This is a genomic window from Cupriavidus sp. FW216-B1 (assembly GCF_058789195.1).
Window position 1 is genome coordinate 315,060 of sequence record NZ_JBYTEL010000003.1, and the last position, 224,128, is coordinate 539,187.

Annotated in this window: 206 protein-coding genes, 2 tRNA genes, 2 pseudogenes and 1 riboswitch (1 of these 211 running past the window's edge); of the genes and pseudogenes, 86 read left to right on the forward strand and 124 right to left on the reverse strand. The window is 69.6% G+C overall.

From position 1 onward, the window contains the following. The 3 genes from AC3WXD_RS11110 to AC3WXD_RS11120 form a co-directional block, all read left to right on the forward strand. A partial coding sequence (locus tag AC3WXD_RS11110; RefSeq protein WP_492323714.1) for an ABC transporter permease occupies window positions 1-1,155 on the forward strand: 1,155 nt, incomplete at its 5' end. A 15-nt stretch (window positions 1,156-1,170) separates the two neighbouring features. Then, complete coding sequence (locus AC3WXD_RS11115; RefSeq protein ID WP_059412921.1) at window positions 1,171-2,298, forward strand: ABC transporter permease; 1,128 nt, start codon at window positions 1,171-1,173, stop codon at window positions 2,296-2,298. Window positions 2,299-2,361: 63 nt separating this feature from the next. After that, the gene (locus tag AC3WXD_RS11120; RefSeq protein WP_492323715.1) at window positions 2,362-3,819 is read left to right on the forward strand and encodes a TolC family protein; all 1,458 of its coding nucleotides are present in this window, start codon (window positions 2,362-2,364) and stop codon (window positions 3,817-3,819) included. 279 nt (window positions 3,820-4,098) lie between these two features. Here the strand turns inward: AC3WXD_RS11120 and AC3WXD_RS11125 are convergent. From AC3WXD_RS11125 to cysS, 6 genes are all read right to left on the reverse strand, one after another. Next, a tRNA-Ser gene (locus tag AC3WXD_RS11125) sits at window positions 4,099-4,192 on the reverse strand. Between the two features lie 153 nt (window positions 4,193-4,345). After that, a complete protein-coding gene (locus tag AC3WXD_RS11130) occupies window positions 4,346-5,596 on the reverse strand; it encodes an aspartate kinase (RefSeq protein ID WP_029044270.1) in 1,251 nt (416 codons plus the stop codon). A gap of 175 nt (window positions 5,597-5,771) precedes the next feature. Then, window positions 5,772-7,220 carry a tRNA lysidine(34) synthetase TilS gene (gene tilS, locus AC3WXD_RS11135; RefSeq protein ID WP_492323716.1) on the reverse strand — a complete coding sequence of 483 codons (1,449 nt, stop codon included), beginning with the start codon at window positions 7,218-7,220 and terminating at the stop codon, window positions 5,772-5,774. Then, window positions 7,186-8,157: an acetyl-CoA carboxylase carboxyltransferase subunit alpha gene (locus AC3WXD_RS11140; RefSeq protein WP_020206155.1), complete on the reverse strand. Its 972-nt coding sequence runs from the start codon at window positions 8,155-8,157 to the stop codon at window positions 7,186-7,188. The genes tilS and AC3WXD_RS11140 overlap by 35 nt, the downstream gene beginning before the upstream one ends. 116 nt (window positions 8,158-8,273) lie before the next feature. Continuing rightward, window positions 8,274-9,113, reverse strand: a complete 840-nt coding sequence (locus tag AC3WXD_RS11145) for a DNA-3-methyladenine glycosylase family protein (protein ID WP_492323717.1) — start codon at window positions 9,111-9,113, stop codon at window positions 8,274-8,276. Further along, entirely contained in the window at window positions 9,110-10,498 is a 1,389-nt protein-coding gene (gene cysS / locus AC3WXD_RS11150) for a cysteine--tRNA ligase (RefSeq protein WP_059412925.1), read from the reverse strand. The genes AC3WXD_RS11145 and cysS overlap by 4 nt, the downstream gene beginning before the upstream one ends. A 353-nt stretch (window positions 10,499-10,851) precedes the next feature. Between cysS and AC3WXD_RS11155 the strand changes: the two genes are divergently transcribed. The 4 genes from AC3WXD_RS11155 to AC3WXD_RS11170 all read left to right on the forward strand — a co-directional run bounded on the left by AC3WXD_RS11155 (window position 10,852) and on the right by AC3WXD_RS11170 (window position 13,719). Continuing rightward, the gene (locus AC3WXD_RS11155; RefSeq protein ID WP_059412926.1) at window positions 10,852-11,595 is read left to right on the forward strand and encodes a tetratricopeptide repeat protein; all 744 of its coding nucleotides are present in this window, start codon (window positions 10,852-10,854) and stop codon (window positions 11,593-11,595) included. Window positions 11,596-11,685: 90 nt separating this feature from the next. After that, complete coding sequence (locus AC3WXD_RS11160; RefSeq protein WP_020207076.1) at window positions 11,686-12,270, forward strand: peptidylprolyl isomerase; 585 nt, start codon at window positions 11,686-11,688, stop codon at window positions 12,268-12,270. A gap of 72 nt (window positions 12,271-12,342) precedes the next feature. Then, a complete protein-coding gene (locus AC3WXD_RS11165; protein ID WP_059412927.1) occupies window positions 12,343-12,843 on the forward strand; it encodes a peptidylprolyl isomerase in 501 nt (166 codons plus the stop codon). Between the two features lie 84 nt (window positions 12,844-12,927). Next, window positions 12,928-13,719 carry a UDP-2,3-diacylglucosamine diphosphatase gene (locus AC3WXD_RS11170; protein WP_059412928.1) on the forward strand — a complete coding sequence of 264 codons (792 nt, stop codon included), beginning with the start codon at window positions 12,928-12,930 and terminating at the stop codon, window positions 13,717-13,719. A 34-nt stretch (window positions 13,720-13,753) separates the two neighbouring features. On the opposite strand, the gene cysE is transcribed toward AC3WXD_RS11170, so the two are convergent. Together cysE and AC3WXD_RS11180 are read right to left on the reverse strand one after the other, a co-directional pair. Continuing rightward, window positions 13,754-14,497 carry a serine O-acetyltransferase gene (gene cysE, locus AC3WXD_RS11175; protein ID WP_492323718.1) on the reverse strand — a complete coding sequence of 248 codons (744 nt, stop codon included), beginning with the start codon at window positions 14,495-14,497 and terminating at the stop codon, window positions 13,754-13,756. A 341-nt stretch (window positions 14,498-14,838) separates the two neighbouring features. Then, window positions 14,839-15,756: an RNA methyltransferase gene (locus AC3WXD_RS11180; RefSeq protein WP_492323719.1), complete on the reverse strand. Its 918-nt coding sequence runs from the start codon at window positions 15,754-15,756 to the stop codon at window positions 14,839-14,841. A gap of 166 nt (window positions 15,757-15,922) precedes the next feature. On the opposite strand from AC3WXD_RS11180, the gene AC3WXD_RS11185 reads away from it, so the two are divergent. From AC3WXD_RS11185 to AC3WXD_RS11205, 5 genes are all read left to right on the forward strand, one after another. Further along, complete coding sequence (locus AC3WXD_RS11185) at window positions 15,923-16,738, forward strand: inositol monophosphatase family protein (protein WP_020207011.1); 816 nt, start codon at window positions 15,923-15,925, stop codon at window positions 16,736-16,738. Between the two features lie 223 nt (window positions 16,739-16,961). Then, window positions 16,962-17,177: an HP1242/YdcH family protein gene (locus tag AC3WXD_RS11190; protein WP_020207012.1), complete on the forward strand. Its 216-nt coding sequence runs from the start codon at window positions 16,962-16,964 to the stop codon at window positions 17,175-17,177. Window positions 17,178-17,218: 41 nt separating this feature from the next. After that, window positions 17,219-17,653: a universal stress protein gene (locus tag AC3WXD_RS11195; RefSeq protein WP_020207013.1), complete on the forward strand. Its 435-nt coding sequence runs from the start codon at window positions 17,219-17,221 to the stop codon at window positions 17,651-17,653. A gap of 283 nt (window positions 17,654-17,936) precedes the next feature. Further along, the gene (mutS, locus tag AC3WXD_RS11200) at window positions 17,937-20,630 is read left to right on the forward strand and encodes a DNA mismatch repair protein MutS (RefSeq protein WP_492323720.1); all 2,694 of its coding nucleotides are present in this window, start codon (window positions 17,937-17,939) and stop codon (window positions 20,628-20,630) included. Continuing rightward, window positions 20,627-21,679: a hypothetical protein gene (locus AC3WXD_RS11205; protein ID WP_492323721.1), complete on the forward strand. Its 1,053-nt coding sequence runs from the start codon at window positions 20,627-20,629 to the stop codon at window positions 21,677-21,679. The genes mutS and AC3WXD_RS11205 overlap by 4 nt, the downstream gene beginning before the upstream one ends. A 115-nt stretch (window positions 21,680-21,794) precedes the next feature. Here the strand turns inward: AC3WXD_RS11205 and AC3WXD_RS11210 are convergent, their stop codons facing one another. Further along, window positions 21,795-22,325: an FKBP-type peptidyl-prolyl cis-trans isomerase gene (locus AC3WXD_RS11210; RefSeq protein WP_059412930.1), complete on the reverse strand. Its 531-nt coding sequence runs from the start codon at window positions 22,323-22,325 to the stop codon at window positions 21,795-21,797. Between the two features lie 11 nt (window positions 22,326-22,336). Here AC3WXD_RS11210 and AC3WXD_RS11215 point away from each other — a divergent pair, with 11 nt between their 5' ends. Together AC3WXD_RS11215 and AC3WXD_RS11220 are read left to right on the forward strand one after the other, a co-directional pair. After that, window positions 22,337-23,545, forward strand: coding sequence for a cupin domain-containing protein (locus AC3WXD_RS11215; RefSeq protein ID WP_196812842.1), 1,209 nt, complete (start codon window positions 22,337-22,339; stop codon window positions 23,543-23,545). Between the two features lie 199 nt (window positions 23,546-23,744). After that, window positions 23,745-23,975, forward strand: a complete 231-nt coding sequence (locus tag AC3WXD_RS11220) for a hypothetical protein (protein ID WP_081651328.1) — start codon at window positions 23,745-23,747, stop codon at window positions 23,973-23,975. Window positions 23,976-24,087: 112 nt separating this feature from the next. Here AC3WXD_RS11220 and AC3WXD_RS11225 read toward each other — a convergent pair whose 3' ends face one another. From AC3WXD_RS11225 to AC3WXD_RS11260, 8 genes are all read right to left on the reverse strand, one after another. Beyond that, a complete protein-coding gene (locus tag AC3WXD_RS11225; RefSeq protein WP_020201477.1) occupies window positions 24,088-24,876 on the reverse strand; it encodes an MBL fold metallo-hydrolase in 789 nt (262 codons plus the stop codon). A 79-nt stretch (window positions 24,877-24,955) separates the two neighbouring features. Continuing rightward, window positions 24,956-26,173, reverse strand: coding sequence for an NlpB/DapX family lipoprotein (gene bamC / locus AC3WXD_RS11230; protein WP_029043279.1), 1,218 nt, complete (start codon window positions 26,171-26,173; stop codon window positions 24,956-24,958). Between the two features lie 48 nt (window positions 26,174-26,221). Further along, complete coding sequence (dapA, locus tag AC3WXD_RS11235) at window positions 26,222-27,106, reverse strand: 4-hydroxy-tetrahydrodipicolinate synthase (RefSeq protein WP_492323722.1); 885 nt, start codon at window positions 27,104-27,106, stop codon at window positions 26,222-26,224. Window positions 27,107-27,256: 150 nt separating this feature from the next. Further along, window positions 27,257-27,862 (reverse strand): class I SAM-dependent methyltransferase, encoded by a 606-nt coding sequence (locus AC3WXD_RS11240; RefSeq protein WP_492323723.1) that lies wholly within the window; start codon window positions 27,860-27,862, stop codon window positions 27,257-27,259. Further along, the gene (locus AC3WXD_RS11245; protein ID WP_020201473.1) at window positions 27,859-29,061 is read right to left on the reverse strand and encodes a tryptophan--tRNA ligase; all 1,203 of its coding nucleotides are present in this window, start codon (window positions 29,059-29,061) and stop codon (window positions 27,859-27,861) included. The genes AC3WXD_RS11240 and AC3WXD_RS11245 overlap by 4 nt, the downstream gene beginning before the upstream one ends. An 88-nt stretch (window positions 29,062-29,149) precedes the next feature. Further along, window positions 29,150-29,815 (reverse strand): site-2 protease family protein, encoded by a 666-nt coding sequence (locus AC3WXD_RS11250; protein WP_020201472.1) that lies wholly within the window; start codon window positions 29,813-29,815, stop codon window positions 29,150-29,152. A gap of 67 nt (window positions 29,816-29,882) precedes the next feature. After that, a complete protein-coding gene (locus AC3WXD_RS11255; RefSeq protein ID WP_020201471.1) occupies window positions 29,883-30,506 on the reverse strand; it encodes an L-threonylcarbamoyladenylate synthase in 624 nt (207 codons plus the stop codon). 141 nt (window positions 30,507-30,647) lie between these two features. Then, window positions 30,648-31,493, reverse strand: a complete 846-nt coding sequence (locus AC3WXD_RS11260; protein ID WP_020201470.1) for a 3',5'-nucleoside bisphosphate phosphatase — start codon at window positions 31,491-31,493, stop codon at window positions 30,648-30,650. Window positions 31,494-31,748: 255 nt separating this feature from the next. Between AC3WXD_RS11260 and AC3WXD_RS11265 the strand changes: the two genes are divergently transcribed. Beyond that, window positions 31,749-32,864: an NAD(P)/FAD-dependent oxidoreductase gene (locus tag AC3WXD_RS11265; protein ID WP_059412933.1), complete on the forward strand. Its 1,116-nt coding sequence runs from the start codon at window positions 31,749-31,751 to the stop codon at window positions 32,862-32,864. Window positions 32,865-32,882: 18 nt separating this feature from the next. On the opposite strand, the gene AC3WXD_RS11270 is transcribed toward AC3WXD_RS11265, so the two are convergent. After that, entirely contained in the window at window positions 32,883-33,776 is an 894-nt protein-coding gene (locus AC3WXD_RS11270) for an alpha/beta fold hydrolase (RefSeq protein WP_492323724.1), read from the reverse strand. Between the two features lie 162 nt (window positions 33,777-33,938). Between AC3WXD_RS11270 and AC3WXD_RS11275 the strand changes: the two genes are divergently transcribed. Continuing rightward, window positions 33,939-35,672, forward strand: a complete 1,734-nt coding sequence (locus AC3WXD_RS11275) for an acetate--CoA ligase (RefSeq protein WP_492323725.1) — start codon at window positions 33,939-33,941, stop codon at window positions 35,670-35,672. A 599-nt stretch (window positions 35,673-36,271) separates the two neighbouring features. Then, window positions 36,272-36,634 (forward strand): hypothetical protein, encoded by a 363-nt coding sequence (locus AC3WXD_RS11280; protein ID WP_020201466.1) that lies wholly within the window; start codon window positions 36,272-36,274, stop codon window positions 36,632-36,634. A gap of 7 nt (window positions 36,635-36,641) precedes the next feature. Here AC3WXD_RS11280 and AC3WXD_RS11285 read toward each other — a convergent pair whose 3' ends face one another. Next, window positions 36,642-37,547 (reverse strand): ferritin-like domain-containing protein, encoded by a 906-nt coding sequence (locus AC3WXD_RS11285; protein ID WP_492323726.1) that lies wholly within the window; start codon window positions 37,545-37,547, stop codon window positions 36,642-36,644. Between the two features lie 152 nt (window positions 37,548-37,699). Between AC3WXD_RS11285 and AC3WXD_RS11290 the strand changes: the two genes are divergently transcribed. The 3 genes from AC3WXD_RS11290 to AC3WXD_RS11300 all read left to right on the forward strand — a co-directional run bounded on the left by AC3WXD_RS11290 (window position 37,700) and on the right by AC3WXD_RS11300 (window position 39,840). Then, window positions 37,700-38,224 (forward strand): gamma carbonic anhydrase family protein, encoded by a 525-nt coding sequence (locus AC3WXD_RS11290; protein ID WP_017230018.1) that lies wholly within the window; start codon window positions 37,700-37,702, stop codon window positions 38,222-38,224. 60 nt (window positions 38,225-38,284) lie between these two features. Then, on the forward strand, window positions 38,285-39,313 hold the full coding sequence (hslO, locus tag AC3WXD_RS11295) for an Hsp33 family molecular chaperone HslO (protein WP_492323727.1): 1,029 nt from the start codon (window positions 38,285-38,287) through the stop codon (window positions 39,311-39,313). Between the two features lie 89 nt (window positions 39,314-39,402). Next, window positions 39,403-39,840, forward strand: coding sequence for a hypothetical protein (locus tag AC3WXD_RS11300; protein ID WP_492323728.1), 438 nt, complete (start codon window positions 39,403-39,405; stop codon window positions 39,838-39,840). A 160-nt stretch (window positions 39,841-40,000) separates the two neighbouring features. Here AC3WXD_RS11300 and ftsB read toward each other — a convergent pair whose 3' ends face one another. From ftsB to edd, 11 genes are all read right to left on the reverse strand, one after another. Further along, window positions 40,001-40,339: a cell division protein FtsB gene (gene ftsB / locus AC3WXD_RS11305; protein WP_020201461.1), complete on the reverse strand. Its 339-nt coding sequence runs from the start codon at window positions 40,337-40,339 to the stop codon at window positions 40,001-40,003. A gap of 86 nt (window positions 40,340-40,425) precedes the next feature. Then, a complete protein-coding gene (eno, locus tag AC3WXD_RS11310) occupies window positions 40,426-41,715 on the reverse strand; it encodes a phosphopyruvate hydratase (protein ID WP_020201460.1) in 1,290 nt (429 codons plus the stop codon). 70 nt (window positions 41,716-41,785) lie between these two features. Continuing rightward, on the reverse strand, window positions 41,786-42,076 hold the full coding sequence (locus AC3WXD_RS11315; RefSeq protein WP_020201459.1) for a DUF1330 domain-containing protein: 291 nt from the start codon (window positions 42,074-42,076) through the stop codon (window positions 41,786-41,788). Window positions 42,077-42,176: 100 nt separating this feature from the next. After that, window positions 42,177-43,046: a 3-deoxy-8-phosphooctulonate synthase gene (gene kdsA, locus AC3WXD_RS11320; RefSeq protein WP_020201458.1), complete on the reverse strand. Its 870-nt coding sequence runs from the start codon at window positions 43,044-43,046 to the stop codon at window positions 42,177-42,179. Between the two features lie 35 nt (window positions 43,047-43,081). Beyond that, on the reverse strand, window positions 43,082-44,734 hold the full coding sequence (gene pyrG / locus AC3WXD_RS11325; RefSeq protein ID WP_020201457.1) for a CTP synthase: 1,653 nt from the start codon (window positions 44,732-44,734) through the stop codon (window positions 43,082-43,084). 184 nt (window positions 44,735-44,918) lie between these two features. Then, window positions 44,919-45,740, reverse strand: coding sequence for a proteasome-type protease (locus AC3WXD_RS11330; protein WP_196812841.1), 822 nt, complete (start codon window positions 45,738-45,740; stop codon window positions 44,919-44,921). Window positions 45,741-45,896: 156 nt separating this feature from the next. Then, complete coding sequence (locus tag AC3WXD_RS11335) at window positions 45,897-46,721, reverse strand: transglutaminase family protein (protein WP_059412938.1); 825 nt, start codon at window positions 46,719-46,721, stop codon at window positions 45,897-45,899. A gap of 33 nt (window positions 46,722-46,754) precedes the next feature. Beyond that, window positions 46,755-47,708 (reverse strand): alpha-E domain-containing protein, encoded by a 954-nt coding sequence (locus AC3WXD_RS11340; protein WP_020423689.1) that lies wholly within the window; start codon window positions 47,706-47,708, stop codon window positions 46,755-46,757. A 94-nt stretch (window positions 47,709-47,802) separates the two neighbouring features. Continuing rightward, on the reverse strand, window positions 47,803-49,275 hold the full coding sequence (locus AC3WXD_RS11345; RefSeq protein WP_020201453.1) for a circularly permuted type 2 ATP-grasp protein: 1,473 nt from the start codon (window positions 49,273-49,275) through the stop codon (window positions 47,803-47,805). A 277-nt stretch (window positions 49,276-49,552) separates the two neighbouring features. After that, window positions 49,553-50,053 (reverse strand): gluconokinase, encoded by a 501-nt coding sequence (locus AC3WXD_RS11350; protein ID WP_492323729.1) that lies wholly within the window; start codon window positions 50,051-50,053, stop codon window positions 49,553-49,555. A 194-nt stretch (window positions 50,054-50,247) separates the two neighbouring features. Further along, window positions 50,248-52,143: a phosphogluconate dehydratase gene (gene edd, locus AC3WXD_RS11355; RefSeq protein WP_492323730.1), complete on the reverse strand. Its 1,896-nt coding sequence runs from the start codon at window positions 52,141-52,143 to the stop codon at window positions 50,248-50,250. A 294-nt stretch (window positions 52,144-52,437) separates the two neighbouring features. Between edd and AC3WXD_RS11360 the strand changes: the two genes are divergently transcribed. Beyond that, on the forward strand, window positions 52,438-53,439 hold the full coding sequence (locus tag AC3WXD_RS11360) for a MurR/RpiR family transcriptional regulator (RefSeq protein WP_231586534.1): 1,002 nt from the start codon (window positions 52,438-52,440) through the stop codon (window positions 53,437-53,439). 22 nt (window positions 53,440-53,461) lie between these two features. On the opposite strand, the pseudogene AC3WXD_RS11365 reads toward AC3WXD_RS11360, so the two are convergent. The 4 genes and pseudogenes from AC3WXD_RS11365 to AC3WXD_RS11380 all read right to left on the reverse strand — a co-directional run. Continuing rightward, window positions 53,462-55,894, reverse strand: a pseudogene (locus tag AC3WXD_RS11365) (DNA internalization-related competence protein ComEC/Rec2); the annotation flags it as partial. A gap of 62 nt (window positions 55,895-55,956) precedes the next feature. Further along, window positions 55,957-56,865: a TatD family hydrolase gene (locus tag AC3WXD_RS11370; protein WP_492323731.1), complete on the reverse strand. Its 909-nt coding sequence runs from the start codon at window positions 56,863-56,865 to the stop codon at window positions 55,957-55,959. Between the two features lie 22 nt (window positions 56,866-56,887). After that, complete coding sequence (gene lolD, locus AC3WXD_RS11375; protein WP_059412942.1) at window positions 56,888-57,634, reverse strand: lipoprotein-releasing ABC transporter ATP-binding protein LolD; 747 nt, start codon at window positions 57,632-57,634, stop codon at window positions 56,888-56,890. Continuing rightward, a complete protein-coding gene (locus AC3WXD_RS11380) occupies window positions 57,627-58,877 on the reverse strand; it encodes a lipoprotein-releasing ABC transporter permease subunit (protein ID WP_020201446.1) in 1,251 nt (416 codons plus the stop codon). Before AC3WXD_RS11380 ends, lolD begins: the two co-directional genes overlap by 8 nt. Before the next feature lie 128 nt (window positions 58,878-59,005). Between AC3WXD_RS11380 and AC3WXD_RS11385 the strand changes: the two genes are divergently transcribed. After that, window positions 59,006-60,145 carry a hypothetical protein gene (locus tag AC3WXD_RS11385; protein WP_492323732.1) on the forward strand — a complete coding sequence of 380 codons (1,140 nt, stop codon included), beginning with the start codon at window positions 59,006-59,008 and terminating at the stop codon, window positions 60,143-60,145. An 80-nt stretch (window positions 60,146-60,225) separates the two neighbouring features. Continuing rightward, complete coding sequence (gene recJ / locus AC3WXD_RS11390) at window positions 60,226-61,923, forward strand: single-stranded-DNA-specific exonuclease RecJ (protein WP_492323733.1); 1,698 nt, start codon at window positions 60,226-60,228, stop codon at window positions 61,921-61,923. Between the two features lie 34 nt (window positions 61,924-61,957). Here the strand turns inward: recJ and AC3WXD_RS11395 are convergent, their stop codons facing one another. After that, complete coding sequence (locus AC3WXD_RS11395) at window positions 61,958-62,701, reverse strand: peptidoglycan DD-metalloendopeptidase family protein (RefSeq protein WP_454731244.1); 744 nt, start codon at window positions 62,699-62,701, stop codon at window positions 61,958-61,960. Between the two features lie 275 nt (window positions 62,702-62,976). Here AC3WXD_RS11395 and prfB point away from each other — a divergent pair. From prfB to AC3WXD_RS11415, 4 genes are all read left to right on the forward strand, one after another. Next, a protein-coding gene (gene prfB / locus AC3WXD_RS11400; protein WP_155887964.1) for a peptide chain release factor 2 occupies window positions 62,977-64,081 on the forward strand; the annotation gives its coding sequence in 2 pieces (ribosomal slippage) (window positions 62,977-63,057 and window positions 63,059-64,081; 1,104 coding nt in all). A gap of 60 nt (window positions 64,082-64,141) precedes the next feature. Further along, window positions 64,142-64,912 carry an SDR family oxidoreductase gene (locus AC3WXD_RS11405; protein WP_020201440.1) on the forward strand — a complete coding sequence of 257 codons (771 nt, stop codon included), beginning with the start codon at window positions 64,142-64,144 and terminating at the stop codon, window positions 64,910-64,912. A gap of 56 nt (window positions 64,913-64,968) precedes the next feature. After that, window positions 64,969-66,507: a lysine--tRNA ligase gene (gene lysS, locus AC3WXD_RS11410; protein WP_454731243.1), complete on the forward strand. Its 1,539-nt coding sequence runs from the start codon at window positions 64,969-64,971 to the stop codon at window positions 66,505-66,507. A 323-nt stretch (window positions 66,508-66,830) separates the two neighbouring features. Further along, entirely contained in the window at window positions 66,831-67,547 is a 717-nt protein-coding gene (locus AC3WXD_RS11415; RefSeq protein ID WP_492323734.1) for a glycine zipper 2TM domain-containing protein, read from the forward strand. A gap of 273 nt (window positions 67,548-67,820) precedes the next feature. On the opposite strand, the gene iscX is transcribed toward AC3WXD_RS11415, so the two are convergent. From iscX to AC3WXD_RS11465, 10 genes are all read right to left on the reverse strand, one after another. Continuing rightward, window positions 67,821-68,015 carry a Fe-S cluster assembly protein IscX gene (gene iscX, locus AC3WXD_RS11420; RefSeq protein WP_020201437.1) on the reverse strand — a complete coding sequence of 65 codons (195 nt, stop codon included), beginning with the start codon at window positions 68,013-68,015 and terminating at the stop codon, window positions 67,821-67,823. Window positions 68,016-68,069: 54 nt separating this feature from the next. Further along, on the reverse strand, window positions 68,070-68,408 hold the full coding sequence (gene fdx / locus AC3WXD_RS11425) for an ISC system 2Fe-2S type ferredoxin (protein ID WP_020201436.1): 339 nt from the start codon (window positions 68,406-68,408) through the stop codon (window positions 68,070-68,072). A gap of 38 nt (window positions 68,409-68,446) precedes the next feature. Continuing rightward, window positions 68,447-70,312 (reverse strand): Fe-S protein assembly chaperone HscA, encoded by a 1,866-nt coding sequence (hscA, locus tag AC3WXD_RS11430; RefSeq protein WP_020201435.1) that lies wholly within the window; start codon window positions 70,310-70,312, stop codon window positions 68,447-68,449. 109 nt (window positions 70,313-70,421) lie between these two features. Next, window positions 70,422-70,940, reverse strand: coding sequence for a Fe-S protein assembly co-chaperone HscB (gene hscB / locus AC3WXD_RS11435; RefSeq protein WP_059412947.1), 519 nt, complete (start codon window positions 70,938-70,940; stop codon window positions 70,422-70,424). A gap of 357 nt (window positions 70,941-71,297) precedes the next feature. Further along, entirely contained in the window at window positions 71,298-71,618 is a 321-nt protein-coding gene (iscA, locus tag AC3WXD_RS11440; protein WP_020201433.1) for an iron-sulfur cluster assembly protein IscA, read from the reverse strand. A 25-nt stretch (window positions 71,619-71,643) separates the two neighbouring features. After that, window positions 71,644-72,048 carry a Fe-S cluster assembly scaffold IscU gene (gene iscU, locus AC3WXD_RS11445; protein WP_492323735.1) on the reverse strand — a complete coding sequence of 135 codons (405 nt, stop codon included), beginning with the start codon at window positions 72,046-72,048 and terminating at the stop codon, window positions 71,644-71,646. Between the two features lie 49 nt (window positions 72,049-72,097). Then, complete coding sequence (locus AC3WXD_RS11450) at window positions 72,098-73,321, reverse strand: IscS subfamily cysteine desulfurase (protein WP_269432163.1); 1,224 nt, start codon at window positions 73,319-73,321, stop codon at window positions 72,098-72,100. 58 nt (window positions 73,322-73,379) lie between these two features. Further along, window positions 73,380-73,931, reverse strand: coding sequence for a Fe-S cluster assembly transcriptional regulator IscR (iscR, locus tag AC3WXD_RS11455; protein ID WP_029043269.1), 552 nt, complete (start codon window positions 73,929-73,931; stop codon window positions 73,380-73,382). Window positions 73,932-74,021: 90 nt separating this feature from the next. After that, window positions 74,022-76,118: a site-specific recombinase gene (locus tag AC3WXD_RS11460; RefSeq protein ID WP_492323736.1), complete on the reverse strand. Its 2,097-nt coding sequence runs from the start codon at window positions 76,116-76,118 to the stop codon at window positions 74,022-74,024. 79 nt (window positions 76,119-76,197) lie between these two features. After that, entirely contained in the window at window positions 76,198-76,695 is a 498-nt protein-coding gene (locus AC3WXD_RS11465) for a low molecular weight protein-tyrosine-phosphatase (RefSeq protein ID WP_492323737.1), read from the reverse strand. Between the two features lie 331 nt (window positions 76,696-77,026). Here AC3WXD_RS11465 and AC3WXD_RS11470 point away from each other — a divergent pair, with 331 nt between their 5' ends. Then, window positions 77,027-77,332, forward strand: a complete 306-nt coding sequence (locus AC3WXD_RS11470; RefSeq protein ID WP_492323738.1) for a hypothetical protein — start codon at window positions 77,027-77,029, stop codon at window positions 77,330-77,332. 31 nt (window positions 77,333-77,363) lie between these two features. Here AC3WXD_RS11470 and AC3WXD_RS11475 read toward each other — a convergent pair whose 3' ends face one another. Both AC3WXD_RS11475 and uvrB read right to left on the reverse strand, forming a co-directional pair. Then, window positions 77,364-77,663, reverse strand: a complete 300-nt coding sequence (locus AC3WXD_RS11475) for a putative quinol monooxygenase (RefSeq protein WP_454732455.1) — start codon at window positions 77,661-77,663, stop codon at window positions 77,364-77,366. A gap of 64 nt (window positions 77,664-77,727) precedes the next feature. Beyond that, window positions 77,728-79,827, reverse strand: a complete 2,100-nt coding sequence (gene uvrB / locus AC3WXD_RS11480; RefSeq protein ID WP_020201425.1) for an excinuclease ABC subunit UvrB — start codon at window positions 79,825-79,827, stop codon at window positions 77,728-77,730. 168 nt (window positions 79,828-79,995) lie between these two features. Between uvrB and AC3WXD_RS11485 the strand changes: the two genes are divergently transcribed. Continuing rightward, window positions 79,996-81,192, forward strand: coding sequence for an amino acid aminotransferase (locus AC3WXD_RS11485; RefSeq protein WP_492323739.1), 1,197 nt, complete (start codon window positions 79,996-79,998; stop codon window positions 81,190-81,192). Between the two features lie 298 nt (window positions 81,193-81,490). After that, a complete protein-coding gene (locus AC3WXD_RS11490; protein WP_020201423.1) occupies window positions 81,491-82,732 on the forward strand; it encodes a polyhydroxyalkanoate depolymerase in 1,242 nt (413 codons plus the stop codon). A 99-nt stretch (window positions 82,733-82,831) separates the two neighbouring features. On the opposite strand, the gene AC3WXD_RS11495 is transcribed toward AC3WXD_RS11490, so the two are convergent. Beyond that, window positions 82,832-83,467 (reverse strand): TetR/AcrR family transcriptional regulator, encoded by a 636-nt coding sequence (locus AC3WXD_RS11495; RefSeq protein ID WP_492323740.1) that lies wholly within the window; start codon window positions 83,465-83,467, stop codon window positions 82,832-82,834. Between the two features lie 204 nt (window positions 83,468-83,671). Here AC3WXD_RS11495 and rsxB point away from each other — a divergent pair, with 204 nt between their 5' ends. Together rsxB and nth are read left to right on the forward strand one after the other, a co-directional pair. Beyond that, window positions 83,672-84,487 carry an electron transport complex subunit RsxB gene (rsxB, locus tag AC3WXD_RS11500; RefSeq protein WP_454731237.1) on the forward strand — a complete coding sequence of 272 codons (816 nt, stop codon included), beginning with the start codon at window positions 83,672-83,674 and terminating at the stop codon, window positions 84,485-84,487. Continuing rightward, window positions 84,484-85,128, forward strand: a complete 645-nt coding sequence (gene nth, locus AC3WXD_RS11505) for an endonuclease III (protein ID WP_020201420.1) — start codon at window positions 84,484-84,486, stop codon at window positions 85,126-85,128. The genes rsxB and nth overlap by 4 nt, the downstream gene beginning before the upstream one ends. Window positions 85,129-85,219: 91 nt before the next feature. Here nth and AC3WXD_RS11510 read toward each other — a convergent pair whose 3' ends face one another. After that, window positions 85,220-85,807 (reverse strand): malonic semialdehyde reductase, encoded by a 588-nt coding sequence (locus AC3WXD_RS11510; protein WP_020201419.1) that lies wholly within the window; start codon window positions 85,805-85,807, stop codon window positions 85,220-85,222. Between the two features lie 253 nt (window positions 85,808-86,060). Here AC3WXD_RS11510 and AC3WXD_RS11515 point away from each other — a divergent pair, with 253 nt between their 5' ends. Next, a complete protein-coding gene (locus tag AC3WXD_RS11515; protein WP_020201418.1) occupies window positions 86,061-86,492 on the forward strand; it encodes a DUF1841 family protein in 432 nt (143 codons plus the stop codon). Window positions 86,493-86,673: 181 nt separating this feature from the next. Further along, window positions 86,674-88,014: a phospholipase A gene (locus AC3WXD_RS11520; RefSeq protein WP_020201417.1), complete on the forward strand. Its 1,341-nt coding sequence runs from the start codon at window positions 86,674-86,676 to the stop codon at window positions 88,012-88,014. 12 nt (window positions 88,015-88,026) lie between these two features. Here AC3WXD_RS11520 and AC3WXD_RS11525 read toward each other — a convergent pair whose 3' ends face one another. Further along, complete coding sequence (locus AC3WXD_RS11525) at window positions 88,027-88,452, reverse strand: thioredoxin family protein (RefSeq protein ID WP_020201416.1); 426 nt, start codon at window positions 88,450-88,452, stop codon at window positions 88,027-88,029. Window positions 88,453-88,547: 95 nt separating this feature from the next. Continuing rightward, complete coding sequence (grpE, locus tag AC3WXD_RS11530) at window positions 88,548-89,105, reverse strand: nucleotide exchange factor GrpE (protein WP_020201415.1); 558 nt, start codon at window positions 89,103-89,105, stop codon at window positions 88,548-88,550. A 273-nt stretch (window positions 89,106-89,378) separates the two neighbouring features. On the opposite strand from grpE, the gene AC3WXD_RS11535 reads away from it, so the two are divergent. Beyond that, window positions 89,379-89,534, forward strand: coding sequence for a hypothetical protein (locus tag AC3WXD_RS11535; protein ID WP_020201414.1), 156 nt, complete (start codon window positions 89,379-89,381; stop codon window positions 89,532-89,534). Window positions 89,535-89,575: 41 nt separating this feature from the next. On the opposite strand, the gene AC3WXD_RS11540 is transcribed toward AC3WXD_RS11535, so the two are convergent. From AC3WXD_RS11540 to hrcA, 3 genes are all read right to left on the reverse strand, one after another. Continuing rightward, complete coding sequence (locus AC3WXD_RS11540; protein ID WP_059412956.1) at window positions 89,576-89,971, reverse strand: RNA-binding S4 domain-containing protein; 396 nt, start codon at window positions 89,969-89,971, stop codon at window positions 89,576-89,578. A gap of 29 nt (window positions 89,972-90,000) precedes the next feature. Then, window positions 90,001-91,116, reverse strand: a complete 1,116-nt coding sequence (hemH, locus tag AC3WXD_RS11545; RefSeq protein WP_020201412.1) for a ferrochelatase — start codon at window positions 91,114-91,116, stop codon at window positions 90,001-90,003. Window positions 91,117-91,228: 112 nt separating this feature from the next. Then, the gene (hrcA, locus tag AC3WXD_RS11550) at window positions 91,229-92,266 is read right to left on the reverse strand and encodes a heat-inducible transcriptional repressor HrcA (RefSeq protein WP_020201411.1); all 1,038 of its coding nucleotides are present in this window, start codon (window positions 92,264-92,266) and stop codon (window positions 91,229-91,231) included. Window positions 92,267-92,370: 104 nt separating this feature from the next. Here hrcA and AC3WXD_RS11555 point away from each other — a divergent pair, with 104 nt between their 5' ends. The 4 genes from AC3WXD_RS11555 to AC3WXD_RS11570 all read left to right on the forward strand — a co-directional run bounded on the left by AC3WXD_RS11555 (window position 92,371) and on the right by AC3WXD_RS11570 (window position 97,434). Beyond that, window positions 92,371-93,288, forward strand: coding sequence for an NAD kinase (locus AC3WXD_RS11555; RefSeq protein ID WP_020201410.1), 918 nt, complete (start codon window positions 92,371-92,373; stop codon window positions 93,286-93,288). A gap of 55 nt (window positions 93,289-93,343) precedes the next feature. After that, window positions 93,344-95,068, forward strand: a complete 1,725-nt coding sequence (recN, locus tag AC3WXD_RS11560) for a DNA repair protein RecN (protein ID WP_492323741.1) — start codon at window positions 93,344-93,346, stop codon at window positions 95,066-95,068. 43 nt (window positions 95,069-95,111) lie between these two features. Next, complete coding sequence (locus AC3WXD_RS11565) at window positions 95,112-95,552, forward strand: hypothetical protein (RefSeq protein ID WP_020201408.1); 441 nt, start codon at window positions 95,112-95,114, stop codon at window positions 95,550-95,552. Window positions 95,553-95,724: 172 nt separating this feature from the next. Beyond that, complete coding sequence (locus AC3WXD_RS11570) at window positions 95,725-97,434, forward strand: S8 family peptidase (RefSeq protein ID WP_454731234.1); 1,710 nt, start codon at window positions 95,725-95,727, stop codon at window positions 97,432-97,434. 55 nt (window positions 97,435-97,489) lie between these two features. Here AC3WXD_RS11570 and rrtA read toward each other — a convergent pair whose 3' ends face one another. Both rrtA and glnE read right to left on the reverse strand, forming a co-directional pair. Next, window positions 97,490-98,125 carry a rhombosortase gene (gene rrtA, locus AC3WXD_RS11575; RefSeq protein WP_492323742.1) on the reverse strand — a complete coding sequence of 212 codons (636 nt, stop codon included), beginning with the start codon at window positions 98,123-98,125 and terminating at the stop codon, window positions 97,490-97,492. Continuing rightward, window positions 98,122-100,962 (reverse strand): bifunctional [glutamate--ammonia ligase]-adenylyl-L-tyrosine phosphorylase/[glutamate--ammonia-ligase] adenylyltransferase, encoded by a 2,841-nt coding sequence (gene glnE / locus AC3WXD_RS11580; RefSeq protein ID WP_492323794.1) that lies wholly within the window; start codon window positions 100,960-100,962, stop codon window positions 98,122-98,124. Before glnE ends, rrtA begins: the two co-directional genes overlap by 4 nt. A 244-nt stretch (window positions 100,963-101,206) precedes the next feature. Between glnE and AC3WXD_RS11585 the strand changes: the two genes are divergently transcribed. The 5 genes from AC3WXD_RS11585 (at window position 101,207) to AC3WXD_RS11605 (ending at window position 111,177) form a co-directional block, all read left to right on the forward strand. Next, on the forward strand, window positions 101,207-105,664 hold the full coding sequence (locus AC3WXD_RS11585; RefSeq protein WP_492323743.1) for a YhdP family protein: 4,458 nt from the start codon (window positions 101,207-101,209) through the stop codon (window positions 105,662-105,664). Window positions 105,665-105,716: 52 nt separating this feature from the next. After that, window positions 105,717-106,550 (forward strand): carbon-nitrogen hydrolase family protein, encoded by an 834-nt coding sequence (locus AC3WXD_RS11590; RefSeq protein ID WP_020201403.1) that lies wholly within the window; start codon window positions 105,717-105,719, stop codon window positions 106,548-106,550. Window positions 106,551-106,649: 99 nt separating this feature from the next. Continuing rightward, window positions 106,650-108,110, forward strand: a complete 1,461-nt coding sequence (gene tldD / locus AC3WXD_RS11595; protein ID WP_020201402.1) for a metalloprotease TldD — start codon at window positions 106,650-106,652, stop codon at window positions 108,108-108,110. Between the two features lie 377 nt (window positions 108,111-108,487). Beyond that, the gene (gene aroG, locus AC3WXD_RS11600) at window positions 108,488-109,567 is read left to right on the forward strand and encodes a 3-deoxy-7-phosphoheptulonate synthase AroG (protein WP_020201401.1); all 1,080 of its coding nucleotides are present in this window, start codon (window positions 108,488-108,490) and stop codon (window positions 109,565-109,567) included. A 257-nt stretch (window positions 109,568-109,824) separates the two neighbouring features. Further along, window positions 109,825-111,177, forward strand: a complete 1,353-nt coding sequence (locus tag AC3WXD_RS11605) for a Fic family protein (RefSeq protein ID WP_081651325.1) — start codon at window positions 109,825-109,827, stop codon at window positions 111,175-111,177. Window positions 111,178-111,291: 114 nt separating this feature from the next. Here AC3WXD_RS11605 and AC3WXD_RS11610 read toward each other — a convergent pair whose 3' ends face one another. Beyond that, the gene (locus tag AC3WXD_RS11610; RefSeq protein WP_059412962.1) at window positions 111,292-111,690 is read right to left on the reverse strand and encodes a c-type cytochrome; all 399 of its coding nucleotides are present in this window, start codon (window positions 111,688-111,690) and stop codon (window positions 111,292-111,294) included. A gap of 11 nt (window positions 111,691-111,701) precedes the next feature. After that, the gene (locus AC3WXD_RS11615) at window positions 111,702-112,049 is read right to left on the reverse strand and encodes a c-type cytochrome (RefSeq protein ID WP_029043267.1); all 348 of its coding nucleotides are present in this window, start codon (window positions 112,047-112,049) and stop codon (window positions 111,702-111,704) included. Between the two features lie 430 nt (window positions 112,050-112,479). Between AC3WXD_RS11615 and AC3WXD_RS11620 the strand changes: the two genes are divergently transcribed. Genes AC3WXD_RS11620 through AC3WXD_RS11630 form a run of 3 tightly spaced genes read left to right on the forward strand, consistent with a single transcriptional unit; the run spans window position 112,480 to window position 115,170 of the window. Further along, on the forward strand, window positions 112,480-113,358 hold the full coding sequence (locus tag AC3WXD_RS11620; RefSeq protein ID WP_020201397.1) for an AAA family ATPase: 879 nt from the start codon (window positions 112,480-112,482) through the stop codon (window positions 113,356-113,358). Between the two features lie 13 nt (window positions 113,359-113,371). Beyond that, a complete protein-coding gene (locus AC3WXD_RS11625) occupies window positions 113,372-113,965 on the forward strand; it encodes a GNAT family N-acetyltransferase (protein ID WP_059412963.1) in 594 nt (197 codons plus the stop codon). 29 nt (window positions 113,966-113,994) lie between these two features. Then, on the forward strand, window positions 113,995-115,170 hold the full coding sequence (locus tag AC3WXD_RS11630) for a vWA domain-containing protein (RefSeq protein WP_020201395.1): 1,176 nt from the start codon (window positions 113,995-113,997) through the stop codon (window positions 115,168-115,170). Window positions 115,171-115,189: 19 nt separating this feature from the next. Here the strand turns inward: AC3WXD_RS11630 and gcvA are convergent, their stop codons facing one another. Then, the gene (gene gcvA, locus AC3WXD_RS11635) at window positions 115,190-116,092 is read right to left on the reverse strand and encodes a transcriptional regulator GcvA (protein WP_059412964.1); all 903 of its coding nucleotides are present in this window, start codon (window positions 116,090-116,092) and stop codon (window positions 115,190-115,192) included. 266 nt (window positions 116,093-116,358) lie between these two features. On the opposite strand from gcvA, the gene AC3WXD_RS11640 reads away from it, so the two are divergent. The 3 genes from AC3WXD_RS11640 (at window position 116,359) to AC3WXD_RS11650 (ending at window position 119,245) form a co-directional block, all read left to right on the forward strand. Then, window positions 116,359-117,345: a tripartite tricarboxylate transporter substrate binding protein BugE gene (locus AC3WXD_RS11640; RefSeq protein ID WP_029043265.1), complete on the forward strand. Its 987-nt coding sequence runs from the start codon at window positions 116,359-116,361 to the stop codon at window positions 117,343-117,345. Window positions 117,346-117,357: 12 nt separating this feature from the next. Continuing rightward, entirely contained in the window at window positions 117,358-118,239 is an 882-nt protein-coding gene (locus AC3WXD_RS11645; RefSeq protein WP_492323744.1) for an N-formylglutamate amidohydrolase, read from the forward strand. A 202-nt stretch (window positions 118,240-118,441) separates the two neighbouring features. Then, window positions 118,442-119,245, forward strand: a complete 804-nt coding sequence (locus tag AC3WXD_RS11650) for a BspC domain-containing protein (RefSeq protein ID WP_492323745.1) — start codon at window positions 118,442-118,444, stop codon at window positions 119,243-119,245. Window positions 119,246-119,539: 294 nt separating this feature from the next. Here AC3WXD_RS11650 and AC3WXD_RS11655 read toward each other — a convergent pair whose 3' ends face one another. Both AC3WXD_RS11655 and yaaA read right to left on the reverse strand, forming a co-directional pair. After that, window positions 119,540-120,682: a M14 family metallopeptidase gene (locus AC3WXD_RS11655; RefSeq protein WP_020201390.1), complete on the reverse strand. Its 1,143-nt coding sequence runs from the start codon at window positions 120,680-120,682 to the stop codon at window positions 119,540-119,542. A 111-nt stretch (window positions 120,683-120,793) separates the two neighbouring features. Further along, window positions 120,794-121,579 (reverse strand): peroxide stress protein YaaA, encoded by a 786-nt coding sequence (gene yaaA / locus AC3WXD_RS11660; protein WP_492323746.1) that lies wholly within the window; start codon window positions 121,577-121,579, stop codon window positions 120,794-120,796. Between the two features lie 39 nt (window positions 121,580-121,618). Here yaaA and AC3WXD_RS11665 point away from each other — a divergent pair, with 39 nt between their 5' ends. Both AC3WXD_RS11665 and AC3WXD_RS11670 read left to right on the forward strand, forming a co-directional pair. Continuing rightward, entirely contained in the window at window positions 121,619-122,131 is a 513-nt protein-coding gene (locus tag AC3WXD_RS11665) for a putative toxin-antitoxin system toxin component, PIN family (RefSeq protein ID WP_020201388.1), read from the forward strand. A gap of 72 nt (window positions 122,132-122,203) precedes the next feature. Then, on the forward strand, window positions 122,204-123,394 hold the full coding sequence (locus tag AC3WXD_RS11670) for a pyridoxal phosphate-dependent aminotransferase (RefSeq protein WP_059412968.1): 1,191 nt from the start codon (window positions 122,204-122,206) through the stop codon (window positions 123,392-123,394). A 60-nt stretch (window positions 123,395-123,454) separates the two neighbouring features. Here AC3WXD_RS11670 and AC3WXD_RS11675 read toward each other — a convergent pair whose 3' ends face one another. Beyond that, window positions 123,455-124,096 carry a glutathione S-transferase gene (locus AC3WXD_RS11675; protein ID WP_492323747.1) on the reverse strand — a complete coding sequence of 214 codons (642 nt, stop codon included), beginning with the start codon at window positions 124,094-124,096 and terminating at the stop codon, window positions 123,455-123,457. A 229-nt stretch (window positions 124,097-124,325) separates the two neighbouring features. Between AC3WXD_RS11675 and AC3WXD_RS11680 the strand changes: the two genes are divergently transcribed. From AC3WXD_RS11680 to AC3WXD_RS11695, 4 genes are all read left to right on the forward strand, one after another. Next, complete coding sequence (locus AC3WXD_RS11680; protein ID WP_059412970.1) at window positions 124,326-125,849, forward strand: 3-hydroxyacyl-CoA dehydrogenase; 1,524 nt, start codon at window positions 124,326-124,328, stop codon at window positions 125,847-125,849. A 100-nt stretch (window positions 125,850-125,949) separates the two neighbouring features. Beyond that, on the forward strand, window positions 125,950-126,729 hold the full coding sequence (locus tag AC3WXD_RS11685; protein WP_020201383.1) for an oxepin-CoA hydrolase, alternative type: 780 nt from the start codon (window positions 125,950-125,952) through the stop codon (window positions 126,727-126,729). 87 nt (window positions 126,730-126,816) lie between these two features. Continuing rightward, a complete protein-coding gene (locus AC3WXD_RS11690; RefSeq protein ID WP_492323748.1) occupies window positions 126,817-127,893 on the forward strand; it encodes a phosphotransferase in 1,077 nt (358 codons plus the stop codon). Window positions 127,894-128,156: 263 nt separating this feature from the next. Beyond that, window positions 128,157-129,164 carry a Bug family tripartite tricarboxylate transporter substrate binding protein gene (locus AC3WXD_RS11695; RefSeq protein WP_020201381.1) on the forward strand — a complete coding sequence of 336 codons (1,008 nt, stop codon included), beginning with the start codon at window positions 128,157-128,159 and terminating at the stop codon, window positions 129,162-129,164. Window positions 129,165-129,194: 30 nt separating this feature from the next. Here the strand turns inward: AC3WXD_RS11695 and AC3WXD_RS11700 are convergent, their stop codons facing one another. Both AC3WXD_RS11700 and AC3WXD_RS11705 read right to left on the reverse strand, forming a co-directional pair. Further along, entirely contained in the window at window positions 129,195-129,974 is a 780-nt protein-coding gene (locus AC3WXD_RS11700; RefSeq protein WP_492323749.1) for an SDR family oxidoreductase, read from the reverse strand. Further along, window positions 129,974-130,300, reverse strand: a complete 327-nt coding sequence (locus AC3WXD_RS11705; protein ID WP_059412974.1) for a nuclear transport factor 2 family protein — start codon at window positions 130,298-130,300, stop codon at window positions 129,974-129,976. Before AC3WXD_RS11705 ends, AC3WXD_RS11700 begins: the two co-directional genes overlap by 1 nt. A 102-nt stretch (window positions 130,301-130,402) precedes the next feature. On the opposite strand from AC3WXD_RS11705, the gene AC3WXD_RS11710 reads away from it, so the two are divergent. Continuing rightward, window positions 130,403-130,753 carry a winged helix-turn-helix transcriptional regulator gene (locus AC3WXD_RS11710; RefSeq protein WP_059412975.1) on the forward strand — a complete coding sequence of 117 codons (351 nt, stop codon included), beginning with the start codon at window positions 130,403-130,405 and terminating at the stop codon, window positions 130,751-130,753. 163 nt (window positions 130,754-130,916) lie between these two features. Here AC3WXD_RS11710 and AC3WXD_RS11715 read toward each other — a convergent pair whose 3' ends face one another. Then, on the reverse strand, window positions 130,917-132,800 hold the full coding sequence (locus AC3WXD_RS11715; protein WP_492323750.1) for a gamma-glutamyltransferase family protein: 1,884 nt from the start codon (window positions 132,798-132,800) through the stop codon (window positions 130,917-130,919). 238 nt (window positions 132,801-133,038) lie between these two features. On the opposite strand from AC3WXD_RS11715, the gene AC3WXD_RS11720 reads away from it, so the two are divergent. The 3 genes from AC3WXD_RS11720 to AC3WXD_RS11730 all read left to right on the forward strand — a co-directional run bounded on the left by AC3WXD_RS11720 (window position 133,039) and on the right by AC3WXD_RS11730 (window position 137,016). Continuing rightward, window positions 133,039-134,796: a vWA domain-containing protein gene (locus AC3WXD_RS11720; RefSeq protein WP_492323751.1), complete on the forward strand. Its 1,758-nt coding sequence runs from the start codon at window positions 133,039-133,041 to the stop codon at window positions 134,794-134,796. Window positions 134,797-134,860: 64 nt separating this feature from the next. Then, complete coding sequence (locus AC3WXD_RS11725) at window positions 134,861-135,502, forward strand: RNA polymerase sigma factor (protein ID WP_492323752.1); 642 nt, start codon at window positions 134,861-134,863, stop codon at window positions 135,500-135,502. Continuing rightward, window positions 135,499-137,016 (forward strand): hypothetical protein, encoded by a 1,518-nt coding sequence (locus AC3WXD_RS11730; RefSeq protein WP_492323753.1) that lies wholly within the window; start codon window positions 135,499-135,501, stop codon window positions 137,014-137,016. Before AC3WXD_RS11725 ends, AC3WXD_RS11730 begins: the two co-directional genes overlap by 4 nt. A 56-nt stretch (window positions 137,017-137,072) precedes the next feature. Here AC3WXD_RS11730 and AC3WXD_RS11735 read toward each other — a convergent pair whose 3' ends face one another. Beyond that, entirely contained in the window at window positions 137,073-138,005 is a 933-nt protein-coding gene (locus AC3WXD_RS11735) for a LysR family transcriptional regulator (protein ID WP_020203670.1), read from the reverse strand. A 166-nt stretch (window positions 138,006-138,171) separates the two neighbouring features. Between AC3WXD_RS11735 and AC3WXD_RS11740 the strand changes: the two genes are divergently transcribed. Together AC3WXD_RS11740 and AC3WXD_RS11745 are read left to right on the forward strand one after the other, a co-directional pair. Further along, window positions 138,172-139,434: an acyl-CoA dehydrogenase family protein gene (locus AC3WXD_RS11740; RefSeq protein ID WP_020203669.1), complete on the forward strand. Its 1,263-nt coding sequence runs from the start codon at window positions 138,172-138,174 to the stop codon at window positions 139,432-139,434. Window positions 139,435-139,624: 190 nt separating this feature from the next. Continuing rightward, window positions 139,625-140,317, forward strand: coding sequence for a glutathione binding-like protein (locus AC3WXD_RS11745; RefSeq protein ID WP_020203668.1), 693 nt, complete (start codon window positions 139,625-139,627; stop codon window positions 140,315-140,317). Between the two features lie 31 nt (window positions 140,318-140,348). On the opposite strand, the gene AC3WXD_RS11750 is transcribed toward AC3WXD_RS11745, so the two are convergent. Further along, the gene (locus AC3WXD_RS11750; RefSeq protein ID WP_492323754.1) at window positions 140,349-141,164 is read right to left on the reverse strand and encodes a hypothetical protein; all 816 of its coding nucleotides are present in this window, start codon (window positions 141,162-141,164) and stop codon (window positions 140,349-140,351) included. Between the two features lie 422 nt (window positions 141,165-141,586). Between AC3WXD_RS11750 and AC3WXD_RS11755 the strand changes: the two genes are divergently transcribed. After that, the gene (locus AC3WXD_RS11755; RefSeq protein WP_020203666.1) at window positions 141,587-141,973 is read left to right on the forward strand and encodes a helix-turn-helix domain-containing protein; all 387 of its coding nucleotides are present in this window, start codon (window positions 141,587-141,589) and stop codon (window positions 141,971-141,973) included. Between the two features lie 28 nt (window positions 141,974-142,001). On the opposite strand, the gene AC3WXD_RS11760 is transcribed toward AC3WXD_RS11755, so the two are convergent. The 49 genes from AC3WXD_RS11760 to AC3WXD_RS12000 form a co-directional block, all read right to left on the reverse strand. Continuing rightward, a complete protein-coding gene (locus AC3WXD_RS11760; protein ID WP_020203665.1) occupies window positions 142,002-143,000 on the reverse strand; it encodes a threonine ammonia-lyase in 999 nt (332 codons plus the stop codon). 310 nt (window positions 143,001-143,310) lie between these two features. After that, the gene (gene ureG / locus AC3WXD_RS11765; protein ID WP_020203664.1) at window positions 143,311-143,940 is read right to left on the reverse strand and encodes an urease accessory protein UreG; all 630 of its coding nucleotides are present in this window, start codon (window positions 143,938-143,940) and stop codon (window positions 143,311-143,313) included. A 34-nt stretch (window positions 143,941-143,974) separates the two neighbouring features. After that, entirely contained in the window at window positions 143,975-144,667 is a 693-nt protein-coding gene (locus tag AC3WXD_RS11770; protein WP_492323755.1) for an urease accessory protein UreF, read from the reverse strand. Between the two features lie 37 nt (window positions 144,668-144,704). Continuing rightward, the gene (gene ureE, locus AC3WXD_RS11775) at window positions 144,705-145,316 is read right to left on the reverse strand and encodes an urease accessory protein UreE (RefSeq protein ID WP_492323756.1); all 612 of its coding nucleotides are present in this window, start codon (window positions 145,314-145,316) and stop codon (window positions 144,705-144,707) included. A 20-nt stretch (window positions 145,317-145,336) separates the two neighbouring features. Then, window positions 145,337-147,055 (reverse strand): urease subunit alpha, encoded by a 1,719-nt coding sequence (gene ureC / locus AC3WXD_RS11780; protein ID WP_492323757.1) that lies wholly within the window; start codon window positions 147,053-147,055, stop codon window positions 145,337-145,339. After that, window positions 147,055-147,360 (reverse strand): urease subunit beta, encoded by a 306-nt coding sequence (locus AC3WXD_RS11785; protein ID WP_020203659.1) that lies wholly within the window; start codon window positions 147,358-147,360, stop codon window positions 147,055-147,057. The genes ureC and AC3WXD_RS11785 overlap by 1 nt, the downstream gene beginning before the upstream one ends. A gap of 64 nt (window positions 147,361-147,424) precedes the next feature. Beyond that, the gene (locus tag AC3WXD_RS11790) at window positions 147,425-148,036 is read right to left on the reverse strand and encodes a HupE/UreJ family protein (RefSeq protein WP_492323758.1); all 612 of its coding nucleotides are present in this window, start codon (window positions 148,034-148,036) and stop codon (window positions 147,425-147,427) included. Between the two features lie 60 nt (window positions 148,037-148,096). Continuing rightward, on the reverse strand, window positions 148,097-148,399 hold the full coding sequence (locus AC3WXD_RS11795; RefSeq protein ID WP_020203657.1) for an urease subunit gamma: 303 nt from the start codon (window positions 148,397-148,399) through the stop codon (window positions 148,097-148,099). Between the two features lie 52 nt (window positions 148,400-148,451). Continuing rightward, window positions 148,452-149,327, reverse strand: coding sequence for an urease accessory protein UreD (locus tag AC3WXD_RS11800; protein ID WP_492323759.1), 876 nt, complete (start codon window positions 149,325-149,327; stop codon window positions 148,452-148,454). Between the two features lie 117 nt (window positions 149,328-149,444). Next, a complete protein-coding gene (gene urtE / locus AC3WXD_RS11805; RefSeq protein WP_492323760.1) occupies window positions 149,445-150,137 on the reverse strand; it encodes an urea ABC transporter ATP-binding subunit UrtE in 693 nt (230 codons plus the stop codon). A gap of 2 nt (window positions 150,138-150,139) precedes the next feature. Further along, a complete protein-coding gene (gene urtD, locus AC3WXD_RS11810; protein WP_020203654.1) occupies window positions 150,140-150,988 on the reverse strand; it encodes an urea ABC transporter ATP-binding protein UrtD in 849 nt (282 codons plus the stop codon). Next, complete coding sequence (gene urtC, locus AC3WXD_RS11815) at window positions 150,985-152,232, reverse strand: urea ABC transporter permease subunit UrtC (RefSeq protein WP_492323795.1); 1,248 nt, start codon at window positions 152,230-152,232, stop codon at window positions 150,985-150,987. The genes urtD and urtC overlap by 4 nt, the downstream gene beginning before the upstream one ends. Then, the gene (urtB, locus tag AC3WXD_RS11820) at window positions 152,232-153,866 is read right to left on the reverse strand and encodes an urea ABC transporter permease subunit UrtB (RefSeq protein ID WP_052165896.1); all 1,635 of its coding nucleotides are present in this window, start codon (window positions 153,864-153,866) and stop codon (window positions 152,232-152,234) included. The genes urtC and urtB overlap by 1 nt, the downstream gene beginning before the upstream one ends. Before the next feature lie 269 nt (window positions 153,867-154,135). Continuing rightward, the gene (gene urtA, locus AC3WXD_RS11825) at window positions 154,136-155,401 is read right to left on the reverse strand and encodes an urea ABC transporter substrate-binding protein (RefSeq protein WP_029043746.1); all 1,266 of its coding nucleotides are present in this window, start codon (window positions 155,399-155,401) and stop codon (window positions 154,136-154,138) included. 474 nt (window positions 155,402-155,875) lie between these two features. Then, entirely contained in the window at window positions 155,876-156,355 is a 480-nt protein-coding gene (locus tag AC3WXD_RS11830) for a MaoC family dehydratase (RefSeq protein ID WP_020203650.1), read from the reverse strand. Between the two features lie 101 nt (window positions 156,356-156,456). Continuing rightward, window positions 156,457-156,906 carry a MaoC family dehydratase gene (locus AC3WXD_RS11835; protein ID WP_020203649.1) on the reverse strand — a complete coding sequence of 150 codons (450 nt, stop codon included), beginning with the start codon at window positions 156,904-156,906 and terminating at the stop codon, window positions 156,457-156,459. Window positions 156,907-157,020: 114 nt separating this feature from the next. Beyond that, window positions 157,021-158,139 (reverse strand): acyl-CoA dehydrogenase family protein, encoded by a 1,119-nt coding sequence (locus AC3WXD_RS11840; protein WP_492323761.1) that lies wholly within the window; start codon window positions 158,137-158,139, stop codon window positions 157,021-157,023. A gap of 13 nt (window positions 158,140-158,152) precedes the next feature. Continuing rightward, a complete protein-coding gene (locus AC3WXD_RS11845; RefSeq protein WP_454731215.1) occupies window positions 158,153-159,355 on the reverse strand; it encodes an acyl-CoA dehydrogenase family protein in 1,203 nt (400 codons plus the stop codon). 93 nt (window positions 159,356-159,448) lie between these two features. Continuing rightward, a complete protein-coding gene (locus AC3WXD_RS11850; protein WP_020203646.1) occupies window positions 159,449-159,904 on the reverse strand; it encodes a DUF1178 family protein in 456 nt (151 codons plus the stop codon). A gap of 245 nt (window positions 159,905-160,149) precedes the next feature. Next, window positions 160,150-160,779 (reverse strand): NUDIX domain-containing protein, encoded by a 630-nt coding sequence (locus tag AC3WXD_RS11855; RefSeq protein ID WP_454732452.1) that lies wholly within the window; start codon window positions 160,777-160,779, stop codon window positions 160,150-160,152. A 63-nt stretch (window positions 160,780-160,842) separates the two neighbouring features. Further along, complete coding sequence (locus AC3WXD_RS11860) at window positions 160,843-161,151, reverse strand: DUF2818 family protein (RefSeq protein WP_020203644.1); 309 nt, start codon at window positions 161,149-161,151, stop codon at window positions 160,843-160,845. Between the two features lie 19 nt (window positions 161,152-161,170). After that, window positions 161,171-162,646 (reverse strand): NADH-quinone oxidoreductase subunit NuoN, encoded by a 1,476-nt coding sequence (gene nuoN / locus AC3WXD_RS11865; RefSeq protein ID WP_029043745.1) that lies wholly within the window; start codon window positions 162,644-162,646, stop codon window positions 161,171-161,173. An 18-nt stretch (window positions 162,647-162,664) separates the two neighbouring features. Then, window positions 162,665-164,131: an NADH-quinone oxidoreductase subunit M gene (locus AC3WXD_RS11870; RefSeq protein ID WP_029043744.1), complete on the reverse strand. Its 1,467-nt coding sequence runs from the start codon at window positions 164,129-164,131 to the stop codon at window positions 162,665-162,667. A 13-nt stretch (window positions 164,132-164,144) separates the two neighbouring features. Continuing rightward, on the reverse strand, window positions 164,145-166,259 hold the full coding sequence (gene nuoL, locus AC3WXD_RS11875; RefSeq protein WP_020203641.1) for an NADH-quinone oxidoreductase subunit L: 2,115 nt from the start codon (window positions 166,257-166,259) through the stop codon (window positions 164,145-164,147). Window positions 166,260-166,318: 59 nt separating this feature from the next. Next, complete coding sequence (gene nuoK / locus AC3WXD_RS11880) at window positions 166,319-166,624, reverse strand: NADH-quinone oxidoreductase subunit NuoK (protein WP_006156828.1); 306 nt, start codon at window positions 166,622-166,624, stop codon at window positions 166,319-166,321. A 16-nt stretch (window positions 166,625-166,640) separates the two neighbouring features. Beyond that, entirely contained in the window at window positions 166,641-167,276 is a 636-nt protein-coding gene (locus AC3WXD_RS11885; RefSeq protein ID WP_020203639.1) for an NADH-quinone oxidoreductase subunit J, read from the reverse strand. A gap of 166 nt (window positions 167,277-167,442) precedes the next feature. Further along, a complete protein-coding gene (gene nuoI / locus AC3WXD_RS11890) occupies window positions 167,443-167,934 on the reverse strand; it encodes an NADH-quinone oxidoreductase subunit NuoI (protein WP_020203638.1) in 492 nt (163 codons plus the stop codon). A 65-nt stretch (window positions 167,935-167,999) separates the two neighbouring features. After that, a complete protein-coding gene (nuoH, locus tag AC3WXD_RS11895; RefSeq protein ID WP_020203637.1) occupies window positions 168,000-169,064 on the reverse strand; it encodes an NADH-quinone oxidoreductase subunit NuoH in 1,065 nt (354 codons plus the stop codon). 18 nt (window positions 169,065-169,082) lie between these two features. After that, window positions 169,083-171,458: an NADH-quinone oxidoreductase subunit NuoG gene (gene nuoG / locus AC3WXD_RS11900; RefSeq protein WP_492323762.1), complete on the reverse strand. Its 2,376-nt coding sequence runs from the start codon at window positions 171,456-171,458 to the stop codon at window positions 169,083-169,085. A gap of 12 nt (window positions 171,459-171,470) precedes the next feature. Next, window positions 171,471-172,766: an NADH-quinone oxidoreductase subunit NuoF gene (gene nuoF, locus AC3WXD_RS11905; RefSeq protein ID WP_020203635.1), complete on the reverse strand. Its 1,296-nt coding sequence runs from the start codon at window positions 172,764-172,766 to the stop codon at window positions 171,471-171,473. A 1-nt stretch (window position 172,767) separates the two neighbouring features. Beyond that, on the reverse strand, window positions 172,768-173,268 hold the full coding sequence (nuoE, locus tag AC3WXD_RS11910) for an NADH-quinone oxidoreductase subunit NuoE (RefSeq protein ID WP_020203634.1): 501 nt from the start codon (window positions 173,266-173,268) through the stop codon (window positions 172,768-172,770). 203 nt (window positions 173,269-173,471) lie between these two features. Further along, on the reverse strand, window positions 173,472-174,725 hold the full coding sequence (locus tag AC3WXD_RS11915) for an NADH-quinone oxidoreductase subunit D (protein ID WP_020203633.1): 1,254 nt from the start codon (window positions 174,723-174,725) through the stop codon (window positions 173,472-173,474). Window positions 174,726-174,733: 8 nt separating this feature from the next. Beyond that, window positions 174,734-175,333: an NADH-quinone oxidoreductase subunit C gene (locus AC3WXD_RS11920; protein ID WP_020203632.1), complete on the reverse strand. Its 600-nt coding sequence runs from the start codon at window positions 175,331-175,333 to the stop codon at window positions 174,734-174,736. A gap of 1 nt (window position 175,334) precedes the next feature. Next, a complete protein-coding gene (locus AC3WXD_RS11925; RefSeq protein WP_020203631.1) occupies window positions 175,335-175,817 on the reverse strand; it encodes a NuoB/complex I 20 kDa subunit family protein in 483 nt (160 codons plus the stop codon). 6 nt (window positions 175,818-175,823) lie between these two features. Then, window positions 175,824-176,183 (reverse strand): NADH-quinone oxidoreductase subunit A, encoded by a 360-nt coding sequence (locus AC3WXD_RS11930; RefSeq protein ID WP_020203630.1) that lies wholly within the window; start codon window positions 176,181-176,183, stop codon window positions 175,824-175,826. 165 nt (window positions 176,184-176,348) lie between these two features. Further along, window positions 176,349-176,433, reverse strand: a tRNA-Leu gene (locus AC3WXD_RS11935). 203 nt (window positions 176,434-176,636) lie between these two features. Next, window positions 176,637-177,005 carry a preprotein translocase subunit SecG gene (gene secG, locus AC3WXD_RS11940; RefSeq protein ID WP_029043743.1) on the reverse strand — a complete coding sequence of 123 codons (369 nt, stop codon included), beginning with the start codon at window positions 177,003-177,005 and terminating at the stop codon, window positions 176,637-176,639. A 46-nt stretch (window positions 177,006-177,051) separates the two neighbouring features. Next, entirely contained in the window at window positions 177,052-177,789 is a 738-nt protein-coding gene (gene tpiA, locus AC3WXD_RS11945) for a triose-phosphate isomerase (protein ID WP_492323763.1), read from the reverse strand. Window positions 177,790-177,901: 112 nt separating this feature from the next. After that, complete coding sequence (locus tag AC3WXD_RS11950; protein ID WP_020203627.1) at window positions 177,902-178,906, reverse strand: NAD(P)H-quinone oxidoreductase; 1,005 nt, start codon at window positions 178,904-178,906, stop codon at window positions 177,902-177,904. A gap of 184 nt (window positions 178,907-179,090) precedes the next feature. Next, a complete protein-coding gene (gene pnp / locus AC3WXD_RS11955) occupies window positions 179,091-181,253 on the reverse strand; it encodes a polyribonucleotide nucleotidyltransferase (protein ID WP_492323764.1) in 2,163 nt (720 codons plus the stop codon). Between the two features lie 435 nt (window positions 181,254-181,688). Then, complete coding sequence (gene rpsO / locus AC3WXD_RS11960) at window positions 181,689-181,961, reverse strand: 30S ribosomal protein S15 (protein WP_020203625.1); 273 nt, start codon at window positions 181,959-181,961, stop codon at window positions 181,689-181,691. 217 nt (window positions 181,962-182,178) lie between these two features. Next, window positions 182,179-183,426: a branched-chain amino acid ABC transporter substrate-binding protein gene (locus AC3WXD_RS11965; protein WP_020203624.1), complete on the reverse strand. Its 1,248-nt coding sequence runs from the start codon at window positions 183,424-183,426 to the stop codon at window positions 182,179-182,181. 338 nt (window positions 183,427-183,764) lie between these two features. Further along, window positions 183,765-185,303, reverse strand: coding sequence for a 2-isopropylmalate synthase (locus tag AC3WXD_RS11970; protein WP_020203623.1), 1,539 nt, complete (start codon window positions 185,301-185,303; stop codon window positions 183,765-183,767). Between the two features lie 360 nt (window positions 185,304-185,663). After that, window positions 185,664-186,158, reverse strand: a complete 495-nt coding sequence (gene lysM / locus AC3WXD_RS11975) for a peptidoglycan-binding protein LysM (RefSeq protein WP_020203622.1) — start codon at window positions 186,156-186,158, stop codon at window positions 185,664-185,666. A gap of 156 nt (window positions 186,159-186,314) precedes the next feature. Further along, the gene (gene pssA / locus AC3WXD_RS11980; protein ID WP_020203621.1) at window positions 186,315-187,211 is read right to left on the reverse strand and encodes a CDP-diacylglycerol--serine O-phosphatidyltransferase; all 897 of its coding nucleotides are present in this window, start codon (window positions 187,209-187,211) and stop codon (window positions 186,315-186,317) included. Between the two features lie 30 nt (window positions 187,212-187,241). Next, window positions 187,242-187,886: a phosphatidylserine decarboxylase gene (locus AC3WXD_RS11985; RefSeq protein WP_020203620.1), complete on the reverse strand. Its 645-nt coding sequence runs from the start codon at window positions 187,884-187,886 to the stop codon at window positions 187,242-187,244. Between the two features lie 154 nt (window positions 187,887-188,040). Continuing rightward, entirely contained in the window at window positions 188,041-189,057 is a 1,017-nt protein-coding gene (gene ilvC, locus AC3WXD_RS11990) for a ketol-acid reductoisomerase (RefSeq protein WP_454731211.1), read from the reverse strand. Window positions 189,058-189,147: 90 nt separating this feature from the next. Then, complete coding sequence (ilvN, locus tag AC3WXD_RS11995) at window positions 189,148-189,639, reverse strand: acetolactate synthase small subunit (RefSeq protein WP_020203618.1); 492 nt, start codon at window positions 189,637-189,639, stop codon at window positions 189,148-189,150. After that, the gene (locus tag AC3WXD_RS12000; RefSeq protein WP_029043741.1) at window positions 189,639-191,402 is read right to left on the reverse strand and encodes an acetolactate synthase 3 catalytic subunit; all 1,764 of its coding nucleotides are present in this window, start codon (window positions 191,400-191,402) and stop codon (window positions 189,639-189,641) included. The genes ilvN and AC3WXD_RS12000 overlap by 1 nt, the downstream gene beginning before the upstream one ends. 390 nt (window positions 191,403-191,792) lie before the next feature. Here AC3WXD_RS12000 and AC3WXD_RS12005 point away from each other — a divergent pair, with 390 nt between their 5' ends. From AC3WXD_RS12005 to AC3WXD_RS12050, 10 genes are all read left to right on the forward strand, one after another. Beyond that, window positions 191,793-192,359 (forward strand): RNA polymerase sigma factor, encoded by a 567-nt coding sequence (locus tag AC3WXD_RS12005; protein WP_020203616.1) that lies wholly within the window; start codon window positions 191,793-191,795, stop codon window positions 192,357-192,359. Then, window positions 192,356-192,793, forward strand: a complete 438-nt coding sequence (locus tag AC3WXD_RS12010; RefSeq protein ID WP_492323765.1) for a DUF3619 family protein — start codon at window positions 192,356-192,358, stop codon at window positions 192,791-192,793. The genes AC3WXD_RS12005 and AC3WXD_RS12010 overlap by 4 nt, the downstream gene beginning before the upstream one ends. 2 nt (window positions 192,794-192,795) lie before the next feature. Beyond that, window positions 192,796-193,605, forward strand: a complete 810-nt coding sequence (locus AC3WXD_RS12015; RefSeq protein WP_492323766.1) for a DUF3106 domain-containing protein — start codon at window positions 192,796-192,798, stop codon at window positions 193,603-193,605. A 215-nt stretch (window positions 193,606-193,820) separates the two neighbouring features. Then, window positions 193,821-194,372, forward strand: coding sequence for an RDD family protein (locus tag AC3WXD_RS12020; RefSeq protein WP_029043740.1), 552 nt, complete (start codon window positions 193,821-193,823; stop codon window positions 194,370-194,372). After that, entirely contained in the window at window positions 194,369-195,346 is a 978-nt protein-coding gene (locus AC3WXD_RS12025) for an esterase/lipase family protein (RefSeq protein ID WP_059412994.1), read from the forward strand. Before AC3WXD_RS12020 ends, AC3WXD_RS12025 begins: the two co-directional genes overlap by 4 nt. A gap of 131 nt (window positions 195,347-195,477) precedes the next feature. Next, window positions 195,478-196,503, forward strand: coding sequence for a UDP-2,3-diacylglucosamine diphosphatase (locus AC3WXD_RS12030; RefSeq protein ID WP_059412995.1), 1,026 nt, complete (start codon window positions 195,478-195,480; stop codon window positions 196,501-196,503). Window positions 196,504-196,594: 91 nt separating this feature from the next. Next, the gene (locus AC3WXD_RS12035; RefSeq protein WP_020203032.1) at window positions 196,595-197,737 is read left to right on the forward strand and encodes a glycosyltransferase family 4 protein; all 1,143 of its coding nucleotides are present in this window, start codon (window positions 196,595-196,597) and stop codon (window positions 197,735-197,737) included. Continuing rightward, the gene (locus tag AC3WXD_RS12040; RefSeq protein WP_020203031.1) at window positions 197,640-198,137 is read left to right on the forward strand and encodes a diacylglycerol kinase; all 498 of its coding nucleotides are present in this window, start codon (window positions 197,640-197,642) and stop codon (window positions 198,135-198,137) included. The genes AC3WXD_RS12035 and AC3WXD_RS12040 overlap by 98 nt, the downstream gene beginning before the upstream one ends. A 181-nt stretch (window positions 198,138-198,318) precedes the next feature. Then, window positions 198,319-199,026, forward strand: coding sequence for a TetR/AcrR family transcriptional regulator (locus AC3WXD_RS12045; protein ID WP_059412996.1), 708 nt, complete (start codon window positions 198,319-198,321; stop codon window positions 199,024-199,026). Beyond that, window positions 199,023-199,607, forward strand: a complete 585-nt coding sequence (locus AC3WXD_RS12050) for an LOG family protein (protein WP_492323767.1) — start codon at window positions 199,023-199,025, stop codon at window positions 199,605-199,607. Before AC3WXD_RS12045 ends, AC3WXD_RS12050 begins: the two co-directional genes overlap by 4 nt. 39 nt (window positions 199,608-199,646) lie before the next feature. Here AC3WXD_RS12050 and AC3WXD_RS12055 read toward each other — a convergent pair whose 3' ends face one another. The 4 genes from AC3WXD_RS12055 to AC3WXD_RS12070 all read right to left on the reverse strand — a co-directional run bounded on the left by AC3WXD_RS12055 (window position 199,647) and on the right by AC3WXD_RS12070 (window position 204,642). Next, window positions 199,647-200,081: a group II truncated hemoglobin gene (locus tag AC3WXD_RS12055; RefSeq protein ID WP_020203028.1), complete on the reverse strand. Its 435-nt coding sequence runs from the start codon at window positions 200,079-200,081 to the stop codon at window positions 199,647-199,649. Window positions 200,082-200,143: 62 nt separating this feature from the next. Further along, on the reverse strand, window positions 200,144-202,780 hold the full coding sequence (locus tag AC3WXD_RS12060) for an ABC transporter permease (protein ID WP_492323768.1): 2,637 nt from the start codon (window positions 202,778-202,780) through the stop codon (window positions 200,144-200,146). 96 nt (window positions 202,781-202,876) lie between these two features. Then, window positions 202,877-203,491, reverse strand: a complete 615-nt coding sequence (locus AC3WXD_RS12065) for a DUF4126 domain-containing protein (protein ID WP_059412998.1) — start codon at window positions 203,489-203,491, stop codon at window positions 202,877-202,879. 194 nt (window positions 203,492-203,685) lie between these two features. Beyond that, a complete protein-coding gene (locus AC3WXD_RS12070) occupies window positions 203,686-204,642 on the reverse strand; it encodes a LysR substrate-binding domain-containing protein (RefSeq protein WP_020203024.1) in 957 nt (318 codons plus the stop codon). 206 nt (window positions 204,643-204,848) lie between these two features. Here AC3WXD_RS12070 and xdhA point away from each other — a divergent pair, with 206 nt between their 5' ends. From xdhA to AC3WXD_RS12110, 8 genes and pseudogenes are all read left to right on the forward strand, one after another. Beyond that, window positions 204,849-206,360, forward strand: coding sequence for a xanthine dehydrogenase small subunit (gene xdhA / locus AC3WXD_RS12075; RefSeq protein ID WP_492323769.1), 1,512 nt, complete (start codon window positions 204,849-204,851; stop codon window positions 206,358-206,360). A 16-nt stretch (window positions 206,361-206,376) separates the two neighbouring features. Further along, complete coding sequence (gene xdhB, locus AC3WXD_RS12080; protein ID WP_492323770.1) at window positions 206,377-208,761, forward strand: xanthine dehydrogenase molybdopterin binding subunit; 2,385 nt, start codon at window positions 206,377-206,379, stop codon at window positions 208,759-208,761. 11 nt (window positions 208,762-208,772) lie between these two features. Continuing rightward, complete coding sequence (gene xdhC / locus AC3WXD_RS12085) at window positions 208,773-209,825, forward strand: xanthine dehydrogenase accessory protein XdhC (protein WP_492323771.1); 1,053 nt, start codon at window positions 208,773-208,775, stop codon at window positions 209,823-209,825. Next, a complete protein-coding gene (locus AC3WXD_RS12090) occupies window positions 209,822-210,886 on the forward strand; it encodes an adenosine deaminase (protein ID WP_020203020.1) in 1,065 nt (354 codons plus the stop codon). The genes xdhC and AC3WXD_RS12090 overlap by 4 nt, the downstream gene beginning before the upstream one ends. A gap of 73 nt (window positions 210,887-210,959) precedes the next feature. Continuing rightward, window positions 210,960-212,291: a guanine deaminase gene (gene guaD / locus AC3WXD_RS12095; protein ID WP_059413002.1), complete on the forward strand. Its 1,332-nt coding sequence runs from the start codon at window positions 210,960-210,962 to the stop codon at window positions 212,289-212,291. Window positions 212,292-212,499: 208 nt separating this feature from the next. Next, window positions 212,500-213,600, forward strand: a complete 1,101-nt coding sequence (locus tag AC3WXD_RS12100) for a fatty acid desaturase (RefSeq protein ID WP_492323772.1) — start codon at window positions 212,500-212,502, stop codon at window positions 213,598-213,600. Between the two features lie 69 nt (window positions 213,601-213,669). After that, a pseudogene (locus AC3WXD_RS12105) lies at window positions 213,670-214,416 on the forward strand (SAM-dependent methyltransferase). A gap of 86 nt (window positions 214,417-214,502) precedes the next feature. Then, window positions 214,503-214,661, forward strand: a riboswitch (yybP-ykoY riboswitch). A gap of 86 nt (window positions 214,662-214,747) precedes the next feature. Next, a complete protein-coding gene (locus AC3WXD_RS12110) occupies window positions 214,748-215,323 on the forward strand; it encodes a TMEM165/GDT1 family protein (protein WP_029043615.1) in 576 nt (191 codons plus the stop codon). A 19-nt stretch (window positions 215,324-215,342) separates the two neighbouring features. Here AC3WXD_RS12110 and AC3WXD_RS12115 read toward each other — a convergent pair whose 3' ends face one another. From AC3WXD_RS12115 to uraH, 3 genes are all read right to left on the reverse strand, one after another. Next, window positions 215,343-216,143 (reverse strand): NADPH-dependent F420 reductase, encoded by an 801-nt coding sequence (locus AC3WXD_RS12115; RefSeq protein WP_454731202.1) that lies wholly within the window; start codon window positions 216,141-216,143, stop codon window positions 215,343-215,345. Window positions 216,144-216,426: 283 nt separating this feature from the next. Then, window positions 216,427-217,632 carry a urate hydroxylase PuuD gene (locus tag AC3WXD_RS12120; protein WP_492323773.1) on the reverse strand — a complete coding sequence of 402 codons (1,206 nt, stop codon included), beginning with the start codon at window positions 217,630-217,632 and terminating at the stop codon, window positions 216,427-216,429. A gap of 30 nt (window positions 217,633-217,662) precedes the next feature. Next, entirely contained in the window at window positions 217,663-218,016 is a 354-nt protein-coding gene (gene uraH / locus AC3WXD_RS12125) for a hydroxyisourate hydrolase (RefSeq protein ID WP_059413005.1), read from the reverse strand. A gap of 323 nt (window positions 218,017-218,339) precedes the next feature. Between uraH and AC3WXD_RS12130 the strand changes: the two genes are divergently transcribed. From AC3WXD_RS12130 to AC3WXD_RS12150, 5 genes are all read left to right on the forward strand, one after another. Beyond that, complete coding sequence (locus AC3WXD_RS12130; protein ID WP_492323774.1) at window positions 218,340-219,077, forward strand: GntR family transcriptional regulator; 738 nt, start codon at window positions 218,340-218,342, stop codon at window positions 219,075-219,077. Between the two features lie 146 nt (window positions 219,078-219,223). After that, a complete protein-coding gene (locus AC3WXD_RS12135; protein WP_492323775.1) occupies window positions 219,224-220,630 on the forward strand; it encodes a nucleobase:cation symporter-2 family protein in 1,407 nt (468 codons plus the stop codon). 73 nt (window positions 220,631-220,703) lie between these two features. Next, a complete protein-coding gene (gene puuE / locus AC3WXD_RS12140) occupies window positions 220,704-221,654 on the forward strand; it encodes an allantoinase PuuE (protein ID WP_492323796.1) in 951 nt (316 codons plus the stop codon). Beyond that, window positions 221,651-222,169 (forward strand): 2-oxo-4-hydroxy-4-carboxy-5-ureidoimidazoline decarboxylase, encoded by a 519-nt coding sequence (uraD, locus tag AC3WXD_RS12145; RefSeq protein ID WP_059413008.1) that lies wholly within the window; start codon window positions 221,651-221,653, stop codon window positions 222,167-222,169. The genes puuE and uraD overlap by 4 nt, the downstream gene beginning before the upstream one ends. Window positions 222,170-222,376: 207 nt before the next feature. Continuing rightward, window positions 222,377-223,462: a porin gene (locus AC3WXD_RS12150; protein ID WP_059413009.1), complete on the forward strand. Its 1,086-nt coding sequence runs from the start codon at window positions 222,377-222,379 to the stop codon at window positions 223,460-223,462. 144 nt (window positions 223,463-223,606) lie between these two features. Here AC3WXD_RS12150 and AC3WXD_RS12155 read toward each other — a convergent pair whose 3' ends face one another. Next, window positions 223,607-224,128 carry the 3' portion of a TonB-dependent receptor gene (locus tag AC3WXD_RS12155; RefSeq protein WP_020203007.1) on the reverse strand. The gene runs 1,656 nt beyond the window's last position, so only the last 522 of its 2,178 coding nucleotides appear in the window; its start codon lies off the right edge, out of view; its stop codon occupies window positions 223,607-223,609.

Genomic DNA, 224,128 nt, shown 5'->3' on the forward strand with positions numbered 1-224,128 from the left:
CCGGACGGCCGCCGCGCGGCCAGGTCCGGCGGCTCGGCGCTGGCGCGCACGTGGGCGTTCGGCCGGCGCGAGGCCATGGAGCTGGCGCGCGACAAGCTCCGGCTGGCGTTTGCCATCCTCGGCCCCATCGTGCTGCTCTGCGCCGCGGCGTGGAGCGTGTCGTTCGACGTGGAGAACGTGCGCTTCGCCGTGCTGGACCGCGACCAGAGCCGCGCTAGCCGCGAACTGGTGGAGCAGTTCTCCGGCTCGCGCTACTTCGTGCAGACGGACGCCGCGCGAGACGACGCGGATGCCGACCGGCGCCTGCGCGCGGCCGCCACCACGATGGTGATCGAGATCCCGCCCGGCTTCGCGCGCGACCTGCTGGCCGGCCGGCAGCCGCAGGTCGCGTTCCGCATCGACGGCTCCAGCCCTTTCCCCGGCGCGACCACGCGCGCCTACGTCACCGGCGTGCTGCTGGCCTATGCCGAGGCGCAGATGCGCGCGCAGCCGGCCCGGGCGCCGGCGCTGCCGATTGCCATCGAATCCCGCTTCGTCTACAACCAGGAATTCCGCAGCATCTACGCCATCACGCCGGGCATCGTCATGCTGGCGCTGATCCTGATCCCCACCATGCTGACCGCGCTCGGCGTGGTGCGTGAAAAGGAGATGGGATCCATCACCAACCTGTATGCCTCGCCGGCGAGCGTGGGCGAATACCTGATCGGCAAGCAGATGCCCTATGTGGCGCTGGCGATGGTCAGCTACCTGACCCTGGTGGCGCTGGCGATCGTGCTGCTCCAGGTGCCGCTCAAGGGCTCCTTCTTCGCCCTGTCGCTGGGCGCGGCGCTGTTCGTGCTGGCCGCGACCGCCCTCGGCCTGCTGGTGTCCACCTTCGTGCGCTCGCAGGTGGCGGCCATCTTCGGCACCGCCATCCTGTGCCTGATCCCGTCCGTCAACTTCTCCGGCCTGCTCTATCCGGTGTCCACGCTGACCGGCAGCAGCTACTGGATCGGGCTGGGATTTCCGTCGTCGTGGTTCCAGCTGGTCAGCCTGGGCAGCTTCACCAAGGGCCTGGGCGCGGGCAGCTTCGGCTCCATGTACCTGGCCTTGCTGGGTTTTGCGCTGTCATACCTCGCTGCCGCGCGCCTGCTGTTGCGCAAGCAGGAAACCTAGCCCGGAGCCGCCGAGATGAACCAGTGGTGCAAGAACGTGGCGCGGCTGTGCGGCAAGGAATTGCGCAGCCTGTCGAGCGACATCACGCTGATGGTGCTGATCGCGTTCGCCTTCACGCTGGCCGTGCAGTCGGTGGCCAAGGGCATCAAGGCGGAGGTATCGAACGCATCGGTGGCCATCGTCGACGCCGACCATTCCGAACTCTCGCGCCGCCTGCGCAACGCGATCCGCCCGCCGTATTTCAAGACGCCCGTCGACGTGGACCGGCATGCCGTGGACGAGGAGATGGACCGCGGACGCTATATCTTCGCCATCGAGATCCCGCCGCGCCTCGAGGCCGACGTGCTCGCCGGCAGGACGCCGACCGTGCAGGTGCTCGTCGATGCCACGGCGATGACGCAGGCCGGGCTCGGCTCGGCCTACCTGCAGCAGATCTTCACGCGCGAGGTGCTCGAATTCCTGCACGCCGCCGACATCGAGGCGCAGCTTCCGGTGCGCGTGGAAAGCACGGTGATGTTCAATCCCAATACGGAATCGCACTGGTTCACGTCCACCATGCAGATCGTGGTCAACATCACCGTGCTGGCCATCATCCTGGTCGGCGCCGCGGTCATCCGCGAACGCGAGCACGGCACCATCGAACACCTGCTGGTGATGCCGGTGCGCGCCAGCGAGATCGCCGTGGCCAAGATCCTCGCCAACGGCGCGGTGATCTTCGTGGCCTCCCTGCTGTCGCTGTGGCTGGTGGTCCATCTGTGGCTGAAGGTGCCGCTCTCGGGCTCGCCGGCGCTGTTCGCGCTGAGCACGGCGCTCTACCTGTTTTCCGTCACGGCGCTGGGCATGTGGCTGGCCACGGTGGCGCCGTCGATGCCGCAGTTCGGCCTGCTGGCGGTGCCGACCTACGCCGTGGCCTACCTGCTGTCCGGCGCCGCCACGCCGGTGCAAAGCATGCCGGCCGCCATGCAGCGCGCCGTGCAATTCCTGCCGACCACCCAGTTCGTCAACCTCACCCAGGCCATCCTGTTCCGCAGCGCGGGCCTGGAGGTCGTGTGGCCGCAGTTGCTGGGCGTCACGGCCGCGGGCGGGATCTTCCTCGCGCTGGCGCTCGCGCGCTTTCGCTCCATGCTGGCGCAGCAGGGCTAGGCCGCCATGCCGGAACGCCACGCACATTCCCCCGCAACCACGCCACCCAAGCGGATTTCTGCCTTGAGCCATAGTCCAGGAGCCACCCTCGCCACCCTTGTCACCGTTGCCGGCCTTGTCGCGTGCGTCGCGCTCGGCCTGCCCGGCTGCACCACGGTGAGCGTCACCGTGCCGGGCAGCGTCGCGCTGCCCGCCGCGTTCACGGAAGCCCCCGACCCGGCCGCGCCGGGCGCCGGGCAAGACCTGTCGCAATGGTGGCAGAACTGGGAAGACCCCGAACTGACGCAGCGGATCACCCGCACCCTGCAGGCCAATCCCGATCTGCGCCTGGCGCAGGCCCGCGTGGCGGAGGCGCACGCCACCGGCCGGATCGCCGATTCGGCGCTCTACCCGACGCTCTCGGCGCAGGCGCGCGCCGCGCGCGGCGTGACCGACCTGCGCAGCCCGGCCGGCCTGCCCGACATGTCGCCGGGCGTGGACGGCTACCTTGCCGGGGCCACCGTGGCATGGGAGATCGATGTCTTCGGCGGCCGGCGCAGCGACGCGCAGGCCGCCGCGGCCGTCGCGCTCGGCGCCGAAGAGCAGATGCGCGGCACGCGCCTGATGATCGCCGCCGACGTGGCCGAGAACTACTTCGCGGCGCGCGGCCTGCAGCGCCGCCTGCAGGTGCTGGACCGCAGCGTCGACACCGTGGCGCAGTTGCTGCGCTACACCCGCGCGCGCCGTGCCGCCGGGCAGGCGCTGCCGTTCGACGTGGATCGCGTGAGCGAACAGCTCGACGCGCTGCGCGCGCAGCGGCCCGTGCTGCTGAGCCAGATCTCGGTCCGCGAGCGCCGCCTGGCCGTGCTCGCCGGCGACGCGCCCCAGGGCACCGCCGCGCTGCCCGCGCCGGCGGCATTCTTCGTGCCGGCGCCTCCCGCCGGACAGTTGCCGTCCGAGGTCATCCAGCGGCGGCCCGACGTGCGCGCCAACGCCGCGCTCGTGCAGGCGCAGGCCGCCAGGCTCGGCAGCGCCAAGGCGGAGCTGTTCCCGCGCTTCTACCTGACCTTCCTCGGCCAGGACGGGCGCCTGCACCTGGAGGGACTGCCGGCGCTGAGCGGCTCCGGCGGCTTACTGGGCGTCGGCGTGCAACTGCCGATCTTCACGGCCGGGCGCATCCAGGCCAATATCGACGCCGCGGATGCCCGCCTGCAAGCGGCGCAGGCAAACTACGACATGGTCGTGCTGCGCGCGCTCGAGGAAGTGGACAACGCCTACGGCGTTCGCCGTGGCCTGGACCAGCGCAACGCCACGCTGGATACGGTGGTGGCCACCGCGCGGCGCAACAGCGAAAGCGCCGTGCGCCTCTATGAAGGCGGCCTGCGCACGCTGCAAGACGTGCTGGATGCGCGCGTCGACGCGCTGCGGCGCGAGGACGAGCAGATCCAGACGCAGACGGGCCAGGCCATTGCCTCCGTGCAACTGTACCGGGCGCTGGGTGGAGGATGGCCCGCCGGCCGGGCGACGAACGCCGGCGAATGAGTGGTGGCGCGAGTGAGCGGCATCGGGCGTTCCGCCCAGACCGGCAGAACGGGATCGGCTCTTCTGGCGTGACGGGCTGGCAGTAGTGCCGGATCGGCGTCGACCGTGCGCCGTGCACTGTGCCGACGTGACCGTGAAAACGTGCCGGGACGCGCGGTGCGTGACAACGCGGAAAGTGGGCAACCGGCGGACAGATTCACCCAGTAATGGGTCCGCTGACGGCCCACAAAAAACAAAACCCCGGAAGACCGCGATCTTCCGGGGTTCTGCCGCCATTGCTGGCGGAGACGGAGGGATTCGAACCCTCGATCCAGGTTTTGGCCCGGATGCTCCCTTAGCAGGGGAGTGCCTTCGACCTCTCGGCCACGTCTCCCAAACCTGCCGTTGTGTGAGGGAGGCCACACAACGAAGCGCGTATTCTATCGGGGTGTTTTCGATTGGTCAACGAAGTTTCGATGACCGGCCGCAAAAATTTGTGCACCCCGGCAAAACGTGCGGCGGGCCGGATGCGGCCTGCCGCGCCGGATCACGCCTGATCCAGCTCGAACACCTTGTGCAGTGCGCGCACCGCGAGTTCCATGTACTTCTCGTCGATCAGCACCGAGATCTTGATTTCCGAGGTGGAGATCATCTGAATGTTGATGCCTTCCTCGGACAGCGTGCGGAACATCTTGCTGGCGATGCCGACGTGCGAGCGCATGCCCACGCCGACCACCGAGACCTTCGACACCTTGGGGTCGCCCGACACGCTGGCGGCGCCGATGTGGCCCTTCACGCCGTCGTTCAGGATGGACAGCGCGCGCTGGTATTCGCCGCGCGGCACGGTGAAGGTGAAGTCGGTCTTGCCGTCGACGGACTGGTTCTGGATGATCATGTCGACGTCGATGTTGGCGTCGGCGATCGGGCCCAGGATCTGGTAGGCGATGCCGGGCTTGTCGGGCACGCCCAGGACGGTGATCTTGGCCTCGTCACGGGCAAAGGCGATGCCGGAGATGACGGCTGCTTCCATGTCAGACTCTTCCTCAAAAGTGATCAGCGTGCCCGAGTGCATTTCTTTCTCGAGCGGCATCAGGGGGTCGGTCAGCGACGACAGTACGCGGGTCTTCACGCGGTACTTGCCGGCGAACTCCACCGAGCGGATCTGCAGCACCTTGGAGCCGAGGCTGGCCATTTCCAGCATTTCCTCGAAGGTGATCTTGTCCAGGCGGCGGGCGTCCTCGACCACGCGCGGATCGGTCGTGTAGACGCCGTCCACGTCGGTGTAGATCAGGCATTCGTCGGCTTCGATGGCCGCGGCGATGGCCACGGCCGAGGTATCCGAGCCGCCGCGGCCGAGCGTGGTGATGTTGCCTTCGTCGTCGATGCCCTGGAAGCCGGTGATGACGACCACGCGCCCGGCATCGACGTCGGCGAGGATGCGCTCGTCGTCGATCGATTCGATGCGGGCCTTGGTGAAGGCCGAATCGGTTTTCACGGGCACTTGCCAGCCGGTGTAGCTGATGGCGTCGATGCCCTCGCCTTGCAGCGCGATGGCCAGCAGCGCCACGCTGGCCTGTTCGCCGGTGGAGGCCAGCATATCCAGTTCGCGCGGGTTCGGCTGGGCCGAGATTTCCCTGGCGAGGCCGAGCAGGCGATTGGTCTCGCCCGACATGGCCGAAGGCACCACGACTACGCGGTGGCCGGCGCGGTGCCATTTGGCAACGCGCTTGGCGACATTCTTGATGCGTTCCGGAGAACCCATCGAAGTGCCGCCGTATTTGTGAACGATGAGAGCCATCTTCTTGTCGACGCCAGCGATTGTGCAAAACCTCTGAAAATACACGAAGAGGCGTGCCGAGGCAAGGCGCGGGCGGCCCGAAGAGGCCCCGGCCGATGTGGAGGGCGGTGCGCACCCGCCCCGCGGAGGCCGCCGCGCGCGGCGTTTTTCGCGGCCGCACGGCGCCGGATGCGGCCTATTCGGCGGCCGGCGCCCCGCCCTGCCACGCCGACCATTCGATGCGCCAGCGCGGCGCGGCCGGCGCCTGCGGCCACCGGCGGTGCATGCCGAGGCCGGCCGCGAACACCAGCTGGCCGCCGGCCCACAGCAGCGGCAGGTGCGCGCGCCGCGCCGCCGGCACGCCGGCTTCCTGGTAGGCCTGCTTGAGCGCGCGCGCGGGGCCGCCGGGGCGCAGCACGATGCGTTCCCCGCCCTGCCGCGCGGCCAGTCGCAGCGGCTCGCGCAGCACCGCCTCGGGCACGCCGAAGGTGTCGTCGCGCGTGAAGCGCAGTTCGCCGCGCCACGATGGCGCGGGCAGGCTCGCCTCGCCATTCCAGCGCAGGGCCAGTTCCGGCGGGGACACATCCGGCTCGGCGCGGCAGGCCAGCACGCGGCCCTGGAAACGCCGCAGCACCAGCGCTTCGTGACGGATGGCGGGCTCGCCGCCGTCGTGCCGGATCAGCTGCGCGCGCATGGCGGACAGCCGCGCGGTGGACGGTGCCTGCGTGCCGAGCTCGCGCAGCCACAGGCGCAGCACGGCGTCGGCCTGGGCCGCGGACAACGCGCGCAGCCCGGCGAGATCGAGCTCGGCCACGGTGGCGGCGTCGCGCGGCGGGCGCACCAGCGGCGCCATCCATTCCGTGGCGAGCGCGTCGAGCAGTTCGCCGGCCTGCGCGAGGTGCGCGGCGGCCTGCGCCACGTTGGCGCGCAGCGCCGGGAATGCGGCGGCCAGCGCCGGCATGTGCTGGCGCAGCGCGTTGCGGGCGAAACGCGGGTCGTGGTTGGAGGGGTCGTCGATCCACGGCAGCGCGTGGACCGCGCAGTAGGCGTCGATCTGGTCGCGGCCCGCGTCGAGCCAGGGGCGCAGCAGCACGATCTGCCGGTCCGCGCCCATGCGCCGCAGGCGCGGCATGCCGCCCAGCCCGGCCAGGCCGCTGCCGCGGAACAGGCGCAGCAGCACGGTCTCGGCCTGGTCGTCCTGGTGATGGGCGAACAGCAGCAGGTGTGCGCCGGCCTCGCCGCACATGGCTTCGAGCGCGGCGTAGCGCGCGCGCCGCGCGGCGGCTTCGAGGCCTTCGCCGTGCTGCTGGCCGACGGTGACGCGGCGGCTCAGGAACGGCACCTGCCAGTCGCGGCACAGCGATGCGCAGAACGCATCCCACTCGTCGGCGCGGGCCTGCAGGCCGTGGTGCACGTGCAGCGCCACCACGCGCAGCGGCAGCGCGGCGGCGCACACCGCCGCGCGCAGCGCGTGCAGCAGCGCGACCGAGTCGCGCCCGCCCGACAGCGCCACCGCCACCGTGCCGCTCCGCTCGCCGGGACCAGAAACGACAAAGGCCGCACCGGCCTGGAGGGCCTGTGCGACCTTGTCGGTCAAGCCGGCGGACGGATCAGCCCGCCGTGCCGGATTCCTTGAACTTGCCATAGGCCAGCAAGCGCGCATGGCGGCGCGCCTGCAGCTCCTTCACGTCCATGCCCTGGAACTGGCGCAGCGAATCGGCCAGCGAGCGCTTGAGCATGGCGGCCATGCCCTTGGCGTCGCGGTGCGCGCCGCCGAGCGGCTCGCTGACGATCTTGTCGATCAGGCCGAGCGCCTTGAGGCGGTGCGCGGTCAGGCCCAGCGCCTCGGCGGCTTCGGGCGCCTTCTCGGCGGTCTTCCACAGGATCGAGGCGCAGCCTTCCGGCGAGATCACGGCGTAGGTGGCGAACTGCAGCATCTGCACCACGTCGCCCACGGCGATCGCCAGCGCGCCGCCGGAGCCGCCTTCGCCGATGATGGTGGCGATCAGGGGCACCTTGAGGCCGGCCATCACGTAGAGGTTGTGGCCGATGGCCTCGGACTGCCCGCGCTCTTCGGCGTCGATGCCGGGGAATGCGCCCGGGGTGTCGACGAAGGTGAAGATCGGCAGGCCGAACTTGTCCGCCAGCTCCATCAGGCGCTTGGCCTTGCGGTAGCCTTCGGGCTTGGACATGCCGAAGTTGCGCAGCGCGCGCTCCTTGGTGTCGCGGCCCTTCTGGTGGCCGATCACCATGCAGGCCTGGCCGTTGAAGCGGGCCAGCCCGCCCACGATGGAGAGATCGTCGGCAAACGCGCGGTCGCCGTGCAGCTCGTGGAAATCGGTGAAGATTTCGCGCACGTAGTCCAGCGTGTAGGGACGCTGCGGATGCCGGGCGATCTGCGCCACCTGCCACGGGGTCAGGTTGGCGTAGATGTCCTTGGTAAGCTGCTGGCTCTTGCCGGCCAGCCGCGAGATTTCTTCGGAGATGTCGACAGCCGAATCGTCCTGCACGAAACGCAGTTCTTCGATCTTTGCCTCGAGTTCGGCAATGGGCTGCTCAAAATCCAGGAAGGTGGTTTTCATGAGAATCACACGTACCTGTCTGTGAAGGGGCGCATTCTACCGGAATTCGCCCGCTGAACCGCAAGTCTGCGGATGCAGTCTCGCGCACTTCCTTGCAAATTCTGCGCCCCGTCAGGCTAATAGGTCACTGGCAGCGGGTCAAGGCTGCGCCACATGTACCAGGTGGCCACGGTGCGCCAGGGCTCCCAGTTGGCGGCAACCTCGCGCGCCTCACTGCGCGTGACGGGCTCGCCGCTGAAATAATTGGCCGAAATGGCGTTGATCAGGCCGACGTCGTCGAGCGGCAGCACGTTGGGCCGCATCAGGTTGAACATCAGGAACATCTCGGCGGTCCAGCGGCCGATGCCGCGGATCTGCGTGAGCTCGGCGATGACCGCTTCGTCGTCCATCTCCGCCCAGCTTCCCACGTGCACGCGCCCGGCCTTGAAGTGCTCGGCGAGGTCGACGATGTACTCGGCCTTGCGGCGCGACAGGCCGCACCCGGCCAGGCTCTCGTGCCCGGCCTTGAGCATCTGCGCCGGCGTCAGCCGGGGACAGAGCGCCGCCAGCCGCTCCCACACGGTCTGCGCGGCCTTGACCGAGATCTGCTGGCCGACCACCGAGCGGGCCAGCGTGATGAAGGGGTCGCCGCGCGAGATCAGGTGCGCGGGGCCGTAGGTGGGGATCATCTTGCGCAGGATGCGGTCGCGCTTCATCAGGTCGGCGCAGGCCTCGTCCCAGTAGGCGGGACGCACCGCGTCGACCACGGCCTCGACCGGCAGCGGCACCGCCTGCGCCTCGGGCAGCGCGGGCGCCTTGGCGGCGCGCGCGCCGGCCTTGGGCGCCGGCTTCACCGGCTTGGCGGCGGCCTTGGCCGCGCCTGCGGCCTTGGCCGGCCGGGGCGCGGCGGCCTTGCCGGCCGCGGCGGTCTTGGCCGGCGCCGCGGCCGGCACCGTCTTGCGCGCGGCAGCGTTCAAGCGCGCCTCCACTCGGTGACACCGCCCGGCTTGTCTTCGAGGATCACGCCGCCGGCCAGCAGCTCGGCGCGGATGCGGTCGGCCTCGGCGAAATTGCGCCCGGCCTTGGCTTCCTTGCGCGCGGCGATCAGCGCCTCGATCTGCCCGGGCTGCAGGCCGTCGGCGCTCTTGCCGCCTTGCAGGAAGGCGTGCGCGTCGCGCCCGAGCAGGCCCAGCGTGGCGCCCAGGCCCTTGAGCTGGCGTGCCATCGCCGGCGCGCCGGTGCGGTTGACCTCGCTGGCGAGGTCGAACAGCACGGCCATCGCGATCGGCGTGTTGAAGTCGTCGCCCATCGCGTCGACGAAGCGCTTCGCGTGCGCTTCCTCCCAGTCGAGCGGCTCGCCGTCGGGCTGCACGTCCTTGAGCGCGGTGTACAGGCGCGTGAGCGAATGGCGGGCGTCGTCGAGATGCGCGTCGCTGTAGTTCAGCGGGCTGCGGTAGTGCGCGCGCAGGATGAAGAAGCGCACCACTTCCGCGTCGTAGGCGGCCAGCACCTCGCGGATGGTGAAGAAGTTGCCGAGCGACTTCGACATCTTCTCGTCGTTGATGCGCACGAAGCCGTTGTGCATCCACAGGTTGACGAAGGTCTGGCCGCTCGCCCCCTCGGACTGCGCGATCTCGTTCTCGTGGTGCGGGAACTGCAGGTCGGCGCCGCCGCCGTGGATGTCGAAATGCTCGCCCAGCAACGCGCAGCTCATGGCCGAGCATTCGATGTGCCAGCCCGGGCGGCCCACGCCCCACTTCGACTGCCACTTGCTTTCGGCCGGCTCGCTTTCCTTGGCCGACTTCCACAGCACGAAGTCGAGCGGGTCGTGCTTGGCCTCGTTGGTGGCCACGCGCTCGCCGGCGCGCAGGTCCTCGAGCGACTTGCCCGACAGGCGGCCGTAGTTCGGGAACTTGCGCACCGCATAGTTCACGTCGCCGTCGCTGGCCTGGTAGGCCAGGCCGCGCGCCTCGAGCTTGCCGATGATGTCGAGCATCTGCGGCACGTACTCGGTGGCGCGCGGCTCGTGGTCCGGGCGCTGGATGCCGAGCGCGTCGGCGTCCTCGTGCATGTAGCGGATGAAGCGGTCGGTCAGCGCGCCGATGGTCTCGCCGTTCTCGGCCGCGCGGCGGATGATCTTGTCGTCGATGTCGGTGATGTTCTGCACATACGTCACCTCGTAGCCGGCGGTGCGCAGCCAGCGCTGCACCATGTCGAACACCACCATCACGCGCGCGTGGCCGACGTGGCAATAGTCGTACACCGTCATGCCGCAGACGTACATGCGCACGCGGCCGGGTTCGATTGGCACGAAGAGCTGCTTTTCACGCGCGAGCGTGTTGTAGATATTCAGTGGATACATGAAACGAGGTGAATGGAAGAGAAATCCTGCCGGCAGCATGACAGGTTGCGACAGCGACGGCACAACAGGGCACAGCGACACGGCCAGGCGACAAGGCGACAATCGCGCCAGATCGTCACGCCATTGTCGCGCCATTCGCGAGTCCGGCGATTTGCGCCCGGGCAAATTCCGGCGCGCCCCATATCTTACCGGAAGCGCCCGCCCGCCGTGACGCGCCCCGCGCCTCGCGGCGCACCACGGCGGCGCCCGGAGGCGGCCCGCCGCGCGCCGCGGCGCGCCCGCACAAGCGGCAAAGCGCGGCCCGCGGGCCGCGCTTTGCTAGAATGCCGCGGAGTATAACGGACCGCCCTTACATGAGCCTGTTCCTGCCCACCCTGAAAACCGCTTCACCCAAGCCCGCGCGCCGACGCACCGCGGCCGCGTCGATCGGCCTGGCGGCAATGCTGGCGGGCCTGCTGGCGGCGGCGCCCGCCGGCGCGCAGAACGGGCCGCTCTCGCTGGCGGCGCCGGCCACGCCGCCGGGCGGCGTGCGCTCGGCGGACCCGGGCATGGCCGCGGCGCAGAAGGCCGCGGCGCAGCAACACTACGACGAGGCCATCAGCGGCTTCGACCGCGTGCTGGCCACCAACCCGCGCAATGCGCAGGCGCGTTTCGAGCGCGCCTGGGCGCTGGCCCAGGCCGGGCGCGAGGACGAGGCGATTGCCGCGCTGTCGTCGATGGCCCAGGACTTCCCCGAGCTGCCCGAGCCGCACAACAACCTGGCGCTGCTGTATGCCAGGCGCGGCGACCTCAAGCGCGCCGAGGCGGAATTGCTGCTCGCGGTCGAGGTCAGGCCCGGCTTCTCGGTCGGCTACGCCAATCTCGGCGACGTCTACCGCCGCCTGGCCGAGACTGCCTACCGCGACGCGCTGCGCCGCAACCCGGCGGACGCCGTGGCGCAGGCCGGCCTCCGGCAGCTGACGGCCACCCCGGCCCCGGCGCCGGCAGCGCCGGCCGCCGGCGCGCGGCGCAAGCCGGCCGCCGGCGCCGCCGCGGCCGCCACCGAGACCCGCGCGAGCGGCGCCGCCAGCGATGCCGCCGCCGAACCCGCGCGGTAACGTCACAGACGCCATAGCCGCCGCATCCTCCCTATCCGGCAGGCGGGCCGCGGCCCGTCCCCAATGTTTCCCCGACCCACGGAGTCAAGCATGATTTTTTCGCGTCGCCTCGTCCTTGCCGGCCTGTTCGCCGGTGCCCTGGCGCTGTCGCCGCTGGCCTCGCAGGCACAGCAGACCAGGACCGAACGGGTGCAGTTCGTCACCAGCGCGGGCAAATTCACGATCGAGGTCTACCCCGATGCCGCGCCCAAGACCGTGGCGAACTTCCTCGAGTACGTCAAGAGCGGCTTCTACAGCGGCACCATCTTCCACCGCGTCATCAACGGCTTCATGGTGCAGGGCGGCGGCTTCGACCGCGACATGAAGCAGAAGGCCACGCGCGCGCCGATCCCGCTGGAAGCGCAGAACGGGCTGAAGAACAAGGCCGGCACGGTGGCGATGGCGCGCACCAGCGATCCCAACTCGGCCACCGCACAGTTCTTCGTCAATGTGGTGGATAATTCCAACCTCGACTATCCGCAGCCGGACGGCAACGGCTATGCCGTGTTCGGCAAGGTGGTGGAAGGCATGGATACCGTCGACAAGATCAAGAGCGCGCCTACCACGTCATATGGCCCGATGCACAACGTGCCGGCCGCGCCGATCGTCATCGAGTCGGCCACGGTCGTCAAGTAAGGCTGCACGGCCGCCCCGCCCCGTCGTCACGCCGGGCAACAGCCAGGCAATCACCGAACAGAGGAAAGCAACATGTCCAAGGTAGAACTCCACACCAACCAGGGTGTCATCACCATCGAACTCGACGCCGAGAAGGCGCCGAAGTCGGTCGAGAATTTCCTGTCCTACGTGCGCAAGGGCCACTACGACAACACGGTCTTCCACCGTGTCATCAAGAACTTCATGATCCAGGGCGGCGGCTTCGAACCCGGCATGAAGCAAAAGGGCACCGACGCCCCGATCGAGAACGAAGCCGGCAACGGCCTCAAGAACGACCGCTACACGGTGGCGATGGCGCGCACCAACGCGCCCCACTCGGCCACCGCGCAGTTCTTCATCAACACGGTCGACAACGACTTCCTCAACTTCACCTCGCCGACCCCGCAGGGCTTCGGCTACGCCGTGTTCGGCAAGGTGAGCGAAGGCGCCGACGTGGTCGAGAAGATCAAGGGCGTGCGCACCGGCAGCGCGGGCTTCCACCAGGACGTGCCGCTCGAGGACGTGGTCATCGAAAAGGCCGTGGTGGTCGAGTAAATCCGCGGCGCAGCCCGGCGGTCCGTGCCGCCGGGTGGCGCCGGGTCGCGGCATGATGTCGGGCCAGAACTTCTTTTCCTCCCCATGACCATGCCCCCCTCCACGCCGGCTGCCGGCGCCCTCGCGGTGCCGGAGCCGGCGTGGTTCATTTCCGACCTGCACCTCACGCCCGCGATGCCGCGCACGCTGGCGTCGTTCGAGCGCGTGCTCGAGCGCGCCGCCGTGCAGGCGCGCGCGCTGTTCATCCTCGGCGACTTCTTCGAATTCTGGGTGGGCGACGAGGAGACCGACAGCCCGTTCGCGGCGCAGATCGCGGCCCGGCTGCGCGAGCTGGCCCGCTACGGCGTGCAGGTGTACCTGATGCACGGCAACCGCGATTTCCTGCTGGGCGAGCGCTTCGCGCGCGCCGCCGGGGCCACGCTGCTGCCCGACCCGACCGTGATCGACTGCGCCGGGCAGCGCGTGGCGCTGAGCCACGGCGACATGCTGTGCACCGGCGACGCGCGCTACATGCGCTTTCGCCGCTGGACCCGCAAGGGCTGGGTGCAGCGCGCGTTCCTGGCGCTGCCGCTGGCGCTGCGCCTGCGCGTGGCGCGCCGGCTGCGCGCCGACAGCGAAGCCGGCCGCGCCCGGCAGGCGCGCCGCGACGCGCCGCCCGACTACGGCGACACCGCGCCGCAGGCGGTGGCCGCGCTGCTGCGCGCCAGCCGCGCGCCGGTGCTGGTGCACGGCCACACCCACCGCCCCGCGCGCCACGAAAGCGCCGAAGGCGTGCGCTGGGTGCTGACCGACTGGGACCTCGACGGCCGGCGCCCGCGCGCGGCGGTGCTGCAGCTCGACGCCAGCGGCTTCAGCGTGCTGCCGCAGGCGGACTGAGCGCGCCCGGCGCGGCCCCGCGCCGCCATCATCGTCACTTCATCAGCTTGCGCAGCTCGCTGGCGTCGAACCGGTCGTTCGGCGTGTTCTCGAGATGCTCGCCGAGCCGGTCCAGCGCGGCCATCACGATCTCCAGCCGCTCGTGCTGCTGCGCGGCGTTGTCGATCAGGCTCTTGAGCGCCAGCGAGACCGGGTCGTCCGCGTTGGGCGTGATGCCGTAGGCCGAGAATTCCTGCTTGGCGCCCTGCTGCGCGCCGGGCGCGTCGGGCAGGATGATGCGCGCCGGCACGCCCACCGCGGTGGCGCCCGGCGGCACCGGCTTGAGCACCACGGCGTTGGAGCCGATGCGCGCGCCGTCGCCGATGGCGTAGCCGCCCAGCACCTTGGCGCCGGCGCTGACCACCACGCCCGCGCCCAGCGTGGGATGCCGCTTCTGCCCCTTGTAGAGCGAGGTGCCGCCCAGCGTCACGCCCTGGTAAATGGTGCAGTCGTCGCCGATCTCGGCGGTCTCGCCCACCACCACGCCCATGCCGTGGTCGATGAACACGCGCCGCCCGACCTTGGCGCCCGGGTGGATCTCGATGCCGGTGAGAAAGCGCGACCAGTGCGAGATCCAGCGCCCCAGCCAGTGAAAGCCCGCGTTCCAGCAGGCGTGCGCGAAGCGGTGGAACACCACGGCATGCAGGCCGGGATAGCAGGTCAGCACCTCGAGACGGCTGCGCGCGGCGGGATCGCGCCGCATGATGGCGTCGATATCTTCCTTCAGACGAGAGAACATCGTGGTCGTGTCGTGTTGCCCTGCCGTGCGCCGCGGGCCCCGGCCCGGTCAGGTGCGCCGGGGTGGAAACGCGATCGCCGGCATGGTCGTTGGCCGGTGGGAACGGAGCAGGGAGTGTAAGAGATTTGGTGCCCTGCTGCCGTCATGGACATTGACTGCGCGTGCGCCGCCCCGTCCGCGCTGGCGGACGCCGGCGGCGCCGGCCGTCAACATCGCGCGGGCGCGCGGAACGGCCCGGCCGTCGAGCCGGCTACCGGGCCGGTTGTCGGGCCAACTGCCGGGCCGGTCGTCGTCAGGCCGATCGCGTGGATCGCGCCGAAGGCAGGAATCTGCACCACCGCTTACGTCTCCTGTTTGCCCGGCGCGCGCGCGGCGCCGGGGACCTCGCCGCGCGCGGCCAGCAGCATGTGCTTGGCGATGCCGCGCAGGATGTTCACTTCTTCGCGCTCCAGCCCGCTGCGCGCCAGCAGCCGGCGCAGGCGCGGCATCAGCTTCTTGGGCGCGGCCGGGTCGAGAAAGCCGATCGCCTCAAGCCCCGTCTGCAGGTGGCCGAACATGGCCTCGACCTGCTCGGCGGTGGCCGGCTCGCCAGCATAGCCGATCTCGGCCAGCGGCGTGGCGCGCGGCTCCAGCAGGGCCAGCCGCATCTCGTAGGCGATCAGCTGCACGGCCTGCGCCAGGTTGAGCGAAGTGTAGGCCGGGTTGGCCGGAATGTGCGTGACCGCCGCGCAGCGCGCCACGGCCTCGTTGGGCAGGCCGAAGCGCTCGTTGCCGAACACGAAGGCCACATGCGCGCCGGCCGGCGGCTCGCCGGGCGTGGCGGCCAGGCGCGCGGCGATGCGGCCGGCGGCCTGCGCGGCGGCGTCGCGCGGCAGCAGGCGCGGCGGGCCGAACTCGCGCTGGCGCGCGGTCAGCGCCACCGCGTAGGCGGTGCCAGCCAGCGCGTGCTCGATGCCGTCCACGATCACCGCGCCGGCCAGCACGTCGTCGGCGCCGCTGGCCATCGCCACCGCGTCCGGATGCGCGCGCACTTCCAGCTCGCGCGGCGCGACCAGCACCAGGCTGCCCGGCACGGCGCCGAAGCCCATCGTCTTGATGGCCCGCGCGACCGCGCCTACGTTGCCGGGATGGCTGGTCTCCACCAGCACGAAGCGCACGGCGGCGAAGGCCGCGGGTGCACCCTGCGTCATATCCACTGGCTGGCGCGGCGTGGCGGCGGCGTCGCCGGCGGCGGCACTCGTCTGGTTCGGCGGGTTCATATACAATCCAGGCTTCATCTTCGGTGCGCCGCCCGTTCCGCCGGTTTCCGGCCAAGGCGACGCGCCCGTTCTTCTACAATTCGTTGTGTTGTCAGCCGCCCCCGGAGGGCAGCGCGTCCGGCCTTTCGCGCCGGGTGGCGCACTCCTGGCCGGCCTGGAGAGATTCATGCATCCGATGCTCAATATCGCCGTCAAGGCGGCCCGCAAGGCAGGTTCCGTTATCAACCGCGCGTCAATGGACGTCGACCGGGTCCATGTCTCCCGCAAGCAGCACAACGATTTCGTCACCGAAGTCGACCGCGCCGCCGAGGCCGCGATCATCGAGATCATCCACACGGCCTACCCGGAACACGCCATTCTAGCGGAAGAGTCCGGCCAGTCCTGGGCCGAGGGCGAGGAAGCCGGCGAATACACGTGGGTGATCGACCCGCTCGACGGCACCACCAACTTCATCCACGGCTTTCCCCAGTATTGCGTCTCCATCGCCCAGCTGCACAAGGGCGTGCCGGTGCAGGCCGTGGTCTACGACCCCACGCGCGACGAGCTCTTCACCGCCAGCAAGGGCGCCGGCGCGTTCCTGAACAACCGCCGCATCCGCGTCTCGCGCCGCGACAAGCTGGCCGACTGCCTGGTCGGCACCGGCTTCCCGTACCGCGACCTGGCCGGCCTGGACCAGTACATGGAGCTGTTCGCGCTGATGACGCAGAACTGCGCCGGCCTGCGCCGCCCGGGCGCCGCCGCGCTGGATCTGGCCTACGTGGCCTGCGGCCGCACCGACGGCTTCTTCGAGCAGGGCCTCAAGCCCTGGGACATGGCCGCCGGCATGCTGCTGGTGACCGAGGCCGGCGGCCTGACCGGCAACTACGCTGGCGAGGCGCGCCAGCTCGAGCAGGGCGAGATCCTGGCCGGCAACCCCAAGGCATTCGCGCAGATGGTGCGCCTGCTGTCGCCGTTCTCGGCCGACCACGCCAAGGCGGCCTGAGCCTCCCCCGCCGCCCGCGCGCAACGCCCGCCCCTCACGGAGCGGGCGTTTTCGTTTGCGCGCGGGCGGCGCATACGCCGTGTGAGCCTGATCCATATCAAGGCCCGCGGTGCCGCGCCGGCACACAATGAAGGCATGCGCTGCCGGCACCCTCGCCCTGGCGCGGGCCCCCGCCCGCTGCAGGCCGCCGCGCAGCCCGGACCGCCACTTCAAGGAGCCTCGCATGTTTCCCGAATTCCGCGAACTGATCTCTGTGCTCAAGGCACAGGACACGCACTTCGCCAAGCTGTTCCATCGCCACAACGAGATGGACCAGGAAATCAAGAACATGGAAGCCGGGCTGGTGCCGGCCGACAGCACCGCCATCGAGTCCCTCAAGAAAGAAAAGCTCAAGCTCAAGGACGAGCTCTACGTCATCCTGCGCAAGGCTTCGGCCTGAAGCACCGCCCCCTCCCCAACGCCCCAACCCAGGTACCACCCATGTTCAAGCACATCCTCCTCCCCATCGACGGTTCCGAGCTTTCCCAGAAGGCCGTCGGCGCCGCCATCGAGTTCGCCCGCGCCACCGGCGCCAAGCTGACCGCCTACATGAGCCTGGAGGAATATCCGTTCCTGCCGACCAGCGACGCCACCCACGAGAAGCGCTCGGTGTTCGAGCAGCGCGTCGAGGCCGCCGCGCGCGCCGAGCTGTCGCGCATCGAAGCGTCCGCGGCGCTGGCCGGCGTGCCGTGCAACGCCGTCACCTCGGTTTCGGCCGCGCCGTACCGCGGCATCATCGCCACCGCCGCCGAGCAGGGCTGCGACGTGATCTTCATGGCATCGCACGGCCGCAGCGGCATCAGCGGCCTGCTGCTCGGCAGCGAAACGCAGAAGGTGCTCACGCACAGCACCATCCCGGTGCTGGTGTTCCGCTGAGCGCACGCGCGCCAGCCCTCCCTCCGCGCCCCGCTCACCGGGGCGCGTTGCCGTGCCCGGCGCCCTCGCCGGGCGCCGCCGGCCCCAAGCCGCGCGGCCGGTGCTGTACCATATCGCCCATCTTCCGAAATACCCCCTTGCGTCCCGAGGCAGGCCCCTCGCGCGGCCGGATTGTTTCCGCCGCGCCCGCGCCGCGCGCCGTGCGCGCCGATCGGGCCGGCAAGGCGGTGGCAAGCACGGGGGCGCCGGCAGCGGCCCTCCGTGCCAAACAGGTTTAATGGCAATGGGATTGCAGAAAAAGACGGACCCGGACCAGACGGCGGCGGAGGCTTCCGGCGCCAAGCACACGCCGATGATGCAGCAGTATCTGCGCCTCAAGGCCGACCATCCGGACACCTTGCTGTTCTACCGGATGGGCGATTTCTATGAACTCTTCCATGACGACGCGGAGAAAGCCTCGCGGCTGCTGGACATCACGCTGACCGCGCGCGGCGCCTCCAACGGCGTGCCGATCCGCATGGCCGGCATTCCGTTCCACTCGGTGGACCAGTACCTCGCGCGCCTGGTCAAGCTGGGCGAATCGGTGGCGATCTGCGAGCAGATCGGCGACCCCGCCACCAGCAAGGGGCCGGTGGAGCGCAAGGTGGTGCGCATCGTCACCCCCGGCACGCTGACCGACGCGGCGCTGCTGCCGGACAAGGCCGACACCTTCCTGATGGCGGTGCACCAGCACACCACGCGCCGCGGCGTGAGCAAGATGGGGCTGGCCTGGCTCAACCTCGCCAGCGGCGAGCTGCGCCTGATGGAGTGCGAAGTGGCGCAGCTGGGCCGCGAACTGGAGCGCATCCGCCCGGCCGAGCTGCTGTTCGCCGACGGCATCGAGCTGCCGGCGCTGGCCTGCGCGCGCACGCGCCTGCCGGAATGGCATTTCGACCAGGAGGCCGGCACACGCCGCCTGCGCGAGCAGCTCGGCGTGGCCAGCCTGGACCCGTTCGGCTGCGCCGGGCTGGGCGCGGCGCTGGGCGCGGTGGGCGCGCTGCTGAACTACGCGGCCTCCACCCAGGGCCAGTCGCTGCGCCACGTGCAGGGCGTGACGGTCGAGCGCGAATCGGAATTCGTCGGCCTGGACACCGCCACGCGCCGCAACCTGGAGCTGACCGAGACCCTGCGCGGCGGCGAGTCGCCCACGCTGTTCTCGCTGCTCGACACCTGCGCCACCACGATGGGCAGCCGCCTGCTGCGCCACTGGCTGCACCATCCGCTGCGCGACCGCGCGCTGCCGCAGGCGCGCCAGCAGGCCATCGGCGCGCTGCTGGAGCAGGGCATCGAGCCGCTGCGCGCGGCGCTGCGCCGGCTGTCCGACGTGGAGCGCATCACCGCGCGCCTGGCGCTGCTCAACGCGCGCCCGCGCGACCTGTCCTCGCTGCGCGACACGCTGGCCGCGCTGCCCGAGGTGCAGGCCCGCGTGCGGCCCGACGAGGCCGCGCCGCTGCTGAGCCAGACCGTGGCCGAGCTGGCCGTGCCGCAGGACTGCCAGGCGCTGCTGGTGGCCGCGGTGGCGCCCGAGCCGGCCAGCGTGGTGCGCGACGGCGGCGTGATCGCGCGCGGCTTCGACGCCGAGCTCGACGAGCTGCGCGACATCTCCGAGAACTGCGGCCAGTTCCTGGTCGACCTGGAGACGCGCGAGCGCACCCGCACCGGCATCGCCAACCTGCGCGTGGAATACAACCGCGTGCACGGCTTCTACATCGAAGTGACCAACGGCCAGGCCGACAAGGTCCCCGACGACTACCGCCGCCGCCAGACGCTGAAGAACGCCGAGCGCTACATCACGCCCGAGCTCAAGGCCTTCGAGGACAAGGCGCTGTCGGCGCAGGACCGCGCGCTGGCGCGCGAGAAGCAGCTCTACGACGCGCTGCTGCAGCAGTTGCTGCCGCATATCGGCGAGCTGCAGCGCGTGGCCGGCGCGCTGGCCCGGCTGGACGTGCTGGCGGCGCTGGCCGAGCGCGCGCAGACGCTGGACTGGACCCGGCCCGAGCGCGTCGACGAGAACGCCATCGACATCGCGCAGGGCCGCCATCCGGTGGTGGAAGGCCAGCTCGCGTCGGAGTCGGTGCCGTTCATCGCCAACGACTGCCAACTGACCGAGGCACGCAAGCTGCTGCTGATCACCGGCCCGAACATGGGCGGCAAGTCGACCTTCATGCGCCAGACCGCGCTGATCGTGCTGCTGGCCTGCGTGGGCGCCTACGTGCCCGCGCGGCGCGCGGTGATCGGCCCGATCGACCGCATCTTCACCCGCATCGGCGCGGCCGACGACCTCGCCGGCGGGCGCTCCACCTTCATGGTGGAGATGACCGAGGCGGCCGGCATCCTGCACAACGCCACCCCGGCCAGCCTGGTGCTGATGGACGAGATCGGCCGCGGCACCTCGACCTTCGACGGCCTCGCGCTGGCGTGGGCGATCGCGCGCCACCTGCTGGCGCACAACCGCAGCCACACGCTGTTCGCCACGCACTACTTCGAGCTCACGCAACTGCCGCAGGAGTTCACGCAGGCGGCCAACGTGCATCTCTCGGCGGTGGAGCACGGCGACGGCATCGTGTTCCTGCACGCCGTGCAGGACGGCCCGGCCAGCCAGAGCTACGGCCTGCAGGTGGCGCAGCTGGCGGGCGTGCCGCAGCCGGTGATCCGCGCCGCGCGCAAGCACCTGGCTTGGCTGGAGCAGCAGTCGGCCGACGCCACGCCCACGCCGCAGCTCGACCTGTTCGCCGCGCCGCCGGCGCCGGACGAGGAGGCATACGAGGACGACTACGCGCAGCCCGCCGCGGCGCAGGGCGGCGCGATGTCGCCGGAGCAGTCCGCGCTGCTCGACGCCATCGGCGGGCTCGACCCCGACAGCCTGACCCCGCGCGAGGCACTCGACGCGCTCTACCGGCTGCGGGCGCTGGCCAGGGATGCGGTAGCCACCGCATGACGCCGACCGGGCCGCGCCGCCGCCACGCGCCGGCGCGCACGCTGGCCCGCGCCGTGCTGCTGGGCGCGGCGCTGGCCCTGCCCGCGCTGCACGCGGCGGCGGCGCCCCGGCGCGCCGCCGCGCCGGCCGCCGCGACCGTGCGCCTGGCGCTGATCGCCGACCAGCCGCAGTGGCCCGCGGCCGAGGCGCGCACCGCGCGCCTGCTCGACTACGCCGCCGAGCGCCGGCTCGATTTCGTGGTGCACCTGGGCGGCATCAAGGGCGACACCGAATCGTGCGGCGACGCCCTGCTCGCGGCGCGCCAGCGCCTGCTCGACCAGTCGCCGCTGCCGCTGGTCTACCTGCCCGGCGAAACCGACTGGGCGGAATGCCAGCGCGACGTGAACGGCCATTTCGACGCGGTGGAGCGCCTCAACCGGCTGCGCGAGCTGTTCTTTCCCGACGACGCCACACTGGGCCAGCGCACCGCCGCGCTGATGCGGCAGTCCGACCAGGCCACCTTCCGCAGCTACCGCGAGAACGTGCGCTGGAGCGCCGGCGGCGCGCTGCTGGTGACGCTGAACCTGCCCGGCGACAACAACCACTATCGCTCCGAGGGCGGCCGCAACGGCGAGTTCGAGGACCGCCGCGAGGCCAACCGCCAGTGGCTCGCGCGCGCGTTCTCGCTGGCGCAGCAGCAGAACCTGCCCGGCATCGTGGTGCTGGTCCACGCCGATCCGCAGTTCGGCAACGGCTGGGAGCAGCGCGGCAACCCGTCGCTGTTCGATGGCTTCCTGCGCCGCCGCGCGCGCGACGGTTTCCTGGAATTCAAGCGCCAGTTGCGCGAACTGGCCGCGCGCTATCGCGGCCAGGTACTGCTGGTGCATACCAGCCTGGGCGGCTTCGGCATCGACACGCCGCTGCGCGATGCCGGCGGCAAGACGCTGCGCAACGTGACCCGCGTGGCGCTGCCGGCCGGCGCGCCCGGGCAGTACGCCGAACTGGCGATCACGCCGGGCTCGCCCAGGCCGTTCGAGGTGACGCTCAGGGACGGCCCGGGGCCGGACTGAGCGGCGCGGGGGACGATGCGGCGGCCAGGATGGTAGCCAATGCGGTGGCCCATGAAAGCGAAAAGCCGGCAAAGCCGGCTTTTCGGGAGCGAACGTGCTGCGCGGCGGTGCGCACTCAGTGCAGCGTGCGCTTGCTGTCGTCCTCGTCTTCGTCCTCGTCCACCACCTCGACGCCCGAGGCGCCGTGGGCGTGGCCATGCTGGACTTCGTCGTCGGTGGCTTCGCGCACTTCCGACACCTGCAGCCAGAAGCGCAGCGCCATGCCGGCCAGCGGATGGTTGCCGTCGAGCACGACCTTGTCTTCGGCCACGTCGGTCACGGTATAGATGATCGAATCGTCTTCGTCGCCGTCCTCGGGCACGCCCTCGAACTGCATGCCGATCTCGAGCGGCTCGGGGAAGCGGTCGCGCGGCTCCACCTTGACCATCTCGGCGTCGTAATCGCCGAACGCTTCGTCGGGCTCGAGCTGGAGCTGGGTCTCGAAGCCGGCTTCGTGGCCTTCCAGCGCTTCCTCGATCTTGGGGAACGTGCCATCATAGCCGCCGTGCAAATAGACCATCGGCTCATCCGATTCCTCGATCAGATTGCCCTGCGCATCCGACAGCTTGTACACCACGGATACCACCGTGTTCTTAGCGATTTTCAATTCTTGACTCCATGAACGATTCCGCATTATACGCGCAGGCCTTGCCCCCCGGCCCCGTCGATCCAGACGTGCCGCTCCCCCTGCTGGGAGGCATGACGCCGGCCGCTTTCATGCGCGATATCTGGCACCGCAAGCCCCTGCTGATCCGACAGGCCATACCGGGAATCGTGCCGCCGGTATCGCGCGAGTCCCTTTTCGAACTGGCCGACCGGGACGACGTCGAGTCCCGCCTGGTGTCGCACTTCCGCAACCGCTGGAAGCTCGAGCAGGGCCCCTTCGCCGCCGACAACCTGCCCTCGCTCAAGACGCGCCAATGGACCCTGCTGGTGCAGGGCGTCAACCTCCACGATAGTGCAGCCGCGGCATTGCTGGGGCAATTCCGTTTCGCCCCCGATGCGCGCCTGGACGACCTGATGGTCAGCTACGCCACCGACGGCGGCGGCGTGGGTCCGCATTTCGACTCCTACGACGTGTTCCTGCTGCAAGTATCGGGCCGGCGGCGCTGGCGCATCTCGTCCCAGCCCCGGCTCGACCTGGTGCCGGACCTGCCGCTCAAGATCCTGGCCGACTTCACGCCCGAGCAGGAATGGGTGCTGGAACCCGGCGACATGCTCTACCTGCCGCCGCAATACGCGCACGACGGCGTGGCCGAGGGCGAGTGCATGACCTACTCCGTCGGCTTCCGCGCGCCGGCCTACCGCGAGCTGGCCGGGCATTTCCTGGCCTGGCTGTCGGAGACGGTCGAGGACAACGAGGAACTCGAGGGCCGCTACGCGGACCCGGGCGAGGCCGCCACCGCGCGGCCGGCGCAATTGCCGGCCGGCATGGTGCGCGCGGTCGGCGAGCGCCTCGGTGCCCTTCGTTGGTCGGGTAGCATGATTTCCGAGTTTCTGGGCACCCACCTTTCCGAGCCGAAGCCGAGCGTGGAATTCCCGGAGATACCGGAAATCACGCTGAAGAAATACACCAAGCTGGCACTATCTCACGGCATCGTGCTGGCGCCGGGATCGATCGCGCTGTACGACCGCACCCATTTCTTTATCAACGGCGAAGCCTACGAACCGCCCGCGGAACTGGCGCGCTGGCTGCGCCAACTGGCCGACCGGCGCCATCTGAGTGCCGCCGAAGTGGCCGCCAGCGCCGCTCTGCCCGACCTGATGGAGACCTTTCATCACTGGGCGCTGGAGGGTTGGCTGCAATTTGCGCCATCTCCGCTGTAATAATCCGTAACAAGCAAAAACAGGAAAAGACAGCGCTACACAAGCCGGGAAAACGCGGATATAATCGTCGGCTGGCTAGTACTGTGTACCACTGCATTTGTCGGCACCCGGGAGAGCCTCTATTTTGCAGTTCAAGAGCGATAATTACCGGTAATTATTCATCGCCTGTTTTTCTGTTATTAAAGTTAAAGGACGAACAATGAAGAAGTCTCTCCTGATCGCATCGCTGCTCGCCGCCGTTGCTCTCGCCGCTTGCGGCAAGAAAGAAGAAGCCGCCGCTCCCGCACCGGAAGCTTCGGCTCCCGCCGCTGCTGCTCCGGCACCGGAAGCTTCGGCTCCCGCTGCTGCCCCGGCTGCTGACGCTTCGGCTCCGGCCGCTGACGCTTCGGCTCCCGCTGCCGACGCTTCGGCTCCTGCTGCAAAGCAGTAATCGGTCTCGACCGATAAGAAAGCCGACCTTCGGGTCGGCTTTTTTTCGTCCATGCGGTTCGTTTCCGCACCGGCTGTCGCATGGCAGCCACACGCGCGGCGGCGCCCCGGATTCAGGCCCTGACCGGCTGCCAGCCCAGCCCTTCGTGCTGGTCCGCCACCAGGATCTCGCTGGCCGCCGCGGAAAGTGCTCCCGCCAGCGCTTGCGTCGCCAGTTCCCGCGTATTGTTCTGCTGACTCAGGTGCGCCGCCACCACGCGCTGGAGTCCCGGGTGCGCCACGCGCGCCAGGATCCCGGCCGCGACCTCGTTGGCGAGGTGGCCGAAATCGCCGCCGATGCGCCGCTTCAGCGAGGCCGGATAGGCGGAGTTGCGCAGCATCTCGCGGTCATGGTTGCACTCGAGCACCAGCGCGTGCACGCCCGACAGGCGCGCGGTGATGTACGGCGTTTCCATGCCGGCGTCGGTCAGCACGCCGAGCTTCGCGTCGCCGTCGCCGAGCACGAACTGCAGCGGCTCGCGCGCGTCGTGCGGCACCGTGTACGGCAGGATCTGGAGCGCGCCGATGGCCAGCGGATGGTCGGCGCAGCAAACCCGCACGTCAGCGGTCTCGGCCCCGCGCAGGTGCGAGGTGGCCAGCCAGGTGCCGTGGCTGGTGTAGACCGCCAGGTCGTGGCGCGACGCGAATGCGTAAGCCGAGCCGACGTGGTCGCCATGCTCGTGCGTGACCAGCACCGCGTCGAGCTGGTCCGGCGTGACACCGAGCCGCTCGAGCCGGCGCGCGGTCTCGCGGATGCCGAAACCGCAGTCGAGCAGCACCCGCGTGGTGGCGCTGCCCTCGCGCGCTTCGATCAACAGGGAATTGCCCTCGCTGCCGCTGCCGAGAAAGGCGAAGCGCATCATGCGCCGGCCTCGCGCGGCAGCTTGCGGGAGCCTCCCGCGGCAGGACGCCGCGGGTGTGCTGGCACGACCGGCACCGCGCTCAGCGCAGTTGCTCGTCGAGCAGCGAGAGGATGCGTTTGCCGACCTCGGTGCTTTCCGGCTGGCCGGCGTCGTTCTGCACCGTCACCGTGGTGCCGGTGCCGTCGCCCTTGAGCGCCACGCGGTACTTCTTGGCGCGCTTGCTGTCCTCGGAGCCGGTCCTGACGAACAGCTTGGAGAAGAAGCCGCGGTTGTCCACGGTGTCGCGCGGATCGACGTAGCGCACGTAGTACAGGCCCTGCGCGCGGTCGCGGTCTTCCACCGTGAAGTTGACGCGGTCCAGCGCCAGCCCGACCGAACGCCAGGCGCGGTCGAACGGCTCGGCCAGCTGCAGCGCCTGGCTGCCGTTGACCTGGGTCAGGTTGCTGCCGGCCGCGGGTGCCTTGGCCGCCACCACGGGCGCCGCGGCCGCGCCGGACGCCGCTGCCGCCGGCGCGCCGCCGTTCTTGGCCATGCGGTCGGCCTGCTCCTTCTGCACGCCGAGGCGCTGCGCGAAGCGCGAGAGGAATTCCGCTTCCAGCTCGGGATCGGACGGGCGCGGGGTCCACACCGTCTGCGACTTGTCGATGCCGGTCAGCTGCTCCTGCGCGCCGCGATGGCTGATGTAGACCTCCAGGTTGCCGTTCTGCGTGCGCTCCAGGCGCGTGCGGAACTTGTCGCGCTCGGAGGTCGAGTACAGGCCGTCGAAGACCTTGCCGATGGTGTTGCGGATGAAGTCCTGCGGAATCTTGGCGCGGTTCTCGGCCCAGTCCGTTTCCATGATGCCGGTCTCGGGCGAGTCCTGCACCAGCAGGAAACCGCTCTCCTGCCAGAACTCGCGCAGCGACTGCCACAACTGGTCCGGACGCATGCCGTTGCTGATCACCAGCCAGCGCTGGTTGCCGTCGCGCTCCATGCGCACGCCCTGCGTGGACGGCAGCACGTTCTCGGTGCCGACCTGCTGCTGCGCCACCTTGGTCGACTGGTTGTAGGTCGACAGCGTGGAGGTGCCGTTCTGGTCGGGTACGGAGTAGCGGCGGTCGCCTTCGATCTTGGTCAGGTCGGGCGGCACGTCGAGCGTGGAGGTGCGCTTGGCGTTGGCCTTGTAGTCGATCTTGTCCGGCGCCATCGCATCGTTGATGCTGCTGCACGCGGACATCGCGCTGGCCACCAGCACGGGCAAGACCAGGGCGGCACGGCGAACTTGCGTTGCGCCGCGGCGGTTAAGCTTGAGTTTCATTGACACGCAATCCTAGTTGATGGGACAACGGCAGGGTACCGCGGGATCTCAGCCGAGCAGGCCGGCATCCGACAGCGCCTTGCGCACCACGTCGTGGTATTCCGGTGACAGCGGGGTGAGCGGGAGGCGGATACCGCCCTGCATCTTGCCCATTTGCTGGAGTGCCCACTTGACGGGAATCGGGTTGGCCTCGACGAACATCGCCTTGTTCAGCGCAACCAGTTCCATGTGGATGCGACGCGCGGCGATGGCGTCGCCCTTCAGGGCAGCCACGCACAACTCGTGCATCTTGCGCGGCGCCACGTTGGCCGTGACCGAGATGTTGCCGTGGCCGCCGAGCAGCATCAGCGCGATCGCGGTGGGGTCGTCGCCGCTGTAGATGACGAAGCCCTGCGGCGCGTCCTTGATCAGTTGCGCGGCACGGTCGATGTTGCCGGTGGCTTCCTTCACGCCGATGATGCCCGGCACCTGCGCCAGGCGCAGGACGGTCTCGGGCTGCATGTCGGCCACGGTGCGGCCCGGCACGTTGTACAGCACCACCGGCAGGTCCACGCTTTCCGCGATGGTGCGGAAATGGCGGTACATGCCTTCCTGGGTCGGCTTGTTGTAGTACGGCACGACCTGCAGCGAGGCATCGGCGCCGACCTTCCTGGCGAAGGCGGTCAGTTCGATCGCCTCGCTGGTGGAGTTGCCGCCGGTGCCCGCGATGATCGGGATGCGCTTGTCGGCCTGCTCCACGGCCACGCGGATCAGCTCGCAGTGCTCGTCCACCGTCACGGTGGGCGACTCGCCGGTGGTGCCGACGATCACGATGCCGTCGGTGCCCTCGGCCACGTGCCAGTCGATCAGGGCGCGCAGCGCGGGGAAATCCAGGCTGCCATCTTCCTGCATCGGCGTCACGATCGCGACGATGCTGCCGTTAATCTGTGTCATAACGTTTGAGAATTCGGGAAACGAATACCGCGATTGTACCGGATCGCCCGGGCCTTCCGACCGCTGCTTCGCCCCGGGAAAACCCAAGCCGGTTCAGCGCGTGAAGTCCGGGTCTCGCCGGGCGTGCGGGCGCATAGCCCCGGCCGCACTTCAGCCGGGCAGAAGATAGCGTGGCGGCGCGCCGGCGCCGGCCTGGCCACCCTCGCCTCCGCCCTCCCTCGCCGCCTCGCGCACCGCGCACAGGCGCTGCAAAAAAGCAGTTCTAGGCACTTCCAGCACGCCATCCTCATAGGCGACCACGCGCAGCCCGCCGCGCACCGCGTCCAGCAGTTCGCCCGGCCGCAGCAGGAAATCCGGGTTGGAGGGCTTGCCCACGGTCTCGTTGCCGGCGGCGAAGGTCTCGTAGATCAGCACGCCGCCCGGCGCCAGCGCGGCGATCAGGTGCGGCCACAGCGGCCGGTGCAGGTAGTTCGTCACCACGATGGCGTCGAACGGCGCGCGTCCGGCCAGCGGCCACGCGCCCTGCTCCAGGTCGGCCTGCAGCGTCTCGATGCCGGCGGGCAGCGCGGCCAGCGCCGCGCCGTCGCGGTCGACGCCCAGCACGGCATGCCCGCGCGCGGCGAACCACGCCGCATGGCGGCCACTACCGCAGGCGAGGTCGAGCACGCGGCCGCCCGCGCGCGCCAGGTGCGCCCAGCGCAGCACCCACGGCGAGGGCGGCGCGGCGGTGGCGGCGTGGTTCATCGCGCTGTTCATTGATATCCCAGCCCCATCGCCGCGCGCACGTCGCGCATGGTCTCGCGCGCCACCTGGCTGGCCCGGTCGCAGCCGTGCGCGACGATGTCGCGCAGCAGCGCGGGATCGTCCATGTACTTCTGCGCGCGCTCCAGCATCGGCTGCTGCTCGCGCAGGATGCCGTCGATCACGGGCTGCTTGCATTCGATGCAGCCGATGGCGGCGCTGCGGCAGCCCGGCTCCACCCACTCGCGCGTGGGCGCGTCCGAGTAGACCTGGTGCAGCTGCCACACCGGGCAGCGCGCCGGGTCGCCCGCGTCGGTGCGGCGCACGCGCGCCGGATCGGTCGGCATGGTGCGCACCTTTTTCTCCACCGAGGCCTTGTCCTCGCGCATGCGGATGGTGTTGCCGTAGGACTTGGACATCTTCTGCCCGTCCAGCCCCGGCATGCGCGAGGCCGCGGTCAGCAGCGCCTGCGGCTCGACCAGGATGGTCTTGCGCGAGCCGCCCAGGTAGCCCAGCAGCAGTTCGCGGTCTTCCGCGGCCAGGCTCTGCGACTGCGCCACCAGCGCCGCGCCCTCGTCCAGCGCCTCGGCCTTGCCCTGCTCCTGGTAGGCGCGGCGCAGCTCGAGATAGGCCCTGGTGCGCTTGCCGCCCAGCTTCCTGGCGGCTTCCTGCGCGCGTTCCTCGAAGCCGGGCTGGCGGCCGTACAGGTAGTTGAAGCGGCGCGCGATCTCGCGCGTGATCTCCACGTGCGGCACCTGGTCCTCGCCCACCGGCACGCGGCCGGCGCGGTAGATCAGGATGTCGGCCGCCTGCAGCAGCGGATAGCCGAGGAAGCCGTAGGTGGACAGGTCCTTGTCCTTGAGCTTCTCGATCTGGTCCTTGTAGGTCGGCACCCGTTCCAGCCAGCCCAGCGGCGTGCCCATCGCCAGCAGCAGGAACAGCTCGGCGTGCTCGGGCACGCGGCTCTGGATGAACAGCGTGGCGCGCTCGGGATCGACGCCGGCCGCGAGCCAGTCGATCAGCATCTCCCACACCGACTCGCCGATCACCTCGGGCGATTCATAGTGGGTGGTCAGCGCGTGCCAGTCCGCCACGAAGAAGAAGCACGGGTATTCGGCCTGCAACTGGACCCAGTTTTTCAGGACGCCGTGGTAGTGGCCCAGGTGCAGCGCACCGGTAGGCCGCATGCCGGAGAGAACGCGGTCGGGAAACATGTCTGTCTGTGCTTTTGATGGGGATTCGGTACTCGGTACTCGGTACGGCAGGTCGGATGCGGCGCGCCGGGCGCGGCCCGGCGGCGTGCTATTGCACCAGCGCCAGCACGGGTTGCAGCATCAGCTGCACCAGCCCGCTGAGCACGCCCATCACCGGCTGCATCCAGACCTTGGTGATCACGCCGGCGGCCACCAGCGCCAGCACCACGAAGATGCCGTAGGGCTCGATGCGCGAGATGGCATGCGCGAGCCGCTGCGGCAGCAGCGCGGTGAGCACCCGGCCGCCGTCGAGCGGCGGCACCGGGAATAGGTTGAAAGCGGCCATCACCAGGTTGACCAGCACGCCGGCGCGCGCCATCTGGCTGAAGAACGGCTCCTGCACCTGCGCCAGCACCAGCCCCACCGCCATCAGCGCCCACAGGAAGGCCTGCAGCACGTTGCTGCCCGGCCCGGCCAGCGCCACCCACATGCCGTGCCAGCGCGGGTTGCGCAGGCGGTCGAAGGCGACCGGCACCGGCTTGGCGTAGCCGAACACGAACTGGCCGCTGGTCATGAAATAGAGCAGCAGCGGCACCGCGATGGTGCCGATGGGATCGATGTGCCGCGCCGGGTTGATGCTGACGCGGCCCATCACATAGGCGGTGTTGTCGCCGAACAGCTTGGCCACGTAGCCGTGGGCGGCTTCGTGCAGCGTGATGGCGAACAGGACCGGCAGGGCGTAGACCGCAAGGGTCTGAATCAGGGAAGAATCCATGGGGCGCTATTGTACCGGGCCGCCGCGCGCCTGAGGCGGCCGCCCGCGTGGAGCGCGCCGGCGGCGCTCAGAGGCCGAAGCGCCCGATGTCGCCGCGGCCCTGCCGGATCAGCTCGGGCTCGCCGCTGGTCAGGTCGATCACGGTGGTCGGCTGCGCCGGCGCGGCGCCGCCGCAGATCACCAGGTCGAGCAGCTTCTCGAGGCGCGCGCGGATCACCTCGGGCTCGTTGAGCGGGGCTTCGTCGCCGGGCAGCTGCAGGGTGGCCGAGATCAGCGGCTCGCCCACCTCGGCCAGCAGCGCGAGCGGGATCGGGTGGTCGGGCACGCGCACGCCGATGGTCTTGCGCGCGGGGTGCGACAGCCGCCGCGGCACTTCCTTGGTGGCCTCGAGGATGAACACGTAGGGCCCGGGCGTGGCGCCCTTGAGCCAGCGGTACTGGCGGTTGTCGACGCGCGCGAAGTTGCCCAGCTCGGACAGGTCGCTGCACATCAGCGTCAGGTGGTGCTTGTCGTCGATGCCGCGCAGGCGGCGCAGGCGCTCCACCGCGGCCTTGTCGTCGAGCCGGCAGGCCAGCGCGTAGCTGGAGTCCGTCGGCAGGGCGATCAGGCCGCCCTGGCCGATGATCTGCGCGGCCTGCTTGATCAGCCGCGGCTGCGGATTGAGCGGGTGGATGTCGAAATATTGGGACATGGGCGGTCGGAGGGCGAAAGGCCGCCGGCCCGGCGCGAAGGCGACATGCGCGACGGGCAGGTCTTGCGGGGAAAAAGATCGGACGGTGCGCATGACGGGGGCGGGCCATCGGAGCGCCGGGCGGCCGCGGGCCGGGCCGGCTTACCAGTCATGCCAGACCGGCGTGACCGACGACGGCAGCGGCGGCAGCGCGCCCAGCTCGGTGCGGCCTTCGCCGGGACCGTGGAAATCCGAGCCGCGCGAGGCCAGCAGGCCGTAGCGGCGCGCGACGTCGGCATACTTGCGGTACTGGTCGGGCGTATGGCTGCCCGTCACCACCTCGACCGCGGCGCCGCCGAGCTGCACGAACTCGTCGAACAGCGCGTCGTGCTGGAGCTGGGTGTAGTCGTAGCGGCCCGGATGCGCCATCACGGGAATGCCGCCGGCAGCCTGGATCCAGCCCACCGCGTCGGCCAGCCGGGCCCAGCGGTGCCCGACATAACCGGGGCGGCCTTCGCCGAGGTATTCGCTGAACACGTCGCTGATGGTCTTGCAGCGCCCCTGGTCCACCAGCCAGCGCGCGAAATGCGTGCGGGAGATCAGGTCCGGGTTGCCGACGTAGCGCAGCGCGCCTTCGTAGGCGCCCTCGATGCCGATGGCCGCGAGCGCGTCGCCGATGTCCTGCGCGCGCGCCGCGCGGCCCGAGCGCGTGGCGGCCAGCCCCTCGACCAGCGCCGGGCAGGCCGGGTTGATCTGCAGCCCGACGATGTGCACGGTCTGGCCGGCCCACGTCACCGAGATCTCCACGCCCGGCACGAAGCGCATGCCGAGCGCCTCGGCAGCGGCGCGCGCCTCGCTCTGCCCGCCGACCTCGTCATGGTCGGTCAGCGCCCAGAAAGCCACGCCGCCCGCATGGGCGCGCGCGGCCACGTCGCGCGGCGACAGCATGCCGTCGGACACGGTGGAATGGCAATGGAGATCGGCGTTGATGGCGTGAGGGTTCTGCATGCCGCCATTCTACTCCCGCGCGCGAGGCCGCACACGCGGCGCCGGCCGCCGCCGCGCGCCGGTCGGCCGGTCCGGCGGGGCGGCCCGACAGCGCCGCCCGAGGTGCGGCCGAGGTGCGGCCGAGGTACGGCCGAGGTACGGCCCGATAGCCCTGCCGCCAACGCTGGCGTCGGCCGGCGGCGCCCCGCCGCGCGGTATAGTTGGGGCCTCTCGATCCTCCCGCCCGGCGGCGCCAAGCGCGCCGCCCGCCATGCCATGCCGACCGACGCTTCCGCCATCCCAGCCGACTCCGCCCACGCCGACGGCGTGACCCGCACCGACGTGCTGATCGTCGGCGCCGGCCCGGTCGGCCTGTTCGCGGCCTTCCAGGCGGGCGTGCTGGGCCTGCGCTGCGAGCTGGTCGATGTGCTGGACCGCGCCGGCGGCCAGTGCGCCGAGCTCTATCCCGAGAAGCCGATCTACGACATCCCCGCGGTGCCCGGCTGTCTGGCGCAGGACCTGGTGGACCGCCTGCTCGAGCAGTGCGCGCCGTTCGCGTTCCCGATGCACTTCAACGAGCGCGCCAACGGCCTGGAGGAGATCGCCCGCGCCGGCGAGGCCGCGCCGGCCGCGCCCGACGCCGGCCACGCGCATCCGCCGCGCCTGCTGGTCACCACCGACGGCGGCAGGCGCTTCGACGTGGCCGCCGTGCTGATCTGCGCCGGCGCCGGCGCCTTCGCCCCGCAGCGCGTGGCGCTGCCCGAGGCCGCCGCGCTGGAAGACCGCCACCTGCACTACGCGGTGCGCGACGTGGCGCGCTTCGCCGGCAGGCGCGTGGTAGTGGCCGGCGGCGGCGACTCCGCACTGGACTGGGCGCTGGCGCTGCGCAAGGTGGCCGCGCGCGTCACCCTGCTGCACCGGCGCGAGGGCTTCCGCGCCGCCGACGGCACGGTGGCGGAAATGCGCGCGGCCGTGGCGGCCGGCGAGATGGATTTCGTGGTAGGCATGCTGGGCGCGCTCAAGACCGAGGGCGACACGCTGACTGGCGTGGACATCCGCACGCGCGACGACACCGTGAGCCTGCCCGCGGACGAACTGGTGGCGCTGTACGGCCTGGTGTCGGAGCCGGGCCCGATCGCGCACTGGGATCTCGACATGCGCGCCGGGCGCATCGTGGTGGACACCACCACCTACGAAAGCTCGCGCCGCGGCATCTTCGCCGCCGGCGACATCGCCTTCTACCCGAACAAGCAGAAGCTGATCCTGTCCGGCTTCCACGAGGCCGCGCTGGCGCTGCGCAAGGCCTATCACTACGCCTTCCCGGAGAAGGCGCTGGTGCACGTGCACACCAGCAACAACGCCGCACTCAAGGACAAGCTCACGCACGCCTGAACCCGGCGCGGGCGCGCCTCACGCGCAGAAGTCGTCGACCAGCGCCGCCACCGCGCGCGGCTGGTCGTGGTGCAGCATGTGGCCCGCGTCGTCGATGACCGCCTCGCGGAAATCGCGGAACGCCTTGAAGCGCTGCCGGAATTCGTCGAGCGGCTGCCCGCGCGCGATGTGGCTCAGCGTCTGCGAGTCGCGCGCCTCCACGTGCAGCACCGGCGCGGTGGCCTGCGCCCAGATCGCCATCACCTCGTCGAGCCGGTAAAGCACCGGATTGACCATCTTGTGCGCCGGATCGCCCAGGATCTCCCAGCGGCCCCCGGCATTGCGCGCCGACCAGTGCGCGGCCAGGAAGGCGGCGCGGTCGTCGGGCAGGCGCGGGTTGGTCTTCTGCAGCCGCGCGGCCACCGCGGCCACGCTGTCGTAGGTCTTGAGCGCGGGGCGCGCGCGCAGCTCGTCGAGCCAGAGCGCGTAGCGCCCCGGCGCCTGCTCCGCGCGCGTGGCGGTCATGCCGAAGCCTTCCAGGTCCACCACGCGGCGCACCCGCGCGGAACGGATGCCGGCGTAGAAGCAGGCCACGTTGGCGCCCATGCTGTGGCCCACGAGGTTGACCGGCTCGCCGGGCTGGAAGTGGTCGAGCACCGCCTCTAGGTCGGCGATGTAGTCGGGGAACCAGTACGACTCGGTGCCCGGATGGCGGGTCGGCCAGGCGGTCTGGCCGAAGCCGCGCCAATCGGGCGCGATCACGTGCCAGTCGCCCGCCAGCGCGTCCACCATGAACTGGAACGAGGCCGCCACGTCCATCCAGCCGTGCAGCGCGAACAGCTTCGGCGCGCCCGCCCGGCCCCAGTGGCGCACGTGCATGGCGAGCCCGCGCAACGTGATAAATTCCGAGCGCGAGGTTTCTCTGATTGTCATGGTGGTCTCCCCCGGTCCCTTTCCGGCCGGCGCCTTCACCCGCGACAACGGGGAGGCGCGATAAAAATAGAACGATCGTTCGCTCAGGCGATTATAGCGGCACCCGCTGCCTCGATGCCGCCGCCACGCCGCCGCGCGAACGCCAGCAAACAGGAGACCTGCATGACCGCATCCGCCCTGCCCGCCAGCCGGCGCGACGACTACCGCGCGCTGTACGACAGCTTCCGCTGGCACGTGCCGGAGCACTTCAACCTCGCCGAAGCCTGCTGCGGCCGCTGGGCGCGCGACCCCGCCAGCGCCGGCCGCATCGCGGTCTACACCGAGCACGAGGACGGCCGCCGCGCCAGCTACAGCTACGCCCACATCCAGGCCGAGGCGAACCGCCTGTCGCGCGCGCTGCGCGCGCTCGGCGTGGCGCGCGGCGACCGCGTCGGCATCGTCATGCCGCAGCGCATCGAGACGGTCATCGCGCATATGGCGATCTACCAGCTCGGCGCCATCGCCATGCCGCTGTCGATGCTGTTCGGGCCGGAAGCGCTGGCCTTCCGCTTCCGGCACAGCGAGGCGCGCGTGGCGATCGCCGACGAGAGCGCCATCGACAACGTGCTGGCCGCGCGCCCCGAATGCCCGGCGCTTGCCTCCGTGATCGGCGTGGGCGCGGCCGCGCCCCACGCCGGGCACGGCTGGGACGCGCTGCTGGCGGCGCAGTTGCCGGACTTCACCGCCGAGCTGACCAAGGCCGACGAAGCGGCCGTGCTGATCTACACCAGCGGCACCACCGGGCCGCCCAAGGGCGCCGTGATCCCGCACCGCGCGCTGATCGGCAACCTGACCGGTTTCGTCTGCTCGCAGAACTGGTATCCGCGCGAGGGCGACGTGTTCTGGAGCCCGGCCGACTGGGCCTGGACCGGCGGCCTGTGGGACGCGCTGATGCCGGCGCTGTACTTCGGCCAGTCCATCGTGGGCTACCAGGGCCGCTTCTCGGCGCAGGTGGCGTTCGCGCTGCTGGAGCGCTACCGCGTCACCAACACCTTCCTGTTCCCGACCGCGCTCAAGCAGATGATGAAGACCTGCCCGGCGCCGCGCGGCCAGTACCGCCTGCACCTGCGCGCGCTGATGAGCGCCGGCGAGGCGGTCGGCGAGACCGTGTTCGCGTGGTGCCGCGACGCGCTCGGCGTGGTGGTCAACGAGATGTTCGGCCAGACCGAGATCAACTACATCGTGGGCAACTGCACCGCGCAGAACGACGACGGCGAGCTCGGCTGGCCGGCGCGCGCCGGCTCGATGGGCCGCCCGTATCCGGGCCACCGGCTGGCCGTGGTCGACGAGGACGGCCGGCCGTGCGCGCCCGGCGAAACCGGCGAGATCGCCGTGTGCGACACCGACCGGCACGGCCACCCCGACCCGGTGTTCTTCCTCGGCTACTGGCGCAACGAGGCCGCCACGCGGGACCGGTTCGTCGAGCACGGCGGCCTGCGCTGGTGCCGCACCGGCGACCTCGCCCGCGCCGACGCCGACGGCTACCTGTGGTACCAGGGCCGCGCCGACGACGTCTTCAAGTCGTCGGGCTACCGCATCGGCCCGAGCGAGATCGAGAACTGCCTGCTCAAGCATCCGGCCGTGTCGAACTGCGCCGTGGTGCCGTCGCCGGACCCGGAGCGCGGCGCCGTGGTGAAGGCGTTCGTCGTGCTGCAGCCGTCGGTGGCCCGCTCCGCGCAGGCCGACGCCGACCTGACCGCGGCGCTGCAGCAGCACGTGCGCGGCCTGCTCGCGCCCTACGAGTACCCCAAGACCATCGAGTTCATCGCGCAGTTGCCGATGACCACCACCGGCAAGATCCAGCGCCGCGTGCTGCGCGAGATGGAAGCGCAGCGCGGCACGACGCCGGCGCACTAGCCCCCCCGGCAGGCCATGCGCGCGCCGGCCCGCCGGCGCCTGCGTGGCCGGTCTGCGCCACCTCCCCGCACTTCCCCTCCCCCCGCATCTTTTCCCCTCTTTTTCCCACTCTGCCCGGCAGGCATCCGGACTGGTGGATTCCCGTGTCAAGTATTCGCCAAAGTTGACGTTAGCGAAGACAGGTGGCCACGTTGCCGATCGCACAGTCAAAACGCAGGTCATGTCGGCGAAATACCGTTCATGGCAGACCAGTCGCACCGGATGGCATGGCATATCGAATGGCATGGAATTTATCTTATTAATAAGATAACTCTTAAAGAAAAATCGTCCAAAAACTTTCCACGGATTATTCTTCATCCGCATCATTTAAATTAGGATAAATCTCATCTAGATGTTGTTTATTCCAATATCAAGATGCTGAAAACCCGCATAAAAGGCCGATTGACTTAACACAACAACGAACGAATAGACTTAGGAAAATTCATCTTTTCTAAGTTGAATTTCCCACAAACAGAAAATAAACTTCCTATCAAACAAGAAGAAATTTCCGACAAGGCTTTACGAATTTTCCTGGGCTCAATGACCAAAAGGGGATCACCATGAGCACGCATGCACGCACCGGCAACGCCTCCATCCGCAACCTCAAGCACCGCCTGACGCTGGCGCTGGCGTGCGCGCTGCTCTCGGTCCCGGCGTGGGGCGCCGGCGGCGTGATCTTCTTCCGCGGCGCCATCGTCGCGCCGTCGTGCATGACGCAGATGAGCGCCGGCTCCGGCAGCGCCTCGGTAAGCTGCCCGCAGAACGGCGCCCAGGCCGCCGAGTTCGCCGCCGTGCCGCTGATGCCCGGCAAGTCCGTGCAGTTGAAGTCGGCGCGCGCCTCGGTCGAGACGGCGCGCTTCGTGAGGAAGAGCGATCCGGACGGTGGCCAGCAGGGCTTGGTCGTGATGGCCGAGTATTACTGAGCGGGCATTACCGAGCGGCCTGCGCCTCGAGCCACGCGAGCTCGGCGTCGTCGAAGCCGGCCGCGCGGCGCGCCTCGAGGTTGAAGGGCGGGCGCAGGCGCGGCGCCTGGTAGCGCGCCGCCAGCTCGCCATAGGCGGCGACCGGATCCAGCCCGCGCCCGGCGCACAGCCAGCGGTACCAGCGGTTGCCGATGGCCACGTGGCCGACTTCGTCGCGCAGGATGATGTCGATGATGGCGGCGGCCTCGTGGTCGCCGGCGGCGGCCAGCTTGGCCCGCACCGGCGGCGAGGCATCCAGCCCGCGCGCCTCGAGCGTGCGCGGCACCAGCGCCATGCGCGCCAGCAGGTCGCCGGCGGTCTTGTCGGCCATCTCCCACAGGCTGTTGTGCGCCGGGAAATCGCCATAGCTGGCGCCCAGCGTGGCGAGGTGGTCGGCCAGCAGCGTGAAGTGCAGCGCCTCCTCGTCGGCCACGCGCAGCCAGTCGAGGTAGAACCCGGCCGGCATGCCGCCGAAGCGCCAGAGGGCGTCGAGCGCGAGGTTGATGGCGTTGAACTCGATGTGCGCCAGCGCGTGGATCATGGCGGCCCGCCCGGCCGGCGTATGGATCGAGCGGCGCCGCTCCACGCGCTGCGGCGCCACCAGCTCCGGCCGCTCGGGGCGGCCCGGCAGCGGCAGCGTGGCCGTGAGGGTTTCGCCGGCGCCGAGTGCTTCCGGCGCCATGCCCGCGGCGGCCTGGCGCATGCGGCGCGTGGCCGCCGCCTTCTGCCGGGCGTCGCGCAGGCACAGGATGGCCAGCGCCTGCCGGCGCAGCGACAGGCCGGTGAAATCCGGCAGGCCGGGGATGGCCGCGGCGGCGGCGTCCGGGAAAGCGGGCTCGGCCGCGCGGGGGGTGTCGTTCAGGTTGGCTGCCATCAGCGTAAAATCCGGGTTGCCGCCATTGTAGGGCCGGCGCTCGGCGCGGCCGGCATCCGCCACATCGCGCGTCCCCGCCGCCGCCCTCCCGCGAACCTTTAAAGCCCGGCGGCAAACCCCATATACCCATACGCACTTGTGCAGGAGACTTCATGGCGCTTTACCAGCTCGGCGACATCGCCCCGACCATCGATCCGGACGCCTACGTCGCGCCGGAGGCCACCATCATCGGCAACGTGACGCTCAAGGCGCGCGCGAGCGCGTGGCCGGGCGTGGTGATCCGCGGCGACAACGAGCCGATCGTGGTGGGCGAGTCCAGCAACGTGCAGGAAGGCACCGTGCTCCATACCGACCCGGGCTGCCCGCTGACCATCGGCGACAAGGTGTCGATCGGCCACCAGGCCATGCTGCACGGCTGCACCGTGGGCGAAGGCTCGCTGATCGGCATCCAGGCGGTGATCCTGAACCGCGCGGTGATCGGCAAGGAATGCCTGGTCGGCGCCGGCGCGGTGGTCACGGAGGGCAAGGTGTTCCCGGACCGCTCGCTGATCCTGGGCGCGCCGGCCAAGGTGGTGCGCGAGCTCACCGAGCAGGACGTGGCCAACCTGTACCGCAACGCCGAGACCTACGCCACGCGCCAGGCCATGTACAAGACGCAGTTGAAACGCATCGACTAACACGCATCGACCAGGGCGCCGGCCAGGAACCGCCCCGCGCCGATCTACCGACGGACCATCGTGACTGATTCCACCTCCCCCGACATCCTGCAGAAATTCCTGTTCGACGCGGCCCCAGTGCGCGGCGAACTGGTGCGCATGCGCGCCACCTGGCAGGATGTGCTGCGCCGCAATCAATATCCCGCGCCGGTCCGCCGGCTGCTGGGCGAGATGATGTCCGCGGCCGCCCTGCTCACCGCCAACCTGAAGTTCAACGGCGCGCTGGTGATGCAGGTGCACGGCGACGGCCCGGTGCGCATGCTGGTGGTGGAATGCCTGTCCGATCTGTCGATGCGCGCCACCGCCAAGCTGGCCGAGGGCGCGCAGGTGGCCGACGACGCCACGCTGGCCGACCTGGTCAACGTGCGCGGCGGCGGCCGCTTCGCCATCACGCTGGACCCGCAGGACAAGCTGCCGGGCCAGCAGGCCTACCAGAGCATCGTGCCGCTGGCCGACGCGCATGGCGCGTTCGACTCGATGGCCGCGGTGCTCGAGCACTACATGCGCTCGTCCGAGCAGCTCGACACGCGCCTGTGGCTGGCCGCCGACGACCAGGTCGCCGCCGGCATGCTGCTGCAGAAGCTGCCGAGCTACGGCGGCACCCTGGAAGGCCACGCCGGCCGCGCCCCGGCGCAGGTCGGCGAGACCGGCGCGCCGCTGGCCGAGAGCGCCCGCGCGCAGGACCTCGACACCTGGGACCGCGCCTGCCAGCTCGGCGCCACGCTCAAGGCCGACGAGTTGCTGGCCGAGACCCCCGACACGCTGCTGCGCCGCCTGTTCTGGGAAGACCTGCAGGCCGCCGGCGTGCGCGTGTTCGAGCCGCTCGGCCCGCATTTCCACTGCTCGTGCTCGCGCCCCAAGGTGGCCGGCATGCTGCAGAACCTGGGCCGCGCCGAGATCGAGAGCATCCTGGAGGAGCGCGGCAACGTGGAGATCCACTGCGATTTCTGCGGCCAGCAATATCATTTCGACCCGGTCGACTGCGCCCAGCTGTTCACGCCGGTGCCGGTGGCCACCGGCGCCGGCGACGGCGCCAGCCAGCAGCACTGAGCGGCGGGAGGCGGCCGGACCCGGCGGAACCTTTGCCCGGTGCGCCGGGGTCCAAGCGTCAGTGACCCACCAGAGCCAGGGGAAATATCATGTCGGTTTTGTCTCCAAACCCGTCTCCGAACGCGCCTGCCGCCGCGGCGCGGCGCCTGCCGGGCGCGCTCGGCGCGCTGCTGCTCGGCGCCGCGCTGCTGGGCGGCTGCGCCGGGCTGCCGCGCGACATCAACGGCTCGCCGCCGACCGCGCGGCTGGTGCCCAACAGCATCCCGCCCGCGCCGATCACCCCCGAGGAAAGCCAGAAGCTGGGCACGCTGAACCGCGACATCCTGCGCGAGCAGGACGCCGCCATCGCGCGCCAGCAGCAGGCCGAGGCCTACGCGCGCGCCTATTCCTATTACGCCTACCCGTCGCCAAGCTGGAACCTGTATTACGGCGGCTGGGGCGGGCGCCACTGGGGCGGCGGCGTCGGCTTCAGCAGCGGATATGGTTATCCGGGCTGGGGCTGGGGCGGTTATCCGTACTGGTGGTAATGGGGCGGCAAGACGCCGGCGCGCGTGGACGAGACGCCGCTCGCCGCGACAGGTAGCTGCAATTGGGGGGAAACGAGGGAAAAACGGGGAATCGCCGGACCGGCGAATCCCGCCGGCGGCATGACAGCACCCGCGGCGGGCGCCATGCGCGGCGCCGACGCTAGTGGCTGCCGCCGGCCGGCGAATTCGGCGGCGGGGGCAGCGGCGGCGTGGCGCTGACCTTGGGCGCGGGCGCCACGAACTGCACGAACACCTCGCCGTCCCTGACCATGCCCAGCTCGTAGCGGGCACGCTCCTCGATGGCGCCGGTGCCGTCCTGCAGGTCCTTCACTTCCCCTTCCAGCTTGGCGTTGCGCAGCTTGAGCGCCTGGTTACGCGCGCTCTGCTCCTGCACCTGCTTGTCCATGTCCCACACGCGCAGCCAGCCGCCCTTGCCCAGCCACAGCGGATACTGAATGGCGAGCAACAGCACGAACAGCAGCAGCGAGATCAGGCGCATAGGGATTCCGGCGCTTTGCAGAAGAGGTCGGGGCCGTCGGCGCCGGCCGCGATGAGGGTTATCCGCGGCCGGCGCATGACGCGGGCTTAGCGCAGATTATAGAAGGCGCTCTTGCCCGGGTAGCTGGCGATGTCGCCGAGGTCTTCCTCGATGCGCAGCAGCTGGTTGTACTTCGAGATGCGGTCCGAGCGCGACAGCGAGCCGGTCTTGATCTGGCCGGCGTTGGTGCCCACCGCGATGTCGGCGATGGTGTTGTCCTCGGTCTCGCCCGAGCGGTGCGAGATCACGGCGGTGTAGCCGGCGCGCTTGGCCATCTCGATGGCGGCGAAGGTCTCGGTCAGCGTGCCGATCTGGTTGATCTTGATCAGGATCGAGTTGCCGATGCCCTTCTCGATGCCTTCCTTGAGGATCTTGGTGTTGGTGACGAACAGGTCGTCGCCCACCAGCTGCACGCGCTTGCCGAGCTTGTCGGTCAGCGTCTTCCAGCCTTCCCAGTCGCCTTCGGCCATGCCGTCCTCGATCGACACGATCGGGAACTTGTCGCACAGGTTGGCCAGGTAGTCGGCGAACTGGGTCGAGGTCAGCTTGAGGCCTTCGCCGTCCAGGTGGTACAGGTCCTCGCCTTCGCGGAAGAACTCGCTGGCGGCGCAGTCCAGCGCCAGCAGCACGTCTTCGCCGACGCGGTAGCCGGCCTTCTCGACGGCCTGCACGATGGCGTTCAGGCACTCTTCGTTGGAAGCGAAGTTCGGCGCGAAGCCGCCTTCGTCGCCGACCGCGGTGGACATGCCCTTGTCGGCCAGGATCTTCTTGAGCGCGTGGAACACCTCGGCGCCGCAGCGCAGGGCTTCGCGGAAGCTGGTCTGCGACACCGGCATGATCATGAATTCCTGGATGTCCAGGCTGTTGTTGGCGTGCGCGCCACCGTTGACGATGTTCATCATCGGCACCGGCATCTGCATCGCGCCCGAGCCGCCGAAGTAGCGGTACAGCGGCAGGCCGGCTTCCTCGGCGGCGGCGCGCGCCACCGCCATCGACACGGCCAGCGTGGCGTTGGCGCCCAGGCGGCTCTTGTTGTCGGTGCCGTCGAGGTCGATCAGGGTGCGGTCCAGGAAGGCCTGCTCGGAAGCGTCCAGGCCCATGATGGCTTCGGATATCTCGGTGTTGATGTGCTCGACCGCCTTCAGCACGCCCTTGCCCAGGTAGCGCGACTTGTCGCCGTCGCGCAGCTCGATGGCTTCGCGCGAGCCGGTGGACGCGCCCGACGGCACCGCCGCGCGGCCCATCACGCCGGATTCCAGCAGGACGTCGCACTCGACCGTCGGGTTGCCGCGCGAGTCGAGAACTTCGCGACCGATGATATCTACGATTGCACTCATGAATTCCTCTCTGACTGTTTTGAATCTTGCTGCTGACCGGGATCAGCGCGGATGATGCCCGACCAATATGTCAGGCGCCTTCCACCACGATCATGTTCATCTTCGCGGCATGCTCGCGCGCGGCGCGCGCGGCACCGTATTCCTCGGAGGCATAGAACACCTTCGCGGCCTCGTAATCGGGGAATTTCAGCACCACGACGCGGCTCGGCGCCAATTCGCCCTCGAGCTGCTCGGTCTTGCCGCCGCGCACCAGGATCTCAGCGCCGTGCGCCGCGATGGCCTTGCTCGACAGCACCTTGTACTGCTCGTACTGCTGGGGATCGGTCACATCGACGTAGGCGATGATATAGCCGGCGGGCATGCGTGTCTCCGAAGTTTTTGTATTGTCTTTCGATACGATCCGTCACCGGCCGGGAGCTTCCGTCAGCGGACGCCCCCGGCGGCGCGGCAGGCCGGCGGGCTCAGGCGCAGGCCGGCCAGCCGAAGTTGTCTTCCAGGAAACCGGCGCGCTTGGTCAGCGCGTCGAGGTCCCGGAGCACCGACAGCAGTTCCTTCATGCGCGACAGCGGCACCGCGTTGGGGCCGTCGGACATGGCCTTGCTCGGGTCCGGGTGCGTTTCCATGAACAGGCCGGCGATGCCGACCGCCACCGCGGCGCGCGCCAGCACCGGCACGAACTCGCGCTGGCCGCCCGAGCTGGTGCCCTGCCCGCCCGGCAGCTGCACCGAGTGGGTGGCGTCGAACACCACCGGGGCGCCGGTCTCGCGCATGATCGCCAGCGAGCGCATGTCCGAGACCAGGTTGTTGTAGCCGAACGAGACGCCGCGCTCGCAGGCCATGAAGCTGTCCTCGGGCAGGCCCGCCTCGCGCGCGGCGTCGCGGGCCTTGTCGATGACGTTCTTCATGTCGTGCGGCGCCAGGAACTGCCCCTTCTTGATGTTGACGGGGCGGCCGCTCTGCGCGCAGGCGCGGATGAAATCGGTCTGCCGGCACAGGAAGGCCGGCGTCTGCAGCACGTCGACCACGGCCGAGACCGGCTTGATCTCGTCGATCTCGTGGATGTCGGTGAGCACCGGCACGCCGATCTCACGCTTGACCGTGGCCAGGATCTCCAGGCCCTTTTCCATGCCCAGCCCGCGGAAGCTCTTGCCCGACGAGCGGTTGGCCTTGTCGAACGAGGACTTGTAGATGAACGGGATGCCGAGCGCGCCGGTGATCGCCTTGAGCTCGCCGGCGGTATCCAGCGCCATCTGCTCGGACTCGATCACGCACGGGCCGGCGATCAGGAAGAAGGGCTGGTCCAGGCCAGCCTCGAAGCCGCAGAGTTTCATCGCTACTAGTCTCCTGCTTGCGCGGTGCCGGGCCCTCAGGCCGCCTTGCTCTTCTGGCTGGCCAGCGCCGCTTCCACGTAGGCCTTGAACAGCGGATGGCCGTCACGCGGGGTGGAGGTGAATTCCGGGTGGAACTGCACGCCGACGAACCACGGATGCAGGCTGTCGGGCAGCTCCATCATCTCGGGCAGGTCCTCGGTCGGGGTGCGCGCCGAGATCACCATGCCCGCCTTTTCCAGCGTGGGCACGTAGTGATTGTTGACCTCGTAGCGGTGGCGATGGCGCTCGTTGACCTCGGCGCCGTAGATCTGGCCGGCCTTGGTGTCGGCCCTGACCGGCACGCGCTGCGCGCCCAGGCGCATGGTGCCGCCCAGGTCGGAGTCGGCCGAGCGCTGCTCGACCTTGCCTTCGCGGTCCACCCACTCGGTGATGAGCGCCACCACCGGGTGCTCGGTCTCGAGGTTGAATTCGGTCGAGTTGGCGTCGGTCATGCCGGCCACGTGACGGGCGAACTCGATCACGGCCAGCTGCATGCCCAGGCAGATGCCGAGGTACGGTACCTTGTTCTCGCGGGCGTACTGGATCGCGCGGATCTTGCCTTCCGTGCCGCGCTTGCCGAAGCCGCCCGGCACCAGGATGGCGTCCAGCGGCGCGAGCACTTCCAGGTGGCCCGACTCGAGCTCCTCGGAATCGATGTACTCGATGTTCACGCGGGTGGCGGTGTGCATGCCGGCGTGGCGCAGCGCCTCGATCAGCGACTTGTAGGACTCGGTCAGGTCGACGTACTTGCCGACCATGCCGATGGTGATCTCGTGCTGCGGGTTTTCCTGGGCATTGACCAGGCGCTGCCACATGGAGAGATCGGCCGGCTTCGGGTCGAGGCGCAGTTCCTCGCAGATCAGGCGGTCGAGGCCCTGCTCGTTGAGCATCTGCGGGATCTTGTAGATGCTGTCCACGTCCCACACCGAGATCACGGCTTCCTGCGGGATGTTGGCGAACAGCGAGATCTTGGCGCGCTCGTCGTCGGGGATCGGGCGGTCGGCGCGGCACAGCAGCGCGGTCGGCGAGATGCCGATCTCGCGCAGCTTCTGCACCGAGTGCTGGGTCGGCTTGGTCTTGAGCTCGCCGGCGCTGGCGATGAACGGCACCAGCGTCAGGTGCACGAAGGCGGCGTGGTTGCGGCCCATGCGCAGGCTCATCTGGCGCGCCGCTTCCAGGAACGGCAGCGATTCGATGTCGCCCACGGTGCCGCCGATCTCCACCAGCGCCACGTCGGCCTTGCCGCCGTGCGAGGCGGCCGCGCCGCGCTCGATGAAGGCCTGGATCTCGTTGGTGATGTGCGGGATCACCTGCACGGTCTTGCCGAGGTATTCGCCGCGGCGCTCCTTGCGGATCACCGACTCGTAGATCTGGCCCGTGGTGAAGTTGTTCGACTTGCGCATCTTGGCCGAGACGAAACGCTCGTAGTGGCCGAGATCGAGGTCGGTTTCCGCGCCGTCTTCCGTGACGAACACCTCGCCATGCTGGAAGGGGCTCATCGTGCCGGGGTCGACGTTGATGTAGGGATCTAGCTTGAGGAGGGTGACTTTGAGGCCGCGCGACTCGAGAATGGCCGCGAGCGAAGCAGCAGCGATGCCCTTGCCGAGAGAAGAGACGACGCCACCGGTGACGAAGACGAATTTGGTCATAAACCGAGCTTGCCGGGGAAATCGGGATTATACATGAGCGGCTGCCTGCTGCACCGCCGCATTTGTGACAAGCGGACCTTCACCTGCCCCCCCTCCGCGCGCCCGCCCTTCATGCCCGCGGCGCGCTGCGGCGCATGCGCCGCTTGCCCCTCATCTCACCCTGGCCGCGCCCTGGCCGGCGCCTTCAGCCGCGCCCGCCGCTGCGCTCGCGCTTGGCGCGCACCGGCTGGCCCCAGCGGTCGGCCTCGCCCTGGCGCGCCAGCGGGAATTCGGCCGGCGCCGCGGCATCCCATTCCGGGTCGTGGATCTCGCCGAAGACCTGGCGCAGGCGCTGGCCCCAGGTGTCGCGGATCATGCGGAAATAGGCGTTCTTCTCGTCGATGTTGACGAAGCGGCTCACGCGCAGCGAGTCGGCCTCGTAGACCAGCAGGTCCAGCGGCAGCCCCACCGAGATGTTCGACTTGAGCGTGGAGTCCATCGAGATCAGCGCGCACTTGGCGGCCTCGCCCAGCGGCAGCGACGGCTCCACCACGCGGTCGATGATCGGCTTGCCGTACTTGGCCTCGCCGATCTGGAAGTAGCAGTTCTCGGGCGTGGCCTCGACGAAGTTGCCGGCCGCGTACACATTGAACAGGCGCACCCGCTCGCCGCGGATCTGCCCGCCGAAGATCAGGCTCACGTTGAACTCGATGCCGGCCTCGCGCAGCGCGTGGGCATCGTGCTTGTGCACCTGGCGCACCGCGTCGCCGACGATGGTGGCGGCTTCGAACATGTCGCGCGCGGTCCACAGCGAGCGCTTCTCGTCGCGCCCTTCGGCCAGCACCTGCCGCACCGACTGGCTGATGGCCAGGTTGCCGGCGGTGAGCAGCACCATGACGCGGTCGCCGGGTTCCTCGAACACGGTCATCTTGCGCGCGCTGGAGATCGCGTCGACGCCGGCGTTGGTGCGGGAGTCGGAGAGGAACACCAGGCCGGCGTCGAGCCGCATGGCAACACAATACGTCATGATCTTGTCTTGTTATGGTGCATGTCCGGCGCCGGCGCGCCGCCGGCATCAGGGGCGCACCGAGGCCACATCAACGAATGCAGCATTCTAGCGCCGCGGCCCCGCGCGCGGAACCGGCGCGCGCGCCCACCGGTGGTGCGCCACGCACCACCGCATTCACCGCTGCGGTGCAATGGCGATCTCCACCGCCATCTGCTCGCCGCTGCCGCCGTGGCGCACGCCGCGCACCGGCGCGGCCATGCGGTAGTCGCGCCCCACCGCCAGGCGCACGTGGCGCGCGTCGCTCAGGCAGCGGTGCGTCACGTCGACGCTGCACCACAGTTCCTTGTCCGCATCCACGCAGATGTCGGCCCAGGCATGGCCGGCCAGCGCCGCCGCGGCCGGGTCGTAGAAATAGCCGCTGACGTAGCGCGCCGGCACGCCCAGCGCGCGGCAGCACGCCACCATCACCTGGGCCTGGTCCTGGCACACGCCGCTGCCGAGCGCGAACGCCTCGCCGGCCGAGGTGCCCACGTCGGTGCTGTCCGGCGCGTAGCGCACGCGCCGCGCGATGCCGTCGGCCAGCGCCAGCAGCGCGGGCACCTCATGCCCGGCCGCGAGGTAAGGCGCGGCAAAGCGGACCATCTCCGGTGGCGCCGCGGTCAGCGGCGTGCCGCCCAGGTAGTACAGCGGCGACACGCGCGCCTCGCCGGCCGGCGGCGCATCGCAGAACAGCGGCGCGCCGCCGGCCGCGGGCGGCGTCACTTCCACCACGCCGCTGGCCTCGATCACCAGCGTATGCGCCGGGCCGGCCACGGTAAAGCTGTGCACGATGTTGCCGAAGCCGTCGCGCGCCTCCGACAGGTTGCCCGGCGCCGACACCTGCCACTGCCGCACGGTCTGCAGCGGGCCCGAGCGCGGCGCCAGGCGCAGCTCGTGCACGCTGCGGCGCGGCGGCTCGGCGTAGCGGTAGACGGTCTTGTGGCGGATCTTGTATTTCACGATGTGGCGAGGCCGGCGCGACCACCACGGAGTTCAGGCAGCCAGCAGCGGCACGAGGAAATCCCGGCTGATGCCATTGCCGAGGTCGCCGATGCGCTCCAGGAAACTGGTCAGGTAGGCGTGCAGGCCGACGGCGAAGATGTCGTCGATGCGCGCGTATTTCAAGTCGGCATGGAGTTTACCAGCCTGCCGCTCGGTCTCCGACGAATGCTGGTTGCCCACCAGCGCCAGGATCGACACCACCTCGTCCATGCTCGACACCAGCGAGCGCGGCATGTCCGGGCGCAGCACCAGCAGCTCGGCCACGCGCTCGGGCGTGATCACCGTGCGGTAGATCTTGCGGTAGACCTCGAAGCCCGACACCGAGCGCAGCACCGCCGCCCAGTGATAGAAGTCGTTGGCGTCGCGGTTGGGGTCGCTGTCGTCCACGGTGCTGGCCTGGAACTTCACGTCGAGAATGCGCGCGGTGTTGTCGGCGCGCTCGAGGAAGGTGCCCAGCCGCATGAAGTGGAAGGCGTCGTCCTTGAGCATGGTGCCGAACTGCACGCCGCGCGCCAGGTGCGAGCGGAACTTGACCCACTCGAAGAACTGCGCCGGGTCCTCGCGCAGCACGCCGTCGGCGATCATGCGCTGCACTTCCAGCCAGGTGGTGTTGATGGTCTCCCACACCTCGGTGGTGAGCGAGCCGCGCACCGCGCGCGCGTTCTCGCGCGCCGCGCGCAGGCAGCTCATGATCGACGACGCGTTGGTCATGTCGCGCACCATGAAGTCGATCACGTCGTCGCGCGTGAGCAGGCCGTACTTGTGGTCGAACACGGTGGTCAGCTCGGAAATGTCGAGCATCGCCCACCAGCCCTGCTCCGCCACCTCCGCCGATTGCGGCAGCAGCGAAGTCTGGTAATTCACGTCGAGCATGCGCGCGGTGTTCTCCGCGCGTTCGGTATAGCGCGCCATCCAGAACAGATGGTCGGCGGTGCGGCTTAGCATGGTCGGTCCCCTCGTACTGCGCGGTTCGTCCGCGCCGGCCGCGCTGGCAGCGGCGGCGGCGCGGGTCATCTCAAGCATTCGTTGCGCGCGGCGCTCAGCGCTCCAGCACCCAGGTGTCCTTGGTGCCGCCGCCCTGCGACGAATTGACCACCAGCGAGCCCTCGCGCAGCGCCACCCGCGTGAGCCCGCCGGGCACCATGCGCACGTCCTTGCCGGACAGCACGAACGGCCGCAGGTCGATGTGGCGCGGCGCGATGCCGGACTCCACGTAGGTCGGGCAGGTCGACAGCGCCAGCGTGGGCTGGGCGATGTACTGCTCGGGGCGCGAGCGCACCACCTCGCGGAAGGTGTCGATCTCCGCGCGCGTGGCGGCCGGGCCCACCAGCATGCCGTAGCCGCCGGCGCCGTGGGTTTCCTTGACCACCAGCTGGTCCATGTGGTCGAGCACGTATTGCAGGTCGTCGGGGCGCCGGCACATGTAGGTCGGCACGTTGTTGAGGATGGCTTCCTCGCCCAGGTAGAAGCGGATCATGTCCGGCACGTACGGGTAGATCGACTTGTCGTCGGCCACGCCGGTGCCGATGGCGTTGCAGATGGTCACGTTGCCGGCGCGGTAGACCGACAGCAGCCCGGCCGCGCCGAGCGTGGAGTCGGGGCGGAACACCAGCGGGTCGAGGAAGTCGTCGTCGACGCGGCGGTAGATCACGTCGATGCGCTGCGGCCCCTGCGTGGTGCGCATGTAGAGGTGCTCGTCCTGCACGAACAGGTCGCTGCCCTCGACCAGCTCCACGCCCATCTGCTGGGCCAGGAACGCATGCTCAAAATAGGCGGAGTTGTACATGCCGGGCGTGAGCACCACCACGGTCGGGTCGGCGATGCTCTGCGGCGACACGCTGCGCAGCATGTCGAGCAGCAGGTCGGGATAGTGGGCCACCGGCGCCACGCGGTTGCGCGCGAACAGGTCCGGGAACAGCCGCATCATCATCTTGCGGTTTTCCAGCATGTAGGACACGCCGGAGGGCACGCGCAGGTTGTCTTCCAGCACGTAGAACTCGCCCTCGCCCGCGCGCACCACGTCGATGCCGGCCACGTGGGCGTAGATGTCGCGCGGCACGTCGATGCCGAGCATCTCGGGCCGGTACTGGGCGTTGTTGTAGATCTGGTCGGGCGGGATCACGCCCGCGCGGATGATGTCCTGGCCGTGGTAGATGTCGTGGATGAAGCGGTTCAGCGCCGACACGCGCTGGCGCAGGCCGCGCTCCAGCGTGGCCCACTCGCTGGCCGGGAAGATCCGCGGAATCACGTCGAACGGGATGGTCCGCTCGGTGCCGCTGTTGGACTCGTCCTTGTCGCCGTAGACGGCGAAGGTGATGCCCACGCGCCGGAAGATCAGGTCCGCTTCCGCGCGCTTGTTGCCCATCGTCCCTTCGGACTGCCGCGCCAGCCACTCCGCAAACTGCTTGTAGTGCGCGCGCACCGCGCCTGCCGGCAGGGCCTGCCCCGCGTGGATTGCTGCCGCCACGCCATCTTGCCAATCGAGCATCTCGTCGAAAAACCGCGCCGCCATGATGGCCGTTCCCCCATGATTTGGGCGCCGCTCAGCCTGCCGGCGATCCCGTTTTGATTGGCTTGTTCTTCCCGGCACAGCATTTCGAGGCCACCACCCGGGGCCCGGCGGTCAAGGCCGCGGGCCATGCGTCGAAGTGCTGTCCTAACTGGGATGATACCCATGACCGCGAAAGCCGCAAGCAGCAAGCGTTCGCGCCATCGCAAGGGAATGTAGCAAGATGTCTGCCAGCCCGCGCGTGCGCGGCGCAAAAGCGCCCGCGGAGGCCGGCGAGGGCTCAGCGGGCCGCGGCGGTGGCGGGGACTTCGGCCAGGATGCGCTGCACCAGCGCCTCGGGCGGCTGCCGGATGTCGAGCACCAGCGCCTCGCGCGGTTCCTCCAGCGTGTCGAACTGGCTCTGCAGCAGGGCCGGGTTGAAGAAATGGTCGCTGCGCCCGGACAGGCGCCCGCCGATCACGGCGGCGTCGCCCTTCATGTAGACGAAGGTCACGCCGCCGTCGGGCGGGGTCAGGCGGTCGCGGTAGGCCTGGCGCAGCGCGGAGCAGGTAAACACATGGGTGCGGCCCTCGGCGCGGGCCGTGTCGATGGCCGCGCGCAGCGCGCCCAGCCAGGGCCAGCGGTCTTCGTCGGTCAGCGGGATGCCGTTGTGCATCTTCTCCTTGTTGGCCGCGCTGTGGAATTCGTCGGCATCATGGAAGCCGCAATGCAGGGTCTTGGCCAGCAACTGGCCGACCGTGGTCTTGCCGCTGCCGGAAACGCCCATCAGGATGTAGATCATGTCTGCTCCAGCGATCGTGTTCGGATGGTTGTCCCATCCTTGTCGGTAGTCCCCGCGCCGCGCCGGGCGGTTTCTGGCGAACCGCACGGCCATGCAGCCATGCCAGGACCTGGCATGCACCGGCTCGGGGCTGCCTTGCCCGCCAGGCGGCGGGCAAGGCCACAAAAAAGAGGAAAGCGGCCTGGGGGCGCGGACTATTGTGCGACGGCCGCGGCGGTTTGGACAGCGCCGGGCGCGTCGGCCTCGGACAGGTCGAGCGCGCTGCCGCCCTCCTCCGCGGTGCGCGCGTGGCGGCGGAACAGGCCGAACAGGCCACGGCCGACGCTGAAGCGGGCGAAGTCGTCGTCGGGCGACGGCGCCAGCGCGCGCGCCGCGAGGCCGGACGCGCCATCCGCGCCGTCCGCGCCGCCGAGCCATTCCAGCGTGCCGGCCACGGCGTCCACGCGGATGCGGTCGCCGTCGCGCACGCGCGCCAGCGGGCCGCCCGCAAGTGCTTCCGGGCCCACATGAATCACGGCCGGCACCTTGCCGGACGCGCCCGACATGCGGCCGTCCGTCACCAGCGCCACCTTGTGGCCGGCGTCCTGCAGCGAGCCGAGCACCGGCGTGAGGCGGTGCAGCTCCGGCATGCCGTTGGCGTTGGGGCCCTGGAAGCGCACCACCGCGACCACGTCGCCGGTCAGCTCGCCCGCCTCGAAGGCGGCCTGCAGGCCTTCCTGCGAATCGAACACGCGCGCCGGCGCCTCCACCACGCGGTGCTCCGGCGCCACCGCCGAGACCTTGATCATGCCGCGGCCGAGATTGCCGCGCAGCAGGCGCAGCCCGCCCTCGGGCGAGAACGGCGCGGCCGCGCTGGCCAGCACCGCGGCGTCGCCGCTGGCGGCGGGGCCGTCGCGCCAGCGCAGCGCGCCGCCGGTCATGACCGGCTCCTGCGTGTAGCGCGCCAGCCCGCGCCCGGCCACGGTCTGCACGTCTTCGTGCAGCAGCCCGGCTTCGAGCAGCTGGCCGATCACGTAGGCCACGCCGCCGGCGGCGTGGAAATGGTTGACGTCGGCCGAGCCGTTCGGATAGACCCGCGCCAGCAGCGGCGTGATGCGCGACAGGCGGTCAAAATCGTCCCAGTCGATCACGATCCCGGCCGCGCGCGCCATCGCCACCAGGTGGATGGTGTGGTTGGTCGAGCCGCCGGTGGCCAGCAGGCCGACGATGGCGTTGACCACGGCGCGCTCGTCGACGATGCGCGCCAGCGGCAGGTAGTCCGGGCCGCGCGCGGAGAGCGCCAGCGCGCGCTGCGCGGCGGCCGCGGTGAGCGCGTCGCGCAGGCCGCTGTCGGGATGGACGAAGGCCGCGCCCGGCATGTGCAGGCCCATGATCTCCATCAGGAACTGGTTGCTGTTGGCGGTGCCGTAGAAGGTGCAGGTGCCGGCGCCGTGATAGGCCTCGCATTCCGCTTCCAGCAGCGCCTCGCGGCCGACCTGCCCGGTCGCGTAGAGCTGGCGCACGCGCGCCTTTTCCTTGTTCGACAGGCCCGTGGCCATCGGCCCGGCCGGCACGAACACCACCGGCAGGTGGCCGAACTGGAGCGCGCCCATCAGCAGGCCCGGCACGATCTTGTCGCACACGCCGAGCATCACCGCGGCGTCGAAGGTGTTGTGCGACAGCGATACGGCCGTGGCCATCGCGATCGCGTCGCGCGAGAACAGCGACAGCTCCATGCCCGGGTTGCCCTGCGTGATGCCGTCGCACATCGCCGGCACGCCGCCCGCCACCTGCGCCACCGCGCCCACCGCGCGCGCGGCCTCGCGGATCACGCCGGGATAGCGCTCGTAGGGCTGGTGGGCCGACAGCATGTCGTTGTAGGCCGTGACGATGCCCAGGTTGGCGGCATGCTCGACGCGCAGCTTGAGCTTGTCATGCGCGGGCAGCGCCGCGAGGCCGTGCGCCAGGTTGGCGCAGGACAGCCCGCGCAGCGGCCCCAGCTCCCGCTGGGCGCGCTCGCAGCGCGCCAGGTAGGCGGCGCGGCTGCGCTGGCTGCGCGCGGCCACGCGCGCGGTGACGGCCTGCACTTCGGAATGGAGGGCTTGCGACATTCGTGGGAGTTCCTGATGGTGTGTCCGGTGGTTCCGTGAACGTTTTTTTGTGTAGATTTTCTACATTATATCGAAAGACTTCCGCCGCGCACCCCGACAGCACATCACAAAGCGGCGAAAGCACGGTATATTTCGGCTCCATAGGTGAAATCCCTAGCCATTCCCGAGCGCGGCGCCGGGCGAATCGCAGCGCGAATTCTGTAGAATATCTACATTCCCAATCGAACCCCAAGCCCGCGCGATCCCGGCAGCCATGTCCGGCGCGCGCGGGCACGAGAGATCCCGCCTGCCGACATGCGCGAACGAATCCTTGCCGTCTACGACACGCTCCGCCCCTCCGAACGCCGCCTGGCCGACTACGTGGCGCGCCACGGCGCCAGCGTGATCCGCCTGTCCATGCCCGAACTGGCCGAGCGCGCCGGCGTGTCGCAGCCGACCATCGCGCGCTTCTGCGCCGCTCTCGGCTACGACGGCTTCCGCGAGTTCAAGCTACAGTTCGCGCAGAACGTGGGCGGCGGCACGCCCTTCGTACACCAGGACGTCAAGGCCGAGGACCGCCCCGCCGACATCGCCGGCAAGGTGTTCGACCGCACCATCGCCACGCTGATGACGGTGCGCAACGCGCTCTCGGCGGACCAGATCGAACACGGCATCAAGCTGCTCGCCGCCGCGCACCGCATCGAGTTCTACGGCTGCGGCAACTCGGGCATCGTCGCGCTGGACATCCAGCACAAGTTTTTCCGCCTGGGCATTCCCACCACCGCGTATTCGGACTCGCACGTGTTCAGCATGTCGGCCGCGCTGCTGGGCCCCGGCGACGTGGCGGTGCTGGTGTCCAACAGCGGCCGCACCTGGGACATGCTGGCCGCCGCCACGCTGGCGCGCGCCAGCGGCGCCAGCGTGCTGGCGCTGACGCACAGCGGCTCGCCGCTGGCCAAGCTGGCCGACGTCTGCGTGTTCTCCGACGTGGAGGAAGACAGCGAGGTCTACACGCCGATGACCTCGCGCATCTGCCACCTGGTGCTGGGCGACGTGCTCGCCGCCGGCGTGGCGCTCGAGCGCGCCGACATCGTCTCCGCCGGCCTGCAGCGCGCCAAGGCGCACCTGCGCGAGCGCCGCATCGCGCAGGCCGAGCCGGCCCGGGTCAAGGGGGTTCAGGCCGGGGTTCAGGCCGGCCCCCAGGCGGGGGCTCGGGCGCAGGATCGCCAGGATCGGGCGCAGCCGGCGCCGCGCGCCAGTAGCGCCGCTCGTGCTGCCGGTAAGCCCGCAGCACGTAGGCCGCGCCGCGCGTCGTGAGCTGGACCGCGCCGGTTTCGTCGCTGCGGTAGCGCGCGATCCCGCGCGAGGCATAGCGCGCCCACACGTCGGCGCGCGGATGCCGGTAGCGGTTGCGGTAGCCAAGCTGGAACAGCGCCAGCTCCGGCGACACCACCGCCAGGAACGACGCGCCCGACGAGGTGCCGCTGCCGTGGTGCGGCGCCTGCAGGAAGTCCGCGCGCAGGTCCTGCGCCGGCAGGCGCGCCAGCAAGGCAGCCTCGTCGCGCCGGCCGATGTCGCCGGTCAGCAGCAGGCTGCGCGCGCTGCCCGCCACCTTGAGCACGCACGAGCGCGCATTGCTGTCGAGCGCGGTATTGCCCGCCGCCGCCGGCAGCGGATGCAGCATCGAGAATGCCACGCCGTCCCATTGCCACCGCTGCCCCGCCGCGCATGGCCGCGCTGGCGGCGGCGCCACGCCGTCGGGCGGCGCCAGCAGCGGATGCCCGGCCGGCGCGGCGGTCAGCAGGTCGCGCACCGGCAGCGCCGCCATCACGTCGCGCGCGCCGCCGGCATGGTCGGCGTCTTCATGGCTGATGACCAGGCGGTCGAGCGCGCGCACGCCGGCGCCGCGCAGATACGGCGCGATCACGCGCGCGCCGGCGCTGTTGCCGGGCTGCGCCGCGCCGGCGCCCCAGCCGTAGGCCGGCCCGGCGTCGTACAGCAGCACGCGCGAGCGCGTCTCCACCAGCACCGCCGTGCCCTGCCCGATGTCGAGCGCCGTGGCGCGGAACTCGCCATGCGCGACCGGCTGCCGCCCCGCCACCACCATCGGCAGCAGCAGCGCCACGCCATGCAGGCGCGCGCGCAGCCCGCAGCGCAGCGGGGCCAGCAACAGCAGCGCGCCGAGCGTGGCCAGCGCGCCGGCCAGCGGCCCCGCGCGCGCCGCCTGCCAGACCGCCCACGGCGGTGCCGCCAGCGCCTCCAGCGCGGCCGCCAGCCACGCCAGCAGCAGATGGGCCGGCGCCAGCAGCCAGCCCGCCAGCGGCGCGGGCATGGCCGCGGCCAGCAGCGCCAGCGGCGTGACCACCAGGCTGACCAGCGGGATCGCCACCGCGTTGGCCAGCGGCGAGATCACCGAGACCTGCCCGAACAGCAGCAGCGTCAGCGGCACCAGCCCGATCGTCACCACCCACTGCGTGCGCGCGGCCTGCACCAGCGCGTGGCGCAGCCGCGGCCAGCGCGCGGCGCCCGGCCCGCGCGCCGGCCGGGCGGCAGCCAGGAAAATCACGCCCACCGCGCCGAACGACAGCCAGAAACCGGGCGCCAGCACCGCCCACGGATCGAGCGCGATCGCCGCGAACGCGGCCCACGCCAGCACCAGCGAGGCCGGCGGCGCGCGCCCGCTCCACAACGCCAGTGCCGCCACCGCCAGCATCGACACGGTGCGCTGCGCCGGCACCTGCATGCCCGCCAGCAGGCCGTAGGCGAACGCCGCCAGCACCGCCGCCACCAGCGCCGCGCGCCGCGCCGGCCACCACAGCGGCAGGGGCCGGCGCAGCCAATGCCCCAGGCCTAGCGAATGCCGCCACAGCCAGTGGACCAGCGCGCCGCACAGGCCCGAGATCATGGTGATGTGCAGGCCCGAGATGCTGATCAGGTGGCCGATGCCGGTGCGCGTGAACAAGGTCCAGTCGCGCGGCTGGATGCCGCGCTGGTCGCCCACCACCAGCGCCGCCAGCACCGGGCCGAAGCGCGCGCCGGCGGGCAGGCTGGCGAGCACGTGGTCGCGCACGCGCGCGCGCCAGCGCGCGATGCGCCATTCCAGCCGCTCGCCCACGGCCTCGCGCGGCGGGACGCGCTCGGCGCGCACGTAGCCGGTGGCGCCGAGCCCGGCCGCCAGCAGCCAGAATTCGTAGTCGAAGCCGTGCGGGTTGGCCAGCCCGCGCGGCCGCGTCAGGCGCAGCGCGAAGACGCGCCGCTGGCCCGGCAGCAGGCCGTCCGGCGCGTCCTCCCAGCCGAGCACGACGCGCGGCGGCAGGCGCGGCGCGGAGCGCGCGCCGCCGGCCGGCGCATCGGGGGCGGCGTCGGGCGCGGCGTCGGGCGCGGCGTCGGGTGCGATATGGGACGCGGTATCGCGTGAAATCCCGGGCACGGCATCGGGCGCAAACTCGAAGCGCTGCCCGCGCGCGGCCGGCGCGGGCAGCCCCGCGACCACGCCGCTCACGACGAGGTCGATGCCTTCGAGCGCCGGCGCCAGCCGCTCGCCGAGCCGCGCGTCCGCGCGCCACGCCGACCAGCCGAAGCCGGCCAGCGCGGAAAACGCGCACAGGGCCGCGCGCGCCCGGGCCGGATGCCGGGCGCGCAGCAGGACCGCGAGCAGCGCCGCCAGCAGGCCCGCCGCCGCCAGCGCCCAGCCGGCCCCGCGGCCCGGCAGCGCGCCTTGCTGCTGCAGCCACCAGCTTCCCGCCACGAAGGCGATCAGGACCAGACGCATGCGGATTCCCGGACGGATTCACCAGGGTCCGTTTATACGGCCGGCGCGCGGCGGAAAACTTGTCAGGAAGAAACGGAAAGGTTGCCGTTTGTGTCGGCGGGCTGGTCGGCGAACTTGCCGGCGAACGAGTCGGCGGACAAAGCGCCGGCCGGGAACATGGTGGCCTCGAATGCCGCCAGGCGCGGCAGCGCGGCCACCGAGTTGCGCCACATCGCCTGCGCCAGCGCGGGCGCGCCGATGCCGCGCAGTTCGCCCAGCGCCCGCGCCACGCCGGCCGTTTCGGCGGGCGTGTTGCGCGCCTTGTGCTGCTCGCCGAACTGGTCGTCGGACAGCCAGGCGGGCGCGATGTCGGGCGCGTCGGTCTCCAGCACGATGGCCTCGAGCGGCAGTTCCTGCGCCAAACGCCGGATCTGCTTCGCGCGGCTGAAGGTCATGTTGCCGCCGAAGCCCAGCTTCAGGCCCTGGTCGACGAAGCCGCGCGCCTGCTGCGGGCTGCCGTTGAACGCATGGGCGATGCCCTGGCGCACGCCCGCGCGGCGCAGCTGCGCCGCCACCTGGTCCTGCGACTTGCGCACGTGCAGCAGCACCGGCAGGTCGAACTCGCGCGCGAGCTTGAGCTGCTCGCCGTAGATCCAGGCCTGGTGCTGCGCGTCGAGCCCGGGCACGAAGAAATCGAGGCCGATCTCGCCGATGCCGACGAAGCGCGGATCGTCCAGCGAGGCCGCCACCTCGCGCCGCAGCGCATCGAGATCGGCCTGCCCGGCGCCGGGCGTGTAGAGCGGATGGATGCCGAGCGCGTAGACGCAGCCCGCGTGGCGCCGCGCCAGCGCGCGCACCGCGGCGAAGTTCGACACCGCCACCGCCGGCAGCACGATGCCGCTCACGCCGGCCGCGGCCGCGGCCGCCGCGACGGCATCGCGGTCGGCGTCGAACTCGGCGGCGTCGAGATGGCAGTGGGTGTCGATCCACATGGGCGGCGGCGTCCTGCGCGCTTCAGCGCTCGCGGTGCAGGTGCCCGTCGCGCAGGCGCAGCACGCGGTCGCAGCGGCTGGCGAGGTCGAGGTCGTGGGTCACGATCACGAAGCTGGTGCCGAGCGTGCGCGACAGTTCCAGCATCAGGTCGTAGACGCCGCCCGCGGTGTGGTCGTCGAGGTTGCCGGTCGGCTCGTCGGCCAGCACGCAGGCCGGGCTGCCCACCAGCGCGCGCGCGATCGCCACGCGCTGGCGCTCGCCGCCGGACAATTCGCCGGGGCGGTGCTGGGCGCGCTCGCCCAGTCCCACGCGCTCGAGCACGGCCTGCGCCGCGGCGCGCGCCTCGCCCTGCTTCAGGCCGCGGATGCGCATCGGCATGGCCACGTTGTCGAGCGCGGTGAACTCGGGCAGCAGGTGGTGGAACTGGTAGATGAAGCCCAGGTCGCGGTTGCGCGCGATATTGCGCTCGCTCTCGCGCAGCGCGGTGAACGGCTTGCCCTTGAGCGCGACGCGGCCGCTGTCCGGGTTGTCCAGCCCGCCCAGCACATGGAGCAGCGTGCTCTTGCCCGAACCCGACGCGCCGACGATGGCCACCTTCTCGCCGGCGTCGACGCGCACGTCCACGCCCTTGAGCACGGTCACGTCGAGGCCGCCCTGGCGGAAGCGCTTGGTCAGGCCCTCGGCCATCAGCACCGGGGTGCCGGCGGGCGCGGCCGGCACGGACGCGGCGGCGCCTTCGGGGGCGCTGCGCAGCATGGCTTCACTCATAGCGCAGCGCCTCCGCCGGGTTGACGCGGGCGGCGCGCCAGCTTGGGTAGAGCGTGGCCAGCGTGGCCAGCACGAAGGAGAGGATGCCGATGGTGGCGATGTCGTTCACGCGGGGGTCCGAAGGCAGTTCGCTGATGAAATAGATGTCGCGCGGCAGGAACTGCACGTGCAGCAGCCGCTCGATGAAGGGCACGATCACGTCGATGTTGCAGGCGATCAGCGCGCCGCCGGCCACCCCGGCCAGCGTGCCGATGAAACCGATCGCCACGCCCTGCACGATGAAGATCTTGGTGATGGAGCTCGGCTGCGCGCCCATCGTGCGCAGGATGGCGATGTCGGCCTGCTTGTCGGTCACGGTCATCACCAGCGTGGACACCAGGTTGAAGGCCGCCACCGCGATGATCAGCGTGAGGATGATGAACATCATGCGCTTCTCGGTCTGCACCGCGGCGAACCAGTTGCGGTTCTGCTTGGACCAGTCGCGCAGGTAGAGCTCGCCCGAGAGCGTGCCGGCCAGTTCGTCGGCCACCTGCGGCGCGCGCTGCATGTCGCTCAACTTGAGGCGCACGCCGGTCGGGCCGGCCAGCCGGAACAGGGTCTCGGCGTCCTGCAGGTTGATCAGCGCCAGCGCGTTGTCGAACTCGAAATGGCCGGACGAGAAGATGCCCGTCACGGTGAACTGCTTGAGCCGCGGCAGCACGCCGGCCGGCGTGATGGTGCCCTGCGGCACCACCAGCGTGACCTTGTCGCCGACCTGCACGCCGATCGCGTTGGCCAGCTCGTTGCCGAGCGCGATGTCGAAGCTGCCGGGCGCCAGGCTGTCCATGCTGCCGGCGCGAAACTGCTTGCCGATGTCGGAGACCTTGGGCTCCTGGCCGGGCTCGACGCCGCGCAGCAGCACGCCGCGCACGGCTTCCTCGCGGGTCAGCATGGCCTGGGCCGCCACATAGGGCGCCGCGCCGATCACTTCCTTGTTGCGCTCGGCCTCGGCGGCGGTCTTCTGCCAGTCGGGCAGCGCGCCCGGGCCGACCACCTCGATGTGCGAGAGCACCGACAGCATGCGGTCGCGCACCTCTTTCTGGAAGCCGTTCATGACCGACAGCACCACGATCAGCGCCGCCACGCCCAGCGCGATGCCGAGCATGGAGATCATCGAGATGAAGGAAATGAAGGTGTTGCGGCTGGCGCGCTTGCTGGCGCGGGTGTAGCGCCAGCCGATCTGCCATTCGTACGGAAAGTTCAAGAGGATCCCTGTCGTTGAGGAGAAACGCCGGCGCCACGTCGCCGGCACCGCCGGCGGTGCAGCCGCCGACGCCTGTCCGGGCGATATTTCCGCCGCCCGCCAGCCGGAAGTTTACAATCTCGGCCATCATGATGACGCACCTGACCCTGATTGTGCCCTTTTCCGTGCCGCCGGGCGCCGCGACCGACGCGGACGGCGGCGGCAACGACGCCATGCTGGAGGCGCTGCTGCGCCAGTTGGAGTTGCCGGCGCTCGGAAAGTTGCTGACCCGCGCCAGCCCCGGCCCGCGCGAGCGGCACGACGATCCCTTCCTGCGCTCGCTGCCGCACGAGCGCTGGCTGGCCGGGCGCGCCGGGCTGGACACCACCCGCGTGCCCAGCGCCCCCTTCATGCGGCTGGCCGACCGCGCCGCCGCGGGCCTGCCGGAAGACAGCGGCGACGGTAACGGCGGCGGCCAGGCCTGGGCCTGCCTGCAGCCGGTGCACATCCACGCCGCGCGCGACCACCTGGTGCTGATGAACCCGGCCCACCTGGGCCTGCGCGCCGACGAGGCGGCGGCCCTGCACGCGGCGGTGGCCGGCCTGCTGGAGGAATCGGGCATCGTGCTGGAAACGCCGCAGCCGGCGCGCTGGTACCTGCCCGAGGCCGCGTTCGGCCCGCTGGTCGCCACCAGTCCGCTGCGTGCCAGCGGGCGCAATATCGACATGTGGATGCAGGCCGGCGAGCGCGCGCGCGACTGGCGCCGCGTCCAGAACGAGATCCAGATGACCTGGCACGACCACCGCGTCAACCAGGCCCGCGAGGCCGCCGGCAAGCCGGCCGTCAATTCGGTCTGGCTGCACGGCGGCGGCACGCTGCAGGCGGTGCCGCGCCTGGCCGGCGCCGTGCTCGGCGACGACGCCTTCCTGCGCGGGCTGGCGCTGGCGGGCGGCGCGGCCTACCAGCCGCTGCCGCCGCGCTTCGACGCCGCGGCAGCCGGGACCGCCGACAGCGCGCTGGCGCTGCTGGACGACGCCACCGAAGCCCATATCGGCGAGGACTGGGGCCTGTGGATCGAGCGCATGCACGCGCTCGAGGCCAACTGGTTCGCCCCGGCGCTGGCCGCGCTGGAGAGCGGCGCGCTGCCGGCCCTGACGCTGGTGCTGGCCGGCGACAACCACTATGCCGAGTTCACCGTGCGCCGCGCCGACCTACGCAAGTTCTGGCGCGGCCTGGGCGCGCGCGGCGACTGGCGCGCGCTGCTGTCCGACCTGGCCTATGCCGCCTGAACGGCCGGATGAACTAACGCCCAGCCACCCGGCCGACTGACCGCCCGAGCGCCTCACCCCGTTTTCCTGCCTGCCTCCACATGACCCGAATCGCCGTCCGCTCCTTTTCCGCCGAACACGCCGGCACGCTGGCAGGCGCCGGCCTGCACCCCACGCTGGCCCGCATCCTGTCGGCGCGCGGCGTGCGCGCGCCGGCCGAGCTCGCCACCGAGCTGCCGGGGCTGATGCCGCCGGACACGATGAAAGGCATCGGCCACGCCGCCACCTACCTGGCCGACGCCATCGCCGCCGGCCGCCGGCTGCTGATCGTGGCCGACTACGACTGCGACGGCGCCACCGCCTGCGCGGTGGGCGTGCGCGGCCTGCGCATGCTGGGCGCGCGCGTCGACTACATCGTGCCGAACCGCTTCGAGTACGGCTACGGCCTGACGCCGGAGATCGTGGCGCTGGCCGCGCGGCAGCAGCCCGACGTGATCGTCACGGTGGACAACGGCATCGCCAGCGTGGACGGCGTGGCGGCGGCCAACGCGCTCGGCATCGACGTGGTAGTGACCGACCATCACCTGCCCGGCGAGCAGCTGCCGGACGCGGCGGTGATCGTCAACCCCAACCAGCCCGGCTGCGCCTTCCCGAGCAAGAACCTGGCCGGCGTGGGCGTGATGTTCTACGTGCTGCTGGCGCTGCGCGCCGAGCTGCGCCGCCGCGGCGCGTTCGACGCGCAGGCCCAGCCGCGCCTGGACGCCCTGCTCGACCTGGTGGCGCTGGGCACGGTGGCCGACGTGGTCAAGCTCGACAGCAACAACCGCATCCTGGTGGCGCAGGGCCTCAAGCGCATGCGCGCCGGGCGCATGCACGCGGGCGTGGCCGCGCTGTTCCGCGCCGCCGGGCGCGACGCCGCGCGCGCCAACACCTTCGACCTCGGCTTCGGCGTGGGCCCGCGCCTGAACGCGGCCGGGCGGCTGGCCGACATGTCGCTCGGCATCGAATGCCTGCTCACCGACGACGCCAGCCGCGCGTGGGAAATCGCCCAGGAACTCGACGGCATGAACCGCGAGCGCCGCGACATCGAGGCCGGCATGCAGCAGGAAGCGCTGCGCATCCTGGAAGGCCCGCTGGGCGCGCTGGACCCGGCCGCGCGCTTCACCGTGAGCGTGTTCAACGATACCTGGCACCAGGGCGTGATCGGCATCGTGGCGTCGCGGCTCAAGGAGAAATACCATCGGCCGACCATCACCTTCGCGCCCGGCGACGACGGCACCATCAAGGGCTCGGGCCGCTCGATCCCCGGCTTCCACCTGCGCGACGCGCTGGACCTGGTGTCCAAGCGCCATCCCGGCCTGCTGGTCAAGTTCGGCGGCCATGCGATGGCGGCCGGCCTGACGCTGCGCGCGGACACCTTCGGCGAGTTCACGGAAGCGTTCGAGGCGGTGGGACGCGAATGGCTGGACGACGAGCAGCTCGCGCGCGTGATCGAGACCGACGGCGACATCGAGGACGGCTGCTTCAGCCCGGAATTCGTCACGCTGCTCGAGCAGCAGGTGTGGGGCCAGGGCTTTCCCGCGCCGACCTTCTGCGGCGAGTTCGACGTGCTGCGCCAGAGCGTGCTCAAGGGCAAGCACCTCAAGCTGCAGCTCGGGCGCGGCAGCCAGCGCTTCGACGCGATCTGGTTCAACCACGCCGATTCGCTCGGCGCCAGCGCGCTGGTGGCCTACCGGCTGGACAACAACACCTTCAACGGCGTCACGCGCGTGCAGATGGTGATCGAGCACGCGCAGTAGCGGCGGCGCCCGCCGCTACTCAGGCCCGCCCGCCTCAGCCGCGCGCGGGCAGCAGCCCGGCCGGGTCGACCGGCTTGCCGTTGTTGCGCACCTCGAAGTGCAGTTCGCTGTCGGACCTGCCCATGCGCCCGACCTCCTGGCCGCCGGACACCTGCGCGCCTTCGCTGACCGAGGGCTTGTCGAGGTTGCCGTAGACCGTCAGCCAGTTGTCGTCGTGCTTGATGATGACCAGCATGCCGTAGCCGCGCAGGTTGCCCACGTGGATGGCCTTGCCCGCGGCGGCGGCGCGCACCGCGCTGCCGGGCGGCGTGTCGATGCTCAGGCCCTTGCTGGCGGGCGGCCCGTAGCCCGCCGTGACGCGGCCCTCGGCCGGCCATTGCAGGCGGATGCTGGTGGCCGGCGCGCGCGCCGGCGGGCTGCTGTCCACGCGCGGGGTGTCGCGCACGGCCACCGGGCCGCTGCCGCTGCCCGCGCTGCCGCCGGCGCTGGCGGTGCCGCTGCCGGGCGGGCGGATGCGCAGCAACTGGCCGACCTCGATGCGGTCGGCGCTGGGCAGCTGGTTCCAGCGCGTCAGGTCGCGCACCGAGCGCTTGTGGCGCTGGGCCACGCTGTACAGGGTGTCGCCGCTCTGCACCCGGTAGTAGCCGTCCGGCGCCGGCTCGCTGGCCAGGGTGCCGCAGCCCGCCGCGAGGCACGCCGCGGCCGCGGCGGCCAGCAGGCCGAGCGCGCGGCGGCGGCGGCCATTGGTCGTGTCGGTCGTGTCGGTCGTCCCGGTCATCCTTGCCCTCTCGATTCTGGTCGTCTCGGTCGTCTCGTGATTGCTTGGCTTCATGCGTGCTTATCGTCCATCCTTGTCCATGTCTGAACGGCTATTTCGAAGGCGGCCGGCGGGCTCCCGCCGGCGCGGGCCTGCCGCAAGTCTGCCATGCCGCACCCGCAACTGTAGACCGTTCGGCAAGCGAACCGTTCGAAATTGTCCGCCGCGCGCCGCCCGGTGCGGGGGAACAGCCCCCGATCCGCTATAATTCAAGGTTTTGAAAAGCGCAGAACATCATGGAAGCAGAACGCCTCAACGCCATTTCCGGTGCCATCTCCGATCTCCGTTCCCGGACGGAAGATCTACGGGGGTATCTTTGACTACGATGTCAAGGTAGGACGGCTCGACGAAGTCAACGGCGAACTCGAGGATCCCGAGGTCTGGAACAACCCCAAGAAGGCCCAGGACCTCGGCAAGGAAAAGAAGATGCTGGAGGGCGTGGTCGGCGTCCTCGGCAAGCTCACGGATGACCTTTCGGGCGCCGAGGAGCTGTTCGAGCTCGCGCGCGAGGAAGGCGACGACGACACGATGGAAGCCATCGAGGCCGACGTCAAGGGCTTCGAGGCCGTCGTCGCGGACATGGAATTCCGCCGCATGTTCTCGGGCGAGATGGACCAGGCCAACGCGTTCATCGACATCCAAGCCGGCGCCGGCGGCACCGAGGCCTGCGACTGGGCCTCGATGCTGCTGCGCCAGTACCTGAAGTACTGCGAGCGCAAGGGCTTCAAGGCCGAGGTGCTGGAAGAGTCCGAGGGCGACGTGGCCGGCATCAAGAGCGCCACCATCAAGATCGAGGGCGAATACGCGTTCGGCTACCTGCGCACCGAGACCGGCGTGCACCGCCTGGTGCGCAAGTCGCCGTTCGACTCGTCGGGCGGCCGGCACACCTCGTTCTCGTCGGTGTTCGTCTACCCCGAGGTGGACGATTCGTTCGAGGTCGAGGTCAATCCGGCGGACCTGCGCGTGGACACCTACCGCGCCTCGGGCGCGGGCGGCCAGCACATCAACAAGACCGATTCGGCCGTGCGGATCACGCACATCCCGACCGGCATCGTGGTGCAGTGCCAGAACGACCGCTCGCAGCACCGCAACCGCGCCGAGGCCATGTCGATGCTGAAGTCGCGCCTGTACGAGCACGAGATGCGCAAGCGCCAGGCCGAGGCCGACAAGCTCGAGGCCGGCAAGACCGACGTGGGCTGGGGCCACCAGATCCGCTCCTACGTGCTGGACCAGAGCCGCATCAAGGACCTGCGCACCAACGTGGAAATGTCCAACACGCAGAAGGTGCTGGACGGCGACCTGGACCCGTTCATCGAGGCCAGCCTCAAGCAAGGCCTGTAACACGACCCCGCGCCGCCGCCCGGCGGCGCGGCGCGACTCACCTGCCGGACCCATCCGACCATGACCGCAGCATCGACCGCAGCAACGCACCTGTTCATCATCACCGGCACCTCGCGCGGGCTCGGTGCCGCGCTGGCGCAGGCCCTGCTCAAGCCGGGCCACCGCCTGATCTGCGTGGCGCGCAACCGCAACCCCGAACTGGAACAGGCCGCCGCCGCCAGCGGCGTCAAGGTGGCCTGGCACCTGCAGGACCTGTCGCAGGCGGGGCCTGCCGCGGCGTGGCTGGGCAGCGTGCTCGACGCGGTCGACGAGGCGCCCGCCAGCGCCACGCTGATCCTCAACGCGGGCATGATCGAGCCGATCGGCCCGGTGGCCGCGCTGCAGGAGGCCACGCTGGTACCGCACCTGCTCACCAACCTGGCCACGCCGATGACCATGACCGCGGCCTTCCTGGCGCGCACCGAGCGCTTCGGCTGCCCGCGCAAGGTGCTGGCGATCTCGTCCGGCGCGGCGCGCCGCCCGGTCGAGGGCTGGGCCGCCTACTGCGCCGGCAAGGCCGGGCTCGACATGTTCGTGCGCTCGGTCAACGCCGAGTACGCGCAGGCGCCGGCCGAACGCGGCGTGCGCGCGGTGGCGCTGGCCCCGGGCGTGGTCGACACCAGCATGCAGGCCACCATCCGCGGCGCCGACTTCGCGCAGGTGCAGCGCTTCCGCGACCTCAAGGACAACGACCAACTCGCCTCGGCCGAGGACACCGCGCGCCGCATCGCGGCCTACCTCGACCGCCCGGACTTCGGCAGCACCGAGCTCGACGACATCCGCAATACCTGAATCGCCCTGAACCGCCTGACCCGCGCGCGGCCCGCCGCGCGCCTCACCAAGACACCATGACCGACTCCAACCGCGCTCCCGCCGAGGCCAACGCCCCCGCCGCAGCCGACGAAAACAAGATCATCGCGGAACGGCGCGAGAAGCTGCAGGCCCTGCGCCAGCAAGGCGTGGCCTTCCCCAACGACTTCCGCCCGACCCACCAGTCCGCCGCGCTGCACGCGCAGTACGGCGAAACCGACCAGGCCGCGCTCGAAGCGGCGCCGGTCGAGGTCGCCATCGCCGGGCGCATGATGCTCAAGCGCGTGATGGGCAAGGCCAGCTTCGCCACCGTGCAGGACGGCGCCGGCCGCATCCAGTTCTACATCAGCCGCGACGCGATCGGCGAAGAGGTCTACGCCGCCTTCAAGAAGTGGGACCTCGGCGACATCATCGCCGCGCGCGGCACGCTGATGAAGACCAGGACCGGCGAGCTGTCGGTGGCGGTCAGCGAGCTGCGCCTGCTGTCCAAGAGCCTGCGCCCGCTGCCCGGCGATTTCTACGGCCTGTCGGACCAGGAGCTGAAATACCGCCAGCGCTACGTCGACCTGATCGTGTCGCCGGAGACGCGCGCCACCTTCCGCGCGCGCACCCAGGCCATCAGCTCGCTGCGCCGCCACATGGCCGACGCGGACTTCATGGAAGTGGAAACGCCGATGCTGCACCCGATCCCGGGCGGCGCCGCGGCCAAGCCCTTCATCACGCACCACAACGCGCTGGACATGCAGATGTTCCTGCGCATCGCGCCCGAGCTGTACCTCAAGCGCCTGGTGGTGGGCGGCTTCGAGCGCGTGTTCGAGATCAACCGCAATTTCCGCAACGAGGGGGTGAGCCCGCGCCACAACCCCGAGTTCACCATGATGGAGTTCTACGCCGCGTACACCGACTACCGCTGGCTGATGGACTTCACCGAGAACCTGATCCGCCAGGCCGCCATCGACGCGCGCGGCAGCGCCGTGCTGACCTACCAGGGCCGCGAGCTGGACCTGTCCAAGCCGTTCCACCGCCTCACCATCTGCCAGGCGATCCAGAAATACGCGCCGCAATACACCGACGCGCAACTGGCCGACGTGGACTTCCTGCGCGCCGAGCTGAAGAAGTTCGGCGTCAACACCGGCGCGCCGCAGTTCCTCAACGCGGGCCTGGGCACGCTGCAGCTGGTGCTGTTCGAGGAAACCGCCGAAAGCCAGCTGTGGGAGCCGACCTACATCGTCGACTACCCGGTGGAAGTCTCGCCGCTGGCGCGCGCCTCGGACACCCTGCCCGGCATCACCGAGCGCTTCGAGCTGTTCATCACCGGCCGCGAGATCGCCAACGGCTTCTCCGAGCTGAACGACGCCGAGGACCAGGCCGAGCGCTTCCGCAAGCAGGTCGACCAGAAGGACGCCGGCGACGAGGAAGCCATGTACTTCGACGCCGACTACATCCGCGCACTGGAATACGGCATGCCCCCGACGGGCGGCTGCGGCATCGGCATCGACCGCCTGGTGATGCTGCTGACCGACAGCCCCAACATCCGCGACGTCATCCTGTTCCCGCACCTGCGCCGCGAGGACTGAACGCTGCTGAATGGCTGGCGCTCATCTCCTGCTGGTGGGAGAGGGGCGAACCCAAGCGGCCGGCTGAACGTGCCGGCGACCCAAAGCCCCATCGCTTCGATGGGGCTTTTTGCTTTCCGCTGCGGCGTTGTTACAAACGGCCCGGCGCGGCGCCCGGCCCACCTCGGCCAAGCCATTGATTCCACTGGCAAATCCGTCCTACACAAACTTACAAAATCAAACGGAAAACGGCGGCGGATTCGGCCAGACTCAAGACCGGGAAACATCGAAGCCGCGCGCGCTCAACTCAACGTGTGCTTTCGGTACCGCACAAGGAAAACGACATGCCGAATCCGACCCTGAACCCGTCCAGCGAATCCACCGCGCCGGCGCTGCCCGCGCAACGCCGCCTGCATCCGCTCGTGGGCGCCGCGGCCGTGGCCATCGTGATCGCCAGCCTGACGGCGGTGGCCGCCATGACCGGCGTGCTGCCGCTCGGCAAGGCCGCGCCCGGTGCGCCGCAGTCGCTGACCGCGCAGATCGCCGCGGAAAATGCCGCGGCCAGCCAGCAGCCGCAGCAGCCCGTGCCGGGCAGCACCACGCGACCTCCCGAGGCCATGAATCCGGCGCCGGCGCAAGCTGCCGCCCCCGCTGCGCCGGCCGCGCAGGCCCAGCCGCCCCGGCGCGCCGACAACGGCGCGTATGCGCAGCGCCAGTCCGCGCCACCCAGCGCCAGCCTCGGCCGCGTAGTGGCCATCACGCCGGTCGAGACCGCCAAGCCGGCCACGGGCCTCGGCGCGGTGGGCGGCGCCGTGGTCGGCGGCCTGCTGGGCAACCAGATCGGCCGCGGCAACGGCCGCATCCTCGGCACCGTGGCCGGCGCCGTGGGTGGCGGCTTCGCCGGCAACCAGATCGAGAAGAGCGTGCGCAAGGACACCAGCTACCAGGTCCGCGTGCAGATGGACAACGGCACGCACCGCACCTTCACCTACCATGCCGATCCCGGCGTGCAGGTCGGCGAGCGGGTCCGGCTGCAGGACGGCGGGCTGGCCCCCGCCTGAGACGGACACAGTGCCGGCGGCCAAAGAAAAACGGGCGCGCGCGCCCGTTTTTCCTTGGCCCTTTACCTGCTGCCAGCCTGCCTGCCTCGCGGCCTGGAAGTTGTTTCAAGATGAAGCGAAGCGATCCTGGCCAGGGCGAAGCAGGGAACTCGGATCACGCAGCGGTGCGCGCCTGCCAGCGCGCATGCGCCCTGCAAGGGCGCGGCCGCAGACAGTACAACCAGTAACTTGCCGCGCAGCGCAGCGACGCCAGGGTCTTTTTGAAACGACTTCCTACGCCGCTTCCTCGATCCACGCGGCCTGGATCGCTTCCAGGATCTTCTCGCCCGAGCGGTCGGGCAGGTCGGCGAAGCCATCGAGCTCCATGACCCAGCGGTGCAGGTCGGTGAAACGGATCGCGGCGGGATCGACGTCGGGGTACTTGTCGTACAGCGCGGCGGCGATGTCGTAGGTGTCGGTCCACTTCATGGGCTCTCTCTCTCCGGTCGGGTCGTGAAGGCGGCAGGGGCGCGCGGCGGGCGCTCAGTGCTCTTCCTTGGCATGGTTGATCGTGTACTTCGGGATCTGCACGGTGAGGTCGCCGTCGGCGACCAGCGCCTGGCACGAGAGCCGCGAATTGGGCTCGAGGCCCCAGGCCTTGTCGAGCAGGTCCTCTTCCTTTTCCTCCGCGTCCTCGAGCGAGTCGAAGCCCTCGCGCACGATCACGTGGCAGGTGGTGCAGGCGCACGACTTTTCGCAGGCGTGCTCGATCTCGATGCCGTTGTTGAGCAAGGCATCGCAGATGCTGGTGCCCGCCTCGGCTTCGAACACGGCGCCCTCCGGGCAGAGTTCGACGTGGGGCAATACGATGATCTGTGGCATGGGTTGTCCTGGATATGGATACGGCGCGGCCTCGGGGATCAGCCCAGGTCCTGCACCTTGCGGCCCGCCAGCGCGCTCTTGATCGAGCGGTCCATGCGGCGTGCGGCGAATTCGTCGGTGCCGCGGGAAAGCGCCTCCACGGCGGCCTTGATGGCGTGGTGGTCCTGGCCCGCGGCCACGTCGCCGACCGCCTGGATCAGCCGCTCCACGGCGGCGCGCTCGTCGGCCGAGAGCAGTTCGCCGTCGGTCTCGAGCGCGCGGCTGGTGGCCTCGACCAGGCGCGCGGCTTCCACGCGCTCCTCGGCCAGGGCGCGGCTCTTCATGTCGTGCTCGGCTTCGCGGAAGCTGTCCTGCAGCATGCGGGCGATCTCGTCGTCGGCCAGCCCGTAGGACGGCTTGACGGTGATGGTGGCCTCCACGCCCGACTGCGTCTCGCGCGCGAAGACCGACAGCAGGCCGTCGGCGTCGACCTGGTAGGTCACGCGGATGCGCGCCGCGCCCGCCACCATCGGCGGGATGCCGCGCAGCTCGAAGCGCGCCAGCGAGCGGCAGTCCGCCGCCAGCTCGCGCTCGCCCTGCAGCACGTGGATGGCCATCGCGGTCTGGCCGTCCTTGAAGGTGGTGAATTCCTGCGCGCGCGCCACCGGGATGGTGCTGTTGCGCGGGATGATCTTCTCGACCAGGCCGCCCATCGTCTCCACGCCCAGCGAGAGCGGGATCACGTCCAGCAGCAGCCAGTCCTCGCCGGGCGCGCCGTTGCCGGCCAGCAGGTTGGCCTGCATGGCGGCGCCGAGCGCCACCACCTTGTCCGGGTCGAGGTTGGTCAGCGGCGGCTGGCCGAAGAACTCGCCCACCGCCTTGCGGATCGAAGGCGTGCGCGTGGCGCCGCCGACCAGCACCACGCCCTTGACCTCGTCGGCGGCCACGCCGGCGTCGCGCAGCGCCTTGCGCACCGGCGCCAGGGTCTTCTGCACCAGCGGCGCGGTCATCTCGACGAAGGCCGCCGCGGTGAGCGTCAGGTGCACGATCTCGCCGCTGTTGAGCACGGCGTCGATCACGGTGGCGTCGGCCGCCGACAGCGCTTCCTTGGCGGCGCGGGCGCGTACCTGCAGCAGGCGCATGTCTTCGGCCGAAAGCGGCTGCAGGCCAGCCTGCTCGACGATCCAGCACATCACGCGCTGGTCGAAGTCGTCGCCGCCGAGCGCGGAATCGCCGCCGGTGGCCATGACTTCGAACACGCCCTTGGTGAGCTTGAGGATGGAGATGTCGAAGGTGCCGCCGCCGAGGTCATAGACCGCGTAGATGCCTTCGGAGGCGTTGTCCAGGCCGTAGGCGATGGCCGCCGCGGTCGGCTCGTTGAGCAGGCGCAGCACTTCCAGGCCGGCCAGTTGCGCCGCGTCCTTGGTGGCCTGGCGCTGGGCGTCGTCGAAGTACGCGGGCACCGTGATGACGGCGCCGACCAGCTCGTCGCCGAGCGAATCCTCGGCGCGCTGGCGCAGCGTGGCGAGGATCTCGGCCGAGATCTCCACGGGGCTCTTCACGCCGGCCGCGGTCTTGATCTGCACCATGCCGGGCGCGTCGACGAAATCGTAGGGGCTGTGCTCGATGTGCGTCACGTCGCGCAGGCCGCGGCCCATGAAGCGCTTGACCGAGACGATGGTGTTCTTGGGGTCGTGCACCGCTTCGTCCTGCGCGCGGTAGCCGATCTGCGTGCCCTTGCCGGGCAGGTAGCGCACCACGGACGGCAGCAGCGCGCGGCCGCTTTCGTCGGTCAGGACTTCGGGAATGCTGTTGCGAACCGCCGCCACCAGCGAGTTGGTCGTGCCGAGGTCGATGCCGACCGCGAGCCGCTTCTGGTGGGGAGCCGGCGACATGCCGGGTTCGGAGATCTGGAGCAGTGCCATGATGAATCGTCTTTATTCGTGCGGTGGCGGGCATCACCGCTTGCAGCGATGCGGCCCGCGCCGGGGCGCCATTGTGGCATGGCCGGGGCGAACCTGCCCGGCGGCCGGGCTAGTCTTCCAGGCGGTCGATCGCTTCGCTGGTATCGTGTTCGATCTTCTCGATAAACATCAATTGCCTGGCCGCGCCGCCGGCGGCGGCATCGTCGCCGGCATCGAGCAGCGCGCCGAGCGCCGCGTGGCGCTCGCGCTTCTCGCCGCGCAGTTCGCGCAGCAGCGCGTCGAGGCGCGCCACGTCCCGCCCGGCCACCGCTTCCTGCAGCGCCTCGCGCCATTCCATCTGCTGCATCAGGAACGCGGGCGCCATCGCGGTGTTGCTCTCGGCCTGGATGTCCACGCCGCGCAGCGACAGCAGGTAGATCGCGCGCTTGAGCGGCTGGCGCAGCGTGCGGTAGGCCTCGTTGGCATGCGCGGCCCACTGCATGGCGACGCGGCGCTCGGCATCGCCGGCGTTGGCGAAGCGGTCCGGGTGCGCCTGCGACTGCACGGTGCGGTAGGCGGTGTCCAGCGCGGCTTCATCCACCGTGTAGGTGGCCGGCAGGCCGAACAGCGCGAAATAGTCGTCTTTCAACACCTTCCCCAAACAAAAAAGAGCGGCTGCGCCGCCCCAGGCTGCTGACGAGGTCAGCTTGCCGTTCGTGGTCTTCCCGGCCCTGTCCCGCGTCGCGGAAAACGGCGGCAAAGGCAGACGCAGGCAAACCCCTCGGCGGGACTGCCCGCCCGGCCGGCGGCTCGCCGCGGTCGCGCGTCAGGCAATCCGGCGGGACGCCGATCCGTAGCGCGCGTTCGGGCGCGGTCCGCGGCCGCATCGCCAGGGCGGGTCATGGCGCATGCGCCATGACCGCAATCGAGCCCGGCCACCCGCGGTGTTCGCCGTCCCGATGGAAACCGGCGCCGCCGCGCGCCACGCCTGCCGCCCGGCGGACGCTCAGACCCGGAACGACTCTCCGCAGCCGCACTCGTCCTTGACGTTGGGGTTGTTGAAGCGGAACCCCTCGTTCAGGCCTTCGCGCGCGAAGTCGAGCTCGGTGCCGTCGATGTACGGCAGGCTCTTGGGATCGACGATCACCTTGATGCCGTGCGACTCGAACACGCTGTCCTCCGGCTGCAGGTCGTCGACATATTCCAGCTTGTAGGCCAGGCCCGAGCAGCCGGTGGTCTTGACCCCCAGGCGCAGGCCAACGCCCTTGCCGCGGCGGTCCAGGTAGCGCGCCACGTGCTTGGCGGCCTTCTCGGTAAGCGTGATCATCGCTGCGTCATCCCTTGCGTTGAACTCAGGCGGCCTGCTGCTCGGCTGCGCCCACGTGCTTCTTCTTGTAGTCCTCGACCGCGGCCTTGATGGCGTCCTCGGCCAGGATCGAGCAGTGGATCTTCACCGGCGGCAGCGCCAGTTCCTCGGCGATGTGCGTGTTCTTGATCTCCAGCGCCTGGTCCACGGTCTTGCCCTTGACCCATTCGGTCACCAGCGACGACGAGGCGATGGCCGAGCCGCAGCCGTAGGTCTTGAACTTGGCGTCTTCGATCACGCCGGCCTCGTTGACCTTGATCTGCAGCTTCATCACGTCGCCGCAAGCCGGCGCGCCGACCATGCCGGTGCCCACAGCGTCGTCGTTCTTGTCGAACGAACCCACGTTGCGGGGGTTTTCATAGTGGTCGAGAACCTTGTTGCTGTATGACATTTTGGCTACCTCTTGCGTATTTATGGGGTCTTGCTGGGGGCCTCGGCGCTCAGTGCGCGGCCCACTGGATGGAATTCAGGTCCACGCCGTCCTTGAACATCTCCCACAGCGGCGACAGGTCGCGCAGCTTGGCGATCTTGCTCTTGAGCAGCTCGACGGTGTAGTCGACTTCCGCCTCGGTGGTGAAGCGGCCCACCGTGAAGCGGATCGAGCTGTGCGCCAGCTCGTCGTTGCGGCCCAGCGCGCGCAGCACGTAGGACGGCTCCAGCGAAGCCGAGGTGCAGGCCGAGCCCGACGACACGGCCACGTCCTTGATGGCCATGATCAGCGACTCGCCTTCGACGAAGTTGAAGCTGACGTTCAGGTTGTGGGGCACGCGGCGCTCCATGTCGCCGTTCAGGTAAACCTCTTCCATGCCCGACAGGCCGCGCCACAGGCGGTCGCGCAGCATGCGGATGCGCTCGTTCTCGGTGGCCATTTCCTCGCGGGCGATGCGGAAGGCTTCACCCATGCCGACGATCTGGTGCGTGGCCAGCGTGCCCGAGCGCATGCCGCGCTCGTGGCCGCCGCCGTGCATCTGCGCCTCGATGCGCACGCGCGGCTTGCGGCGCACGTACAGCGCGCCGATGCCCTTGGGGCCGTAGGTCTTGTGGGCCGAGAACGACATCAGGTCGCACTTGAGCGTGTTCAGGTCGATGGCGACCTTGCCGGTGGCCTGGGCCGCGTCGCAATGGAAGATGATGCCCTTGGCGCGGCAGATCTCGCCGATCTGCTCGACGTCCTGGATCACGCCGATCTCGTTGTTGACCAGCATCACCGAGACCAGGATGGTGTCCGGGCGGAGCGCCGCCTTGAACACGTCGATGTCGACCAGGCCGTTGTCCTGCACGTCGAGGTAGGTCACCTCGAAGCCCTGGCGTTCCAGCTCGCGGGTGGTGTCGAGCACGGCCTTGTGCTCGGTCTTGACCGTGATGATGTGCTTGCCCTTGCCCGAGTAGAAATGCGCCGCGCCCTTGATGGCGAGGTTGTTCGACTCGGTCGCGCCCGAGGTCCAGACGATCTCGCGCGGATCGGCGCCCACCAGCGCGGCCACCTGCTCGCGCGCCTCTTCCACCGCGCGCTCGGCGTCCCAGCCGTAGGCGTGGCTGCGCGACGCCGGATTGCCGAACTGCTCGCGCAGGTACGGGATCATCTTGTCGGCAACGCGCGGGTCCACCGGGGTGGTGGCCGAGTAATCCATGTAGATGGGGAAATGTGGGGTGCTCATCGTTATGACTGCCTTTGTTTGGGACCGCAATGCTTGAAGTTGATCTGTCCGGCCGGGTGCTCGCTTATGACTGGGCCAGGCTGAAGACCGAATTCACCACCCGCGGGCGCGCGGGCTTTTCCTTTTCGGGGACCGCGCGCGGCGTGGCCACGGCGTGCGCGGCGGCATCCTCGCGCATGTCGTGCAGCACCGTCGGGCACTTGGCGCGCTGCTGGTCGACCAGGTTCTTCAGGGAAACGGAGTCGAGGTACTCGACCATCTTCTGGTTCAGCGTGGCCCACAGCTCGTGGGTCATGCAGCGCCCGTTTCCTTCATCTCCGTTACAATTGCCCTTGCCGCCGCATTGCGTGGCGTCCAGCGGCTCGTCGACGGCGATGATGATGTCGGCAACCGTGACGTCCTCGGCCTTGCGCGCGAGGCTGTAGCCGCCGCCCGGGCCGCGCACGCTCTCCACGATCTCGTGGCGGCGCAGCTTGCCGAACAGCTGTTCCAGGTAGGACAGGGAGATTTTCTGGCGCTGGCTGATACCGGCCAGCGTAACGGGGCCCTGATCCTGGCGCATGGCCAGGTCGATCATGGCGGTTACCGCGAAGCGGCCTTTGGTAGTCAGTCTCATGATGCCGGGGAATACTTGATCATTTTGGTCGAGTATAAAGATCCCGACTAATTCAGTCAAGTACCCCTACTGCATTGCATCAACGCCGCCTCAGGCGCGCTCCTCGCCGGCCGGCACGGCCTGCCCGGCCGTGCGCGGCGGGACGATCAGCGACCACGGGTGCTTCAGGATGCGCCGCCGCACGGCCGACACCACCGCGCGCCGGTCGACGCGCCGCAGGCTGCGTGACCGCAACGCCATGTTGAACGCCAGCGCGAAGCTCACCGCCACGTTCAGCAGCCCCATCAGCGCGATCCCCGCCACCGCCAGCCATAGCGCCGGCATGCGCAGCGCGTCGAAGCCCAGCACGCCGATCGCCGCGCCCACCGCGCCGGTCGACAGCGTGACGTGGCGCACCTCCATGTGCGGCCCGAAGAAGCTCAGGATCTCCGGCCCCAGCCCGAGCAGCAGGCCCAGCGACACGTTGGCCGCGATGCCGGACATGTTGCGCTTGCAGAAATCCGCCAGGCGCATGGCGCCGGCCGCGCCCAGCACGTAGCGCAGGCGGCGGTTGTAGGCCATCACGTCGTGCACCTTGTGCAGCGCGAACCAGTTGTCGGCCCAGCCCGCCACCAGGCTCGACAGCCACAGCAGCACGCCGGTGAAGATCGCGTACAGCGGCGTGGGGCCGAGGATGGAGAACGATCCGATGGTGTCGATCGCCTTGGCCGGCGTGATCAGGTTGGCGCCGAGGACGCGGTTGGCCAGCCACTGGATGCCGAGCGCCACCGGGAACACCAGGGCCAGGTTGCCGAAGATGGCGGCGGCGTTGGAGCGGATCATGGCGATGGTGTCGTCGACGAACGCCTCGCGCCCTTCCGGCTTGCCCGCCGCGTCGAGCCGGTGCGCCAGCGCCGGGCCGGTCATGGCGGGCTGCTTGGTGGCCAGCGTGAAATGCGCGAAGTGGATCACCAGGAAGCTGCCGGCATAGTTGAACGAGGCCAGCAGGCCCTCGGCGAACTTGTCCAGGTGCAGCCCGTAGATCAGGAACTTGAGATAGACCGTGGCCGCCGTGATCAGGCCGCCGCCGGCCGCCGCGCGCATCAGCTCGCGGTATTCGCGGCGGTCGCGCGTGATGTAGTGCTCGCCGCTCTCGGCCGAGCGCTCGACCACCTTGCGCGCGAGCTGCGAGAACGACGAGCCGGCCAGGTGGGCGATGCTGCGGCGCGCCTGCGTGGAGCGGATCAGCGCGGCGATCAGGTGCGCGTGGCGGCCCGGACGCTGCGGCTCGACCCAGGTCGCCAGCAGCAGCTCGATGCGCGCCAGCCGCACCTTCATGCGCTCGATCTGGAACACCACCTCGACCGAGACGCCGTTCTCCTCCAGGTCGTCGTAGACGCGCTGCGCCGCCTGGTGGCAGCCGTCGAGCAGCGCGCGGAAATAGTTCAGGCGGTGCGCGAAGGCCTCGCCGCCGGCCGCGTCGTCCTCGCACAAGGCCTCGATGGCGCTGTCGAGGCGGAAGAACGGCGTGTCCTGCACGCGCCCCTTGAGGCGCGAGCGGATCGACTGGCTCAGGCCGGTGGCGCGCACCTGGCTGACCAGCACCTGGATGCTGGTGGCGAGCGTGCGGTCGAAGCGGTCCCATTCGGGCGGCGCGGCGCCGGCGGCCTCGCCCGCCGGCTCCTCGCCCGCGCGCAGCATGGCCGCCAGCCGCTCGAGCAGGTCGGCGTCGAGCGACTCGACCCAGTCGGCGTCGTTGTCGTCGATGAACAGCAGCGCGAACAGGCCGGCGAGGTCGCCGCGGTTGGGCGGCGGCGGCAGGACACGCGCCTGCAGGCGGTCCAGCATCTCGCCCCAGAAGCCCGGATGGGAGGCCACGCCGGTGTCGCACAGCAAGGCGGTCGGGTCGTTGTCGCGTACCAGCGAGCGCACCGTGCGCGCCACGCGCGCGGCCATCTCCGGATTGCGCCCCAGCACCTGCAGCAGGTAGCGCAGCCGCACGTGCTCGCGCCGGCTCTTGCGGCTGTTGTCGGCCGCCACGCCCTCGGCGCCGGGCAGGCCGTCGCGCCGGATCCAGTAGCCCAGCTCGATCAGCCAGCCGTTGCGGTCCGCCAGCGGCGCCTCCGGATCCGCGGCGGCCAGGATCGCGTCGAGTTGCAGGCTGGCATTGCGCGACTCGCGCCATTTGCGGAACAGGGAACGGAACATGGCACCTCGTGAAAATGGGAAAAACGGCCGGCGCACTTGCCGGGCAATTCGTGCATGCCACGCAAGCCGCGCACGCGCCTCAGCCCGCCGCGTCCAGGCCCCTGGCGCGCAGCATGGCGACCACGCCGTCGCAGGCGTCCTCCACGTAGTCGAGCACGCGCTCGAAACCGTCGCCCTCGCCGTAGTACGGATCCGGCACCTCGTCGGCGTCGTGCCGGCAGGCGAAGCTCATCAGCAGACGCAGCCGGTCGCGGCTGCCGGGCGGGCACAGCGCGCCGAGCGCCTGCAGGTTGTCGCGGTCCATCGCCAGCACGAGGTCGAAGCGCGCGAAATCGGCCGACGTGGCCAGGCGCGCGCGCTGCGCGGAGAGATCGTAGCCGCGCGCCAGCGCATGGCGCTGCGCGCGCGTGTCCGGCGCGCGGCCGACGTGGTAGCCGTGCGTGCCGGCGGAATCGAGCTCGACCGCGCCGTCCATGCCGGCCGCGCGCAGCTTGGCGCGCAGCACGCCCTCGGCGGTCGGCGAACGGCAGATATTGCCCATGCAGCACATGAGAATCGAGAATGTCTTTGTCGGCATGCTGAATCCAGCCTCCTGATCGGTCGGCGCCCGGCGCGCGGAGAGCGGATTTTACCCGCCCGCGGCGACAGGCCCGCGTGGCGTGCCGGATCGGGCCGGGCGGCCCGCGGCGCGCGGCCCGGCGCCGGCCAGGCTGCGCGGCGGCGGCGGAAAAGCAGCGAAGAAGCGGCAAAAAAACGGCGGCGGCAGCGAACCGGCGGCGGCGCAAGAAAAGCAAAAAAGGTGACGCAACGGTTCCTCCACCCGCATAATGCCGGCGGTGAACCATCGCTTCAGCCCCCTCCCCGCCTCCGGCGCCTTGCTGTGCGGCGCGCTCCTGTGCGGCGCTCTCTTGTGCGCGGGCCCCGCGCGCGCCGAGCCTTCCGCCGAAGCCGCCACGGCGGCCGGCAACGCGGCCGCCGTGGCCGGCTGCGCCAACATGCTGGCCGTCATCGAGCGCAGCCTGGAAGAAGAACTCGGCAAGGCCTGCGTGGCACCCGCCTCGATCCCGGCCGACGCCACCGCCTGCGCGGCGCAGCAGGAACCGCTGCGCGCCATCGCGGACTACATCGGCAAGCGCCGCGCGGCCGACGCCGATGCGTGCGAGACGCTGCTGGAAGTCAACAAGCGCCTGCGCACGCTGCCGCCCAAGAGCTAGCCCGGCGCGGCGCGGCCCTGGAGCCGCGCGCTCAGGGCAGCTTGGCCGCCAGCACGTCCAGCTTGTTGATCGACGGCGGATCGGCGAACAGGTCCGGCGCTTTCGCCATGAGGGCCTCGGCCACCTTGCCGGAGAGATGGGCGTCGCGCCCGGCCTCGTCCGCGAAGGCATCGAAGATGCCGTACGTGGACGGCCCGAGCTTGAGCGCGAACCAGGCCGTGGTGCCGGTTTCGGCCTGCACCAGCGGCAGCCCGCCGAGCAGGAACGCCTCGACTTCCTTTTCCTTGCCGGGCTTCGCATGCAGCGGAACCCACAGCGCGAACTTGACCATGACGCACCTCTTCATCACCGTCCGGGATTCCAACTATAGACGGTGAGCGGGGCGGCGAGACGCCTCAGGAAGCCGCCGCGGCGGGCGGCAGGTGCTCGCCGTCGCCGCTGGCGCCGAACACCTGGCGCTTGAGCTTGGCGAGCTGGTCGCGCACCTGGCCGGCCTGCTCGAACTCGAGGTTCTTGGCGTGCTCGAACATCTGCTTCTCGAGCCGCTTGATCTCCCTGGCGACCTGCTTCTCGCTCATGTCCTCGTAGCGCGCGCGCTCCTCGGCGGCCAGCAGCTCGGCCTTGACCTCGCCCGGGTCGTAGACGCCGTCGATGATGTCCTTGATGCGCTTGACCACGCCGCGCGGCACGATGCCGTTGGCCTCGTTGAAGGCGATCTGCCGGGCGCGGCGGCGCTCGGTCTCGCCGATGGCGCGCTTCATCGAATCGGTCATGCGGTCGGCGTACAGGATCGCCGTGCCGTTGACGTTGCGCGCGGCGCGGCCGATGGTCTGGATCAGCGAGCGCTCGGCGCGCAGAAAGCCTTCCTTGTCGGCGTCGAGGATCGCCACCAGCGACACCTCGGGAATGTCCAGCCCCTCGCGCAGCAGGTTGATGCCGACCAGCACGTCGAAGGTGCCCAGGCGCAGGTCGCGGATGATCTCCACGCGCTCGACGGTGTCGATGTCCGAATGCAGGTAGCGCACCTTGACGCCGTTCTCGGTCAGGAACTCGGTGAGCTGCTCGGCCATGCGCTTGGTCAGCGTGGTCACCAGCACGCGCTCGCCGATCTCGACCTTGGCGTGAATCTCGGACAGCAGGTCGTCCACCTGCGTGGTGGCCGGGCGCACGTGGATGATCGGGTCGACCAGCCCGGTCGGCCGCACCACCTGCTCCACCACCTGGCCCGCGTGCTCGTTCTCGTAGTTGGACGGCGTGGCCGAGACGAACATCACCTGGCGCATCTTGCGCTCGAATTCCTCGAACTTGAGCGGGCGGTTGTCGAGCGCCGACGGCAGGCGGAAGCCGTATTCCACCAGCGTGGTCTTGCGCGCCTTGTCGCCGTTGTACATGCCGTTGAACTGGCCGATCAGCACGTGCGACTCGTCGAGGAACATCAGGGCGTCGGGCGGCAGGTAGTCGACCAGCGTGGGCGGCGGCTCGCCGGGCCGGGCACCGGACAGATGCCGCGAGTAGTTCTCGATGCCCTTGCAGAAACCGAGCTCGGACAGCATTTCGAGGTCGAAGCGCGAGCGCTGCTCGAGCCGCTGCGCCTCCACCAGCCGGTTCTCCTTGTAGAAGAAATCGAGCCGCTCGCGCAGCTCGACCTTGATGTCCTCGATCGCGCGCAGCACGGTCTCGCGCGGGGTCACGTAGTGGCTCGACGGATAGACCGTGAAGCGCGGGATCTTCTGGCGCACGCGCCCGGTGAGCGGGTCGAAGAACTGGAGCGAGTCGATCTCGTCGTCGAACATGTCGACGCGCACCGCCAGCTCGGCGTGCTCGGCCGGGAAGATGTCGAGCGTGTCGCCGCGCACGCGAAAGGTGCCGCGCTGGAAGTCGGTCTCGTTGCGCGTGTACTGCATGGCGATCAGGCGCGCGATCACGTCGCGCTGGCTGATCTTGTCGCCCGCGCGCAGCGTCAGGATCATCTTGTGGTACTCGGACGGATTGCCGATGCCGTAGATGGCCGAGACCGTGGCCACGATGATGGTGTCGCGCCGCTCCAGCAGGCTCTTGGTGGCCGACAGCCGCATCTGCTCGATGTGCTCGTTGATCGAGGAATCCTTCTCGATGAACAGGTCGCGCTGCGGCACGTAGGCTTCGGGCTGGTAGTAGTCGTAGTAGCTGACGAAATACTCGACCGCGTTGCGCGGGAAGAACTCGCGGAATTCCGAGTACAGCTGCGCCGCCAGCGTCTTGTTGGGGGCGAACACGATGGCCGGGCGGCCCAGGCGGGCGATCACGTTGGCCATCGTGAAGGTCTTGCCCGAGCCGGTCACGCCCAGCAGGGTCTGGAACGAGAGGCCGTCCTCCACGCCCTCCACCAGCTGGCGGATCGCCTCGGGCTGGTCGCCGGCGGCCGGATAGGGCTGGTAGAGCTGGAACGGGGAGCCGGGAAAGGTCGCGAACTTCTCTTCGTCCAGCGCGGGCGCGACTTCAACAAGATTCGACATAGGGCTGGTAGCGGAAAAGTAAGGGAAAACCTCAGGAAAACGGATGGATACGCTAGAATCTTGGGGTTGGCGGCCAGGTATCAAGATGGGGGCCGCCGCACTCTCCAGCGCAGTCCGGAGCATTCTACGCCCTCCCGTTTTGTTACATAGCTGACCACGAGATCCCAAATGAGTTTGTTTTCTGCCGTCGAGATGGCCCCGCGCGACCCGATCCTGGGCCTGAATGAAGCCTTCAATGCCGATACCCGTGCCACCAAGGTCAATCTGGGTGTCGGCGTGTACTTCACCGACGAAGGGAAAATCCCCCTGCTGCGCGCCGTGCAGGAAGCCGAGAAAGCCCGCCTGGCCACCGCGACGCCGCGCGGCTACCTGCCCATCGAAGGCATCGCTGCCTACGACCAGGCCGTGCAGACGCTGCTGTTCGGCAAGGAATCGCCGCTCATCACCGAAGGCCGCGTGGTAACGGCGCAGGCACTGGGCGGCACCGGCGCGCTGAAGATCGGCGCCGACTTCCTCAAGCGCCTGTACCCGGACGCCAAGGTCGCCATCAGCGACCCGAGCTGGGAAAACCACCGCGCCCTGTTCGAGGCGGCCGGCTTCCCCGTGGTCAACTATGCCTACTACGACGCGCCCAGCCACGGCCTGAACTTCGCCGGCATGGTCGAGTCGCTCAAGTCCTACCCGGCCAACACCATCGTGGTGCTGCACGCGTGCTGCCACAACCCGACCGGCGTCGACCTGTCGCCCGCGCAGTGGAAGCAGGTGGTGGAGCTGGTCAAGGAACGCAACCTGATCCCGTTCCTCGACATGGCCTACCAGGGCTTCGCCGAGGGCATCGAGCCGGACGGCGCCGCGGTGCGCCTGTTCGCCGAGTCGGGCCTGCCGTTCTTCGTCTCGAGCTCGTTCTCGAAGAGCTTCTCGCTGTACGGCGAGCGCGTCGGCGCGCTGTCCATCGTGACCACCGGCAAGGAAGAAGCGCAGCGCGTGCTGTCGCAGGTCAAGCGCGTGATCCGCACCAACTACTCCAACCCGCCCACGCACGGCGGCACCGTGGTGGCGACCGTGCTGAACAGCCCGGAACTGCGCGCCATGTGGGAGCAGGAACTGGGCGAGATGCGCGACCGCATCAAGCTGATGCGCCACGCGCTGGTGGACAAGCTGGCCGCCAAGGGCGTGCCGGGCGACTTCTCCTTCGTCAAGGCCCAGCGCGGCATGTTCTCGTACTCGGGCCTGACCTCGGCCCAGGTCGACCGCCTGCGCACCGAGCACGGCATCTACGCGGTCGGCACCGGCCGCATCTGCGTGGCCGCGCTGAACAGCCGCAACATCGACGCGGTGGTCGACGCGATCGCGGCCGTGCTGTAATTCGCGGCAAAAAGCGATGAAAAGGCGACTTCGGTCGCCTTTTTCGCGCCCGGACTCAATTTTTTACGATCTTTTCCGATCTGTAATGGAGCGGTACCGGCTTTGTCCTATTGTCTTTTTCCGGTGCGGGCGTACCTTAGGGTATATGCTGCATCGCACGATCGTTCGCAAACGCGCATAATCCACCGCAGTCGGTAACACGTTGGCAACGTGAGCAGCATGAATCGTGGTTTCATCACATTTATAACGTCAAGGCGTTGAATTCCCGCTTCGCCCCCCAGCCTGATAGGTATCCGTCATGCTTTACCAGCTGCATGAGTTCCAGCGCTCGATGCTGCACCCGCTGACCGCGTGGGCGCAGGCCACGGCCAAGACCTTCACCAATCCCCTCAGCCCGCTCTCCCTGGTCCCCGGCGCCACCCGCCTGGCCGCCGGCTACGAGCTGCTGTACCGGCTCGGCAAGGAATACGAGAAGCCGTCGTTCGACATCAAGTCGGTCCGCTCCAACGGCCGCGAGATCCCGATCGTCGAGCAGACCATCGTCGAGAAGCCGTTCTGCAGGCTGGTGCGCTTCAAGCGCTATGCCGACGACCCCGAAACCATCAAGCTGCTCAAGGACGAGCCGGTGGTACTGGTGTGCGCGCCGCTCTCGGGCCACCACGCCACGCTGCTGCGCGACACCGTGCGCACGCTGCTGCAGGACCACAAGGTCTACGTGACCGACTGGCTCGACGCGCGCATGGTGCCGGTCGAGCACGGCCCGTTCCACCTGGCCGACTACATCCACTACATCCAGGACTTCATCCGCCATATCGGCGCGGACAACCTGCACGTGATCTCGGTCTGCCAGCCGACCGTGCCGGTGCTCGCGGCGATCTCGCTGCTGGCCTCGGCCGGCGAGAAGACGCCCAGGACCATGACCATGATGGGCGGCCCGATCGACGCGCGCCGCAGCCCCACCGCGGTCAATTCGCTGGCGACCAACAAGTCGTACGAGTGGTTCGAGAACAACGTGATCTACACCGTGCCGGCGAACTACCCGGGCCACGGCCGCAAGGTCTATCCCGGCTTCCTGCAGCACGCCGGCTTCGTGGCGATGAACCCGGACCGCCACCTGTCCTCGCACTACGACTACTACCTGAGCCTGGTCGAGGGCGACTCCGACGACGCCGAAGCCCACGTGCGCTTCTACGACGAATACAACGCCGTGCTCGACATGGCGGCCGAGTACTACCTGGACACCATCCGCGAGGTCTTCCAGGAATTCCGCCTGGCCAACGGCACCTGGGAAATCGACGGCGAGGCGGTGCGCCCGCAGGACATCAAGGGCACCGCGCTGCTGACCATCGAGGGCGAGCTGGACGACATCTCGGGCGCCGGCCAGACCGCCGCCGCGCACGAGCTGTGCGCCGGCATCGCCAAGACGCGCAAGCAGCATATCGTGGCGCCCAAGTGCGGCCACTACGGGATCTTCTCCGGCCGCCGCTGGCGCCAGGACATCTACCCCGAGCTGCGCGACTTCATCCTGAAGTACCGCTGATCCCGCTGAACCGCCGCCGGCGCACCGGCGGCAAGAAGGCAAAACGCCCGCATCGGATGCGGGCGTTTTTTCATGCGGTGACGCGCGCGGCGGCGGGCCTCAGCGCTTTTCCAGGTAGGACAGCAGCATGTCGGTGTGCAGCTCGGCAAAGCGCGCGTGCTCGTCCTGCGAGGCCACGTCGCGGCCGATCACCGCGCTGATGGTGTAGCGGTTGGACAGCAGGTAGTAGCCCAGCGCCGAGATCGTCAGGTAGAGCTGCGGCACGTCCACGTCGTCGCGGAACACGCCCTGGCGCTGGCCGCGCTTGACGATGTCGGCCAGCACGTTGACGATCGGGTTGACCAGCTGGTGCAGCTGCGTGGACTTCTTCAGGTGGCGCGCCTCGTGCAGGTTCTCGCTGTTGACCAGGCGGATGAACTCCGGGTTGCGGTAATACCAGTCCCAGACGAAGCGGGCCAGCGTGCGCACCGCGGCCACCGGGTCTTCGTCGACGATGTGCAGTTGCTCCTCGGCGGCGCGGAATTCCGCGTACTGGCGCTCCAGCACGGCGAGGAACAAGCCCTCCTTGCTGCCGTAGTAGTAATACAGCATGCGCTCGTTGGTCTCGGCGCGCCGCGCGATCTGGTCGACGCGCGCGCCGGCCAGGCCGCCCTTGGAGAATTCCTCGGTCGCCGCGTCGAGAATACGGCGGCGCGTACCCTCTGGGTCCCGCTTCGTTCTGGTTTCGTTTTGCATGCGACGGCTGAAGAATCGTTGCGCGGGATTATGGCATAGGGTGGCAGGCGCCCAGCCCCGCGGAGCTGCGCCGCATCATCGCGCGTTTCTGCGCCGCAACGAAATCGGGGATAATCCCTGCCGCGCAGCCGTTCCGGCGGGCCGGGCCACCGGCCGGACAAGAGAACGGCGCCCCGCCGTCCCCGCAAACCCGCAAATGCCGCTGTGACTGCCATTCCGCAAACCCTCGCCGACCGGCTCGAAGCCCTGCTGCCGCAGACCCAGTGCACCAAGTGCGGCTTCGACGGCTGCCGCCCCTACGCCGAAGCCCTGGCCGCCGGCGAGGCCGACTGCAACCGCTGCCCGCCCGGCGGCGCCGAAGGCATCGGCCGCCTGGCCGCGCTGCTCGGCGCGCCGGCGCCGGCGCTGGACCCGGCATGTGGCACCGAGCAGGCGCGCGCGGTGGCCCGCATCGACGAAAGCCTGTGCATCGGCTGCACGCTGTGCATCCAGGCCTGCCCGGTCGACGCCATCGTGGGCGCGCCCAAGCAGATGCACACCGTGCTGGCCGACTGGTGCACCGGCTGCGACCTGTGCGTGGCGCCCTGCCCGGTCGACTGCATCGCCATGATCCCTGTCACGCCCGGGCGCACCGGCTGGGCCGCGTGGTCGCAGGCGCAAGCCGACGAGGCCCGCGCGCGCTACGTGGCGCGCCGCGCCCGGCTGGTGCGCGAGCGGGAGGAAAACGACGCCCGCCTGGCCGCCAAGGCCGCCGCCAAGCTCGAGGCGCTGCAGGCCGAGACCGCGCAGAGCGAGGAAGAACGCCAGGCCCAGGCGCGCAAGCAGGCCATCATCCAGGCCGCCATCGAGCGCGCGCGCCTCAAGCAGCAGGCCGTCAAGCCGCGCAACACGGAAAACGTCGCGCCCGCCGTGCAGGCCCAGATCGACGCCGCCGAGGCGCGCCGCGCCAGGGCCGGCCTCGCCGCGCCGGACCCGGCCGGCCCCGCACCCGACACCAACCCAGCCCACAAGGACGAATGAACGCCGCCAAGTGCCGCGCCCTGTTCGAAACACTGCGCGAAGTCAATCCGGCCCCGGCCACCGAACTGGAATACAGCTCGCCGTTCGAGCTGCTGATCGCCGTGCTGCTGTCGGCGCAGGCCACCGACGTGGGCGTGAACAAGGCCACCCGCAAGCTCTACCCGGTCGCGCACACGCCGCAGCAGATCCTCGACCTCGGCGAGGAAGGGCTGATCGGGTACATCAAGACCATCGGCCTCTACAAGACCAAGGCCAGGCACGTCATGGCGACCTGCCGCATCCTGGCCGAGCAGTACGGCGGCGAGGTGCCGCGCGACCGCGCGGCGCTGGAAGCGCTGCCGGGCGTGGGCCGCAAGACCGCCAACGTGGTGCTCAACACCGCCTTCGGCGAGGCCACCATCGCCGTCGACACGCACATCTTCCGCGTGGCCAACCGCACCGGGCTGGCGCCGGGCAAGAACGTGCAGGTGGTGGAGCACAAGCTGCTCAAGGTGGTGCCGCAGGAATTCCTGCACGACGCGCACCACTGGCTGATCCTGCACGGGCGCTACGTCTGCAAGGCGCGCAAGCCCGAGTGCTGGCACTGCGCGATCGAGCCGCTGTGCGAGTTCCGCGAGAAGACCGAGGCGCCCAGCATCTGAACGGCGCCCAAGCGGCATCCGAGCGGCGCCCGCAATGCAGAAAGGCCCCCGCGGGGGCCTTTGCTTCTTGCCGCGGACCGGAACGCCGGCCTCAGACGATGCGGCAGGCCTCGTCGAACGACAGGCGCGGGCCGCGCGGGAACAGCTTGTCCGCCTCGCCGTAGCCCAGGTTGCACAGGAAGTTGACCGACCACTTGCCGTCGGGGAAGAAGGCGGCGTTCACCTTGGCGGCGTCGAAGCCGGCCATCGGGCCACAGTCGAGGCCGAGCGCGCGCGCGGCCAGGATGAAATAGCCGCCCTGCAGCGAACCGTTCATGAGCGCGTCACGCGCGATCTTTTCCGGCTGGCCGGCATACCACGCGCGCGCGTCGGCATGCGGGAACAGCTTGGGCAGCTGGTCGTGGAAGGCGTTGTCGAACGCGATGATGGCCGTCACCGGCGCCGAGCGGGTCTTCTCCGTGTTGCCGGCCGAGACGCATTCGACCAGGCGGGCCTTTTCCGCGGCGCTCCTGACGAAGACGATGCGGGCCGGCGAGCCGTTGGCGGCGGTCGGGCCGAACTTCATCGCCTCGTAGATCTGGTGGAGCACGGCATCGTCCACCTGGCGGTCCTGCCAGACGTTGTGGGTGCGGGCATCGGTGAACAGTTGGGCGATGGCGGCCTGGTCGATCGGTTTCATGCGTCGGTTCCTGAGCGGGAGAAGGAGGAGGAGGAGGAGGAGGTAAGAGCCGGATTGTAGCGAAGACCGCGCTTTCCCTCTGCAAGCGATTTGAGCGGACGATTCAATTCTGTTGCATCTTTTGCCGCACCTTCTGTTGCGCCCGCGCGGAGGCGGCGGCGCAGGCGCGGCAAGCGGACATGGCGGCACCTGGGCGGAAACGCCCGGCAGGCGCCCTGCGGCGCCATCCGCGCTCGTTTACAATGGCGCCACCATGTTCAATCCCTCCCGCGAAGAAGTCCGCCGTTTTTTCTGCGAAGCCTGGCAGAAGCAGCGCGCCGGCAGCGTCCTCACCCCGCTCGAAGCCATTGCCGTCGACTGGATCGGCGAGCATCCCGAATACCAGGACCTGCTCGCCGACACCGAGGGCGCGCTGGGCCAGGACTACACGCCCGAAGGCGGCCAGACCAACCCCTTCCTGCACCTGGCCATGCACCTGTCGATCGCCGAACAGGTCTCGATCGACCAGCCGCCCGGCATCCGCGGCGCCTACGAGGCGCTGGCGCGGCGCCTGGACTCGCCGCACGAGGCCCATCACCAGGTCATGGAATGCCTGGGCGAAATGCTGTGGCAGGCACAGCGCAGCGGCCTGCCGCCCGACGGCGAGCAATACATCGCCGCCGTCCAGCGCCGCGCCACGCGCTAGGCCGGCGCCGCCCGCCGTCGCGGCGGATAACGGCGGCGGCGAATGGTGGCAGACAACGGCGGCGCACAAATCATCACAAATTGCGCGTGCCGGGCATGATAGGCTCTACCGCGTCGCAATCACCCGCCGCGCATGCGTCACCCGCCCCCCGGAGTCAGGGAACGCAGGCCGCCTTCATCCCATGCCGCCTTTCTCGCGCAAAGCCCGGGCCGCCGGCTCCGGCGCGCACCGGCGCCGGCCCGCACCGGCCGCGCCCGCCCTTCTGTTCTCGCTGATGCTGGCGGCGGCCTGGCCGCTCCAGGGCCGCGCCGCCATCGCGCTGCTGCAGCCGCCCAAGGTGGTCGACGGCACCCGGCCGCTGACCCTCACGCTGCTGGTCAGCGCCGACAAGGCCAACCGCGCGTTCCTGGTGCCGCAGACCATCGAGGTGGTGGCTTCGGCCGACCTGCAGGCGCCGGTGCGCCTGCACATGGAGCGCGCCACGCCCGGCCCCGCCACGGTCCGGCTGCGCCAGGGCGAGCACCGCATCATCGAATACAGCGCGACCGTGCCGCCCACGCTGCGCGGCCTGGTGCGGCTCGACGCGGTCGACATCGACGCCGCGCCGGTGCTGGTCACGCTGAACCGCGCGCCCGGCCCGGCGAACGCGCCGGCGGCCCCGGCCACGGCGGCCCCAGCACCCGCGGCCGCCGTGGCCACCTCGCTGGCACCGGCCGACGACGGCCGCGCCCCGGCGCCGGCGCCCGTGGTGCCGGTCGTGCCGGTAGCCGCGGCGGCCGAGCCCGCGCCGGTGCAGGCCGACCTGCGCGACCAGGGCCGCCTGACCTTCCACGAACCGATGTATTTCATGGCCGGCGGGCACGGCGGCGCCAATGCCAAGTTCCAGCTCAGCTTCAAGTTCCGCGTGTTCCAGGGCGAGAACCCGAACTCGCGCAGTCTGCTCGACAACCTGTATTTCGGCTATACGCAGTTCTCGCTGTGGGACCTGGCCTCAGACTCGCACCCGTTCCGCGACACCAACTACCGGCCGAGCCTGTTCTATTACCTGTCGGATACCGGCGTGCACAACCGCGCCATCAGCCGGCTGTCGGTGGCGGCGGGGCTGGAGCATGAATCGAACGGCCTCGACGGCGACCGCTCGCGCAGCATCAATACCGTGTTCGTCAGGCCGACCCTCTACCTGGGCGACCTGACCGACTGGCACTGGAGCGCGTCGCCCAAGCTGTACTACTACGTGGAGAAGAGCGACAACACCAACATCGCCAGCTACCGAGGCTACATGGATCTCAAGCTGGCCTACGGCAAGGCGGATTCGTGGGAGTTCGCCGCCACCCTGCGCAAGGGCACGCAGAAGTACTACGGCAGCGTGGACGCGGCCGTGACCTACCCGCTCGCGCGGCTGGTTCCGGGCACGGCGGGCTACCTGATGGCCGGTTATTTCATCGGCTACGGCGAGAGCCTGCTGGACTACAACCGCAAGCTGCCGTGGCAGTTCCGCCTCGGCTACGCGCTGTCGCGCTAGCGCCGCCGGCGCTCAGCCGGCCAGCGGCTTGCCGCCGGCCTTGAGGCGGGCGTTGCCCACCGCCGCGGCGAACTGGCCGTGGCCGTGCCAACCGGTGGCGCGGCCCAGCTTCTTGCCCTTGTGGAAGAACATGAACACCGGGATGCCGTGCAGGCCGAAGCGCCGGCCCAGCTCCGGGTGCGCGTAGACGTTGGCGTGCAGCCAGTGCAGGTCGAGCGCGCGCACCGGCTCGGGATTGGCCAGCATGGCCTTCTTCGCCATCTCGCAATTGAAGCAGTCCACGCCCCAGAAGAACACGCAGACCAGCTTGTCGCCGGCCGCGGCGATGGCGGCGTCGATGTCGTCGCCATTGACTTCGCGCATGCCGAACGCCTCGAAGGCGCGGTGATCCTGGTGCGGGGCCTCGGCGCCGGCGGCCTGGTCGGGGGATGTGGACATCGGTCTCTCCATCAATGGAAAACGCCCGGGCCAGAGCGGCACCGGGCGTTGCTCGTGCCAGCCGGACGGGCGGACAGCGAAAGGGACTGCGGCGGTTACTTGGGCGCGGACACCGTCACCAGCGCCGGGCGCAGCACGCGGTCGGCGATCATGTAGCCGCGCTGCAGCACCGACACCACGGTATTGGGCTCCTGCGGCGCCGGCACCATCGAGATGGCCTGGTGGCGATGCGGGTCGAACTTCTCGCCGACCGGGTTCAGCTCGACGAGCTTGCCCTTCTCGAAGGCGCTGGTGAGCTGGCGCGCGGTCAGCTCGACGCCTTCGCGCAGCTTGGCGATGTCGCCCGAGCCGTCGGCCAGCGCGGCCTGCAGGCTGTCCATCACCGGCAGCAGGTAGTCGGCGAAGCTTTCGATGGCGAACTTGTGCGCCTTGGCGACGTCTTCCTGGGCGCGGCGGCGGATGTTCTCGCCTTCGGCGGTCGCGCGCAGGAACAGGTCATAGTTTTCCTTGGCCTTGGCTTCGAGCGCGGCCAACTGGGCGGCCACGCCGTCCGCGGCGGCGTTCTCGGCCTGCGCGGCCGGCGCGTTGTTCAGCTCCTCGCCGGCGGCCGCGGGCGGCGTCGTGTTGGATGGCGTCTGCTTCTGTTCTTCCATGTCGATCCGTTCTGATACAAGGACGCGGCCGGCCTGCGCCGGCCACGGGTGGTAAATCGGCAAATGTAGCCTGCAATTGGTGACAGGCTTCCGGTTTTTCAAGAGCGCACCGTGTCGGTGCAGTGAAACACATGGTTACAAAGAGGCGGGCACCGAAATAGGGGCCATATTGCTTTGCTGCAACGCACCCTCTAAGATGAAAGTGTACAAAAATGACAAAAATAACGGGGTCGAAGATGCATCACAAGTCGGGCCACTCTCGAAAGGTTAGCCATGCATAAGCTGCCTGTTCTGACGGTCTTCCTTCTCGCCGCATTATCGGTGATGACAGTCTTCATCTGCCTCTCCGGCGCCTTCACGCCGCGGGATACCGAATACGGCAGTGGCAAGGCGGTTTTCAAGCATTACATCGTTCCCTTCGTTCGCTGACCAGCCAGTGAGCCGCGGCGCCGCATGCGCCGGCGCGCGCCTCACTGCCCGATGCCGTCGAGCAGGCGCCGGTCGCGCTTGGTCGGCCGGCCCTGCAGCCGCGACGCCGGCTCCGTGTTGACCCGCCGGTTTTCCGCCTCCTCCCGCCGCCGCGCCTGGCTTGCCTCGGTTTCCGCGTAGAGCGTCTGCGCCACCGGCGCCGCGCCGCGCGCGCCCGCGATCCCCCTGACCACCAGTTCCCAGCGCTGCTGGTGCGCTTCGAGCACGACCGTGTCGCCGGGCCTGACCTCGCGCGAGTTCTTGCACGGCTGGCCGTTGACCCGCACCTTGCCGCGCTCCACGGCCTCGGCCGCCAGCGAGCGGGTCTTGAAGAAACGCGCGCACCACAGCCATTTGTCGATGCGCAGGCGGGCATCCGCCTCGAAAGATACGTTCATGCTGTCATCTCCTTGCCACGAAGCGCGCCTCAGGCCGCCGCGCCGCGCATCTGCGCCTGGCTGCGGCGCGCCTCCAGCTCGTGCGGGTGCGGCAGCCGCAGCGGCCAGCCCTGCAGGTGCTGCAGGGCGATCTCCGCCAGCCCGGCGATCCAGGACTCGGCGTCGTTGAGGCAGGGAATGTAGTGGAAAACCTTGCCGCCGGCCACCTGGAATTCGGAGCGCCCTTCCATGCCGATCTCCTCGAGCGTCTCCAGGCAGTCGGCCGGGAAGCCCGGGCAGAACACGTCGACGCGGCCCGTGCCGACCTTGCCCAGCTCCCGAAGCGTCGGCGCCGTGTACGGCTGCAGCCATTCCGCGCGCCCGAAGCGCGACTGGAACGTGACCTGGTACTGGCCCGGCTGCAGGCCCAGCGCCTCGCCCAGCAGGCGGCCGGTCTTGAGGCATTCGCAATGGTAGGGATCGCCCAGTTCCAGCGTGCGCCGCGGCACCCCGTGGAACGACAGGATCAGCCGGTCGCCGCGCGCGAAATCGGGCGTGCCGTGCTGCGCCCAGTATGCGCCCACCTGCTGGTGCAGGGCGGCGATATAGGACGGATGGTCGTGAAAATGCTTGACCAGCCGCAGCTCTGGCTGGTTGCGCCACTGCGCCAGCACGCGGAACGCCTCGTCGAACGCCGTGGCCGTGGTGCTGCCCGAATACTGCGGGTACAGCGGCAGCAGCAGGACGCGCTCGGTGCCCTGGCGCCGCAGCGCCTCGAGCACCGAGCCGATCGACGGATTGCCGTAGCGCATCGCGCACGCCACCGTCACTTCGTGGCCGTGCTGGTTGAGCAGCAGTTGCAGCGCGTGGGCCTGGCGCTCGGTGTGGACCAGCAGCGGCGAGCCGGTCATGTGCGCCTCGCGCAGCCACACCGACTCGTATTTCATGGCCGAGGCGCGCGAGCGCAGCGGCAGGATGAAGCCGTACAGGATCGGCAGCCAGGCCGCGCGCGGGATCTCCACCACGCGCGGATCGGACAGGAACTGCCGGAGATAGCTGCCGACTGCCTTCGGGGTCGGCGCGTCCGGGGTGCCGAGATTGATCAGCAGGACCGCCGTGCGCGGCGCCTGGCCGTGCTGATAGGCCGGTTCGGGTGTAGTCGTCATGGTGTTTCCGGTGTGGCGGGGCGGGCCGCGGCGAACGCGCGCGGCCGCCGGGTCGCGCCGGGCCGGCGGGCGCAACGGCACTGGCAGCCGGTGAGACCCGCCGGGGCCCGCACTAGTTCTGGCTCAGCGCGCTGGACAGCAGCCGCGCCGTGATGTCGACGATCGGGATCACCCGTTCGTAGGCCATGCGGGTCGGCCCGATCACCCCCAGCGTGCCGACGATCTGGCCGTCGACCTCGTAGGGCGCTGTGATGACCGCCATGTCCTCGAGCGGCACCAGCTTGCTCTCGCCGCCGATGAAGATCTGCACGCCCTGCGCATGGCTGGAGACGTCGAGCAGCTTGAGCAGGCCGGTCTTGTGCTCGAACACGTCGAACAGGCGGCGCAGCTTTTCCATGCTGGAGGACAGGTCCTCCACCTCGAGCAGCTTGCGCTCGCCGGAGATGAAGACGTGGTTGTCCTCTTCCTCGGCCATCGCGCTGCTGCCGGCCTCCACCGCCGCCTGCATCAGCTGCGACATGTCCATGCGCAGCGCCCGCAGTTCGCCGCGCAGGTGGTCGCGCACGTTGTCGAAGCTCATGCCGGCATAGTGCGAGTTGATGAAGTTGGCGGCCTCGACCAGCTGCGACGGCGTGTACGGCAGCTCGGTCTGGATGATGCGGTTCTGCACGTCGCCTTCGGGCGTGACGATGATCAGCAGGATGCGCTTGTCCGACAGCCGCATGAATTCGACCTGGCGGAACGCCTGCGCGCGCCGCGGCGTCATCACCACGCCGGCGAAATGCGACAGGTTGGACAAGGTGTGCGCCGCCGAGGTGATCATGCGCTGCGGCCCGAGCTGCTGGCCGTGCAGCTGCCCCTGGATCTTGCCGGCCAGCTCGGCCAGGTTGAGCGCGCTGTCGAGCGGCTGGGCGGTCAGCATGGTGTCGACGAACAGCCGGTAGCCGCGCGGCGTCGGGATGCGCCCGGCCGAGGTGTGCGGGCTGGTGATGAAGCCCATCTCCTCCAGGTCCGACATCACATTGCGGATGGTGGCCGGCGACAGGTCGAGCCCCGAGTATTTCGACAGGGTGCGCGAGCCGACGGGCTGCCCCTCGGCGATATAGCGCTCGATCAGCGTTTTGAGAAGCGTTTTGGCACGTTCATCCATGATGCACCCGATTTTACGCAAGTTTTCCCGGTTCGGGCGGCTGGCGCGCACCGGCGCGCGCCCGCGTGCTGACAATGGTCACGGCGGTATGGTCTAATCCGGGCATGTCATCGCTCCCCAAGCCCGCCGCCGCGCGCGCCCCCTTCCGCACCGTCGCCCTGATCGGCAGGTACGCCACCGCCGGCATCGAAGGCCCGCTGGAAGAACTGGCCGCCTGCATCCTGAAGAACGGCCAGGACGTCGTGTTCGAACGCGAGACCGCGCTGGCCACCGGGCTGACCGACTACCCTTCCCTGCCGCCCGGCGAGATCGGCAAGCATGCCGACGTCGCCGTGGTGCTGGGCGGCGACGGCACCCTGCTGGGGCTGGCGCGCCAGCTCGCCGGCTTCCCGGTGCCGCTGATCGGCGTCAACCACGGCCGGCTCGGCTTCATGACCGACATCCCGCTCGAGAACGTGCAGTCGGTGCTGCCCGACATGCTGGCCGGGCGCTACGAATCCGAGACCCGCATGCTGCTGGAGTCGCAGGTGGTGCGCGACGACGGCGTGATCTTCTCCGCGCTGGCCTTCAACGACGTGGTGGTCAACCGCTCCGGCATCTCCGGCATGGTCGAGCTGGCGGTCTCGGTGGACGGCTACTTCATGTACAACCAGCGCTCGGACGGCCTGATCGTGTCCACGCCGACCGGCTCCACGGCCTACGCGCTGTCGGCCGGCGGCCCGATCCTGCATCCCACGCTGTCCGGCCTGGTGCTGGTGCCGATCGCCCCGCACGCGCTGTCGAACCGCCCGATCGTGCTACCGCACGACGCCGAGGTGTCGATCGAGGTGGCCACCGCGCGCGACGCCAGCGTCAACTTCGACATGCAGTCGCTGACCTCGCTGCTGCCCGGCGACCGCATCGTGGTGCGGCGCTCGGCCAAGACCGTCCACCTGCTGCACCCGCTCGGCTACAACTATTACGCCACGCTGCGCAAGAAGCTGCACTGGCACGAGTACCCGAGCGAAGACAACCGGCTCTGATGCGGCCCCGAACGACCCGGAACGATCCAACCCAGACCCTGACCCGTCGCCCACGATGCTGCGCAGCCTGTCCATCCGCGATTTCGTCATCGTCGATAGCCTCGACCTCGACTTCTCCCCGGGCTTCACCGTCTTCACCGGCGAGACCGGCGCCGGCAAGTCGATCCTGATCGACGCGCTGGCCCTGGTGCTGGGCGAGCGCGCCGACGCCGGCGTGGTGCGCGAAGGCGCCGCCCGCGCCGGTATCAGCGCCACCTTCGCCACGCCGCCCGGGCTCGACGCCTGGCTGGCCGAGCACGACCTCACCGGCGACGAAGGCACGGTGCTGCTGCGCCGCACGGTCGACGCCGGCGGGCGCAGCAAGGCCTTCATCAACGGCGCCGCCGCCACGCTCGGCCAGTTGCGCGAGATCGGCGACCGCCTGGTCGACATCCACGGCCAGCACGCCCACCAGCTGCTGCTGCGCCCCGACGCCCAGCGCCTGCTGCTCGACGCCCACGCCGGCCTCACCGCGCAGGCCGGCGCCGTGGCCGAAGCCTGGCGCTCGTGGCGCGCCTGCGTGCGCCAGCGCGAGACCGTGGAGCACCGCTCGCGCGAGATGGCGCTCGAGCGCGAGCGCCTCGAATGGCAGGTCGGCGAGCTGGAAAAGCTCGCGCCGCAGCCCGGCGAATGGGAAGACATCCAGGCCGAATACAACCGCCTGTCGCACGCCGCCGGCCTGATCGAAGGCAGCCGCGCCGCGCTCGAGGCGCTCTCCGAGGCCGACGGCTCGGTGCTGTCCACGCTCAACGGCGTGGTGCAGCGCCTGCGCCAGCTCGCCGACGTCGACCCGGCCCTGGGCGACGTGCTGGCCGCGCTCGACCCGGCCCAGGTGCAGGTCGAGGAAGCCGCGCATTCGCTCAACCGCTACGTCGACCGGCTCGACCTCGACCCCGAGCGGCTGCAGGTGGTGGAGGCGCGCATGCAGGCGCTGCACACCACCGCGCGCAAGTACCGGCTGCCGCCCGAGCAACTGCCCGACGAGCTGCTGGCACGGCGCCAGCAGCTCGACGACCTGCAGTCGGCCCAGGACCTGAACAAGGCGATGGCGCGCGAGGCCGCCGCGCGCGCCGCCTACCTGACCATCGCCCAGCACCTCGGCGCGGCGCGCAAGGTGGCCGCCGAGAAGCTCTCGGCCGGCGTGACCGAGGCCATGCAGGGCCTGTCGATGGCCGGCGGCAGCTTCGCCGTGGCGCTGCACCCGCTCGAGGAAGGCCAGAGCCACGGCCTCGAACAGGTGGAGTTCCTGGTCGCCGGGCATGCCGGCGTGAGCGCTCGCCCGCTGGCCAAGGTGGCCTCCGGCGGCGAGCTCGCCCGCATCAGCCTGGCGATCTCGGTCATCACCAGCGAGGCCGCGCCCACGCCGACCCTGATCTTCGACGAAGTCGATACCGGCATCGGCGGCGCGGTGGCCGAAGTCGTTGGCCGCCGCCTGCAGGAGCTGGGCCGCGCGCGCCAGGTGCTGTGCGTGACCCACCTGCCGCAGGTGGCCGCGCAGGCCGGCACGCACCTGCTGGTCAGCAAGGAAACCAGCGAGGGCGGCCCGGCCGGCTCCGTCACCCGCTCGCGCATCCGCGCGCTCGATGCCGCCGGCCGCGTGGTCGAGACCGCGCGCATGCTCGGCGGCACCACGGTGACGGCCACCACCATGCAGCACGCCGAGGAAATGCTCGCGCAAGGCGCGCGCGGCGGCGCCGGCACGGCCCGCGAGCCGCGCCGCACGCGCCGCGCCGCCAGTTGACCGCGCCCCGTCCTCCGGCCCCGTAACCATTCAGGAGTCTCCCATGTCCATCGGCACGCAGCCGCTCTCCCGCAAGCCGGCCCGCCCGCTGCGCCTGACCATCCTGTGCGGCGCGCTGGCCCTGCTGGCGCTGGCCACGCTGAGCGCCTGCCAGGCCCAGCGCCCGTCCGCGCCGGCCAGCAGCCTCAACGCCGACCGCGCCGTCGGCGACATCATGGTGCGCTTCACCGCGCCGCCTGTGACCGCCTCGGAAGACGCCGGGCGCCTGGTGGAATCCATCGCCGGGCCGATCCGCTTCGTGGTCAAGCGGCCCATGTCGGGCGGCGTCTGGCTCGTCACCGCGATCTCCGCCTCGGCCGACGCCACGCTCGACCAGGCCGTGGCCACGCTGCGCGCGGCGCCGCGCATCGAGACCGCCGAGCCCGACCGCGTGCTCAAGCCCAACCGCACCCAGCCGGCCAGCCGCGACATGCGGCCCGACTGAGAAAAACGGTTTGCTGTAGTCGAATGCCCGCGCTCGGGCGTTGAAGTACCTTGAAAAAGCTTGGTCGCAGTAACCGAGGTTTCCGGCGCATCCGCGCACAGGCAATTCCGGAGCATCCCAGGGGTGCTCCACCGCGGTCGGTCCGACGCGGACCAAACGGCAGGAGGCAGACATGCGGCAACCGTTTCAGGATCGAAATAGCGGGCTAGCGCAACGGGCGCGGCGCGGCGCAGCGCGATCGGCGCTCTCGGCGCTGCTGGCGCCGCTGGTGCTGGGCGCCGGCCTCTGGCTGGGCCTGCCGGCCGCCGCCGGCGCGGCGCCCGACCCGGCCGCGCGCCCGGCACCCCGCTACAGCGGCAACTTCATCGTGCGCTGGCGCGACGGCGCCACCACCAAGGACGGCGCCGCCGGCAGCGCCGGCGCGGACCCGCAATCCGAGCGCATGCTGAGCGTGAGCCAGGACACCGGCGTGGCGCTCTCGGTCAAGCGCCAGATGGGCGGCAACCTGCAACTGCTGAGCGCCGGCGATGCCGCCGACCCCGAAGCCACCGCGGCGCGCCTGCGCAAGGATCCGCGCATTGCCGAGGTGGTGCCTGACCGCTGGCTGCGGCTCCATGACACCAGCCCCAACGATCCCGAATTCGCGCTCAACCAGGCCTATCTCAACACGCCCGCCGTGGTGCGCGGCGGCGTCAACCTGCCGCCCGCCTGGGACCGCAGCCGCGGCAACGGCAGCCTGGTGATCGCGGTGGTCGACACCGGCTACCTGCCCCATCCCGACCTGGCCGCACGCATCGTGCCGGGCTATGACTTCATCACCGACCCCGGCACCGCCAACGACGGCGGCGGCCGCGACGCCGACGCCACCGATGCCGGCGACGGCGTGCCGGTCGGCTACACCTGCTCCGGCTCGGCGCCGGCCACCACCGCCACCAACAACAGCTGGCACGGCACGCGCGTGGCGGGCACGCTGGGCGCGATCACCGACAACGGGCAGAGCATCGCCGGGGTGGACTGGAACGCGCGCATCCAGCCGGTGCGCGTCTCGGGCCGCTGCGGCGCGCTGCTGTCCGACACCGTCGACGGCATGCGCTGGGCCGGCGGCCTGCCGGTGCCGAACATCCCGAACAACCCCACCCCGGCGCGCGTCATCAACGTGAGCCTGGGCGGCGGCACCTGCTCCACCGTCGAGCAGCAGGCCGTCAACGACCTCGCCGCCGCCGGCGCGGTGGTGGTCGCCGCCACCGGCAACAGCGCCGGCGCGGTCGAGGCGCCGGCGGACTGCGCCGGCGTGGTGGCCGTCACCGCGCACGTCAACGACGGCGAGAACGCCAGCTACGCCAACGTCGGCCCGCAGGTCTCGCTGAGCGCGCCGGGCGGCGGCTGCGGCAACTCCAAGGTCGTCACCGACCCCGGCACCGGCCAGATCTCGTGCTCGGCGTCGCAGTCGTTCATCCGCACGCTGTCCAACGACGGCACCACCACGCTCGGCAACTACAACGTGACCAACTCGCAGGGCACCAGCTTCGCCGCGCCGCTGGTGTCGGGCGTGGCCGCGCTGATGCTGGCGGCCAACCCGGCACTGACGCCGGCCCAGGTGCTGGCCGCGCTGAAAAGCTCGGCGCGCCCGCATCCGGCCAACACCTATTGCACGCTGGCGGCCAACACCGGCAACTGCGGCGCGGGCCTGCTCGACGCCAATGCCGCGCTGATCGCCGCCACGCAGGCGCCGGCGACCACGCCGACCGCGCCTTCGAGTGGCGATAGCGGCGGCGGTGGCGGTGGCGGCGCGCTGGCATGGCCGCTCTCGATCGCGCTGTGCGGCCTCGGCCTGCTGCTGGGCCTGGGCGCGCGGCGCGGCAGGAAGGCCGCGCCGCGCTGACGGCACGGCGGAGGCGGCCGCGCGAACCGCGGCTGCTGCGCCAGACCCCGCGCGCTCAAGCGCCGTGCCGGCGCTCCCACCACTCCTGCAGCAGCCACAGCGCCAGGCCGGCCACCGCGCCGGCCGCGTGCGAGATGCGCACCACGCCGAAGCCCCAGTGCGCGTCGAACACCACCGGCGCCAGCCACGACTGCTCCAGCCAGGTCTTCACCAGCACGCCCAGGCACAGCAGCACGCCGGTCGCGCGCGACCAGCCGTCGCCGCGCAGCAGGCGCAAGCCGCCCCACAGCGCCAGCCCGTGCAGCGCGCCGGACAGCCCGCCGTACCAGCCCACCGACGGCACCCGGCACAACGCCAGCTGCACCGCCACGCCGCAGGCCAGCAGCACCGCGAACATGACGCCGCCGCGCGCCTCGCGCCCGACCAGCAGCAGCAGGCCCGCGGCCGCCAGCAGGTCGGCCAGCCAGTGGCGCCAGCCCAGGTGCACCCACATCGCGGTCAGCAGGCGCCACCACTGGCCGGCGGCGCCATGCCCGAGCACCGCGTCGCGCAGGTAGAGCCCGTGCGCGTGCAGCCACGGAATGAAGGTGAAGGCCGCGCCGAGCGCGGCCGTGGCGGCCAGCGCGGCCAGCACGCCGGGCAAGGTGGATGGGCTGGCGGCGGCCGGCGGCGGCGCGGGCGGCTGCGTCAATTGCCGCCGGCGCCCGCCGGCTCGCCGAACACCGCCTGCCACAGCGCGCGCACCTGCGCCACCGCCGCGGCCACCGCATCGGCGGGCACGCGCGCCTGGTCGTGGCCGTCGAGCCGCAACTGGTGCTGGCGCGCACGGAACGCGCGGTAGGCGTCGCCCACCTCGCGCGCCAGCGTGGCGTCGATCAGGCCCAGCTCGCCGGCGGTGCGCAGCAGCGCGATATTGCCGGCGTTGCGGGTCAGCTCGGGATGGTCGTGGCTGTGCAGCAGCACCAGGTACTGCACGGTAAATTCGATGTCGACCATGCCGCCGCGGTCGTGCTTGAGGTCGAACAGCTCGCCGGGATTCGGGTGGCCGTCGGCCACCTTGCGCCGCATCGCGGCGATCTCGCCGCGCAGCGTGGCGGCGTCGCGCGGCTGGCGCAGGACCTCGTCGCGCAGGCGCTCGAAGTGCGCGCCGATCTCCGCGTCGCCGGCGCAGAAGCGCGCGCGCGTGAGCGCCTGGTGCTCCCATACCCAGGCCGTGTTGTCGCCCTCGCGCTGCTGGTAGCGGCGAAAGCCCTCGAAGCTGGTCACCAGCAGGCCCGCCTCGCCGTTCGGGCGCAGCCGCGTATCCACGTCGAACAGCGTGCCGGCCGCGGTGTGGCTGGTCAGCCAGGTGATCAGCCGGCGCGCGTAGGCCGCGTAGATGTCGGGCGCGCGCTCGTGCTCGTCCTCGTACAGGAAGATGATGTCGAGGTCGGAGGCGTAGCCGAGCTCCTTGCCGCCCAGCTTGCCGTAGGCGATCACCGCGAAGCGCGGATCCTCGCGGTGGCGCGTGGCCAGCTGGCGCCACACCGCGTGCAGCGTGACGGCCAGCATGGCGTCGGCGAGGTCGGACAGGCGGTCGGCCACCTGCTCCACGGTCAGCATGCCCTGCAGGTCCTGCAGCAGGATGCGGAAGGTCTCGGCATGGTGCTCGCGGCGCAGGATGTCCATCTGCGCCTCGACCTGGCCGTGGGCGGCGTCGAGCCGCGCGGCCAGGCGCGCGCGGAAATCGTGCCAGTCCGGCGCGCCGGCCAGCGCGTCGCTGTCGAGCAGTTCGTCGAGCAGTTGCGGGTGGCGCGTCAGGTAGGCGGCGGCCCAGCTCGATGCGTGCAGCGTGTCGGCCACGCGCGCCATCGCCTGCGGGTATTCGGACAGCAGCGACAGATAGGACGCGCGCCGGCTGATGGCCTCGAGGAAATCGACGAAGCGCGCGATGGTGCGGTCGGCGTCGTGCTGGCGCGCGGCCAGGTCCAGCGCGCGGTTGACCAGCAGGTCGAAGCGCGCCCGGCTCTGCTCGGACAGCGCGCGGTAGCGCAGCGACGAGCCGGTCGCGCGCAGGCGGTCCAGCAGCCCGGTGCAGTCGGTGAAGCCGGCCTTGGCCAGGCGCTCGCACGGCGGCTCGTCCTCCTCGTCGCGGATCAGCGCGGGCCACAGCGCCTCGCACGGCTCGTTGACCTGGTCGGGGTCGGAGAAGGTCGCCTCGAACTGCTGCGCCACCGGCTCCTGCAGCGAGGACAGCCGCGCCATCAGCGCCGGCCAGCCGTCAAAGCCCATCATGGCGGCCACCGCCTGCTGTTCTTCCTCGGTGGTCGGCAGGTGATGGGTCTGGGCGTCGTCGCGGTATTGCAGGCGGTGCTCGAGCTGGCGCAGGAAGCGGTAGGCGTCGGCCAGCTGCTCGGCCTGGCCGGCCGGCAGCAGGCCATGCTCGACCGCCACCGCCAGCACTTCCAGCGTGGGCCGCACGCGCAGCGCGGTGTCCTGCCCGCCGCGGATGAGCTGGAACACCTGGGCCATGAACTCGATCTCGCGAATGCCGCCGCGGCCCAGCTTGATGTCGAACGCGCGCTGGTTGACGCGCTGCCCGCCGCCGGCCGCCACCAGCCCGCCGCTGCGCTTGGCCGCCTCGGCGCGGATCTGCGCGTGCAGCGAGCGGATCGCGGCGATCACGCCGTAGTCCAGGTAGCGGCGGAACACGAACGGGCCGGTCAGGCTGGCAAGCTGCGCCGCGGTGCGGCGCGCGTGCGGCGTGTCCTGCGCCGACACCACCCGGCCCTTGATCCACGCATAGCGCTCCCACTCGCGCCCCTGCACCACCAGGTACTGCTCCAGCATGCCGAAGCTGCACGCCAGCGGGCCGGCGTCGCCGTTCGGGCGCAGGCGCATGTCGACGCGGAACACGTAGCCGTCGGCGGTGACTTCGGCCAGCAGGTTGATCAGGCGGCGGCCCAGGCGGATGAAATATTCGTGGTTTGACAGGCTGCGCTGGCCGCCGCGCGTGTCGCCGTCCTCGTCGTAGAGGAAGATCAGGTCGATGTCGGACGACACGTTGAGCTCGCGCCCGCCCAGCTTGCCCATGCCGACCACCACCAGCTCCTGCACCTCGCCGCTCGATTCGCCGACCGGGCGGCCGTAGGCCGGGGCCATGTCCTCCTCCAGCACCGCCATGCCGTACTGGATGCCGAGCTCGGCCAGGTCGGTCATGGCGCCGGTGACTTCGCCCAGCGTCGACAGGCCGCGCAGGTCGCGCTCGATCACCACGCACATCACCTCGGCGCGCAGCCGGCGCAGCGCGCGCTTGACGGCATCCTCGACGTCGGCCGACGGCTCGCGCAGCGCCTGCAGCCGCGCCGCCATCCACGCGCGCGTGAGCGGCTGCGCGCTGGCGGCGGCGACGATTTCGGCCAGCCCGGGGCGGGCCTGCACCATGCGGCGGGTATAACGCGAATAGGCGGGCGAGTACAATGCCGTGCCGGCGCAGTCGACCGGCACGAGTCCGGCGGCGGCCACGACGGCGTGAGGCCCGCTGGCCATGTCGGCCACGGCTTGCCTGGCGGCGCCGGAAGTGTTGCCGGGCGCATGTCCGGCGGCGGCGGCACCGCCCGCGGCGGCGCTGGCGGCGGGCGCGGGCGCGGCCGTGGAACTCGTCGGATCAGTGGAAGTCATTCCTGTTGTTGTTTGGAAGCGCGTGAGCCGGCCCCGGGGCCGGCGCGCGCATCGTGCATGGCCGGTCAGGCACCGAATTGGAGAGCGCCTAGTATTGTCGGATAATCAGCGCATGTCCAGCCGCGCCACCCCACCCGCAGAACCCGCCGCCACGGCCGCTGCCACGGCCGCTGCCGCCGCCAGCGCCGCGCCGGGACGGGATGCCGCCGCCGGCCCCTCCCTCCTGCGGCAGGCGCCGCGCCGCGCGCTGGCGCTGGCGCGCGCGTTCGGCCGCGCCGCGCTGACCGTCGTGCGCCATCCCGCCTGGCGCGGGCTCGGCCGCGTGCTGGTGCGCCTGGCGCTGGCGCTGCTGGTGATGGCGCTGCTGGCCGGGCTGCTGATCCGCTTCGTGCTGTGGCCGCAGGCCTCGGCCGCGCGCACCTGGCTGGAGCAGCGCGGCTCGATCGCGCTCGCCGCCAAGTTCAGCATCGGCCAGCTCGACACCTACTGGGACGGCTGGCACCCCGCCTTCCACGCCCGCGACGTCGCCGCGGTCGACAGCGAGCAGCACGTGCTGATGGCCGCCGGCACGCTCGACGGCAAGCTCTCGTGGCGCTCGCTGTTCAGCATGGACCTGCTGTTCCAGCAGGTCTCCGCCAGCCACACCGACCTGCTGGTGCGGCGCACTCCGGAGGGCCGGCTCGAGGTGGCCGGCCTGACCGTCGACACCGCCAGCGCGAAGCCGCAGGACAACCGCCTGTTCGACTGGCTGCTGGCGCAGGGCAAGGTCGACCTCAGCGACGGCAAGCTGCGCTGGCTCGACGACAAGAACAAGCTGCCGCAGCTCGACGTGGGCAACATCCAGTTCAGCGCGCGGCGGTTCGGCTCGCGCCACGTCGTCAGGCTGGAGGCGCAGTCCCCCACGCTGGCGCCGCGCCCGCTGGTGATCGCGGCCGACTTCCGCCACGACTACCTGCGCCGCGCCGGCGACTGGCACAACTGGCACGGCCAGGCCAGCTGGGACCTGGGCCGGCTGGAACTGCCGGTGCTGCAGCGCTACACCGCCATCTTCGACCGCGTGGCGCGCGGCACCTTCAACACCGACGGCACCATCGAATTCCGCGGCGGCGAGATCAGCCGCAGCCAGGCCCGGCTGCGCGCCAGCGGCGTGGACCTGCAACTGGCCGGCGCGCCCGAGCCGCTCAAGCTGGCCAGCGCGCAGGCCTTCGTCATGCACCGCATCGGGCGCGACCACGACCACCTGCTGACCATCGACACCCTGCTGTGGCAGCCCGAGCCGGCCGAGGGCCCGGCCGTGCCGCCGGGGCGCGCCGACGTGGCCGCCTCCGCGCCCGCCGCGATGCCCTCGTCGACGTCCTCTTTGGCGTCCTCCTCCGCATCCGCCGCCATGCCGGCCTCCGCGGCCCCCGCCGGCGCGGCCTCCGACGCGCCCGCCGAGAACGCCTGGCGCGAAGGCATGCGCAAGGTGGTGGTGGGCTGGGCCACCGACAACAAGGGCCAGTTGCGCAAGTTCTCGCTCAAGGCGCCCACGTTCGACCTCAACACGGTGCGCTCGCTGGCCACCTCGCTGCCGCTCGACACCGCCCTGTCGCGCCAGCTGCGCGCGCTGCAGCCGTCCGGCCATCTCGACAACCTGGACGTGAACTGGAACCGCGACCGGCCGAACCTGCTGACGCGCCGCGCCGGCGCGGCGCATTTCAACGTGCAGGGCACGCTGCGCAACGTCTCGGTGCGCGAGCAGCCGGCCAGCCCCGCGCTCGGCGCGAACGGCAAGCCCAACCTGGGCGTGCCCGGCTTCTCGCGGCTGTCCGGCAGCTTCAACTTCGACGAGCGCCGCGGCAGCGCCCGCCTGGAAGGCAGCAACGCCGCGCTGGTGCTGCCCGGCATGTTCGAGGAGCCGCGCGTGGTGTTCGACCAGATCGCCGGCGAAGTGCACTGGACCCGCGACAACAACAAGCTGGCGGTGCGCACCGACGGCGTGCGCTTTGCCAACCCGGACACCGCGGGTATCGTGCGCGGCACCTGGCAGACCGGCGGCGACGGGCACGGCGGCATCGCCGACCTGACCGGCGAGCTGGACCGCGCCCAGGTCGGCCGCATCCCGCGCTACCTGCCGCTGGGCCTGCCCGCGGCCACGCGCCAGTACCTGGCCGGCGCGCTGGTGGCCGGCGAGGCCAGCGACGTGAAGTTCCTGGTCAAGGGCGACCTCGAATACTTCCCCTTCCACAGCCCGCACGAGGGCGCCGGCGATTTCCGCGTCGAGGTGCCGATCCAGCGCGTCAGCTACCAGATCGCGCCCCACGTCGGCGCGGCGCCCGGCAGCGCCGCGGCCGCCGCCAACGGCGGCAAGGCGTGGCCGAACTTCACCGACATCGGCGGCCGCGTGCTGTTCGAGCGCGGCGGCCTGTCCTTCGTGGCCCAGCATGCGGGCGTGCAGGGCGTACCCGGCGTCGCGCTGCAGGACGTCAACGGCCACATCGCCGACCTCAGCGACCACGGCCACCTGCTGCTCGACGGCGGCGCCAGCGGCACCATGTCGGGCTTCCTGCGCTTCATCGCCGCCAGCCCGGTGCGCGACTGGACCGGACAGGTGACCAGCGAGATGCGCGCCCAGGGCAACGGCGAACTGCGCCTCAAGCTCGACCTGCCGCTCACCGAGTCCCACGCGGCCAAGGTGGACGGCCAGTTCCGCCTGCCCGGCAACGAGGTCGTGCTGAACCCGCAATGGCCGCCGCTGGGCGGCACCACCGGCGTGATCGCCTTCAACGAGCACGGCTTCCAGCTCAACGACCTGCGCGCGCGCCTGCTCGGCGGCGAGATCCGCGCCGGCGGCGGCAGCCAGCCCGACGGCACGGTGCGCGTGACGGCCAGCGGCAATCTCGGCGCGCCCGGCATCCGCGAGCTGCTGGCCGGCTCGCCGCTCGCCGCGCTGGCGCAGAAGACCGAAGGCAGCGCCGCCTACAGCGCCGTGATCGGCGTGCGCGAGCACCAGCCGCAGATCACCGTCACCTCCGATCTGGCCGGGCTGGCGCTCGGCCTGCCCGCGCCGCTGGGCAAGAGCGCGGCCCAGGCCGTGCCGCTGCGCATGGAACTGCGCCCGGCCGCCGCGCGCGCCGGCCACGAGGAACTGCTGGTGCAATACGGCAATGCGCTCAACGCGCGCTACCTGCTGCGGCGCGGCGCCGAAAGCACGGAGGTGGTGTCCGGCGGCATCGGCATCGAGCAGCCCGCGCCGCAGCCGGCCAGCGGCGTCACCGCCGCGCTGGCCAGCGGCCGCTTCGACCTCGACCCGTGGCGCGCGCTGCTGGCGGGCGACGACGGCGCCGCCAGGGCGAACAGCGGCGCAAGCAGCGGCGGCCGGGGCAATGCGCCGGCCACGCCACCCGCGCCGCCCTCGCCTTTCCTCCCCGAGCGCATCACCGCGCACGCGCGCACGCTGGTGGCATTCGGCCGCGAGCTGGACGAGGCGGCGGTGGAAGCCAGCCGCGCGCCCGGCGGCTGGGACGTGCGCGTGGACGCGCGCCAGGTCGCCGGCACGCTGCGCTGGCGCGACGACGCCACCACCGGGCCGGCCGGCGCGCTGACGGTGCGCCTGTCGCGCCTGAACATCCCCGACAACAGCGACGCCGGCAACATGGCGGACACGCTGGCCGGCAATACCGACGAGCTGCCCGCGCTGGACCTGGTGGCCGACCGCTTCGAGCTGCACGGGCGCGACTTCGGCAAGCTCGAGGTCAAGGCGCACGCCAGCGAAAGCGGCGGCGACCCGGTGTGGACGCTGGAGCGCCTGGTGCTCGAGCAGCCCGGCGCCACCTTCACCGGCAGCGGCAGCTGGCGCATGCCGCGCCGGCTGCGCGAAGGCGCCAGCGCCGAGCGCCGCACCCTGCTCGACTTCAAGCTCGACGTGCGCAACGGCGGCCAGGTGCTCGAGCGCATGGGCCTGCCGCACATCCTGGCCGACGGCCGCGGCACGCTGGAGGGGCGCGTGGGCTGGCGCGGATCGCCGCTGGCGATCGACTACCCCACCCTGTCGGGCCGCGTGACGCTCAAGCTCGACAACGGCCAGATCCTCGCCGTGGAGCCGGGTGCGGCCAAGCTGCTGGGCGTGCTCAGCCTGCAGGGGCTGATGCGGCTGGCCACCTTCGACTTCCGCGGCGTGGCCGGCCAGGGCATGGTGTTCGACGAGATCACCGGCATCGGCACGCTCGAGAACGGCGTGGCCAGCACCAAGGACTTCGAGCTCCGGGGCGGCCAGCTGCGCGCCTCGATGACGGGCAGCGCCAACCTGCCGCGCGAGACCCAGGACCTGGAGGTCACGGTGGTGCCGCGCATCAACGCCACCTCGGCCTCGGTGGCGGCGGCCTTCATCAATCCGGCGCTGGGCATCGGCACGCTGGCCGCGCAGCTCATCTTCGCCGACGAGTTCTCCAAGGCCTTCAGCCGCCGCTACCACATCAGCGGCAGCTGGGCGAACCCGCAGATCAACAAAGTGGGGGAGAATAAGGCCGATGCCCAGCCCGGCCTGCCCGGCGTGCAGGGCACCTCGAACCGGGTCTACCCGCTGCCGTAGGCCCCGCCGGCCGCACCGGCGCCGCCGGCTCTCCATACCAAGGAAAAAGCACATGACCGCAACCGCCCCCGGCGCCACGCCGTTCCGCGTGGCCGCGATCCAGACCGTCAGCGGCATCTCGCGCGAGGCCAACCTGGCCCGCGCCGGCGCGCTGATCGCCCAGGCGGCCCACGGCGGCGCGGAGCTGGTGCTGCTGCCCGAGTATTTCTGCATGATGGGCCAGCGCGAGGGCGACAAGGTCGCCATCCGCGAGCGCGACGGCGACGGCCCGATCCAGTCGTTCCTGGCCGAGGCCGCGCGCCGCCACCGCATCTGGCTGGTCGGCGGCACCCTGCCGCTGTGGTGCGAGGACGAGGCGCGCGTCTACAACACCTCGCTGGCCTACGATCCGCGCGGCGAGCGCGTGGCGCGCTACGACAAGATCCACCTGTTCGGCTTCACGCGCGGCACCGAGAGCTACGACGAATCGCGCACCATCCTGGCCGGCGATACGCCGGTGAGCTTCGAGGCGCCGTGCGGCCGCGTCGCCATGTCGGTCTGCTACGACCTGCGCTTCCCCGAGCTGTACCGCCAGCTGGCGGCCGGCGGCAAGACCAGCTTGATTCTGATGCCGGCCGCCTTCACCTACACCACGGGACAGGCGCACTGGGAGATCCTGCTGCGCGCGCGCGCCATCGAGAACCAGTGCTACGTGCTGGCCGCGGCGCAGGGCGGCAAGCACGAGAATGGCCGCCGCACCTGGGGCCATTCGATGCTGGTCGATCCCTGGGGCGAGGTCATGGCGGTGCTGCCCGAAGGTGAAGGCGTGGTGAGCGGCGTGATCGACCCCGCGCGCCTGGACGAAGTGCGGCAGAACCTGCCGGCGCTGCGCCACCGGGTGCTGTAGCATGTACGGCCGCGCCGCCACGCGCCCCACGGGCGGCGCACAGATCATTCACGCGGCGGCGCCAGCGCGCCGCCGCGGCACGACGACAAAAGGAAAACCATGAACGCCGGCGACCTCGGAATCCGCAACCTCGCCACCGCCCAGCAACTGCTGCTGGCGCCCTATGGCCTCGACGAGGCCAAGCTCCAGCGCGTGCTGGCGGACATCTTCACGCACAAGGTCGACTACGCCGACCTCTACTTCCAGTACACCCGCAACGAGGCGTGGAGCCTGGAAGAGGGCATCGTCAAGTCGGGCAGCTTCAGCATCGACCAGGGCGTGGGCGTGCGCGCCGTGTCCGGCGACAAGACCGCCTTCGCCTACTCGGACGACATCAGCCTGGACGCGCTGCTCAAGGCCGGCGCCGCCACCCGCACCATCGGCCGCGCCGGCAGCGGCCGCGTCAAGGTGGCCGGCAAGCTGGCCTCGCAGGGCGGGCGCAGCCTGTACACGCCCAACGACCCGCTCGACTCGATGGCCGCCGCCGACAAGGTGGCGCTGCTCGAGCGCGTGGAGCGCATGGCGCGCGCCAAGGACCCGCGCGTGGTGCAGGTCATGGCGGGCCTGGCCGGCGAGTACGACGTGGTGCTGGTGGCGCGCAGCGACGGCGTCGTCGCCGCCGACGTGCGCCCGCTGGTGCGCGTCTCGGTCACGGTGATCGCCGAGCAGAACGGCCGCCGCGAGATCGGCTCCTCGGGCGGCGGCGGGCGCTATGCCTACGGCTATTTCACCGACGAGCTGCTGCGCAAGTATGTCGACGAGGCGGTCGCCTCGGCGCTGGTCAACCTCGAGGCGCGCCCGGCTCCGGCCGGCGCCATGACCGTGGTGCTGGGCCCGGGCTGGCCCGGCGTGCTGCTGCACGAGGCGATCGGCCACGGCCTGGAAGGCGACTTCAACCGCAAGGGCTCGTCCGCGTTCGCCGGCCGCATGGGCGAGCGCGTGGCGGCCAAGGGCGTGACCGTGGTCGACGACGGCACGCTGGCCAACCGCCGCGGCTCGCTCAACCTCGACGACGAGGGCAACCCGACCCAGTGCACCACGCTGATCGAGGACGGCATCCTCAAGGGCTACATGCAGGACACCCTCAACGCGCGCCTGATGAAGATGCCCGTGACCGGCAACGCGCGCCGCGAGAGCTACGCCGCGCTGCCGATGCCGCGCATGACCAACACCTACATGCTCAACGGCAACCGCGACCCGCAGGAGATCATCGCCAGCGTCAAGCGCGGCCTCTACGCGGTGAACTTCGGCGGCGGCCAGGTCGACATCACCAACGGCAAGTTCGTGTTCTCGGCCAGCGAGGCCTACCTGATCGAGGACGGCAAGATCACCGCCCCGGTCAAAGGCGCCACGCTGGTCGGCAACGGCCCGGAATCGCTCAAGGACGTGACCATGATCGGCAACGACATGCGCCTGGACTCGGGCGTGGGCGTGTGCGGCAAGGAAGGCCAGAGCGTGCCGGTGGGCGTCGGCCAGCCGACCCTGCGCATCGAGAACATGACCGTGGGCGGCACCGCCTGAACCCGGCGCCGCGCCGCGCGTGTCGCGCGCGGCGCTTGCCAAGCCCCGCAAAAAGCGCTATAAAGATGCTTCGTTGCGCGATGGTCAACTGCCGCGGCCCGCTGATTTACCGGACGCCGCGCAATTTCCTGCCATCCCTTGACGCATTGCCGCAAAGAACATACGACACCCGAGCCTGATCCGATCCATGTCCGCCAAGTTTTACTTTTACTTTTATAGCGATCTCACACCGCTGGCGGATGGAGAGGGACGATCGTAAGCGCCCCGAGGATACACAAAAAGCCGCCAGCAACCCTGGCGGCTTTTTTTATCCCGGCCCGCTCCCAGGCCCTAGCCCACACACCCAAACCCACGACCCACGAAATCCCGGAGCCATCATGCTGAAGAACACCGACGACCTGCGTATTCGCGAACTCAAGGAACTGTTGCCGCCAGCGCACCTGATCCGCGAATTCGCCTGCTCCGAACAGGCCTCGGACGTGATCTACGGCGCGCGCCAGGCCATGCACCGCATCCTGCACGGCATGGACGACCGCCTGATCGTCATCATCGGGCCCTGCTCGATCCACGACACCCGCGCCGCGCTCGAATACGCCAAGCTGCTCAAGGTGCAGCGCGATCGCTTCGCCGGCGAGCTGGAAGTGGTGATGCGGGTGTATTTCGAGAAGCCGCGCACCACGGTGGGCTGGAAGGGGCTGATCAACGACCCGCACATGGACGGCAGCTTCAAGATCAACGACGGCCTGCGCATCGCGCGCGAGCTGCTGCTGAACATCAGCGAGATCGGCGTGCCGACCGGCACCGAGTACCTCGACATGATCAGCCCGCAATACCTCGCCGACCTGGTGAGCTGGGGCGCCATCGGCGCGCGCACCACCGAAAGCCAGGTGCACCGCGAGCTGGCCTCCGGACTGTCGTGCCCGGTGGGCTTCAAGAACGGCACCGACGGCAACGTCAAGATCGCCGTGGACGCCATCAAGGCCGCCTCGCAGCCGCACCATTTCCTGTCGGTCACCAAGGGCGGCCACTCGGCCATCGTGTCGACCTCGGGCAACGAGGACTGCCACATCATCCTGCGCGGCGGCAAGACGCCCAACTACGACGCCGCCAGCGTGCAGGAAGCCTGCGAAGCGATCTCCAAGTCCGGCCTGGCCGCGCGCCTGATGATCGACGCCTCGCACGCCAACAGCAGCAAGAAGCACGAGAACCAGATCCCGGTGTGCGAGGACATCGGCCGCCAGGTGGCGGGCGGCGACGAGCGCATCGTCGGCGTGATGGTGGAGTCGCACCTGGTGGCGGGCCGCCAGGACCACGTACAGGGCACGCCGGTGGACACCCTGACCTACGGCCAGTCGGTCACCGACGCATGCATCGGCTGGGACGACTCGGTCAAGGTGCTGGAGACGCTGGCCAACGCCGTCAAGGCGCGCCGGCTGGTCAAGGGCACCGGCAACTGAGCGCCGGTTGCGCGCAACGAAAAAGCCGCTGGTGTCAGCGGCTTTTTTTCCGACTTCGACATGACGCCCGCGCCGGAACCCGGCTGGCTCGCGCGCACGACCGATCCGACAGGGTGCGGATGTGCCCGTGAAACCCGGCCCGACGGAAACAAATCAGCCCGCCATCAGCTCATGCGAACTCCCGGATGAGCCGATTCGAGCTGTATTGAGCTAATATGAGCTGATTCAACCCGTCGAGCCGGTTCGAGGAGTGTGCCGTGGTCGTGCAAGACGAGATCCTTCTAGCGCTGCAGGCGCAGGCGCAAACAGCGTCTCCCTGGCTGAGTTCGCGCGACCTTGCCAACCGGGTTCATGCCAGTTGGTCCACGGTGAAACGCCAGCTCGACACGTTGGTGCGCGCCGGCGGCGTGATTCGGGAAGGCCGCGCGCGCGCCACGCGATACCGGCTGGCGCCGAGCTTGCCCGCGGCGTCGCAGCCGGCGGCGCCGCGAGCGTTATCGCCTGTGCCAGGCTTCTCGTTGTCCGCGCGAGGCCAAGCGCTGCTGGCCGAGCTGAAGCGGCCGCTGGCCGCGCGCGAGGCCGTCGGCTACCAGCGCGCCTTCGTGGACGGTTATGTGCCGAACCAGAGTTCCCTCCTGCCCGAAGCCATCGCGCACGCGCTGGCCGAAGAGGGACGCCTGCGCGGACAACAGCCCGCCGGAACCTATGCGCGCAACGTGCTGGGCCCCCTGCTCATCGATCTGTCCTGGTCCTCGTCGCGCCTGGAGGGCAATCGCTATTCCCTGCTGGCCACGGAAGAACTGTTCAAGAACGGCATGGCCGGCAGCGATCTGGACGCGGTCATGTTGCTCAACCACAAGGCCGCCATCGAATTCCTGGTCGATGCGGTGCCCGAGTACGGCCTGACGCCGGCCCTGATCAGAAACCTGCATGCCATCCTGATGCAAGACCTGCTGGCGGACGCCCATGGCCTGGGCAGCATTCGCCAAAAGGTGGTCAATATCAGCGACACCACTTACGTCCCGGCACATGCTCCCGCGCTGCTGGAGGAGATGTTCGGGCACATCGTGGAGAAGGCGCGGCAGATCAAGAACCCGGTGGAGTCGGCCTTCTTCCTCTGGGTGAATCTGGCCTATCTGCAGCCCTTCGAGGACGGCAACAAGCGTACCAGCCGCCTGTCGGCCAATATTCCCCTGATGCTGTACAACTGCGCGCCCTTGTCGTTCCTGGATGTGGAAGCGCAGGACTATGCCTGCGCCATGATGGGCGTGTACGAGCATCGCGACGTGGCGCTGGCTGCGGACCTGTTCGAATGGGCCTATCGGCGCTCGATCAGGAAATACGCCGTCCAGATCGAGGCGATGGGTGTTCCCGACCCGATGCGACTGCGCTTCCGGGAAGCCTTGAACGAGACGATCGGCCATATTGTCCGCGATGGACGGACGGCCGCCGAAGCCGCGGCCTTGCTGGGGTTGTCCGAACAGGATGCGCAGGTTTTCCAGCCGATGCTCGCGCAGGAACTGCGGACGCTGGACCTGCACAACTGCGCCCGCTACCGGCTCACGCCGGGACAGACCAGGCAGTGGATCGCCGCGGGGCGGCCGCAGTAGCGGCACATCGTCGTCGCCGGGACGGCGCCTTCGCGAAACAGGAAGCCATTCCCGAACGGCAGGGTGTGCCGGGGCGCCGCCCCGCCTGTCGGCGGCACGGCATGCGTGCCGTCCTTACTTCTTCAACACCAGCCCGCCCGGCAGCGATTCGATGTACGCGGCGATGTCGCGCAGTTCCTGGCGCGTGAACGGGCGCGGCTTGCCGTCCTTGCCGGTCACGGCGGGATTGGCGTTGACCTGCCCGGCCATGATGGCATTCGAGCGGCCCACCTGCGGGTTGGTGGTGATCTGGTAGGCGGCCAGCGCGTGGTACAGGTAGTCGGCGTGCTGGCCGGCCAGCTTCGGGTAGTCCGGGCTGATCGGGGCATTCATGCCGGCGCCGTGGCAGGCCACGCAGTTGCCCTTTTCCACCAGCGCCTTGCCGGCGGCGATGTCGGCCGCCGCGGCGGAGAAAGCCGCGCCACCCAGCACGAGCGCGCCGGCCGCGAGCGAAAGCGTCTTGAGCGTATTCATGGAGGGTCCCCTCACTTCTGGTTGTTGTTCTGGGTGCCGGAGGTCTGCTGCGCGTAGTAGGCAGCCACGTCGGCGATGTCCTGGTCGCTCAGCGTGGCGGCGATGCCGCGCATGGTCGGGTGCTTGCGGTCGCCCTTCTGGTATTCCTTGAGCGCGTTCTCGATGTACTTGGCGTTCTGGCCTCCCAGCAGCGGCACCTGGTACACCTCGGGAAACGAGGCACGGTATCCGGGAATACCATGACATCCGATACACATTGCGACCTTGTTTCTGGCTGCATCCACATTGCCTTTGACTTCCTGGGCGTGCACAGCCATTGCGGCTGCGCCCAGCACCACCATCGTGAGGAGCTTTTTCATTGTCGTAGCTGATTGGAAGTGTAAAACCCTGGGAGACCTGCCCGACCGGTCGGAAATGGCTTCGGAATGGGTCCGGCGGGGAAGCCGCATCTGCCTGCGGCTCGATGTGGCGCTGCCAGCGGGGTCGGGCACAGCGGGCGTCCTTCGTCGGGACGTCCACGCCTGGAAGTGGCCAGGCGAAGCGGGCACGGACCTGCCTCATTCTGCAACCATCTCTTCGCACGCCGCCTCCCGGCAGGGGCCGCGCGCATGACTGGGCGGACGAACCGGACGGTGGAGATATAGGACTTTGGGGGGCGCGTCAAACCGGCGCATTGTACAGCAGGCTGCACGCGAGCGTCCAGCATGGTGCACGCCGCCATACACGAACGGAAAAGCTCTTTTATACTGGCCCATTCCGACACGCACGAACCCCTCATCAGGTTGCCTCATGTCCAACACCACCAACGCCAGCCCCAACCAGCAGACCCGCTTCGAAGGCAGCCAGCAGTACGTTGCCACCGATGACCTCAAGCTGGCCGTCAACGCCGCCCGCGCGCTGCAGCGCCCGCTCCTGATCAAGGGCGAGCCCGGCACCGGCAAGACCATGCTGGCAGAGGAAGTGGCCGCGGCGCTGGGCATGCCGCTGCTGCAATGGCACATCAAGTCGACCACCAAGGCGCAGCAGGGCCTGTACGAGTACGACGCGGTCTCGCGCCTGCGCGACTCGCAGCTCGGCGACGACCGCGTGCACGACATCCGCAACTACATCGTCAAGGGCGTGCTGTGGCAGGCGTTCGAGGCCGACCAGCAGGTGGTGCTGCTGATCGACGAGATCGACAAGGCCGACATCGAATTCCCCAACGACCTGCTGCGCGAGATCGACCGCATGGAGTTCTACGTGTACGAGACGCGCGAGCTGGTCAAGGCCAGGCACCGCCCGCTCGTCATCATCACCTCCAACAACGAGAAGGAGCTGCCGGACGCCTTCCTGCGCCGCTGCTTCTTCCACTACATCAAGTTCCCCGACGCCGAGACCATGCAGCGCATCGTCGACGTGCACTATCCCGGCATCAAGCGCGAGCTGGTGGCCGCCGCGCTCGAGTCGTTCTACGAGATGCGCAACCTGCCGGGCCTGAAGAAGAAGCCCTCCACCTCGGAGCTGATCGACTGGCTCAAGCTGCTGATGGCCGAGGACATCCCGCCCGAGGCGCTCAAGAGCCCGGACAAGAAGGCCGCGATCCCGCCGCTGCACGGCGCGCTGCTGAAGAACGAGCAGGACGTGCACCTGTTCGAGCGGCTGGTGTTCATGAACCGCGCCAACCGCTGAACCCGGACCCGCCATGACTGCCTTTGCCAAACCCGTGACGCTGGTGGGCCATCACGCCACGCTGGAGCCGCTGCGCCCCGAGCATGCCGACGGCCTGCGCGCCGCCGTGGCCGACGGCGAGCTGTGGAAGCTCTGGTACACCAGCGTGCCCGAGCCCGATCGCATGGAAGCCGAGATCGCGCGGCGCCTGGGCCTGCTGGAACAGGGCTCGATGCTGCCGTTCGCGGTGCGCGACGCCGCCGGCGAGCTGGCCGGCATGACCACCTTCATGAACATCGACGCGGCCAACCGGCGCGTCGAGATCGGCTCGACCTGGTATGCGCGGCGCGTGCAGCGCTCGCCGCTGAACACCGAATGCAAGCTGATGCTGCTGGGCCATGCGTTCGACCATCTCGGCTGCATCGCGGTGGAGTTCCGCACGCACTGGATGAACCAGCAGAGCCGCGCCGCCATCGCGCGGCTCGGCGCCAAGCAGGACGGCGTGCTGCGCAACCACCAGCGCATGCCGGACGGCTCGCTGCGCGACACCGTGGTGTTCTCCATCATCGCCAGCGAATGGCCGACCGTGCGCCAACACCTGCAGTTCCAGCTCGAGCGCCCGCGCTGACAGCGCGCGCCGACTGAAAGCGAGGCATCATGCTGATCGACTTCTTCTTCTCACTGCGCCACGCCAAGCTGCCGGTCTCGGTCAAGGAATACCTGACCATGCTCGAGGCGCTCAAGGCCGGCGTCATCTCGCCGTCGATCGACGAGTTCTACTACCTGTCGCGCATGGCGCTGGTCAAGGACGAGAAGCACTTCGACAAGTTCGACCAGACCTTCGCCGCCTACTTCAAGGGCGTCGAGAACCTGGTCGACTGGAAGTCCGACATCCCGCTGGACTGGCTGCAGAAGACGCTCGAGCGCGAGCTGTCGGCCGAGGAAAAGGCCAAGATCGAAGCGATGGGCGGGCTCGACAAGCTCATGGAGCGCCTCAAGCAGCTGCTCGAGGAGCAGAAGGAAAAGCACGAGGGCGGCAACAAGTGGATCGGCACCGGCGGCACCTCGCCGTTCGGCCACGGCGGCTACAACCCCGAGGGCATCCGCATCGGCGGCCCGTCCAAGGGCAACCGCACCGCCATCAAGGTGTGGGAGGCGCGCGCCTACAAGGACTACGACGACCAGGTCGAGCTCGGCACGCGCAACATCAAGGTGGCGCTGCGCCGCCTGCGCCGTTTCGCGCGCGAAGGCGCGGAGACCGAGCTCGACCTCGACGACACCATCCACGCGACCGCGGCCAATGCCGGCCTGCTCGACATCAAGCTGCGCCCGGAGCGCCACAACAAGGTCAAGGTGCTGATGCTGCTCGACGTGGGCGGCTCGATGGACGACCACATCAAGCGCGTGGAGGAACTGTTCTCGGCCACCAAGACCGAGTTCAAGCACCTCGAGTACTACTACTTCCACAACTGCGTGTACGACTACGTGTGGAAGAACAACCGGCGCCGCCACGCCGAGAAGATCGCCACCTGGGACCTGATCCACAAGTACAGCTCGGACTACAAGGTGATCTTCGTCGGCGACGCCACCATGAGCCCGTACGAGATCCTGCAGCCGGGCGGCTCGGTGGAATACAACAACCCGGAAGCGGGCGCGGTCTGGCTCAACCGCCTGATCGAGCAGTTCCCGCGCTTCGTCTGGCTCAACCCCGAGCCCGAGGGCCTGTGGCAGTACCGCCAGTCGGTGACGGTGATCAGCCAGATCATGAAGTCGCGCATGTACCCGGTCACGCTCAACGGCCTCGAGCAGGCCATGCGGGTGCTGTCGAAGTAGCGGCCCGCCCGGCCCCGCCTCAGGCCACCACGTCCACGCCCTCCATCACCCACTGGCGGAACGTCTGCAGCGCCGGCAGGTGCTGCTTCTGCTCGGGATAGCACAGGTAGTAGCCCTTCTTGCTCAGCACGCGGGCCGGGTGCGCCACCACCAGCGCGCCGCCGGCCAGCTCCTGCTCGATCAGGCAGCGCGGGATCAGCGCGATGCCCAGGCCCGACATGGCCGCCTGCGTGAGCAGCGAGAACTGGTCGAAGCGCGCGCCGCTCCAGGCCTTGCGCGTGGCCACGCCAAGCTCGGCGAACCAGTCGGCCCACGCCTCGGGCACCGTGGTGTGGTGCAGCAGCGGATAGCGCAGCAGCGCTGCCGGCAGGCGCGCCATGCCGTCGGGCTCGCCGGCGAGCAGGCCGGGCCGGCATACCGGCAGCACCTCGCGGCCGGTCATGTAGTCGGCCAGGCTGCCCGGCCACACGCCGTCGCCGAAGCGGATGGCGGCGTCGAGGTCGGGCTGCGAGAAATCGTAGCCCTGCGCATGCGGCACGAATTCCAGGCTCACGTCGGGATGCTTCTCGAAGAACTGCGGCAGGCGCGGGATCAGCCACTTGGCGCCGAGCGTGGGCATGCTGGCGATATGGAGGGTGCCGCCGCGCCCCTGGCGGGCGATCAGCTCCACCGTGGCGGCCTCGATCTCGGTCAGGCTGGGGCGGATGCGGTCGAGGTAGCGCTGGCCGGCGTCGGTCAGCATCAGGCGCTGGCGCACGCGCTCGAACAGCTCCACGCCGAGGAAGGCTTCCAGGCTGCGCACCTGCTTGCTGACGGCCCCCTGCGTCACGTGGAGCTCGCGGGCGGCCACGGTGAAGCTGTTGTAGCGCGCGGCGGCCTCGAAAGCCTGCAATTCGGTCAGCGACGGACACAAGCGTCGCATAGATTACCCCTTACTTCACTACCAAATGGAATGATCCCGCGATTTTATTTCGTTTGCGGTCCGCGTGCACGAACGCGCAGAATCGGGGAGAGCCGCTTTGACTTATTTTCAAGACGTTTCGGCCCTGCCGGCGATCCGTCACCTTCTTCGTCGCTGCTCTGTCGCTGCTCTGTCGCTGCTTCGTCACCTCTTCGCCGCTTCCTAGCCACTTCCTAGCCGCTTCTTGGCTTTCCGTCTCCCCATACTCCCCACCAGGAACCGAACTCATGCAACGCCGTAACATGCTCCGCCTTCTTGCCGCCGCCACCGGCGCCGTCGCCGCCGGCCTGTCGCTGTCGGCCGCGGCCCAGGGCACCTACCCGACCAAGCCCATCACGCTGGTCGTGCCGTTCCCGGCCGGCGGCACCACCGACATCGTGGCGCGCCTCGTGGCCGACAAGCTCGGCCAGCAACTGGGCCAGGCCGTGGTGGTGGACAACCGCGGCGGCGCCGGCGGCAGCATCGGCACCGCGTTCCTGGCCAAGGCCGCGCCGGACGGCTACACGCTGGGCATCGCCACCGCGTCCACGCACGGCATCAACCCGGCCGTGTACCCGCGCCTGGCCTACGACGCCACCAAGGACTTCACCACCATCACCAACCTGGCCTCGGTGCCCAACGTGATGAGCATCAACCCGGCGGTCAAGGCCACCGACATGAAGTCCTTCATCGCGCTGGCCAAGACCGAGCCCAACAAGCTGGCCTACGGCTCGGCCGGCAACGGCAGCGTCTCGCACATGATGGGCGAGCTGTTCAAGATGAGCAGCAAGACCGAGCTGCTGCACGTGCCGTACAAGGGCGTGGGCCCGGCGCTGAACGACGCGCTGGCCAACCAGGTGCAGGTGCTGTTCGACAACCTGCCGTCCTCGCTGCCCTTCATCGAAGGCGGCAAGCTGCGCGCGCTGGCGGTGGCCGCGCCCAAGCGCGTGCCGGCCCTGCCCAACGTGCCGACCTTCGCCGAGCTCGGCCTGCCCGAAGTCAACGACGCCTCGTGGTTCGGCCTGATCGCGCCGGCCAACCTGCCCGCCGACCTGCAGAACAAGCTGCACGACGCCACCGTCAAGGTGCTTGCGCAGCCCGAAGTCAAGGCTAAGCTGGAAAAGCTGGGCGCGGTGCCGGTCGGCAACACCCCGGCACAGTTCGCCGCCCAGATCAAGAGCGAAGTGGCGAAGAACAAGCGCATCGCCGGCGCCGCCAAGATCTCCCTGGATTAACCGACGCACATCATGACGGAAACAGACCGAAAGACCGGGCTCACTCCCTACCTGCTGCAACTGCCGCAAGGCGAGAGCGGCCCGCTCTTTCTCGATTCGCCGCACAGCGCCACCACCTACCCGGACGACTTCCGGCCCGCCGCCGGGCTGCCGCTGCCCCTGCTGCGCCAGGCCGAGGACACCTTCGTCGACGAGCTGTACGCCGACGCCCCCGCACGCGGCATCGCGCTGCTGTGCGCGGGCTTCCCGCGCAGCTACCTCGATGCCAACCGCGGCATCGAGGAAATCGACGAGGCGCTGCTCGACGCGCCGTGGCCCGGCCCGCGCCAGGAAACCTCCAAGACCCGGCTCGGCAAGGGCCTGGTATGGCGCGTGCTGGATACCGGCGAAGCCATCTACGACCGCAAGCTGAGCGTGGCCGAGGTGCAGGCGCGCATCGCGCGGCATTACCTGCCCTACTACGCGCAGCTGCAGAAACTGTCGGACCAGGCCATCGCCCGGCACGGCAGCGCGTGGCACGTCAACTGCCACTCGATGCCGAGCGAGGCGGCGCAGTACGCCACCGAGCATCCGGGCCTGCAGCATCCCGACTTCGTGGTCGGCGACCGCGACGGCACCACCTGCGACAAGCGCTTCACCGACCGCGTGGAAGCCGTGCTCAAGGACCTGGGCTACGACGTCTGGCGCAACCACCCGTACAAGGGCGTGGAGATCGTGCGCGTGGTGGGCCAGCCGGCCCAGCGCCGCCACAGCCTGCAGCTGGAGGTCAACCGCAAGCTGTACATGGATGAGGCGGGCCTCGTGCACAACGCCGGCTTCGGCAAGCTCAAGGCCGACCTCAACCATCTGCTCGACGAGCTCAAGGTCTTCGTCAAGGCCGCCTCGGCAAGCTGAAGCGCCACGGCCAAGGCCTGCCGCGCGGCTGTGCAACGCAGCCGCGCCGGCACGCCCGGAAAGCGGCATGCCGGGCGCATCGTGGCGGCAACCGCACCTAGGGTAGAACCTAGGGTCAAGAGATTTCGGAACTTTGCAGCATGGGTTTCCTCTATCATGGCAGACCTTTGCCAACCCCTTTGCCTCAAAGCAAGACGATCCCGTGATCCGACGAATCTCTGACCTGATCGGCAGCCGCCTGTGCGCGCTGGCTGCCGCAGTGGCAGGTGCGATCGCCCTGGTGGGCTGCGCCGATACACCGCTCAACGACCGCGATGCCGTGGCAACCAGCCCCGCCACCGCCACGCCCGCCACCGCAGCCGCGACCGCCGCTGCCAGGCCCGCCACTCCCGCGCCGGCCGCCACCCGCCCGCCACCCGCTCCCGCCGCCACGCCGCCGACCAAGACCGTGACCCTGCCCGCGCAGGGCCGCGTGAGCCTGGCCGAGTACCGCGCGCAGATGCGCCAGCAACTGATGCAGACCGAAAACGCCAGCGCCGACGTGGCCGACTGCGCCGCGCACGCGAGCTGGGTGGTGCCGCGCTCCGTGACGTTCGACGCGCTGAAGATCCCGACCGGCGCGCTCGGCGCCGGGCAGGCCACGGTGGAACCGTGGGACGGACGCTTCTCGCAAGGCAAGCAGGCCGTGCCGGTCAGCTCCGTAGTGACCTTCGCCGCCACCGCGCACAAGCGCAACGGCGAGGCCCAGTGGGAAGCGGTCAAGGTGCGCTGCGGCTACGCCGACGGCATGATGCTGGCCTACGAGCTGCTCGATGGCAGCGGCACCGTCATCAGCGAACCGGCCGCCGCGCCCGCGGTGCGCAGCAACACCCGCCAGGCCGGCAGGCACAAGGGCGGCAAGGCGGCCAAGTCCTCGGGCAAGGCCGGCAAGTCCAGCGCCAGCAGCAAGTCCACCGCCAAGAGCGGCAGCAAGAGCACCGCGAAGTCGGGCAAGAAGGCGCGCTGAGCGACAGCGAAGCTACCGCCTGTTTGCTCCCCTCTCCCGCTCGCGGGAGAGGGGTTGGGGGAGAGGGTCAGCGCTGGCGAATGCTGGCGTGCTGGAAAAAAACCGGCAGCTTCGTTTCTGGCCGCGATGCTGGAAAAAACCGCTGGCCCCGCTTGATGTGGCTCCTAGCTAAACCGCCCCTCTCCCCGTGAGGGGAGAAGGAGGACACCTTGCTTGGGCTAGCTCTCGCGGCTTGGGCCCGTTCTGGCGGCTTCGTCAGTCGCCCCCGGACTTTTCCCCTTGCCCGCGCGCCCCTCAATCCAACTGCGCCAGAACCGCCTGCAGCATCGCCGCGCCCAGCAGCGCGCTGCGCGCGCCGTTCCAGCCGACCACCGGGTCGGGCTGGTCGGCGTTGTCCTTGAACGGCATCTCCAGCGTCAGCGACAGGCAGCCGAAGGCATGGCCGATGTACTTCGAGGCCAGCTTGAGCGCGTCCGCGTTGTACTTGCCGGCGGCATAGCCGTACACGTCCTGGAAATCGGGCGTGGCGCGCTTGAACGCTTCGATGAAACGCAACTGCTCGGCGCGCTGGGCCTCGGTGAAGCCGGGCAGCATCTCGCTGCCGGCGACGAAGTTGTAGGGCAGGCCTTCGTCGCCGTGGATGTCGAAGAACATGTCGCAGCCGGTCGCCTCGATGGCGCGGCGCACGTGGTACACCTCGGGGCTGGCCTGCAGGCTCGGCGCCATCCACTCGCGGTTCAGGTTGGCGCCGGCGGCGTTGGTGCGCAGGTTGCCGCGCGCCGCGCCGTCGGGGTTCATGTTCGGCACGATGTGGAACACGGCGCGCTCGAGCAGGCTGCGCGCGACCGGGTCGCCGGCCCACATGCCGGTGCCGGTCAGGCGCTGCAGCACGCCTTCGCAGAACCACTCGGCCATCGTCTCGCCAGGATGCTGGCGCGCGATCATCCAGATGGTCTTCTTGCCGTCGCCGGGCTTGCCCACCGTGACCGCGGTCATGTCGCGGCCGTCCACGGTGCTGCCCAGGTGCGACAGGCGCGCCAGCGGCGAGCGCTGCGAGGTGGCCAGCAGCGACAGGTGGCGCTCCTCGGGATATGGCTCGAAGTAGGCCAGCCACACGCTGTCGTGCTCGGGCGTGAACGACACCGTCATGGTGCTGCCGTCGAAGGCGGTCGGCACGCGGAACCAGTACGCGCGGTCGTACGAGGCCACCGCGTGGTAGCCGCGCCAGCCGTCCGGATAGGTGCAGTCGCCCGCGTTGAGGAACCGCAGGCTGCAGGGCTGGCCGGCCGCGCCCTGCAGGCGGAAATGGAACCACTGGCGGAACTCCGCGTGCGAGTCGGCGCGGATGCGCAGGCGGATGTCGCCGGCCTGCGCCAGCGATTCGACTTCGATGGCGCCCGAGTCGAAGCTGGCGGAGATGTGCAGGGCTTGGGTCATGGTGTGCGGGTTCTGTGGTGCGGGTTCTGTGGTGCGTGCGCGCCGGCGCCGCGCGGCAACGGCAGGAAACGGGGCCGGGGATGGTCGGCGATGGCCGGGCGGCGCGGCCGCTCAGTCGTCCAGGCGCCGGCGGAAGACCCAGCGCGCGTCGTCCGATGCGTCCTGGTCGAAGGCATAGCCGTCCTCGGCGAAGCGCTTGAGGCTGGCCGGATCCGTGATGCGATGCGTCACCGCGTAGCGCGTCATGGTGCCGCGCGCGCGCTTGGCGTGGAACGAGATGATCTTGTAGCGGCCGCCCTTCCAGTCCTCGAACACCGGCGTGACGATGCGCGCGCCGAGCACCTTGGGGCGCACCACCTTGAAGTATTCCTCGGAGGCGAGGTTCACCAGCACCGGCGCGCCCTCGGCCTTGAGCGCCTTGAAGTCATCCTGCAGCAGCCGCGTGACGTCGTCGCCCCAGAACGTGTAGAGGTCCTTGCCCGCGGCGGTGTCCAGGCGCGTGCCCATCTCCAGCCGGTAGGGCTGCATCCAGTCGAGCGGGCGCAGCACGCCGTACAGGCCCGAGAGAATGCGCACGTGCTTCTGCGCGAAGGCGAGGTCGTCGTCCGACAGCGACGGCGCGTTCAGCCCCTCGTACACGTCGCCGTTGAAGGCCAGCACGGCCTGCTTGCTGTTGGCCGCGGTGAACTCGGGCGACCAGTCGCCGTAGCGCGTGGCGTTGAGCACGGCGAGCTTGTCGGAGATGTCCATCAGCGCGCCGATGTCCTGCGGGGCAAGCTCGCGCAGGCGCGCGATCAGCGTCGCCGAGCGCTCGATGAAACGCGGCAGCGTATGGGTCTTCAGGCGTGCCGGCGTCTCGTAGTCGAGCGACTTGGCGGGGGACAGGACGATGAGCATGGCAAAATCGCGGCAAACACAAAGACCCGATTGTAACGAATGCCATCTCACTCCACCGAAGCCCCCGCCGGCGCCGCGCCGCGCGTGGTGCTCGACTCCAATATCTGGGTCGACCTGCTGGTCTTCGCCGACCCCCACGTCGAGCCCATCCGCGCCGCGCTGCACGGCGGCGCCATCGCCGCGGTGATCCGCCCCGACTGCCGCGAAGAGCTGCGCCGGGTGCTGGCCTATCCGCAATTCGCCCGCTTCGAAGTGGACATCCCGGCCGCGCTGGCCACCGTGGACCGCCTCACCACGGCCCTGGAGATCCCGGCCGAGGCCGACACGCTGGCCGCGCGCCTGCCGCGCTGCCGCGACACCGACGACCAGAAGTTCATCGAGCTGGCCCACTTCGCCCAGGCCGCCTGCCTGGTGTCCAAGGACAAGGCCGTGCTCAAGCTCAAGGGGCGCCTGCGCCGCCAGAGCGGCGTGGACATCCTGCTGCCGCAGGCCTTCCCGGCCTGGCTGGCGGCGCGCGCCGGCGCCGCGCAGGCAACGGCCGATCCCCGCTAGAATGCGGCATTGCCTCTCGCCTTGTTCGCTTCTCCGATCCCCGACCGCCGCTCCTGCCCGACGCCGCCGCCCATGTCCAGCCAGCCTTCCGTCCAGCCCGCCTCGTCTTCCCTGCCGATCACGCCGCCGCCGTCGCGCCTGCCCAAGGTCGGCACCACCATCTTCACCGTGATGTCGGCGCTGGCCGCCGAGCGCAACGCCGTCAACCTCGGCCAGGGCTTCCCGGACTTCGACTGCGACCCGAAGATCGTCGACGCCGTGACCCACGCCATGCGCGCCGGCCTCAACCAGTACCCGCCGATGGCGGGCGTGCCCGCGCTGCGCCAGGCCATCGCCGACAAGGTCGGCAAGCTGTACGGCCATGCCTATGACTGGAACAGCGAGATCACGGTCACCGCTGGCGCCACCCAGGGCATCCTCACCAGCATCCTGTGCGCGGTGCACCCCGGCGACGAGGTGATCGTGCTGGAACCGTGCTACGACAGCTACATCCCCGCCATCGAGCTGGCCGGCGGCAAGGTGGTGTCGGTGGCGCTCGACGCGCCGCATTTCCGCGTGCCGTTCGACCGCATCGCCGCGGCCATCACGCCGCGCACGCGCATGCTGATGGTCAACACGCCGCACAACCCCACCGGCACCATCTGGCGCGCCGGCGACATGGAGCGCCTGGCCGGGCTGCTGGCCGGCACCGACATCCTGCTGCTGTCCGACGAGGTCTACGAGCACATGGTGTTCGACGGCCAGCGCCACGAATCCGTGTCGCGCCACCCCGAGCTGGCGCGCCGCAGTTTCGTGGTGTCGAGCTTCGGCAAGACCTACCACGTGACCGGCTGGAAGGTCGGCTACGTCGCCGCGCCGGCGGCGCTCTCGGCCGAATTCCGCAAGGTGCACCAGTTCAACGTGTTCACGGTGAACACGCCGGTGCAGCACGGGCTGGCCAGCTACATGGCCGACCCCGCGCCCTACCTCGGCCTGTCCGACTTCTACCAGGCCAAGCGCGACTACTTCCGCGCCGGGCTGGCCGGCACGCGCTTCAAGCTGCTGCCGTCCGACGGCACCTACTTCCAGTGCGTGGATTATTCGGCCATCTCGGACATGAGCGAGGCCGATTTCTCGATGTGGCTCACCAAGGAGATCGGCGTGGCGGCGATCCCGGTGTCGGCGTTCTACTCGCAGCCGCGCGAATCCGGCGTGGTGCGCTTCTGCTTCGCCAAGAAAGAGGAAACGCTGGCGCTGGCGCTGGAGCGGCTGAAGACGCTGTAGGCACGGTAGGCGCGGTCGGCGCGCCTACAGTCCCCGGCAACGGCGCGCCCGCCGGCCGCGCTACTTCCGGCGGCTGAGCATCAGCTCCGTATTCGCCTTGCGGTCCGCGTTGACCCGCTGCACCGAGGGCCGCTCCGACATGCGCCGGAGATAGTCCTTGACCGGCAGCCCGGCCAGCATGTCCTCGCCGTAGACGATCTTCGTGCAGGCGGAAACCAGCGGCAGGTGCACCACGGCCGCGCAGTCGGCCAGCGTGAAGGTGTCGCCGGCGAGATAGGGCGAGAACTTCGCCAGCTTGCCGAACGCCGGGATATAGCGCTCGAGCAGCCTGCGCTGGCGCTCCTTGGTGCCGTCGCTCACCTTGCCGCCGAAGAAGGCCGCCGGATACAGCTCGCGCGCGGTGAGCTCGAGGTACAACTCCAGGAACGTCACCAGCTCGCGCACCTTGCCGGCCTGGAACGGGTCCGCCGGCAGCAGCGGCGCCTGCGGGTAGGTGGACTCGATGTAGGCGTCCAGCACTTCGGACTCGCACAGCGGGCCGCGATCGGTGATCATGTAGGGCACCTTGCCCAGCGGCGAGGCTTCGGGATCGGTCTCGCCGAGCCAGGCCAGCTCTTCCTCGAACGGCAGGTTCTTTTCCAGCAGGGTCAGCTTGACCTTGTTGTAGTAGTTGCTGGCGGAAAATCCGCAGAGCTTCAGCATGTCGTCTCTCTCCTTGTTGTGCGGGTCGCGCGGGGGACGCGGCGCGGGGCCGCGAAAAAATTGCCCGGCGAATTGCCCAACGCAAGGGCCGGGCCGCATTGTGTGGCATGGCAGACTCTGGCGGCTGCCTGTGGCCGATCAGCGCACGCCGCTTGCACCGCGCCACTGTCGCGGATGATGCAAAAAACGTACGCTCGTGCTAATTTAACCACAACTTTCTGGACGCACTATGAGCACTTTCACCATCGACACCCTCGGCATCGTGGGCACCGGCGCCATGGGCCGGGGCATCGCGCAGATCGCCGCGCAGGCCGGCCTCGCCGTCAGCCTGTACGACACCAATCCGCAAGCCGTGGCGGCCGCCCGGCAATACCTGCAGGACATGCTGGCCAAGCTGGCCGACAAGGGCAAGATCAGCGCGGCCGACGCCGACGCCGCCCTCGCCCGCGTCAAGCCCTGCAGCGCGCTGGAAGACCTGGCCGGCTGCGACATGGTGCTCGAGGCCATCGTCGAGAAGCTCGAGGTCAAGCGCGACCTGATCGCGAAGCTCGAAGCCATCCTGCGTCCGGAGGCGGTGATCGCCTCCAACACCTCGTCGCTGTCGATCACCGCGATCGCCGTGGGCGCGAAGCACCCGGGCCGCGTCGCCGGCTACCACTTCTTCAACCCGGTGCCGCTGATGAAGGTGGTCGAGGTGATCGACGGCCTGTCCGGCGACCCGGCCGTGGGCGACGCGCTGATGGCGCTGTCGCGCCGCATGGGCCATACCCCGGTGCGCTGCAAGGACATGCCCGGCTTCATCGTCAACCATGCCGGGCGCGGCATGAACATCGAAGGCCTCAAGGTGGCCCAGGAAGGCGTGGCCGAATTCGCCGACATCGACGCCATCATGCGCGAGCAGGCCGGCTTCCGCATGGGCCCGTTCGAGCTGATGGACCTGACCGGGCTGGACGTGTCGCACCCGGTGATGGAGTCGATCTACAACCAGTTCTACCAGGAACCGCGCTACCGCCCCTCGCCGATCACCGCGATCCGCGCGGTGGGCGGCCTGATCGGCCGCAAGGCCGGTGCCGGCTTCTACCGCTACGTGGACGGCCAGAAGCAGGTGCCCGCCGCCGTGCCGGCGCCGTCCGCGCGCCCGGCCAGCGTCTGGGTCAGCCACGCCGACGAGCGCGGCCACGCGATGGTGGTCAAGCTGATCGGCGCGCTGGGCATGACCGCCGAAGCCGGCAACCAGCCGTCGGCCGACGCGCTGATCGTGGTCACGCCGCTGGGCCTGGACGCCACCGCCTGCGCGCTGCACGAAGGCCTGGACCCGAGCCGCGTGGTCGCCATCGACACGCTGATGCCGTTCGAGGCCACCAAGCGCCGCACGCTGATGACCACGCCGGCCACCACCGCCGCCGCGCGCGAGGCCGCGCACGGCCTGTTCGGCGCCGACGGCGTGCCGGTCACGGTGATCCGCGACTCGGCCGGCTTCGTGGCCCAGCGCATCGTCTGCTCCATCGTCAACATCGCCAGCGACATCGCGCAGCAGCGCATCGCCACGCCGGTCGACATCGACCTCGCCGTCAACCTGGGCCTCGGTTATCCCAAGGGCCCGCTGGCGCTGGGCGACGCGATCGGCCCGGACCTGGTGCTGACCGTGCTGCGCAACCTGGAGCGCCTGACCGGCGACATGCGCTACCGCCCCAGCCCGTGGCTGTGGCGCCGCGCCGGCCTCGGCCTGTCGCTGCTGGCCGAAGAGCAGTAATCCGCGCGACCGCAAGCCCCCCGGCCTGCGGTCGTTTCGCATCCGCCCCCGGCCGGCGCGGACTCCGCCTCCGCGCCGCCTCGTTTCCCGCCCCGCCGCCATGACCGCTCAGCTGCTTTCCGAACGCGTCGACACCACGCTGGTGCTGACCATCTCGAACCCCGAGGCGCGCAACGCGCTGCACCCGGACATCTACGCGGCGTCGCAGGAAGCGCTGGAACAGGCCGCGCGCGACGACGAAGTGCGCGCGGTGGTCATCACCGGCGCCGACGGCACGTTCTGCGCCGGCGGCAACCTCAACCGCCTGCTCGCCAACCGCGCCAGGCCGCAGTCGGTGCAGGCCGAAAGCATCGAGGTCCTCAACCACTGGATCGAAACGCTGCACGCGTTTCCCAAGCCCATCATCGCCGCGGTGGAAGGCCCGGCCGCGGGCGCCGGCTTCTCGCTGGTGCTGGCCTGCGATTTCGTGGTGGCCGCCAGCGACGCCAAGTTCGTCATGGCCTACGTCAAGGTCGGCCTGACCCCGGACGGCGGCGGCTCCTACGAGCTGGCGCGCGCGCTGCCGCGCCAGCTTGCCTCCGAGCTGATGATGGAAGGCAAGCCCGCCGACGCCGCGCGCCTGGCCCACTTCGGCCTGGTCAACCGCGTGGTGCCGCACGGGCAGGCGCTCACCGAGGCGCTGCGGCTGGCCGAAGCGCTGGCCGAGCAGTCGCCCCACGCGGTGGGCCGCATCAAGGCGCTGATCAACCACGCCGGCACCGCCAGCCTCACCCAGCACCTGGCCGAGGAGCGCGACAACTTCGTGGCCGCGCTGCACCACAAGGACGGCGGCGAAGGCATCGGCGCCTTCCTGGAAAAACGCAAGCCGCGCTACCGCTAGGCGCGCGGCCGGCCGGACATGCCCGCGCAGACGGGCGGGCCACGCCAGCACACGGAACACCCGGAACAGACCAAGAACGGAGACAGCATGAGCGAAAACGTTTCGAACTTCGAAGGCACGCGGCCGGTGGCCGAGCAGCAGCGCTTCGACCTCGCCGCCCTGGAAGCGTGGATGGGCCAGCACGTGGCCGGCTTCGCCGGCCCGCTGGCCATCGAGCAGTTCAAGGGCGGCCAGTCCAACCCCACTTTCAAGCTGATCACGCCGGGCCGGACCTACGTGATGCGCGCCAAGCCCGGCCCGAAATCGAAGCTGCTGCCCTCGGCGCACGCCATCGAGCGCGAATACCGCGTGATGGCGGCGCTGGCCGGCACCGACGTGCCGGTGGCGAAGATGTACGCCATGTGCGAGGACGAGGCGGTGATCGGGCGCGCCTTCTACATCATGGAATTCGTCGCCGGCCGCGTGCTGTGGGACCAGTCGCTGCCCGGCATGAGCACGGCCGAGCGCGCCGCCATCTACGACGAGATGAACCGCGTCATCTCCGCGCTGCACACGGTCGACTACCAGGCCATCGGGCTGGGCGACTACGGCAAGCCGGGCAACTACTTCTCGCGCCAGATCGAGCGCTGGACCAAGCAGTACAAGCTGTCCGAGACCGAGAGCATTCCCGCGATGGATTCGCTGATGGCCTGGCTGCCCGGGCACATCCCGCGCGAGGACGCCGACCTGACCTCGATCGTGCACGGCGACTACCGCCTCGACAACCTCATGTTCCACCCCACCGAGCCGCGCGTGCTGGCGGTGCTGGACTGGGAGCTGTCCACGCTGGGCCACCCGATGGCCGACTTCGGCTACCACTGCATGAGCTGGCACATCGCGCCGGGCCAGTTCCGCGGCATCGCCGGGCTGGACTACCAGAGCCTGGGCATCCCCGATGAAGCCGCCTACCGCCGCACCTACGAGCAGCGCACCGGCCGCCCCATCACCGGCGACTGGAACTTCTACCTCGCCTTCAGCATGTTCCGCATCGCCGGCATCCTGCAGGGCATCATGAAGCGCGTGGTGGACGGCACCGCCTCGTCGGCGCAGGCCCTGGACGCCGGCAAGCGCGCGCGGCCGATGGCGGAAATGGGCTGGGAATACGCCAGGAAGGCCAGGCAATAAGTCCACGCCCGGCCGCGCCGGCCCGCGGCACGACCCGCGGCGCGGCAAGCCCCGCTTCCCTGCCGGGAACGGGGCTTTTTTGCGGACCATGTTGTCGTATCACACGATGTGTATTTAATGACACTGTCTGAGCGCGGAATGCGCAGAACAAGCCACAGTCGCAGCATGTAGGCGAAAACCCGCCCCTAGACCAGCCGTAAACTTCAAGCTATCATCCAACACATACGACAACATACAACGAAGCCATACCGGAGACAGCAGCAATGCCGACCACCCGCCGTACCTTCCTCAGCCAGCTTTCCGCTCTGGGCGCCACCGCCGCCGCGGGCGGCCTGGGCACCGCAGGCACCCTTCTGTCGTCCGCCGCTCAGGCCGCCGACTGGCCCACCCGCCCCATCCGCCTGGTCGTGCCCTACCCGGCCGGCGGCTCGTCCGACATCATCGCGCGCCTGATCAGCAAGCAGCTCGGCGAGGCGCTCGGCCAGCCCATCGTGGTGGACAACCGCCCCGGCGCCAACGGCAACATCGGCGCCGCGATGGTGGCGCAGGCCGGCACCGACAACCACACGCTGCTGCTGTGCGACGTCGGCGCGCTGGCGATCAGCCCGTCGGTCTACACCAAGCTCACCTTCGATCCGGGCAAGGACCTCAAGGGCGTGTCGATGCTGGCCTACTCGCCGCACCTGCTGGTGGTGCATCCGTCGGTGCAGGCCAATAACCTCAAGGAACTGGTGGAGCTGTCCAAGCGCACCCAGCTCAATTTCGCCGTCACCGCCATCGGCAGCGCGCCGCACCTGGCCGGCGTGGCGGTGGCGCAGGCCACCGGCGCCAAGTGGCAGTACGTGCCCTACAAGGGCGGCTCGCAGGCCGTGGCCGACACCGTGGGCGGCGTGGCGCAGGTGCTGATGAACGGCATGCTGGCGACGCTGCCGCAGGTGCAGGCCGGCAAGCTCAAGGTGCTGGCGGTGTCCAAGAAGACCCGCATGCCGCTGGTGGGCCAGGTGCCGACCATCGCCGAACAGGGCGTGCCCGGCTTCGAGTCCGGCACGTGGCAGGGCGTGATGGCCCCGGCCGCCATGCCCGACGCGCTGGTGGCGCGCATCAGCGCCGAGCTGATCCGCATCATCCGCACGCCGGAAGTGCGCGCGCAGCTGGCCGGCCAGGGCGCCGAGGTCGTGACCATGACGCCGCCCGAGACCAACAAGTTCTTCGTCGCCGAGCGCGCGCGCTGGGCCGCGGTGGTCAAGCAGGCCGACGTGCGGCTCGACTGAAGCCGGGCCCCGGCGCGGGGCCCGGACACGCTACGCCGTGGGGATGGTCCCGCCGTCGATCACATATTCCGTGCCGCTGATCGCCGCCGCGCGCGGCGAAGCCAGGAAGGCGATCAGGTCCGCCACCTCGGCCGGCTTGCACGGACGCCCGAGCGGAATGCCGCCGAGCGCATCCATGATGATCCGCTTGCCGCCCTCGTAGTCGGTGCCCGCCTGCCGCGCGAGCCGCTCGGCCAGCGCCACGGCGGCCTCGGTCTCGACCCAGCCGGGCGCGACGCGCACCACGCGCACGCCCTTCGGCGTCACCTCCTTCGACAGGCTTTTGCTGTAGGTCGACAGCGCGGCCTTCGCCGCGGCGTAGGCCGTGGTGGATGCCGGCAGCGGCAGCCGGTCCTGGATCGAGGTGACGTGGATGATGACGCCCGCGCCCTGCGCCAGCATGCCGGGCAGCAAGGCCCGGTCCAGCCGCACCGCCGGGAACAGGTTCAGATACAGCTCGCGGTGCCACGCGGCGTCGTCGAGCGCGGCGAAACCACCCGCCGGCGCCGACGAGCCGCCCAGCACGTGGACGACGATGTCCACGCCGCCCAGGCGCTCGCCGACCGCCGCCGCCACCGCGGCGCAACCATCCTCCGTGGTCAGGTCGGCGCCGACGAACAGCGCCTGCGGCAAGGCATCGGGGCGCGTGCGCGCCGTCGTCACGACGCGCGCGCCCGACTCGCGAAAGCGCGCCACCACGGCCGCGCCGACGCCCCTGGTGCCGGCGGTCACGAGGACGCGCCGCCCCTTCAGCTCGAGGTCCATGCCCATCAGCCGATCTCCAGCGATGCGATGCGGCCGCCGCGCAGCCCGAACACGTGCGCGAGCCGGACCGGGCTGCCGGGAAAATCGCCGGCAACCTCGGCCATCACGCTCACGCCGTCCCCCTGCCGCGATGCTTCCAGCGGCTCGACGCGGTACGCATACCTGCGCCGCGCGTCGCGCAGCCAGGCCCGGATGGCCTCTGGTCCCTCGTGGGTGCGGCCTTCGTCGCGCACGGCGGCATCGTGCGCCAGGCAATGCGCCAGCAGCGCGTCGTCGGCGCCGTTGCTGACCGCGAAAAAGGTGGCGATGGCGTCAGGCAGTGGCAAGCTCATGGTTTTCGGTACCCGGGATTGCGGCAGGAATTTGCGATACCGGGATTCTCGGCATAAGCTGCCCGCCCATCAAGAACGCACGAAAAAGTAAGCTACCCACCCATGAGAAAGGTCTATACGCCCGCGACGGCCGCCATCGGCGTGGAAGAGATGCTGCGGCTGATCGACGGGCGCTGGAAGCTGGTCATCCTGTTCCACCTGTTCGACGGCAAGGTGCGGCGCTTCTCGGACCTGGAGCGGCTGATCCCCGCCGTCTCGCAGAAGATGCTGGCCCAGCAGTTGCGCCAGCTCGAAGCCGACGGCATCGTGGCGCGGCAGGTCTATGCGCAGGTCCCGCCCAAGGTCGAGTACCGCCTGACCGCGTGGGGGCAGGCGCTGTGCCCGGCGCTCGATGCGCTGCTGCTGTGGTCGGAGCAGAGAGCGCTGCCCGCGGGGAAGGAAAGCGGGGACTGACCGGCGCGCCCGGCTGCGCGGCGGCTGGCGATGGCGTGAAACGAAAAAGGCCGGCTCGCGCGAGCCGGCCTCGAATTGCTGACAGACCTCCGATCACCGACGGTTGGCTCCCCTCTCCCATGAAATGGGAGAGGGGAGAAAACAAACGGCAGGCCGGCCTCGCTCAATCCCCCAGCGCCACCCCTTCGCGCCGCGGATCGGCGCCGCCCGCCCACGCCCACTTGCCGTCCGGACGCTGGCGCCGCACGATGGCCTGCGTGCCGCTGGTCATCTCGATCTGCGCCACCTGGTGCCCGCGCGCGGCCAGGCCCTGCGCCAGCGCCGGGCTGACGAGTCCCGCTTCCAGCTCGGTCGGGCCGTTGCGGCTGCCGAAGTTGGGCAGGTTGATGGCCGCCTGCACGTCCATGTTCCAGTCCAGCAGGCCCACCAGCGTCTTGGACACGTACTCGATGATCTGCGAGCCGCCGGGCGAGCCCACCGTGGCGGCCAGCTTGCCGGTCTCGCGGTCGAACACCAGCGTCGGCGCCATCGACGAGCGCGGGCGCTTGCCGGCCTGCACGCGGTTGGCGACCGGCTTGCCGTTCTCGCTCGGCACGAACGAGAAATCGGTGAGCTGGTTGTTCAGCACGAAGCCGCGCACCATCAGGTGCGAGCCGAAATAGCTCTCCACCGTGGTGGTCATCGAGATCGCGCCGCCGGCGTTGTCCACCGCCACGATCTGCGAGGTCGACACGCGCGGCGGCGAGCGGTCCGGCGCGAACGCGACCCGCGTGCCGGGCGGCACGCCGGGCTCGGCCTTGCCCGTGCTCCGGTCGCCGATCAGCGCGGCGCGCTGGGCCAGGTAGTCGCGGTCGATCAGCCCGGCCACGTTGACCGGCACGAAGTCCGAGTCCGCCACGTAGAGCCCGCGGTCGGCGTAGGCCTGGCGCCCCACTTCCGACACCGCGTGCACGGCGTCCACGGTAGGCTCGAAGCCGGCCGGCGAAGCCACCTGCCGCGGCGTCATCGCCGCCAGCGCGTATTTCGGGTCGCGCGCCTCCAGCGCCTGCAGCGTGCCGAGCATCTGCGCGATGGCGATGCCGCCCGACGACGGCGGCGGCATGCCGCAGATCTTCCAGCGCTTGTAGTCGCTGCACACCGGCACGCGCTCCTTGGCGCGGTAGTCGCGCAGGTCCGCCAGCGAGAGCGAGCCCGGGTTGGCGCTGCCGTTGACCTGCCTGACGATGTCGGTGGCGACCGGGCCGGCGTACAGCGCATTGGGCCCGCGCCGCGCGATCTCGCGCAGGGTGCGCGCCAGCGCCGGGTTCTTCAGCATGGTGCCGGCCGGCTTGGCCTTGCCGTCGGGCCCGAGGAAATAGGCGGCCAGCTCGGGCGAATCCGGCAGGAACTTGTCGGCGGCGATCTGCGTGTAGAGGCGCGGCGAGATCGGGAAACCCCTCTCGGCCAGCTCGATGGCGGGCTGGAACAGCTTCGCCCAGGCCAGCCTGCCGTGCTGGCGGTGCGCCAGCTCGAGCGCGCGCAGCACCCCGGGCGTGCCCACCGAGCGGCCGCCGATCTGGCCTTCGCTGAAGCTCATGGGCTTGCCGTCGGGGCGCAGGAACAGGTTTTCGCCGGCGCCAGCGGGCGCGGTCTCGCGGCCGTCGTAGGCCTGCACGCGCTTGCCGTCCCAGTACATGATGAAGGCGCCGCCGCCGATGCCGGTGGCCTGCGGCTCGACCAGCGTCAGCACGGCCTGCATGGCGATCGCCGCGTCGATGGCGGAGCCGCCGTCGCGCAGGATCTTGCGGCCCGCCTCGGTGGCCAGCGGGTTGGCCGCCGCCGCCATGTGCCGGTCCGCGAACGTGGTGGTCATGCCCTGCCGGTAGCCCGATGCCACTTCCGGCGCGGGCGGCAGCGCGGCAACCGCGGACGCGGCCGATGCGGCGGGAGCGGCGCCGGCGGCCGGCGGCGCGCCGGTCTGGGTCGAGCAGGCGCCTAGCAGCGCGAGCGCCGCGGCGGCCGCGAGCGGGCCACGCCAGAGCGCCGGGGAATATGCCTGGATTGCCATGCCGAACTCCTCCTGGGGGGAAACCTGCATTGTAGGGCGCCCGCCCGCGCGCGGCACCCGCCGCCGGCTGCGGGACAGACCGGATGGACCGCGCGCGCCGATCGTGGTCCGGCCCGCGGCGCGGCAGGCTGCCCGCTTTTTTTTGCGCCGCCTTAACCCCGCCCGCCGGGCTGCTTCGTTTCACCCGCAGTGCCCCGGCGCCGGCACCGCCGGCGCGGCCCTTTCCGGAGAAATCGACATGCACAAGCGCCCGGCAGTCCTGGCCGTTGCCCTCGCAATGGCCGCATGCGGCGGACCGTCCCCGAACCAGCAGGCGAACCCCGCCGCCGACAGCGGCACGGCCCACCCGCTGCCTGCCCCGGTGATCCTGCCCAGCGAGCCCTTCGCCACCGCGCCGGCAATGGCGTTTCCGGCGCCGGCCGCCCCCGCCGCGAAAGCCGGCCGGACCGAAGCGCAGGCCGACGCACGCGCCCCGCTCCACCTCGGCCTGCGCGGGACGCACGCCGCGATCGCCGCGCGCCAGCCGCAGCCCGACTGGCGCGCCGGGCCCGCGCGCGAGCGCTACGGCGCCATCGAGGAAAACGGCGTGCAGCAGGTCGCGCAGGCGCCGGTCTCCACCTTCGGCATCGACGTCGACACCGGCAGCTACAGCAATGTGCGCCGCCTGCTCAACGCGGGCCGCCTGCCGCCGGCCGACGCGGTGCGCGTGGAAGAAATGGTCAACTACTTCCCCTACGACTACGCGCCGCCGCGCGACGGCCGGCCCTTCGCCGTGCACGCCGAAGCCGCGCCCGCGCCGTGGCAGGCCGGCAACGTGCTGCTGCGCATCGGCATCAAGGCCGCCGACACGGCGCGCGCGAGCCTGCCGCCGGCCAACCTGGTGTTCCTGGTCGACGTGTCCGGCTCGATGTACTCGGCCGACAAGCTGCCGCTGCTCAAGTCCTCGCTCAAGCTGCTGACCGGCGCGCTGCGCCCGCAGGACCGCATCACGCTGGTCACTTACGCCAGCGGCACGCGCGTGGCGCTGCCGCCCACGCCGGGCAGCGACAAGACGGCCATCGCCGCCGCCATCGACGCGCTGGTGGCGGGCGGCGCCACCGCCGGCGCGAGCGGCATCGCGCTGGCCTACCAGGCCGCGCAGCAGAGCTTCATCGCCGGCGGCATCAACCGCGTGCTGCTGGCCACCGACGGCGACTTCAACGTGGGCGTTACCGACTTCCGCGAGCTCAAGGCGATGGTCGCGGAAAAGCGCAAGTCGGGCGTGTCGCTGTCCACGCTGGGCTTCGGCACCGGCAACTACAACGACCAGTTGATGGAGCAACTGGCCGACGCCGGCGACGGCGCGTACTCGTACATCGACAACCTGATGGAAGGCCGCAAGGTGCTGGTGGAGGAAATGAGCTCCACGCTCGCCACGGTGGCGCGCGACGTCAAGATCCAGGTCGAGTTCAACCCGGCCACGGTCAGCGAGTACCGCCTGATCGGCTACGAGAACCGCGCCCTGAAACGCGAGGACTTCAACAACGACCAGGTGGACGCCGGCGACATCGGCGCGGGGCACACCGTGGCCGCGCTCTACGAGCTGACGCTGGCCGGCAGGCCCGGCCTGATCGATCCGCTGCGCTACCAGCGCGCGCCGGCCGCAAGCGGCAACGCCGGCGAACTGGCCCACGTCAAGCTGCGCTACAAGCGCCCGCAGGCGCAGGCCAGCGAACTGCTGGAACTGGCGGTGCCGGCCGGCGCGGTGCGGCCGCTGGCGCAGGCCGGCGATGCCTTCCGCTTCGCCGCCGCGGTGGCCGGCTTCGGCCAGTTGCTGCGCGGCGGCAGCCATGCCGGCACCTGGCGCTATGCCGATGCGCGCGCGCTCGCGCTCGGCGCGCGCGGCGACGACCGCTTCGGCTACCGCGGCGAGTTCCTCCAGCTCGTGGACCTGGCGCAGGCCCTGTCGACGCATGCGCCGCTGGCGCAGGGCGACGGCCCCGCGCCGCGGCCCTGAAGCACGCGCGGTGGCGCCGCGCGCGGCCCGCGACGATGCGCGGCGCTGTCATATACTGCCGCGCATGAATGCCTCCGCGCCCGACCGCATGCCCGCCAGCGCGCATGCCCCGCCAGCCCAGCCCGCCGCCGGCCTGTCCGCGCTGGCCGACACCGACCTCATGCTGCTGGTCGCCAACGGCCTGATCGAGCAGCCGGTGGCCGAGCTGTTCCGCCGCCACAACGCGGCGCTGTACAACTACGTGGCGTGGCTGTGCCAGGGCAACACGGGCGAGGCCGAGGACGTGACCCAGAAGACCTGGGTCAAGCTGATGACCCGCTGCGGCGACTACCAGCCCAGCGCGGCGCTGCGCACCTTCCTGTTCCAGATCGCGCGCAACACCTGGCTCGACACGCTGCGCGGCGCCTACGAGCGCCAGTGCGACACGCTCGGCGAAGACCACCTCGCGCTGCCCGCCGGCGACCTCAGCCCCGAGGCCGAGGCCGCGCTGCGGCAGAACCTGCAGGGCGTGCGGCAGGCGCTGATGGCGCTGCCGGCGGCGCAGCGCGAAGTGATCGTGCTGCGCTTCTTCAGCGAGATGAGCGTGGAGGAAATCGCGCAGACGCTGGGCGAGAAGTTCGAGACCGTCAGGAGCCGGCTGCGCTACGCCTTCGCGCGGCTGCGCGAGAGCCTGGCGGCGGTGGCGCCGCAGGAGCGCCAGCCATGAGCGCGGACGAACGCTTCATCGCCGGCGAGGACCGGCTCGCGGCGCTGCTGCGCGCGCTGCCGCCGTTCGCGCCGCCGCCCTCGCTGGAAACCGCGGTCATGGCCGCGGCGCGCGCCGCGCAGGCCGCGCGGCAGGCGCGCGCAGCCACGAACGCGAACACGAACGCAGCCGCTGGCGCAGCCAGCGCCGATGCCGATGCCGGCGCCACGTTCACCCCGTCCGCCGGCCTGCAGGCCGCCGTGATGGCGGAAGCCGCGCGCCTGCAAGCCGCGCAGGCCGGCCGCCGCGCGGCCGTGCTGGAAGAAGTGCGGCGCGGCGACAGCCCGCAGCGCGTGCTGGGCGCGCCGGTCGGCGCGGCGGCGCAGGCGTGGCTGCGCGAACAGGCCGAGGCGCAGCAGCAGCAGCAGGCGGCGCAGCAGGACACCGCGCCCGCCGCCGGCCAGCCCGCCGCGCCGCGCCGCGCGCGCCGCTGGTGGCCAGCGCTGGGCGTGCTGGCGGGCACGCTCGGCGTGGCCGCGCTGTCGCTGCAGATCGTGCTCCGGCAGATGGACGTGCGCGACGGCGCGCTGCTGCTGCCGGACACGCCCCACGCCACGCGCCAGGCAAGCGAGCCGCAGGCCACGCCCGCCAGCCCGGCCGCGCCAGCGCCAGCACAAACGCAGGCACAGACGCCGGAGCCCGCGCCGGCGACGAACGTCGCGGCCCCGCCGCCCGCCACCGCGCCGGCCGCGCCGCCCCATCCGGCGCCCGCGCAAGAGCCTGCCGCGGCGGCCAGGGCCCGTCCCGCGCAGGAAGCGCCAGCCACGCCGGCGCCGGATGGCGACGCGCGCAAGTCCGCATCACCCGCCACATCGCCTGCCACATCGCCCGCCGCAGCCGCCGCGCCGGCCGTCCCGGAAACGCGCGCGGATCGCGCCGGACCCGCCGCCGGCCCGGCCGCGGCGGATGCCGCATCGCCAACCGCGCCGCCGGCACCGGCCGCGGTTGCGCCGGCTGCGCCAGTCGCGCCAGTCGCTCCGGCCACGGCGCCGCTGCCGGTGCCGCCCGCTCCGCCGGCCCTGGCTCCGCGCATTGCCGCGCCCGCGCCGGCGGCGATCGCCCCGGTGCCGCAGCCCGCCGCCATCGCCCCGGTGCCGCCGGCCGCGTCCCCCGCGCCGGCGCCGGCCTTGCAGGGACATCGCTGGGCGCCGCGCGCGGCACCGTCGGACCAGGCCGTGCACTCGCTCGCGCAGCCCGCGCAAGCGGTGACGATGGGCCTGCGGCTGGAGCCGCAACTGGCGCTGGAGCGCCTGATTCCGGATGCGCCGGGCGCGGAGCAGGCCAGCGCCGCGCCGCTGGCCCTGCGCATCACGGCGGCGGCGCCGGACAGCCCAGCAGTCCGCGCCTGGGCCGCGCGCTTATGGCAGGCGGTGCCGGCGGCGCGCCGCCCGCCGCTGCCCTACGCGGTGCAGGCCGACAGCACGCTGCCGCCGGATACCGTGCGCATCGAGCGCATCGACGACGGCGCGCGCTGAACGGCGCGCGGGGAAAAGGCAGGCGGAAAAACAGGCAAGTGGAAAAAACGCGCGCCTCAGCCCGGCGCCGCCTCGCCCTGCCCGCCCAGCGCGGCGATCACCGCCAGCAACTGCTCGCGCAGCCAGCGGTTGGCGCCGTCGTTCTCGCCGCCGGCGTGCCAGTACAGGTGCAGTTCCAGCGACGGCACCTTGAACGGCAGCGACAGCAGCCGGTTGGCGTAGGGCTCGTTGGCGATGCGCGCGTAGCGCAGCGGCAGCGTGGCCAGCAGGTCGGTGCAGCTCACCACGCGGCAGGCCGCCGCGTAGTGCTGGCAGCGCAGGCGCACGCGGCGCGTCAGGCCCATGCGGTGCAGCGCCTGGTCTTCCAGCCCGGCGCCGCGCCGGCGCGACGACACATGCACGTGCTCGGCCGCCAGGTAGCGCTCCAGCGTCAGTTCCTTCTTGACCAGCGGATGGTCGCGGCGCGCCAGCACCACCATCGGGTCGGCCATGAACGGCGCGTGGTGGATGGCGGGCGAGACCGGCAGCAGGATGTCGATGGCGGCATCGAGCGTGCCGGCCAGCAGCTCGGACTCCATCTCGCGCCTATCGAAGCGGATCGCCGCGATCTCCACCTGCGGCGCCATCGCGGTCACGCGCGCCATCAGCGGCGGCAGCAGCGTGGATTCGAGCGCGTCGCGCATGCCGATGGTGAAGCGGCGCACGGTGGCGGCCGGGTCGAAGTGCGGCGTGTCCTGCAAGGTGCGCGCGAACGACTGCAGCGCGGCGCGCACCTCGGCGGCCAGCGAGCGCGCCAGCGGCGTGGGCGCCATGCCCTGCCCGCGCCGCTCGAACAGCGGGTCGTCGAACAGGGTGCGCAGGCGCCCCAGCGCGTGGCTCACCGCGGGCTGCGTCAGGTTGAGCTGGCGCGCGGCCGCGGTGATGCTGCCTTCGCTGTAGATGGCGTCGAAGACGACGAAGAGATTGAGGTCGATGCGGGAGAGCTGCATGGCGTCGATTCTGGCACGGAATGCACCCTATTGATACTGGCAAATCCAGAAAATTCATTTTTCTAATTATCTGGATTGCGGTAGAGTCCTCCCCAGTCGACGCAGACCGCGTCCGCCGGGGCCGGCAGCGGCTCCCGGGCTCTCATGCAGAGGTGGAGGAGACAACATGGAATTCGAGTACACCCCCAAGGTCAAGGAAATGCAGGCGCGCCTGCTGGCCTTCTTCGACAAGCACATCTATCCGAACGAGAAGCGCTTCTACGCGGAAATCCAGGCCAACCGCCAGGCCGGCAACGCCTGGGTCCCGACCAAGGTGATCGAGGAGCTCAAGCCGCTGGCGCGCGAGGCGGGCCTGTGGAACCTGTTCCTGCCGCATTCCAAGCGCGCGCCGGAAGGCCTGTCGAACCTCGAATACGCGCCGCTGTGCGAGATCATGGGCCGGGTGCCCTGGTCGGCCGAGGTGTTCAACTGCGCCGCGCCGGACACCGGCAACATGGAAACGCTGGAGCGCTACGCCTCCGAGTCGCTCAAGGACCGCTGGCTGGAGCCGCTGCTGCGCGGCGAGATCCGCTCGGCCTTCCTGATGACCGAGCCGGCCGTGGCCTCGTCGGACGCCACCAACATCAGTTGCAGCATCGAGCGCAACGGCGACGAATACGTGATCAACGGCACCAAGTGGTGGTCGTCGGGCGCGGGCGACCCGCGCTGCCAGGTCTACATCGTGATGGGCAAGACCAACCCGGACGCCGGGCGCCATGAGCAGCAGTCGATGATCGTGGTGCCGGCCGACACCCCGGGCATCACCATCAAGCGCTTCCTGCCGGTGTTCGGCTACGACGACGCGCCGCACGGCCACATGGAGATCGAGCTGAAGAACGTGCGCGTGCCGGCGGCCAACATCCTGCTCGGCGAAGGGCGCGGCTTCGAGATCGCCCAGGGCCGCCTCGGCCCGGGCCGCATCCACCACTGCATGCGCAGCATCGGCGTGGCCGAGCGCGCGCTCGAGCTGCTGTGCCAGCGCGCGCTCAAGCGCGTGGCCTTCGGCAAGCCGGTGGCGGCGCAGGGCGTGACGCGCGAGCGCATCGCCGAGGCCCGCTGCGACATCGAGATGGCGCGCCTGCTCACGCTCAAGGCCGCCTACATGATGGACACCGTGGGCAACAAGGTGGCCAAGGCCGAGATCGCCATGATCAAGGTGGTGGCGCCGAACATGGCCCTGAAGGTGATCGACTGGGCCATCCAGGTGCACGGCGCGGCCGGCGTCTCCGACGACTTCCCGCTGGCCTCGTGGTGGGCGCACCAGCGCACGCTGCGCCTGGCCGACGGCCCGGACGAGGTGCACCGCAACGCCATCGCCAAGCTGGAGCTGGCCAAGCACATGAACATCAACCCGGACGACATCTCCATGCCGGTCACGCGCGGCTTCTGAGCCCGCCGCCGCCGCGGCGGGGATGCATCCCTGCCGCCGGAATGGAAACGCGCAGCCTCGTCTGCGCGTTTTTTTCTTCTGTGCTTAAATCGCGCGGTCCGCCACCTCGGCGTTGAGGTGGCGGCCCAACCTCCACGCGGTCGCAGCAGGCACGGCGATCGCAGCGATCCTTCCCAGGAGCCCCTCCCCGATGATCGACGCCTATTCCTGGCCCACGCCCAACGGCCACAAGATCCACATCATGCTCGAGGAGTGCGGCCTCGAGTACAAGGTCCACGCCGTCAACATCGGCGCCGGCGACCAGTTCGAACCCGATTTCCTCAAGATCAGCCCGAACAACAAGATCCCCGCCATCGTCGACAGCGACGGCCCGGACGGCCAGCCCATCTCGCTGTTCGAGTCCGGCGCGATCCTGCTCTACCTCGCCGGCAAGACCGGCAAGTTCCTGCCCGAGGACGTGCGCGGCAAGTACGAGGCGCTGCAATGGCTGATGTTCCAGATGGGCGGCGTGGGCCCGATGCTGGGCCAGGCCCATCACTTCCGCATGTACGCGCCGGAAAAGATCGAGTACGCCATCAACCGCTACACCAACGAGGCGCGCCGCCTGTACGGCGTGATCGACAAGCGCCTGTCGGCGCATCCGTGGCTGGCCGGCGACATGTACACGGTGGCGGACATCGCCACCTTCCCGTGGCTGCGCAGCTGGCAGAACCAGGGCGTGGAGCTGGACGACTACCCGCACCTGAAGCGCTGGTTCAACGAGATCGCCGAGCGCCCCGCGGTCAAGCGCGGCGTGGAGGTGCTGGCCGGCGCGCGCAAGCCCATCCGCGACGACAAGGAACGGGAAGTCCTGTTCGGCGCCACGCAGTACCAGCGCCGCTGAAGCCCGCGGCGTCATTGCGCGCGCCGGCCGCTCAGTGCAGCGAGACCGCCTGCGCCGCGCCGCCCCCTGCGCCCTCCACGCCCGCCACGCCCGCGCAGGCCGGCTCGCGCCGCGGCGCCTGCAGGCAGCACAGCAGGCTGGCCACGGGATCGAGGGCATCGATGCGGTAGCCCTCCTCCGGGTCCGGCGCGAACACCATGCCGGGCTGCAGGTACGCCACCTGGCGCTCCACATGCGGCCACGGCGAATGCCATTGCAAGCGCAGCGTGCCTTCGTGGCACGCGGCCCAGTTCAGGCCGCCGGCGCGCAGCCGCTCGGCCCAGGCCGGCTCGCCCTCGGCAATCGTCACGAAGGCCGCGTTCAGGCGCGGCGGCGCATGCCCGCTGGCCGGCCCCGCCTGCGCATCGCCAGCCCCGCCCTGCATGCGCCAGCGCTCCGCCTGGCCCGCCGCGAACGCATCGAAGCTGCTGGTCAGCCCGGCGCCCACCAGCCCCACCGCCTGCGGGTCCAGCACCGCGCGCACCAGCACGCTGTCCTGCAGCGCCGCCAGCCGCAGGCGCTCGCCCTGGCGGATCGCATAGACGCTGCCGGCCGACAGCAGCACCGGCGCGCAGCCGGCCGGCGTCACCTTGACCGCCCCGCACAGGCAGGCCCACCACTCCGCCCGCGCGGCGGCGATGCCGGGCTGCATCGCGCCCTGCCGCAGGAAGACGTAGTCGCCGCTGCTGCCCAGGCCCGCGGCTTCCGGCACCACCCTGACCTGCAGGCCGACGCGCAGCGCCGAAGCCGCCGCGCCGGCCACGATTTCGCCGCGCACCTGCGCGTCGAACAAGGAAAACACACGCATGTCACCTCCTTTCCGCTGGATGGATGCCAGATGGACAAATGCCGCGCCTGCCCGGGGATCGGGTCCGCACGGCCGCGCCCGGCCCTGCCGGCGTTCCCCGCGGGCCAACCCGCCTCCGTATCAATCGGACAAGTTCCGGCGCGCCGGCCGCGGGCATCATGGCGATGCCGGACCGGGCACACGCGCGGCCGGCACTCCTGCCCCGGGCGCGCCCCGCCGGAGAGCCGGCACGCGGCGGAACGCCGCGCTCCGGCCTATTACATTCCTTTAACAGTTAGCCGCACTTGACGGAATTTTCCTAGCAGATTGCGGTATCTTTCCTGCCGTTCGCATCCGACACTCATAGTGAGACCTACTATAAGGCGTCGATACAAAGAGGTCAAACCCTTAACCTCGCTTCGTCCTTCTCCACGAATCGAGCCATGATCGGTGATCCTCTCAAGCTCTTCGGGCTGCACCTGGCGGAACTTCGCAGGCAGCGCGGCTGGTCGCAGGAAAAACTCGCGCTGGAAAGCGGCATGGCGCGTTCCTACCTCAGCGGCATCGAGCGCGGCGTGCGCAATGTCTCCCTCATCAACATCTGCGCGCTGTCCGGCACGCTCGGCGTCAACCCGGCCGAGATGCTGAACTTCGGCAGCGGCAAGGGCGACGGCGGCGCGCTGGTGCTCGAGCAGCGCTGCGCGGAGTTCAACATCACGCCGGCCCAGCGCGTGACCGTGCGCCACATGGCGCTGATGAACGACACCGAGCAGGATGCCATCGCCTCAGTGGCGCGCGTGATCGCGGCGCGGGCGCAGCAGCAGATGTGATGCGGCGGCGCGCCGGCCCCGATGCCCGTCAGGCCGCCAGCAGCTCGGCGAAGCGCGCCGCGTCGAGGTTGGCCCCGCACAGCACCAGCGCCACCTTGCGGCCTTCGAGCCGCTCGCGCAGCGGTCCCAGCAGGGCCGCGGTGGAAACCGCGGTGGCCGGCTCGGTCGCCAGCTTCATGTCGCGGTAGAGCATGCGCATGGCCTCGCGGATGGCCTCGTCCGAGACCCGCACCATGTCGTCGACGAAACGGCTGCACACGCCGAAGCTGTAGTCCATCGCATAGGGCGCGCCGAGGCTGTCGGCAATGGTGTCCACGCGCTCCAGCACCTGCGGGCGCCCCGCCTCGAAGCTGCGCGTCATGGCGTCGGCGCCGGCCGGCTCCGCGCCATAGACCTTGCAGGCCGGGTTGATCTGCTTGACCGCCGCGGCGATGCCCGCGCACAGGCCGCCGCCGCCCACCGGCACCACCACCGCCTCCAGCCCCGCCACCTGGCGCATCAGCTCCAGCCCCACCGTGCCCGTGCCCTGCGCGATCAGCGGGCCGTCGAACGGATGGACCACCGTGCGGCCTTCCTGCGCCGCCAGTTGCTGCGCGTGCGCGAAGGCGGCATGCACGTCGGGCAGCAGCAGCACCTGCGCGCCCCACTCGCGGCACGCCGCCACGCGCGCCGGGCTGGCGCCGGCCGGCATCACCAGCTTGGCGTCCACGCCCGCCACCCGGGCGGCATAGGCTACCGCCATCGCGTGGTTGCCGGCGCTCGCCGCCACCACGCCGCGCCGGCGCGCGCCGGCGTCGAGCCGCGCCATGCTGTTGAGCGCGCCGCGCAGCTTGAAGGTGCCGGTGATCTGGAACAGCTCCATCTTGAGCCACACTTCGGTGGCCGGGTCGAGCTGCCGCACGGCGCCGGTCTGCCAGCGCCACACGGGGGTTTCCAGCACGTTGCCGCGCAGGCGCTGCGCCGCGTCCTGGATCTCGGCCAGGACGGGATAGCTGGCGTGCGCGCGCAGCTCGGGAAGGTCGGACATCGGGATTCTCCATCGGATCGGAAGTCGCGCGCAGGCCGGGCGGCGTGCGCGGTCAAACGGACCACGGGCCACCGAGCACCAGCCAAAGCCGCAGCTCAGCGACCCCGGATAATTCGAATGATGGAGAAAGCGGAAGAGGAGAAGACGGCGGCAGGCACCGGGCATGCCCGCGCTGCGCCCATGCGTGCGGCGGCGTCACCGGAATCGGTGGCGTGGCACGGCAAGGAAGGGGCGAAGACGGCAGCGGGCATAGGCTGCAAAGTATGCCACAAGCGGCCGGCGGCGCAAATGCCGCCGGCGCGCGGCAAGCCTACACCGCCAGCAGGCCCTGGCGCTCGATGAACGCGATCACCTGCTCCAGCCCCTGCCCCGACTTCACGCTGCCCATCACGAACGGGCGCGCGCCGCGCATCTTGCGCGCGTCGCTCTCCATCACGTCGAGGTTGGCCCCGACGTAGGGCGCGAGGTCGGTCTTGTTGATCACCAGCAGGTCTGACTTGGTGATGCCGGGCCCGCCCTTGCGCGGGATCTTCTCGCCGCCGGCCACGTCGATCACGTAGATGGTCAGGTCCGACAATTCCGGGCTGAAGGTGGCCGCGAGATTGTCGCCGCCCGATTCGATGAAGACGATGTCGGCGTCGGGAAACTTCGCCAGCATGCGGTCGACCGCCTCGAGGTTGATCGAGGCGTCCTCGCGGATCGCGGTGTGCGGGCAGCCGCCGGTCTCCACGCCCATGATGCGCTCGGCCGGCAGCGCGCCCGAGATGGTCAGCAGGCGCTGGTCTTCCTTGGTGTAGATGTCGTTGGTGATGGCCACCAGGTCATAGCGCTCGCGCATGGCCTTGCACAGCATCTCCAGCAAGGTGGTCTTGCCGGAACCGACGGGGCCGCCCACGCCGACGCGCAGCGGGGGATTCTTCTTGGTACGGGCCTGGGTCATGATCGGGAATCGTATCTCGGTGAAGATGGGCCGCTCAGGAACGGAACAGCCGGGAATACTGGGTTTCGTGGCGGGCCGACAGCAGGCCCAGCATCGGCGAGAAGGTCGACAGCTCGGGCGGCTCGGCGTCGGCGCGGCGCGCCGCCTCGCCGACCGTCTCCGCCACCGCCGCGTGCAGCCGCCGCAGGATGTGCTGGCCGGCCACCTGCCCGAGCGGCACCGCCTTGAGCGCCGCGGCCACCTGGTTCTCGGCCCAGCTGAAGCAATAGGCCGCCAGCCCGTCGCGCTCGTCCACGCCGAGCGCCGCGCACGCCGCGGCGAAGGCCGTGGGCAGGCACACCGGCGACAGTGCCGCGAGCTGCGCGCGCAGCGCATTGTCGCCCCACTCCATCTGCGCGACCAGCCGCGCCAGCGACCAGCCCATCTGCCCGGTCTCCAGCCGCAGCTCCGCGCTCTCGCGCGTGGCGAGGAACCAGTCGTTCCACTGCGCCGCGCCGCCGGCATCGCCCGCGCGCCAGGCGCGGAACAGCAGCAGCCACACCGGCGCCTCGCACTGCGCCTGCACGTCGAGCAGGTTGCTGCGCACCCACTGCTCGGCGCTGTCGGCGTCGCGCACCAGACCGCAGTCGATGGCCGCCTCCAGGCCCTGCGAATAGCTGAAACCGCCGATCGGCAGCGCGGGCGAGGCCAGGTGCAGGAGGGAGAGCAGTTGGGAGAGCTGGGTCATGGGTGAATCGCCGGCGCGCTACATGCCGGGTGACCGCTCAATGCTTGTGCCCGCAATGTTCGTCATGCACGTGATGCTCATGATCGTGCGAGTGGTCATGCGAATGCCCATGATCGTGATCGTGATCGTGCCCATGATGCTCGTGGAACACCGCCTGCGCCGCCGCGTAGTCCTCGGCGAAGGTGGCGTCGTGGCCGTGCTTGTGGCCGCCGCCGTAGGCGCCCGCTTCCGGCTCGAACGGCAGTTCGGCGCGCTCGGCGCGCACGCCCAGGCGCGCGAGCATGTCGGCCAGCACGGGGTCGTATTCGAGGCGCAGGTAGTCGCGCCCGACTTCCACCGGCGTGTGGCGGTTGCCGAGGTGGTAGGCGGCGCGCATCAGCGCCTGCGGGTCGGCCGCGCCGACCTGCAGCACCGACTCCGCCGCGGACTGCACCTCGACGAACACGCCGCCTTCCGTGACCAGCAGGTCGCCGCCGCGCAGCACGGTGCCGCGCGGCAGGAACAGGGCGACTTCCTCGCCGTTGTCGAGCGTAGCGCGCAGGCGGCTCTTGCTGCGTTCGGCGAAGGGCAGCACCAGCTTGGGCGCGCGGCGCACCAGCACGGCGGCGATGCCGTGCGGGGCGCTCAGGTGTTTGTCGATCTTCTGCAAGGCGGGCTCGGGACGAAAACTCAGAACAGGAAATAGCGCTGCGCCATCGGCAGCACGGTGGCCGGCTCGCACATCAGCAACTGGCCGTCGGCGACAACCTGATAGGTCTCGGGATCGACCGTGACGTGCGGCTGCCAGTCATTGTGCACCATGTCGCGCTTGCCCACGGTGCGCGTGCCGCGCACCGCCGAGAGCATTTTCTCCAGCCCGTAGCGCGCGCCCACGCCGGCGGCCAGCGCGGCCTGCGAGACGAAGGTCAGCGACGACTTGTGCAGCGCGCGCCCGGCCGCGGCGAACATCGGGCGGTAGTGCACCGGCTGCGGCGTGGGGATCGACGCGTTGGGGTCGCCCATCGCCGCCGCGGCGATCATGCCGCCCTTGAGGATCAGGCTCGGCTTGACGCCGAAGAAGGCCGGCTTCCACAGCACCAGGTCGGCCCACTTGCCGACCTCGACCGAGCCCACTTCGTGGGCGATGCCGTGCGTGAGCGCGGGGTTGATGGTGTACTTGGCGATGTAGCGCTTGACGCGGAAGTTGTCGTGCCCGCCGCGCGCGTCGTTGGGGTCGCCGGGCAGCTTGCCGCGCTGCGCGGCCATCTTGTGCGCGGTCTGCCAGGTGCGGATGATGACCTCGCCCACGCGCCCCATCGCCTGCGAGTCGCTGGAGATCATCGAGAACGCGCCGAGGTCGTGCAGGATGTCCTCGGCGGCGATGGTCTCGCGGCGGATGCGGCTCTCGGCGAACGCGATGTCCTCGGCGATGGACGGGTCCAGGTGGTGGCACACCATCAGCATGTCGAGGTGCTCGTCGAGCGTGTTGACCGTGTAGGGCCGCGTCGGGTTGGTCGACGACGGCAGCACGTTGGCCTCGCCGCACACCTTGATGATGTCGGGCGCGTGGCCGCCGCCGGCGCCTTCGGTGTGGTACGTATGGATGGTGCGGCCCTTGAACGCCGCCACCGTGGCCTCGACGAAGCCGGCCTCGTTGAGCGTGTCGGTGTGGATCGCGACCTGGGTGTCGGTGGCGTCGGCCACGCCCAGGCAGGTGTCGATGGCCGCCGGCGTGGTGCCCCAGTCCTCGTGCAGCTTGAGGCCGATGGCGCCGGCCTCGACCTGCTCGGTGAGCGGCCCCGGCTGGCTGGCATTGCCCTTGCCGAGCAGGCCGATGTTCATCGGGTACGCCTCCACCGCCTGCAGCATGCGCTCCATGAACCACGGCCCCGGCGTCACCGTGGTGGCGAAGGTGCCGGTGGCCGGCCCGGTGCCGCCGCCGATCATGGTGGTGACGCCGCTCATCAGCGCCTCTTCGATCTGCTGCGGGCAGATGAAGTGGATGTGGCTGTCGATGCCGCCGGCGGTGACGATCATGCCCTCGCCCGCGATCACCTCGGTGCCGGGCCCGACCACGATGGTCACGCCGGGCTGGATGTCCGGGTTGCCGGCCTTGCCGATGGATGCGATGCGCCCGTCCTTGAGGCCGATGTCGGCCTTGACGATGCCCCAGTGGTCGACGATCAGCGCGTTGGTGATGACGGTGTCGACGCAGTCCTTCGCCATGCGCTGGCTCTGGCCCATGCCGTCGCGGATCACCTTGCCGCCGCCGAACTTCACTTCCTCGCCGTAGATGGTGAAGTCCTTCTCGACTTCGATCACCAGCCCGGTGTCGGCCAGCCGCAGGCGGTCGCCGGTGGTGGGGCCGAACATCTCGGCATAGGCCTGCCTGGAGATTTTCACGCTCATCACAGCGCTCCCATGATCTTGGCGTTGAAGCCGTAGACGATGCGCGCGCCGGCCAGCGCCACCAGCTCGACCGTGCGGCTCTGGCCCGGCTCGAAGCGCACCGCGGTGCCGGCGGCGATGTTCAGGCGGAAGCCGCGCGCGGCCTCGCGGTCGAAGTCGAGCGCGGCATTGGTCTCGTAGAAATGGAAGTGCGAGCCGACCTGCACCGGCCGGTCGCCGGTGTTGGCCACCGTCACGCTGACCGTCTGGCGGCCCGCGTTGAGTTCGATCTCGCCCTCGGCGGGCATCAGTTCACCGGGAATCATGTCGGGTTCCTTGTCGACGTTTCCAACGCGATGCGAAAGCGGCGCAGGGCCGCATCGAGCCACATCAGGCCACCATCAGGCCGACGCCGTACAGCGCCACGCCCGCGCCGGCCACGCGCGCCAGCCAGCCGGCGTGGCGGCGCAGCGCCTGGCCCAGGCCGATGCCGCTCAGGTGCAGCATCATGGTCGCCACGGTGAAGCCGCCCACGTAGGCGGCCGCGGCCGGCAGCGCGCCCGCCGCGGTGGGCAGCTCGGCGCCGTGCGCGTAGCCGTGGAACACGGCGAAGCCGCCGACGATGGCCATGCCGGCCCACGCCGGCAGATTGGCGCGCAGCGCCACCAGCAGGCCGATCACCAGCAGCGAGGCGGCGATCATCGGCTCCACCAGCGGCAGCGCCGCCCCCGCCAGCCCGAGCGCGGCGCCGGCCAGCATCAGCGCGACGAACACGAACGGCATGCGCAGCGCCTCGCGCGGCGAGCGCGCGCCCAGCGCGCTCCACACGCCCACGCCGGTCATCGCCAGCAGGTGGTCCATGCCGGTGAACGGATGCAGCAGGCCGGCCCACAGGCTGGCGCCGACGGTGGCGGCATCGTGGCCGGGATGAGCGATGGCGGCGGCGCTGGCCAGCGCCAGGGAGGCGCCGACGATGGCGCGCGCGCGGGTGGAACGGTTCATGTCTTGATGCCTCGTGTTTTCTTGTTGGACAGGATGCGGCAGGGTTCGGCGTGGCTCGCCTCAGACGATCGGGTGATGCACCGTGACCAGCTTGGTGCCGTCCGGGAAGGTGGCTTCGACCTGGATCTCGGGGATCAGCTCGGCCACGCCGTCCATCACGTCCTCGCGCGTCAGCACGGTGGTGCCTTCGTGCATCAGCTCGGCCACGGTGCGGCCGTCGCGTGCGCCTTCCATGATGGCGGCGGTGATGAGCGCCACCGCTTCCGGGTAGTTGAGCTTGAGCCCGCGCGCGCGGCGGCGCTCGGCCAGCAGCGCGGCGGTGAAGATCAGCAGCTTGTCTTTCTCTCGCGGAGTCAGTTCCATCTCGGCATTCCCGTTGTTTCGTTGTTGTCCGTGCCGGCGCCGCGCCGGGCCCTCATGTCGCCCACAGGCGCAGCGGCCGCGCCGGCACGCCGTGGATGGGCTCGCGCAGCGCGCTCCACGCCCGCACCATCAGCGCGCGCACGTCTTCCATGCTCGCGCCCAGCACGCGCAGCAGCAGCATGGCGTGGCCGTCCTGCTCGAGGCGCGTCACGCCGGCGCGCAGGTCGGCGCGGTACGGCAGCGTTTCCGCCAGCGCCTCGGCCAGCGCCGGCGTGGCGCCCTCGCCCACCGCCCACAGCGTGGCCATGACGTTGAGCCCGTCCAGCCCGGCCGGCGCGCGGCGCAGCGCCGAGCCGGCGTCGAGCCGCGCGCTTTCGAGCCACAGCGCGCGCCGGCTGCCCGCCAGCGCGATGCGCGTGTCCATGCGCAGCGTGCCGCGCGCCCAGGTCTCGCCGCTGGCCTGGCGCCCCAGCACCACGGCATCCCAGCCGATCGCGCTGGCGCCGGGCGCCAGCGTCAGCGTGGTGGACAGGCACGCATGCGCGTCGTCGAACACGATGTTCTCCTGCGGCAGCCAGTCCAGCCGCGCGCCCGCATCCAGTTCTAGCGTGACGCGCTGCGTCGCCGCGCGGCCGAGCGACTTGTACCACTTGGTCGCGCCCGGCGTGGCGATCACGGCATGCGCGCCGGCACCCGCCGCCAGCGCGATCTCCAGGCTGTCGCCGCCGGCGATGCCGGCGGGCGGATGCAGGATCACCGCGTGGCAGATGCCGCCTTCGGGATAGAGCGGCTTCTGCACCAGCAGCGGGCCGCGGTGGCGCCGCTCGACCAGCGCGGTGCGTTCGCCGCGCGCGGCGAACGCCAGGCGCAGGCTGGCCTCCCATGCGGGCGGCACGGCAACGGTCGAAGGAAAATCCGGATGACGCATGGGAACCTGGAAAGCGGGCGCCGGCGGCGCGGCGCGCGTGATGCGGGCATCATAGCGCGCGGCCCGGCCGGCTGGAAGTGGTATCGCGGCGGCGCAGCGCGCAGCTTGCCGCCCGCCTCACACCGCGATCAACTCCCGCACGCCGTCCTCTTCCATGCGCGCGCCCTCGCCCTTCGCCACCACCTCGCCGCGGCTCATCACCACGTAGTGGTCGGCCAGGTGGCGCGCGAATTCGTAGTACTGCTCCACCAGCAGCACGGTCATGCCGAACTCGTCCACCAGCAGCCGCAGCGCGCGGCCGATGTCCTGGATGATGGACGGCTGGATGCCTTCGGTGGGCTCGTCCAGGATCAGCAGTTCCGGCTCGCTCATCAGCGCGCGGCCGATCGCCAGTTGCTGCTGCTGCCCGCCGGAAAGGTCGCCGCCGCGGCGCGCGCGCATGCTGCGCAGCACCGGGAACAGCTGGTAGATGCGGTCGGGCACGCCGCTCGGGCGCTTGAGGCTGGCCGCGCCGATCAGCAGGTTCTCTTCCACGGTCAGGCGCGGGAAGATCTCGCGGCCCTGCGGCACGTAGGCCAGCCCGGCGGCCACGCGCTCGTAGGGCGGCTTCTTCTCCAGCGCGTGCCCGGCCCAGCTGATGCTGCCGCTCGTGGTCGGCACCACGCCCATCAGGCATTTGAGCAGCGTGCTCTTGCCCACGCCGTTGCGGCCCAGCAGCGTGGTCAGCTTGCCCTGCGGCACCTCGAAACTGACGTTGCGCAGGATGTGGCTGCCGCCGTAGAACTGGTTCAGTGCGTTGACCTGCAGCATGGTTATCTTCCCAGGTAGGATTCGATCACGCGCTCGTCGCGCTTGACCGCGTCGAGCGTGCCTTCGGCCAGCAGGCTGCCCTCGGCCAGCACGGTCACGGTGCCGGTGTCGCCCGCCAGCGCGGCGACGAACTCCATGTCGTGCTCCACCACCATCATCGAGCAGGTGCCGCGCAGGCTGTTGAGCAGCGCAGCGAGCTGCATGGTTTCCTCGTCGGTCATGCCGGCCACCGGCTCGTCGAGCAGCAGCAGCTGCGGCTGCTGCATCAGCAGCATGCCGATCTCCAGGCGCTGCTTCTGCCCGTGCGAGAGCAGCCCCGCGGGGCGGTAGGCCTCGTCCTCGAGCCCGGTCAGCGCCAGCGTTTCCTCGATGCGGCGATGGCCTTCGGCGCCCAGCCGCGCGCGCAGCGACGACCACCAGCGCTTGTCGGCCTTCATGGCCAGCTCCAGGTTCTCCCACACCTCGTGCTGCTCGAACACGGTCGGCTTCTGGAACTTGCGGCCGATGCCGGTCTGCGCGATCTTCGGCTCGGTCATGCGCATCAGGTCGATGCTCTGGCCGAGGAACACGCGCCCGCTCACGTTGGCGTTGCGCGGCCCGGTCTTGCCGGTGATCACGTCCATCATGGTGGTCTTGCCGGCGCCGTTGGGGCCGATCACGCAGCGCAGTTCGCCGTGGTCGATCGACAGCGACAGGTTGTTGAGCGCGCGGAAGCCGTCGAACTGCACGGTGACGTCTTCCAGGTAGAGGATGGGCCCGTGCGAGACATCGATGACGCCCGGCTCCAGCACGCGGCCGAGGCCGGTGGCGTCGCCGCTTTCCGCCTGTTGGTTTCCGAGTGCCGCGTTCATGCGTCGCCTCCGCTGCGGGTGGCGCCGGCCGGCGCCGCCTCGCTTGCATTCGATGGGGTGACGACGGGCGAGGCGCCCGCCGGGGCCGCGCCCTGCGCGGGCTGGCGCCGCGCCGGCTCGCCGCGCAGCCGCTTGAGCAGGCCGATCACGCCGTCCGGCAGGTACAGCGTGACCAGCACGAACATGGCGCCGAGCAGGAACAGCCAGTATTCGGCGAAGTACGCCGTGAACATGGTCTTGGCGCCGTTGACGAGGAAGGCGCCGATGACCGGGCCGATCAGCGTGCCGCGCCCGCCCACGGCCACCCACACCGCCATCTCGATGGAATTGGCCGGCGACATCTCGCCCGGGTTGATGATGCCTACCTGCGGCACGTAGAGCGCGCCGGCGATGCCGCACAGCACCGCCGAGAAGGTCCACACGAACAGCTTGTAGCCGAGCGGGTTGTAGCCCGAGAACATCACGCGCATCTCGGCGTCGCGCACCGCCGTGACCACGCGGCCGAGCTTGGAGGTGACGATGTAGCGGCAGGCGATGAAGCCGGCCAGCAGCGCGGCGAAGGTCAGCACGAACAGCGCGGTGCGCGTGTGCGGCGCGGCCACCGCGAAGCCGGCGATGCGCTTGAAGTCGGTGAAGCCGTTGTTGCCGCCGAAGCCGGTCTCGTTGCGGAAGAACAGCAGCATGGCGGCGTAGGTCATGGCCTGCGTGATGATCGACAGGTACACGCCCTTGATGCGCGAGCGGAACGCGAAGAAGCCGAACAGCCACGCCAGCACGCCCGGCACCAGCACCACCAGCAGCAGCGCGTAGCCGAGGTGCCCGGTGCCGTGCCAGAACCACGGCAGCTCCTTCCAGTCGAGGAACACCATGAAGTCGGGCAGGTCGCTCTTGTACACGCCCTCGCGCCCGATCGAGCGCATCAGGTACATGCCCATCGCGTAGCCGCCAAGCGCGAAAAACAGGCCGTGGCCGAGGCTGAGGATGCCGCAGTAGCCCCACACCAGGTCCAGCGCGATGGCGGCGAGCGCGAAGCACATGATCTTGCCGACCAGCGTGAGCACGTAGGCCGACATGTGCAGCGGATGGCCTTCGGGCAACAGCAGCGCGCACACCGGCACGCCCACCGCGGCGATCAGCGCCAGCACCACCAGCGCCGACCAGCCGCGCCGCGTGAACAGCGGCTGGCGCGCCGGCACGGCCAGCCGGAAACCCGTTGCGGATGGATTGCTTGTCGATGTCTGCATCATGCCTCCGCGCTGCGCCCCTTGAGCGCGAACAGTCCCTGCGGGCGCTTCTGGATGAAGAGCACGATCAGCACCAGGACGAAGATCTTGGCCAGCACCGCGCCGTAGAACGGCTCGATGAACTTGTTGACGAGGCCCAGGCCGAAGGCGCCGATGATGGTGCCGGCCAGCTGGCCCACGCCGCCCAGCACCACCACCATAAAGGAGTCGATGATGTAGGCTTGGCCGAGGTCGGGCCCGACATTGCCGATCTGCGACAGCGCGCAGCCGCCCAGCCCGGCGATGCCCGCGCCGAACGCGAACGCGTAGCTGTCCACCTTCCACGTGCGCACGCCCACGCAGGCCGCCATGGTGCGGTTCTGCGTGGTGGCGCGCACGAACAGGCCGAGCCGCGTGCGGTTGAGCACGCCCCACGCCACCGCCACCACGGCCAGCGCGAACACGATGATGACCATGCGGTTGTAGGGCAGCACCAGTCCCGGCAGCCATTCGATGCCGCCGCTCATCCACGACGGGTTGGCCACTTCCACGTTCTGCGCGCCGAACAGCGTGCGCACCGCCTGCATCAGCAGCAGGCTCACGCCGAAGGTGGCCAGCAGGGTTTCCAGCGGGCGCCCGTACAGATGGCGCAGCACCAGCCGCTCGAGTACGAAGCCGACGATGGCCGAGGCCAGGAACGAGGCCGGCAGCGCCGCCAGCAGATACCAGTCGAAGGCGCCGGCGAAGTGCGCGCGGAACACGCCCTGCACCATGTAGGTGGCATAGGCGCCGATCATGAGGAATTCGCCGTGCGCCATGTTGATGACGCCGATCAGGCCGTAGGTGATGGCCAGCCCGAGTGCCGCCAGCAGCAGCACGCTGCCCAGGCTCAGCCCGGCGAACAGGTTGCCGATCAGCTCGGCGCGGCGCTGGTCGCCGCGCAGCGCGTCGAGCGCCTGCTGGGCGGCGCCGCGCAGCTCGGCGTCGGGCTCGCGGTAGTTGCCGGCGGCGTCCTTCTCCACCAGCGGCTGGAGCTTCTGCCGGCTTTGCGGGTTGCTGTCGCGCCCGAGGATGCGGACCGCCTCGAGGCGGTCGTCGCGGCTGCCTTCGGCCAGCACGATGTTGGCCCAGATCACGTCGAGCTTGGCGCGCAGGCCGGCGTCGGCCTCGGCCTTGCGCGCGGCTTCCACGGTCTCGCGCGAGGCGCTGCCGGGCTGGTCCAGCAGCGTGTCGACGGCCTGCGCGCGCACCGTGGCGTCGGGCGACTGCAGCAGCATGCTGCTGGCGGCGCTGTCCACCAGCGCGCGCAGGCTGTTGTTGAGCGTGAGCGATTCGAGCTCGTCGGCCTTCACGGCCACGGGCTTGCCGGTGATCGCGTCGAGGGTCTTGTCGCCGTCCTGGCGCACCATGCCGACCGACGGCGCGTATTGCAGCGCGTCGTCCTGCAGCGCCTTGAGGATGGGGCCGGCCTGTTCCGGCGGCGCCTTGGCCAGCGCGGTCAGCGCGGCGGTCTTGGCGTCGAAGTCGTCCTCGGCCAGCGGCTTGAGGTCGGCCTGCGTGAGCGGCGCGGCCCACAGCGGCGCCGCAGCCAGCAGCAGCGCGGCCAGCATGGCGCGCAGCCAGGGCAAGGCGGAAAGGGAAAAGGATCGGTGCATAGGGCTGGCGGAGTCCTGGTTGCGCGCTTCGGGTCGCGTCTCTTGTACTTGGGGGCGCAGCGATGCGGGCGGCTTCCGCCCGGCGGACAGGGCGGAAGAAAGGGCCGGCCTTCAGGCCGGCTGGCCTTCGGGCCTTCTGACGATGCCGCGCGCGGCGGCGGGGAGGCCGGCGTGGCGCGTTGCCGGCCCGCCCCCCGCCCCACGCCGCGGCCCGGCGGGAGAGGCAGCGCGCCTCGCGCCGGCATCGCGCGGCGGCTTGCGCCGCCGGCTTACATCACCTTGTCCGGCTTGCCTTCGTTGCCGGAGATGAACGGGCTCCACGGCTGCGCGCGGATCGGCTTCGGCGTCTTCCACACCACCGTGAACTGGCCGTCGCCCTTGACTTCGCCGATCATCACCGGCTTGTACAGGTGGTGGTTGTCGCCCATCGTCAGCGTGAAGCCGTCCGGGGCCTTGAAGGTCTGGCCGTACATGGCCGCGCGCACCTTGTCCGGATCGGTGCTGCCGGCCTTCTTCACGGCCTGCGCCCACATGTGGATGCCGACGTAGGTGGCTTCCATCGGGTCGTTGGTCACGCGCTTGTCGCCGCCCGGCAGGTTGTTGGCCTTGACCCACGCCGCCCATTCCTTCTTGAAGGCGTCGTTGGTCGGGTTCTTGACCGACATGAAGTAGTTCCACGCGGCCAGGTGGCCGACCAGCGGCTTGGTGTCGATGCCGCGCAGTTCTTCCTCGCCCACGGAGAAGGCCACCACAGGCACGTCCTTGGCCTTCAGGCCGGCGTTGCCGAGCTCCTTGTAGAACGGCACGTTGGAGTCGCCGTTGATGGTGGAGATCACCGCGGTCTTGCCGCCCTGCGAGAACTTCTTGATGTTGGCGACGATGGTCTGGTAGTCGCTGTGGCCGAACGGCGTGTAGACCTCTTCGATGTCCTTGTCCGCCACGCCCTTGCTCTTGAGGAAGGCGCGCAGGATCTTGTTGGTGGTGCGCGGGTAGACGTAGTCGGTGCCCAGCAGGAAGAAGCGCTTGGCGCCGCCGCCTTCCTTGCTCATCAGGTACTCGACCGCGGGGATGGCCTGCTGGTTGGGCGCCGCGCCGGTGTAGAAGACGTTCTTGGACATCTCCTCGCCTTCATACTGCACCGGGTAGAACAGCAGCGCGTTGAGTTCCTCGTAGACCGGCAGCACCGACTTGCGCGACACCGAGGTCCAGCAGCCGAAGGTCACGGCGACCTTGTCGTTGGTGACGAGCTGGCGCGCCTTCTCGGCGAACAGCGGCCAGTTGGAGGCCGGATCGACCACCACCGGCTCGAGCTTGCGGCCGAGCACGCCGCCGCTCTTGTTGATCTCGTCGATGGTCATCAGCGCCACGTCCTTGAGCGACGTTTCGGAAATGGCCATGGTGCCGGACAACGAATGCAGGACACCGACCTTGATCGGATCCTTGGACTGCGCCATCGCCAGCGGGCTGACCCCGGCCGTTGCGAAAAGCGCCGCGGCGGCTACCGCCGACAGCTTCAGCATGTCACGTCGTTTCATTGCAGCTCCCAGATTGTCTCGTGTTTGATAAGGAACAACGCACCCCAAGTAACGTATCTGCAACTAGCGTGCCATGAGCGCCGGGCGCCGCGAGGCGAGCCGTGGCGTGCTTCCGGTGGCGGGGGAAAGCCCTGCGCACCACGACTGTGCGCGATGTATGCGCACCAACTCCGTGCACGGCGGCGGCCAGACTCAGATTGGGGCATGCGCGGCCGCGCGCGCTGGCCGGACTGCCGCGCCGTGGTGCGCGGCGGCCGTTCCGCGGATGCGAATGGCGGTGGGGAACCAGGGGGGGATGAACGGCGCAACCGGCGACGGAACTGGCGCGGCGGCTTCGTGGTGCGGGGAGGGGTCGATGCGAACCGCCGCGGCGTGGGCGGCGGCGCGCGTCGGCGAGAGATGCGCGCCGGGCGCGGCAGGCGCGCCCGGCCAAGCGGTGCTGTGGGTGCTATGCGTCGGTGCCGCGAGCCGGCGCTACGAGTAGCGGCGCGTGATCGACTCCGCCACGCACACGGGCCGCTCGCTGCCTTCGCGTTCCACCGTGACTTCCCAGATCGACTGGGCGCCGACCAGCGCGGGCGCGTTGGGCAGCGGCTCGAGGCGCTCCACCGAGAGCAGCTTCACGCGCGCGCGCAGGCGGCTGCCGACCGGCACCGGCGCGGTGAAGCGCACGCGGTTCAGGCCGTAGTTCACGCCCATCTTCACGCCGGGCATGTCGAGCGCGTTGTGCAAGAACGCGGGCAGCAGCGACAGCGTGAGGAAGCCGTGCGCCACCGGGCCGCCGAACGGCGACTCGCGGCGCGCGCGCTCCACGTCGACGTGGATCCATTGATGATCGCCGGTGGCTTCGGCGAACTGGTTGACCTGGTGCTGGGTGACTTCGATCCAGTCGCTGACGGCCACTTCCTGGCCTTGCAGGCTTTCCAGTTCTTCGAGCGAAGCGATGGTACGCATGGTGTCTCCTTGTTGTTGTCGCGGGGGTGGCGAAGATGGCGAAAGCGGCGCGGGCCGGCGCCGCCAGATGATGCCTTGATGCAGGCGGGCTGGCAACGGCCTCAGGCCGGGCGGCGGCCGTACATGCCCATGCCCTTGACCGTGCAGACCAGCTCGCCGCGCTGGTTGGTGGCTTCCCACTGGGTGTGGATCACGCCGCGGTCCGGCTTGGAGGTGGACGCGCGCGCGTCGAGCACCACCAGCGACACGCTCAGCGTGTCGCCGGCGTAGACCGGCTTGAGCCAGCGGATCTCGTCCACGCCGGGCGAGCCCATGCTGGCCGACTTGGAGGTCATGTTGTCCACCAGCAGCCGCATCATGATCGAGCAGGTCATCCAGCCGCTCGAGATCAGGCCCTTGTAGATGCTGTTCTGCGCCGCGTCCTTGTCGACGTGGAAGGGCTGCGGATCGTACTGGCGCGCGAAGGCGAGGATCTCTTCCTCGGTCACGAGGTGCGAGCCGAGGTCGCGCTTGCTGCCGACGGTGAAGTCTTCGAAATACAGGGAAGGCATGGATGCTCCTTTTCCTTCTGTGGCGGGTGGCGGGTGGCATGTGGCGCGGCGGTGGCCGCGGCATGAAAAAAAACCGCGCCCGGACTGCGGCGCGGTTTCTGTCATGTTCCCGGATCAGGCGGTTTCCAGGAACCCGGGCTGCGCCGCGAAGCGGCCCAGGTGATGGTCGACGTCGCCGAAGGTGGTGTTGATCAGCGTCAGCCGCTTGAACATGTGCGCGGCCGGCAGTTCGTCGGTCACGCCCATGCCGCCGTGGATCTGCACCGCTTCCTGGCCGACCGAACGGGCCGCCTGGCCGACGCGCGCCTTGGCGGCCGAGGCCAGGCGGCGGCGCTCGGCGGGGCTGGCCTCGTCGAAGCGGGCGGCGGCCAGCAGCGTGATCGAGCGCGACTGCTCGGCGTGGATGAACATCTCCACCATGCGGTGCTGCAGCGCCTGGAAGCGCGCGATGGGCTGGCCGAACTGCTGGCGCGTCTTGGCGTATTCCAGCGTGGCGGCGTTGAGCGCGTCGATCACGCCGACCGCTTCCGCGCACAGCAGCACGGCGGCGTAGTCGGCGACCTGCTCGATCACGTCCCACGCGGCGCCGGCGGTGCCCAGCAGTTCGCCCGGCGCATCCTGGAAGGCGATGTCGGCGGCGCGCAGGTTGTCGATGGTGCGGTAGTCGGTGACGCTGACGCCGGCGGCCCGCGGGTCGACCAGGAACAGCGAGATGCCGCCGGTGTCGGCATCGGCGCCGGCGGTGCGCGCCGAGACGATGAGCTTGCCGGCCTGCGCGCCGTGGAGGACCACGGACTTGCGGCCGTTGAGCTTGCCGTCCTTGGCGGTGACGCGCACGTCGTTGAGCGCGTAGCGCGCGTGCGGCTCGTTGAAGGCCACCGCCAGCTTCAGCTCGCCGCCGGCGACCTGCTCCAGCAGCGCGTCCTGGCCGCCGGCCAGCCTGAGCGCGCAGGCGCCGACCACGGTGGCGAGGTACGGCTCCACCACCAGGCCGCGGCCCAGTTCCTGCTGCACCACCATCATGTCGACGGCGGTGCCCGAGAAGCCGCCCTGCGCCTCCGGCACCGGCAGCGCAGTCAGGCCAAGCTCGACCAGCGCGCCCCAGGCCGCGTCGCCGTGGCCGCTGGCGGACCTGATGTTCTTCCTGCGGGTCTCGAAGTCGTAGCTCTTGTCGATGAAGCGGTGGATGGCATCGGCCAGCTGCTTCTGCTCGTCGCTGAGATTGAAGTTCATGTCGCGTGTCTCCTCACAGTCCCAGGATCATCTGGCTGATGATGTTCTTCTGAATTTCGTTGGACCCGCCGTAGATGGAGGTCTTGCGATAGTTGAAGTAGTAGGCGGCCAGCGGCGCGGCATCGTCGTAGCCGGTGACGGCGTGGTCGTGCTCGCATTCCAGGTAGGCGGTGTCGAACGGCTGCGCGTAGGGGCCGACGGCCTCCACCATCAGCTCGGTCAGCATCTGCTGGATCTCGGTGCCCTTGATCTTGAGCATCGAGGCCTCGGGGCCGGGGCCCTTGCCGGCGCTCTCGCTCGACACCACGCGCAGCACGGTCAGCTCCAGCGCCATCAGCTCGATCTCCAGCGCGGCGACCTTGGCGCCGAACAGCGGGTCTTCGAGCAGCGGGCGGCCGTTCTTCTGCTGCTGCTTCGCCACGCGCTTGAGGAAGCCCAGTTCGCGCTTGGAGTTGCCCACGCGGGCGATGCCGGTGCGCTCGTGGCCGAGCAGGTACTTGGCGTAGGTCCAGCCGCGGTTCTCCTCGCCGACGCGGTTTTCCACCGGCACCTGCACGTTGTCGAAGAACACCTCGTTCACTTCGTGCTCTTCGTCGAGCATGATGATCGGGCGCACGGTGATGCCCGGCGTCTTCATGTCGATCAGCAGGAACGAGATGCCCTCCTGCTTCTTGGCTTCGGGATCGGTGCGCACCAGGCAGAAGATCATGTCGGCGTGCTGGCCGAGCGTGGTCCAGGTCTTCTGGCCGTTGACGATGTAGTGCTTGCCGTCGGCGGTCAGCTCGGCGCGGGTCTTGAGCGAGGCCAGGTCGGAGCCCGAGCCCGGCTCGGAGTAGCCCTGGCACCACCAGTCGGTGCAGTCCAGGATGCGCGGCAGGTAGTACTGCTTCTGCGCTTCGCTGCCGTACTTCATGATCACGGGCGCGACCATCGCCACGCCGAAGGGCAGCACGCCGGGCGCGCCGACGCGGGCATTTTCCTCGTCCCAGATATGGCGCTGGGTGGCATTCCAGCCGGTGCCGCCATATTCCACGGGCCAGTGCGGCGCGGACCAGCCGCGGCCGGCCAGCAGCTTGTGCCAGCGCACCAGGTCGTCGCGGCTGGGGCGGCGATGGTTGAGAATCTTGCTGCTGATGTCGGCCGGCAGATTGGCCTCCAGCCAGGCGCGCACTTCCGCGCGGAAGGCATCGTCGGCCGCCGAGTAGTTGAGATCCATGCCCGTCTCCAGTGATGCCGGTTTGGGACCGGCAATTGTTCTTGCTAGCGCGTCATGCGCCGGCAAGACACTGCCGCGGGCACAGGACGCTGTTCAGTGAGCCGTCTGCTTGAGCGCAGCCGGCACCACGAGCTGGAAGGTATCGATGCCCTCTTCGGCAAGCGCCTGCACTTCGTCGGGGGACGCCGTGCCGCGGATGCCGCGTTCCGGCGCCTCGTCGTAATGCATGCGCCTGGCCTCCTCGGCAAAGCGCTCGCCCACGTCCTCCGTCTGCGCCAGCACCTGCTTCACCGCCTTCATGTAGAGCGATTGCAGCGTCACCGGAGCCGCGCCCGGGGCTTGCGCCCCGGCGGCCGCCCTGCCCGCTGGCGCGGCGGCCGCGCCGGACAGGTTCAGGCGCGGCGCGCTGGGCAGCCGGGTGATGGCATGGTCGGCGCAGATCGGGCATTGGACGAGTTTCTGCGAAATCTGCGCCTGCGCATCGTCCTCCGAAGCAAACCAGCCCTCGAAACGATGGTCTTGCGCGCAGCGCAGGTCGAGCACCTTCATGATGTTTCCAGCCCGTCGAAAGCTATAGTATCCGCGAAACGGAATTTTGTGAACGGTCGTGCTAATTCTTTTGCGACCTTGCCCGGCCGGCCTCCCGCGCGTGTTCCGCACGGTGGAAAAGGTGGAAAAGCCGGGGCATGGCCGCGCACGCACGGCTAAGGAATGGGATTCTACGCGCATGCCCGGCGCCGCGCCGGGCATGGCCGGGCATGCCCGGATGCGGCCAGGGAAAGCGCCGGCGCGCCTCAGCGCGGGCCGGGCAGCGCCTGTTCGCCGGGCTGCCAGGCACCGGAGATCACTTTCTCGAGCCAGAACGCGCCGATGATGGTCTTGACGTCGGTGATGCGGCCGGTGCGCACCCAGTCCAGCACCTGCCCCGCGGGCACGATGAAGGTTTCCAGGAATTCGCCGTCGTCGAGCTCGGCCTCGCCCGCGGCCAGGTCGCGCGCGAGGAAGATGTCGATGAACTCGGTGGAGTAGGAAATGACCGGGTGGATGCGCGTGAGGTAGTCCCAGCGCCGCGCGCTGTAGCCGGTTTCCTCGCGCAGCTCGCGCTCGCCGCAGCGCAACGCGCCTTCCTCGGGGTCGAGCTTGCCGGCCGGGAATTCGAGCATCACCTCGCCGACCGGATAGCGGAACTGCCGCTCCATCAGCACGGTGCCGTCGTCGAACAGCGGGATCATCATCACCGCGCCGGGATGCAGCACGTACTCGCGCCCGGCATGCTTGCCGTCGGGCAGCCTGACGATGTCCTGCCTGAGCGTGAGGAATTTGCCCTGGTGCAGCGTGGCGGAGGCCACGCAGGTTTCCCTGAGGGCGAGATCGTCGCCGGCGGCGGGATCGCCATGGCCGGCATCGGCCGCGGCCGTGTCCATCGTGTCGCTCATGAAAGCTCCGGGTCCGGGCACGGCCGGCCGGGCGCCTTCACTGCCCGGGCCTCAGGCCGCGCGATGTTTGACGAGGTATTGCCAGGTGAAGCCGGGGAAGGCGAACACCAGCATCATGCAGGCGGTGATGGCGTAGAACTGCCAGCCCTGCGGGAAGGCGTTGCCGAGGCCCGCCTCCACCGCGAAGCCGGCCAGGCCGGCGCACACGTACCAGGTGATCAACTCGGCCAGCCGGACCCACAGCGGCTTCCTGGCGAAGCGCAGCGGGATCACGGCGAACAGCCGCTGGTTGACGAACGGCAGGTTGGCACACACAAGTGCCAGCAAGATGACAAACCAGCCTGCCGCGGACGAGCTCATCTGCCTGCGCCGCCTGACTTCACGACGCCAGCGTGGCGCGGATGGCCTGGTAGCACAGGTTCATCAGCGCCGACGGGAACAGGCCCAGGCCGATGATGAGCGCGCCGTTCAGGCTCAGCATCGAGCGCAGGCCGAACGACGATTCCAGCTTGTGCTCGTCGGCCGGCGCGTCGAAGTACATCAGCTTGACCACGCGCAGGTAGTAGAACGCGCCGATCAGCGAGAACAGCACCGCCACCACGGCCAGCCAGGTCATGCCGCTCTTGACCACCGCCTCGAGCACGGCCAGCTTGGCGTAGAAGCCCACGGTCGGCGGGATGCCGGCCAGCGAGAACATCATCACCAGCATCAGCAGCGCGAACCACGGGTTCTTGCGCGACAGGCCCTTGAGGTCGTCCAGGGTCTCGGCCTCGAAGTCCTTGCCGGCGCGCAGCAGCACGATGCCGAAGGTGCCCAGCGTGGTCAGCACGTAGGTCGCGGCGTAGAACATCGACGCGCCGTAGGCGCCGGCGGCGCCCTCGGCGCTGCCGCCGGCCACGCCGGACAGCATGCCCAGCAGCAGGAAGCCCATGTGCGAGATGGTGGAGTACGCCAGCATCCGCTTGAGGTTGGTCTGCACGATGGCGGTCAGGTTGCCGATCGCCAGCGAGGCCACGGCCAGCACGACCAGCATCAGCTGCCAGTCCACCGCCAGCGGCAGCAGGCCTTCGACCAGCAGGCGCAGCGCCATCGCGAACGCGGCCAGCTTCGGCGCGCCGGCGATCAGCAGCGTCACCGCGGTCGGCGAGCCCTGGTAGATGTCCGGGATCCACATGTGGAACGGCGCCGCGCCCATCTTGAAGGCGATGCCGGACACGATGAAGACCACGCCGAAGGCCAGCATGGTGGTGTTGACGCGGCCCGACTCGACCACGCGGAACACTTCGCCGAGGTTCAGCGAGCCGGTGGCGCCGTACAGCATCGACATGCCGTACAGCAGGAAGCCCGAGGCCAGCGCGCCGAGCACGAAGTACTTGATGGCCGATTCGGAGGTCACGCGGTTGTCGCGGCGCAGGGCCACCAGCGCGTAGGACGCCAGCGACAGCAGTTCCAGGCCCAGGTACAGGGTCAGGAAGTTGTTGCCGGTGATCATGACGATCTGGCCGCCGAGCGTGAACAGCGCGAGCATGTAGAACTCGCCGTTGTACATGTCGCGCTGGGCCAGGTAGCCGCGCGTGTAGACCAGCGTGATGAACAGCGCGGCCGAGCAGAACGCCGACAGCACGTTGGCCATCGGATCCACCACCACCAGGTTGGAGAACGCGTAGTGGGTGTCGCCGGCGGCGGCGTTGAGGCCGAACCAGAAGGTCAGCACCAGCGTGATCAGCAGCGACAGCGGATAGGCCAGGCTGGTGCGCTTGCGCCCGCGCGCCAGGTCGATCCAGTTGACCGCGGCAATCGAGATCGCCAGGAAGATGATTGGCGCCACAGGTGCCAGTGTCGAGGACGGTTGCATGTTTGTTTCTCTTCCCGATTACAGCTTCGACTGCGCCACGTGCGACAGCAGGTTCACCACGGAAGCGTGCATGACGTCGGTGAAGGGTTTCGGATACAGGCCCATGTACAGGGTCATGATCGCCAGCAGGCCGAGCATGAAGAACTCGCGCTTGTTCAGGTCGATCAGCTCGGCCACGTGCTTGTTCACCACGTCGCCGAAGATCACGCGCTTGACCATCCACAGCGAATAGGCGGCGCCCAGGATCAGCGCGGTGGCCGCCAGCAGGCCGATCCAGAAATTGAACTTGACCGCGCCCAGGATGACCATGAACTCGCCGACGAAACCCGAGGTGGCCGGCAGGCCGCAGTTGGCCATCGCGAAGAACACCGACAGCGCGGCGAACTTCGGCATGGTGTTCACCACGCCGCCGTAGTCGGCGATCTGGCGCGAGTGCATGCGGTCATACAGCACGCCGATGCACAGGAACATGGCGCCCGAGACGAAGCCGTGCGAGATCATCTGCACGATGCCGCCTTCCAGGCCGATCTCGTTGAAGATGAAGAAGCCGAGCGTGACGAAACCCATGTGGGCGATCGACGAATACGCCACCAGCTTCTTCATGTCGGCCTGCACCAGCGCCACCAGGCCGATGTAGATCACCGCGATCAGCGAGATGGCGATGATGAACCCCGCCAGGCTGTGGCTCGCGTCGGGCGCGATCGGCAGCGAGAACCGCAGGAAGCCGTAGGCGCCCAGCTTCAGCATGATGGCGGCCAGCACCACCGAGCCGCCGGTCGGCGCCTCCACGTGGGCGTCGGGCAGCCAGGTGTGCACCGGCCACATCGGCACCTTGACCGCGAAGGCCAGGAAGAAGGCGATGAACAGGCCGATCTGCTCGTTCATCGACAGCCTGGCCTGGTGCCATTCGAGGATGTCGAAGGTGCCGGTCTTGCTGTACAGGTACAGCAGCGCGACCAGCGTCAGCAGCGAGCCGAGCAGCGTGTAGAGGAAGAACTTGAAGGCCGCGTACACGCGGTTCGGGCCGCCCCACACGCCGATGATGATGTACATCGGGATCAGGGTGGCTTCGAAGAACACGTAGAACAGCATGCCGTTGAGCGCGCTGAACACGCCGACCATCAGGCCGGACAGGATCAGGAACGCGGCCATGTACTCGGCCACGCGCTCGGTGATCACTTCCCAGGCCGAGATCACCACGATCACCGTGATGAAGGCCGTCAGCACCACGAACCACATCGAGATGCCGTCGACGCCGAGGTGGTAGTTGATGCTGAAGCGCTCGATCCAGGCCGACTTCTCGACGAACTGCATGGCAGCCGTGGAGCGGTCGAAGTGGAAGACCAGGGGCAACGTGGCGACGAAGCTGACGACCGAGCCGAACAGCGCCATCCAGCGCACGTAGCAGCGACTGCGGTCAGACCCGGAGGCAAGGACTAGCAAGCCAAAGAAGATAGGCAGCCAGATAGCGAAAGACAGAACCATTTTCTTGTTTTCCTTACTTGGCGCCCACCGTGGCGAACGAGGTGCCGAACACCGTCAGCGACAGCAGCACCAGCATGCCCAGGATCATGGCGAATGCGTAGTGGTAGATGTAGCCGGACTGCAGGTAGCGGCTGACCGATGCGAACCATCCCACCACGCGGGCCGCGCCGTTGACCACCAGGCCGTCGATCAGGCCCTGGTCGCCGCCCTTCCACAGGCCGGTGCCCAGCAGGCGCGCGCCGCGCGCGAACACGGCCTCGTTGATGGCGTCCATGTAGTACTTGTTGTCGAGCAGCGTGTACAGGCCCGAGCAGCGTTGCTTGATCGCGGCGGGGATGTCCGGGCGCTTCATGTAGAAGAACCACGACAGCACCACGCCCGCGATGGCCAGCCACAGCACCGGCGTGGTCAGCGAGTGCAGGCCCATCGCCACCCAGCCGTGGAAGGCTTCGGCCAGCTCTTCCATCGCATGATGGTTCTCGCCGACGTAGATCACGTTCTTGAAGGCCACGCCGTTCTTGAAGAAGTCGCCGAACAGCATCGGGCCGATGGCGAACGCGCCGACCACCACCGAGGGGATGGCCAGCATGACCAGCGGCAGCGTCACCACCCACGGCGACTCGTGCGGCTTCTGGCCCGGGGCCAGGCCGTGATGGTGCTCGTCGTGGCCGGCTTCCTCTTCCTCGTGGTCATCGTGGCCGTGCGCGTGGGCATGGTGCGCGTCGTGCGCCTTGCCGAAGCGCTCTTCGCCGTGGAACACCAGGAAGTACATGCGGAACGAGTAGAACGCCGTGACGAACACGCCGGCCAGCACCGCGAAGTAGGCGAAGCCCGAACCGGCGATGTGCGATTCCGCCACCGCCTCGATGATCGAGTCCTTGGAGTAGAAGCCCGCGAAGAACGGCGTACCGATCAGCGCCAGCGAACCGACCAGCGAGGTGATCCAGGTGATCGGCATGTACTTGCGCAGGCCGCCCATGTTGCGGATGTCCTGGTCATGGTGCATGCCGATGATGACCGAGCCGGCCGCGAGGAACAGCAGCGCCTTGAAGAAGGCGTGGGTCATCAGGTGGAACACCGCCACCGAGTAGGCCGACGCGCCCAGCGCCACGGTCATGTAGCCGAGCTGCGACAGCGTGGAGTACGCCACCACGCGCTTGATGTCGTTCTGGATGATGCCCAGGAAGCCCATGAACAGCGCGGTGATCGCGCCGATCACCAGCACGAAGGACAGCGCGGTGTCGGACAGCTCGAACAGCGGCGACATGCGCGCGACCATGAAGATGCCGGCCGTCACCATCGTGGCGGCGTGGATCAGCGCGGAGATCGGGGTCGGGCCTTCCATCGAGTCCGGCAGCCACACGTGCAGCGGGAACTGGGCCGACTTGCCCATCGCGCCGATGAACAGGCAGATGCAGGCCACCGTGATCATCATCCAGTCGGTGCCCGGGAACAGGATCGTGGCGAGCTGGTCGCGCGCGGCGAACACGTCGGTGTAGTTCATGCTGCCGCTGTAGGCCAGCAGCAGGCCGATGCCGAGGATGAAGCCGAAGTCGCCGACGCGGTTGACCAGGAAGGCCTTCAGGTTGGCGAAGATCGCCGTCGGCCGGGTGTACCAGAAGCCAATCAGCAGGTACGACACCAGGCCCACCGCTTCCCAGCCGAAGAACAGCTGCAGGAAGTTGTTGCTCATGACCAGCATGAGCATCGAGAAGGTGAACAGCGAGATGTAGGCGAAGAAGCGGTTGTAGCCGGGATCTTCCGCCATGTAGCCGACGGTGTAGATGTGCACCATCAGCGAGACGAAGGTCACCACCACCATCATCATCGCGGTGAGCGAGTCGACCAGGAAGCCGACTTCCATCTTGAGGCTGCCGATCGTCATCCACTCGTACACCGTGGCGTTGAAGCTCGCGCCGTTCAGCACGTCCAGCAGCACGATGATCGACAGCAGGCAGGAGATCGCCACGCCGAGGATGGTCACGGTGTGGGCCAGCGTGCGGCCAGCGCGCGTCTCCGAGGAGAACGTGCTGAAGAACTTGGTGCCGAACAGGCCGGCGATGGCTGCACCGGCTAGCGGTGCGAGCGGGATCGCCAGTAGCAGGTTGGGGTCGAGCGTGGTTGCCATAGGACGCTTAGTGGTGTGCGGTCGGATTACAGTCTTGATTCATGGCGTGGCGATGCGGATCAGCCCTTGAGGGTGTCCATGTCGTCCACGTTGATCGTGTCCAGGTTGCGGAACAGCACGACCAGGATTGCCAGACCGATTGCCGACTCGGCCGCGGCCACCGTGAGGATGAAGAAAACGAAAACCTGACCGGCCAGGTCGCCGAGGTAATGCGAGAAGGCGACGAAGTTCATGTTGACCGCGAGCAGCATCAACTCGATCGCCATCAGCAGCACGATCACGTTCTTGCGGTTCAGGAAGATACCAACGATGCTGATGGCGAAGAGGATCGCACCGAGCACGAGGAAATGGGCGAGAGATAGCACAGCGTGTCTCCGGGCTTCAGTTCTTGTTGGCGGCAGCGGCGGCGTCCTGCGCCTTGGCTTCCGCGGGCATCGAGACCAGGCGCACGCGATCCTCGCGGCGGGTGCGCAGCTGCTCGCCCACGTCCTGCGCCTTGTTGTCCTTGCGGCGGCGCAGCGTCAGCGCGACGGCGGCGATGATTGCCACCAGCAGGATGATGCCGGCCACTTCGAAGGCGTAGATGTAATCGGTGTAGATCAGCTTGCCGAGCGCGCCGGTGTTCGAGTAGCCCGGGCCCTGCGCCACGTTGTTCAGCGGCGTGGTGGTGCCGATGAAGTTGCGCACCAGCACGGTGGCCATCTCGGCGATGATCAGCGCGCCGACCACCGAGGCCAGCGGCACGTAGGTCCAGAAGTCCCGTCGCAGGTGCTCGATGTCGATGTCGATCATCATCACCACGAACAGGAACAGCACCATCACGGCGCCCACGTACACCAGCACCAGCAGGATGGCGAGGAATTCGGCCTTCAGCAGCATCCAGATCGCGGCGGCCGTGAAGAACGACAGCACGAGGAACAGTGCGGAGTGCACGGGGTTCTTCGCGGTGATGACTTTCAGTGCGGAGAGCACCAGCACCAGCGCAAAGACGTAGAAGATGGTGGTCGTCAGTTCCATGGTTCCTGTCGGATCCTCTTTGAGCCTTCCGGCACAAGCCGCCTCCGGCGGCCTGCCCTTGCGGCATCCTTTTCGTCGGCCCCAGCGGGGCCGGATTCACTTGTTCGTTGGCAGCGCCAGCCAGATTCGGCCGGCACGCCCTGTAATGCTCCGCCTTGGGCGATGCTCAGCGGTACTTGGCGTCGGCGGCCTTGGCCGCGGCGATCTGCGGTTCGTAGCGGTCGCCCACGGCCAGCAGCAGATCCTTGGTGAAATACAGGTCGCCGCGCTTCTCGCCGTGGTACTCGAGGATGTGCGTCTCGACGATGGCGTCGACCGGGCAGGCCTCTTCGCAGAAGCCGCAGAAGATGCACTTGGTCAGGTCGATGTCGTAGCGCGTGGTGCGGCGGGTGCCGTCGGCGCGCGCGTCGGACTCGATGGTGATGGCCATCGCCGGGCAGACCGCCTCGCACAGCTTGCAGGCGATGCAGCGCTCTTCGCCGTTGGGGTAGCGGCGCAGCGCGTGCAGGCCGCGGAAACGCGGCGAGATCGGCGTCTTCTCTTCGGGAAACTGGACCGTGACCTTGCGGGCGAAGAGATAGCGCCCGGTCAGAGCCATGCCCTTGAAGAGTTCCTTCAGGAGCAGGCTGTTGAAGAAGTCCTTGATGGCGAGCAGCATGACGATTGCTTCCTAATGATTCCGCAGGGCGCCGCCGGGGACGGCGGCGCACCTGCCCTGGCCGTTCAATGCCAGATATTCCAAGGCGACCGGATCCAGATCGCGACGATGATCAGCCAGCCCACCGTAAGCGGGATGAAGACCTTCCAGCCCAGGCGCATGATCTGGTCGTAGCGGTAGCGCGGGAACGACGCGCGCAGCCAGATGAAGACCGACAGCAGCAGGAAGACCTTGAACAGCAGCCAGAAGAAGCCCGGGATCGCATTGGTGATGAAGCTCGAGAACGGCGGCGCCCAGCCTCCCAGGAACATCAGCGCGGTCATCGTCGAGATGATGATCATGTTGATGTACTCGGCCAGGAAGAACAGCGCGAAGGCCATGCCCGAATATTCGATCATGTGGCCGGCCACGATTTCCGATTCGCCTTCCACCACGTCGAACGGGTGGCGGTTGGTCTCGGCCACGCCGGAGATGAAGTAGACGCCGAACATCGGCAGCAGCGGCAGCCAGTTCCAGGACAGGATGTTGATGCCCAGGCCGGCGAAGTAACCGGTGTTCTGCGTGTTGACGATGGCCGACAGGTTCAGGCTGCCCGACACCATCAGCACCGTCACCAGGGCGAAGCCCATCGCGATTTCGTACGACACCATCTGCGCCGCGGCGCGCATGGCGCCGATGAAGGCGTACTTGGAGTTCGAGGCCCAGCCGGCCAGGATCACGCCGTACACGCCGACCGAGCTGATCGCCATCACGTACAGCAGGCCGGCGTTGACGTTGGCCATCACCGCCTCGGCCTGGAACGGGATCACCGCCCAGACCGCCACGGCGGGCATCAGCACCATCAGCGGGGCAACCAGGTACATGCCCCGGCTGACCTGCGTCGGCATCATGACTTCCTTGAGCAGCAGCTTGAGCACGTCGGCGATCGGCTGCAGCAGGCCGAGCGGGCCGACCCGGTTCGGGCCGATACGCACATGCATCCAGCCGATCAGCTTGCGCTCCCACAGGATCAGGTAGGCCACGCACAGCAGCAGCGGCACCACGATGAGCACGGCGCGAATCAGGATCCACAGCGGCGTCCAGGCGCCGCCGAAGAGATTCTGCCCTTGCGAGGTAATCCAGTCGATCATGTTTCTTTCTCGCTCTTCTTATGCCGTGGCCGCCGGCTCGGCCGCGCCCTTCGCGGCGCTGGCCAGGTCGATGGCTTTCTCAACGGTGACGGTGCCCGACGTGGCGTCCAGGCTGGCCGCGGCGACGGTGCCCGCGGATACGCGCACGGTGCCGGCGGGCAGCGCCGCTTCCAGCGCCGCCGGCAGCACCACGCTGCCCTGCCCCTGCGTCACGCGCACCGGGTCGCCGGCCTGCACGCCGAGCGCGGCGAACAGGTCGGCCGACAGGCCGGCCTGCATGGCGCGGCGCGCGGCGGCGGTCAGTTGCAGCGAGTCCGCGCGGCGCACGATCGGGTCGGCGTGGTAGATCGGCACGTCGGCGACGCGCTCGATGCCGCCGGCGGCCGCGCTCACGCGGATGGCGGCGTCGGTGGCGTTGCTCAGCTGCGCCGCGACCGGCCTGGCCAGCACGTCGTCGCGCACGTTCTCGGCGGTCTCGTAGTCGAAGCCCGGCACGTCGAGCAGGTTGCCCAGCACGCGCAGGACCTTCCAGGCCGGACGCGCGTCGCCGAGCGCGCGCACCACGCCGTTGAAGCTCTGCGGCAGGCCTTCGCAGTTGACGAAGGTGCCGGCGGTCTCGGTGTACGGCGTCACCGGCAGGATCACGTCGGCGTATTGCAGCGCGGCTTCCGAGCGGAACGGCGACAGCACCACCACGGTGCCGGCCTGGCCCAGCGCGGCCAGGGCCTGGCGCGGGTTGGCGGCGTCGAACTCGGGTTCGGCGTTGAGCAGCACGTAGGCGCGGCGCGGGGTGGCGAACATGGCCTGCGCGTTGGCGCCGCCGTTCTGCGGCAGCGCGCCGGCGATGTGGCCGCCCACGGTGTTGGCGGCTTCGGTCAGGAAGCCCAGCGTGGCGCCGGTCTCGGTGGCGATCCACTGCGCCAGCGCGTGCAGCGTGGCGAACTGCGGATGGCGCACGGCCTCGTTGCCGAGGAACACAGCGCGGCGCTCGCCCGACAGCAGCGCGTCGGCGATCAGCCTGGCCTTGTCGTCGCCGTCGAAGCCGTCAGTGCCGGCCGGTGCGGCCACGCCCTTGGCGGCGGCCACCGCGCGGGCCACGCCGGCCAGGGCCGCGGCCCAGGCGGACGGCGCCGCGTCGATGCGGGCGGCCAGCGGCATCAGCAGGTCGTCGGCGTTGGCGCCGAGCACGGCCACGCGGGCGCCCTTCTTGCCGGCCTGGCGCAGACGCGCGGCCAGCAGCGGGTGGTCCTTGCGCAGGGCCGAGCCGATCACCAGCACGCGCTGCAGCGCGGAGACTTCGGCGATCGGCAGGCCCAGCCACGGCGCGCCCTTCACGGTGGCCGAGAAATCGGTCTGGCGCTGGCGGAAGTCGACGTTGTCGCTGCCCAGGCCGCGCACCAGCTTGCCCAGCAGGTGGAGTTCCTCCAGCGTGCTGTGCGGGCTGGCCAGCGCGGCGATCTGGTCGGCGCCGTGCTCGCGCTTGATGCCGGCCAGGCCGTTGGCCACGTATTCCAGCGCGGTCTGCCAGTCGGTTTCCATCCACTCGCCGCCCTGCTTGAGCAGCGGCTTGGTGAGACGGTCGGCGCTGTTCAGGCCTTCGTACGAGAAGCGGTCCTTGTCGGACAGCCAGCACTCGTTGACGTCTTCGTTTTCCAGCGGCAGCACGCGCATCACGCGCTGGTTCTTGGTCTGCACCACGAGGTTGGCGCCGAGGCCGTCATGCGGCGACACCGACTTGCGGCGCGCCAGTTCCCAGGTGCGGGCCGAGTAGCGGAACGGCTTGCTGGTCAGCGCGCCGACCGGGCACAGGTCGATCATGTTGCCCGACAGCTCGGAGTCGACCGTCTGGCCCACGAACGTGGTGATTTCCGAGTGCTCGCCGCGGTTGAGCATGCCCAGCTCCATCACGCCGGCCACTTCCTGGCCGAAGCGCACGCAGCGGGTGCAGTGGATGCAGCGCGTCATCTCTTCCATCGAGATCAGCGGGCCCACGCTCTTGTGGAACACCACGCGCTTCTCTTCCTTGTAGCGCGATTCCGAGCCGCCGTAGCCGACCGCCAGATCCTGCAACTGGCACTCGCCGCCCTGATCGCAGATCGGGCAGTCCAGCGGGTGGTTGATCAGCAGGAATTCCATCACCGACTTCTGGGCCTTGACCGCCTTCTCCGAATTGGTGAAGACCTTCATGCCCGGGGTGACGGGAGTGGCGCAGGCCGGCAGCGCCTTGGGCGCCTTTTCGACCTCGACCAGGCACATGCGGCAGTTGGCCGCGATGGACAATTTGCGGTGGTAGCAGAAGTGCGGGATGTAGGTGCCCAGCTTGCGGGCCGCTTCCATCACCAGGCTGCCTTCAGCAACCTCAACCTTCTTGCCGTCGATCTCGAGTTCAACCATGTTCTGCCACGCTTAGATGTAGGCCGGAACCATGCACTGCTTGTGTTCGACGTGATACTCGAACTCTTTCCAGTAGTGCTTGAGCATGCCGCGGACCGGCATCGCTGCCGCATCACCGAGCGCGCAGATGGTGCGGCCCATGATGTTTTCAGCGACGTTATTGAGCAGGTCCAGGTCTTCCTGGCGCCCTTCCCCGTGTTCGATGCGATTCACCATGCGGTAGAGCCAGCCCGTGCCTTCGCGGCACGGCGTGCACTGGCCGCACGATTCTTCGAAGTAAAAGTACGACAGGCGCAGCAGCGAGCGGACCATGCAGCGCGTCTCGTCCATCACGATCACCGCGCCCGAGCCCAGCATCGAGCCGGCCTTGGAGATCGAGTCGTAGTCCATGTCGGACGCCATCATCAGGTCGCCCGGCACCACCGGCGCGGACGAGCCGCCCGGAATCACCGCCTTGATGCGCTTGCCGCCGCGCATGCCGCCGGCGAGCTCCAGCAGCGCCGAGAACGGCGTGCCCAGCGGGATCTCGTAGTTGCCGGGGCGCTCGACGTCGCCGGACACCGAGAAGATCTTGGTGCCGCCGTTGTTCGGCTTGCCCATCTTCAGGTAGTTGTCCGGGCCGACGCCCAGCAGGAACGGCACCGCGGCGAAGGTCTCGGTGTTGTTGATGGTGGTCGGCTTGCCGTACAGGCCAAAGCTGGCCGGGAACGGCGGCTTGAAGCGCGGCTGGCCTTTCTTGCCTTCCAGCGATTCGAGCAGCGCGGTTTCCTCGCCGCAGATGTACGCGCCGTAGCCGTGGTGGGCATGCAGCTGGAAGTTGAAGCCCGAGCCCAGGATGTCGTCGCCCAGGAAACCCGCCGCGCGCGCTTCCTCGAGCGCCTGCTCGAAGATCCGGTATTCGTTCCAGATCTCGCCGTGGATGTAGTTGTAGCCCACGGTGATGCCCATCGCGTACGCGCCGATGGCCATGCCCTCGATCAGCGCGTGCGGGTTGTAGCGGATGATGTCGCGGTCCTTGAAGGTGCCGGGCTCGCCCTCGTCGGTATTGCAGACCAGGTACTTCTGGCCCGGGAACTGGCGCGGCATGAAGCTCCACTTCAGGCCGGTGGGGAAGCCCGCGCCGCCGCGCCCGCGCAGGCCCGAGGCCTTGACGTCCGCGATCACCTGCTCGGGCGTGACCTTCTCGGTCAGGATGCGCCGCAGCTGCTGGTAGCCGCCGCGCTTGACGTAGTCTTCGAGGTGCCAGTTGCTGCCGTCGAGGCCGGCCAGGATCAGCGGCTTGATGTGGCGGTCGTGCAGAGAGGTCATGTTACTTGTCCCCCTTGGCGGCTTCGGTGGCCTTGAGCTCGTCGACCAGCGCATCGAGCTTGGCGTCGCTCATGAAGCTGCACATGCGGGTGTTGTTGACGATCATCACCGGCGCGTCGCCGCAGGCGCCCATGCATTCGCCTTCCTTGAGCGTGAAGGTGCCGCACGGAGTGGTTTCGTTGTAGTCGATGCCGAGCTTGCGCTTGAGATACTCGCCGGCCCGCTCGCCGCCCGACAGGGCGCAGGGCAGGTTGGTGCAGACCGTCAGCTTGTACTTGCCGACCGGCTTGGTGTCGTACATGTTGTAGAAGGTCGCGACTTCCTCGACCCACACCGGGGGCATGTCGAGGTAGCTGGCGACGAACTGCATGACTTCCGGAGAGACCCAGCCCACTTCGCCCTGTGCCACGGCCAGCGCCGCCATCACGGCCGACTGCTTCTGGTCAGCCGGATACTTGGCGATCGCGCGATCGATTTCCTTGAGAGCTTCTGCTGATAGCATGGTCGTTGCTGTAATACGCCGAGTCATTTGCGTTCATGCCCGCCACGTGGCGCGCATTGCGCAGGTTTGCAGCCGTCGCTGCCGTTGCGGCCCGCATGTCGGAGCATGCCTGGCCCACCGCAGGTTTCCCGTGGCCGGACGCGGGCCTTGCCCGGATTCCGGCCAGGGGCGCCCGGATCGTCGTCCGGGGCCGGCGGCTCCTGTTAGCGGTCGATCTCGCCGAAGACGATGTCCTGCGTGCCGATGATCGTTACCGCGTCTGCAATCATGTGGCCCTTGGCCATTTCGTCGAGGGCTGCCAGATGGGCAAAGCCCGGCGCCCGGATCTTCAGGCGGTACGGCTTGTTCGCGCCGTCGGAGATCGCGTAGATGCCGAACTCGCCCTTCGGGTGCTCCACCGCCGCGTAGGCTTCGCCTTCGGGCACGTGGATACCTTCGGTGAAGAGCTTGAAATGGTGGATCAGCTCTTCCATGTTCGACTTCATGTCCACGCGCGCCGGCGGCGTCACCTTGTGGTTGTCGCTCATCACCGGGCCCGGGTTGCGGCGCAGCCAGTCGATGCACTGCCTGATGATGTGGTTGGACTGGCGCATCTCTTCCACGCGCACCAGGTAGCGTGCGTAGCAGTCGCCGCCCACGCCCACCGGCACCTGGAAGTCCATGCGGTCGTACACCTCGTAGGGCTGCTTCTTGCGCAGGTCCCACTCGATGCCGGAGCCGCGCAGCATCGGGCCGGTGAAGCCCATCTGCAGCGCGCGCTCGGGGCTCACCACGCCGATGCCGACCAGGCGCTGCTTCCAGATCCGGTTGTCCGTCAGCAGCGTCTCGTATTCGTCGACGTACTTCGGGAAGCGGTTGGTGAAGTCCTCGATGAAGTCCAGCAGCGAGCCCGAACGCGCTTCGTTCATGGCCTTGATGGCGCGCTCGTTGTGGATCTTCGACGCCTTGTATTGCGGCATCGTGTCGGGCAGGTCGCGGTACACACCGCCCGGACGGTAGTAGGCCGCGTGCATGCGCGCGCCCGACACCGCCTCGTACATGTCGAACATGTCTTCGCGTTCGCGGAACGCGTACAGGAACACCGCCATCGCGCCCACGTCGAGCGCATGCGCGCCGATCCACATCAGGTGGTTCAGCAGGCGCGTGATCTCGTCGAACATCACGCGAATGTACTGCGCGCGGATGGGCACGTCGACGTCGAGCAGCTTCTCGATCGCCATCACGTAGGCATGCTCGTTGACCATCATCGACACGTAGTCGAGGCGGTCCATGTACGGCACGCTCTGGATCCAGGTCTTCTGCTCCGCCAGCTTCTCGGTGGCACGGTGCAGCAGGCCGATGTGCGGGTCGGCGCGCTGGATCACTTCGCCGTCGAGCTCGAGCACGAGGCGCAGCACGCCGTGTGCCGCCGGGTGCTGCGGGCCGAAGTTCAGGGTGTAGTTCTTGATGTCTGCCATTGCGCTTCTCAGTGCTGCAAGCCGCCGTAGTTCTCTTCCCGGATCACGCGCGGCGTGATTTCACGCGGCTCGATGGTCACGGGTTGATAGATCACCCGCTTCTGCTCGGGGTCGTAGCGCATTTCGACGAAGCCCGACACCGGGAAGTCCTTGCGGAACGGGTGGCCGACGAAACCGTAGTCGGTCAGCAGGCGGCGCAGGTCGTTATGGCCTTCGAATACGATGCCGAAGAAGTCGAACGCTTCGCGCTCGAACCAGTTGGCCGAGTTCCAGACGTCGTTCAGCGACGGCACCACGGGCACGTCGTCGTCGGGCGCGAACACGCGCACGCGCAGGCGCCAGTTATGGGTGATCGACAGCAGGTGCGTCACCGCGGCGAAACGGGGGCCGTCCCAGGCACCGTCGCCGTACGCGGAGTAATCGACGCCGGCCACGTCGAGCAACTGCTCGAAGCGCAGCGAGGGATCGTCGCGCAGCATCAGCGCGGTTTCCAGGTAGTCGTCGGCCTTGACGATCAGGGTTAGCTCCCCTACCGCCTCGACGAGTTTCTGGATACGCTTGCCCAATGTCTTTTCGAGCGCGGCCTTCAGGGTATCGAGGTTCGCCATGTCAGCCCTTGCGCGCGATGGTATTGGTGCGACGGATCTTGTTCTGCAGCTGGATGACGCCGTAGATCAGCGCTTCGGCCGTCGGCGGGCAACCCGGCACGTAGATGTCCACCGGCACGATGCGATCGCAGCCGCGCACCACGGAATACGAGTAGTGATAGTAGCCGCCGCCATTCGCGCACGACCCCATCGAGATCACCCAGCGCGGCTCCGCCATCTGGTCGTAGACCTTGCGCAGCGCGGGGGCCATCTTGTTGCACAGCGTGCCGGCCACGATCATCACGTCGGACTGGCGCGGCGACGGGCGGAACACCACGCCGAAGCGGTCCAGGTCGTAGCGTGCCGCGCCGGCATGCATCATTTCCACGGCACAGCAGGCCAGGCCGAAGGTCATCGGCCAGAGCGACCCGGTGCGGGTCCAGTTGATCAGCTTGTCAGCGGTAGTCGTGACGAAGCCTTCATTGAGAACGCCTTCGATTGCCATTTCACATCACTCCCAATCGAGCGCGCCTTTTTTCCAGATGTAGACGAAGCCCACGATGAATTCCAGCAGAAACACGCCCATGGAGAAGAATCCCGGCCAGCCGATCTCGCGCAGGGCTACACCCCACGGGAAAAGGAAGGCAGTTTCGAGATCGAACAGGATGAACAGGATAGCGATGAGGTAGTAGCGCACGTCGAACTTCATGCGCGCGTCCTCGAACGCTTCGAAGCCGCACTCGTAGGGAGAGAGCTTCGCGGGGTCGGGTTTGTTGGGGCCGAGGATCCGGCCGATCGACATCAATGCCACGCCGAGCACGACACCGAAGATGATGAAGATGAGGACGGGGAAGTAGGCTTCGAGATTCAAGGTACGGCCAGCCTTATCTGGAATGTTGTCAACAGCACCAGCAGCTAGCGGCGACCTGTTGCCCACCCCAAGCGCCATTCCGTAGAAATTACGACGCCGCCTTGCGGACTGGCCGGGGCACGAAGCCGGGATGCTCTCCGGACTCCACGCCCCGATCAAGTTGTTTGGTGCCGACGGCGAGACTCGAACTCGCACAGCTTTCGCCACTACCCCCTCAAGATAGCGTGTCTACCAATTTCACCACGTCGGCTGGGGGAGAAACAATATTGCCTGGCGCTGGCCTTGGGGCCCAGGGTTTTTACACCCTTCGGAACTCTGGCTGGGATACCTTGATCCTGGCTGGAGCCCCGTCGCTGGGGGATCGTTTCAAGCCTTGCATTCTAACCCAAAATTCTTGTTTTGTTCAACGCACAACTACAAAAATCTTCAAGAATCCGTCGCAAGGCCGCTTGATTATTTCGGTACTGCGGGCGCGGCTGCGCCGGAGGCTGCCACGGTCGGCGCAGCGGGGGCCGAAGCCGCCGCGGCGGGTGCCGGCGCCGACTGCGGAGCGGCGCCCATCACGCCCAGCGAGGCAGTGGGACGGTAGTTGCCCATCAGCGTCAGGCTCAGCGTGCAGATGAAGAACAGCGACGCCAGCACGGCCGTGGTGCGCGACAGGAAGTTGGCCGAGCCGGTGGCGCCGAACAGGCTGCCCGAGGCGCCCGAGCCGAACGCCGCGCCGACGTCCGCGCCCTTGCCATGCTGCAGCAGCACCAGACCGATCACGCCAAGCGCGGACAGTACCTGCGCCACTACCAACAAAGTTTTGAAAATTGCCATTTGGTTCGATTCGCTTGCCTGATCAGACCATGTGAGCGGCCGGCATTCAGGCGTTGCCGATCGCGAGGAAATCGTCCGACTTCAGCGCGGCGCCTCCGATGAGGCCCCCGTCGATGTCGGGCATGGAAAACAGTTCTGCCGCGTTGTCCGGCTTGACGCTGCCGCCGTACAACATGGCCATGCCGGCCGCCACGCCGGCGTCGCGCGCCGCCACGCGGCCGCGCAGGAATGCGTGCACGGCCTGGGCCTGCGCGCTGCTGGCGGTCTTGCCGGTGCCGATCGCCCAGACCGGCTCGTAGGCCAGCACGACGCGCGCGAGCTGCTCGGCCGACAGCGCCGCCAGCACGGCGTCGAGCTGGCGGCCGACCACCGCCTCGGTCTCGCCCGCCTCGCGCTGCGCCAGGGTCTCGCCCACGCACACCACCGGCACGATGCCGGACTCGAGCGCGCGCACCGCCTTGGCGGCCACCACGGCATCGGTCTCGCCATGATAGCCGCGGCGCTCCGAATGCCCGACCAGGACGTAGGAAACGCCGAATTCGGCCAGCATCGAAGCCGCCACCTCGCCGGTGAACGCGCCGCGCGCCTCGGCCGAGACGTCCTGCGCGCCCCACGCCACGGCCGTGCCGGCCAGCAGCGACTGGCACTGCGCCAGGTACGGGAACGGCGCGCACACCGCCAGGCGGGCGCGGGCCGGTGCGGCCTTGATACCTGCCAGCAGGGCCGCGTTGGCGGCCAGGCTGCCGTGCATCTTCCAGTTGCCGATGACGAGCTTTTGTCTCACGGAGCGCCTCTCTCGATAAAACCCGCTATTGTAGCGCGGGCGCGGGCCCTACGCCACCAGAGCGGCCCTGGACCGGCCCTGGGAAGCGCCCCGCGCCCTGCCCCGCCGTCCCTTACCAGGTCAGCACGATCTTGCCGATGTGCTCGCTGGACTCCATCAGGCGGTGCGCGTCGGCGGCCTGCGCCGCCGGGAAGGTCTGGTGGATCACCGGCTTGATCTTGCCGGCGGCCAGCAGCGGCCACACGTGCCGGTGCAGCGCCTGCGCGATCTCGCCCTTGAACGCCACCGGGCGCGGGCGCAGCGTCGAGCCAGTCACGGTGATGCGCCGGCGCAGGATGTCGGCCAGCGGGATCTCGGCCTTGGCGCCGCCCAGCAGCGCGATGATGACGATGCGGCCGTCGTCGGCCACGCAGGCCAGCTCGCGCGCGAGGTAGGGGCCGGCCACCATGTCGAGGATGACGTCGGCGCCGCGCCCGCCGGTCAGCGCCTTGACCTCGGCGACGAAGTCCTCGGTCTTGTAGTTGATGGCGCGGTCGGCGCCGAGCGCCTCGCAGGCGCGGCATTTCTCGATGCTGCCGGCGGTCACGAAGACCTTGTGGCCGAGCGCCTTGGCGATCTGGATGGCGGTGGTGCCGATGCCGCTCGAGCCGCCCTGGATCAGCAGGGTCTCGTCCTTGCCGAGCGGGCCGCGCCCGAGGTAGCCGCGGTCGAACACGTTGCTCCACACCGTGAAGAAGGTCTCGGGCAGGGCCGCCGCCTCGACGTCCGACAAGCCCGCCGGCACTGGCAGGCACTGCGCCGCGGGCGCCGCGCACAGCTCGGCGTAGCCGCCGCCCTGCACCAGCGCGCACACGCGGTCGCCGAGCTTGAGGCCGAAGCGGTTGTCGGCATGCGCGAGGTCGCCGCCGGCCACCACGCCTGCCACTTCCAGGCCGGGCAGATCGGACGCGCCCGGCGGCACCGGGTAGTTGCCGGTGCGCTGGAACACGTCGGGGCGGTTGACGCCGGCGGCGCTCACGCGGATCAGGATCTCGCCCGCGCGGACCTCGGGATCGGGGCGCTGCGTCAGCTGCAGGACCTCGGGGGCGCCGTATTCGCGGATTTCGATGGCTTGCATGTCTTCTCCTTGCATTGCGCATGCGGCGGCGTGCGCGCATGGCTGGGGTCGGTATCGGGGGGGCCGGCGGCGGCGCGGCCCCTGGAGGCGCGCCGCGGCGCCGGGCCGGGACTCGCGCAGTGTAAACAAAAAAACGGCTGGACATCGCCAGCCGTTTTTCCTGCTACGGGTACCGCGGGGCAGCTTACTGCTGCTGTTCCGCCGACGGGTTCGCCGGCGCGTCGCTGTTGACGATCGGGCTGATGCTGCCGCCCTCTTCGGCCAGCGCGGCCTTCAGGGACAGGCGCAGGCGGCCCTTCTCGTCGGCCTGGATCAGCTTGACGCGAACCTGCTGGCCTTCCTTGAGCCAGTCCTTGATGTCCTTGACGCGCTCGTTGACGATCTCGGAGATATGCAGCAGACCATCCTTGCCCGGCAGGATGTTGACGATCGCGCCGAAGTCCAGCAGCTTGAGCACGGTGCCGGCGTAGATCTTGCCCACTTCGGCTTCCGCGGTGATGCCTTCGATGCGGCGCTTGGCTTCGGCCATGCCTTCGGTCGAGGTCGAGGCGATGGTGATGGTGCCGTCTTCCTGGATGTCGATGGTGGTGCCGGTTTCCTTGGTCAGCGCCTGGATGGTCGAGCCGCCCTTGCCGATCACTTCGCGGATCTTGTCCGGATGGATCTTCATGGTGATCATGCGCGGCGCGTGCTCCGACAGCTCGGTGCGCGCGTGGCCCATCGCGTCCTGCATCTTGCCCAGGATGTGCAGGCGGCCTTCCTTGGCCTGCGCCAGCGCGACCTGCATGATTTCCTTGGTGATGCCCTGGACCTTGATGTCCATCTGCAGCGCGGTGATGCCGGCGTCGGTGCCCGCCACCTTGAAGTCCATGTCGCCGAGGTGGTCCTCGTCGCCGAGGATGTCGGTCAGCACGGCGAACTTGTTGCCTTCCAGGATCAGGCCCATCGCCACGCCGGCGACGTGCGCCTTGACCGGAACGCCGGCGTCCATCAGCGCCAGGCAGCCGCCGCACACCGAGGCCATCGACGACGAGCCGTTCGATTCGGTGATCTCGGAGACCAGGCGGATGGTGTAGGCGAATTCGTCGTCCTTCGGCAGCACCGGGATCAGCGCGCGCTTGGCCAGGCGGCCGTGGCCGATTTCACGGCGCTTCGGGCTGCCCACGCGGCCGGTCTCGCCGGTGGCGAACGGAGGCATGTTGTAGTGGAGCATGAAGCGGTCGCGGTATTCGCCGGCCAGCGCGTCGATGATCTGCTCGTCGCCCTTGGTGCCCAGCGTGGCCACCACCAGCGCCTGCGTCTCGCCGCGGGTGAAGATGGCCGAGCCGTGCGCGCGCGGCAGCACCGACGAGCGGATCTCGATCGGGCGCACCGTGCGGGTGTCGCGGCCGTCGATGCGCGGCTCGCCCGACAGCACCTGGCTGCGCACGATCTTCGCTTCGATGTCGAACAGCACGTTGCCCACTTCGACCTTGTCGGCTTCCACGCCGGCTTCGGCCAGTTGGGCCGTCACGGCGGCGTAGACTTCCTTGAGCTTCTGGCTGCGCGCGGACTTCTGGCGCAGCTGGTAGGCGTCCTGCAGCAGCGGCAGCGCGATCTCGCCGATCTTGGCGATCAGCGCTTCGTTCTTCGGCGCCGGCGCCCAGTCCCACTCGGGCTTGCCGCCGTCGCGCACCAGGTCATGGATGGCGTTGATGGCGGTCTGCATCTGCTCGTGGCCATAGACCACGGCGCCCAGCATCACGTCTTCCGACAACTGGTTGGCTTCCGACTCCACCATCAGCACGGCGCGCTCGGTGCCGGCCACGACCAGGTCGAGCTCCGACGCGGCGATCTGCGCGCGGGTCGGGTTGAGCAGGTACTGGCCGTCCTTGTAGCCGACGCGGGCCGCGCCCACGGGGCCGCTGAACGGGATGCCCGACACCGCCAGCGCGGCCGAGGCGCCGATCAGCGCGGGGATGTCGGCCGGCACTTCCGGGTTCAGCGACAGCACGTGGATCACCACCTGCACGTCGTTGTAGAAGCCTTCCGGGAACAGCGGGCGCAGCGGACGGTCGATCAGGCGCGAGGTCAGCGTCTCGTTTTCCGACGGACGGCCTTCACGCTTGAAGAAACCGCCGGGGATCTTGCCGGCGGCGTAGGTCTTCTCGATGTAGTCGACGGTCAGCGGGAAGAAGTCCTGGCCGGCCTTGGGCGACTTGGCGGCCACCACGGTGGCCAGCACCACGGTGTCTTCCACGTCGACGATCACGGCGCCGCCAGCCTGGCGGGCGATTTCGCCGGTTTCCAGGCGCACCGTGTGCTGGCCCCACTGGAATTCCTTGACGACTTTATTGAACATGGTCATGAGCGTTCCTTTGTTCGTGCTTGCACGCTTGTGCAATGCCCGCGTTAGCAGCCGCGGGCGAACCGCCGGATGCGCGTCGGTCGCGGTCACAGGGAAGTGCTATGCCATTCCAGCGGGATACCCGCGACCGCGGATACCACGCTGGAATGACACAAAGCCCCGCTTCCTTGCCCGACTCCGGTGTGAAAAAAAGCTAAAGAACGGACTAACTTACTCCGTTGCACGTCTTGGCGCAACGGGCGCCAGGCGGTGGCGCCTGGCGCTGCCGGATGGAACCGAAGTCACAACGGACATCGCGCCACCCGGCAGCGTCGCGGGCCTCGGCCCGCAAAAACAAAATGCCTGCATCAGCAGCGCTGACGCAGGCATTCATGGCTTCACGCGAAGGCGTGCAGTGCATCCATTCGCGCTGCCATCCGGACGATCCTGGGGTGCTTACTTGCGCAGGCCCAGCTTCTCGATCAGCGAACGATAGCGGTCGGCATCGTTGGCCTTGAGGTAGTCCAGCAGGCGGCGACGACGGCTCACCATGCGCAGCAGGCCGCGGCGGCTGTGGTGATCCTTCATGTTGGCCTTGAAGTGGGGGGTCAGTTCGTTGATGCGGTTGGTCAGCAGGGCGACCTGGACTTCGGGGCTGCCGGTGTCGTTGGTTGCGCGTGCGAACTGCTTGATGATGTCGGTCTTGCTGCTGGTTTCGGCTGCTGCCATGATGATTTCCTTTTCACTTGCGAACGCTACAGCGCGGGATGCGCCGCCTGCGTCGTGCCTTTTGCATTGCCCTTTTGCATTGCTTGTGCTGCTGGTTTGCGATGCTTGCGTTGCTTTTCAGGCATGTTTGCCGCCGCCCGCCCCGTGGATGACCCCGGTTTGGCTGTGACAGCCGGTGATTATAGCGGAAATCCGGCCGCGCTTGCCAGCAAATCCCTCAGAACCGCTCCATCTGGCATGTCGTCGGCAATGTGGTCTGCGCTGCCTTCAGTTTCCTGACCGTGCGGAAGCCGTAGCCCGAGCCCTCGTTGTCGAAGCGCACCTCCCCGCCCTGCTTCTCCATCACCGACACGTAGAGCGGCTGCAGCACCTGGTGGTCGCTGGCGCGGATGGTGGCCTCGTGGAAGTCGTTGACGTAGCGCATGTCCTCCAGCGCGTGCGCCACCTTGACGGCGTCGGTCGAGCCGGCCCGCTCGATCGCGCGCGCCAGCATCTCGACCATCATCTGCATGCGCAGGTGGACGTAGTCGTCGCGCGGCTCGGGGTAGCGCGCGCGGAAGGCCCGGTAGAACGCATCCGAGGCGGCGCCGCCCACGTTCGGGTGCCATTCGGCCACCGCCAGCACCCGCCCCACCCCGGCGTCGCCCATCGCCGCGGGCGCGCCCAGGCCGTTGCCGTAGAAGGTGTAGAACCTGGCGTTCAGGCCGCCTTCGCGCGCGGCCTTGACCATCAGCGTCAGGTCGTTGCCCCAGTTGCCGGTGATGACGGCGTCCGCGCCGCTGGCCTTGATCTTGGCGATGTACGGCGCGAAATCCTTGATCTTGCCGATCGGGTGGAATTCGTCGCCGACGATGCGCAGGTCGGGGCGCTTGGCGGCCAGCATCTCGCGCGCCGAGCGCGCCACCTGGTGGCCGAAGCTGTAGTCCTGGTCGATCAGATAGACGCGGCGCACGCCCGCGTCGGCGCGGATGACCTCGGTCAGCGCCTGCATGCGCATGTCGGCGCTGGCGTCGAAGCGGAAGTGCCAGAAGCTGCAGTTCTCGTTGGTCAGCGCCGGGTCGACCGCCGAGTAGTTGAGGAACAGCACGCGCGCGTCGGGCTGGCGCTGGTTGTGGCGGTTGACCGCGCCGACCAGCGCGGCGGCCACCGCCGAGCTGTTGCCCTGCAGGACGAACGGCATGTGGCGGTCGGTCAGCGCGCGGAACTGCATCAGGCTCTCGTCGACGTTGCCCTTGCTGTCGAGCGTGACCAGCTCGAACGGGCGCGCGCCCTGCGCGGTCTTCACGCCGCCGCGCGCATTGACGCGCTCCACGGCGATGCGCAGGTTGCGCACCACCGCGTCGCCGGCGTTGGCGAACGGACCGGACAACCCTTCGATCATGCCCAGCCGGATCGGCTCCTGCGCGCCCGCGCCCGCGGCGGCCAGCGCCAGCAGGCAGCCGGCCAGCCATCGTCTACTCCACATCGAGAGCCCTCCCGTCGAAAGCGATGCATGGTAAGCCACGGACGCGGGCCGAGGCAAACCGCGGCGGCCCTCGCCCGACAGAAAGCGCGGCGCCGCGAAGGCGGCACCATGACGCCCGTTGCCACGGGATGCGCGCCGGATGCCGGCGCCGCTGAAGCCCGCGCATTGCGCGCGGGGAACGCGAGAAGCCGCAAAGACGGCGCGAAGGAAGCGCAAAGACAGCGCAAAAGACAGCCCAAACGAAACGCAAAACGCCCGCCAGCGTCCTCGTGGGAAACGGGCGGGCCGGTTCAAGCCGCGCGGCCGGATAGGCCGCGGGCTTGCCGCGGGGATCCGGGTCAGATCTGCGGGTTGATCTTCTGCACGGCCTTGTCGTGCAGCTTGTTCAGCGCGGCCAGGTAGGCCTTGGCCGAAGCCGCCACGATGTCCGGGTCCGTGCCGACGCCGTTGACGATGCGCCCGGCCTTGGACAGGCGCACCGTCACTTCGCCCTGGGCCTGGGTGCCCGTGGTGATGGCGTTGACCGAATACAGCACCTGCTCGGCGCCGCTGTTGACCTTGCTTTCGATCGCATGCAGGGTGGCGTCGACCGGGCCGTTGCCCTCGGCCTCGCCGATCAGTTCCTGGCCGTCCATGTTGAAGACCACGCGCGCGTGCGGACGCTCGCCGGTTTCCGAGCGCTGCGACAGCGAGATGAAGCGGAAGTGGTCGTTGACGTCGTGGGCCTCGTCGGAAACGATGGCCATGATGTCTTCGTCGAAGATCTCGGCCTTCTGGTCGGCCAGTTCCTTGAAGCGCGCGAAGGCGGCGTTGATCTCGCTTTCGCTGTCGAGCGTGATGCCGAGCTCCTGCAGGCGCTGCTTGAACGCGTTGCGGCCCGAGAGCTTGCCCAGAACGATCTTGTTGGCGCTCCAGCCCACGTCCTCGGCGCGCATGATCTCGTAGGTGTCGCGCGCCTTGAGCACGCCGTCCTGGTGGATGCCCGAGGCGTGCGCGAACGCGTTGGCGCCGACCACGGCCTTGTTGGGCTGCACCACGAAGCCGGTGATCTGCGAGACCAGCTTGGAGGCCGGCACGATCTGCGTGGTGTCCACGCCGACGTCCATGTCGAAGTAGTCGCGGCGCGTCTTGACCGCCATCACCACCTCTTCGAGGCTGGTGTTGCCGGCGCGCTCGCCGAGGCCGTTGATGGTGCACTCGACCTGGCGCGCGCCGCCGAGCTTGACCGCCGCCAGCGAGTTGGCCACCGCCATGCCGAGGTCGTTGTGGCAGTGCACGGACCAGATCGCCTTGTCGGAATTGGGGATGCGCTCGCGCACCGAGCGGATCAGCGCGGCGTAGCCTTCCGGCACCGCGTAGCCGACCGTGTCGGGCAGGTTGATGGTGGTGGCGCCCTCGGCGATCACGCCTTCGAGCACGCGGCACAGGAAGTCCATGTCCGAGCGGCTGCCGTCCTCGGGCGAGAACTCGATGTCGTCGGTGAACTGGCGCGCGAAGCGCACGGCCAGGCGGGCCTGCTCATAGACCTGGTCCGGCGTCATGCGCAGCTTCTTCTCCATGTGCAGCGCCGAGGTGGCGATGAAGGTATGGATGCGGAACGAGTTGGCCGGCTTGAGCGCCTCGGCGGCGCGGGCGATGTCCTTGTCGTTGGCGCGGGCCAGCGAGCAGATGGTGGAGTCCTTGACCACCTGGGCGATCGCGCGGATGGCCTCGAAATCGCCGTTGGAGCTGGCCGCGAAGCCAGCTTCGATCACGTCCACCCTCAGGCGCTCCAGCTGGCGCGCGATGCGGATCTTTTCCTCGCGGGTCATGGAGGCGCCGGGCGACTGCTCGCCGTCGCGCAAGGTGGTGTCGAAAATGATGAGTTTGTCGGACATGGATGGGGCTCCTGGGCTTTATCTGTTGTGCTTGGCGTCTGGCGGGCCTGGCCTGTTCTCGCTGCGCCGGCGCTGAATGCAGAACGCCCCGGCGTGCAGTGATGCAGGCCGGGGCGTTTGTGAATCCTGTGTGACTTTGCGCGAGGGTGTTGGCTTCCCTCAGCGCGAACGCGTCCCGACCTGATGGCCTAGTAGGCCACCTAGCGTGGTGCGGGCGAGTAGGGCTTGGCGCGAAATCATGTCAGCGACTATAGCCGAGAAGCCGGGCGCGCGCAACATGGACGCATCAATCGTGCCGATAGTCGATGCCCGATGGCCGCAGGCGGTGTCCGCGCCGCCCCGGCCATCGGCGCCCCGCCGTCAGGCCTTGGGCGGGATGCGCAGCTTCTGCCCCGGATAGATCTTGTCCGGGTTCGACAGCATCGGGCGGTTGGCCTCGAAGATGGCGGTGTACAGCGCGCCGTTGCCGTAGGCGGTCTGGGAGATCGCCCACAGCGTGTCGCCCTTGACCACGGTGTGCCATTGCGACTCGGCCGTCTCCACGTTGACCGACATCTTGTCGTCGACCTTGTCCACGCCCTGCACGTTGCCGCAGCACAGGATGATCTTCTCGCGCGTGGCCTGGTCCGGCGCCACGCCGAACACCGTCACCAGCCCCTGCGAGCCGTCCACCTGCACCGTCAGCCCGGTGGCGTCCAGGCCCATCTGCCTGATGTAGCCCTCGATGGCGTCGCCAGCGGCGCGGTTGGCCGCATCGGCATCGGCCGCGGGCGCGGCAGCGGGCGTGGCCGCCTTGGCCTCGCCGCCGCCGAACAGTTTCTCTCCTGCTTCCTTGATGAAGTCGAGCATGCCCATGAGAACCTCCTGTGATCGTGAAAAGGAACAACAACGCAACAGCGGCGCAACAGCAGCCGGGATCAGAGAGCCAAGATAAGAGAGCGGCGGTAAAAGAGCGAGCACTGAAGAGTAAAAAAAAGAAAAGGCGCCGCAGCGCCTTTTCACCGGAATGGCTCAGGAACGTTCGTTCCCGCCGTCGCGCGCCTTGCGCACGCCGGCCGGCTGCCCGTGCAGCGCGCGCCAGCCCCACAGCAGGTAGCCGGAGATCGCGTAGGCCACGAACAGCCCGAACAGCGCCACCGGCGGGTCGGTCGACACCACCACGAACAGCACCAGCACCAGCACCATCATGCCGAACGGCACGCGGTAGCGCACGTCGAGCGCCTTGCCGCTGTAGAACGGCGCGTTCGACACCATCGACAGCCCGGCGTACAGCGTGATGCCGAACGCCACCCACGGCATCCACAGGTCCTTGACCGGCAGCTTGTTGTCGATCACCAGCCACACGAAGCCGGCCACCAGCGCCGCCGCCGCCGGGCTGGGCAGCCCCTGGAAGAAGCGCTTGTCGACCACGCCGATGTTGGCGTTGAAGCGCGCCAGGCGCAGCGCGGCGCAGGTGCAGTAGACGAAGGCGGCGATCCAGCCCCATTTGCCGAGGTCGTGCAGGATCCACTCGTACATCACCAGCGCCGGCGCCACGCCGAACGAGGTCATGTCGGACAGCGAGTCGTACTGCTCGCCGAACGCGCTCTGGGTATTGGTGATGCGCGCCACGCGGCCGTCCATGCCGTCCAGCACCATCGCCGCGAAGATGGCGATGGCCGCCGTGTCGAAGCGCATGTTCATGGCCTGCACGATGGCGAAGAAGCCGGCGAACAGCGCCGCGGTGGTGAAAGCGTTGGGCAGCAGGTAGATGCCACGCCGGCGCGGCCGCACGTATTCGATGTCGGGGTCGGCGGCATCGTCGTAGCCGTCCGGCTCGCCGCCGCGCAACTGATTGTGGCGGAACGGACGCAGATGCGTCACGTTGCCGTTGCTGGCGCGCTTGTTGCGCCGGTTGAATGCACCCATGCCTGTTTTCTCCAGTGGCCGCGGGCCGGATCAGTCCAGCTCGGCCAGGACCGTCGACGACGCCGACACTTTCTCGCCGATGGTCACGCGCGGGCGCGCGTCCACCGGCAGGTACACGTCCACGCGCGAGCCGAAGCGGATGAAGCCGTAGCGCTGGCCGCGCGACAGGGTCTCCCCCACCCGGGTATAGCAGAGGATGCGGCGCGCCACCAGCCCGGCGACCTGCACCAGCGTCACCACCTTGCCGTCGCCGGCGCGGCGGATCACCACGGCGTTGCGCTCGTTCTCGAGCGAGGCCTTGTCGAGGTCGGCGTTGACGAACTTGCCGGGGAAGTATTCGACCTTCTCCACCTGGCCGTCCACCGATACGCGGTTCGAGTGCACGTTGAACACGTTCATGAACACGCTGATCTTCAGCGCCTCGCGCCCGGCATAGGGGTCCTGGGTTTTCTCGACCACCACGATGCGGCCGTCGGCCGGGGCCAGCACGGCGTTCGGCTGGGCCGGGATCGGCCGCGGCGGGTCGCGGAAGAACTGCAGCACGAACAGCGTGACGATCCACAGCGGCAGGGCCCACCAGAAGCCGGCGCTGACCTGCACCAGCAGCGAGATGACAAAGGCAATGCCCAGGAACGGCCAGCCTTCACGGGCGATCAGCGGATGAGGATAGTTCATGCAATGCTTGGTAGAAGGTAAAGTCTGACAAGGATAACAAAAAGCCGTCCAGCCCCCGCGCGAAAGCGCCCCCGGAAGCGGGGACCGAACGCGCGGAAGGCCGGACGGCCGCGGCCCGCCGCGCGAAACGGCGGGCCCAGGACTGCATTCCGACTTAGTTCTTCGACTGGTCGACCAGCTTGTTCTTGGCGATCCAGGGCATCATGGCGCGCAGCTTGGCGCCCACTTCCTCGATCTGGTGCTCGGCCGTCAGGCGGCGGCGCGAGATCAGGGTCGGCGCGCCGGCCTTGTTCTCGAGCAGGAAGCTCTTGGCGTACTCGCCGGTCTGGATGTCGGTCAGGCACTGCTTCATGGCCTTCTTGGTCTCCGCGGTCACGACGCGCGGGCCGGTGACGTACTCGCCGTATTCGGCGTTGTTGGAGATCGAGTAGTTCATGTTGGCGATGCCGCCTTCATAGATCAGGTCGACGATCAGCTTCAGTTCGTGCAGGCACTCGAAGTAGGCCATTTCCGGCGCGTAGCCGGCTTCCACCAGCGTCTCGAAGCCGGCCTTGATCAGCTCGACGGTGCCGCCGCACAGCACGGCCTGCTCGCCGAACAGGTCGGTTTCGGTTTCTTCGCGGAAGTTGGTCTCGATGATGCCGGCGCGGCCGCCGCCGTTGGCGGTAGCGTACGACAGGGCGATGTCACGGGCGGCGCCGGACTTGTTCTGGTGCACGGCGATCAGGTGGGGCACGCCGCCGCCTTGCGCGTAGGTCGAGCGCACGGTGTGGCCCGGGGCCTTCGGCGCGATCATGATCACGTCGAGGTCGGCGCGCGGGATCACGGCGCCGTAGTGCACGTTGAAGCCGTGGGCGAAGGCCAGCGCGGCGCCTTCCTTGATGTTGTCGTGCACTTCGTTCTTGTACACCTCGGCGATCTGCTCGTCCGGCAGCAGGATCATGACCACGTCGGCGGACTTGACCGCCTCGGCCACTTCCTTGACCTGCAGGCCGGCGTTGACGGCCTTGTTCCACGATGCGCCGCTCTTGCGCAGGCCGACCGTGACCTTGACGCCCGAGTCGTTCAGGTTCTGCGCGTGGGCGTGGCCTTGCGAGCCGTAGCCGATGATGGTGACGTTCTTGCCCTTGATCAGGGAGAGGTCGGCGTCCTTGTCGTAAAACACTTTCATGATGGTTCCTTCAAGCTTTCGTTTTCGTGTGTCGGGGTAGCGGCTGCCGCGCGGCGCGCGGCGATGCTGCCCGGGGATACTGCAATCGGGTCAGACCTTCAGGATGCGTTCGCCGCGGCCGATGCCCGAGCCGCCGGTACGGACGGTCTCGAGGATGGCGGCGCGGTCGATGGCGTCGAGGAAGGCGTCGAGCTTGACGCCGTTGCCGGTCAGCTCGATGGTGTAGGTCTTCTCGGTGACGTCGATGATGCGGCCGCGGAAGATGTCGGCGGTGCGCTTCATTTCCTCGCGCTCCTTGCCGACCGCGCGCACCTTGACGAGCATCAGCTCGCGCTCGATGTGCGCGCCTTCGGTCAGATCCACCACCTTGACCACCTCCACCAGGCGGTTCAGGTGCTTGGTGATCTGCTCGATCACGTCGTCGGAGCCGCTCGTGACGATGGTCATGCGCGACAGCGAGGCGTCCTCGGTGGGTGCCACCGTCAGCGTCTCGATGTTGTAGCCGCGCGCCGAGAACAGGCCGACCACGCGCGACAGCGCGCCCGGTTCGTTTTCCAGCAGGACCGAAATGATATGTCGCATCACAGGTCCTCCGCGCCGAGCAGCATCTCGGAGATGCCCTTGCCGGCCTGCACCATCGGCCACACGTTTTCGGTGGGGTCGGTCTGGAAGTCGAGGAACACGGTACGGTCTTTCAGGCGGAACGCTTCGCGCAGCGCGGGCTCGACGTCCGAGGTCTTCTCGATGCGCATGCCGACGTGGCCATAGGCCTCGGCCAGCTTGACGAAGTCGGGCAGCGCGTCCATGTAGGAGTGCGAGTAGCGGTTGTCGTACTCGATCTCCTGCCACTGGCGCACCATGCCGAGATAGCGGTTGTTGAGCGCGCAGATCTTGACCGGGGTGTCGTACTGCAGGCAGGTCGACAGTTCCTGGATGCACATCTGGATCGAGCCTTCGCCGGTGATGGTCACCACTTCCTTCTCGGGGAAGGCTTTCTTGATGCCCATCGCATACGGCAGGCCCACGCCCATCGTGCCCAGGCCGCCGGAATTGATCCAGCGGCGCGGCTGGTCGAACTTGTAGAACTGCGCGGCCCACATCTGGTGCTGGCCGACGTCAGAGCAGATGTACGCATCGCCCTTGGTCAGTTCCCAGATCTTCTCGACCACGTACTGCGGCTTGATGATCTCGGAATTGCGGTCGTACTTGAGGCAGTCCACCGAGCGCCACTGCTCGATCTGCTCCCACCAGCGGGCCAGGGCCTCGCGCCGGGGCTTGACGTCGCTGGCCTGCAGCTGCGAGATCAGCTCCTGCAGCACGTCCTTGACGTTGCCCACGATGGGGATGTCCACCTTGACGCGCTTCGAGATCGAAGACGGGTCGATGTCGATGTGGATGATCTTGCGCGGCTGCGAGGTGAAGTGCCCCGGGTTGCCGATCACGCGGTCGTCGAAGCGCGCGCCGATGGCGATCAGCACGTCGCAGTTCTGCATGGCCATGTTGGCTTCATACGTGCCGTGCATGCCGAGCATGCCGACGAACTGCTTGCTGGTGCCGGGGAACGAGCCCAGGCCCATCAGCGTGTTGGTGACCGGATGGCCGGTCAGCGCGGCCAGCTGGCGCAGCTCCTCGCTGGCGTTGGCCAGCACCACCCCGCCGCCGGCGTAGATGAACGGCCGCTCGGCGCCCTGCAACAGCGCGAGCGCCTTGCGGATCTGGCCCGAATGGCCCTTGTTCACCGGGTTGTACGAGCGCATGTCGATCGACTTGGGATACTCGTACTTGCAGGCGTTGCGCGAGACGTCCTTGGGGATGTCCACCACCACCGGGCCGGGACGGCCGGTCGCGGCGATGTAGAACGCCTTCTTGATGGTCGAAGCGAGATCGCGGACGTCCTTGACCAGGAAGTTGTGCTTGACGATCGGGCGGGTGATGCCGACCGTGTCGCACTCCTGGAATGCGTCCTGGCCGATGGCGTGGGTCGGCACGTTGCCGGTGATCACCACCATCGGGATCGAATCCAGGTAGGCCGTGGCGATGCCCGTCACCGCGTTGGTGACGCCGGGACCCGAAGTCACCAGGGCGCAGCCCACCTTGCCGGTCGCGCGCGCATAGCCGTCCGCGGCATGGACCGCGGCCTGCTCGTGGCGCACCAGGATGTGCTCGATCTTCTTCTGCTTGTAGAACTCGTCGTAGATATACAGCACTGCGCCGCCGGGGTAGCCCCAGACGTACTCGACGCCTTCTTCGGCAAGTGCGTGAACGAGGATTTCCGCACCGATCATTTCGGGTGCGGCAGATGAATTGCTGTCTGCGTGGGAGAATTCCGCGCTGGGCATGTTCATTTCAGTCCTTTGCAATTTTCGGCAAAAAATTGTTCGGATGCTCTCTGCCGGGCTTGTGGCGCGGGTTCAAGCGGTGCGCGTCTGCATGGTAGACCGCCTCATAAGCGGCCTGATGAGACAACCACTGATGTCGTGAACCGACGATGATACCGCAATGCATCAGGCTGGTCTACGGCTTTCTGCCTGCCCGGGCGCGCCCGGCGCGGTGCGGTTTTCCGCGCGCGCCGCGGCCATTGCAGCCCGTGCCGGCGGGCCCGTGAATGACCGCAACAAAGAACAAAGATGGTCACCCACAGGGTTATTTGCTAGCATTCCCCCCATTTTGGACGTGCGGGCAGCCGTAACCCGCACATCCACCGGCCGCGGCCTCACCGTCTGTACCCCGCCTGCATGGCAACCGATCAGGAACTATCCGACTTTCTCGCCAGCGTCGAGCGGCGCGCCTTCAAACAGGCCGTGTTTGCGGTGCGCGACGACGAGGCCGCCCTGGACATCGTCCAGGACGCCATGATCAAGCTCGCCGAGAAATACGGCGACAAGAGCGCCGGCGAACTGCCGCCGCTGTTCCAGCGCATACTGCAGAACACCATCCACGACTGGTTCCGCCGTCAGAAGGTGCGAAACACCTGGGTCACGCTGTTTTCCAACCTGCGCGACGACCGGGAAGGCGAAGATAATGACCTGCTCGACACTTTCGAGGCCGAAATCGGCTCCGAATCCGCCGAAAGCAGCGCCGACAAAGTGGAACGCGCCCAGACCATGCACATCATCGAACAGGAGATCCAGCGCCTGCCGACACGTCAACGCGAAGCTTTCCTGATGCGTTACTGGGAGGATATGGACGTCGCGGAAACGGCTGCTGTCATGGGATGCTCGGAAGGCAGCGTCAAGACTCACTGTTCCCGCGCCACGCACACACTGGCGCAGGCATTGCGAGCGCGGGGGGTCCGACTATGAGTAACAGAAACGAAAAAGAAGTCAATGAACGCCGCCTGGCACACGAGATTCGCACGGCACTGGATGCCTCGGCGAACGCGTTGCCGGCCAATGTGACCGAACGGCTCGCCGCCGCGCGGCGCATGGCGCTGTCGCGCCGCAAGGCGCATGCCGCGGTGGCCGCGCCGCAGCTGGCCACGGCCGGCGCGGCCACGGTCTCGTTCGACGAAGACGATTCGCCGCTGCACCGCGCGGGCGCCTGGCTGCGCCGCCTCGGGCTGGTGTGGACGCTGGTGGCGCTGGGCGCCGGCCTGATCGGCATCTACCACTGGCAGCAGCAGAAGCGCGTGGACGAGCTCGCCGACGTGGATGCCGCCATGCTGCTCGACGACCTGCCGCCGGCGGCCTACGCCGACCAGGGCTTCCACGTGTTCCTGAAACGCGGTCAGCAATAGCGATGGCCAGCACCCCTTCGCGCCGCGCCGCGCCACGCCGGCGGCTGGCAGGCTTGCTGCTGGCCGGCGCCGCCGCGGCCGCTTGGCTGTCCGCGCCGCTGGCGTGCCAGGCCCAGGGCGGCCGCGCCACCGGCGCTTCTGCCGCCACATCCGCCGCCACCTCCGCCACCAGCCCCGTCAACGCGCATCCGACCTGGGCCGAGCTCTCCGTCGTGCAGCAGCGCGTGCTCGCCCCGCTGCAAGGCGAGTGGAACAACTTCCCCGAACTGAATCGCCGCAAATGGGTGCAGATCGCGGAGCGCTACCCGAAATTCTCGCCGGCCGAGCAGGCGCGCCTGCAGACGCGCATGACCGAATGGGTCAAGATGACGCCGCAGCAGCGCCGGCTGGCGCGCGAGAACTACCAGATCACGCGCTCGCTGCCGCCGCAGAAGAAGGCCGAAGCCTGGGACAAGTACCAGCAACTGCCTGAAGAACAGAAGAAGAACCTGGCCGCCGCCGAGAAGGTGCCGCGCCGCCCGGGCGCGGTCAGCGCCCTGCCCTCGGGCAAGCGGCTGCCCGCCGAGACCACGCGCCAGCTGCACCTCGAGAAGAAGGTGCCGGCCGCCGCGCACATGGCCGCCCACCACCCCGCCTCCGACGCCGGCGCGCATGTGCCCGACCTGCCGGCCGCCGCGCCGGCAGCCGGCACGATGGCGCCCGCCGCGATCCTCGCCGCGCCCGATGCGCCACACGACGCCGGCGCCGGCGCCGAGCCCGCGGCCAGCAACGCCGGCGGACCGGCCAGCCCCGACGAGCCGGTCCGCCGATAAGCGCGGCTGCCCGGCCAACTGCCGCCGGCCGGGCTTTGGCATAATGCGCGTTGCGCCCGGGCGCGCCGCCGTCGCCGCATCTGTCGCCGCGTCCGTCCTTTGTGCCTGACTTCGTGACCGGCTTGGTGACCGTCCTCGCGCCGGTCTCCCTGACCGTCGCGACGCCCTTCTTCCCGGCCGGCACCTGGCCGGCACCGCCCTTGCCCAATTCCGCCATGCCCGCCGCTGCCACCTCCCGTACCAGCACCAAGCCAGCTGCCCCGGCCGGCGCCCCTCGCCCGGCGCCCTCGCTGCGCCGCCGCGTCGCCTGCATGCTCTACGAGGGCGTGCTGCTGTTCGGCGTGCTGAGCGCCTCCACCGCGCTCTACCTGCTGGCGCGGCCGGCGCTGCGGCGCCTCGGCGTGGACGGCGAGCTCGCCATGCAGGCATGGAGCTTTCTGGTGCTGGGCTGCTATTTCGTCTGGTTCTGGCAGCGCAACGGCCAGACCCTCGCCATGCAGACCTGGCGCATGCGCGTGGAAACCGCCGCCGGCGTGCCGCCGCGCTGGCCGCGCGCCGCCGCGCGCTACCTGCTGGCGTGGCTGTGGCTGCCGCCGTCGGCGGCCGTCGGGCACGCGCTCGGCCTGGTCAAGGGGCCCTTCGTCGGCGTGCTCGCCGGCGGCCTGCTGATCTGGATCCTGCTGGCGTGGCTGGACCCGCGGCGCCAGTTCCTGCACGACCGCATGGCCGGCACCCGCCTGGCCGACCTGCGCCCGCCCCGGCCATGACGCTCTCGGCCGCCGCCTTGCGCCGCATCGCGGTGGCATTGCAGGCTGCCGCGGTGGCGGGCTGCGCGGTGGCGCTGCGCGAGCGCGCCGGCTGGACGCTCGGCGCCGGGCTGCTGGCCGGCCTGCTGCTGGTGCTGGGCCTGCTGGGGCTGTCGCTGGCCGGCGCCTTCGTGCTCTCGCTGGCCGGCTTCGGCGTGCCCGCCGGCCAGCGCCCGCCGCGGCCGCCGGCCCTGCTGGCGACCCGGCCCGCGCCGCTGGCGCCGGTGCCGGCGCTGGCCTGCTACCTGCACGAATACGCCGCCGTGCTGCGCATGTTCGACTGGCTCCAGCCGTTCTGCTCGCGGCGCCGCTTCACGCCGGCCCGCGCGCCCGGCTCGCGCCCGCCGCTGCTGCTGGTGCACGGCTACGGCTGCAACCACGCAGTCTGGCTGGACATGCAGCCGGCGCTGGCCGCGGCCGGCTACCACTGCGAGGCGATCGACCTCGAACCCGTGTTCGGCGACCTCGACCACTACGCGCTGCAGGTGCGCGCCGCCATCGCGCGCATCGCCGCCACCACCGGCCAGGCGCCGCTGCTGCTGTGCCACAGCATGGGCGGGCTGGCCGCGCGCGCGGCCGTGGCGGGACGCGGCAAGCCGCCGCCGTGCCGCGGCATCGTCACGCTCGGCTCGCCCCACCACGGCTGCGCGCTGGCGCGCTACGGCAGCGGCTTCAACGCGCGCCAGATGCGCTGCGGCAGCGCCTGGCTGCGCGCGCTGGCGGCGCGCGAGACCCCGCGCCAGCGCGCCGCGCTGGTGTCGGTGTTCAGCTGGCACGACTCCATCGCCGGCCCGGCCGGCTCGTCGTGGCTGGAAGGCGCCCACCACGTCGCGCTGTCCGGCGTCGGCCACGTCGGCCTGCTGCGCCACCCGCGCGCCACGCAGGCGGCGCTGGGCGCGCTGGCGCGACTGTGCGCGGTGGCGCCGGCCGCCTGACTCCGGGCCCGCGCGCGGCGCGCGGCGGCGGTGTTTGCCGGCGCGCCACAGTCATGTGACATTCATGTTTCCGTCACGGCTTCGTCATCGCCGGCTGGCCCAATGCAGCCATCGTCGATACCGAGGCCGCCATGGTTCAAGCCCTTCGTTCTGCCCGCGGACAACTGGCAAAGGCCGCGCAACTGCTGCGCGGCCGCACGGCGGAGTCCCCGCCGCGGCCCGGCTCCTCGTCCCTGCCCGCCGCGCTGGCCGCCTTCATGCCACCGGCCAGCACCTTGCAGCAACGCCCGCCCGCGCGCGGGGCTTCCACCCCCGCCTCCGCCAGCCTGCCGCCCCCCGCCACCACGCCCTCCGCCCCGCATCCCGCCCACCCGATCCGCCACTACCGCGCCATCTGGCTGTCCGACATCCATCTCGGCACCGCCGGCTGCCAGGCCGACTACCTGCTCGACTTCCTCAAGCACAACGAATCGGAACAGCTCTACCTGGTCGGCGACATCATCGACGGCTGGCAGCTGCGGCGCGGCTGGTACTGGCCGCAAAGCCACAACGACGTGGTGCAGAAGCTGCTGCGCAAGGCGCGCAAGGGCACCGAGGTGATCTACGTGCCCGGCAACCACGACGAAGTGGCGCGCCAGTTCGACGGCCTGGCCTTCGGCGACATCGCCGTGCGCGAGGACGCCATCCACGTCACCGCCACCGGGCGCCGCCTGTGGGTGGTGCACGGCGACCTGTTCGACGGCGTGGTGCAGCACGCGCGCTGGCTGGCCTACCTGGGCGACTCGCTCTACACGCTGATCCTGGCGCTGAACCGCCACTTCAACCGCGTCCGCGCGCGCCTGGGCTTCCCGTACTGGTCGCTGTCGCAATACCTCAAGCACCAGGTCAAGAACGCGGTCAACTACATCAACTCGTTCGAGCAGGCGATGGTGGAGGAAGCGCGCCGCCGCGGCTGCGACGGCGTGATCTGCGGCCACATCCACAAGGCCGAGATCCGCGAGGTGGACGGCCAGCTCTACTGCAACGACGGCGACTGGGTGGAAAGCCTGTCGGCGCTGGTCGAGACGCAGGAAGGCGAACTGCAGATCGTCTACTGGACCAAGCTGCTCGACGCGCCCGCCACGAGCGGCCGCCGCGCCGCCGTCACGGCCGCCTGAGCCCGCGCCGGCCACCAACGCAGTCCCCCGGCCCCGGCCTCACCCCGCCGGGGCCGGGACTCACCCACGCGGCCCGCCGCAAGGAGCAGACATGAAGATCCTGATCGTCACCGATGCCTGGGAGCCGCAGGTCAACGGCGTGGTGCGCACCCTCAAGTCCACCCGCCGCGAACTGAGCGCGCTGGGGCATACGGTCGAGCTGATCACGCCGCAGGAATTCCGCACCATTCCCTGCCCCACCTATCCCGAGATCTCGCTGTCCCTGTTCGCCGGCGCCAAGGTGCGCGAGCGCATCCGCGCGTTCGCGCCCGACGCGCTGCACATCGCCACCGAAGGCCCGCTCGGCCTGGCCGCGCGCCGCTACGCGCTGCGCGAGCAGTTGCCGTTCACCACCGCGTACCACACCCGCTTTCCCGAATACGTGCAGGCGCGCTTCGGCATCCCGCTGGCCTGGACCTACGCCTTCCTGCGCTGGTTCCACGGCTCGGCGCGCGCGGTGATGGCGCCCACGCCGGTGGTGCTGCAGGACCTGCGCCGCTACGGCATCGCGCACGGCGTGCTGTGGACGCGCGGCGTGGACCTGGACGTGTTCACCACGCAGCAGGCCAACGTGCTCAACACGGCCCATCCGATCTTCCTCTACGTGGGCCGCGTGGCGGTGGAAAAGAACGTCGAGGCCTTCCTCGCGCTCGACCTGCCCGGCTCCAAGTGGGTGGTCGGCGACGGCCCGGCGCTGGCCTCGCTGCGGGCGCGCTATCCGGGCGTGAACTACCTCGGCGTGCTGAGCCAGCCCGAGCTGGCCAAGGTGTATGCTTCAGCCGACGTCTTCGTGTTTCCGAGCCGCACCGACACCTTCGGCCTGGTACTGCTCGAGGCACTCGCCAGCGGCCTGCCCGTGGCGGCCTACCCCGTCACCGGCCCGATCGACGTGCTCGGCGAGAGCAGCGCCGGCGTGATGCATGAAGACCTGCGCGAAGCGTGCCTGGAGGCACTGCGCATCGACCGCGCCACCGCCCGCGCGCATGCCGAGCGGTTCTCGTGGCGCGCGGCCTCCGAGCAGTTCCTGACACACCTGCAGCCGCTGCCGGCCGCGCGCGACAACGCGCCCGGCGGTGCTGCCCGTCCCTCATCCGAACATGCCGACTCCGCATCGACCGCCCGTATCCAGCCGCCCGCCGGCGGCCCAGACCTCGGCGCCGGCCAAGGCTTCGCCGAACAGCGACTACACGATTGAGCAGAACCCGCACAAAGGCAACCGCGGGCTGGCGCGGGCCTGGCATGCGGGCATCAATTCCCTGTCCGGGCTGCGCTACGCGGTGCTGGAAGAAAGCGCCTTCCGCCAGGAACTGACGCTGGTGGCGATCCTCACGCCATGCGCGCTGTTCCTGCCGGTGGACGTCGTCGAGCGCATCCTGCTGCTGGGCACGCTGCTGCTGGTACTGATCGTGGAGCTGCTCAACTCCAGCGTGGAAGCCGCGGTGGACCGCATCTCGCTGGAGCGCCACGGCCTGTCCAAGCGCGCCAAGGACTTCGGCAGCGCCGCCGTGATGCTGGCGCTGGTGCTGTGCGGCGGCACCTGGCTGGCGATCGCCGGGCCGATCGTGGTCGGCTGGCTGCGGCAACTGGCCGGATGAGGAGCGCGCGGCGGGAATGGGCGGCGGGATGAGTGGCGGGACGGATGCTGGAATGGGCGGCGAAATTGGCGGCAGGATAGGCGGCAGGATGGAGGCCATGCCGGCCGCATGCGGCAGTGCGGCAAGCGCGATTGCTTATAATCGCCTTCAACCCACCGAATTGCCGCTCGCCCGGCCGCCCATGGAATCCAAACCGCAACCCGGCCCGCGCCGCACCCGCGACCGCATCCTCGACGTCTCGCTGCGCCTGTTCAACGAGCTCGGCGAGCCCAACGTGACGACCACCACGATCGCGGAGGCGATGGAGATCAGCCCCGGCAATCTCTACTACCACTTCCGCAACAAGGACGACATCATCAACTCCATCTTCATGCTGTTCGAGCAGGAGATGGAGCGCCGCCTCAAGTTGCCGGAAGACCACAAGGCCACGCTGGACGAAAGCTGGGGCTACCTCCAGTACATGTCCGAATTCCTGTGGAACTACCGCTTCCTGTACCGCGACATCAACGACCTGCTGGCGCGCAACCGCATGCTTGAAACCAACTTCAAGCGCATCGTCGAGCAGAAGAAGCGCCTGGCGATGGAGATCTGCCGCCAGTTCCAGGAAGACGGCGAGATGGAAGCCACGCCCGAGCAGGTCGACGCGATCTGCACCAACATGGTCGTGGTGTCCACCTACTGGCTGTCCTTCCAGTTCGTGCAGCACCCGCGCCAGTACAACGACCCGGACCAGATCCGCGGCTACCTGCACGGCGCCAGCTACCACATCTTCTCGATCCTCGCGCCCTACCTGCGCGGCAGGGCGCGCGAGGCGTTCGAGCAGCAGGCGCGCGAATACGCCGCCGCGCGCGCGGCCCAGACTCCCAACCTGAAGGAAGACAACAAGTGAAGTCCGTTTGCATCTACTGCGGCTCCAGCCCCGGCAACCGTCCCGAATACGCCGAAGCGGCGCGCGCGATGGGCAGGCTCCTGGCCGAGCGCGGCCTGGCGCTGGTCTACGGCGGCGGCAAGGTCGGGCTGATGGGCATCGTGGCCGATGCCGTGCTGGCGCACGGCGGCACCGCCATCGGCATCATCCCCGAGGCGCTGATGCAGAAGGAGGTGGGCCACCGCGGCCTGAGCGAGCTGCACGTGGTGCGCAACATGCACGAGCGCAAGCAGATGATGGCCGACCGCGCCGACGCCTTCGTCGCCATGCCCGGCGGCGTGGGCACCTTCGAGGAACTGTTCGAGACCTTCACCTGGCTGCAGCTCGGCTACCACGCCAAGCCGGTCGGCCTGCTCAACGCGGCCGGCTTCTACGACGGCATGCGCGGCTTCCTGCAGCACGCCGTCGACGAAGGCTTCCTCAAGCAGGTCCACAACGACCTGCTGCATGTCGACACCACGCCCGAAGGCATCCTCGACAAGCTCGCCCGCGCGCCGCGCGTGACCGTCGACAAGTGGCAGGAAAAGCGCGGGCAGACCTGAGTCCCGCGCGCCGGGTCCGCGGCCGCCTCGCGGCGGCCTTCAGCGCGGCACGTTGCGCATCCAGTCGGCGGTGTCGAAGAACGCCTTCATCAGGCGCAGTTGCAGGTCGTCGGGCAGGCCCACGTCCTGCATCGCCAGCGCCATGCAGCGCAGCCACTGGTCGCGCTCGCTGGTGCCGATCTGGAACGGCAGGTGGCGCGCGCGCAGGCGCGGGTGGCCGAAGCGCTCGATGAAATGGTTGGGCCCGCCCAGCCAGCCGCACAGGAACCAGAACAGCTTGTCGCGCGAGCCGTCGAGCGAGGCGGGATGGAGCGAGCGCAGCCCCTTGAACTGCTCTTCCAGGTCCATCAGGTCGTAGAAGCGGTCCACCAGTTCGCGCACGCGCGCCTCGCCGCCGACCAGTTCGTAGGCGGTGGTCTCGGTGGCAGCAGCATCGGTGGTTTCAGTGGCTGCGGGGTTCGGATCGGTACTCATGAATGCTCGTCAGGTCGTCGGGCGCGGGGCGGCCATGCCGCCGGAAGGCATGCGAAGGCCGCTCAGGCGTCGCGCAGCGTGGCCAGCGCGGGCTGCCGCAGCACCTCGCGCAAACCCAGCCAGCCCCCCGCAAAAGCGCACAGCATGCCAGAAAGCACGCCGGCCGGCACGATCCAGCCATTGAAGCGGTACGGGAAGTCGAACACGAACTGCGACAGGCCCCAGCCCACCGCGATCGCGCCCAGGCTGGCCAGCAGCCCCGCCAGGCCGCCCACCACCAGGAACTCGGTGTACTGCGTCTGCCGCACCACCGCGGCCGAGGCGCCCAGCGCCTTGAGCAGGCCGGCGTCGCGCTTGCGCTCGTCGCGCGAACCGGAAAGCGCCGCGTAAAGCACCGTCACGCCGGCCGCCAGCGTGAACACGAACAGGAATTCCACCGCGGCGATGACCTGGTCGAGCACTTCCTGGATCTGGCGCAGGATCAGGTCGGTGTTGACCACCGTGATGTTGGGGAAGGCCGCCACCAGCCGGTTGCCCAGCGCCGCCTGCGGCGCGGGCAGGTGGAACGCGGTGATGTAGGTCTCGGGCATGCCCTTCATCGCCGCCGGCGGCAGGATGACGAAGAAGTTCACCCGCATCGAGCCCCAGTCCAGCTTGCGCAGCGACGTCACCGGCGCCTCCACCGGCTGCCCCGCCACGTCGAAGCGCAGCGTGTCGCCCAGGTGGATGCCGAGCGTCTTCGCGATGCCCTCCTCCACCGACGCGCCGGCCTCGCCGCCGCCGGCGGCCAGCCAGCGGCCGGCGACCACGCGGTTGCCCTCGGGCAGCCGGTCGGTGTACGACAGGTTGAACTCGCGCTCGACCAGGTTGCGCGCGCGCCCGTCCGGGTACTGCCCGGCCTGCACCGGCTGGCCGCCGATGTGCGTCAGGCGCCCGCGCACCATCGGGTACAGCAGGTCGGCGATGCCGGCGTGCGCGAGCATGCCGGCCAGCGGCGCGCGCTGGTCGGGCTGGATGTTGATGATGAAGCGGTTGGGCGCGTCCGCCGGCGTGGCGTTGCGCCACGAGGCGATCAGGTCGTTGCGGGTCATGCCCAGCAGCAGCAGCGCCATCAGGCCCACCGCCAGCGCCACGGTCTGCAGCACCGTCACCGCGCGGCGCCGCTCCAGCACCGCCAGCGCGAAGCGCCAGCCCACGCTGCCGCGCCCCGGCTTGCGCCCGCGCATCAGGCGCGCCAGCAGGCTCAGCAGGCCCAGCGCCAGCAGCGCGAAGGCCACGCCGGCGCCGAGAAAGCCGCCCGCGGTGGTCAGGCCCAGCTTGAGGTCGCGCGCGGCCACCAGCAGCAGCGCCACGAAGGCGCCCAGGCCGAGCCCGTAGGCCACCCACGTGGACACCGGCGGCGCGCCCAGGTCGCGCCGCAGCACGCGCAGCGGCGGCACGCGCGTGAGCGCCAGCAGCGGCGGCAGCGCGAAGCCCGCCAGCAGCACCATGCCGGCCAGCAGGCCCACCAGCGCCGGCACCAGCGACGGCTGCGGCAGCGTCACGGTCAGCAGGTTGCCCAGCGACAGCAGCAGGCCGTAGTGCGCCAGGTAGCCCAGCACCACGCCGGCCACCGCGCCGCCGATGCCCAGCAGCAGGAATTCCAGCGTGAAGGCCAGCAGGATCTCGCGGCGCGACAGGCCCATGCACTTGTACACCGCGCAGGCGTCGGTATGGCGCTGCATGTAGCGGCGCGCGGACATGGCGATGGCCACCGCCGCGATCATCGCCGACAGCACCGCCACCAGCGACAGGAAACGCTCGGCGCGGTCCAGCGTGGCGCGCATCTGCGGCTGGCCGGACTCGAGCGACTCCACGCGCGTGTTGCGCAGCCCGCGCCGGCCGATCTCGGCCTCGGCCCAGCGCTGGTAGGCCTGGCCGGCCGCGTCGGGGCCCGCCACCAGCAGGCGGTAGGTCACGCGGCTGCCCCAGCCCACCAGCCCGGTGGCATCCAGGTCCGACAGCGGCAGCATCACGCGCGGCGCGAAGTTCATGAAGCCGGCGCCGCGGTCGAGCTCCTGCGTGACGATGCGCTCGATGCGAAAGCCGCGGCTGCCGAGCTGGATGGTGTCGCCCAGCGACAAGCCGAGCGAATCGAGCAGCGCCTCGTCGACCCACACCGTGCCGGGCGCCGGGATGCCCGCGGCGGCCACTTCCGGGCCGCCGCGCGCGCCGGCCACCTTGACCTGCCCGCGCAGCGGGTAGCCCGGGCCGACCGCCTTGAGCGCGGCCAGTTGCGAAGGCGGCTCCGCCGCCGCGGCCGAAGCGCCGGCGGCCGTGGTCTCCTGCCCGGCCCGGTGCGCGGTGGCCATGCTGGGAAAGGTGACGGTCTGCGCGGTGGCCAGCCCGGCCTGCGCGGCGCGGGCGGCGAAGGCCGCGTCGAACGGCTGGTCGCTCACGATCAGCACGTCGGCGGCGATCATCTGGCGCGCGTCGCGCTCCAGCCCCAGCCGCATGCGGTCGGCCAGGAAACCCACGCTGCTCAGCGCCGCCACCGCCAGCACCAGCGCGAACAGCAGCAGGTACAGCTCGCCGGCGCGCCAGTCGCGCCGCGCCATGCGCAGGGCCTGGCGCCACGGGGAGAAGCGGGCCGCGGGCGCCGCCGCGGCGGCAGGGAAAGCGCCGGCGATCCCGGCGGCCGAATCCAGTTCGGAAGGCATCAGTCAGTTATCCGTGCACATGCGTTGAAGCGGCCCGCCAGGCAGGCCGCCGGTTGTCCGGTGAAGATGTGAAGGCAATGAATCCGGCTTGGGGCGCTAGCGCCGCGGCAGCCGGCGCGCCGCGACGGCGGGCTCGCCCCGCCCCAGCGCCTGGCGCAGCCGGCGCAGGCCGCGCCACAGCCTGGGCAGCAGCCAGATCGCCACCACCAGCAGCAGCGCCAGCACCACCAGGAACGCCACCGGCAGGAAGAAGGCCAGCAGCAGGCCGCCGCTGGCGGCGACGTCCTCGCTCAGTGAGGCAGCCCAGTTCGAAAACGGTTCCGGCGAGACGTTGATCAGCGCGCGCGTGCCGGCCTTGGCCGCGTGCGCGGTGCCCGCCAGCGTGCCGCCGGCCAGCCCTGCGGCCATCACCCATTGCGGATCGAGCTGGCCGAACGCGGCGGCGGCCAGGATCGCGCCGGCGGGAATGCGGATGAAGGTCTGGATGCCGTCCCAGAACGAATCGAAGCCGGGCACCTTGTCGGCCACGAACTCGGCCAGCGCCAGCAGCGCGGCCAGGGCGATCATCCACCATGACTCCAGCACCTGCAGCCCCGGCGGCAGGTGCAGCAGCCCCAGGCGCCCGAGCGCGCCGGCCGTGAACACGGCCAGGTAGAGGCGGAATCCGCTGGTCCAGGACAAGCCCGCGGCCAACGCGGCCGTTTCTAGCATGAGGCTCCTTGCGTGTCTGTGGCGGAAGGCGCGCAGCCAGCCGCTGCAAGCAGTGTAATACGGCGCCGCCGGAATGGCCGACGAATGGCTGACGAATGGCCGCCCGGATGTCGCGTAACCGCCGCCATCGCGGCCAGGGCCGTGGCCAGCGCCGGAAGCGTCATGCCAGTCACATGCGGCCGTCCGCCGGCGGATCAGGCCGGCACTTCCCCGAGCCTGGGCAACTGCGGCAGTTGCGGCAGCTCGGCCGCCACCTCCGCGATCATGCGCCGCAGCCACATCACGTCCGGCGCCGCGTGGCAGCGCTCGTGCCAGAGCTGGTAGAAGCGCATGCGCGGAAACGGCACCGGCGACGGCACCATGCGCAGCGGCAGGTACTGCGAATAATGCGCGGCGAACTGGCGGCCGGTGGTGAAGACCATGTCGGTCTTCATCAGCACGTAGGGCACCAGGCCGAAATACGGCAGCGTGACCTGGATATTGCGCTTGTAGCCTTGCTCGGCCAGCGCCTGGTCGATCATGCTGCGCTGCATGGACGCATACGGCGCCGGCGCCAGGTGCGGCATCTCCAGGTAGTGCTTGAGCGTCAGGCCCTTGCGCGCGAGCGGGTGCTGGGCGCCGAGCATGCACACCACCTCGTCGTCGAACAGCGGCGAGATGTGCAGGTGCTCGGGCGGCGACAGCCAGTTGCCGACCACGATGTCGAGCTGGCCCTGCTCCAGGCTTTCGAGGAAGTCGCTGGAGGAGGTCATCGGGTGCACGAACAGCCGGGCGCCCGGCGCCAGCCGGCGCACGCGCTCGACGATGTTGGGCAGGAAAAAGGCGTCGAGGTAGTCGGGCGCGCCCAGGTGGAACGTGCGCGTGGTGGTGGCCGCATCGAAATGCTGCGGCGGGCGGGCGATGCGGTCCATCGCCGCCAGGCTCTGCTCGGCCAGCGCCAGCAGCTCGCGCCCGCGCTCGGTCGGCACCATGCCGCTCTTGCCGCGCACCAGGATGGCGTCTCCGGTGATCTCGCGCAGGCGCTTGAGCGTGTTGCTGATGGCCGGCTGCGACTGGCCCAGCTTGACCGCCGTGCGGGTCACGCTCTGCTCGGTCAGCAGGGTGTGCAGCACACGCAGCAAATAGGTGTCGAGATGGTCGCGTCCGTGCATGGCGAGGGGGCGCCGGGGCGCGCCGCGGCGGCCGGTGGCGTGGGGGATGGGAACGGCGCATAGTGTATGTCAGGCACCCCGCCAGCGGTCAATCCGGGCGGCGGCGCAACGCGCTCCCGCCCTTGATGGGGCATATCACCTGGGCCGAATATTGCATCATCGGCCTGAGTGCTATGTTTTGCCCCATTGCAAAGAGAGACGACATCATGGAGACGCAAACCATCCGCTTCTACCACCGCGGCCAGGTCAGGGAGGTCGGCGGCGCGCCCGTGACCCGCACCGTGCTGCAGTACCTGCGCGAGGACGTGCGCTGCACCGGCACCAAGGAAGGCTGCGCCGAGGGCGACTGCGGCGCCTGCACCGTGGTGCTGGGCGAGCTGCGCGAGGATGGCGAAGTCGAGTTCAAGGCGGTCAACGCCTGCATCCAGTTCCTGCCCACGCTGGACGGCCGCGCGCTCATCACCGTGGAAGACCTGCGCCAGGCCGACGGCGCGCTGCACCCGGTGCAGCAGGCGCTGGTGGAGTGCCACGGTTCCCAGTGCGGCTTCTGCACGCCCGGCTTCGTGATGTCGCTGTGGGCGCTCTACCAGCAGCACGCCGGCGACGCCGGCAGCGGCCGCGCGCCGGCGCGCGACGCCATCTGCGACGCCCTTACCGGCAACCTGTGCCGCTGCACCGGCTACCGCCCCATCGTCGAGGCCGGCCAGCGCATGATGGCGCTGCCGGCGCCGCGCGCCGGCAAGCTCGATGCGCGGCACATCGCCGAAACCCTGCGCGCGCTGCGCCGCGACGACACCTTCCACTACAGCGCCGACGGCCAGCATTTCTACGCGCCGCGCACGGCGTCGGCGTTCGCCGCGCTCAAGGCCGCCGAGCCCGGCGCGCGCATCCTGGCCGGCAGCACCGACGTGGGGCTGTGGGTCACCAAGCAGTTCCGCGAGCTGGGCAACCTGCTGTACGTGGGCCAGGTGGCCGACCTGCAATACATCCGGGAAAGCGAGGGCATGATCGAGATCGGCGCGGCGGTGTCGCTGGAGCGCGCCTACGCCGCGCTGGAAGCGGCCCACCCCGGCCTGCGCGAGCTGTGGAAGCGCTTCGCCTCGCTGCCGATCCGCAACGCCGGCACGCTGGGCGGCAATATCGCCAACGGCTCGCCGATCGGCGACTCCATGCCCGCGCTGATCGCGCTCGGCACCGAAGTGGTGCTGCAGCGTGGCGACACGCGCCGCGCGCTGCCGCTCGAAGACCTCTACCTGGCCTACCAGAAGACCGCGATGGCCGAGGGCGAGTTCGTCGCGGGCCTGCGCGTGCCGCTGGCCGGCCCGCGGCATTTCCGCACCTACAAGCTGTCCAAGCGCTTCGACGAGGATATTTCCGCGGTGTGCGCCGCCTTCGCCATCACGCTCGGCGACGACGGCGTCATCGCCCACGCGCGCGTGGCCTTCGGCGGCATGGCCGCCACGCCCAGGCGCGGCGCGCATGCCGAGGCCGCCCTGCTCGGCCAGCCCTGGACCGAAGCCACCGCGCGCGCCGCGATGGCCGCGCTGGCGCGGGACTACGCCCCGCTCACCGACATGCGCGCCACCGCCGCCTACCGCAGCCGCGGCGCCGCCAACCTGCTCTACCGCTTCTGGCTGGAAACGCGCGCCGACGCGCTGCCGGCGGCGGCCGTCAACGTCCGCGCGCCGGGCGCCGGCCAGGCCCTGGCCACCGCCTGAGGGGAGGACCGGCACCATGAACAAGCAAACCGAACCCTTCCTGCTCGACGCCGGGAACGAACGCGACGACGACGACCGCGCCATCGCCACGCCGCAGGTCGGCATCTCGCGCCCGCACGAATCGGCGCACCTGCACGTGGCCGGCACCGCCACCTACACCGACGACATCCCCGAGCTGGCCGGCACGCTGCACGCCGCGCTCGGCATGAGCACGCGCGCCCATGCGCGCATCAGGTCGGTCTCGCTCGACAAGGTGCGCGCCGCGCCCGGCGTGGTGGCGGTGCTGACCGCCGACGACATCCCCGCCACCAACGACTGCGGCCCGATCCTCCACGACGACCCGATCCTGGCCACCGGCGTGGTGCAGTTTATCGGCCAGCCGCTGTTCGTGGTGGTCGCCACCTCGCACGACGCCGCGCGCCGCGCCGCGCGCCTGGGCGCGATCGAATACGAGGACCTGCCCCCGGTGCTGTCGCCCGAGGCCGCGCACCAGGCCGGCAGCTACGTGCTGCCGCCGATGCACCTCGCGCGCGGCGAGCCGGCCGGCCGCATCGCCGCGGCCGCGCACCGCGAGCGCGGCCATATCCGCCTGGGCGGCCAGGAGCAGTTCTACCTGGAAGGCCAGATCGCCTACGCCGCGCCTAAGGAAAACGACGGCATGCACGTATGGTGCTCCACCCAGCATCCGACCGAGATGCAGCACGCGGTGGCGCACATGCTGGGCTGGCACGTGCACCAGGTGCTGGTGGAATGCCGGCGCATGGGCGGCGGCTTCGGCGGCAAGGAATCGCAGTCGGCCATCTTCGCGTGCTGCGCGGCGCTGGCGGCGTGGAAGCTGCTGTGCCCGGTCAAGCTGCGCCCGGACCGCGACGACGACATGATGATCACCGGCAAGCGCCATGACTTCATATTCGACTACGAGGTCGGCCACGACGCCGACGGCCGCCTCGACGGCGTGGCCGTGGAGATGGTCTCGCGCGCCGGCTTCTCGGCCGACCTGTCCGGTCCGGTGATGACGCGCGCGATCTGCCACTTCGACAACGCCTACTGGCTGCCCGACGTGCGCATCGACGGCTACTGCGGCAAGACCAACACGCAGAGCAACACCGCGTTCCGCGGCTTCGGCGGCCCGCAGGGCGCGTTCGCCATCGAGTACATCCTCGACAACGTGGCGCGCACCGTCGGCCGCGACGCGCTCGACGTGCGCCGCGCCAACCTGTACGGCAAGACCGAGCGCAACGTCACGCCCTACGGCCAGACCGTGGAGGACAACGTCATCCACGAACTGCTCGACGAGCTGGAAGCCAGCAGCGCCTACCGCGCGCGCCGCGCCGCCACGCGCGCGTTCAACGCCGCCAGCCCGGTGCTCAAGAAGGGCATCGCCATCACGCCGGTGAAGTTCGGCATCTCGTTCAACGTGGCCCACTTCAATCAGGCCGGCGCGCTGGTGCACGTGTACAACGACGGCTCGGTACTGGTGAACCACGGCGGCACCGAGATGGGCCAGGGCCTCAACACCAAGGTGGCGATGGTGGTGGCGCACGAGCTCGGCATCCGCCTGGAGCGCGTGCGCGTGACCGCCACCGACACCAGCAAGGTGGCCAACACCTCAGCCACCGCCGCCTCCACCGGCTCGGACCTGAACGGCAAGGCCGCGCAGGACGCCGCGCGCCAGATCCGCGAGCGGCTGGCCGCGTTCGCCGCGCGCCAGGCTGGCGTGGAACCCGGCGAGGTCAGCTTCGGCGACGACCTGGTGGTGGCCGGCGAGCTGCGCCTGGACTTCAGCGAGCTGGCCCGCCAGGCCTACATGGCGCGCGTGCAGTTGTGGTCGGACGGCTTCTACACCACGCCCAAGCTGTACTGGGACCAGTCGAAGCTGCAAGGCCGGCCGTTCTATTACTTCGCCTACGGCGCGGCCTGCTCCGAGGTGCTGGTGGACACGCTGACCGGCGAATGGAAGCTGCTGCAGGCCGACGTGCTGCACGACGCGGGCCGCTCGCTCAACCCGGCCATCGACATCGGCCAGGTCGAAGGCGCCTTCATCCAGGGCATGGGCTGGCTCACCACCGAGGAACTGTGGTGGAACCAGGACGGCAAGCTGATGACGCACGCGCCGTCCACCTACAAGATCCCGACCGTCAACGACTGCCCCGAGAACTTCACCGTGCGGCTGTTCGACAACCGCAACGTGGAGGACAGCATCCACCGCTCCAAGGCGGTCGGCGAGCCGCCGCTGCTGCTGCCGTTCTCGGTGTTCTTCGCCATCCGCGACGCGGTGGCCAGCGTCGGCGGCTACCGCGTCAACCCGCCGCTGTCGGCGCCGGCCACCGGCGAGGCCATCCTCGACGCGGTGGACGCGGTGCGCGCCGCGGCTACCCCGACATCCCCGGCATCCTGGTAGGAAGGCACATCATGCAGGACGCCCCGCTCAAGCCCTTCCGCTTCGCCGACGCCATCCGCTGCGTGCGCGCCGGCGTGCCGGCGGCGCTGGTCACGATCGCCGAGGTCAAGGGCTCGGCCCCGCGCGAGGCCGGCATCCGCATGCTGGTGACGGCCGGCGACCTCGTCGGCACCATCGGCGGCGGCCATCTCGAATGGCGCGGCATGGAGATCGCGCGCGGCATGCTGGCGGCCCGGGCCGCGCCGGACACGGGCGGCCCGGCGCGCCAGGTGGTGCGCATCCCGCTCGGCCCGGCGCTGGGACAGTGCTGCGGCGGCGTGGTGCGGCTCGCCTTCGAGGTGCTCGGCGAGGCCGACCTGCCGTGGCTGGAAGCCGTGCAGGAAGCCTTCGCCGCCGGCCGCTCGCTGGCGCGCACGGTGCCCGCGCATGGCCCGGTGCGGCATGCGCCGGCGCCGGCGCTGCTGCCCTCGGTGACGCTGGACCGGCACGGCGGCTGGACCGACGTGATGGTGCCCGACGAGATGCAGGTGGTGCTGTTCGGCGCCGGCCACGTCGGCCATGCGCTGGTCACGCTGCTGACCAGCCTGCCGTGCCGCGTGCACTGGGTGGACGAGCGCGACACCCTGTTCCCGGCCGGGCTGCCGGCCAACGTCAGCGCCGAAGCCACCGACACCCCGGAGGCGGTGATCGACGCCGCGCCGGCGGGCAGCTATTTCCTCGTGATGACGCACAGCCACGCGCTGGACCAGACGCTGTGCGAGCGCATCCTGCGCCGCGACGACTTCGCCTATTTCGGCCTGATCGGCTCCAAAACCAAGCGCGCGCGCTTCGAGCACCGCATGGCCGAGCACGGCATCGACCCGGCGCGCTTCGCCGAAATGACGTGCCCGATGGGCATCGCCGGCATCACCGACAAGGCTCCGGCTATGATTGCGGTTGCCATCGTCGCCCAGTTGCTGCAGGTCCGCGACCAGCGCGCCGCCCACCTGGGCGCGCTGAGCGCGGCACGCGGCGGCGAAGCGGCGGGAACGACGCAAACCAGAACCGCAAAAGGAACCCCATGACGCTCGATGCCGCGCTCGCCGACCGTATCCGCCTGACCCCCAAGGCGGAGCTGCACGTCCATATCGAAGGCACGCTCGAGCCCGAGCTGATCTTCCGGCTGGCCCAGCACAACCACGTGAAGCTGCCCTATCCCAGCGTGGAAGCGCTGCGCGACGCCTACGCCTTCACCGACCTGCAGTCCTTCCTCGACATCTACTACGCCGGCGCCAGCGTGCTGCTGACCGAGGATGACTTCTTCGACATGACGATGGCCTACGTGCAGCGCGCGGTGGCCGACAACGTGCGCCACGCCGAGATCTTCTTCGACCCGCAGACCCACACCGCGCGCGGCGTGCCGATCGGCGTGGTGATCGACGGCATCTCCGACGCGCTGGCCCAGGCGCGCACGCAGTTCGACTTCTCCAGCAGCCTGATCCTCTGCTTCCTGCGCCACCTGTCTGAGGAAGACGCCTTCGCCACGCTGGAAGCCGCGCTGCCCTACCGCGACCGCTTCATCGGCGTAGGGCTCGACTCCTCCGAAAAAGGCCACCCGCCGGCGAAGTTCGCGCGCGTGTTCGCGCGCGCCCGCGAGCTCGGCCTGCGGCTGGTCGCGCATGCCGGCGAGGAAGGCCCGGCGCAGAACGTCACCGACTCGCTCGACATCCTCAAGGTCGAGCGCATCGACCACGGCGTGCGCGCCATCGACGATGCCGCGCTGGTCGAGCGCCTGGCGCGCGAGCGCGTGGCGCTGACCGTGTGCCCGCTGTCGAACCAGAAGCTCAAGGTCTACCCGGACCTGCGCGACCACTCGCTCAAGCGCCTGCTCGACGCCGGCGTGCTGGTCACGCTGCACTCGGACGACCCCGCCTATTTCGGCGGCTACATGAACGCCAACTGGGAAGCCACCTTCGCCGCCCTGCCGCTGACCGCGGCCGACGGCCATGCGCTGGCGCGCAACAGTTTCGAGGCGGCCTTCCTGCCCGCCACGCAGAAGGCCGCCTTCCTCGCCGAAGTCGACCACTTCTGGCAAGCGCCGCTGCCCGCGGCCGAACCCGCCGCCGCGCCGGCCGCCCCGGCCTGAGCGCGGCGCATGCCGAGATGCCGGCGCGCGGCCCCGAGCGGGCGGCGCGCCGGCGCACCACGAGACACCAGCCATGACGACCAGCCCCCCGACTTCCGCCACCACCCGCGCCATCCGCGGCCGCGTGCTGCATTTCCTGCGCGACCCCCAGTTCCATGAAGACGCGCACCAGTACTGGGAAGACGGCGTGCTGATCGTCACCGCCGGGCACATCGCCGCGGCGGGCGCCTACGCCGAGCTGGCCGCGCGGATCCCGCCCGGCGCCGAGATCGTCGACCGCCGCGGCAAGCTGATCGTGCCGGGCTTCATCGACACCCACGTGCACTACCCGCAGACCGACATCATCGCCTCGCCCTCGCCGGGCCTGCTGCACTGGCTCGACACCTACACCTTCCCCGAGGAGCGCCGCTTCGCCGAGCCGGAATACGCCGCCGCGGTGGCCGGCTTCTTCGCCGACGAACTGCTGCGCAACGGCACCACCAGCGCGGTGGCCTGGAGCACCGTGCACAAGGCCTCGGCCGAGGCGCTGTTCGCCGAGGCCGAGCGCCGCAACCTGCGCCTGGTCACCGGCAAGGTCATGATGGACCGCAACTGCCCCGAGTTCCTGCGCGACACCGCCGAGTCCGGCGCGCGCGACTCGGCCGACCTGCTGTCCCGCTGGCACGGCAGGAAGCGCCTGTCCTACGCCATCACGCCGCGCTTCGCGCCGACCTCCACCGAAGCGCAGCTGGCTGCCTGCGGCGAACTCGCCAAGGCTTACCCGGACGCCTTCATCCAGACCCACGTGGCGGAAAACCGCGACGAGGTGAAATGGGTGGCCGAGCTGTTCCCGCAGGCGCGCAGCTACCTCGACGTCTACGACCAGTACGGCCTGCTGCGCCCCGGCGCGCTCTACGGCCACGCCATCTACCTGGACCAGGATGACCGCCGCCGCCTGGCCGACAGCGGCGCCGCGGTGGCGCACTGCCCCACCTCCAACCTGTTCCTCGGCAGCGGCTTCTACGACTTCCACCAGTCCGACGCCAACCGCCTCAACGTCACGCTGGCCACCGACGTGGGCGGCGGCACCTCGTTCTCGATGCTGCGCACCATGAACGCCGCGCACAAGGTCGCGCGCATGGGCGGCTACCACCTGAGCGCGCTGCGCATGTTCTACCTCGCCACCCGCGCCGCCGCCGACGCGCTCGGCTGGAGCGCGCGCGTGGGCAGCTTCCTGCCCGGCTGCGAGGCCGACTTCATCGTGCTCGATCCGCAGGCCACGCCGCTGATCGCACGCCGCAGCGAGCGCTCGCAGACGCTGGAAGAGCAGTTGTTCGCCTTCGCCATGCTCGGCGACGACCGCGCCGTGAGCGAGGTCTACGTGATGGGCGAGGAAGCCGGCGCCACGGCGCGCGCGGCGCACTGAAGCGGCAAACCCCGGGGGAACAGAGCGGGGTGGCGACCCCAAACGGCACGGGAAAGTGCCGCTTGAAACTCTTTTAGAGTGCCGCCATGCTCTTTTTGACGCCAGTCAACACCCCCGTCATACATCCCTTCTAAGCTGTCGCAATCTCGGGCCCGTGCGGCCACTAATCGCCCAATTCCATTCCAGGCGTTCGACAACTGAAGGTGCCATGACCGTCTCGCAGCAAATTCCCTTTCCCGAACCGGTTTCCCCCGACGCTCCGCTGCCCCCCCGCAAGGTCATCCGCGGCTGGATGCTCCCGATCACGGCGCGCAGCACGCCGCGCGCGCTGGTGCTGTTCGCGCTCGACACCGCGCTGTTCGCCGCGGCGCTGGCAGCCGTGGTGCTGCTCTCCCACTGGCTGGCCAAGACGGCCGCCGGCGTGGTGACGGGCCTCATCATCGCCCGCCTGTTCATCATCGGGCACGACGCCTGCCACCAGAGCCTGACGCCGCGCCGCGGCCTCAACAAGTGGCTCGGGCGCCTGACCTTCCTGCCGTCGCTGACGCCCTACAGCCTGTGGGAAGTGGGCCACAACGTGGTCCACCACGGCTACTCCAACCTCAAGGGCTTCGACTTCGTGTGGGCGCCGTACTCGCTCGAGGAATTCCAGGCGCTGCCGCGCTGGCGCCGCGCGATGGAGCGCATCTACCGCACCGGCTTCGGCGCGGGCCTGTACTACCTGGTGGAAATCTGGTGGTGCAAGATGTTCTTCCCGAACCGCCGCCAGATGCCCACGCGCCGCGCCATCTTCATGTGGGACTGCGTGCTGGTGGCCGCGTTCGGCGCCGCCTGGATCGGCGCGCTGGTGTGGCTGGCGCTGGCGACCGGCCAGTCGGCCGTGCAACTGGTCGGCCTGGGTTTCGTGCTGCCGTTCCTGGTGTGGAACCTGACCGTGGGCTTCGTGCTCTACGTGCACCACACCCACACCAGCGTGGCGTGGTACGACACCAAGGCGATGTGGGCGCGCGCCCAGCCGTTCGTCTCCACCACCGTGCACCTGCGCTTTCGCTACGGCATCGGCGCGGCGCTGCACCACATCATGGAGCACACCGCGCACCACGTCGACATGAGCGTGCCGCTGTACCGCCTCAAGCGCGCCCAGGCGCTGCTGGAGCAGGCCCTGCCGGGCCGCATCATCATCCAGAACTTCAGCTGGCGCTGGTATTTCGGCACCGCGCGCCGCTGCAAGCTGTATGACTTCAAGGCGCTGTGCTGGACCGACTTCCGCGGCCGCCAGACCAGCGACAACGCGCCGGTGCCGCTGTAAGCGGGGCAGCCGCGCCACAAGGTGATGCACGGATCCGGATCCCATTCGCACCCGTAAGGAGCCGCCGCGGTGGACATTCCACGGATCTTCAGCATCACCGAAAGCGCTCACCGCATCCATAACCCGTTCTCGCCCGAAAAGCTCGCCACGCTCGGCGCGGCGCTGCGCATGGCGCCAGGAACCCGTGTGCTCGACCTTGGCAGCGGCTCGGGCGAGATGCTGTGCACCTGGGCCCGCGACCACGGAATCACCGGCACCGGCATCGACATGAGCCGGTTGTTCACCGGGCAGGCGAAACTCCGCGCCGAAGAGCTCGGCGTCGCCGATCGGGTCCGGTTCATCCACGGCGACGCTGCCGGCTACGTCGCCGACGAGAAGGCCAACGTGGCGGCCTGCCTCGGCGCCACCTGGATCGGCGGGGGCGTGGCGGGCACCATCGGGCTTCTGGCGAAGAGCCTGCGCGCCGGGGGGATCATCCTCGTCGGCGAACCGTACTGGCTGCGGTTGCCGCCGACGGAAGACGTCGCCAGGGGCTGCCTCGCCGGCTCGGTCTCCGACTTTCTCCTGCTTCCGGGACTGCTCGCGTCTTTCGGCGACCTCGGCTACGACGTCGTGGAAATGGTGCTGGCAAGCCAGGACGACTGGGACCGGTACGAGGCGGCCAAATGACTCACCATGCGCCGATGGCTCGAGGCGAATCCCCACGACGACTTCGCGAAGGATGTTCGCGCCGGGCTGGCCTCGGAACCCGGGCGCTACGCCGCGTACACGCGTGAATACCTGGGCTGGGGCGCGTTCGCGCTGATGGCGCGGTGACGCGAGGCGGCGATCGGCAACGGACTTTCTCCGGCGCGCGGCGCGACCGGAGGGACTGGACGAGAACAGCCCGCCTTGGCATAATGCGGGCTTCCATTGGGGAGTAGCCGCCCCGTTTTCACCACCCGCGCAACGCGGGATGCGGACAAACGGGGGCACACGTCAACAGACTTGACCGCTTGCGGTTATGGCGTGCGCAGCTTCCGGGGCGGGCCTGCGGCCTGCTTCCAGGGCCTGGCGAGACCGATGACATCACCTTTCTGGCCGGGCCGGGAAAGGTGCGTGTCATTGGCATCTCGCGATGCATCGGCCCGGACACACCCACAAAAGAATGGAAGCCTTCCTCGTCTCCACAGGCATCGTCGCCCTTGCTGAAATGGGCGACAAGACCCAGTTGCTGTCGCTCGTGCTCGCGGCCCGCTACCGCAAGCCGCTGCCCATCATCCTCGGCATCTTCATCGCCACCATCGTCAACCACGGTTTTGCCGGCGCGCTCGGCGGCTGGATCACGCACGTGCTCGGCGCCGACGTGCTGCGCTGGATCCTCGGCGCGGGCTTCATCGCGATGGCCGGCTGGATGCTGATCCCCGACAAGCTCGACGACGCCGAGCAGGGCAAGCCGGCCAAGGGCGCGCTCGGCATCCTCGGCACCACCATCGTGGCCTTCTTCTTCGCGGAGATGGGCGACAAGACGCAGATCGCCACCGTGGCGCTGGCGGCGCGCTTCAGCGGCGAGGTGATCGGCGTGGTGGCCGGCACCACCTTCGGCATGATGCTGGCCAACGCGCCCGCCGTGCTGCTCGGCGACCGCTTCGCCAACAAGATGCCGATCGCGCTGGTGCACAAGATCGCCGCGGCGATCTTCCTGGTGCTGGGCGTGCTCGCGCTGCTGGGCGTGGGCGCCTGAGCGCGGCGCGGCGCCGGCGCTATTGCGGCGCCGGCCTGCCGAGCACCTGCGCGATGCGCGCGCGCAGCTCGTCGGCCGAGCCCATCTGGCGGAACAGCGGGCCGCCCGGCGCGAAGCTGTTCGCGGTGGCCAGCGGGCCCACCACCACCGGCTCGAAGCCGGCGTCGCGCACGAGCTGCGCGCCGACGCGCAGGGCCTGCGCGTCATCCGCGGCGATCGGCACCGCCAGCAGCCCGCCCGCGCGGTGACTCTCCCGCGCGAACTCGGCCGCGCCCGTGAAGTTGAACGCGCGCACCACGCGCGCGCCGCGCAGGTACTTCGCCGTGGTGATGCCGATGCCGTTGCCGGCCGCCTCGTCGGCGATGGCGCCGTCGCGCGCGCGCACCGCGTTGGTCGCGTCCACCACCACCTTGCCGCCGAAGGCGTTGCCGTTCTGCTCGGCGAGCTCGGGCAGCGCCTTGTAAGGCACGGCCAGGAAGATCACGTCGGCGAACGCCAGCGCGTCGGCCACGGTGCCGGCGCGCGCGAGCGGGCCGAGCTTGTCCACCAGCGGCTTGAGCGCGTCCGGGTGGCGCGAGGAAAACAGCACCGGGTGGCCGGCCCGCACCCACAGTCCGCCGATGGTGCCGCCGATGTTGCCGGAACCGATCACGCCGATGCGCGCCGGGCCGGCATTGCCTTGCGCCCGCGCGCGCGCGGGACGCAGGCCCAGCGCCAGCGCCGCCAGGGCGGCACCCGAGCCGCCCAGCAGCAAACGGCGGCGCCGGTCGGCCACGGCATGCGCCACGGTGGTGGTGGCCTGACTATCGGGACGAGACATATCTGACTCCTGAGTTCGAGAACCACAGGGGGCGACTCATGGCAGGCACCGCGCCGCCAGTGCCCGGCAAGCGCGTGGCACGGGCGGCACGGCTGGCCTGCCTTCGCACTCTAGACCAAAAATGGCGCGTGCGTGGCGGCGCGGCGCGGCGCGGCGCGCATCGTGGCGTAGTGGCGGTGAAATGAAAACGGGGCTTGCGCCCCGTTGGATTGCCGGCAACCTTCGGCAAGCTGGCGATGCCGGCAAACCCGGCCAGGCGTGCATCACGCCGGCCAGCCCCCCATCAATTCGCCGTCTTCGCCCCCGCCTCGAACCACTGCCCCAGCAGCGCGCGCTCGTCGTCGGTGATCTGCGTGACGTTGCCCAGCGGCATGGCCTTCTGCTGCACGGCCTGCTGGTAGATCAGCTGCGCGTGCGCCTTGATCTCGTCGGCGGTATCGAGCTTGATGCCCTTGGCGGCGCTGGGCATCAGCTTGGGCGACGCGGCGTGGCACTGGATGCAGCGCGAGTTGATGACCTCCTGCACCTGGGCGAAGCTCACCGGCGCGGCGGCCGCGCCGTCCTTGCCGGCCACGGTCTCGCGCGGCACCGGCGCGATCATGACCGCGACCACGCCGAGCACGGCCACGCCGGCGGCGGGCCACGCCACGTTGATCCTGCCCTTGTGCTTGAGGATGAAGAACTGGCGGATCAGCACGCCGGCCAGCATGATCAGCACCAGCACGGCCCAGTTGTACTTGTAGCTGTAGGTCATGCTGTAGTGGTTCGACAGCATGGCGAACAGCACCGGCAGCGTGAAGTAGGTGTTGTGCACGCTGCGCTGCTTGGCGTGCTTGCCGTGCACCGGGTCGACCGGATCGCCCTTGCGCAGCGCCGCCACCACCTTGCGCTGGCCGGGGATGATCCACACCAGCACGTTGGCGCTCATGATGGTGGCGATCATCGCGCCGGTCAGCAGGAACGCCGCGCGGCCCGAGAACACGTGGCACGCCACATAGGCGGCCACCGCCACGTAGACCGCCACCAGCACGCCGACGGTGCGGTCGCTCTTGCCGAACAGGCGGCAGATGCAGTCGTACACCACCCAGCCCGCGGCGAGGTAGGACAGCGCCAGCCCGACCGCCGCGCCGGGCGACATGTCGTAGACGTTGCGGTCGATCAGGAACGTGCTGGCGTTGAACAGGTACAGCACCACCAGCAGGCCGAAGCCGGTCATCCAGGTGGAATAGGACTCCCAGTAGAACCAGTGCAGGTTCTCCGGCAGCGTCCTGGGCGCGGTGAGGTATTTCTGCGGGTTGTAGAAGCCGCCGCCGTGCACGGCCCACAGCTCGCCGCCCACGCCCTTCTCCCGCAGCTCGGGGTCCTGCGGGCGCGTCAGGCTGTTGTCGAGCCAGACGAAATAGAACGAGGAACCGATCCACGCGATGGCGGTGATGACGTGCACCCAGCGCAGCAGCAGATTGGCCCAGTCGAGGATATAGCCTTCCATGTCTTGTCTCCTGTGTTGCCTGGCCCGCGCTCAGCTGCCGCGGTAGGTCGAATACGACCAGGGGGAGACCAGCAGCGGCACGTGGTAGTGCGCGGCCGTGTCGGCGATGCCGAAGCGCAGCGTCACCACGTCGAGGAAGGCCGGCTCGGGCAGCGCCGCGCCCTGCGCGCGGAAGTAGTCGCCGGCGCCGAACTCGAGCTCGTAGACGCCGGCGGCGAAGCTGTCGCCCTCCAGCAGGGGCTGGTCGCAGCGGCCGTCGTGATTGGTGACGACGGTCTTCAGCGCCTCCCTGCGATTGTCGACAATTTTATGCAGGGTGATCGACATGCCGGCGCCGGGTTTGCCGGTTGCGGTGTCGAGTACATGCGTGGTCAAGCGTCCCATCCTGTTCTTCCTTAGGGCTTTGGGTTGTGAGAGGCGCCGCTGCCTTCACTAGCACCATTTATGGGAATGGTGCCCGCTCGGTACGTATTTCTAACGCATCCCGGCGCTGGACTGGTGCAGGGCGAAGATGCTTCGCACCACTCCGGATGGCAACTCAGGAATTACCCTGAGTTGTCGAAAACCTAGCTCGGTTTTGTTGACAATATTGAATGCATAACCAAATAATTGTCAACAATTTTTGGGGCGCACCACCGGTTCCCTCGGCTTCCTTCCGGGCCACCGCAGCGCGCCGCTTCCCTCCTCACCGATATGCTGGTGCCAAGATGTCCAAGAGTCTCAAGCTGATTGGCGGCGCCGACGCCGCCCCGGCCGAAATCAAGCCCGCGCGCAAGGGCTCCGTCGAGGAGCGCATGTATCACGAGATCTATGACGCGATCATGGAGCACCGGCTGCCGCCGCGCACCAAGCTGACCGAGCACTCGCTTTGCGAAATCTATGCCACCGCGCGCCACACCGTGCGCAAGGTGCTCGCGCGGCTGGCCGCCGACGGCATGGTCGACCTCGAGCCCAACCGCGGCGCGTTCATCGCCAGCCCGTCCACCGACGAGGCGCACGACATGTTCGAGCTGCGCCAGATGCTCGAGCGCGCGGTGCTGGAAAAGCTCGCCGCGATGCGCGACGTCAAGCGCGTGATCGCGCCGCTGCGCAAGATGGTGGAGGCCGAGCGCCAGGCCTTCCTCGGCCACGAGCGGCCCAAGTGGATCCGCCTGTCGGCCGAGTTCCACACCGCGCTGGCGGAGCTCTCGGGCAACGCGCTGCTGGTCACGATGATGCGCCGGCTGGTGTCGCGCACCACGCTGATGATCGCCAGCGTGGAGGCGCCGGGCAACAACGCCTGCTCGTTCGACGAGCACGAGGAGATCCTCGATGCCCTGGAACAGGGCGACGCGGCGCTGGCCCAGCGCCGCATGGCGCACCATCTCGGCGCCTGCGCCGACCGCGTGCAGCCCGACGAGCCCGGCAACTTCGATCTTCGCAGCGTGCTGGGCCACTCCACCTAGCGCGATGTTCCCGCCGCCACCCGCGGCCAAGGCCCGATTCCTGCTCAAGAGAACGCGTCCCCGACGATGCGCGCGGGCCGGAACCACGAACAGGGCCAGCCACCGGCGGCGTTCCCATCAAAATCCAAAGGAGAGGAGAGACACCCATGACTAGCGCCAGCACCACGGTCCCCGCGGACCTCACCAACGAGCGGCTGCCCTCGGGCCGGCTGCTCGCGCTCGGCCTGCAGCACGTACTGGTGATGTATGCCGGCACGGTTGCGGTGCCGCTGATCATCGGCGGCGCGCTGAAGCTCCCCAAGGACCAGCTTGCCTTCCTCATCAACGCCGACCTGTTCGCCGCCGGCCTGGCCACGCTGATCCAGGCGGTCGGCATCTGGAAGTTCGGCATCCGCATGCCGGTGATGATGGGCGTGACGTTCGCCTCGGTGGCGCCGATGATCGCGATCGGCTCGGACCCCAACGTGGGGCTGCTCGGCATCTACGGCGCGGTGATCGCCGCGGGGGTGTTCGGCATCCTGGTGGCGCCGCTGATGGGACGCATGCTGGGCCTGTTCCCGCCCGTGGTGACGGGCACGGTGATCACGCTGATCGGCGTGTCGCTGATGCGCGTGGGCATCAACTGGGCCGGCGGCGGCCAGCCCACCACGCGCGCGGTGATCGACGGCGTGGTCAAGGAAGTGCCCAACCTCGCCTACGGCGACCTCGGCGCGCTCGGCATCGCCGGGCTGGTGCTGGCCGTGATCCTGCTGCTGAGCAAATACGGCCGCGGCCTGGTGTCGAACTGCGCGGTGCTGCTGGGCATCGTGGCCGGCACGCTGGTGGCGATGGCGCTGGGCAAGGTGTCGTTCGACGGCGTGCGCGAGGCCAGCATGGTCGCCTTCATCACGCCGCTGCATTTCGGCATGCCCAGCTTCGACCTCGCGGCCACGCTGTCGATGTGCGTGGTGATGCTGATCACGCTGGTGGAGTCCACCGGCATGTTCCTCGCGCTGGCGGACATCACCGGCAAGCGCCTGTCCAACGACGACCTCACGCGCGGCCTGCGCGCCGACGGCCTGGGCACCGTGATCGGCGGCGTGTTCAACACCTTCCCGTACACCTCGTTCTCGCAGAACGTGGGCCTGGTCACGGTGACGGGCGTGCGCTCGCGCTACGTGGCCGCGGCCGGCGGCATCATCCTGATCGCGCTGGGGCTGTTCCCCAAGATGGCCCACATCGTGGCCTCGGTGCCGCAGTTCGTGCTGGGCGGCGCGGGCATCGTGATGTTCGGCATGGTGGCGGCCACCGGCATCCGCATCCTCGGCTCGTGCGACTTCAACCGCAACCGCCACAACCTGTTCATCGTCGCCATCTCGATCGGCTTCGGCATGATCCCCACGCTGTCGCCGACGCTGTTCCAGTACCTGCCCAAATGGACCGACCCGTTCACGCACAGCGGCATCGTGCTGGGCACCATCGTGGCGGTGCTGCTCAACCTCTTCTTCAACGGCATGCAGTCGCGCGAAGACGCGATGCGCCACGCCGCGGCGAATTCGCACGGCACCGAATGAGCGCTGTGCAACAAGCGCGCGGCACTACGAGCCGGCGGCGTCCGGCACCGTTTCCTGAGACACCATGACCCTGATGACAAGCAACAACTATCCACGCGACCTGGTCGGATACGGCGGCCAGCCACCGCATGCCCGCTGGCCGGGCGGCGCGCGCGTCGCGCTGCAGTTCGTCCTCAACTACGAGGAAGGCGGCGAGAACAACGTGCTGCACGGCGACGCCGGCTCCGAGCAGTTCCTCTCGGAGATCATCGGCGCGGCGGCCTACCCGGACCGCCACATGAGCATGGAAGGCGTGTACGAGTACGGCTCGCGCGCGGGCGTGTGGCGCATCCTGCGCGAGTTCGAGCGGCGCGGCCTGCCGCTCACGATCTTCGGCGTGTCGATGGCGCTGCAGCGCCATCCCGAGCTGACCCGAGCGTTCGTCGCGCTCGGCCACGAGATCGCCTGCCACGGCTGGCGCTGGATCCACTACCAGGGCATCGACGAGGCCACCGAGCGCGAGCACATGCGCATCGGCATGCAGATCATCAAGGAGCTGACCGGCACGCTGCCGCTGGGCTGGTACACCGGCCGCGACAGCCCCAACACGCGCCGCCTGGTGGTGGAGCACGGCGGCCTGCTCTACGACTCGGACTACTACGGCGACGACCTGCCGTTCTGGACCGAGGTCGAGGTCGGCGGCGGCGAGAAGAAACCCCACCTGGTGGTGCCCTACACGCTGGACTCCAACGACATGCGCTTCGCCACGCCGCAGGGCTTCAACACCGGCGAGCAGTTCTTCCAGTACCTCAAGGACGCCTTCGACGTGCTCTACGCCGAGGGCGACCCGCAGGGCCTGGACCGGCCCAAGATGCTGTCGGTCGGCATGCACTGCCGCCTGCTGGGCCGCCCGGGCCGCATGCGCGGGCTGCAGCGTTTCCTCGACTACGTGCAGGGCCACGACAAGGTGTGGATCTGCCGGCGCGTGGACATCGCGCGCCACTGGATCGAGACCCATCCCTATTGCGCGAAGGCACAAGCATGAGCCAGACCTACACCCTCGGACAACTCAACGCGCTGCCCGCCGCCGGCTTCGTGCAGGTGCTCGGCGGCATCTACGAACACTCGCCGTGGGTGGCCGAGGCGGCCGCCGCCAAACGCCCGTTCGCCGACATCGCCACGCTGGCCGACACCATGCGCGCCATCGTCGACGGCGCCGGCGGCGAAGCCCAGGTCAGGCTGGTGCGCGCCCACCCGGAGCTGGCCGGCAAGGCCGCGGTGCGCGGCGAGCTGACCGCCGAATCGACGCGCGAGCAGAGCGGCGCGGGCCTCGACCAGTGCTCGGCCGAGGAGTTCGAACGGCTGCAGGATCTCAACCGCCGCTACAACGCGAAGTTCGGCTTCCCGTTCATCCTCGCGGTGCGCGGCTACGACCGCGCGGGCATCATCGGCGAATTCGCCCGGCGGGTCGGCAACGAGCCCGCCGCGGAGTTGCAAACATGCATCAATCAGATCCATCGCATTGCGCAGTTCCGGCTGGACGACTTAGTATCCCGCTGAGTTGAAATGGGCAGCCTGCTTATCGATTGCAGGACACGGTTGCAAGACGCGATTGCAGGACATCGGTCACAGGCGCCCGGGCAGCATCCGGCGGGGTTCCGCGAGCCAGCGGAAGCCACCGCCGGAGCATGCCCCAAGAACGAATAGAACCCGTCAGGGACCCAGTACACAAAAGCACGCAACGGATCAACCACGGAGAAATCACCAATGCAAAAGCAATTCAAGCCGGCACTCAAGCTGGCGGCGGTGGCTGCCGCCCTCGTCAGCGGCGCCGCCGCCGCGCAGTCCAGCGTCACGCTGTACGGCCAGGCCGACATGTTCGTCGGCGGCACCAAGGGCGTGGGCTCGGCCGGGCGCGCCTGGGTCGCGGACTCGGGCGGCATGCAGACCTCGTACTGGGGCATCAAGGGCACCGAGGACCTCGGCGGCGGCACCAAGGCCGTGTTCGACCTGAACGGCTTCTTCCGCACCGACGGCGGCCGCTCGGGCCGCTTCGACGGCGACTCGATGTTCAGCCGCAACGCCTTCGTCGGCCTGCAGAGCGACAAGCTGGGTTCGGTCAAGCTCGGCCGCAACACCACGCCGTACTTCGTGTCGACCATCCTGTTCAACCCGCTGATCGACTCCTACGTGTTCTCGCCGATGGTGTTCCACACCTACTTCGGCGCGTCCAACGCGCGCGTGAACGACCCCGGCATCATCGGCGACTCGGGCTGGAACAATTCGGTGCTGTACTCCACCCCGACCATCGGCGGCCTGACCGCCAACGTGATCTACTCGTTCGGCGAGAAGGTCGGCTCGATCGGCCAGAACAAGTGGGGCGGCAACCTGACCTACTTCAACGGCCCGCTCGCCGCCACGCTGGCCTTCCAGCAGGTGAAGTTCGACAGCACGCCGGGCGACGTCACCGCGTCGTCCAGCCCGCTGCTGGTCGGCTTCAGCAAGCAGAACGCCGTGCAGGCCGGCCTGAGCTACGACTTCCAGGTGGTGAAGGTGTTCGCGCAGGGGCAGTACATCAAGTCCGACATCAACAACAACCCCAACGGCGACATCAAGCACTACAACGGCCAGGTCGGCGTGTCGGTGCCGATCGGCGCGGGCAGCGTGCTGGCGTCCTACGCCTACGACAAGACCAAGAACTCGGTCGCGGACTTCAAGCGCAACACGGTGGCGCTCGCCTACGACTACAACCTGTCCAAGCGCACCGACGTCTACGCGGCGTACTTCTACGACAAGATCACCGACCTGTCGCACGGCGACACGTTCGGCGTGGGCGTGCGGCACAAGTTCTGAAGGCAAGAAAAAACCCGCCTTGGCGGCGGGCCGGATTGCCAGAGGTTCGCGCCCCTCTCCCATTGCATGGGAGAGGGGCGACCACCAGCAGCAGGCTGACTCCGTCAGCAAGCCGACCCGCCCTCGTGGCGGGTTTTTCTCGCCTCAGAAATCCACCGTCATCGCCACCTTGAACGTGCGCGGCGCGCCCTGCAGCAGGTAGCCGCCGTAGGTCGAAGCCCAGTACGCCTTGTTGGCCACGTTCTCGACCAGCGCGCGCACCGTGTAGCGCTGCTGCGCGGCCTTGAAGGTATAGCGCGCGCCGAGGTCGAAGCGGTTCCAGGACGGAATGCTCACGGCGTTGGCGGCATCGAGGTACTGGCGCCCGGTGTACAGGTAGCGGCCCGTCACGGTGGCGCCGGCCAGCCACGGCAGGTCCCATTCCGCGCCGAGGTTCAGCGTGTAGTTCGGCACGCCGATGGCCTTGTTGCCGTTGTTGGCGCCGTTCTCGGTGTTGGTCAGCTTGGCGTCGATGTAGGCCATGCCGGCCAGCACGCGCACGCCGGGCAGCGGCTCGCCGAAGCCGCTCAGCTCGACGCCGCGGTTGCGCTGCTCGCCGGCCATGCCGAAGGTGTTGCTGGCCGCGTCGGTGACGCCGACCGGCTGCTTGATCTGGTACACCGCCAG

Coding starts and splice junctions, on each gene's coding strand:
- AC3WXD_RS11115 (WP_059412921.1), top strand. CDS start 1,171: ATGAACCAGTGGTGCAAGAACGTGGCGCGGCTGTGCGGCAAGGAATTG.
- AC3WXD_RS11130 (WP_029044270.1), bottom strand. CDS start 5,596: ATGGCTCTCATCGTTCACAAATACGGCGGCACTTCGATGGGTTCTCCG.
- tilS (WP_492323716.1), bottom strand. CDS start 7,220: ATGGCAAGTTCAAGGAATCCGGCACGGCGGGCTGATCCGTCCGCCGGC.
- AC3WXD_RS11140 (WP_020206155.1), bottom strand. CDS start 8,157: ATGAAAACCACCTTCCTGGATTTTGAGCAGCCCATTGCCGAACTCGAG.
- cysS (WP_059412925.1), bottom strand. CDS start 10,498: ATGTATCCACTGAATATCTACAACACGCTCGCGCGTGAAAAGCAGCTC.
- AC3WXD_RS11155 (WP_059412926.1), top strand. CDS start 10,852: ATGAGCCTGTTCCTGCCCACCCTGAAAACCGCTTCACCCAAGCCCGCG.
- AC3WXD_RS11160 (WP_020207076.1), top strand. CDS start 11,686: ATGATTTTTTCGCGTCGCCTCGTCCTTGCCGGCCTGTTCGCCGGTGCC.
- AC3WXD_RS11165 (WP_059412927.1), top strand. CDS start 12,343: ATGTCCAAGGTAGAACTCCACACCAACCAGGGTGTCATCACCATCGAA.
- AC3WXD_RS11170 (WP_059412928.1), top strand. CDS start 12,928: ATGACCATGCCCCCCTCCACGCCGGCTGCCGGCGCCCTCGCGGTGCCG.
- cysE (WP_492323718.1), bottom strand. CDS start 14,497: ATGTTCTCTCGTCTGAAGGAAGATATCGACGCCATCATGCGGCGCGAT.
- AC3WXD_RS11180 (WP_492323719.1), bottom strand. CDS start 15,756: ATGAACCCGCCGAACCAGACGAGTGCCGCCGCCGGCGACGCCGCCGCC.
- AC3WXD_RS11185 (WP_020207011.1), top strand. CDS start 15,923: ATGCATCCGATGCTCAATATCGCCGTCAAGGCGGCCCGCAAGGCAGGT.
- AC3WXD_RS11190 (WP_020207012.1), top strand. CDS start 16,962: ATGTTTCCCGAATTCCGCGAACTGATCTCTGTGCTCAAGGCACAGGAC.
- AC3WXD_RS11195 (WP_020207013.1), top strand. CDS start 17,219: ATGTTCAAGCACATCCTCCTCCCCATCGACGGTTCCGAGCTTTCCCAG.
- mutS (WP_492323720.1), top strand. CDS start 17,937: ATGGGATTGCAGAAAAAGACGGACCCGGACCAGACGGCGGCGGAGGCT.
- AC3WXD_RS11205 (WP_492323721.1), top strand. CDS start 20,627: ATGACGCCGACCGGGCCGCGCCGCCGCCACGCGCCGGCGCGCACGCTG.
- AC3WXD_RS11215 (WP_196812842.1), top strand. CDS start 22,337: ATGAACGATTCCGCATTATACGCGCAGGCCTTGCCCCCCGGCCCCGTC.
- AC3WXD_RS11220 (WP_081651328.1), top strand. CDS start 23,745: ATGAAGAAGTCTCTCCTGATCGCATCGCTGCTCGCCGCCGTTGCTCTC.
- AC3WXD_RS11225 (WP_020201477.1), bottom strand. CDS start 24,876: ATGATGCGCTTCGCCTTTCTCGGCAGCGGCAGCGAGGGCAATTCCCTG.
- bamC (WP_029043279.1), bottom strand. CDS start 26,173: ATGAAACTCAAGCTTAACCGCCGCGGCGCAACGCAAGTTCGCCGTGCC.
- dapA (WP_492323722.1), bottom strand. CDS start 27,106: ATGACACAGATTAACGGCAGCATCGTCGCGATCGTGACGCCGATGCAG.
- AC3WXD_RS11240 (WP_492323723.1), bottom strand. CDS start 27,862: ATGAACAGCGCGATGAACCACGCCGCCACCGCCGCGCCGCCCTCGCCG.
- AC3WXD_RS11245 (WP_020201473.1), bottom strand. CDS start 29,061: ATGTTTCCCGACCGCGTTCTCTCCGGCATGCGGCCTACCGGTGCGCTG.
- AC3WXD_RS11250 (WP_020201472.1), bottom strand. CDS start 29,815: ATGGATTCTTCCCTGATTCAGACCCTTGCGGTCTACGCCCTGCCGGTC.
- AC3WXD_RS11255 (WP_020201471.1), bottom strand. CDS start 30,506: ATGTCCCAATATTTCGACATCCACCCGCTCAATCCGCAGCCGCGGCTG.
- AC3WXD_RS11260 (WP_020201470.1), bottom strand. CDS start 31,493: ATGCAGAACCCTCACGCCATCAACGCCGATCTCCATTGCCATTCCACC.
- AC3WXD_RS11265 (WP_059412933.1), top strand. CDS start 31,749: ATGCCGACCGACGCTTCCGCCATCCCAGCCGACTCCGCCCACGCCGAC.
- AC3WXD_RS11270 (WP_492323724.1), bottom strand. CDS start 33,776: ATGACAATCAGAGAAACCTCGCGCTCGGAATTTATCACGTTGCGCGGG.
- AC3WXD_RS11275 (WP_492323725.1), top strand. CDS start 33,939: ATGACCGCATCCGCCCTGCCCGCCAGCCGGCGCGACGACTACCGCGCG.
- AC3WXD_RS11280 (WP_020201466.1), top strand. CDS start 36,272: ATGAGCACGCATGCACGCACCGGCAACGCCTCCATCCGCAACCTCAAG.
- AC3WXD_RS11285 (WP_492323726.1), bottom strand. CDS start 37,547: ATGGCAGCCAACCTGAACGACACCCCCCGCGCGGCCGAGCCCGCTTTC.
- AC3WXD_RS11290 (WP_017230018.1), top strand. CDS start 37,700: ATGGCGCTTTACCAGCTCGGCGACATCGCCCCGACCATCGATCCGGAC.
- AC3WXD_RS11300 (WP_492323728.1), top strand. CDS start 39,403: ATGTCGGTTTTGTCTCCAAACCCGTCTCCGAACGCGCCTGCCGCCGCG.
- ftsB (WP_020201461.1), bottom strand. CDS start 40,339: ATGCGCCTGATCTCGCTGCTGCTGTTCGTGCTGTTGCTCGCCATTCAG.
- eno (WP_020201460.1), bottom strand. CDS start 41,715: ATGAGTGCAATCGTAGATATCATCGGTCGCGAAGTTCTCGACTCGCGC.
- AC3WXD_RS11315 (WP_020201459.1), bottom strand. CDS start 42,076: ATGCCCGCCGGCTATATCATCGCCTACGTCGATGTGACCGATCCCCAG.
- kdsA (WP_020201458.1), bottom strand. CDS start 43,046: ATGAAACTCTGCGGCTTCGAGGCTGGCCTGGACCAGCCCTTCTTCCTG.
- pyrG (WP_020201457.1), bottom strand. CDS start 44,734: ATGACCAAATTCGTCTTCGTCACCGGTGGCGTCGTCTCTTCTCTCGGC.
- AC3WXD_RS11330 (WP_196812841.1), bottom strand. CDS start 45,740: ATGACGTATTGTGTTGCCATGCGGCTCGACGCCGGCCTGGTGTTCCTC.
- AC3WXD_RS11340 (WP_020423689.1), bottom strand. CDS start 47,708: ATGCTAAGCCGCACCGCCGACCATCTGTTCTGGATGGCGCGCTATACC.
- AC3WXD_RS11345 (WP_020201453.1), bottom strand. CDS start 49,275: ATGGCGGCGCGGTTTTTCGACGAGATGCTCGATTGGCAAGATGGCGTG.
- AC3WXD_RS11350 (WP_492323729.1), bottom strand. CDS start 50,053: ATGATCTACATCCTGATGGGCGTTTCCGGCAGCGGCAAGACCACGGTC.
- edd (WP_492323730.1), bottom strand. CDS start 52,143: ATGTCGCAAGCCCTCCATTCCGAAGTGCAGGCCGTCACCGCGCGCGTG.
- AC3WXD_RS11360 (WP_231586534.1), top strand. CDS start 52,438: ATGCGCGAACGAATCCTTGCCGTCTACGACACGCTCCGCCCCTCCGAA.
- AC3WXD_RS11370 (WP_492323731.1), bottom strand. CDS start 56,865: ATGTGGATCGACACCCACTGCCATCTCGACGCCGCCGAGTTCGACGCC.
- lolD (WP_059412942.1), bottom strand. CDS start 57,634: ATGAGTGAAGCCATGCTGCGCAGCGCCCCCGAAGGCGCCGCCGCGTCC.
- AC3WXD_RS11385 (WP_492323732.1), top strand. CDS start 59,006: ATGATGACGCACCTGACCCTGATTGTGCCCTTTTCCGTGCCGCCGGGC.
- recJ (WP_492323733.1), top strand. CDS start 60,226: ATGACCCGAATCGCCGTCCGCTCCTTTTCCGCCGAACACGCCGGCACG.
- AC3WXD_RS11395 (WP_454731244.1), bottom strand. CDS start 62,701: ATGACCGGGACGACCGACACGACCGACACGACCAATGGCCGCCGCCGC.
- AC3WXD_RS11405 (WP_020201440.1), top strand. CDS start 64,142: ATGACCGCAGCATCGACCGCAGCAACGCACCTGTTCATCATCACCGGC.
- lysS (WP_454731243.1), top strand. CDS start 64,969: ATGACCGACTCCAACCGCGCTCCCGCCGAGGCCAACGCCCCCGCCGCA.
- AC3WXD_RS11415 (WP_492323734.1), top strand. CDS start 66,831: ATGCCGAATCCGACCCTGAACCCGTCCAGCGAATCCACCGCGCCGGCG.
- iscX (WP_020201437.1), bottom strand. CDS start 68,015: ATGAAGTGGACCGACACCTACGACATCGCCGCCGCGCTGTACGACAAG.
- fdx (WP_020201436.1), bottom strand. CDS start 68,408: ATGCCACAGATCATCGTATTGCCCCACGTCGAACTCTGCCCGGAGGGC.
- hscA (WP_020201435.1), bottom strand. CDS start 70,312: ATGGCACTGCTCCAGATCTCCGAACCCGGCATGTCGCCGGCTCCCCAC.
- iscA (WP_020201433.1), bottom strand. CDS start 71,618: ATGATCACGCTTACCGAGAAGGCCGCCAAGCACGTGGCGCGCTACCTG.
- iscU (WP_492323735.1), bottom strand. CDS start 72,048: ATGTCATACAGCAACAAGGTTCTCGACCACTATGAAAACCCCCGCAAC.
- iscR (WP_029043269.1), bottom strand. CDS start 73,931: ATGAGACTGACTACCAAAGGCCGCTTCGCGGTAACCGCCATGATCGAC.
- AC3WXD_RS11460 (WP_492323736.1), bottom strand. CDS start 76,118: ATGTTCCGTTCCCTGTTCCGCAAATGGCGCGAGTCGCGCAATGCCAGC.
- AC3WXD_RS11465 (WP_492323737.1), bottom strand. CDS start 76,695: ATGCCGACAAAGACATTCTCGATTCTCATGTGCTGCATGGGCAATATC.
- AC3WXD_RS11475 (WP_454732455.1), bottom strand. CDS start 77,663: ATGGTCAAGTTCGCGCTGTGGGTTCCGCTGCATGCGAAGCCCGGCAAG.
- uvrB (WP_020201425.1), bottom strand. CDS start 79,827: ATGTCGAATCTTGTTGAAGTCGCGCCCGCGCTGGACGAAGAGAAGTTC.
- AC3WXD_RS11485 (WP_492323739.1), top strand. CDS start 79,996: ATGAGTTTGTTTTCTGCCGTCGAGATGGCCCCGCGCGACCCGATCCTG.
- AC3WXD_RS11490 (WP_020201423.1), top strand. CDS start 81,491: ATGCTTTACCAGCTGCATGAGTTCCAGCGCTCGATGCTGCACCCGCTG.
- AC3WXD_RS11495 (WP_492323740.1), bottom strand. CDS start 83,467: ATGCAAAACGAAACCAGAACGAAGCGGGACCCAGAGGGTACGCGCCGC.
- nth (WP_020201420.1), top strand. CDS start 84,484: ATGAACGCCGCCAAGTGCCGCGCCCTGTTCGAAACACTGCGCGAAGTC.
- AC3WXD_RS11510 (WP_020201419.1), bottom strand. CDS start 85,807: ATGAAACCGATCGACCAGGCCGCCATCGCCCAACTGTTCACCGATGCC.
- AC3WXD_RS11515 (WP_020201418.1), top strand. CDS start 86,061: ATGTTCAATCCCTCCCGCGAAGAAGTCCGCCGTTTTTTCTGCGAAGCC.
- AC3WXD_RS11520 (WP_020201417.1), top strand. CDS start 86,674: ATGCCGCCTTTCTCGCGCAAAGCCCGGGCCGCCGGCTCCGGCGCGCAC.
- AC3WXD_RS11525 (WP_020201416.1), bottom strand. CDS start 88,452: ATGTCCACATCCCCCGACCAGGCCGCCGGCGCCGAGGCCCCGCACCAG.
- grpE (WP_020201415.1), bottom strand. CDS start 89,105: ATGGAAGAACAGAAGCAGACGCCATCCAACACGACGCCGCCCGCGGCC.
- AC3WXD_RS11535 (WP_020201414.1), top strand. CDS start 89,379: ATGCATAAGCTGCCTGTTCTGACGGTCTTCCTTCTCGCCGCATTATCG.
- AC3WXD_RS11540 (WP_059412956.1), bottom strand. CDS start 89,971: ATGAACGTATCTTTCGAGGCGGATGCCCGCCTGCGCATCGACAAATGG.
- hemH (WP_020201412.1), bottom strand. CDS start 91,116: ATGACGACTACACCCGAACCGGCCTATCAGCACGGCCAGGCGCCGCGC.
- hrcA (WP_020201411.1), bottom strand. CDS start 92,266: ATGGATGAACGTGCCAAAACGCTTCTCAAAACGCTGATCGAGCGCTAT.
- AC3WXD_RS11555 (WP_020201410.1), top strand. CDS start 92,371: ATGTCATCGCTCCCCAAGCCCGCCGCCGCGCGCGCCCCCTTCCGCACC.
- recN (WP_492323741.1), top strand. CDS start 93,344: ATGCTGCGCAGCCTGTCCATCCGCGATTTCGTCATCGTCGATAGCCTC.
- AC3WXD_RS11565 (WP_020201408.1), top strand. CDS start 95,112: ATGTCCATCGGCACGCAGCCGCTCTCCCGCAAGCCGGCCCGCCCGCTG.
- AC3WXD_RS11570 (WP_454731234.1), top strand. CDS start 95,725: ATGCGGCAACCGTTTCAGGATCGAAATAGCGGGCTAGCGCAACGGGCG.
- glnE (WP_492323794.1), bottom strand. CDS start 100,962: ATGGCCAGCGGGCCTCACGCCGTCGTGGCCGCCGCCGGACTCGTGCCG.
- AC3WXD_RS11585 (WP_492323743.1), top strand. CDS start 101,207: ATGTCCAGCCGCGCCACCCCACCCGCAGAACCCGCCGCCACGGCCGCT.
- AC3WXD_RS11590 (WP_020201403.1), top strand. CDS start 105,717: ATGACCGCAACCGCCCCCGGCGCCACGCCGTTCCGCGTGGCCGCGATC.
- tldD (WP_020201402.1), top strand. CDS start 106,650: ATGAACGCCGGCGACCTCGGAATCCGCAACCTCGCCACCGCCCAGCAA.
- aroG (WP_020201401.1), top strand. CDS start 108,488: ATGCTGAAGAACACCGACGACCTGCGTATTCGCGAACTCAAGGAACTG.
- AC3WXD_RS11610 (WP_059412962.1), bottom strand. CDS start 111,690: ATGAATACGCTCAAGACGCTTTCGCTCGCGGCCGGCGCGCTCGTGCTG.
- AC3WXD_RS11615 (WP_029043267.1), bottom strand. CDS start 112,049: ATGAAAAAGCTCCTCACGATGGTGGTGCTGGGCGCAGCCGCAATGGCT.
- AC3WXD_RS11620 (WP_020201397.1), top strand. CDS start 112,480: ATGTCCAACACCACCAACGCCAGCCCCAACCAGCAGACCCGCTTCGAA.
- AC3WXD_RS11625 (WP_059412963.1), top strand. CDS start 113,372: ATGACTGCCTTTGCCAAACCCGTGACGCTGGTGGGCCATCACGCCACG.
- AC3WXD_RS11630 (WP_020201395.1), top strand. CDS start 113,995: ATGCTGATCGACTTCTTCTTCTCACTGCGCCACGCCAAGCTGCCGGTC.
- gcvA (WP_059412964.1), bottom strand. CDS start 116,092: ATGCGACGCTTGTGTCCGTCGCTGACCGAATTGCAGGCTTTCGAGGCC.
- AC3WXD_RS11640 (WP_029043265.1), top strand. CDS start 116,359: ATGCAACGCCGTAACATGCTCCGCCTTCTTGCCGCCGCCACCGGCGCC.
- AC3WXD_RS11645 (WP_492323744.1), top strand. CDS start 117,358: ATGACGGAAACAGACCGAAAGACCGGGCTCACTCCCTACCTGCTGCAA.
- AC3WXD_RS11655 (WP_020201390.1), bottom strand. CDS start 120,682: ATGACCCAAGCCCTGCACATCTCCGCCAGCTTCGACTCGGGCGCCATC.
- yaaA (WP_492323746.1), bottom strand. CDS start 121,579: ATGCTCATCGTCCTGTCCCCCGCCAAGTCGCTCGACTACGAGACGCCG.
- AC3WXD_RS11665 (WP_020201388.1), top strand. CDS start 121,619: ATGCCATCTCACTCCACCGAAGCCCCCGCCGGCGCCGCGCCGCGCGTG.
- AC3WXD_RS11670 (WP_059412968.1), top strand. CDS start 122,204: ATGTCCAGCCAGCCTTCCGTCCAGCCCGCCTCGTCTTCCCTGCCGATC.
- AC3WXD_RS11675 (WP_492323747.1), bottom strand. CDS start 124,096: ATGCTGAAGCTCTGCGGATTTTCCGCCAGCAACTACTACAACAAGGTC.
- AC3WXD_RS11680 (WP_059412970.1), top strand. CDS start 124,326: ATGAGCACTTTCACCATCGACACCCTCGGCATCGTGGGCACCGGCGCC.
- AC3WXD_RS11685 (WP_020201383.1), top strand. CDS start 125,950: ATGACCGCTCAGCTGCTTTCCGAACGCGTCGACACCACGCTGGTGCTG.
- AC3WXD_RS11690 (WP_492323748.1), top strand. CDS start 126,817: ATGAGCGAAAACGTTTCGAACTTCGAAGGCACGCGGCCGGTGGCCGAG.
- AC3WXD_RS11695 (WP_020201381.1), top strand. CDS start 128,157: ATGCCGACCACCCGCCGTACCTTCCTCAGCCAGCTTTCCGCTCTGGGC.
- AC3WXD_RS11700 (WP_492323749.1), bottom strand. CDS start 129,974: ATGGGCATGGACCTCGAGCTGAAGGGGCGGCGCGTCCTCGTGACCGCC.
- AC3WXD_RS11705 (WP_059412974.1), bottom strand. CDS start 130,300: ATGAGCTTGCCACTGCCTGACGCCATCGCCACCTTTTTCGCGGTCAGC.
- AC3WXD_RS11710 (WP_059412975.1), top strand. CDS start 130,403: ATGAGAAAGGTCTATACGCCCGCGACGGCCGCCATCGGCGTGGAAGAG.
- AC3WXD_RS11715 (WP_492323750.1), bottom strand. CDS start 132,800: ATGGCAATCCAGGCATATTCCCCGGCGCTCTGGCGTGGCCCGCTCGCG.
- AC3WXD_RS11720 (WP_492323751.1), top strand. CDS start 133,039: ATGCACAAGCGCCCGGCAGTCCTGGCCGTTGCCCTCGCAATGGCCGCA.
- AC3WXD_RS11725 (WP_492323752.1), top strand. CDS start 134,861: ATGAATGCCTCCGCGCCCGACCGCATGCCCGCCAGCGCGCATGCCCCG.
- AC3WXD_RS11730 (WP_492323753.1), top strand. CDS start 135,499: ATGAGCGCGGACGAACGCTTCATCGCCGGCGAGGACCGGCTCGCGGCG.
- AC3WXD_RS11735 (WP_020203670.1), bottom strand. CDS start 138,005: ATGCAGCTCTCCCGCATCGACCTCAATCTCTTCGTCGTCTTCGACGCC.
- AC3WXD_RS11740 (WP_020203669.1), top strand. CDS start 138,172: ATGGAATTCGAGTACACCCCCAAGGTCAAGGAAATGCAGGCGCGCCTG.
- AC3WXD_RS11745 (WP_020203668.1), top strand. CDS start 139,625: ATGATCGACGCCTATTCCTGGCCCACGCCCAACGGCCACAAGATCCAC.
- AC3WXD_RS11750 (WP_492323754.1), bottom strand. CDS start 141,164: ATGCGTGTGTTTTCCTTGTTCGACGCGCAGGTGCGCGGCGAAATCGTG.
- AC3WXD_RS11755 (WP_020203666.1), top strand. CDS start 141,587: ATGATCGGTGATCCTCTCAAGCTCTTCGGGCTGCACCTGGCGGAACTT.
- AC3WXD_RS11760 (WP_020203665.1), bottom strand. CDS start 143,000: ATGTCCGACCTTCCCGAGCTGCGCGCGCACGCCAGCTATCCCGTCCTG.
- ureG (WP_020203664.1), bottom strand. CDS start 143,940: ATGACCCAGGCCCGTACCAAGAAGAATCCCCCGCTGCGCGTCGGCGTG.
- AC3WXD_RS11770 (WP_492323755.1), bottom strand. CDS start 144,667: ATGACCCAGCTCTCCCAACTGCTCTCCCTCCTGCACCTGGCCTCGCCC.
- ureC (WP_492323757.1), bottom strand. CDS start 147,055: ATGAGCGTGAAAATCTCCAGGCAGGCCTATGCCGAGATGTTCGGCCCC.
- AC3WXD_RS11785 (WP_020203659.1), bottom strand. CDS start 147,360: ATGATTCCCGGTGAACTGATGCCCGCCGAGGGCGAGATCGAACTCAAC.
- AC3WXD_RS11790 (WP_492323758.1), bottom strand. CDS start 148,036: ATGAACCGTTCCACCCGCGCGCGCGCCATCGTCGGCGCCTCCCTGGCG.
- AC3WXD_RS11795 (WP_020203657.1), bottom strand. CDS start 148,399: ATGGAACTGACTCCGCGAGAGAAAGACAAGCTGCTGATCTTCACCGCC.
- AC3WXD_RS11800 (WP_492323759.1), bottom strand. CDS start 149,327: ATGCGTCATCCGGATTTTCCTTCGACCGTTGCCGTGCCGCCCGCATGG.
- urtE (WP_492323760.1), bottom strand. CDS start 150,137: ATGCTGCAGGTCAACGCACTGAACCAGTTCTACGGCGGCAGCCACATC.
- urtD (WP_020203654.1), bottom strand. CDS start 150,988: ATGAACGCGGCACTCGGAAACCAACAGGCGGAAAGCGGCGACGCCACC.
- urtC (WP_492323795.1), bottom strand. CDS start 152,232: ATGCAGACATCGACAAGCAATCCATCCGCAACGGGTTTCCGGCTGGCC.
- urtB (WP_052165896.1), bottom strand. CDS start 153,866: ATGCACCGATCCTTTTCCCTTTCCGCCTTGCCCTGGCTGCGCGCCATG.
- urtA (WP_029043746.1), bottom strand. CDS start 155,401: ATGAAACGACGTGACATGCTGAAGCTGTCGGCGGTAGCCGCCGCGGCG.
- AC3WXD_RS11830 (WP_020203650.1), bottom strand. CDS start 156,355: ATGCGTACCATCGCTTCGCTCGAAGAACTGGAAAGCCTGCAAGGCCAG.
- AC3WXD_RS11835 (WP_020203649.1), bottom strand. CDS start 156,906: ATGCCTTCCCTGTATTTCGAAGACTTCACCGTCGGCAGCAAGCGCGAC.
- AC3WXD_RS11840 (WP_492323761.1), bottom strand. CDS start 158,139: ATGAACTTCAATCTCAGCGACGAGCAGAAGCAGCTGGCCGATGCCATC.
- AC3WXD_RS11845 (WP_454731215.1), bottom strand. CDS start 159,355: ATGGATCTCAACTACTCGGCGGCCGACGATGCCTTCCGCGCGGAAGTG.
- AC3WXD_RS11850 (WP_020203646.1), bottom strand. CDS start 159,904: ATGAAGGTGCTCGACCTGCGCTGCGCGCAAGACCATCGTTTCGAGGGC.
- AC3WXD_RS11855 (WP_454732452.1), bottom strand. CDS start 160,779: ATGGACACGGCCGCGGCCGATGCCGGCCATGGCGATCCCGCCGCCGGC.
- AC3WXD_RS11860 (WP_020203644.1), bottom strand. CDS start 161,151: ATGAGCTCGTCCGCGGCAGGCTGGTTTGTCATCTTGCTGGCACTTGTG.
- nuoN (WP_029043745.1), bottom strand. CDS start 162,646: ATGCAACCGTCCTCGACACTGGCACCTGTGGCGCCAATCATCTTCCTG.
- AC3WXD_RS11870 (WP_029043744.1), bottom strand. CDS start 164,131: ATGGTTCTGTCTTTCGCTATCTGGCTGCCTATCTTCTTTGGCTTGCTA.
- nuoL (WP_020203641.1), bottom strand. CDS start 166,259: ATGGCAACCACGCTCGACCCCAACCTGCTACTGGCGATCCCGCTCGCA.
- AC3WXD_RS11885 (WP_020203639.1), bottom strand. CDS start 167,276: ATGGAACTGACGACCACCATCTTCTACGTCTTTGCGCTGGTGCTGGTG.
- nuoI (WP_020203638.1), bottom strand. CDS start 167,934: ATGCTGCTCGCCATCAAGGACTTCTTCAACAGCCTGCTCCTGAAGGAA.
- nuoH (WP_020203637.1), bottom strand. CDS start 169,064: ATGATCGACTGGATTACCTCGCAAGGGCAGAATCTCTTCGGCGGCGCC.
- nuoG (WP_492323762.1), bottom strand. CDS start 171,458: ATGGTTGAACTCGAGATCGACGGCAAGAAGGTTGAGGTTGCTGAAGGC.
- nuoF (WP_020203635.1), bottom strand. CDS start 172,766: ATGACCTCTCTGCACGACCGCCACATCAAGCCGCTGATCCTGGCCGGC.
- nuoE (WP_020203634.1), bottom strand. CDS start 173,268: ATGCTATCAGCAGAAGCTCTCAAGGAAATCGATCGCGCGATCGCCAAG.
- AC3WXD_RS11915 (WP_020203633.1), bottom strand. CDS start 174,725: ATGGCAGACATCAAGAACTACACCCTGAACTTCGGCCCGCAGCACCCG.
- AC3WXD_RS11920 (WP_020203632.1), bottom strand. CDS start 175,333: ATGGCGAACCTCGATACCCTGAAGGCCGCGCTCGAAAAGACATTGGGC.
- AC3WXD_RS11925 (WP_020203631.1), bottom strand. CDS start 175,817: ATGGCAATCGAAGGCGTTCTCAATGAAGGCTTCGTCACGACTACCGCT.
- secG (WP_029043743.1), bottom strand. CDS start 177,005: ATGGCAATTTTCAAAACTTTGTTGGTAGTGGCGCAGGTACTGTCCGCG.
- AC3WXD_RS11950 (WP_020203627.1), bottom strand. CDS start 178,906: ATGCAAGCCATCGAAATCCGCGAATACGGCGCCCCCGAGGTCCTGCAG.
- pnp (WP_492323764.1), bottom strand. CDS start 181,253: ATGACCATGTTCAATAAAGTCGTCAAGGAATTCCAGTGGGGCCAGCAC.
- rpsO (WP_020203625.1), bottom strand. CDS start 181,961: ATGGCAGCAGCCGAAACCAGCAGCAAGACCGACATCATCAAGCAGTTC.
- AC3WXD_RS11965 (WP_020203624.1), bottom strand. CDS start 183,426: ATGTGGAGTAGACGATGGCTGGCCGGCTGCCTGCTGGCGCTGGCCGCC.
- AC3WXD_RS11970 (WP_020203623.1), bottom strand. CDS start 185,303: ATGTCCGACAAACTCATCATTTTCGACACCACCTTGCGCGACGGCGAG.
- lysM (WP_020203622.1), bottom strand. CDS start 186,158: ATGGGCATGCTCGACTTCATCAAGGAAGCAGGAGAGAAACTGTTCGGC.
- pssA (WP_020203621.1), bottom strand. CDS start 187,211: ATGGGTGCATTCAACCGGCGCAACAAGCGCGCCAGCAACGGCAACGTG.
- AC3WXD_RS11985 (WP_020203620.1), bottom strand. CDS start 187,886: ATGAACTATCCTCATCCGCTGATCGCCCGTGAAGGCTGGCCGTTCCTG.
- ilvC (WP_454731211.1), bottom strand. CDS start 189,057: ATGAAAGTGTTTTACGACAAGGACGCCGACCTCTCCCTGATCAAGGGC.
- ilvN (WP_020203618.1), bottom strand. CDS start 189,639: ATGCGACATATCATTTCGGTCCTGCTGGAAAACGAACCGGGCGCGCTG.
- AC3WXD_RS12000 (WP_029043741.1), bottom strand. CDS start 191,402: ATGAACATGCCCAGCGCGGAATTCTCCCACGCAGACAGCAATTCATCT.
- AC3WXD_RS12005 (WP_020203616.1), top strand. CDS start 191,793: ATGGCAACCGATCAGGAACTATCCGACTTTCTCGCCAGCGTCGAGCGG.
- AC3WXD_RS12010 (WP_492323765.1), top strand. CDS start 192,356: ATGAGTAACAGAAACGAAAAAGAAGTCAATGAACGCCGCCTGGCACAC.
- AC3WXD_RS12015 (WP_492323766.1), top strand. CDS start 192,796: ATGGCCAGCACCCCTTCGCGCCGCGCCGCGCCACGCCGGCGGCTGGCA.
- AC3WXD_RS12020 (WP_029043740.1), top strand. CDS start 193,821: ATGCCCGCCGCTGCCACCTCCCGTACCAGCACCAAGCCAGCTGCCCCG.
- AC3WXD_RS12025 (WP_059412994.1), top strand. CDS start 194,369: ATGACGCTCTCGGCCGCCGCCTTGCGCCGCATCGCGGTGGCATTGCAG.
- AC3WXD_RS12030 (WP_059412995.1), top strand. CDS start 195,478: ATGGTTCAAGCCCTTCGTTCTGCCCGCGGACAACTGGCAAAGGCCGCG.
- AC3WXD_RS12035 (WP_020203032.1), top strand. CDS start 196,595: ATGAAGATCCTGATCGTCACCGATGCCTGGGAGCCGCAGGTCAACGGC.
- AC3WXD_RS12040 (WP_020203031.1), top strand. CDS start 197,640: ATGCCGACTCCGCATCGACCGCCCGTATCCAGCCGCCCGCCGGCGGCC.
- AC3WXD_RS12045 (WP_059412996.1), top strand. CDS start 198,319: ATGGAATCCAAACCGCAACCCGGCCCGCGCCGCACCCGCGACCGCATC.
- AC3WXD_RS12055 (WP_020203028.1), bottom strand. CDS start 200,081: ATGAGTACCGATCCGAACCCCGCAGCCACTGAAACCACCGATGCTGCT.
- AC3WXD_RS12060 (WP_492323768.1), bottom strand. CDS start 202,780: ATGCCTTCCGAACTGGATTCGGCCGCCGGGATCGCCGGCGCTTTCCCT.
- AC3WXD_RS12065 (WP_059412998.1), bottom strand. CDS start 203,491: ATGCTAGAAACGGCCGCGTTGGCCGCGGGCTTGTCCTGGACCAGCGGA.
- AC3WXD_RS12070 (WP_020203024.1), bottom strand. CDS start 204,642: ATGCACGGACGCGACCATCTCGACACCTATTTGCTGCGTGTGCTGCAC.
- xdhA (WP_492323769.1), top strand. CDS start 204,849: ATGGAGACGCAAACCATCCGCTTCTACCACCGCGGCCAGGTCAGGGAG.
- xdhB (WP_492323770.1), top strand. CDS start 206,377: ATGAACAAGCAAACCGAACCCTTCCTGCTCGACGCCGGGAACGAACGC.
- xdhC (WP_492323771.1), top strand. CDS start 208,773: ATGCAGGACGCCCCGCTCAAGCCCTTCCGCTTCGCCGACGCCATCCGC.
- AC3WXD_RS12090 (WP_020203020.1), top strand. CDS start 209,822: ATGACGCTCGATGCCGCGCTCGCCGACCGTATCCGCCTGACCCCCAAG.
- guaD (WP_059413002.1), top strand. CDS start 210,960: ATGACGACCAGCCCCCCGACTTCCGCCACCACCCGCGCCATCCGCGGC.
- AC3WXD_RS12100 (WP_492323772.1), top strand. CDS start 212,500: ATGACCGTCTCGCAGCAAATTCCCTTTCCCGAACCGGTTTCCCCCGAC.
- AC3WXD_RS12110 (WP_029043615.1), top strand. CDS start 214,748: ATGGAAGCCTTCCTCGTCTCCACAGGCATCGTCGCCCTTGCTGAAATG.
- AC3WXD_RS12115 (WP_454731202.1), bottom strand. CDS start 216,143: ATGTCTCGTCCCGATAGTCAGGCCACCACCACCGTGGCGCATGCCGTG.
- AC3WXD_RS12120 (WP_492323773.1), bottom strand. CDS start 217,632: ATGGAAGGCTATATCCTCGACTGGGCCAATCTGCTGCTGCGCTGGGTG.
- uraH (WP_059413005.1), bottom strand. CDS start 218,016: ATGGGACGCTTGACCACGCATGTACTCGACACCGCAACCGGCAAACCC.
- AC3WXD_RS12130 (WP_492323774.1), top strand. CDS start 218,340: ATGTCCAAGAGTCTCAAGCTGATTGGCGGCGCCGACGCCGCCCCGGCC.
- AC3WXD_RS12135 (WP_492323775.1), top strand. CDS start 219,224: ATGACTAGCGCCAGCACCACGGTCCCCGCGGACCTCACCAACGAGCGG.
- puuE (WP_492323796.1), top strand. CDS start 220,704: ATGACAAGCAACAACTATCCACGCGACCTGGTCGGATACGGCGGCCAG.
- uraD (WP_059413008.1), top strand. CDS start 221,651: ATGAGCCAGACCTACACCCTCGGACAACTCAACGCGCTGCCCGCCGCC.
- AC3WXD_RS12150 (WP_059413009.1), top strand. CDS start 222,377: ATGCAAAAGCAATTCAAGCCGGCACTCAAGCTGGCGGCGGTGGCTGCC.